Here is a 230,686-nt window from a genome sequence, read left to right as displayed (position 1 = left end):
GTTACTTTATCATTATGGCCGGTAAACGTTATCGTCCACCTTCTAGTTCGATTTAATTGTTAAGGAGGAGCGCAATTGACAGCGATCCATGTGGTGCAGTTAGCTAAAAACTTCACCTATTACACCAAAGAGGTCGGAATGCTTCATTCCATTAAAAACCTCTTTTATCGGAAAAGTTTGACGAAGAAAGCGGTGAAAAATATCTCCTTTTCGATCGAAGAGGGGGAAATGGTTGCTTTCCTTGGGCCTAATGGGGCAGGCAAAACGACGACGCTAAAGATGCTCTCTGGCATCTTACATCCAACTAGCGGCGAACTTACTGTACTGGGCTTCAAGCCTTATGAGCGAAATAAGGAATTCAAGAAGCAGTTCGCTATTGTAATGGGGCAGAAGAGCCAACTATGGGTTGACTTGCCTGCGGCGGAATCCATTTTGCTAAACAAATATATCTATCAGGTTGACGATCGGCATTACAAACAAACACTGAACGAACTCATCGAACTGTTGGACGTCAAGCACATTATGAATGTTCAGGTAAGGCGTTTATCGCTAGGTGAGCGTATGAAGATGGAGCTCCTTGCGGCGCTTATTCATAAACCGAAACTGCTTTTCCTGGATGAGCCGACGATCGGGCTCGATATTGTTACACAGAAAAAGGTGCGGGAGTTTTTGAAGTATTACAATGAACAACATAGGACAACAATTATTTTGACAAGTCATTACATGAAGGACATCGAGGATCTGTGCAAGCGGACGATCATTATTAATGATGGCAGGCTCGTCTTCGACGGGGATCTGAAGCGAATCGACGATGTTTTGAACGACACGAAAATCATACAGTTAAAATTTAAGCAACACGTAGCGACTGGACAGCTGCAGTTGTACGGGAAGGTGCGTCAATCGGACGGATTTCATGCCACGCTGGAGATAAGTAAGGAGCGCATTAGCATGGCTTCCAGGGATTTGCTTGAACACTACCCGATTGAAGATATTACGATCGAAGATATTCCTATCGAGGAAGTCGTTGTATCCTTGTATCAGCGGGATGATCGGGTATCCGGATGAGTGCCTTTCCCAAATACGGACGCGTGTTCCAGTTAGGCGTTCAGTCTTCACTCGAATATCGATTTGACTTTCTCTTTTCCTTGATCAGTGCATTCTTTCCGATTCTGATCCAATATTATATTTGGTCAGCGGTCTATGGAAGATCGGAATCGTCGGAATTTTTCGGATATACCTACGGCCAAATGATTTTATACACGATAACGGCAGCCATCGTGACGAAAATTGTGACAACGGATATAGGTCAAAACGTGGCCACCGAGATCAAGGATGGTGGGTTGAATAAATATTTGGTTCAACCGGTCAGTTTTTTCGCTCTGAAGCTATTTACTATGCTGGGGCAAAAGATTTTCTTTTTTTCAGCCATGCTATGTATCTTGCTGTTTACACTCGTTTACTTGACCGGAACTTATGGTATACGGATTCCCTTGGCACATATTCTACTCTTTATGGTGTCAATGGTCATGTCTTTGTTGTTAAACTTTCTTATCTCTTATACGCTCGCGGCTGTTGCATTTATATTGTCTGAAATCTCCTATTTTTTTGAAATGACCGGCTTATTTGTCATCATTTTAAGTGGTGGTGTTTTTCCGATTGAGGTGTTTGGTAAGACCATAAATAAGATTTTAGACTACTTGCCATTCAAGTATACGATCCATTTTCCTGCGAATGTTATTAATGGCAGATTGTCAATGGACGAGGCAGTACAAGGAATCGGGATGCAGTTCTTCTGGATGATCGCGCTGCTTGCCTTTTCACGGATTGTATGGCGCGCCGGAATGAAGAAGTATCTCGGATTGGGGGGCTGACCGGTGAGAGGATGGCTGGGAACGCTTCGCAACTACCTAATGATTTACTTTTTGTTCATTAAGAACTGCTTTATTGCTCAAATGGAATACAGGACGAACTTCATACTCGGGATTGCTGTGGAAATCGCATACTTGTTTGCCAAGCTGCTTTACGTCGTAGTAGTCTATGAGACGGACTTGCATATCGGATCGATCACGCCTGATGGTATCTTGATGTTTGTCGGCACATACACGATTATGACCGGTCTTTATTCCGGGCTCTTTTTCCCTAATTTCGTCAGGGTATCCGAGTATATACGCAGTGGGACGTTGGATCTACTCATGGTTAAGCCAATTTCACTACAGTTTTTGGTTTCGCTTCGATACATCGATCTTGGGATGCCAATTCCGAATTTCATCGCGGGTGGAACGATGGTTGTGATCAGTTGGAATGCATTAAATATCCCGGTAACGGCATGGAGTTTATTCTCATTTTTGTTTTACTTGGGGACAGCGTTGATCATTACTTACTGTCTCATGTTCATCCCAGCCTTGTTATCCTTCTGGCTTGTTAATACGGGAGGGCTGGCGGGAATTTTCTATTCCATTTGGGACGCCAATAATATGCCAATGCCGATCTATTCACGTTTCATCCAACGAATCGGCGTGTATTTATTGCCTTTTCTCGTCATTACGAATTTTGCGCCTATGATGGTGATGAATCAGCTGACACCTGCTTTGGCGGTATGGGGCGCTATCGTACCAATTGTGCTCCTTGTAATCGTTCGCTTCGTTTGGAGTCGGGCAATACGTAATTATAACAGTGCAAGCGGCTAAAGGCTGACAACTTAATTGAGGGAGGGAGGAATGACATGCATATGCTTCGTTGGCCGGCAACCGGCATTGCCTTAGTATGTCCTATTTGCAAGTCAAAGCTAAACACATCGGATCAGATGTTGGTGTGCGGGGAGTGCGCGGTCAGTTACTTCTTCGGTGATGGTGGTGTTCCGTTTATGCTGGCTGATCTGCAAGGGCAGGAAAGTGGGGAAACTGCAGTCCTCAAAAAGGATATCATGAAGATGTTCACTAACTATAATCGGTCCTTGGACGAGAGTGGCTTTTCCCGTTTCTCGACATTTATCAATTGGGGGTTCGCCTCCGAGTTCAATCAGGCCCCAGCAAGTGTCAATCGAAACTCCATCCGGCTTCTGCAGGAGTGCTTGGATGGTTTATATCTCGAGGATAAGAACATTTTGGAGGTAGCCTGTGGCAGGGGGGGAGGCGTGCGAGAGCTCTGTCGAAGTTACGGTGTGAGAAGCGTTGTTGGCTTAGATCTGACCGAAGCCAATATTGCATTTTGCCAATTGACCAACCGTTTCCCAAATGCCTATTTTTGTGTTGGGGATGCCGAGAGGCTTCCTATCGGTTCGTCATGCTGTGATTTTGTCCTCAACATGGAAGCGTCTGATCTATATCCATCGATTAAGTCTTTTTATGACGAGGTCTTCCGGGTGCTGAAACCGGGCGGGACTTTCGTTTATGCGGACGATTTGCCAACCTGGAAGTTTGACGATGGTGAACGATATTTGCTTGAACTGGGCTTCGAGCTGCTTATATCACGCGATATCACGGGGGAAGTTTTGCTTTCAAGTGATCAAGTTCTAAAGAATCGCATAGCCGCTTTTGGTACTGAAGATCAGATGGATACTGCGATTTGGAAAACAATGGGTGTGCCAGGCACTTCCTTGTACGATGAAATGAAAAGCGGGGAACGCCAGTACAAGATCATGCATTTCCGAAAGCGGGCTCATCACAATGTATGAGAACCACGTGACGATCGTCGATTATTCCGTCTATCTCCCGAAGTCCCGTATCCATGTCACGAAAGCGATTCAGCAGGTGAAGGCCGACGGCGTAGAATTTCGAATGAGCGATTCGGAATACTTGAACAAAGGCTTTGAGCTGGTGCCCATAGAAGAGGAACTTGAATTGGAACAGATGATTGCTACCGTGTGTAGGCCAATTCTGCTCCGGGCTCTGCAAATGAATGTACAGATCGCGGCTGTCATGTTTGCTAGTGTAACGAATAATGAAAACGGTGAACGGAATCTTTTTGATCGCCTAGCAGATGAATTCGCCCTTGAGACAGTCCCATTTATCCCTTTGGAGGAATATTCTTGTTCCACGATGCACTTATCGTTGAGCCTGGCGTCGAACTACTTCATGGCCCCGCGTCAGCAAGGTGCAGGAATCTTGTTCATCACTGCCGACAGAGCTATGAATTCTTATGAACGGAGCGATCCGTTCATGGTGTTCGGTGACGGCGCGAGTGCTGCTTTATATATGAAGGGGCAGCGTCAAGGACAGCAGACACTTGCTTCGGTTATGAGAGTCGACGGTCTCGTATACGATCTGGCTCCAGATCGTATTCAATTATATTACTCAACGTTTTATTTAGGGGTCAGACAGGCAGTAAGAGCAGCATTAAGCGAGTCCGGTATTCACATTGCTCAGATCGCCGTGATCTTTTGCACCAATCTGGGGCTACACGTATGGAGTATGCTGGCTCAAGTGCTGAGGGTGTCCCTGGAACGCTTCTACAATCTAACCCTCTCCAAGGACGGACATATTCATAACACCGATATCCTAAATAATATCGATCACGCTATCCGTTCAGGTTTCTTGAAAGAAGGGGACTTGTATATGACGATTTCCGTTGGCTTTGGAGGCTATTACGGTTGTGCGATTCATCGGTATTCCAAGAAGGTGAACGAGCTATGTATTTGACATTTCATCATGCTGAGGCAGCTTTGGGATTAGAAAAGCCATGGGGACGGATAACCGATCTAATTGAAACGAATAGGAATTGGACCGAAGGAATTGACTTGCTCTGTTACTGTCATCAGACGGACTTTGAAACTGGTGTTAATGGCTGTGCTAAACTGAGGCAAGAATTAGGGCTAAATGAGGTTATGCCCATTTCCGTCGGGCAGTCGGGTAGCCTTTCTCTATCTAATGCATTAACATTATTAGACTGGATGTTCAATAGCGTTACAAAAAATCATGCTCTTTGCGTCATTGCCGACTCATTCATTCCGGATCATATGGACAAACAAGGGAGTTGCTTGAGTATGACCGCACTGATCGGTGTATCGACTATGGCCGGTGATTATCGAGTTGAAAGCTGCCGTAAGCTTCCAGGCACCAACGTTAAAGCAGGAGCAAAAAGCGCAGTTGAACCGATCCTAAAGCTTGGACTGCACCAATCAGAGTTTACAAGCGATCTGGAGATGGAAGTCGTCACGTTCGATGCTGGAGTCTTCGGTGCAAGCCAACTGAAGTTACGACGAACATAATTTCCTCGTACCCACCATCTTACCAAGGCCATTTAGGAGAAGGATTGGTTTTTTCCATGCGCTCCATCGTGACCTCGGGATATTGCTTCTTGTCGAGGGACAAGAACATTGTGTCATTGAAGTCGCTATTTTAGCGGCTTTTTTATTTTATCGGTAAAAGTTCGTGTCCCGAGCCAAGGACAAGAACTTTTACCGATTGCCGATTAGATGTGTATCGCTATTTTAGGAGGATAGGACGACTTTTATTGTGGGATGAAGTTACAGGGAGTTGAAAGTGCTTTTCACCGATCAAGGGGTTCGGTGAATTTTAAAGTCAGATTTTGAATATTGAGAGTTAGTAAAAAAGGACCTCAGAAACTGAAAAATTTCGAGGTCCTTTACTGCGGATTTGGATTGAAAACGACGTTGACGGCAAGCATCATCTAAGAGGACTCCCTGCGGGTGACCTTTTTTTGTAAAACCTTTACAAAAATGCGTAACAGGCAGGAAGCCCTTGATTGGGAGAAAGCGAATGCTATGAGTCTATGGAAAAAAGGCAATTCAATGAGTAGACATCAACAACCACGTCCATGGGAAGAATAGAGGGAGATGAGCGTATTGTATCTAAAAGCATTTGATCTAGATTTACCTTATATAATTAATGATGAAAATGTTGAATCAATGAAGTGGGGCTTTTATAAAGTTTTATTTATCATGAAATAAATTAGAGATGTATAATTTATCAAATAATCTTGAAAATCGCAATGCTCGTTATGAGTGAATGCGCCGCTAGACATTTAGTCAAAATACGGATTTTGTGAAGATGTTCAAGAGAAACCGCGTAGCGACACGGTTTCATCGGTCCATATTATTCACAGCATTACGCATCTCTTCATCTGTTAAGTGAGTATATATCATTGTTGTTTGAATGGAAGAATGCCCTAATTGATTCTTTAGTCTTGGGACATCGTTATTTTCAAGATGATATCGCGTTGCAAATGAATGCCTGAGCGAATGCACTGTTAGAGAAGGTTTCCCAAAGGCAGTTGCATATTTTTCAATCAGCTTTTCAATTGATCGTTGTGTCAGACGACGGCTTTTTCCTTTACGACCTACAGGAGCTGCAATGAATAAATAGTTTTCTTGTTTATCTGGTAAATATCTTGTTTCTCTGATCTGCAGATAACTTTTTAAATCCATTAAAGCCTGTTTGCTAAAGTAAACGTATTGTTCTTTATCACCTTTACGTACCACTCGAACTAAAGCTTTATTCATATCTAAGTCATCCATATTAATTCCTGCAACCTCAGACAATCTAAGCCCTGAACCTAATATCAGCGAAACGATTGCTGTATCACGCTCACGATTAAACTGATGAAACGTAAAAATACGCTTGTTTTCTTTATGTTTTTCACCAAAATCATAAGCTACAAATTGCCTGAATAATTCGAAATCATCATTTCTTAGAATTTTTCCTTCAATACGGTTTGCAATGGTTTCTTGGCTTTCTTTGATAGCATTCAAATCCATTTTGGCCATTACATTTCGTTGAATATAAGGCTTCAAGTCGCTTGTTTCAGCCTTATTCTGAAGGTAATCAAACAACGATTTTAGAGAGGACAATTTGCGATTTATCGTAAGTTTCTTGTTTCCAAGTTGATAATCCAGGAATGACAAGAAGTTTTCCACTTCACGTATTGTTAATAACTCCAATGTTTCTAAGGTTATTTCTTTCCGATTTGATGAAGTTAGATTCTCTGCAATAAGCCAATCGAAAAAAATAATGTAATCATGACAGTAATTAAGAAGTGTTGTTGGAGATAACTTGCGTTTTTTGCTATCTATAAATTCTGTTACATACCAAGGTAAATCAGATAGTTTATCATCAATTCGTTGCATATAGTGCATTTTCATTTGTTTATCCATTATATGTACGTACCTCCGTATTTTCAATATATCTCATTCTCATTTATTCGTCAAATTATTATTTTACGTAATTATATGTGACGTCGTATTAGCCTGTTTAACTAATCATTCTACATTTACCGTGGAGTGATTTTTCATCACATATGATTTCCAAGCTTCACTTCGACTCTCAATAAATCTGGACTCAACTACCTCTTTTGACAAGGTTAAGAGTACACAGTGTGCTTTTAGCCTTAATAGACGTTCTTCCATCATCTCAATTTCTACAGAATTTACAAATGCTGCTCGATGATTTACGTGAAACCTCTCTAAAAGATAAAATACACCGTTTGTTGGGTTCATATGACCAAGTGAATCAATCTAGTTGTATTGTTACTCAATATAATCAACATGACGATTTAAAAGCTGAACATGTTCATCCTTTTCCATCGACCTTAATATACCATGGCATGAATGTAAGACTTGCGAAAAATGTTCACTTATTGCAATTATCGTTTTTTCAGCATTGTGTGTTTGACTATGTAGTCTCTTTATCGCAGAAAATACTGACGTTTTTCCTGCAGTAGATAACCCTTCGATGATTACTCCTCGAATCATATTCCACCTCTTCAAAATACTTCAGTACTCTTTCCGCCTGCCAAGGTAGCCAACCAATCACACTGGCAGCTACCTTCTTTCGTTTATTAAACTATTGTTTCCCGTTAGTTCAACAGGCTGCCAACCAAGGGCAGCCTGTATTATGTTACCTACCAATGAAATCAACAATTGTTTTTTTATCTCATAATCCAAAATGCTCACGAACTAAATTAAACTGTTCTTCAACACTCAATTCGGGTGTTCTTTCCAGTGTTTTGATGCCATTTCGAATACAGGCACTTCTTACATCATGAGAAAACCTAATCATGTTTTTATTGCCATTTGCGATTGTTGCCGCTGGATTTGATGTAAGATTAATAACATCCAAAATCATCTTATGGTCTTCTCTAAAGAAATATAGCCTTTCTATTTCTTCGTCAGAAGTATAAAGGCAAATCATTCTTTCTTTTGGAATAAAGGGTAATATACGCTCGGGCATAATTCCTAAGTCTATAATGATTGGTTTATCAGTAGGCATTTTTAACAAATCCGTAACAAAAAATCCCATCATCTCTTCGACAATTTGAAAAAGCCAATGAACATGTTCATCATTGGGTTTATTGAACCATTTATCCCAATCTAAACCCGAATGAGGATACTGTAGGGCAGGGTATTCAACTGGATTGGTGAATGGTCTGTACTTCATCACGTTATCTTCCAGTGTTTGAAATCCTAACTCTTTAACAAATTTCTTTGTCATTGTGGACTTCCCTGCACAACAACCACCATTTAACCAATATACATGCTTTAATTGTTCCTTCAAATATTCATCATTTATTTTCATTGTAATCCTCCTCAATTTTTTAATATTGAGGGAGGTGACGGATTCTTATTGGTTTTCTGTAACTGTGAAACCACATAGTAAATCCCCCTTTCATAATCTTAATCAATCGTATTCGACATATTTTAGTTAATTCCTTCCTTCTCGTTATCCTGCCCGTTAGCGTAACAAGGCTGCCATTCAATCCACGGCAGCCTCATGGTTTAGTTTATTGAGTTGCCTCAACAAAGACCTCTTCTTTTGCTTCCCGTTTTGCGGTTTCAATCAGTGTTTAGACAATCTTTTACATATGTGAAATTTGCAACTTTCCCCTCTAAGCCTTCCTCATCCTGGTCACTTCCTCTTCCACCATGAGCTCCCTTCTAAAGGAAGTCTTTATGCATAGGTATACTCCGGTCCCAATCGTTCGATAACTCGATCCAACTGTTTGGTTAGATAAGGCGAAACGTCACCAATGCCAGCCACTGCTTCTAACAAGGGAAAGGGTTGCCCACTCCACGGGCCTCGTGGATCAAAGACTTGTCTACCGATTCGCAATCCTCCTGTTTCCTTGAAGATGTTCAATCGTTCCAATCCTTCAATAAGCAGCCCGACCGGCAGTGTTTTGTTCCTACGTCGGGACCATTCTGCCAAGAAGGACATGCCGCGTAATATATCATATTCAAAAAACCTCGGAAAGCAAGGCTTCAGCCATTCCATATCGATGACGCTTCTATTTTGTTTAGAACATACAAGACGATGCTCAATTAAATAACGTGCGCCTTCATCTAAGAAAACGACTTCCTGTTCAGTAAATTCACGGTCTGTATGCCATAAGATAGCTTCAAGCGGAGGAAGTGTTGAAACAATAGAGCTCTTTTTAGAATGAGTATAAGCTTCAGGGTCGCAGTTCAGCCCGCCATCAGGTAACTGATGCTTTAAGAGCCATTCGCGAATCCAAGGCAGTTCCTTGTCCAAATCACAGCCATACGCCATTAGAATCATATAGTATACGGCAAGTTCACAATGGCAGCAATCCATCTTCATCTTATCACTTTCACTTGTAGGATGGTCATCGGCGGATATGATGAAGGTCGGCCAGACCTGAGTTTCGAGTAAATATTTTGCTCCGACAATAGCAGACTCGGGAATTAGTTTCACCTCTCCCATTTCATAAAGAGCAGCCATATGCCACCAAGCTCCATCCCATTTTCGACGGCTGCACTCGCCGTGAGTCATCCCCAAATGGGGAGTAGATTCAAGGAACTGTATAGATTCTTTGATTGCTAAACGAATATTTTGATTTGTTTCCATCTGGGTATCTCCTTTTTGATTACCTCTACTTCATGCTTCAGTTAAGCAACGCTCATCTTGTATACCCTTCCACTCTTAAAAAATTCGATATGTTATTAACCCATCCTGCCCGTTAGCTTAACAGGCAGCCGATATTACGGCAACCTATTCTTATGAGACCATTCGTATTGCGTTAATTATCTTAATCTCTAGGTGACCTTTAAGGCAAAATGATAAAACGCATCGCCACGAGATTGGTTCTCTACATCTTCATCCATCCACCATACCCCGTATGAATAAAAATATGTCCCTTTTTCTGTAGGAACTTGAAAACTATTTTCTTTCAATAAAACTTCTGTAAGTCTTCCTTCATAGAATTGCTCGACATGAAATTTATTCGGTTGGGGCTCATAATTCATAAGGAATTTTACAACATCACCAGGCTTTACTGGAATCGGTTCTTTTCCTTTTAAAAGTTCAACTGGACCAGCTGAATCCACACATGATGTTGTCCAGCAATATGTGCCGAGTTTTGTTTTGTACATTCGTTTATCAATCTGAATTTGAACCTTTGGTGGTTTCTCTCCCTCAAGGTCCTTGTTTTTTGGCTGAACACCCATGCAACCAACTATACATATAAGAGTTAGTGCCATAACGAATAACAAGACTGTATTCTTCATATAAACCCTCCTATCTATATTCGACCCTAATTATTCAACGATAGAAGAAGTAATTTACTGTATAAATCGATTTCTGTGCTGCGGCATTTACAAGGCTGACATGATGATGTTTGCAGGTTCATCGTTGCTCACATTGACGTTTTGATAAGATGCGTAGCCGCCAAATACATGAAGTCCAAAGTGGTCTTCTGCAAAAGTACCATCCATTACATCTATGACTTTTTGTCTATCCACATAAACTACAATATGCGGTCCATTCGCTTCTATTTTCACCTTATAAGTTTGACCTGGCTGAATGAAAGTCGGTACTTTCGCAAGAACCTGCCGTTCTTCAAATCCTCCATTAATTTTATAGAACAGACGGATCGCCTTCATGTTAGGGTCTAGATTCAGATAGTAACCACTGCGCCCATCCTCGCTAGCCCTGAACAAAATAGAACCTGCCCCTCCTGTTTCACCAAGCATCATGTCTGCTTCATACGTAAAATTCCCAGCCTTCTCTTTAGCGATATAATTCGCATCGCTGAAATAATTACCACGAATCCCATTCTCGCTAACTAACCATGAAGCAGCAGACAGATCTTTGGTCCATCCACTCAGGTTTGTCCGGAACTCACCACCTGTGACTTTAACGAGCACACTAGCGGATGCTTTACCATTCGGAGTAGATACGGTGATCGTGGACTCCCCTTCTTTTTTCGCCTCAATAACCGCCTGTGAATTGTCTACCACGTCTAAGGCTATTACTTCTTTATTGCTGGACTCCCACTTAAGCGGTTGAACGCCAAAACCTGGTCTGTACTCGACCATTGCCTGCAGTGTGTCCGATTCCCCTATACCCAGTTCCCGAACCCTCGTATCCATCTTTATCTGAGCTTTTGAATTAATGTCCTCATTCCAGACGGATTGAAGTTGATGCACTTTCAAGGAAACAACGTTCACATTCCCGCCTTTCACGTAAAAACTCATCGCTCTACTGGCTGGATTCGGAAATATAACATCTGAAAAGACGACTTTGCCGCCGTTACCAAAGGCTTCAACGGAAGACTCATCCACAAGAATACGCATCTTGACCCGATTATTCTCCATTTGCATCGGCGCTTCATGTTTTTTATTGAAAAGGCTGGAAAAGTCCGTTACTCCAGATGCAGTTCGGTCCACAAACATTTTACTCTCGCTTGCGGTATAACCCACAACCGTCTTCTGATTTGCACCCTCACGAAGGTTAAAGCCGAACTCGGTCACTGTGCTGGCTTCAGGGATTTCAATTTCAGCTTCAATTTCGTAAGCACCTGAAATAATGCCTTTTAGCAGGTTCCCGGAAGAAGGACTCACTCCTTTGTTAGAAGCAGAGTACAACGGTTTACGCAATGATTCCAATTCTTTAATTGGACTTTGTGCCATCCGAATTCCATCTTCGGTCGTTACCAATGATACTTCTCTCGGAATGGTTAGTTCACCTTTCCAATTCGTCGTTGGGAAAGCGAACGGATAGTCCCAATTCGTCATCCACGCCATCATCACTCTGCGATGATCAGGCATGTTAGCAAAAGACATCGAAGCGTAAAATTCTTTACCAAAATCTGTTCTTAGCACCTTACCCGCCGGATTATCATTCACGAATTTACCATCAGCTGTTAAATGACCGATAAAATACTCGGCATCTGATCCACCAGTTTTTGGATTCGCTCCCGTACTGATCATCATAACCCACTTCTTCTGTGACGTTCCGTCTACCGGAAGCTGGAACAAATCAGGGCATTCCCATACACCTCCGCGGACGTAATCCCCGTATCCCCAATTATCTGTCAATGTCCAGTCAAGTAAATTCGTTGACGTATAGAAACGAATATGATCTCCTCCGGACACAACCATAACCCATCGGTTATTCTCGTCATCATAGATCACTTTCGGATCGCGGAAATCCCAACCCCCAGGGTCTTCTCCGCTCTTACCTGGGTTCTCGATCACGATCGGACGGTCCTTCGAATATTCCCAAGTGCGACCTTGGTCCTTGCTGTATGCCATACCTATACGCTGGTTCCCATTCGGGCCATCCGGATTATAGGAAGTATAATATGCAATAAGGCCCTTGCCTCCTGAATCCCCGAATAAACCGGATGCATTCGTCATATCCGCAACAGCCGATCCAGACCAGACATGTCCGTGATCATTCCACGGAAGTGCAATCGGAAGCCGCTTCCAGTTCAGCAAATCTTTACTGACAGCATGCGCCCATGTGCCTCCATCCTGATGGAAGAGATGATATTCTCCTTCGAAGTAGACAAGTCCATTCGGATCACTTGCTGAACCACGTATTGGCGTGTAGTGATACTGAGGACGATATATTTCGTTATAATATTGGCTCGATTCCGTCACATAAGTATCCTGGAAGTAAGCCGTCCCCTGTTTGACGACGATTCCGGTATTTCCATTCGTGTAGGTTGAATCTTTCACGTCAATCGCGGCCGTAGTGTATCCGTCCAGGAAGACCTGAATTCGATTTCCCTTTGCCTTGATCTCCACATGATGTTTGGCTCCCATCTGACTCGGATAAGTACGCAGTGAACTTGCAATTACTGTTCCTTTCGTATTCGTCAAACTTACACGGACCTGATCTCCTTCCTTCGTAAGAGTAGCTTCATATCCATCAGCTCCATCGACGGAGGAACGAAATGCGAGAGCCGCAACAGAATCAGGAAGAAGGGTAATATTCCCTTCATACACAATATCAACCGCCTGTTTGTTATAGATTTGCTGTGCCTTGCTCTCATGTGCTATCGTCCCTCTTTTGCCGCTGATATCAGGCTGCCATTTTCCCTTACTTGCAACCACTGTACCCAAATTACCTTTCAGATCGCTCACCACGATGTTCGAAAACAATGCGGATCCATCCCATACATGAAGTCCCAGCTTTCCGCTTCGATACGTAATGTCCTGAACATCAATCAAAGGTTTATATTGATTGCCCCAATATACTTTTAGCGAGGAACCCACTGCCTTCACTTTGAGATGATAGATCTGCCCCGCTTCAACAGAAACTTTACGCTCCTCCTTTAATTTCCCATCTCCATTCCTTGCATCTCTTAACCGAATCAGACCTGTACCTGGAATGATTTGGAGCATGTACGAGCTAAAGCCATCCTCATTAGAACGGAACAACAACGTTGAGACTGCCTTCGTATCCCTGATCTTGACATCAGCTTCATAGATAAAATCATCGGACACCGTCTCGGAGATGGCCGTTACATTTTCTTTAGGCTGCGAAGTCAGCAAGATTCCTTCTGAAGTATACTCTAATAACCCTTTCCCTTTCACTTGCCAGCCTGTCAAATTGGTGTTTGATTTGATAGCGTTTTCAAAAATAGAAAGCTCCTCCTTTGCCTGTTTACTTGCTTCCTGATCAGCGAACACAGTCCAACCCGTAGCCGGATTAGATGTAAAAACGCCCATTGAAGTCAGAGCTAACCCCGTTGCCATCAGAAGACATATTGCGAATTTAGATTTATCTTTCATTCCTTACCCTCTTTTCTAATGGAATTGAAAGTAGCGGTCAGCAACTCGAGCTTAACTGGACGAGTCCTGGCAGCACAATATAATCAACAATGTGATCCAGTATGACACTAGAGCTGACATAGCCGTTCAGGTTATGTAGCACAGCCTTTCGAATCAACGGGAACAGCTCTTAGCTGACTTAATTCACTTATGGGTGTTTGGATTAAGCAAATTCCCTCCGAATACGTCCTAAGCTAGTATCTCTCGGGGGATTGACATGTGACCACGCCATTCTTCTGAAGGAAGAGTGGAAGCATAACGCCAATTGTTCATCCAGCCGACCCAAATCTTTCGTACGTCCTCGTTCGGAATGCCATCCCAGGTCACGGCCGCCTGCCGGTGGTTCTGAATCGTTTGGATTCACACCATTTCTATCCCCGACACTTAGCATCAGAATCCACTTAGTGATATTGGGATCTTCATCCACTTGGATTTTAAATGCCTCAGAACATTCAAAAATATCCTCGATGGATACCCGGAATATCAGATCTGAAATCGCTTGCAAAAAACCATGCCTTAAGATTGGAATACGTATAAAAATTTTACATGGTCTCTTACGGCAAGAACCATTACCCACATTGACGATTCGTCATACCAAAACACCTTCGGATCACGAAAGTCTAGCATTTTCGTTGGGAACAAAACAGGATTACCTTGCCTGTGTATCATAAGGGGTATGTTGGTAGAACAGGTGGTACTCTCCTTCATGGTAACCCATGCCGTTGGGATCATTCATCTAATTTTCCTTCGGCTAATAGTGTAATTGGGACTGTATTTATTTTTATAAAAAATATTCACTGGTTCCTTTTCTGCTACTCATCTCACCAGATAAATGTATTTCTTTAATGTTACTCACCCTCCTTTTAGGTTATTTAGGATCTTAATAGAAGTGATTCAACTAGCTTGGCAACTAAATTGGAATGCGTGCAAATAACTGCTTAGTGTACCTGAAAAATGCATCTCTTATGAACCAAAATAATCCAATAGCGTGCATTTGTCAATTTTTTTTTACTTCATTCCAAATATTTTTGGATGAATGAGCTTGTTGATTTTACATTTGCACAAAAATATATTAAATCACTCGAAAATGGCAACTTTTATTTAATTTTATCTAATCGTCCTTCTTTATTTTGTAAACTAAATGTATCTACAAATGTTTACAAGTTCTTGTTCTTTCCGGCAAAGGAACCAAGCTCTTGGTCTGGCCGCGGCAGCTGCAACACGTCCGATCCTCCTGCAAACGGTCCGATTTCTTCCCTATCTCGAACCCTCCCTTAATCCAAGCTTGGTTTAAACCAAGCCTAGAGTGCAACCAGGAACGAAAAAAGGACGCTCATTAATCCATGAACGCCCTTGCTTCAGAACTCATTTTCAGTTGTATATGGATGGAGCTTTCTTCCACGATGGCCCACCGAATTAGACATATTACAGGCACAAGAAAAAGCAGGAACACTATAAAACCAACTGACACCCCACTATTCCTGACAATAAAGCTTAAAAAAGTTTAAGACATAAATGTTTTAGTATACATATAATACAACTTACATATGCTTAAAAAATCATAAAAAAACGCCATCTTGTTTTTAAGAAATAAGATGGTGTTTTTTATGAACACACTTTATTTGACACTTAGCGATATAAGATCTTACTTTTCTTTTGCAAATTTGAACTGCAATCTTTTCATTGAGTTATTCAGCTTGCCATATATCTTTCAATTTCCAATAGGTCAATTCATTTACTAGTGCCTCTCCACCCTCCGTTATGATTTCTATGCCTAGCAATTTCTCACTCGGATAGATGCGACTTGTCATCGTAGCTTGTCCTTCATTCGCAAACATTTCAATGGATGAGCGATCCAGATATACATGCAATGTCAGCTGCCCCCCAGCATTGAAGGCTGTTTGACGTACTCCATCTGTCTTCTTACCTGATTTAGAACAATTAAGCATAAGTTTCTGATCCGGAATAGAATATGTGATAACTGTTTCTTCTAGACCTGTTCCACGAAACTTCAAGCCTACCATGTCTGCACTTGACTTCGTGAGGTCGAACACTACCTTAAGTTCAAGCAGGTCGGCTTCAACTTCCTTAAAGTAACTTCCAGAAATGGCGCCATATTGACACAAAATATGTTCACTTTGACGAAGCAACTTCATTTCTTCTACTGGATTCATCAGCACTTTATTATTGTCACCCAACGTAACTAAACGCGGGATCGTCATTGCTCCACACCAGCCGTCTGCTTTCGTCGGCATATCCGATTCCCACATATCCATCCAACCAATCGCAATGCGGCGACCTTGATCATCTAGAAAAGTTTGAACCGCATAGAAGTCATGACCATTATCCAACTCGATGAACTCTCCATGCTTATATTCATTACTATCATAATTATAATCGCCAACATAATATCCCGTCTGGAACAAGTTATTGTACTTATCTCCCTGCGCATCAATACCTTGTGGGGAGAACATAAATATATGCTTACCGTTCAGTTCAAAGAAATCAGGGCACTCCCACATGAAGCCCATATTCTTATCTCCCTGCAGAAGCACACCATGATAGGTCCAAGTTCTAAGATCAGGAGATGTATATAGAATAACACGCGGCAGATCTTCTTTCGTGCTGTTACCTAGGATCATGTACCATGTATCCTCATGCTTCCATACCTTCGGATCACGGAAATGCTGGGAGCTATCTATCGGAGGTTCAGCGATTACGGGATTCTGCCTTAGTTTTGTAAAATGAATGCCATCTGTGCTTACTGCCACATTTTGATTTTGGAAAAAGATATTGTTTGGTTGATCAATATAGTGATGGCCAGTATAGATCAATGTCAGTTCGCCGTTATTATCTACTGCGCTTCCTGAGAAGCAGCCATCAAGATCACATGCATCTCCAGGTACTAATGCAATCGGACAATGCTCCCAATGTACAAGGTCTTTACTCTTCACGTGACCCCAATGCATTGGACCCCAGTTCTCATCATAAGGATGATGCTGATAGAAGGCGTGATATTCACCTTTAAATTGAATTAATCCATTTGGGTCGTTAATCCAGTTTGCTGGTGCCATAATATGATAACCTAATCGGTACCGCTTGTTCATTTTCGCTTCTGCCTGTTTCAATGCTTCCTCAGCTTGCTTCGTATTGTTATTATATGTGTTCATCTGTCTTCCTCCTATGCTGTTTCAATAAGCTTGTTAGGCTTGGGGTTCAGCTTTTTCGGTTCTTTCTTTAAGGTAAAGATTGAGATTGTTGTAAAGGCAAATACGAAAACACCCATAATCACGTACGTATTTGCAAAGCCTCTAATGTCATAAGACATACCGGCGATTGGCGAGAAGATCGAAGCTCCTACCTGACTCGTAAACTGGTATCCCACCAGATATAGGATCGAAGACAGACGCGTATCGAAATTAGCAGCCAAGTACTTAAATACGGAGATCAGCATGATTGGCAGTTCCAATGCGTGAATCAATTTCATAGCTGAGATACCATAAGGTCCAATAACTAAGCCTGAACCCATGATCCGGAACGCCATCAAGAACCCTGCCAATATCAGACCTTTTTTTGCTCCAATTTTGTTGACAATGAAAGGCGCTAAGAACATCATGCCTGCTTCCAAGAATACTTGTAGGGAATTTAAGTAACCGTAAACTTGATTGCCTAAAGCAACCGTTGAGAACGTCGATGAAAAGTAATTCGGGAACTGCTGGTCATACACATTGTAAACACAGGTAACACCAAGAACATATAAAATGAAGAACCATAAATGCTTATTTGCAAACAAATAGCCGATTTGCTTAAAGTTAACAGATTCTGCTCGCTCCATCTCGGAATCTGTCATTTCAACTTTAATTGTCATCATAATGATAAACAGAATGACAGCAGATACGGATGCAATCCAGAAGTTAATGTTAGGGTTGATATTGAAGAGCTGACCAGCGAAAAATGTTGCTGCTGCCCAACCTAGCGAGCCCCACATACGAGATTTTCCGTATTCAAAGCCATATTTTCGGCTGACTTTCTCGACATAAGATTCGATGGCTCCGATTCCTGCCAAAAAAGAAATACCCAAGTATAATCCACCTACAATGGCGCCGAGAAATACATTGTATTGAAGTAACGGCCCATAGATATAGATATAGAAAGGACCAACAAATAAGAGTAAAGAACTGATTAGAAATAAAATATGCTTCTTCAATCCAATTTTATCTGATATATAGCCATAAAGCGGTTGCATACATAGCGCAAAGATAGCGTTTACAGTAAAGATAACACCTGTTTCAGCACCATTCAGACTGATTTCTTGCCCTAGCCAGATGGAGAACAATGAGTAACTTGCTGACCAAGTAAAGAAGAAAAAGAAGAAATAGGCACTTAGTTTCCAGTACAAGCTCTTTGACTTTCTCATATCGAACGCTCCTCTAAGTTAAACATTTAATGTAAATGAAAGCACTTCCGTATTTACAGATCGATTATATGTCAACCGCTTTCATATGTCAACCGCTTGACATATTTCTAAAAGGAAAAGAGCTCTCCTCTTTGATTTCAATTACTCTAATAAGGATAGCTCCACCTTATATCACAATGCTGAAACTATGGAAATTGTATTAAGCTGTACTAGCTTCAATAAGTTTCACTGGTAGATAGGTTTCTCGCGGGACATCACTGAATCCACCTTCAATTTCTTTAATAAGTAACTCTATGGAAGATCTCGCGATCTCCTGTATTGGTTGCTGAATTGTCGTTAACTCTGGGAGAAGATTGCGGGTTGTTTCTGTTCCGTCATATCCAATTACGCGAATATCTTCAGGAACACGTTTTCCTCTACTTCTTGCTTTAGCAATAAAAGACGCAGCCACCAAGTCATTACTCGCAAACAATCCATCTACTTCAGGATGTTCATCGAGCAAGCGTTTAATCGGTTCATCGTGATTCTGTTGGTGGAAGGGATCATGTACTTCATAGGTAATTGCCTTTCGACCATACTGCTCCATCACATCTTCATATGCTTTTCTTCTCAAGCTTGCCGGTGTTTCCAATTCAACAGGGCCATTGATGTGTAAGATATGCTTGCACCCCTTTTCAATAAGCAGTTCTGACGCCAGTTTTCCACCCAAATAATTATCCGATCCTACAACTGGGATTGAATCGGATAGAAAGTGATCGATCGCAATGACGGCAATATTCTTCTGTTCGTAATTTACGATACCTCGGTTGTGTGTACCAACGATAATACCGTCAACTTGATTTCGCATAAGCATATCCACATAAGATTCTTCTTTATCCAGCTGATTCAAACTGTTACAAAGCAACAGCTTATAGCCTAATGACGCAGAAATATTCTCTATATGAAAAGTCAGCTCTCCGAAAAATGGGTTGCTTGTAGTTGGAATGATTAATCCAATTAGATTTGTTCGTTTACTAAATAATGACCGAGCCACATCATTTGGTAAATAATTCAGTTCCTGCATCGCTTTATGAACTTGATCCTTCGTTTCTTGACTGATATAGCCACGATTATTAAGTACGCGAGAAACCGTAGTCGGTGAAACTCCAGCTAATTGTGCAACATCGTTAAGTTTTGGTTTCATTGATTCAACCTGCCTTCTCTCCATGCCAAGTCTCCAATTATTCTATTATTTTAACATGGTTAAACGTGAAAAACATGTCTCCAGCATTCTGTGCTGTATATGCGATGACATAGTCAATCCCGCATACGAATTTCAAGCAAGGCATAAAAAAGTCGAGCATAGGAAATAAATTACTCCCTGCTCGACTTTTTTGTTATTAGATTAATTCACTTCTACTTCAACCACGGCTCTTCAGCAGTTTAAATAATTACCCATAAACTGCCCTGCCAATCGCTTACACCCTTAATGTGGTGAAAACCGGCTATTTTTATCTCTAGAAGTTCTTAATATTTAACTCCTCTAAAGATACTTGTGTAACCACTTCATAGCCTTTTCCTACTCCATAAGGCTTTACAACGATAGTTCCCATGTCTGGAATTTCGCCTAAACCAATCTCCTTTGGGAAACTATGGGCGATAATGACCGTATTACTCCCAGGGGACGGCTGGATTTCCAAAATTGATTTGAGGGAACTTAATATCCATTCCTGTTCTATCGGGTTCAAATCGCCGCTCAATCGATAAATTTGATACCAAAAAGGATTTACTTGAACATTCTCCCATCCGAAAGCTAAAGCAGCCGTTTCCTGGGTTCTGCAAAAAGGGCCAGCGCTAATTGGAAGTTCAAGGGGAATGCGTAAGCTGCGTAATAATTCCCCGTAGATTATAGCCTGTCTTCTACCTTCTTCGGAAAGATTCCTTTGGGTAGAACAATTCTGGAAGTTAAGGTATGGCTGATCTATTCCCTCCGTTGCTTCTGCATGCCTCGCATAGAGAATATATCCGCCTTGTCGAAGTGAATTTACCAACGAAAAGTTGGATAGTACTGCCTCTCGAATGAGAAGGATTCGATTTAATACACCGTGTTCATGCATCAAGTCTTCAGTAAGTGAAATCGTTTCCGGTTCTGTTGCATTTTCATCGGATAATGGCATCAAATCACTTCCCCATTTAGGCTCTTTTACAGATCTTTTGGCGTCTATACAGCCTATTCGAGAAGTGGCAAGTAAGTACGATAATGCTAAAAATCAAGAACTGCCTTGAGTATAGGAAGTCAACATTACTATCTTGAATGCTCCGTGGATATAACAGCATACAATTACTCTTTTACCGATCCTACAACAATTCCAGTCACAAAATATTTTTGAAGTAGCGGATAAATCAGCAGCAGCGGGATGACAGCGACTACGATTTTGGCCGCATTTAAATTTTTGTTTGAAATTTCAGTCAAGTTGCTGAGTTGTGCTGAGTTGGTGCCGGATTGAAGAAGTTCCGCAATGTTCACGTTAAGGGACTGAATATAAGTCATTAGCGGATAATTGCTGACTTGGGTCATATAGATCAAACCGCTGAAGAAATCATTCCACGTTCCCACGATACTGAATAGTGCTACCGTCGCCAGCGCAGGGATGGACACGGGAACATACACTTTGAACAGGACCTGGAGCGGATTCGCCCCATCGATGAATGCTGCTTCTTCTAGCGCCTTAGGTACAGCAGAGAAGAAGTTCATGACAAGGATGACACTAAATATAGGGACAGCTCCCGGTAGAACAAGCGACCAAATTGTATTAAGCATATCGAGGTTTTTAATCAGTAGATAACTCGGGATCATCCCGCCGCTGAACAGCATGGCAAAAATCATGACATTCATATAAACGTTTCTGCCCCTAAATTCCCTTTTCGACTTGGAGAGCGGGTATGCCATTAAAATAATAAGAATCATGTTGAGAAGAAGTGTGAGCACAACACGTAGAACAGATATGCCAAAGGAACGCCAGAACTGAGCATCATCGATAATTTTCGTATACGCTGCTGTTGTAAAATTGACTGGTACGAGACCTACAGCATTAGCTGACACGGCCTCGCTGCTGCTGAATGAAATCGCAACGATATTCCATAACGGAAGAAGGCAGATCAATGCCAGCAATATGACGATGGCATTGATGACAAACCGGCTAATTCGATCTTTTAGGCTTACAGAATACGGCATAGGCTTTGCCTCCTTAGAATATTTTTCGGTCGGTGTATTTCTTGGCCAAATGGTTGGCGGACAATAGCAAAACAATACCGATCACTGACTTGAACAGGCCAACAGCCGTACCGAAGCTATACTGTCGCCCAACGAGTCCAATCCGATATACATAAGTATCCAGAATATCTCCCGACTCATAGACAACCGGATTATACAGATTATAAATTTGATCGAAGCCGGCACTCAAAATATTGGTTAGACTCATCACTCCCATGAGCAGGATAATAGGCAGCATACCTGGCAACGTGATATGCCATACTTTTCTCCACCAGCTGGCTCCATCCATTCCTGCCGCTTCATACAGACCCGGATCAATCGAAGTAATTGCAGCCAAATAGACGATGGAACTGTAACCGAACTCCTTCCACACGTCTGTCCCAATAATCAACGGCTGGAACCAGGTGTTGCTGCCGAGAAAATTAATATTCTCCAAACCGAAAAAAGCCAAAATTTGATTCACAATCCCATCCAAACTGAACATGTTAACAACCACGGATGCTAGAACTACCCAGGATAGAAAGTGTGGCAGATAAACAATTGTCTGTACGGATTTTTTAACGAATTTGATGCGGATCTCATTTAACAAGATGGAAAAAATGATAGCCATCATGGTTCCCAATAGAATCTTGACAATGGCAATCACCAACGTATTACTAAAAACCTGTGCGATGTCCGGCAGCTTAAACATATAAATAAAATGCTTCAGCCCTACAAATTCGGAGCCAAACATCCCCTTGGCTGGTATATAATCCTGAAACGCCGTAATGACACCGACCATCGGAACATAGCTGAATACCAGCAAAAATAAAATTCCCGGAAGCATCATCAGATGATACATGGCACCCGTGCCCAACCGACCTTTTGCTTTATCATTTCCCTGTTTCATGGATGGACCCCTTTCCTAAAGAAAGGCTGCGTATCGCAGCCCTTCTAGCAGTTCATGATTATTTATTTATCGGATGCGGCCTCGTCTTCAATTTCCTGAATCACCTGGTCACCGCCTTGTTTCTTCCAATTGCTAACGAAAGTATCAAAGTAATCCAGAGATTCTGCACCAGTCACGATTTTGATGAAAGATTCCTGCTCCATCTTGGTCAGATTAGCCCATGTCTGTTTCATGCTTGGTGTAGTTCCAGAGAAAGCGGGTGTCATCCAAACGAATTTGTTTTCCTGTGTCAGTTTGTCGATGAGTCCCACTCCGTTGATACGCGAGTGATATTTCGACCAAGCTGTTATGTTATCCGTATCCATATCGCTCAAGTAGGTTTGGATACTTTCAATATTGTTCTTTGATTCGGTTGTCCGGACCTGATCCAGACTAATTTCCCCTTTAATCCCGCGAACAACGTCAGAGTAATCATCCAGCAGCGAGGTAGCCGAGTTGACTTCAATATTAAAAGGTCTGGTAGAACCGTCTACGCCGTTCTCTTGATACTTGGCGGCTTCTGGCATAGATGTTTCCACATTTTTATCATTTGCCAGTTTATCGTAGAAAAGGTTTACTATTTTAACGGCGAGTTCCGGGTGTTCATATCCTTTTCTCACAACGATAAACTGATTGGCTGGATTGGCGTGTGCCACGTTTACCTTTCCGTCTGCATCCTCCAAAGTGTAAGCCGTGAATTTCGCATTCTTATCCATCTGCTTCACGCTGCTCAGACCCCAGTCGGGAATATGCCATGGTCCAAAAGCAATACCGCTTTGGCCGTTGGTGTACAGTGCCGTAATATCATCAAATGTGCGTGTTCCAAATTGCGGGTCGATGATGCCTCTCTTGAACCAATCTGCCATGACGCCTAACATCTGCTTGGTTTCCTTTGTTGTTGAGCCATAAACAATGCTGCCATCCTTTCCCTTCATCCAGTATTGAGGGAATGCACCCTTGGTGGAGGCAACTCCCAGCATGGTATAGGCGGAACCATTATAGTCACTTGTATTCAGGGTGTTCACAAAAGGAATACCTACCGGTTTCCCGGATTGGCCAGGATCTCTTTTCAGGAATTCCTCGGCCGTTTTCTCCACATCATCCAGCTTGATGGCCCCGTCTCCGTCTGCGTCAAGTTGGATTCCCAGTAAATCCAGCCAATCCTGACGAACCCAGACCATGGTTGGCGCGGAATCTAGGGAAGTAGCCGGAAGTCCCATTAAACGTCCATCTATCGTCGCATTATCTAATGCACGGCCCTCATAAGATTCGTAAATGTTCTTGATGTTATCTGTGGCATACTGTTTGTAAATTTCCGTCATATCTTCAATCAGATCATTATCAACCAGTTCTTTGAGTTCATCCTTGGAATCGACACGCATCATGTCAGGCAGTTCCCCAGAGGCGATGGCGAGAGAAACCTGACGGCTGTAATCTTCTCCGTTGGCTTCAAATTGGTCTTTAATCTGAGCGTTAAACGTTTCTTTGACCAGCCGAGTATACGCGTTGTTCTCATACGTATCTCCAGCCGGCAGTTTCGGGTTGGCTGTAGTCACACGACCCATCGTTACGGTTATTTCGTCTTTATAGGCACTGAATGGGTCTCCCGGTGTTGCCTCATACTTGCCCGCTTCCTCCGCAGTAGGAGGGTTGAAGGAACCCCCACAGGCTACAAGGGTTGAAATCATCAGGGCAGACATCGACAGCACGGCCAGACGTCTCGTCAACATGTTTCTTTTTATGAACCATTTAGTTCTCATCACATTCGATTCCCCTTCGTTCTGAATATTTCTCTATCGTTGTTGTTTGCGCTTTCATTATAAGACTAGGAGAAGACAAATCGAGATAGGGATTGAACGTCTGTTTGGATAGAGAAATGTATACGGTTTCATTCAGGATCATGAAGCCGTAGTTGGCTTGTAAGCATTTATCCTACCTACCGACATACATTTGTCTATCCTTACTTACTAATCAAAGTGAAGAACAAAAAAACCGGCTGCTCCTGAAACAGGAATCTGTCGGCTTGATTAATGGAATTATAAAAGTGTCGTGTAGAATTTATCGTATGATGGTCTTCAGCGATGATTATGGGCTACGGTCACCTCCACAGTCATTTGATCGCCCCCTTGTTCCTTCCATTCCTCGACAAATTGATCAAATGAATCGATTGGTTCAGCGCCTAAAATAATTTTCAAAAATGTATCATGTTCCAGTTTCGATAGTTCACCCCAAGCCTTCTCCATCGTTGGAGTTCGTATATAGGTAAGGCTTCGAACTTTATGGATGTTTGGATCGAAGAAATTTCTTCCGCCTACAAGAAGCGAATAACTCCGCATAAAGCTGTCGCTCTGTTTATTCCAATAGGAAATACCATGTTGATCATAAGGCTTCAATTTGGTTTGTTTTATCGTCGAAACCAAGTTTTCCAGTAATTTGTATTCAGACTTGCCCTTGAAATCGGCGGGTGTTTTGGTTCCCATCAGAATATCCTGCGCGGCTTTCGATTCATATCGTGCCTCATCTACCGGAGCAAAGAAATTGCGGCTCAGCATAAAACGCGTACCGTACTTGAACTCATCACGAAGGTACAGATTGTTAATTTTAATGATCGCTTCGGGATGAGCATATCCTTTTCGTACCACCAAGAATGAACTTGACGGATTATCCACCTTCACATGGTATGCTCCGTTTGCATCCAGCGGGAGTGCGTATGCTTGCCAGTTCGCCTTCGGCTCGTTCTGCCAAGCGCTCGGAAGGGGCCAGTACCCAGCATAGAAACCTTGAAAGAACATCCCCGCCTGACCGTTAATGACCGTTTCCTCCGCTTCTTTGCGGATGCCCATTTCTGGATCGAGAAGGCCTTTGGCGTACATTTCACGCAGCTTTACCAAGGCGTCCTTCGTTTCCGGTAGAACCGAACCGTATACAGGTTTTCCATCTTTGCTCAGCCAATATCCCGGGAAAGATCCATATGCTGCGAAGATCGGCGTTAGATCAAAAGCAAAAGCACTGTTGTTGAAATCGTTATACAGTCCAGTGCTTGAAGCAAGGCCAATCGTATCCCGCTTACTGTTTCCATCCGGGTCATTCTCCACAAAGGCCTTGGCGATAGCTTCCAGATCATCGACCGTTTTCGGCGGCTTCAGTCCAAGACGATCCAGCCAATCCTGTCGAATCCAGAGCATGCTGAAGTCTTCCGCTGTCACAGAAGGAACAGCCATCATCTTGCCATCGAAGGTCACTTGTTCCATAGCCAATCCGTTTGTGCTATCGATGATTTTTTTTATTTCCGGTGATGCGCTGCTATTGTATGCCTCGGTTAGATCTTCAATTTCTCCAGCCTTGATCATCTCGTTCAGCTGCACCTGATTTACAATCATGGCATCCGGCAGATCATTGCTGGCGATAGCCAGATCGATTTTCTGACCCAGATTTTCCTTCGACACCTGCCATAATACCTGGACATCAATGTTAAGGTTTTGTTTAATCATCGTTTTCCACATATTCTTCTCAAGTGTTTCTCCTCCGGATAGATCCGCGCCTGTTGGGTCTACCACATATCCCAGCCGGATGGAAACGGGATGTTCATATTTCCCCAATGGATCGGCAGTAGCAGTGTCCGAGATTGTTTTCGTTGATCCCATTGGTGATTCCCGGAAGTATGGGCTGCTGAAATATACTGTCCCTGTAATTAAGCTGACGACAAGAACACACGCAGCCATCTTCTTAATCATCGCTTTCCCTTCTTTCGCCCGGATTATTGACTCATCTGGGAGAATACGCTATTTATCCCCTCTGCCGAGCTGTCGATATTCGCTTGGCAGCAGACCTGTCAATTCGCGAAAAATTCGGCTGAAATATTTTTCATCCGTATAACCCACTCGCTCCGCAATCCAGAAAATCGTGTTGGTTGTATTCAATAAATACTCTTTAGACTTCTCTATTCGTATAAATCGGGAGTACTCATTAAAGGTTTTCCCCATTAAATCCTTGAAGCATTGACTGAAATAGCTTCGGCTGATGTTCAGTTGTTGGGACAGACCTGAAGCTGTAAAAGCTTGGTCCAAATCATTTTGCATGATCATAATCGCTTTTTTCACGGCGTCTACAATTTCTTGTGAATACGAAGTCTGTTCATCTGCCTTACGAATGCCCACAGAGGTCTGCTTGATCCAATCTTCTACCTCGTACCAGGATTGAAAAGAATGGATCATTGAGATTCTACCCAGCGTGGTCTGAGCAAAAAGGTGATTCCATTCCATAACTATAGAGTATAGCAAACCCATCAGCTGGCCTTTATGCAGTCTTAGTGATTTGAACTGTTCAATCAGTTGGTTGTAGTAACTGTCGTTGTGGGTCCATGGTGATAGGAACCAACTTTGCTTAATACGATCCATGTCTTCATCCTGCGGTTCTATTGGAAATGAGTCCTCCACATTCATCGAAACGGAAATGACAGGATCATAAGGATTGTATGCATAAAATAAGGACGTTTCTGTATAATTCATAATCCAGTTTTGGATTTGCGACCATGTTCGCTCTTGTACATCGGACAGAACCAGCAAGGCGCCTTGGGGAACTTGATCCAGGTATTCCTTCAGTTTATGGAACAGCTGATCCTCTACGTCCATGGGTGCCGTCCACATCCAGCTGTTCCGTTCAACCTCCCAACGGATCTCATCTACATTGGATGTCAGTTCAATCGGCCAGTTCTGTCCTGACTTGCGATCCAGTGAAACAAGTGCATACACATGGCGATAAAGGACATTGGTATCACTTAGCAGCGGCAGCTTTCGTCTTGTATTCGCCAGCTCGTCAATCCGGGTATGTATTCGATGCAGCACGTGTTCGAATTGCTCCTTCTCGAGCTGAACTTTGGCTATATAATCGATGGCTCCCAGCCTGAGCGCTTCCTGGATATAATCGAAATCTTGATGCAGTGTTAATACGACAATATGTAGTTCTGGATAGAGCTGCCTTGCAGCTCGCATCAGTTCAATGCCTGACATCACCGGCATCGCGAGATCCGTCAACATCAGATCGACCGGTTGGGATTTCAGAAAATCCAGCGCTTTCAACCCGTTACTTGCTTCTCCTACAACCTCCATATTGAACTCGTTCCACGGCATCGCGGAGCTTATTCCTTTTCGTACCAATTTATCGTCATCCACAATTAACACCTTAATCATCCTCAGACATCTTCTCCTTTGATAGGAAGTATGAGCAGTATACTTGTCCCTGTACCCAATTCACTTTCGATCACCAGTTGTGCTTGATCTCCGTACTGTGCCCTCAACATGCGGTGGACATAATTGAGTCCGATGCCCATCCCTACTTTTTTATGTTCAGCTATACGATTGTTCAGAAGTCTTTGAATCGCTTCCTCGGTCATACCTGCTCCATTATCCTGTATTAAAATATTCAGCGTTTTGGCGAGTGTAACTTCAATTTGAATAAAACCTTCGTCACTCAGTCCATGATAAAGTGAATTTTCAACCAACGGTTGCAGAATAAAACGAGGCACAGGTATTTGTAGCACTTGATCATCCGCTGAAATACGCACGTCAAATTCAAAGTCATATCGAATTTGTTGCAGGATTAGGTACTGTCTTAGCGCATCAATTTCCTCTTCCATCGTGGATACTTGCCCTAATTTACCCAAATTGTAATATAACAGCTTGTTCAAGGATTGCACCAACTTGTCAATCTCCCCTTGTCCGTTCATAACGGCCAGCCAGTGCACAGTATCCAGCGTATTCATCAGAAAGTGAGGATTGATCTGATATAACAATTTTTCCACTTCCAAATCTGCACGGATCTTTTCTTTCTGCTGCACTTCCTTGAACAGGTCGCCGATTTGATGCTGCATATTTGAGAATTCCCCCAGCAGAAAGTCAAACTCGGGAATTTGAGTGCGGATCTGGCTGCCTGCCTTTTGTGGATTCTGAGACATTCCGTTAATTTCCGAATGGAACAGACCGAGTGGTTTGTAGACGGTCTTCCACAGAAGCCAAGCAAGAAATACGGTAAAGCCGAAAAAAAATAAAGCGACCAGTAATATTTGAAGCAGCCACTGGTTTTTCTCCTGTTGATACTTAGCCTGCGAAATTACCGATATGACGCTCCAATTCTGAGAGGAGTCCTCCTTAAACCAATGGTAATCACGGGATATTCCATCTTTTGCAGTACCTTTCGATATGCTGGAGAAATTCTCTCCGACCTTCATCGCTTCTGGAATTTCACTGTAAACAATGTTGCCCTCACCATTCAGGATCAAATGCGATAAAGCTCCTTTGTATTGATTGTAATCCAGTATATCCTGTGTAAGGCGAAAGCCAGATTCGACGTAAATATATACATCGTCCCTTTGAGGCAGTTGTACCTTTCGCATAGCAGATAAAACGAGCTGATCATCAAATCGGTTCATACTGATATGGGGACCATAGTACGCAATGCCATATGATTTGAATAACACAGGCAAAGACTCGGGGGAAAAACGATCTTTGATGGGAAAGTTAGCGAACTGTGTAGTGCCTTCTTTCTGAAAATAGTATAAGGTCAGACCTATATTCGGATTAGTAAACGTTACGACATTTAACTCATTCTTTAATTCATCTCTAGCCTCAATCAATTCAAATATATTGGAAGAAGGCTTCAAGACTTCATCCAGTTTCTCACCTAATGTACCTCTATATGACAATTGCTGAGTAACATGATTCAGGTTGTTAATTGAATTCTCCAGTGATGAAGTTACCTGCTGTAGATTGCTCCGAATTCCATCATTGATTTTATTCGCAAAAATGGAATCAATGGTATAGTAAGAAATTTCAAATATACTAATAAAGGGAATAAACGCGCTGAGAAAAAACAATAGAAAGATTCTTTTTTTAAGTGTCATTCCGACCATTCTCCTTAGGTAAATGAAACAGCAAGCCTCTGGTTATGGGGCTTGCTGTTTATGAACAACAGCTCTATCAATTATCGTATTCCTCATAGGCAGCGACCTATTTGAAAATTGGTGACATCTCAATCCGTTTCATATTGAAAAAATCAGGATACTTCCATCTCTGTGAGGTCCAATTCTGTTCATAATTATAGATTGATATTCAAATATGTCAAACGCTTTCATGGAATTCATAGAGCTTATTCTCTCTTCCTCTTTGCATACATCCGATTTGTCGTGTTTAATTGCTTATTGTAGTCCTTCCGTTCATCACGAACCAAAAAAAGAAGCGACATCATTCCAAGGTTTTTCTTGTCTTTATGTGTTTTCTTCTGTTTTCCGCTCTACCTGTTCTTGTTTTGCCAGTGTCTGTCATTCTACTTAGATTTTCTGCATACAAAAAAAGGCTCCCTCCGTTGTTCTTCAGATATATATACTTGCTGAACTCCTTTGTCGGCAATTGTTTTTCCTTAATATCGATTTCAATAAAATTGTTCTCCGGCCAGATTGGGAGCAGACACCAGTAACGCGGCCTGACGATTCATATTTTTCCTTCTTTCTGAGGTTTAGCTGTAAACCTCTTGTCCCAGCACACGATTTATAGCCTTGATAAAGGCAAGATATCCACCATCGGTATCGTTCCGATGAGGAAGTGCCAAAAGCATTGTCTCTTCAACCTGGTTATCGTCTAACTCATAGCTGTTTGTCAGGATTTCTCTGATCTCATCGACGGGTGTACCGAGAGCAAACTTCTGAGCTGCTTTATAGATATTATAGTTCTCATAGATATCCTTCCGTGTCACCTTCTGCAAATCGATAAAATCATATATTTTTTACGGAATACAGCACTGCCAGCACGATTGAGATCAGACCCGCAATTGTTAAAATTTCATTCATCCCCATACCTCTTTCCCTATCACTCAGTTGACAGCTTAGCCGATGAAACAGACGAACAAGGTAGTGCCCATCTCACATGCTAAACCTCCTTATCCTCCTTATCCTTCTTATCCTGCTTACTTCTGAGTTCACCGTAACATTTTCACCATTAGTTTAGGATTAGGGTTTTCATATAGGTATAAAGATCATCTTAAGATTTAGATGGCAGATGAAAAATAAAGAAACCATGCTCCATAAGAGCATGATCTCTAATTACATAATGGTTTTGTTACCTAGCCATCATCTCCAACCTGAAGCATACGGTAACCAACTTCAATTTTTCCTGTTTGTAAAAAAATTCAAGATTGCACGTTGTTGCAATCTAGCTACAGCGTATTAAAGGTTCCACGCATGAAAAATAAGACCATCCTTCGTCCTTTCCGGGAGTCCGTAGTTTGCGACAGCCGATAGCTTCGCATCCGAACCGTCTAACTGCCGAACATCGGCATTCGCCTGTGCTTCGGGATTTAAGCCAATCGTTTGCAACAACAATGCGACAAAGAGAACGATACTCCAAATACGTCTCAAGATGGGGCTTGCCTTCCTCCTCATACTAAACTTGATTTTATTTTACAACCAACCTCTCTTGAGAGATTAGGAGTAAATAAAAGAGGGTAAAAAAACAAAATGCATACGTTTTCAAAAGGGCAATCGTTTGCATATAATTATACTCAGAGACATGGTTTTATTCATTTAACAATTTGTCAATGCTTATATTAAAGATAATTTTCTAACGGCTTCCCCATCTGCTCCTTGATCCGTTCACTCCACATTCTTCGTTTAAACATACGCTTTTCTCTGAAAATCCATCTTTTCACTGTTTTTAGCCATTCACTGACTAGCTTCTTGCAAAAACTCTTCGAATATGTAGAATAAGTTCTCGCTATGCTATTACATTGAAGGAATCATCCCCTTTTTAGTACTAAAATATAAACTCTTAAAACCTTAAAAATATGTCCCTAGCAATGCATTGACCAGTAAAAGTATGGATGATATAATCATAAAAGGAAAAAATCATTGATATAGAGCCCTGTGTTAATGGGCTTTTCTCATAGTTTCTTTTGTAAGCGCGTACAATGATTATTTTCCATATATACCGTGGAGGAGGCGATCAATGAATCCATTTTATCAAAATAAATGTCTTTCTTTTTTTTACTTTTAATGCAACCGATTGCATTATCTCCCCTACTAAATATTATCAGGAGGTTGTTAACTTGCTAAGGAAAAAAACTAGGAGTTTTATTTCTTGGTTGATTATTTTATCACTTTGCTTCAACTTCTTCGGTTTACCCGGCGTAGCTTCGGCCAGTAACACCGATTATACATCCACCTACACGAATTCCACAGCAACTGCCCTTCCATCGACAACCGCTTCTATCACGTCTACCGTAACCGCAACGTATGCACCTACCACAACACCTAAATCAACTCAAACTGGGTTAACGGTTCACTTTAAGAAACCTTCAAGCTGGAATTCAGCGATTCGAATCCATTACTGGAATCTGAATCCGACAACCGTTCCGATAAGCGGGGCGTGGCCGGGAATCCTGATGAAGCCGGATGGAAACGACTGGTACAGCTACACCATTGCCGAGGCGACAGGCTCAAGTCTCATCTTCAATGACAGTAGCGGCAAACAGACGGCCGACTTGTCCCGCAGTGTGAAAGAGGGCTGGTATTACACAGATAACACATGGTATGATGCCAGCCCGGAAATGCCTAAAATTCCGGCGATTTCCGCCTCTCCTGTACCCAAAACTTATGATTCGTCCCAAACGGTGACGCTTTCCAGCACCAACAGTGACGATAAGATTTACTATACGATAGACGGCTCGACACCTACGACATCCTCGACCTTGTATACCTCTCCAATCCAAGTTGCTTCCTCTTTGACCATTAAGGCCTTCGGTGTTAATTCAATCGGTCAAACTGGAAATGCATCCTCTTTCGCTTATGTGATTGACCTAAATGCAGATCTGCAAGCTCCGACAATCACAGCGAATTTGCCTGCAGGGCATTCCGATTCCTCAGTGACTGTATCCTTTAACCTGAAAGATAACAAGGCGGCAACGACCAAGGCATACTATACGGAGGATGGTACAGAACCAACCACAAGCTCAAAAGTCTATATCCTCGGCAACGCGCTGGCCGGATTGACTGGACCGTCTATTCTTATCTCCAAGACCACGACATTAAAATTTCTCGTTATAGACGGTGCTGGTAATCAAACCAAACAGAGCTTTGTTTATAATATTGGAACTAAGGGGGATTTTCGGGAAGATACTATTTACTTCGTGATTACTTCCCGGTTCTATGACGGTGATTCGAGCAATAACGTGCACGCATGGGATGATGGAAAGGCGCGCAATCCAGATTCGGACCCAGCTTGGAGAGGGGACTTTAAGGGCTTGATTCAAAAGCTCGATTATATCAAAGCCCTCGGATTCAGCGCCATCTGGATTACACCTGTTGTGCAAAATGCCAGCGGTTATGATTACCATGGTTACCATGCTTTAAATTTTGCCAAAGTAGACCCACGGTATGAATCGGCAGGAGCTTCTTATCAGGATTTGATCAATGCGGCCCATGCCAAAGGGCTGAAGGTTATTCAGGACATCGTCGTCAATCATACGGGTAATTTCGGTGAAGAGAATCTGTATCCCATGTTCAAGAAAGATCCAGCTAAACCCGATACCGCTAACAACTTGGTGAAGACTACGGATAAGTTGCCGCCAAACTATGATTCCATGACACCCGATCAGCAGTATCAGGCAAGGCTCGCCTTAATGAAGTCAGAGGGGACGAACAATAACATTTACCATACAGAAAAAAGTCTCTCCTGGGAATCCTATACTGTTCAAACCGGTCAGATAGCGGGCGATTGCGTGGATTTGAACACGGAAAACCCTGCAGTTAACAAATATTTAATTGATACCTACAATCACTATATAGACATGGGTGTTGACGCTTTCCGTGTCGATACGGTGAAGCATGTAAGCCGGTATATTTTCAATAAATACTATATTCCTGCCTGGAAGACAAGAGGCGGCTCGGATTTCTATATTTTTGGAGAAGTAGCCACTCGTTACAGAGATGTCTGGAACAGTGGAATTCCAGCGATCTCGACGCCATTCTATACTTGGAAAAGCTCAAAATCGTATCCGGGCGATGGAAAGAATGACTACGCCTCCAATAAAGCGTCAGTTGAACAAGAGTGGGCGGACAACTCTACTACAGCAGGACAGCCAACCTCGAACAATGCTTTCTTAAACGGAAATACCTATCATACGCCTGACTATTCGATGAAATCGGGCATGGATGTGATTGATTTTCCAATGCATTGGGCATTCAAGACTGCACAGGAAGCATTCAGTATGAAAGGTGGCGATCAATACTATAATGATGCTACCTGGAATGTAACCTATGTCGACTCGCATGACTATGCGCCCGACCAGGCTCCGGAAAATCAAAGATTTGCGGGCACACAGGACACTTGGGCCGAGAATCTCGATCTGATGTTCACCTTCCGCGGAATACCCGCTATCTTCTATGGCTCCGAAATCGAGTTTCAAAAAGGGGCAACCATTGATACAGGTCCAAACGCACCGCTAAGCAAAACAGGACGGGCATATTTCGGCGATCACATGGAAGGCAATGTTACGGTACAAGATTACGGCAAATACACGAATGCTACTGGCACGCTTGCGGAATCGCTCAATCATCCTCTGGCGAAACATATCAGACAGCTTAATTTAATCAGAAGAGCTGTACCCGCCTTGCAAAAAGGCCAGTATTCCACAGAGAATGTATCGGGCAATCTGGCGTTTAAGAGAAGATATACCGACAGTGCCAAAGGCATTGACAGCTTTGCATTGGTCACGATTTCAGGAAACGCCACGTTTACCGGAATTCCGAACGGAACCTATGTGGATGCAGTGACCGGTGATTCCAAAACCGTTACTGATGGCAAGATTACCCTGACATGCTCCGGCAAAGGAAATGCAAGGGTATATGTATTGAATGGCAGAGGTGGAATTGGAGAAACGGGAACCTATCTGAAGTAAACGGCAGTATGTCTTAGTTAACTGAAGCAACCTCAGTTCGGTATTGCACCGTGCTAAGGTTGCTTCATTAAAAAGTAGATCCAAGAGAGAGTCGAATATTGCTCTGGACTAAATTTCTGGTTTTATGATTTGGAAGATGCACATCAGCAAATCGCTTCTAAAGCCAGAAGCTATCGTTGAAATGGACGAGACATACTTGTAATCGGAAAAGGGCAAGAGGAACATCACCGAACGCAAGCCAAGCTATAGATGTGACTGAACCGACTGAGCTTCGAAAGCTTGAACTGCTGCTAAATGAGAAAATCAAAGACCGCATCCGCCGAGCTGTGGTCGTATCTAAGACATTGAAATCAGATGTTTTTCAGTTCGCAGATTATATTAAATGGAGATATCCCGGGAGATGGAAGGACCTTAGGCCTGAGTGGGGAAAGCGTTACGCTGACCAGGTGAGAGTAGATCCTAGGGTTAATATTTCTGTTAAATGGTTCGGTACGTCGCAGAGACCTCAGTGGAACAGAATCCTGTCGGATACGGAGGAAGACAAATGATTATGATCGTTGTTTATGGTGCAGTAGGTATTTTAGAATGGAGATACCTACGGAAAAATAAACGTTCTATGCGTAGTGTCATGATTCTGGCGTGTTTATGGCTAGTCATATTCACCGGGATGGAAGTTACTTATGCCTTAAAGGATCGGTGGTCCCTTGGGCTGGTTATCTCGTTTATTTTTGAGCCCATACAGAGGTTCTTATTCATCGGAGATTGAAGGAGGCCCCATGGGAAAAATAACATCGCTTCAGGTGTACATGTTCTTTGCTCAATTCCTTTTCTCATGTACGATCGGGTTCTTCATCAGCCCCTTGGTTAAAAATGCCGGATATATGTCTTGGGTGTCCGGTATTACTCGGAAGTCTAATCGGGCTTCTCATAGCTTATCTAACTTATAGGTTATGTCTTCGCAGGCCTACACATTTTCTTGGACAGTACGGAAAGGACATCTTGGGCAGAAGGATCCATTATCCGCTGTTTCTGATCGTCATCTTTGTCAATCTGTTCTCAGCCGCATTTATCATGCGCCAGTTTATTGACTTTGTCGTACAAATATACTTACCTGGGACACCGGACTGGCCTATAGCAATTTTATTCGGTTTTTGTGTAGCCCGAGGGGTTCGTTCAGGCCCAGTTGCGTTATTTCAAAGCGCTCAAGGCGTGTTCTTCTTAAGTTTAATCTCAGTTCTGGCATTCCCCCTATTCGCCTCGAAAGAAATGAATATAGACATGGCCGTTGCATTGGTTACAGCTGGGCAACCAGCTGGAATATGGAATGGTACAATGATCGTCGTGGCCCTGTTCAGCGAAATGGCTTTTATCGTGTACCTATTTCCGTATTTTGTAGGGACTGATAAGTTAATGAAATCCCTAATGGGGGCTACGGCTACAGCTGTTGTGGTTATACTTGCTGTCCTGCTAGGATGCTTATTGTTATTTAGTTCAGAACTAACAGCAAATCTAACCTATCCGACATTAGAATTGATTCGTTATATTCATGCGGGGGTTTTCTTGGAAAATTTGGATCCGCTGCTGATTATCTTTTGGCTGTTTAGTATATTTCTAAAGATATTTACAGGAGTGACTCCAGTCTTATATTATCTGGTGGACCGGATTCGTTTCGGTAAGCTGAAGAAGAACACTAATCAACCAGAGACCGACAGTTAAAGAATACCTGTTAAGAAGTACTTCGATATTGTAATGACAAAAAGCCTGAAAATTGGTCATCCCCCTGTCAAGTAGACAGGACTAAAAAGACATGTTTAAGCAGCAACCGCTTCTCGGTATTCAGCCGGGGAACGGTTGTTTAATTTTTTCTGAAATCTACTTTGGTTATAAAATGAAATATACTCACGTACCTGTTGTTCTGCCTCCATCTTTAACTCCAAGGAGACTGCCGAAAGGGTTGTCCCTTTTTGGCCATGAAAAAATCCCCTCCGTTCAACAAGATTAAATCCATCTTACCAGATGTCTTTTTTCTCTTGTCTACTAAAGGGGATAATACCAGTGCATCACTTCAGCATAAGCGTTTTTTTAAATTTCATTCAATCATTGCAGGTTCATTGGCATAGAGTCTAAATACTTGTACTCCTCGATCCTAACGGAGTCTTCTGTCCAATTCCCCTCTTTATCTTTCACAAAGACTTCTCTTATTTGTTACCGTCAAGGTAAAACTGCCCTGCGTCGGTATGATCTTGTCGGAGATCAGGTAACCCGTATCCGCAAAAGAGGCCTTGGTTGTTCATTGTGCACTTAGGACACACCGTTAATTGTTTTGGCCGTAATGATCTACATCCGGTAGCTCATCGAGCGTGATCACGTTTGGATGGTTAAACACTTTGTTCAAATGCTCCCGGCTGTTGTTTACGCCATCGGTCAGGAACTCTCCCGTCCAGGTAGTGAACCAGCTCCAGTTCGTTCCGTCACTGGAGAGTAAATCCGGATCCGGGATCGCGCCGTTCTCGGTTAATGCGACCAGCTTCTGGTTGTTCACAAGCGAGACGAGTGCATCATACTTGTCAGTGACCGGACTATAGTCGCCCGCAGACGGATAATGGTCCGTACTCACGATGTCTACAACATCGTGTCCCGGATACCACTCCGGTGCGCTAGAGTTCCAGACCCAAATCAAATTGTTCAGATCATGCACGTTCGTTAAGCGGTCGTACACCAGGTGGTAAAGTTTCTTTGACGGCTCCGGACCTTTCGCGCCCCACCAGAACCATCCTCCTTCCGCTTCATGCAACGGCCGGAAGAGCACGGGGATTTTCGCATCTTTTAGCTTTTGAAGCTGTGCCGCAATGGCATCGATATCCCGCAAAATAAGTTTATAATCCTCGGATTCCGGGTGATCCAACGCGTAATCAACGTCGAAAGTGGTGGAATCCCCGAAGAATCCCTTGTACCACTCTTTACCAGGCTGGTCAATTAAACCCTTCGGCGCGTTCCAATGCCATACGACGGTGACAATACCGCCTTGGCTATGCCAATCGATCGCATTCTCGATCTCGGAGGAGGAAGCGCCGTACTCGACTCGAGACGGTGAATAATCCATCAGGTCGAATCCGACAATGGCTGGCTTTTTACCAATCGCGTCCTGCATCCAGCTAATGTTAGAACTGTTCTGCTGACCGGATAGTATACTCTTGCCGTATTGATCGACCAGATAGCTCATCAACGATTTGGCTTCAGGCGAGGCGTTGGGATTAACGAGTGTCTTCCTAACCTGATGCTCCTCAGTGACCGTCGATTTTTGAAACTCGGCCACCCCCCCGTTCAGAACGCCTGATCCTGCTTCATACACAGCTTCAGACACGGTAACCGGTTCTTCGGATGCATGGGCAAAATAGTTGATACTGCTCTCTGCGCCTGCCGTCATTGGTAGCGAGAATAATAACGCTGCCCCGGTCAGAGTGCTGATCAAGCTCTTCGTTTTTTTAAATGAATTCATATTGGTTATCCTCCTAATGTTTATATCTTGCTGTCTGTTATCGCAAGATAAGGTCTGTTATGTGGGAAACAAGAAGTTATCAAAGAACCTAATCCCACGATCTCAAGTATTTATACTCTGTTTTAGCCCCCTTTTTTTGTGCATAACATAATCCATTTTTCTAGTACACTACCTCCTTCCCTAAGGATCGGCTGGTTGACTGATACCATCAATCGCAACGTACATTATTTTTTTGTTTAGCGAGTTGATCCCATCTTCCTATATGAAAAGGCTTTTTGGCGAATCCTCAATTATATCGACATTAAGGAAAAAAATTGAAATAGTTCTATTGGAGTGAAAATTATTTCATATAACAACAAACTATCAATTTCTGCAAAGAATGGTAGAGACTAAGTGTGTGATAAAGAAAATATTGCCGTTTCATTTTTATGAATCTTTAATTCACCCTTATGAATTTTGATTTAAATTATTGTTATTCTTGTACTATATAGAGGATTCATACTCACACACATAAGTGGTGAAAACGAATCAATTTACTTCTTCCACGCAGCTCGAGGATGAACAGATCAAAATGAAGATAGCGGATGCTGTAAAGAGGTAAAAGGAATCTACGATTATCGACGGGTCAAAGTATGGATCGAGAATACGCTTGATGAACGAGATGAGGAGTTAAGCTGTTATACGTAAGAAAAATCCTTATTACGCTATTTAATATTTAATGGACATAAAACCTATCTGCCATCAAAGACCTTTATAACAACGAGATTATCGCCTATTAGATCATGTAGAAATGACTTGAAATTTCTTTAACCATTTTCAAATCAGAGTGTTTTAAACGCTACACTTTTCGACAGGTGAAAAAGTGGAACATGTTATCTAATTAACGTCTATCCATAAAAACTAATATTCTCTGCATAAAATTAAACAACCTAAGACCGTATAAATATCGGACTCAGGTTGCTTAAATATTGCTTTTTTTATTACTGTTTACTTGATAGGGGTCATTTCAAACAGATGTCTTTTTTCTCTTGTCTACTAAAAGGGGATAATACCACGATTCGGGCTTTTAGAGTATAACTACTCAAAGAAGCATTGAACTATATCTTGGGATTAGGTAAAGATGAAAGTTCTTCCTTTTTTTTATCAAGCTGCTTCTCAATCCTTAGTAGCTCCTCTTCCGCCTTCCGATAGGCTTTCTCAGCTTTTTCAATCTGTTGCTCGTATTCCTTCCTACGCAGCATGGGAATTAAGACACAATCGTACACCAATTCGTCTCCCTGCTCTCGAATCACAGCATTTAAAAGAACGGGAAGTGTTCCGCCGCTACCCGTTTTCATCATTAAATATATCTCATCTACGTGATGATTAAGCCGAATCAACGGTAAAAAATAAACCTGAAAGAAAATTTGGCTGGACCGATTTAGCAGGGATTCAAAACTGATACCGTTTACCCCTTGTTTTTCATATTCTAACAAGCGACACAGCGTTGCATTGACGATGCGTATTGTCAGATTTTGATCCATCGACAAATAACCGCAGGGGGCATGATCCAACCGTTCGTCCATATTATGTGTGCAACTCGCTTTCCTGTATTGAATCGATTGAGGCAAGATATTCGCTGATGAGTCTAATGGTTTCATCCGGATGGCTTACGTGTGGACAATGACCGGTTGCATCCATCAGTCGGAACTCGCTCTCCTTCATCTGCTGGTGGATATAGGCTCCAGCTTCCATCGGAACGATTACATCATCGGAGCATTGCAAAATCAACGAAGGCACCACTACCTTGCCGAGTTCCTTACGGTAATCAGAGAGAAACGTTGCTTCCGCAAAACGACGGGCTACCTTAGGATCGGTCGCGCAAAAACTTAACTCAAGATCTTGAGATAATTCCGGTCGGTCTGTATTCCCCATAATGACAGGAGCCAGATAGCTCGCCCAACCTTGAAAGTTTTGATCCATCAAGTCCAATAAATCCATCAGATCTTCCCGTTCAAACCCGCCGATGTAATCAGGTAAATCGTTCAAATATCGTGCAGAAGGACCAATCAGAACAAGCCGATCAAAGTATTCAGATCTTTGAATAGAGGCCAGCATACCGATAGTAGCACCGACGGAATGACCCACTAGAATGGCATTCTTCAATTCGAGCGCTGAACAAATGTCTAAGATATCCTGGGCATACCCGTTCAGATCATGATAAATATAAGGATTATAGGCCTGCATATCGGACTTTCCCGAACCTACAAAGTCAAACAATACCAGCTTGTACTTCTCTTCGAAAGCTGGTGCGACAAAGCGCCACATGTTCTGGTCACAGCCAAAGCCATGGACGAATATAAGAGTCTTGGAACCAAAGCCCCTTACTTTGACGTTGTTTCGGATGAGAATTTGTTGGCTATCCATCGACTTTTCCTCCTGGTAACGATAAATTCTGTTCAATAAATCATTATACCACTATATCAAGATTTTTAAATTTTTCCTGACGTGCCTAATCATCTGCTTGACTCTTATCTGCGGTTCCACAAGAAGCTACGCATATCATTGGCTTAAAGGCTATCCACCGATTCACCGATTTGATTTATAGTTTTACAATCGAAGAACCTAAGCTGGATTAAAGAGACTAACACCAGTTGAGTTACCGTCGCCAGTTTGCAGCTCCATTATCCATAATGTTTTTTTCGGAATTAGGATTACTCGTTGGACTAAACTGCCTGTTAGCTCTTAACAGAGTACCGATAGTCTACAATGTAGTGTAGTGCTTAAGATCAAAAATAACAGCAGCTAGCATACCGATTAAAGCTATTTGATTTCCAATTTCTCAAAAAACGTAAACGTTCTAATTTAAGTATACATAAGAATATGTAGAGCTTCCCTGGAATTGCTGAAATTAATAATACATGCCGCTACTAATTGTGTGGCAGCATGCATTGGTTATGAAATGCATTTTCTATTCAAATAAAGTCAACTTTGTAAAGTGAATATTTATTAAAAGGTGGGAGCAGGTAATTCATCAATTTTTATACGAAGTAAACTATAAGGTTTTTGTCGCAGGTCTTTTCCATAATGAAATCTTGCCTGCCGATGTAATTGGTTCACAATAACATATAAGTATTGATCTGGACCAATAGAAAAAGTATCCGGCCATAAAATTCTCGGATCATGTGCGATGGTTTCCATTATTCCATTCGGAAATATCTTTCGAATACTATCGTTTTCATAGTCACCAGCGTAAACGTTTCCTTTTGCATCGGTTATCAATCCATCAGACGCACCTTTTTCTCCCCAATACTGCACATGATAACGTAAGTTGAAATCCGGTATCGTTCTGTCTCTTAGGGCTTCTGTTGAGATCGAGTATAGATGACGACTGGTTAATGGACAAAAAAATATAATTTTTCCATCAGGGGAAATCGCTATACCATCAGAGGCCAATCGAAAGGGAGATGTCGAACCATCTGTGTTTCGATTCATCAAAATTTTACCTTCCACTTTCGGTAAAAAATACGGATCGGGTGAAGTTGAATTTGCTCCATTTAACCGTCTAAACGCATTTCCATTTTCTAAATCTACGACTATAATAGCGCCTGGACCTTTGGAAGAAGAATCCGTTATATATGCGTAACCTGATTTACCAACACGAAAATCAAATCGGACATCATTCAGATACGTTGTCGGCAAGATTGCATCTTCTGCAAACGTGTATACTTTTCTTATTGTATTTGTTTTTAAATCTACAGCGACTAATTTTGCCCCTCCTTTAATAGGCTCAGAAAAATTTGGTGCAGCTGTATCCAGTACCCACAGGGTTCCCCTTCCATCAGCAATTACACTTTGGACACTGATGAAGGACATAGTGATATTCAAAGGATTTACCAAATTCGTTTCTAAATTAGGATAAGGCTGCAACCGACCCTCAACAATTTCCGCTACCGTAAATCTAACGTCATCTCCCCATTTCGGAAAGCAAATGAAGATACGCCCGGTTTCTGATACACTAACGCCTGTAGGCATAGCCCCATAAAATGAATAAACGAGTTCTAACTTACCGAAATATTCTTCCATAGGTAACATAGGTTTTATGATATCCTCCCCAACATATTTGAACGGATATTACCTATAATATGTTTAAAAACTTTTTCTAATGCCTGCCTCTTAATGATTCTTTTCTAACCGAAACATAGAAGCACGCTGGGTAGAGTAACCCTTTGCTGGTTGTTGCGCCAGTTCTCAATTTTAATTGCCGTAGACAGGTGAATGTTATGGATGTCCTGATCGGGCGAGCTTGCGGTTTGGATGTTCACAAGAAGTCCATTACCGCATGTGTCGTAACTCCCGAAGGAAAGCGATTAAGACGTTTCATACCTACACGGTTTTCCTGCTTGATTTGATCGACTGGATCAAGCAACATTGAGCACTCATGTAGCCATGGAAAGTACTGGCGTGTTCCGGAAACCGATCGTGAATTTGCTTGAAGCTGAAGAAATTCAGTTCCTCGTCGTTAACGCCCAGCACATCAAAGGGTTCCCGGCAGGAAAACGGACGTAAAAGATGCAGAATAGATTTGTAATCTGCTCCGCCACGGTCTGCTGAAACCCAGTTACATCCCAGACCGGAACCTAAGAGAACTGCGCGAATTAGTTCGTTACCATTGCAGCCTGATTCAGAGACGGTCCCGCGAACACAACCGGACCAAAAAGTGCCGGAAGGAGCCAGCTACCGTTGTCTCCGACATCATGGGGTGAGCAGCCGTGACATGATGAATGCCCTGATCGAGGGTGAAGAAGATACGGAAAAGCTGGCTGCATTCGCCCGAAGAACGCTGAAGAAGGCTAGATACGATCACGGGGATCGCAACACGCACCGTGGAACAAATTCTGCACGAAGTCGGGACCGACATTGGTGCGCGTTTCCCCTCCGACACTCATCTCTGTTTATGGATAGGTTTAGTTCCAAGGCAGAACGAAAGTGGTAAACGAATATCCTCCAAGACTCTCGCAAAGGCAACAAATACCTTTGTTCGGCACTCATTGAAGTTGCCCATTCCGTATACAGATCCGACAATTACTCGGGTGTTCAGTACCGACGCTGAAAAGGCAGAAACCGAGCGGCCGTGGCGGTCACCCACTCCATCATGACTATTGTTTACCATCTCCTCACGCGCAGCGATACAAGGAACCATTCCTGTAGCCATAAGGGTGGCCGAACTTGACAAACGAGGCCTCCCGCATCTTTGGTAATCCGGTAATCATTGTCGACGCAGGCTATAAGTTACTCGCTATGTGTCAAGCCCCTATCCCCAGCCGACCTGATATCGAACAGCAGCGAAATTTGGGCTATATTCTTGACAGTAATATTGAGAGCATGAAGAAATCCAATCTGTACGAACTGACCCGTATGGCTCTTATTCCTTATTATTCACGTGATCCCGAGACCAACGACTGTTGGATAACAGCTTTTGTGTACGTACATGGTATAGAATTCGCGCAGGTCAGTGTTATGGAGCTGGATCGCAAATTTACAGATATTGATTTTGAACTCGTACAATTTCTTTGTGAGCTGGTTTCGGTAGAATTGCAAAAGAACAACTTTTATAATTGCAATCCAGGAATGATGCATAGTTTTTGCTTTCCGAACTGCTTACAGGCGAGCTCAATGATGCTAATATTATCGCAATGCGACTGACTCATCTGGAATGGACGCTTACACCTTACCTGAGAGTGAGGACCTTGACAGACTTGAAGAACGGCTTTTTTGACGGGAAAGTTCAGCTGGTTGCACAGCATATGATCCAATTACTGCCGGATAGCCGTTGGATCGTGTATCAGGGACGTATTGTATTTCTCATTTCCCTTGTTGATTCATCCTGTAAAATCATTGCTAAAGACAAACGAATTCTGGAATTTCTCCAAGTAAACGGACTAACTGCTTCGCTGAGTGACTGCTTTAGTCATTTAACTTTTTTGCGAAAATATTATAAGCAATGCCTAACTGCCATCGAGATTGGTTTCCAACTTAATTCTAACAAGCCAGTGTATATGTATGAGGACTATCTCTGCGAGCATATTGGAAAGATCATATCGGAACAGAATGATCTCGCTGACTTCTGCCATCCGGTTATCCAAAAGTTAATTGTTTATGACAATGCCCACAAAACAAGTTTGCTGCCTACCCTTGAAGCCTATCTTCAATATGTGGACACTCCAAATATTGCTGCTAAAACACTTTTTATTCATAGAAATACTTTGTTCTATCGAATCAACAGGATACGTGAGCTTTTTGAGATTGATCTAAGCGATGGTGATATTCGCCTGAAACTTCAATTGACTCTTCATTTTCTAAAACTGAAAACACAACGCGACGATCCTAAAGATCAGAGTATAGAAGGGTAAGAAAATGCAAAAAAACATGCAGACAAAATTTCTTATCGATACTTTGTCTGCATACTGGTCTTCTCTATCTATTTTCTTTAATTTTTCCAATTCTATCATTATTCAGCTTACCAGCTTTAGGCCAACTGCTGAACCGAGTACCATCGCGATGAACAGAATTCTCGCGGTATTACGCGGTTCACTGTAAAAGATCATGCCCAATATGGCACCGCCAGAAGCTCCAATACCGGTCCAGACAGCATAGGCCGTTCCCATTGGTAGTGTTTCCATGGCCAGGGATAGAAACAAGAAGCTCAATCCAAAGCCTGCAAGCAGGTAAAAAGCAGACAGGAAATTCTGGTCTTTATGGAGCTTATTAATCATGAGAACTCCCATCATCTCAAATAGGCCTGCCAAAATTAGAAATACCCAGTTCATACGTCAGTCCACCTCTTTTCCTTGTTTCTTCTCTTTACTCTGTATTTTGAGCCCTACAACTCCGAGCAGAAGCACCCCAATTAGCAACAATTTAGATCCCTGTACCTCAGCACCAAACAACAAAATTTCTGCTAATACAGTGCCGGCCGTTCCCAACCCGACAAATACTGCATACACCGTACCTACCGGAAGCGTACGGGAAGCCATAATCATGAGTATGAAACTTACTAAAATGGCAACTAAAGTGCCCCCCCACTCTATCCAGCCGCTGGCATGTTTCAGGCCGATGACCCATCCAACTTCGAATAATGCCGCAACTACAACAGATAACCATGTCTTGTTCATTTTGTGCTTCCTCCTTTTTGATAATGCTGCAAATGTAGTATGGATTTATAGCAGCAATAAAAAAACCTGAGAGAATACTGCATATAGCAGTTTTTCTCCCAGGCTTTTATCCCTCCGTGGCACAGTACGACGACTGTGAGTTTTCTCTCGGACCAGCCGATATTACATCGCGGAACCCTAGAAAACATTTATGAATTCAATTATAGTTAAAATTATACACATTAGTGAATAAATTACAATATAAAATAATAAAGAATTCTTATATCATCCTAAACTTATATCATTGTTTTGGTCATTATGAAATCAATTTGTTCTTCATCACCCATATAAAAAGAGTGTGCGCCAGTTTGAACAAACCCCATTTTCTTATAAAAAGCAATGGCGTTTTCATTTTTTTCCCATACGCCGAGCCAGATTTTCTTTTTATTATGCTCCATCGCAATTTCCTTAGCTTTATTTAACAGATATTTACCAAGCCCATGTTTTTGAGATTTGTTTTTTATATAAATCCTCTCAATTTCGAGCGATTCATCACCCATTTTTTCAGATTGGGCGTCATTCATATTTACCTTTAAATATCCAGCAAGTTCTTCATTGAAATAGATGAAAAAGATTTCTGAAGAGACGTTAGATAATTCATCCTCCAACTGTTGAAAATTAAATGCTCTTTCCAGATAGGCTTTCATATTTTCAGGTGAATTCTGATCTTTAAAAGTATCGTTGAATGTTTCAATACTTATTTCTTGGAGTATTTGTAAATCTTCACGGCTGCACTTTATTATTTTTACAGTCACTTAATGTATCGCTCCTTCATGTAAATCAATAATTTCTTTTGTTCCCTTTTTTCACAAATTCCCAGTCTTTCCCTATATTTTCTCTCACTCTTTGAAGAAGATTGAAAATGGTTTCTACTTCTCTTTCCGAAAACCCCTCTAATGCAACGTTATTGGAATAATCATTTTCTCTTTTTATAAAAGGATAAACATTGTTCCCTTTATCTGTTGGAAAGAGTTTTTTAATTTTTTGGTTATGGTTATCTTCTTTCTTTTCAATAAAGCCATTAATTACAAGTTTTTTTATAGCACGAGATGCAGTTGTTCGATCTACTTTTATCATCTCAGCTAACTTTTCTTGAATGATTCCTGGGTTTTCACATATTCGCACAAGGTACAAATACTGCCCTTTTGTAAGGTCATATTCTTTAAATTCTATATTACTTATAGAATCTAATGCCCTTGCAATCATTCCAATTTCACGAAGTACTTCCTTCATAGTTAACTCCTTCGCACCTACTTTATTGCAAATGCAATAAAAATGATATATATTGAATTTACCTTATTTTTATTGCATTTGCAACATAAAATTATGTTAAAGAGGTCGAGTAAAGTGAGATATGTTTTTTTCGTATTAGGAATTTTTATATTATCCCTTGGAATTTCGTTCACTATACAATCAGACCTTGGGACTTCACCTTTTGATGCACTTTTGGTAGGACTGTCCATAAATGTGGGGCTTACTGTGGGAAGTTGGGAAATCATAATAGCTATAATATTGATATGTTGTAATTCGCTTTTAAAAAGACAAAGACCAGAAGTTTTGGGGTTGTTAACGGCATTTATAACGGGTATTGGAATTGATATGTGGCTTTTTTTATTACACAATTTGATAACACCTGAACTATGGTACAGCAAAGTTGTTTGTTTTGGAATTGGTTTAGTCGTTGTAGGATTAGGAACTGCAACATATTTACAGACAAATTTTGCACCAATTCCAGTTGACCGATTAACATTGATCATACAAGAATTTACTAGAACAAATCTATTTTTTTCGAGAACATTCATCTACCTTATATTCTTGATCATAGCAGTCATTTTAAATGGACCCATTGGCATTGGAACTTTGTTAACCGTTTGTTTAGGGGGGCTAATACTCAATTACTTTATGCCACTTACTGAAAAAGTACTTGACCGCATATTAACACACTCTGATACATCACCAAATCATGAGAAAGATAAAAAGCATTCTATATAGAATGCTTTTTATCTTGTTCAACTAACTTGGTCTGTTAAAAGATGTAATATCCAAGTTGAGACTGAAGCTTGATGCTCATATCTCTTTGTTTCGATATTAGGTTTCTCTAGAATAATTGGTACTGTTATTTGTCTCTCCATTGGTACTTTAATTGTGTCTAATTCATTTTTATAATGTGTTTGTATTTTGGAGGTCAATTATTAAAGGAGTGTAGCTTTATGTTCTGTGGATTATCTGCTTTTCCACTCACCCCCGTTAACGAGACAGGTATTGACGAAAAAGCATTTGTGACACTAATTCAACGATTAGTTGCAGCTGGTGTCGACTCAATTGGTGCATTGGGTTCAACTGGAAATTATTCATATTTCAATCGAGAAGAACGTTTACGTGTGCTTCGACTTGCTGTCCGTTCAGCTAGGGGGATTCCCGTGATGACAAGTATAAGTGCGATTCGTACTTCTGAAGTACTTCGATTAGCGGAAGATGCACAAAGAGCAGGAGCAAGCGCAGTGCTGTTGGCTCCTATTTCTTACCAGGCATTAACAAATGAAGAGGTATATTCGTTGTATGAACAGGTGACAAGCTCGCTCTCTATTCCGCTCTGCGTATATGATAATCCGGGGACTACACATTTTCATTTCAGTGATGAGTTGCACGGTCGGATTGCTGAGCTGTCTAACGTTCGTTCTATCAAGATTCCTGGAGTACCTTCTGATCCTGAAGCAGCCAAGGCACGCATTAGAAAACTACGCACGACCATTCCTCCCCATGTAACTATAGGAGTAAGTGGAGATTCATTTGCAGTCACTGGCTTGAATGCAGGCTGTGAAGCATGGTACTCGGTTCTCGGTGGTTTGTTTCCAAAGGCGTGCCTAAAAATGACCCGTTTGGCCCAGGACGGTTTTGCTGATGAAGCGGAGCGACTCTCGGCGCTACTTGAACCTATTTGGACGTTATTTCATCAATATGGTAGCCTTCGTGTTGTTTCAGCAGCAGCAGAAATAAGTGGCTTGATCTCAAGTCCCAGTCTTCCTTTGCCCTTACAACCATTGAATCAATCAGCTAGAGAACACTTGGAATTCATACTAAAGGATCTTCAGTCTACAGAAACATTCTGTTGCCCATTCGGCTAATAGCTTTTCGAAGAGAAGACTACTAAGCACGTTTGCTGTAAAATTTTTCGTTATGAGTGTTGGAGAAACAACAGATGTGAGCTTCAATCATAGCATTTTTTTCGGGACTAACGCCTGTGCTTGTTGTCCTGCTAGCTACTTTGCTTTGGGAAGAGACACTTACTTTTAGTGCAGCTAGTCGAATTCTGCATCATTATCCTTCTCGCTTATCGTCGTTAGATACAAGCGAGATCTGCAAGTAGGACATTACCGAGGCTAGCAATGGAGCGTGCTGGCCATCTTGTTTCATAGCTTCACAGACCTTTCCTCGAAACAAGCTTTACTTTACGGAGTATCTATTTTGCCTATGTCGTCAAGAGATATTCGGTTTAATTCTAGCAATGATTGGAATTATCGTAATTAAAATGATGTTTTAATCAAACTGATGTTTAAACTGCATATGAATCCAACCAGCAATTGCTAAATAAAGAAGACCCGCGTTTATTGAAACACGGGTCTTCTTTTGTTAAGTTCATTGAGCTTATTCAAAGTGGTATCTTTTAAATAATCAAAACAATTCGTAACATAAAATGGAGCTAATCCATCTTATAATCTTCCCTTAATATATAATGTGCATAATCAACCTAAACTTGACGAATTTTATAATACTTAAATTTTCAAATGGAATTATTTTTGCTGTTTTTTCAATGCAGGCAAGGGCAGTCGGACAAGCCGCCGCCCTCTGCACACGCAAAGTGAAATCATTGCATCTTAGAAAACAGATTTAGAAAACAAAGTCGATGGAATCCGGCGAGAAGCCTTCCGGTTGCTCGTCCGAGTTCACCTGAATATCGCTTAATAGCAAATCTGGATTGATCCCAACCTGGGACAGGATCGCTATCAAATCTCTGGTTAATCTCTCAATAGCGTCAGCTCCAAACAGCTTCGTGCAATATTCAAACGAACCCTTGATTTCCCCGTCTTCATCACTCATGGACAAGGTCAAATCGAATTTGGAAATACGATGCTCCTGAACATACGGACTGAAGGACAGCATCTCTAGCTTCGCTTCCTGTGACTCCATATTTTCCAGTACAAACATAGTGTCGAATAATGGGTTACGGCTTGCATCCCGTGCTACATCCAGCTTTTCCACCAACTCTTCCAGTGGATAATCCTGATGCTCGAAGGCTTGCAGCGTACGATCTCTGGCTTCCTGCAAGTAGCTGTGGAACGTTTGGTTGTCCCTCGGCTGATGCCGGATGGCTAGCGTATTGACGAACATTCCGATCAGTGGCTCCAGTTCAGGCAACAAGCGGCCTGCTACCGGCGTACCGATGATCAAATCGTCCTGACCGCTGTATTTGGACAGCAGAACGGTGTAGGCGCTTAATAGCACCATGTACAGCGTACTTCCGGTCTGTGCCGCAATTCGGTGCAGTTGCTCGGATACATTCGCGTCCACTGTAAATTCATACATCGCACCCTCGAAGCTGCGAACAGCAGGTCTAGGATAAGCAATGGGCAAATCCAGTACTGGCAATTCTCCGGCTAAATGCTCCAGCCAGAAGTGTTCCCGGCGTTGGTATGACTCACGCTGCATCTCCTGCTGCTGCCACACGGCGTAGTCTTTGTACTGAATTTGCAGCGGCTCCAATTCCTGTCCCTCGTACAGTTGTACCAGCTCCTGCACGATATTGTTAGACGATACACCGTCTGAAATAATATGGTGCATGTCGTACATCAGGAGGTGGCGCTCTGGTTCAGTTTGAATGAGACGGACACGCAGCAGTGGTGCCTGGCGAAGATCAAAGCTGCGTACAAAGGACTCGATATAGGCTCCGGCTTCGGACTCCCTGGCCTGCAAGTGCTCTAATGCAAACTCCACTTGATCGTAAACCCGCTGAACGACCTCGCCTTCCACCATTTCAAAGGAAGTCCGCAGCGTTTCATGGCGGGCTATTAACTGACGGAACGCATCTTCCAGCCGATCGGCCTGAAGCGGCCCCTCCACGGTTAATACACCCGGCATATTGTAGCTGAGATCCCCACCTTCCAGATGGCTCAAAATGTACAGTCGTTTTTGAGCCGAGGAAACCGGGTAGTACGCCTGTTGCGCCGCCGCAGGGATCACCGTATAGGTGTCTGTACCGTGCGTAGCTATGAGCTGGGCTTGCTGCTCAATCGTAAAGTGTTGGAACACCTCACGCAGCGTAATCCGGCTGTCCAGTTCCTGATGGATTTTGGCCACCAGCGTCGTTGCCCGCAGGGAGTGCCCACCCACGTCAAAGAATGAGTCGGTGACTCCTACGCTGGACAGTTTCAAGACATCCTGCCAGATTTGGGCTAGTTTGGCTTCCAGCGGCGTCCGCGGTGCAACGTACTCCAGGCCTCCTTCGAGACGTGCTTCCGGTGCCGGCAACGCCTTGCGGTCGATTTTCCCGTTCGGTGTCAGCGGGAAACGATCCAGTTGTACCACATACGTCGGGATCATGTAATCCGGCAGCTTCGGCTGCAGCGCATTGCGCAGCTCCGGCAAACTCAGGGACTCTGAAGCTATGATGTAGGCACACAGGTCCTTGTGTCCGTCTTCGTTTTCCCATGCTGTGACCACGGCTTTCTGAATGCCATCCACGGTCAGCAGCTGTGCTTCCACCTCGCCCAGCTCGATCCGGTAACCCCGGATTTTCACCTGGTGGTCGATCCGGCCCAAATACTCAATGCTGCCGTCTGGCAACCACCGGGCCAGATCGCCCGTCCGGTACATCCGGTTTGCGTGAGTGCTGTCCGCTTGATCGGCTGCTGCCGCATCTGCGAACGGATTTGGGACGAACTTCTCTGCCGTCAGCTCCGGCAGGTTCAGGTATCCTCGTCCGACACCTGCACCTCCGATATAAAGCTCACCTGCGATCCCGATCGGCACCAGCTGTTGCTGGCTGTTCAAGATGTACACGGACTGGTTCGCTATCGGCGTTCCGATGGATACCGTATGCTCCCCTTTTTCCAGCAGTGCGTTCAGGGACTCTACATCTTCAATCGTATAAGCAGTCGCATCTACTGTGGTTTCGGTCGGACCGTACACGTTGGTAATGACCGGACGATACCCGGGCCACTTGTGCAGGAACACATTTACCAGCTGCACGGATAATGCTTCGCCACCGATCAGGTAATGCTTCACTTCCGGCGCTTCCGTCACATTGACGCTTTCGTTCAAAATATGCAGATGCGCAGGTGTGCCGTCCGACAGATCAATCCGGTGCGTGCGGTAGTAGGCGATCAAATGCTCTCCGCTCAGACTGACGTCACGGGACACCACGTGCAGGGTGTGGCCTAACAGCAAGCTGGCAAAGATTTGCTTCACTGAAGCGTCAAATACAAATGCCGACAGCCATGCGACATGAAGCGGCTGTTCATAACGGCTGTATACTCGTTCCAATAAAGCATCTACCAGATTGCTGACACTGCCCTGCTCGATCATGACCCCTTTCGGTTGGCCAGTGGTACCTGACGTGTAAATCATATAGGCCAGATTATGCGGGCGGGCGACAGGGATTAGATTACTCGCATCCTGTGCTCCCAGTTGAGCTTGAACGTCCTCGTCATCCAAGACTACAGCTCGAACTGTGCTGAGCGACAGGTTGGCAACTCTGCTTGTAATCACGACCTTGGCCCCACTGTCTTGGAGCATGTAGTCGATGCGCTCCTGTGGATACATCGTATCCATCGGCACATACGCGCCTCCGGCCTTAAGTACCCCCAGAATGCTCACCAGAATATCCGCAGAACGTTCCAACAATACGCCAACCGGTTGATCTGTTTCGACCCCTTCCGCTCGTAACACACGAGCCAATTGGTTCGCACGCTCATTCAGCTCAGTGTAGGTCAGCGCGGTGGCCCCAGACACAACTGCTATCCGCTCAGGGTTTCGCTTCGCTTGCTCTTCAAAGCGTTCGCTGAGCGAACGGCCTTGCACCTGTCTGTGTTCAGCACAACGCACACTATGTGCGTTCGGGTCATTAAATACCTCCAGAATCTGCACGGTTTCTTCTACTGTAATCAACTCCAGCTCACCCAGCTTCGCATCCGGGTTCGCCGCCACGGCTTCAGCCAAGCGAACAAAGTGGCGTGTCATCCGTTCCACGGTTTCCCGTTGATACAACGCGGTTGCATACTGCAATCCGAACTGGATGCCTGCCTCTTCCTCTCTGGCTTCCAGCGTCAAATCAAACTTGACTGGCGTTTGTTCTAAGCCGTATGGACGGAAGCTCAGGTTCGCCAGCTGCAGCTCTCCTTCCTCAGTCGTTTGCAGGGTAAACATCGTATCAAACAGTGGATGGCGGCTCATATCCCGTTTCACGTTCAGCTTTTCCACCAGCTCCTCAAACGGATAGTCCTGGTGCTCGTAAGCTTGCAGGGCACGCGTCTTCACATCCTCCACGTAGCTTCGGAAGCTTTGCTCTGCCGTCGGATAGTTCCGCAATGCCAACGTTCCGACGAACATCCCAATCATCGGCTCCAGATCCGCATGCGGTCGTCCAGCAATCGGTGTGCCGACTACAATATCTTCTTGCCCGCTGTATTGGTGTAAGAGCGCGGTGTACGCTGCCAGCAGCACCATATACAGCGTGGAGCCTGTGTTTGCCGCCAGTTCTTTCAGCCGTTCACTGACTTCACGCTCCAGTCCGAACACCACCGTATCGCCTGCCGTACTTCGTACCGACGGACGGGCAAAGTCCGTCGGTAAATCCAGCACAGGCAGTTCACCCCGGAAGGTGTCGAGCCAGTAGGCTTCCTGACGTTGCATCCACTCTTGATGGGCTTTGCTTTGCTGCCATACCGCATAATCCTTGTACTGTATTCGCAATGGCGAAAGCTCTTCACCGTCGTATAAGCGGACAAATTCATCGGTCAGTACTCCCATGGACACACCATCCGAGACGATATGGTGCATATCGAGCATGAGCAAATGCTGCGATTCCTGCTCGGTTCCTTGTACACCCAAATCTACCAAGCCTACCCGCAGCAGCGGAGCGGCTTGCAGATCGAACGGACGTACAAACTGCTGCACCCGTTCTTGTACTTCCTGGCTGACCATCGTGTCCGTATCCGTGGTTGTATCTTCTGCCTGTACCTTTGTATATTCCACCTTAAACGGCACGGTGTCCTCAATCCGTTGCATTGGCTCACTGTCCACCAGTGCAAAGCGGGTACGCAAGGTCGCATGACGGGCGATTAATTGACGGAACGCGTCTTCTACCCGTTTCACATCCAGCGGTCCGCTCACTTGCAGCACCGACGGCATGTTGTAGTTCACATCATTCGGGTCGAACTGATGCAGCACATACAGTCGTTTTTGCGCCGAAGATAAGGGGTAGAAGTTGCGTTCTTCCGTTACCGGAATGGACGCATATGTTACTTGATCGAGATGTTCTAGTACGACTGCCAATTGTTCAATGGTTGGTGATTCAAAAATACTGCGCAGTGGAAGCGGCTTGTTCAGCTCCTTGTGAATTTTCGAGGCCAGCGTCGTCGCCCGCAGCGAGTGTCCGCCAATCTCAAAGAAGTTTTCCTTCACACCGACCTGCGCCAGACCCAGCACATCCTGCCAAATTTGCGCCAGCTTCACTTCCACCCATGTCCGCGGTGCAACATAATCAGCTCCGCTTTGCAGGCTGCCTTCCGGTGTTGGCAGTGCCTTGCGGTCGATTTTACCATTCGGTGTCAACGGCATCTGCTCCAGCTGCACCAGATAGGAAGGGACCATGTAACCCGGTAGCTTCTGGCTCAAAGCGCTGCGCAGTTCACTTGCCACAACTTCCCCATCGGCGACCACATAAGCGCAGAGCTGCTTCTGCCCTTGCTCATCTTCACGCGCGATGACCACAGCTTCTTGCACCGCTTCCAGCTTCAACAGCTGCGTTTCTACCTCGCCCAGTTCGATCCGGTAACCCCGAATTTTCACCTGTGCGTCGATCCGCCCCTTATATTCCAGCGTCCCGTCCACATTCAAGCGTACCAGGTCGCCTGTGCGATAGCAGCGTTCTCCGTTGCGGAACGGGCTGTCGATGAACTTTTCGGACGTCAGGTCCGGACGGTTGCGGTATCCACGTGCCACCCCGTCACCGCCGACGATCAGCTCACCCCATACCCCGACGGGCTGAAGCCGCATCGAACGGTCCACGACATACGCTGTCGAATTATGGATCGGTCTGCCAATTGGCACCGATTCCGATTGCATACCAGTGATCGCATGCACTGTGGAAAAGGTCGTATTTTCGGTCGGGCCATAGATGTTACTGATCCGCAAGGATGGATGAGCCTCCAGCACCCGGTTCATATGTGGTACGGACATCACATCACCGCCGACCAGCAGCTCCCGTACCCCTTCGAACAGCGCCAGATCCTGCTGGGACAGCTGGTTAAAGAGCGGTGTAGTCAGAAACATCGTGGTAATGCCGTGGCTACGTACAGCCTCCTTAAGCTTGGGGGCGTCCAATATGACATCCTGGCTCACTAGCACCAGCTGTCCACCATTCAATAGCGCCCCCCAAATTTCGAAGGTGGATGCGTCGAAAACAACAGCCCCTGTCTGTAAAATGCGCGTGTCGGCATCTAATTGCGCGTAGTTTGTATTTTTCACCAAACGTACGACATTACGATGCTCCACCATAACGCCCTTCGGCTGCCCCGTCGTACCCGACGTATAAATGACATACGCCAGATCGTTCGGACCAGACAACGATTCCAGATTGGAACTATCCTCGTGATACACACCCTGTGACCCATTCAGCACCAGCACGTTACCATCGAAAGCCACTTTATCCACCAGATGGTTTTGCGTTAACAACAGCTTCGCACCCGAGTCGTCCAGCATGTAGCGGATACGCTCCTCTGGATACGTCGGATCGATGGGGACATATGCACCCCCGGCTTTTAAAATCCCGAAGATGCCCACGATCAAGTCTACCGAACGCTCGGTCATCAGACCCACCAGTCGATCCTTCGTCACGCCTTGACTACGCAAGGTGCGCGCCAGACGATTCGCACGTTCATTCAGCTCGCGATAGGTCAGCTGCTCTCCTTCGAAGAACAACGCTGGCTGCTCCGGTGTCTGCGCCGTTTGTGTCTCGAACAAGCCATGGATCGTTTGCCCGCTTGGATACTCGGCGGCTGTATTTCCCCATACGCGGAGAATTTGCTCACGCTCCTGCGCGGTTACCACATCCAGCTCCTGCACTCGAATGTCCGGCTTCGCCACCACCTGCTCCAACAGCTGTATCAGATGGCCCTGAGTCCGTTCAACGGCTTCACGATCATATAACTTCGCATTGTATTCAAATCGGATTTTCATCGCTTCCTGCGGCATAACGACCAGATTGAAATCATAGTTGGTTTGTTCAATCATGCCGGCATTGAGAATTTCAAAATCCGACTCTGCACCTTCGCCAAGTTGCTCGACCTGCTCCTCCACCGGATAGTTTTCAAACACGATAATGTGGTTGATCAGATCTTGCTTTTGCTCGCTCAAGGCTTGAATTTCATACAGCGGATACGTTTCATAATCTTGAGAAGTCAGCGCCTGCTGCTGATTCGTTCTGATCATGTCAGCAAAGGTGTCCTCAGCCCCACTGCGGATACGTATTGGAATGGTGTTAATGAACAAGCCCACCATATTTTCGATCCCCGTAATATCCGCTGGACGACCAGACACTACACCGCCAAAAACAGCGTCGTCACTACCGTTGTACTTTTGGAGCAGCAGGCCCCAAGCTGTTTGCAGCAATGTATTCGGGGTCACGTGGTGCTGCTTGGCCACCATTTCCATACGTCCGGTCAAATCCTTGCCCAGATCGCACAGGATATGCTCAAATTGTGCATCGTCCGCCTTCACGCCTACTTTTCCGGTCGGAATCGAAGTTTGCTGATCATAGCCGAGCAAATAATCCTTCCAGTAGGAAGCTGCTGCTTCTACATCCTGTGCTTCAAGCCACTCAATATACTGACTGTATGGAGTCACGGGGGTAAGCTTCGGCTCTCTATGCTCCACGGCTGCAAAATAAGCCTCAAACACCTCATCCGTGACTAACGCCACACACCAGCCATCCATCAAGATGTGATGAGAGCTCCACACAAAATAATAATCCTCATCACCTGTTCGTAAAATCGCCACGCGCATCAACGCATCCCGGGACAAATCGAACCCGGCTGCCTTGTCCTTGCGAATAAATTCCTTCACATACGCGTCACGCTCCTGCTCATTCAGATGACGCAAATCTTCACATTTAAAACCAACATCCTTGCGGCGGAAAATAACCTGCACAGGCTCATCCTGCCAACCGCTGATGAAATTAGCTCTAAATATTTCATGCCGCTGTGCCAAATGATTCAAGCTATCTTGGAAAATATCCGCTTGGAAGCGTCCGTGCAAATCAAAGGTCGTTTGTTCAAAATAAGCACCTGACGCTGCATCCATCAGACTATGGAACAACATGCCTTTTTGCATCGGCGTCAGCGCATAGACATTTTCCAGTTCCCCCATGTCACGTGTCCGTTCTACCAATTGATCCAGCTCGGCCATGGTTACATGTTTAAGCATGACATCGCTTGGCGTCAGCTCTTGCTGTTTGCGGCCTACGCAATGCGTAATGATTTCCTGCAAGCTGGTTCTGAACTGTTCGGCTAACTGCTCCATCGTTTCACGACGATATTCCTGCTTGCTGTAGCTGATCGTCAATTGCAGTTCGCCTTCCGAGATCAGTCCGTTCATATCCAGCGTGTGCGTTCTAGCTGCATGGGCGCTAAGCTCTGCACCGCTAGCGTAAGGAGATACGCCAATGGACTGATTTTGCATATCTTGATCAAATTGTCCTAAATAGTTAAAGCTAATTTCAGGTTCGGTTACAAAATGCTCTTGCTCACGTGCTGCGGACAGGTATCTCAACATACCGTAGCCAATGCCCTTTTGCGGAATGCGGCGTAGTCCTTCTTTCACATGTTTGATGCGCTGTGAAAGGTCTTGCCCCACGCTCATATCGAGCACAACCGGGAATTGGGTCGTAAACCAGCCCACGGTGCGCGTAATATCCAGTTCTGGCAAAATGGATTCCCGTCCATGGCCTTCCAGGCTCACGAGCACTCGTTCCAGGCCCGCCCAGCGATGAATCGTCAGTCCCAATGCGGTAAGCAGCAAATCATTCATCTCCGTGTTGTAGGCACGATGCGCTTGTTTTAACAGCTGCTCCGTTTCCTGGGCTGTCCACGTAACTGTAATGTTCTCGCTGTCCCTATTTAAGGAATGAGTAGGGGACTCGTCTTTTGGAAGCGGCTGATATACGCCTTGTTCCATTTCCCTCCAGAATGCGAGTTCTGCTGCCATAGCCGGACTGTTCGCATATTGAGACTGCCCATCCGCCCAGGTGCGGAACGAATCCGTTTTGTGCGGAAGACGAGCCGCTTGTCCGTTCAATGCCTGCTCATAGGCTGTTGTAATATCATCGAACAAAATGCGCCAAGATACGGTATCCACCACTAAGTGATGAATAGCCATCAGCAAATGATCTCCATCGGGACAATGGAACAGCCCCAGCTTCACCAGCGGTCCTTCGCTTAAATGAATGCCCGCCTGAATTTCATTCACTTTGGCCTCGATCGCCGCTGCCACCTCAGTCTCATGGCTGAAGTCCATACGTTCCAGCGTATACAGCTCGCCCTCCCCAATCGCGCGGTTCCAGGCTTCATAACCGTGCTCACTAGGACGGAAAATGATACGCAGTGCGTCGTGATGGCTAACGATTTGATCCATCGCCGTGCGCAATGCCAGTTCATCAAAACCGTCCTTGCTATGCAGCATAATGGACTGGTTATGATGATGAGCATCCGTCAGGTTCTGCTCAAAGAACCATTGTTGCACCGGTGTCAGCTTCACAGCGCCCACCACTTCGCTCTGATCCGCCAATCGGGTCACCGATTGGACTTTCAGTGCCAAGGCAGACACGGTTGGATGACTGAACAGGTCTTTCATCTCCAGTCGATAACCTGCTTGCAGCAATCGGGAGGATACTTGCAAGGCTTTGATCGAATCGCCACCCAGCTCGAAGAAGTTATCCTGCGTGCCTACCGCTTCCACGCCAAGCACCCCGACCCATACCGCGGCCAATACTTGTTCCACCGTGGTACGCGGTGCCACATAGGCTGCACCGGTATGGATGCTTCCTTCCGGTTCCGGCAAGGCCTTGCGGTCGATTTTTCCATTGTGGGTCAGTGGCAAGGTCTCCAGACGCATCAAGCGTGCAGGTACCATATGTGCTGGCAGTCCTGCTTCCAGCTCGGCCTGTACCTCCTTGATCCGCAGCTCGGTTTCTCCCGTGATGTATCCGCACAAATACTTGTGTCCACGCTCATCCGTCCGGTCGATGACTACCGCTTGACGCACACCCGGCACCCGCTGGATCGCCGTTTCAATCTCGCCCAGTTCGATCCGGTAGCCGCGGATTTTCACTTGATAATCCATCCGCCCGATAAAGTCCACATTGTCGTCCGGCATCCACCGCGCCAAATCGCCTGTGCGGTACAGTCGTTCACCTGGCACGAACGGATTGGCCACGAATTTCTCGGCTGTCAGGTCCGCACGATTCAGGTAGCCTCGTGCCACCCCGCCACCGCCAATGCACAGCTCGCCCAGTACGCCGATCGGCACCGGATTCAACTGGCTGTCCACAATGTAGAAGCGGGCGTTCAGCCACGCCTGGCCAATCGGCACATTGCCGCTGCTTGGCAGCTTCGACAATTCTTCGTCGTAGAAGCTGGAGTCAATCGCCGCTTCCGTGACGCCGTAGCTGTTCATAATGCGGATATCCGCGCCAAATCGTTCTTGCAGCATCCGGTAGTCTGTCACGCTGCAGCTATCCGAGCTGGTGATCAGCAGTTCCAGACTGCTCATGTCCAGTCCGTGTTCATGCACATGCTGCATAAACGGTACGATCAGGGCCGGGGTCGATTCGAACACCGTAATCTGATAGTCGCGAATCCAGCCGTACAGACGGCTTGGGTCAATCCGGTCGTCTTTCGGGCAGATGACCATCGTGCCACCGTTATAGAGCGTCCGTGCGATATCCCCGACGAACACGTCGAAGGAAAAGCTCGCCAGTTGCAACAACCGTACCGGGAACTGGTTCAGACGGTAATCCCGACGGTAGGCCGCGGCTGTGTTTACCAAACTGTGATGCTCGATCATGACCCCTTTCGGACGTCCCGTTGTCCCGGACGTGTAGATCACATACGCCAGATCCTGCGGTTCATTGATGTGATTGACGTCTGTGGTATCCCCGGTGTACAACGACTCATCGTCCAACGCCAGTACGGTATGCAGACGCAAACCCGCTGCGGATTCGGACGTTGCTTCGCTGTCAGGTGGCGAATCTGCTGTTCCATTCAGGGTTTCATGGAGAGTACTTGATTCCATCGTCTCAGCGCCAGCCGCTGTTTCCAACTCGCCCTCAGTCTGCCCTCCGGCCAAGGCCTGTCGGCTTTCTTCGAGCCATGCCTGTGCACGCTCCTGCAACCCCGTTTGGGTCAACAGTACCGTCGCACCACTGTCCTCCAGCATGAAACGAATACGTTCGGACGGATAGTCCGCATCCAGCGGCACATAGGCGCCTCCAGCTTTCCATACCGCCAATACGCCGACCAGCATGTCTACCGAACGTTCACTCAAAATGCCGACCATCGACTCGCGTCCAATGCCTTCATTTCGCAATTTACGGGCCAATTGGTTCGCATGCTCGTTCAGTGTGCGGTACGTAAGCTGCTGCTCCCCGTACACCACCGCCACGTGATCCGGTACAAGCTGCGCTTGTTCTTCCACAAAGGTATGGAACAGTGCTCCTGCTTCTACCGCAGCAACATCCGATACCCCTACATCTCCAAAACCGTAGATGATTTGTGCCTTTTCCTCGACGGTTACCATCTCCAAAGCTACCAGTGGCTGCTGCGGATGCAGCGTAATTGCACGGACAAGCTCGGTAAAATGCTGTGCCAATCGCGCGATGGTCTCAGCCTTGTACAGCGCCGTGCTGTATTCCAGACTGCACAGAATGCCTTCCGGCTGCTCCACTGCATCCAAGGTCAGATCAAATTTGGCCGTATGATTGTCCGTCGGATACGTTTTAAAGGTCAGACCCTCCAGCTCGAACTCCTGCTGTTCAAATGTTTTCAGCTCAAACATCGTGTCAAACAGCGCATTCCGGCTCGTATCCCGCGTTAAATTCAGCTTTTCTACCAGTTCTTCAAAAGGATATTCCTGATGCTCATAAGCACTGAGCGCATGCTCTTTGACCTCTTGCAGATAATCCAGGAACGTTTTGTCGCCAGACGGATAATTGCGGATCGCCAGCGTGTTGAGGAATACGCCTACCAAGCCCTCCAGTTCCGCATGCGGTCTTCCGGCAATCGGCGTGCCGACGATAATATCCTCCTGCCCCGAATATTTATGCAAGAGCGTGCTATATGCTGCTAGCAACACCATGTATAAGGTCGATCCCGTTTGCGCGGCCAGCTGTTTCAACTGCTCGCTGTCCTCCAGGCTGATCGCAAATTCCAATCGCGCTCCTTCCAGACGCTGTACGGCTGGTCTTGCAAAATCCATTGGCATATCCAGTGCTGGAATGTCACCAGCCATCGTGTTCAGCCAGTAGCTTTCCTGCTCACGAAGACGTTCACTTTGCATATCGGCATGCTGCCAAACCGCATAGTCCTTGTACTGGATGCGCAGGGGCGGCAGTTCCTTGCCTTCATACAATTGAGAGAACTCCTGCACGATAATTCCTTCAGTCACGCCATCCGAAATAATATGGTGCATGTCATAGAGCATGACGTGACGCTCCGGTCCGGTTTCCACCAGCTGAACCCGCAGCAATGGTGCTTGTGCGAGATCAAATGCACGTACAAAGTCCTGTGCGTACTGCTGGGTCTCTTCTTCGCTTGCCTGCACATGCTCCACATTGAATGCAACGCCCGATTCAATCCGTTGAATCACCTCGCCATCCACCATGTCGAATCGGGTTCGCAGGGCTTCATGACGGACAATCAGCTGGCGGAAGGCTTGCTCCAGTCGCGTTTTATCCAAGGAACCTTCAATGATCAAAGCGCCTGGCATATTGTAGCTAACCTCTCCGCCTTCCAGGTGACTCAGCACGTACATCCGTTTTTGCGCCGAGGAAACCGGATAATATGCACGTTCCTCCGCAACAGGGATGGATACATACGTTTGCTGTGTCTGAACTTCTCCCATCACCTGTACCAGTTGCTCAATCGTCGGATATTGGAAAATATCTCGCAGCGCCAGCTTGTAATTCAGCTCCTGATGGATTTTCGCCATCAGTGTTGTCGCGCGCAGAGAATGTCCTCCCACTTCAAAGAAGTTATCCTGGATGCCTATCCGCGGGTGATTCAAAACACTTTGCCAAATACGTACCAGTTGCTCTTCCAGCAGTGTCCGCGGTGCCACGTATGCTGTGCCTCCTTCGAGGCGCGCTTCCGGCGCAGGCAACGCTTTGCGGTCAATTTTCCCGTTTGGTGTCAGCGGGAATTGATCCAGTTGTACGACATATGTCGGGATCATATAACCCGGCAGCTTGGGCTGCAGCAGGTTGCGCAGCTCTGGCAAATTCAGCGCATCAGAGGCTACGACATACGCACACAAATCCTTGTCTCCGTCTTCGTTTTCCCAGGCGGTGACGATGGCTTTCTGAATGCCGTCCATGGTCAGCAGCTGTGCTTCCACCTCGCCCAGTTCAATCCGGAAGCCCCGGATTTTGACCTGATCATCCATCCGGCCAATAAAGTCCACATTGCCATCTGGCATCCACCGCGCCAAATCGCCTGTGCGGTACAATCGTTCACCCGCTACATATGGGTTCGCTACGAATTTCTCGGCCGTCAGCTCTGCACGGTTCAGGTAGCCTCGTGCCACCCCGGCTCCGCCAATGCACAGTTCACCCAGTACACCAATCGGCACCGGATTCAGCTGGCTGTCCACGATGTAGAAGCGGGCGTTCAGCCACGCCTGACCAATCGGCACATTGCCGCTGCTTGGCAGCTTCGACAATTCTTCGTCGTAGAAGCTAGAGTCGATTGCTGCTTCTGTGACGCCGTAGCTGTTCATAATGCGAATATCCGCACCAAACCGTTCTTGCAGCACCCGATAATCCGTCACACTGCAGCTATCCGAGCTGGTGATCAGCAGTTCCAGACTGCTCATGTCTAACCCCTGTTCATGCACATGCTGCATAAACGGTACGATCAGGGCCGGGGTCGATTCGAACACCGTAATCTGGCAATCGCGAATCCAGCCATACAAACGGCTAAAATCAATCCGGTCGTCTTTCGGACAAATAACCATCGTGCCGCCGTTATAGAGCGTCCGCGCGATATCCCCGACGAAGACGTCGAAGGAGAAGCTCGCCAGCTGCAGCAAACGTACCGGGAACTCGCTCAGACGGTAATCCCGACGATACGCCACAGCCGTATTCACCAAACTGCGATGCTCAATCATGACCCCTTTCGGACGTCCTGTTGTCCCGGAGGTGTAAATGACATACGCCAGATCCTGCGGTTCGTTGATAGGCTCGATATCGGTGGTATCTCCGATGTACAGCGACTCATCGTCCAACGACAGCACGGTATGCAGACGCAGCACTGTTGCCGGTTCGGATGCTGCTTCGCTGTCAGACTTCGAATCTGATTTCAAACTTACGCCTTCACTAAGGCGGTCTCTTTCCATCGTTTCAGCGCTAACCGCCGTCTCCAGCTCACTCTCATTCTTTCCTTCGCCCAGAGCCCATTGGCTTTCATTCAGCCAACCCAGTGCACGCTCCTGCAAGCCCGTTTGGGTCAACAGTACCCTCGCACCACTGTCCTCCAGCATGAAACGAATACGTTCTGACGGATAGTCTGCATCCAGCGGCACGTACGCACCGCCGGCCTTCCACACCGCCAGTACGCCGATCAACATATCCACCGAGCGTTCACTCAAGATGCCAACCATCGACTCACGTCCAACGCCTTCATTTCGTAATCTCCGCGCCAATTGGTTCGCACGCTCGTTCAGTTTCCGGTACGTAAGCTGCTGCTCCTCGTACACCACCGCCACATGATCCGGTACAAGCTGCGCCTGTTCTTCCACAAAGGTATGGAAGAAGGCTCCTGCTTCAGCAGCAACATCCGATACCCCCACATCTCCAAATCCATGAATGATTTGTGCTTTTTCCTCGGCAGGTACCATATCCAAAGCTGCCAGTGGCTGTTGTGGATGCAGTGTAATTGCACGTACGAGTTCGGTAAAATGCTGCGCCAATCGCGCAATGGTCTCAGGCTTATACAGCGCCGTGCTGTATTCCAGACGGCACAGAATGCCTTCTGGCTGCTCTATTGCATCCAAGCTCAGATCAAATTTGGCCGTATTATTTTCCAGCGGATATGAATTCAAGGTCAGACCTTCCAGCTGCAACTCCTGCTGCTCCAATGTTTTCAACTCAAACATCGTGTCAAACAGCGCATTTCGGCTCGTATCCCGCGTCAAATTCAGCTTTTCAACCAGCTCTTCAAAAGGATAGTCCTGATGCTCATAAGCACTGAGCGCATGCTCCTTCACCTCTTGCAGATAATCCAGGAACGATTGGTCGCTAGACGGATAATTGCGGATTGCCAGCGTGTTGATGAAGACACCTACCAGACTCTCCAGTTCCGCATGCGGTCTTCCAGCAATCGGCGTGCCGACTACGATATCTTCTTGGCCTGTGTATTTATGCAAGAGCGTGGTGTACGCCGCCAGCAGCACCATATACAAGGTTGAACCTGTTTGCGAAGCCAGTTCTTTCAGGCGTTCGCTAACTTCACGCTCCAGTCCGAATTCGATCGTATCCCCTGCCGTACTCTGTACCGCCGGACGGGCAAAATCGGTTGCCAGATCCAGCACAGGCACGCCGCCCCGGAAGGTACCCAGCCAGTACGCTTCCTGACGCTGCATCCACTCCTGGTGGGCTTCGCTTTGCTGCCATACCGCATAGTCTTTGTACTGAATCCGCAATGGTGATAGCTCTTCACCGCCATACAAGCGGACAAATTCATCGGTCAGCACCTCCATCGACACACCATCCGAAACGATATGGTGCATGTCGAGCATGAGCAGATGCTGGGATGCCTGCTCTGCTCCTTGTACGTCTAGATCCACCAAGCCTACCCGCAGCAGCGGTGCAGCTTTCAGATCGAACGGACGCACAAACTGTCGTACCCGTTCTTGTGCTTCCTGGCTGACCGTCGTGTCCGTAGCTGTAGCTGTGTCCTGATCTGTATCCGTAGTTGCACGCTCTGCTTGTACCTTCGTATATTCCACTTTGAACGGCACGGTGTCCTCAACCCATTGCATCGGCTCATTGTCCACCAGCTCAAAGCGGGTACGCAAGGTTGCATGGCGGGCGATCAGTTGACGGAACACATCTTCTACTCGTTTTACGTCCAGCGGACCGCTCACTTGCAGCACCGACGGCATGTTGTAGTTCACATCACTTGGATCAAACTGATGCAGCACATACAGTCGTTTTTGCGCCGAAGATAACGGGTAGAAATTGCGTTCTTCCGTTACCGGAATGGACGCATAGGTTACTTGATCCAGCTGTTCCAGTACGACTGCCAGTTGTTCAATCGTTGGTGCTTCAAAAATACTGCGTAGTGGAAGCGGCTTGTTCAGCTCCTTGTGAATCTTCGAGGCCAGTGTCGTCGCCCGCAGCGAATGTCCGCCAATCTCGAAGAAGTTTTCCTTCACGCCGACCTGCGTGAGACCCAGCACATCCTGCCAAATGTGTGCCAGCTTCACTTCCACCCACGTCCGCGGTGCGACATAATCGGCTCCGGTTTGCAGGCTGACTTCCGGTGCTGGCAGGGCTTTGCGGTCAATTTTGCCATTTGGACTCAGCGGCATCTGCTCCAGCTGTACAAAGTACGACGGCACCATGTAGCTTGGTAGCTCCTGGCCCAGCTCACTTCTCAGCTCGCTGGCACCCATTTCTTGCCCGGCGACATAGTACGCCACCATTTGTTTTTGTCCCGTTTCATCCGCACGCGCCGTGACCACAGCTTCTCGTACCGATTCCATTTGGAGCAGCTGCGATTCGACCTCGCCCAGCTCAATCCGGTACCCCCGGATTTTCACCTGATGGTCGATTCGGCCCAGATATTCAATGTTCCCGTCCGGCATCCATCTCGCCAAATCGCCTGTGCGGTACATCCGTTCATAGCCGGCTTCGTCTTCGGCAAACGGGTCTTTCACAAATTTCTCCGCCGTCAGCTCCGGACGGTTCAGATAGCCGCGGGCTACGCCGACACCGCCGATGCACAGTTCACCCGCAACCCCGATCGGCTGCAATTGCTCCGTACCTTCCTTCACGATGTACAGACGAATATTTTGAATCGGTTTTCCGATCGGAATGACCGAATAGGTTTCATTAGGCTCGCAATCGAAGTACGATACGTCCACCGTCGCTTCGGTTGGACCGTACAGGTTGATCAGCTTCGCTCCGGCCAGGCTCGACACAAGCCGCTGGAACCGGGCCACATGCTGTGGTGGCAACGCTTCGCCGCTGGCAAAGACATGGCGCAGCGTGCCCAGCTTCGCTTGCATCACTTCCTGTGGCTGCTGCTCCACATACTCCAGGAACGCATGCAGCATGGCAGGTACAAAGTGCATTGTGCTCACGCCATCGCGGGCAATCGTGTCGACGATGTCTTCCGGGTTCTTTTCCCCGCCAACGGACAGCAAGCTCACCTTCGAGCCGACCAGCGACCACCAGAACAGCTCCCACACCGACACGTCGAACGTGAAGGCGGTCTTTTGCAGAACCGTATCTTCCGCACTCAAACCGTATCGATCATGCATCCACAAAATCCGGTTCAGCACGGAATGGTGCTCCACCATCACGCCCTTCGGTTTCCCGGTGGAGCCAGAGGTATAGATGACATAGGCTACATGGTGCGGTCCGGCCAATGGCTCCAGATTCGAACCGTCTTTGTGGTAAATGTCTTGGCCATCCTGCTCATGACGATCCAGCACCAGCACCTGGCCGTCGAAACTCCGTGAGGCTTGCTCCGCCAAATGCGATTGCGTCAGCACCAGCTTCGCACCCGAATCCTCCAGCATAAAGCGGATGCGGTCCGCCGGATATTCTGGATCGATGGGTACATAAGCTCCGCCTGCCTTGAGGATCGCATAAATGCCTACGATCATGTCCAGCGAACGCTGAACCAGAATGCCTACCGGCTGATCCGGCTGAACACCTTCCGCACGCAGCGTCCGGGCCAAACGGTTCGCGCGCTCATTCAACTCCGCGTAGGTCAACGATTCCGATCCGCACAACACTGCCACCTGATCCGGTGTGTTCGCTGCCTGCTGCTCGAACAGTGCACTTAACGTCTGATCCTGCGGATAGGCTGCCGCCGTATCCCCCCAGGCCTGAACGATCTGCGCCTGCTCTTCCGGTGTTACCAATTTCAGCTCATTCACACGGATATGTGGATTGTCGATAATTTGCTCGATGACATGCAGTACATGTCCCTGCATTCGCTCTATCGTAGACCGATCGTATACATTGGCGTTGTATCTGAACATGATGCGGAAGGTTTCGTCTGGCATCACAATCAAGTCCAGATCATAATTCGTTTGCTCGACAACCTCTACATTCGTAATTTCAAAAGCGGACGGACGAACTTCACTAAGCTGCTCGACTTGCTCCTCTACCGGATAATTCTCAAATACCATAATGTGGTTAATCAAGTTCTGCTTCTGCTCCGTCAGCGCCTGAATTTCATACAGCGGGAAGCTGTCATAGGCTCCCGAGGCCAGTGCCTGTTCCTGCGTTTTCCGCATCACTTCCACAAAAGTGGCATTCCGTTCACTTTGAATCCGCACCGGGATCGTATTAATGAACAAACCGATCATATGCTCTACGCCGGCAATATCTGTTGGACGTCCAGATACGACACTACCGAAAATAACATCCTCATTGTTGTTATATTTCTGCAAAATAAGGCCCCATACGCTCTGCATCAGCGTATTAATCGTGACCTGCTGCTGCTTCGCAATCCGGTGTATGGCTTCGCTCCACGTTGGGTTCAGATCTACCGTTATTTTTTCAGAAATATATTCGCTAGTCTCACTGGCAATAGTGGATGGAACATGTTCCTTTTCTTTTTCCTTGCTGTCCGGCGTTGGCTCCTTCCATAAAGCATCTGCACCCGGCAACAACGTCTGCTGTTCAAAGCCGGCCAAATAGCTGCTCCAATATTCTTTTGCTGCACGCTCATCCTGACGCCCCAGCCATTCGATATATTGGCCATATGGTGTGATAGGAGCAAGCTCCGGTTGCTTCTGCTCCAGTAGCGCAAAGTACGTACCAAACACTTCACCCGTAACGAGCGATAAGCACCAGCCATCCATGACAATATGATGGAAGCTCCATACCAAATGATACGTTTCTTCATGGGTCTGCAATACCTGTACGCGCATGAGTGCATCCGTACCGAGATTAAAGCCCCTAGCTTGGTCCTCTTGCTTAAACGCCTGGATATACACCTGTTGCTCCGCTTCCTGCATTTCCCGTATGTCTTGGAAAGAAAGGTCGCTATCTTTATGACGGAACACGATCTGCAATGGCTCCTGACTGTGTCCTGTCTCAAACATATGGAAATTCGTTCGCAGCGCTTCATGACGCTGTGTCAGTACATCCAGACTCTTGCGGAAAATTTCAACATCAAAGCTGCCTTTTTGATCAAACGACGCTTGCTGGAAGTAGGCGCCTGAGTCCGGCTCCATCAGATTATGGAACAGCATCCCCTTCTGCATAGGCGAAAGAGCATACACATTTTCCAGCTCGCCCACAGAAGCTGTTTGCTCTGTCAATTGTTCCAGCTGCCTAAGCGTCAAGCCTTTGAACAATACATCACTTGGTGTTAGCTCACTCCGCTCTTTGGAGGCACAATGAACGATCACTTCCTGCAAGCTTTCCTGCAGCAACTGCGCAAATTTTTCTACATTTTGCTGATGATATACCTTACTGTCATAGCGAATTTCCAGTGTCAGCGCGCCCGCTGTAATCATTCCGTTCACATTCAGCGGATGCTCCAGAACGGTATGGTCACTCATCGGCTCTCCACCTGGATGTGAAGACAGCGTGATATCCCCATTTTCCAAGTCCTGATCAAATTGTCCTAAATAGTTAAAGCTAATTTCAGGCTGCAAGGTCCAGGAAGGATGGGCATCATGCTGAGACATATATTTCAAAATGCCGTAGCCAATGCCCTTATGCGGTACATGACGCAGGTCTTCCTTCACCCGCTTGATTCGCTGTCCGACTGCTGCCTTTCCGTCCACATCCAGCAGCACCGGATATTGGCTCGTAAACCAGCCCACGGTACGGGTGATGTCGATATCTGGAACAATGGCTTCCCGGCCATGTCCCTCCAGATTGACCAGCACACGCTCCTGACCGCTCCAGTTATATACCGCTGTGCCGAGTGCGGTTAACAACAGATCATTGACCTCGGTGTGGTACGCACGGTGTGCTTCCTGAAGCAGCAGTCGTGTTTCCTGTTCACTCCAAGCTACGCTCACCGTCGCAGTGTCTCTGATTAGAGAATGTTGTCCCTCCGCTCTCTCTTGATCCTTAGGCAACGATGCGACTTCCATTTGAGCGAGATGCTGCCAATATTCACGTTCATTTTCGATGGTCGGACTATTCGCATATTGTGATAAGCGCTCTGCCCAAGCGGAGAAAGCGTCCGTTTTATAAGGCAGGCGAATCGCTTCTCCCCGCACGGCCTGCTCATATCCCGTGGCAAAATCCTCAAACACAATCCGCCATGAAATCCCGTCTACGACCAAATGGTGAATGGCAATCAGTAGATGATCCCCATCCATGCAGCGGAAAAGTCCCAGCTTCACCAGCGGTCCTTCGTCCAGACGAATGGAACTTTGGATGGCATTGGCTTTCATTTCAATGGCTGATGCAACATCTGTAATGTTTTGCACATCCGTCAGATCAACAACGTCCAGACGATACAGCTCGCCTTCGTTCAAACCGCGATTCCACGCTTCATAGCCCTGTTCGGTCTGACGGAAGACCATACGCAAAGCATCATGATGCTCAGTCACTTTGGTCACCGTTTGATGCAATGCGTCTACATCGAAGCCTTGCGCCCTATACAGCATCACCGACTGGTTGAAATAATGCGGCTCTGCTGAGGATTGTCCAAAGAACCATTGTTGAATCGGAGTCAGCTTGACGCTTCCCGAAACCACACGCTGATCGGCTGTACGGCTGACCTTGTGTACATGACCGCTCAGCAGCGAGATGGAAGGAGATTGGAACAAATCCTTCATGTCCAGCTTGTAGCCCGCTTGCAGCAAACGGGAGGATACCTGGATTGCCTTGATCGAATCGCCGCCCAGATCAAAGAAATTATCCAAAATTCCGACTCTCTTCGCTCCTAATACAGCCTGCCAAATCGAAACCAAAGTCTGCTCCAGCGCTGTGTGCGGCTCTACATAATCCGCTCCGCTTTGCAGACTGCCTTCTGGTGCCGGCAGGGCCTTGCGGTCGATTTTACCGTTCGGCGTCAGTGGCATTTGCTCCAGCTGGATGAAATACGAAGGCACCATGTAGTTTGGTAGCTCCTCGCCCAGTAAGCTGCGTAGCTCACCAGCGCTTACGTCTCTTTCAGCGACATAGTACGCCACCAGTTGGTTTTGCCCCTGCTCGTCCGCCTGGGCCAGTACGATGACCTCTTGTACGTCTTCCACTTTCAAAATTTGTGCCTCGACCTCACCCAGCTCGATCCGGTAGCCCCGGATTTTCACCTGATGGTCGATCCGGCCCAAATATTCGATGTTGCCGTCCGGCATCCATCTCGCCAAGTCACCCGTACGGTACATCCGTTCGTAGCCGGCTTCGCCAGCCGCAAACGGGTTCGATACAAATTTCTCAGCCGTCAGCTCTGGACGATCCAGATAACCCCGAGCCAGACCCGGACCGGACACGCATAGCTCACCCGCGACACCTACCGGAGCCAAATGTCCATGCACATCCATCATGTATACCTGATGATTCGGCACAGGGCGTCCGATGGAAATCAGTTGTCCGGCTCTCTCATCCTCGGATACGGACCAGATCGACGTCGCCACCGAGTTTTCGGTGGGACCGTAGCCGTTGTAGTACGCCACTTGATCCTTCCACTTGTATACCAGCTCGGTTGAAGATGCTGAACCCGCTGTAAACAAAATACGCAGGTTTGGCATCCGCTGCGGATCCAGATACACCGCATAGGTCGGCGGCAAAGCGGCCACCGTGATGTGATGATCCGCCATATATTGCTCAAACCGCTCGTAGTTCAAAATCGTCTCTGACGTTGGTACATACAGTGTGGCTCCACAGAACAGTGCCTGGAAGATTTCCCAGCAAGCCGCATCGAACGAATAGCTGGCGAACAGCAACGCATGATCCGACGTACGGATCTTGAGTGTCTGATCAAAATACGTTTTCAGATTGCACAGCCCGTGATGCTCCAGCATCACGCCCTTCGGCTGCCCCGTGGTCCCTGACGTATAAATCACATAGGCTAGATCGTTCGGACCGGACCACGGTTCCAGATTGGAACCATCCTCGTGGTACACCGTTTGCTCCCCATCCAGCACCAGCACGTGACCGTCGATAGCGGCTTTGTCTACCAGATGGCTTTGCGTCAACAGCAGCTTCGCTCCTGAGTCGTCCAGCATGTAGCGGATACGCTCCTCTGGATACGTCGGATCAATAGGGACATATGCACCCCCGGCCTTCAAAATTCCGAAGATGCCCACGATCATGTCCACCGAACGCTCGGTCATCAGACCCACCAGACGATCTTTCGTCACGCCTTGACTGCGCAAGGTACGAGCTAATCGATTGGCGCGTGCATTCAGCTCACGATAGGTCAACTGCTCTCCTTCGAAGAACAAGGCTGTCTGCTCCGGCGTCCGCGCGGTTTGCGCCTCGAACAAGCCATGGATCGTTTGCTCGCTTGGATACTCGGTCGCCGTATCTCCCCATACGCTGAGAATTTGCTCACGCTCCTGCGTGGTTACCATATCGAGCTCATGTACGCGAATGTCCGGCTTCGCTGTCACCTGCTCCAGCAGCTGCACTAGATGACCTCGAATTTGCTCTACACTTTCCCGTTCAAAGGCCAGCGCATTATACCCAAAGCTCATATGAATGGTGTTCCCCGGCAGCACCACCAGGTTAAAGTCATAGTTGGTCTGCTCGACAGACTCGGCTCCGGTGATACTGAAGCTGGACTCATTACCGTTGCCTAATTGCTCCAATTGTTCCTCTACCGGATAGTTCTCAAAAATAAGAATATGATTGATCAAATCCTGCTTAAGCTCCGACAGCCCCTGAATTTCATACAACGGATACGTATCATAGGCATGGGAAGCAATCGATTGCTCTTGGGTTTGCTTCATCACGTCTGAGAATAAGCTGTCCACTTGACTGCGGATGCGTACAGGAATGGTATTGATAAACAGACCAATGATGTGCTCCACATTCGGAATGTCTGCCGGACGTCCAGATACCACGCTGCCAAACACCACATCATCTGTACCATTATATTTTTGCAGCAAAAGGCCCCAAACGGTCTGCATCAACGTATTGATCGTTACCTGATAACGCTTGGCTATGCGCTGAATGCCAGCCGTTAGATCCGCGCCCAAGTCAAAATCCAGACGCTTCGCCTGATATTCCGTTTTGCCCTGAATTTTAGCCTGTGGCAGGCGGGACTGTTCCTCATATCCTTCCAGAACCTTGCTCCAGTAACCGGATGCAGCCTGACGATCCTGCTGTTCCAGCCATTCGATATATTGACTGTACGGCGTGACAGGGGCCAGTTCAGGTTGTTTATGAGCCAGTATCGCAAAATAACTCGCAAACACTTCGCCTGTCACCAGCGACAAGCACCAGCCGTCCATCACGATATGATGGAAGCTCCATACAAAACGGTACGCCTCCTCACCTGTGCGCAAAACGGCCACACGCATCAAAGCATCTTGCGCCAGATTAAAGCCTCTTTGCTTGTCTTTGCGCGTATATTCGAAGATGTATTCGTTTTGCCGCTCTTGCTCCATATCCCGCAGGTCTTCAACATATAATTCACTGCGCTTATTCCGATACACGACCTGCAGCGGTTCATCTTTCCAGCCGCTGTAGAAGTTCGTGCGTAGTACCGTATGCCGCTGCACCAATACATCCAAACTTGCCGCAAACGCATCGACATTAAAATGTCCTTGCAGATCAAAGGAGGCCTGTTCAAAGTAAGCTCCTGATTGCGAATCCATCAGATTGTAAAAGAGCATGCCCTTTTGCATCGGCGTCAGTGCGTATACATTTTCCAGCTCATCGGTATGTGCCGCCTGTTCCGCAATTTGTTCCAGTTCTCTAGTCGTCAGACCTTTGAAGGACACATCACTCGGCGTCAGCTCTGGCTGTTCCTGAGCGACACAGTGCGCAATCACCTCTTGCAAAGCGGATTGCAGTAATCCCGCCACACGTTCCAGCGTTTCTTGGCGATACTGCTTACGGCTGTAAGCAATCGTCAAGCGCAGCGTGCCTTCCGAGATCATCGCGTTCAAATCCAGCGTATATTGCAGCGGTGAATGTGCATCCTCTGTCTCCCCTGCACTATAGGATGACCATGTGATTCCACTGTTTTGCACATCCTGATCGACCTGCCCCAAGTAGTTAAAGCTGATTTCCGGTTCTGCTCCAATCGCATGCGCTTCACCTGATGCAGACGCAGGAGATAAGTAGCGCCATGTGCCATAGGTCAGCCCTTTATGCGGAATGCGGCGCAGACCTTCCTTCGTTTCTTTAATCCGCTGGGCCAGTGCCATTTCCTTGCCTGTCTTCAGCAGCACCGGATACAAGCTCGTAAACCAGCCTACCGTACGTGTAATATCCACCTCTGGCAGGATCGCTTCCCGGCCATGTCCCTCCAGATTCACCAGCACCTGTCCGGCGCCTGTCCAGTTGTGCATCGCCAATCCTAACGCGGTCAATAGCAAATCATTGACCTCGGTGTTATAAGCGCGATGGGCCTGCTTTAGCAGTTGCTGGGTTTCAGCCTCGGTCCACTCCACCGTCAGCACTTCGCTGTCTGCATTCAAGGAGCCTTCGTAGGCGAAATCCTTAGGCAGCGCTGCCGCTTTCGCTTTGGCCTGTTCCAGCTGCTGCCAGTAGGCTTCATCCGATGCAGCCTCTGGACGGTTGGCGTAAGACGACAACTCCCGTGCCCATGTTTGGAAGGAATCCGTTTTATAGGGCAATCGTACAGGCTCGCCCTTGATCGCCTGCTCGTAGCCTGTCGAGAAATCTTCAAACAGAATTCGCCACGACACCCCGTCCACCACCAAATGGTGAATGGCTATGAGCAAATGATCGCCCTCGGCTGTGCGGAACAATCCCAGCTTGACCAGAGGTCCTTCGGACAGGTGGATGCTGCTTTGAATTTCATTTGCCTTCGCTTCCAGCGCTTCCGCATAGGATGCTTGTTCACGGTAGTCCACGGTTTCCAGCGTATACAACGCGCCTTCATCTACGCTACGTGTCCAAGCCATATAACCAGAGGAATCCTGATGGAAAACCGTACGAAGCGCATCATGATGCTTCACAATATGATCCATGACTTGGCAAACTGCCGTCTCATCAAAGCCCTCGGCACGATAGAGCATAACTGCCTGATTAAAGTGCTGCGGACGTTCGCGCTCCTGCGCAAAGAACCAATGCTGGATCGGAAGCAAAGCGGTTTCCCCGCTCACTTCTCCTTGATCTGCCATACGACTGACCTCATGCATATGCGGTGCCAGTGCTGCAACCGTTGGATACTGGAACAAATCCTTCATGTCCAGCTTATAGCCAGCCTGGAACGCACGGGATGCGATTTGGATCGCCTTGATCGAATCGCCGCCCAGATCGAAGAAATTGTCCAAAATACCGACAGTCTGCAGTCCCAGTACCGACTGCCAGACCGCTACTAGAGCGCGTTCTTGAGCAGTACGCGGCTCTGCATAATCCGTTCCGGTTTGTAGGCTGCCTTCTGGTGCTGGTAGGGCCTTGCGGTCAATTTTGCCATTTGGACTCAGCGGCATCTGCTCCAGCTGTACAAAGTACGATGGTACCATGTAGCTTGGCAGCTCCCGGCCCAGCTCACTTCTCAGCTCGCTGGCGCCGAGCTCTTGTCCGGCGACATAGTAGGCCACCATTTGTTTTTGGCCCGTTTCGTCTGCACGAGCCACGACGACCGCTTCTCGTACCGATTCCACTTGGAGCAGCTGCGATTCGACCTCGCCCAGCTCAATCCGGTACCCCCGGATTTTCACCTGATGGTCGATCCGGCCCAGATATTCAATGTTGCCGTCCGGCATCCATCTCGCCAAATCGCCTGTGCGGTACATCCGTTCATAGCCTGCTGCCCCGCCAGCAAACGGGTCTTTCACAAATTTCTCGGCCGTCAGCTCTGGACGGTTCAGATAGCCGCGGGCTACGCCGACACCGCCGATGCACAGTTCTCCTGCAACCCCGATCGGCTGCAATTGCTCCGTACCTTCCTTCACGATGTACAGACGAATATTTTGGATCGGTTTTCCGATTGGAATGACCGAATAGGTTTCATTAGGCTCGCAATCGAAGTACGATACGTCCACCGTCGCTTCGGTTGGTCCATACAGGTTGATCAGCTTCGCTCCGGCCAGGCTTGACACAAGCCGTTGGAACCGGGCCACATGCTGTGGCGGCAACGCTTCACCACTGGCAAAGACATGGCGCAGCGTGATCAGCTTCGCTTGCATCACTTCTCGTGGCTGCTGCTCCACGTATTCCAGGAACGCATGCAGCATAGCGGGAACAAAGTGCATTGTGCTCACGCCATCGCGGGCAATCGTATCGACGATGTCTTCCGGGTTCTTTTCCCCGCCCACGGGCAACAAGCTCACCTTCGAGCCAACCAGCGACCACCAGAACAGCTCCCACACCGACACGTCGAACGTGAAGGCGGTCTTTTGCAAAATCGTATCTTCCGCACTCAAGCCGTACCGATCATGCATCCACAAAATCCGGTTCAGCACGGAATGGTGCTCCACCATCACGCCCTTCGGTTTCCCGGTGGAGCCGGAGGTATAGATGACATAGGCTACATGGTGCGGTCCGGCCAGTGGCTCCAAATTCGAGCCGTCTTCGTGGTAAATGTCCTCGCGATCCAGCACCAGCACCTGGCCGTCGAAACTCAGCCATGCTTGCTCCGCCAAATGCGATTGCGTCAGCACCAGCTTCGCACCCGAATCCTCCAGCATAAAGCGGATGCGGTCCGCCGGATATTCTGGATCGATGGGTACATAAGCTCCGCCTGCCTTGAGGATCGCATAAATGCCTACGATCATGTCCAGCGAACGCTGAACCAGAATGCCTACCGGCTGATCCGGCTGAACACCTTCCGCACGCAGCGTCCGGGCCAAACGGTTCGCTCGCTCATTCAACTCAGCGTAGGTCAACGATTCCGCTCCGCACAACACTGCCACCTGATCCGGTGTGTTCGCTGCCTGCTGCTCGAACAGTGCACTTAGCGTTTGATCCTGCGGATAGGCTGCCGCCGTATCCCCCCAGACCTGAACGAGCTGTGCCTGTTCTTCCGGTGTTACCAATTCCAGCTCATTCACTCGGATATTCGGATTGTCCACAATTTGTCCGATGACATGGTCAATATGACCCCGGATACGCTGCATGGCAGACCGGCTATACACGAGAGCATTGTATTCAAGCAGGATAGAGATATCCTCATCCGGCACGACAATCAGGTTAAAATCGTAGTTGGTTTGCTCGGCAAGTGCCACATTGGCAATCGAGAAGCCTGTTTGTGCCTTTGTCTCGCCGGAACCGCCCATCTGCTTCATCTGTTGCCCGATCGGGTAGTTTTCAAAGACCATAATGTGATGAATCAGGTCTTGTTTTTGTTCAGTCAGTGCCTGAATATCGTACAACGGGAACGTGTCATACATACTGGAAGCCAAAGCCTGCTCCTGCGTACGCTGCAATACTTCAGCAAATGTAGCATTCCGTTCACTTTGAATCCGCACCGGTATGGTATTGATAAACAATCCAATCATGTTCTCCACGCCTGGAAGGTCTGCCGGACGACCGGATACCACACCACCAAACACAACATCCTGATTATTATTGTATTGCTGTAAAATAACACCCCACACACTTTGCAGCAGTGTGTTAATCGTGACATGTTGTTGCTTGGCCATTTGGTTTAATGCTGCAGTCCGTTCTTTACCCAACATAAAGGGCAGCTTTTCCGAAACATAGCCGGCATTTGAACTTTCATCGCTTCCGTCTGGTTCTTCATCCCGTGCGACGACAGAAGCTTGTGCGTTCTCACCAGGCAACAAGGTTTGCTGCTCAAAACCTGCCAAATAGTCACTCCAATAACGGGTTGCTTCCTGCGCATCCTGTTGTTCCAGCCATTCGATATAATCACTATACGGCTTGACAGGTGCCAGCTCTGGCTGCTTGTGCTCCAGCAGGGCAACATATGCACCAAACACTTCGTCCGTCATCAGGGACAGGCACCATCCGTCCATCACAATATGATGGAAGCTCCATACAAAACGGTATGAGCTTTCACCCGTGCGGAAGACAGATACTCGCATAAGCGCATCCTTGCTTAGATCAAAGCCTCGAGCTTTATCCTGGGCCACAAATTCAGCTACAGCGTGTTCGCGCCCTCTGACATCCTCATAAAAGAAGCTCGGATTTTTATGACGATAGACAATCTGCAACGGTTGACCATACCAGCCACTATAGAAATTCGTCCGTAATATAGCATGCCGGCTAACCAGCAGCTTCAGACTTTCCTCGAATAGGGATGGTTCAAAGTACCCCTCCAGATCAAAGGTCGCCTGTTCAAAATACACGCCTGTTTCTGCATTCATCAAACTATGGAACAGCATACCCTTTTGCATAGGGGTCAAGGGGTACACATTTTCCAATTCCCCAACCGTCTTGGTCTGCTCCTTAATCGTATCTAATTGCTCCAGGGTCAGACCTTTAAACAGCACATCACTTGGAGTCAATTCGGTCCGCTCCCGTGTGACACAATGCTCGATCATTTCAAGCAGATTGGATTTCAGCAGATTGGCTAGCATGTGGACGGTGTCCTTACGGAAGGCTTTGCCGTTATACCGAATGTCGAGTTCCAGGATGCCGTTCGTTACGATTCCGCTCACATCGAGAGCATATTTCATCTTCGTCCGGTCACTAGCGATCGATCCAATTGAGTAAGGAGACCTACGCATAGCGCTGTTGTGCAAGTCCTGATCCAGCTGTCCGAGATAGTTAAAGCTTACTTGTGGCTCGGCAAAAGCTTGATATTGACCAAGGTTCAGCACACCTGCTTGCTGACCAACGGCTTGGCCGGATTCACTCAAATATCTCCAGATTCCGTAGCCCATTCCTTTATTCGGAATAAGGCGCAGGCTCTCTTTGACCTGTTTGATGCGTTCTGACAAAGCGGGATCACAACCGATGTCCAGCAATACCGGATATGGACTGGTAAACCAGCCTACCGTACGAGAAATGTCCGTATCCGGCAAAATGTTTTCACGTCCGTGTCCCTCTAAACTAATCAGGCTGCGTTCATGACCCGTCCACGTGTACAGCATCATGCCCAATGCCGTCAGAAGCAGATCGTTCACTTCCGTGTTATATGCGCGGTGTGCTTGTTTCAATAATTTTGATGTCTCTTCCTCCGTAAGCTGGACGACCACTGTATCCGTGTCAGCCAAGGTAAAGGGCTCAGCCTGCGCTTGATCCTCAGGCAAACGTACTTGGTCAGCCCAAGCAGCTGCGTTCCATTGCTCCCAATAGGCGTGTTCACTGTCCATGGCTGTGCTATTCGCATAGGTGGAAAGTTTTTGTGACCAGGAACGGAATGAATCCGTTTTGTCCGGCAGCTGAAGCACTTCCTGATGAACGGCCTGTTCATAGGCAGTAGCCAAATCCTCAAACAAGATACGCCAGGATAACCCGTCCACGACCAAATGGTGAATCGCCATCAGGAGATGGTCCCCATCTGCACAGTGGAACAAACCCGCCTTTAACAGCGGTCCTTCTTGCAGTTGGATACTGCTTTGAATTTTATTGGCTTTCGCCTCAATTGCCGCGCTGAGCATGGCTTCATCCGTCAAATCCCTAAAGTCCAGCACGTCCAGATGATACAGCTCACCTTCCTGTATTCCGCGGTTCCATGCTTTATAGCCTTGCTCGGTCTTGCTGAACACCATCCGCAGAGCATCATGGTGCTCTGCTAGTTTGCCAAGCGCCTGACGCAGAGCAGCTTCGTCAAAGCCCTGCTCCCGGTGCAGGATAACGGCCTGATTAAAGTGATGCGCATCCACTTGGGCCTGCGCAAAGAACCCATGCTGGATCGGAAGCAACGCCGTTTCTCCGCTCACTTCTCCCTGATCTGCCATACGACTGACCTCGTGCATATGCGGTGCCAGCGTTGCGACGATGGGATAGCGGAACAAATCCTTCATGTCCAGCTTGTAGCCTGCCTGGAACGCACGGGACACGATTTGAATCGCCTTGATCGAATCGCCGCCCAGGTCAAAGAAATTGTCTAAAATACCGACGGTTGGCACGCCCAGGACGGACTGCCAGATCGCTACGAGTGTTCGTTCTGTTACAGTACGTGGCGCTGCATAATCCGCTCCGCTGTGCAAACCGCCTTCTGGTGCTGGCAGGGACTTGCGGTCGATTTTACCGTTCGGTGTCAGCGGCATCTGCTCCAACCAGATGAAATACGACGGCACCATATAGCTTGGCAGCTCTTGTCCCAGCTCCTGTCTCAGTTCACCCGCTCCAAGCTCTTGACTCGCCACGTAGTACGCCACGAGCTGTGTTTGGCCCGTTTCGTCCGTACGTGCCATAATGACCGCTTCTTGTACCGATTCCACCTGCAGCAGCTGCGATTCGATCTCGCCCAGTTCGATCCGGTAACCTCTGATTTTCACCTGATGGTCCATCCGACCCAAATATTCAATGTTGCCGTCCGGCATCCATCTTGCCAAATCGCCTGTACGATACATCCGCTCATGGTCTGACTTGTCATCAGCAAACGGATTATTCACAAATTTCTCGGCCGTCAGTTCTTCACGTTTCCAATACCCACGGGCCAATCCTTCCCCTGCAATACATAACTCACCCGGTACGCCGACGGGCTGCAATTCTCCATTCGCATTCATGATATAGATTTGGGTATTCGCAATAGGACGTCCAATATTAATGTGCTCCGCATGGGTCAGTTCCTGCACGGTCGACCACACCGTCGTTTCTGTAGGTCCGTACATGTTATAAATGCGAGGACCTTTTATTTCTTGCAGTGCTGCGAGCAGCTTGGACGGAAGGGCTTCGCCCCCGACCATAATGGCCTTCACGCTTTGCAGTGTGCGGGAACCTGCTTCATGACCCAGCAGCATTTGTAACCGGGATGGGGTCATTTGCAACATCTCAATATGATGATGTGCAATCAATTCACCCAGCGCCTGCGGATTCACCTGATGCTGGCTGTCGCCAAGCACCACCGTCATTCCACCCAACAAGGGCAAGATGGTTTCCAAGACGAAAATATCAAATGAAATAGTCGTCAGTGACAAAATGGTTTGGCTCGCTTCAAAGTCAATGACTTCACGCATCCCGGTAATAAAGTTGAGGACCGAGCGATGCTGGAGCATAACTCCTTTCGGATTTCCAGTCGAACCAGACGTATAGATGACATAAGCCAAATGCTCTGGGCGGGCAATCGCCTCCAGATTGCTGCTCTCTCCCTGATACAAGGCTGCATCCTCAAGAAATATGGCATTGGCATGGCAATGATGCTCTTCCAACAGATCACGACTGGTCAGAAGCACTGTGGCCTCGCTATCTTCCAGCATGTAGGCAATACGAGAGGACGGAAATTCGGGATCAATCGGCACATAAGCACCACCTGCTTTTAGAACAGCCAGGAGACCTACGATCATTTCCACTGAACGCTGTACCATCAGACCGACCAGTTTGTCAGGTCCTACTCCTTGTGCTTGAAGCATTCGGGCCAATGAATTTGCCCGTTCATTCAGTTCCCGATAAGTCAGACTCTGATGTCCAAATACCAATGCCACCTGATCTGGCGTATATTCTACCTGCTCCTCGAACAGCTGATGGATCGTCTGATGAGACGGAAAAGCACAAGCGGTATCATTAAATGCCGCTGTAATCTGCTGCTTTTCCGCCGCTGTGAGTAGTTCCAGTTCTTCAACACGAACATGCGGATTGAGCGAAATTTGCTCCAGCAGGCGTGCAAAATGCCCATACAGACGCTCAATACCTGCTTGATCAAAGCTGAGCGTGTTATACATAAAACGAATCTTGATGCCTTCACCCGGCATAACGACGACGTTCAGATCATAGTTGGTTTCCTCTGTAGACACCACGTTCGAAATCGTAAATTTATCCTGTCCATCACTGCCCAACTGCTCTACCTGCTGCTCCACCGGATAATTTTCAAATATCATAATATGATTGATTAAATCCTGTTTCTGCTCGGTCAGTGCTTGAATTTCATACAGCGGGAACGCATCGTAGGCATTGGAAGCCAGCGCCTGCCGCTGTGTTCGTTTCATCAGCTCGACAAAGGTTTCACCTTGTTCAGACTGCACGCGCACTGGAATCGTGTTAATGAATAGCCCAATCATGTGCTCCACACCTGGAATATCCCCTGGGCGACCGGACACAACGCTGCCGAACACAACATCCGAACTGTTATTATATTTTTGCAACAAGACGCCCCATACCGTCTGAATCAGCGTATTGATCGTCACCTGATTTTGCTTCGCCACTTGTTCGATCTGGGCAACCAGCTCCGGCTGGAATTCGCAATCCAGATCTTCAGCAACATATTCCCCGGTGTGCATCGATTTAGGCTGTATTTTTTGCTGCGGGAGCGTAATTTGCTGCTCGTAGTCCGCCAGATACCCACGCCAGTATTGCAAAGCTGCCTCACGGTCCTGACGTTCCAGCCATTCAATAAATCGACTGAACGGCGTGACAGGCTCCAGCGCTGGCTCATGACCCGCACGCAGTGCCAGATAGCTGCCGAATACCTCCTGTGTCATAAAGGAAAGGCACCAGCCATCCATCAAAATATGATGGAAGCTCCAAACAAAGTGGTACGTTTCATCCCCGGTTTGCAGGATCGAAATACGAATGAGTGCATCCTCTGTGAGATTGAATCCTTTCGCTTTATCCTCGATGACAAAAGCTTCAACACGAGCTTCTCGTTCCTCTTTTTCTAGTCCGCGCAAGTCTTCATAATATAATTGCCCGCTACGATTACGGAAGACGACCTGTACAGGCTCATCCTTCCAGGAGTTGATAAAGTTCGTCCGCAATGCCTCATGACGCTGTACGAGCAGATCAAAGCTCTTACCGAAAGTAACCACATCAAACCGTCCATTCAATTCAAAGGTGGCCTGCTCAAAGTAAGCTGCCGAACTCTCATCCATTAGACTGAAGAAGAGCATACCCTTTTGCATCGGCGTCAAAGCATACACATTTTCTAGTTCACCCATATCTTGTGTATCTTTCACCAATTGCTCCAGCTCGTCCAGCGTTACATGTTTTAACAAGACATCACTTGGGGTCAACACCGTTCTCTTTTGGGCTACACAATGATGAATGACTTCACGCAAGCCGGATGCTAGCAGCTCTCCCAGCCGTGCAATCGTGTCATGACGGAACTGCGTTGTGCCGTAGCGAATCGTGAACATCAGCTCCCCATCCTCGATTAATCCATTGATATCTAGTGCAAAATCCATAGCCGCGTTCGTGCTAACTGGTACACCGATGGAATAGGAGGAAGGCTCCAGATCGTTGCCTTTATAATCCTGATCGAATTGGCCTAAATAGTTAAAACTGATCTCAGGCTGCGCCTGTAACTGCACGCCTGCTTTTTCCAGCACATTCATATCTGACAGGTATCGCAAAATACCATAACCGATGCCTTTTTGCGGAATATGACGCAGCCCTTCCTTAATCCGTTTGATCAGACGAGCCGTATTTCCTCCTTGTCCCAGACTTCCATCCAGTACAACCGGGAACTGGCTCGTAAACCAACCGACCGTGCGCGTAATATCCACATCCGGTACAATAGCTTCCCGTCCATGGCCCTCCAGGTTAACCAGCACCCGTTCAGAACCAGACCAGTCATAGACGGCTTTTCCGAGCGCAGCCAGCAACAGGTCATTCATTTCCGTGTTGTACGCGCGATGAGCTTGTTTGAGCAACTGCTCGGTTTCCTGCTTCGTCCAGCGCACAGTGACAACCTCACTGTCTCCGAGCCGTGCATTGTCATTGGCAAAATCCTTCGGCAAAGGCTTCGCGAGACTGGCTTCTGCTTGTTCGATATGCTGCCAGTAGGCAAGCTCCCGCTCCATCGTCGCACGATTCGCGTAGGCTGACAGCTGTTTGGCCCATACCTGGAAAGAATCTGTTTTATGCGGCAGTCGAATAGCTGTGCCTGTTTGACCTGCAACGGCCTGCTCATAACCGGATGCCAAATCCTCCAGTAAAATACGCCACGATACGCCGTCCACAACCAAATGATGAATCACGATTAGCAAATGATCGCCCTCAGCGCAGTGGAACAGACCAAGCTTCACAAGCGGACCCTCGCTCAAATGAATGCCGGCTTGAATTTCACTCGCCTTGGCTTCTACAGCGGCAGATTCGTCCTCTATTCCTCTAAAATCTACAATGTCCAGCGTGTATAGCTCGCCTTCCTCCACACTGCGGTTCCAAGCGACATAACCCTGCTCCGTCTCACGGAATACAGTGCGCAATGCGTCATGATGCTGGACAATACGTTCCATCGTACGGCGCAGCGCTTCTATGTCAAAGCGCCCAGCTCGATACAGCATCATCGCCTGGTTGCTGTGGTGCAGGTCTACCGGCTGCTGCTCGAAGAACCACCGCTGAATGGGTGTCAGTTCCACCTGGCCTACGACTTCTTCCTGACTGGCCATCTTGCCATCTGTACGAAGTAAAGGACTGAGTGACGCTACCGTCGGATTGCTGAAGAGGTCCTTCATGTCCAGTCGATAACCTGCTTGCAGCAATCGGGAGGATACTTGCAGCGCTTTAATCGAATCGCCGCCCAGTTCAAAGAAGTTATCCTGCGTGCCTACCGTTTCGACACCCAGCACCCCGGCCCATACTGAAGCTAAAACCTGTTCTACCGTGGTACGCGGTGCCACATAGGCTGCACCGGTAAGGATGCTGCCTTCTGGTTCCGGTAAGGCCTTGCGGTCGATTTTGCCGTTGCTCGTCAGTGGGATCGCCTCCAGACGCATCAAGCGTGCAGGTACCATATGTGCTGGCAGTCCGGCTTCCAGCTTGGCCTGTACTTCCTCGATCCGCAGCTCGTCTTCACCCGTAATGTATCCGCACAAGTACTTGTGCCCACGCTCATCCGTCCGGTCGATGACTACCGCTTGACGCACACCCGGCACCCGCTGGATCGCCGTTTCAATCTCGCCTAGCTCGATCCGATATCCCCGGATTTTGACCTGATAGTCCATCCGGCCGATAAAGTCCACATTGCCGTCCGGCATCCACCGCGCCAAGTCACCTGTGCGGTACAATCGTTCACCCGGTACGTACGGGTTTGCCACGAACTTCTCGGCCGTCAGGCCCGCACGATTCAGGTAGCCTCGTGCCACCCCGGCACCGCCAATGCACAGCTCGCCCAGTACGCCGATCGGCACCGGATTCAACTGGCTGTCCAAGATGTAAAACCGTGCGTTCAGCCACGCCTGACCAATCGGTACATTGCCGCTACTTGGCAGCTTCGACAGTTCTTCGTCGTAGAAGCTGGAGTCAATCGCCGCTTCCGTGACGCCGTAGCTGTTCATAATACGAACATCCGCGCCAAACCGTTCTTGCAGCACCCGATAATCCGTCACGCTGCAGCTGTCCGAGCTGGTGATCAGCAGTTCCAGACTGCTCATGTCCAGTCCCTGTTCATGTACATGCTGCATGAACGGTACGATTAAAGCCGGTGTGGATTCGAACACCGTAATCTGATAGTCGTGAATCCAGCCGTACAGGCGGCTTGGGTCAATCCGGTCGTCTTTCGGGCAGATGACCATCGTGCCACCGTTATAGAGCGCCCGCGCGATATCGCCGACGAACACGTCGAAGGAGAAACTTGCCAGTTGCAGCAACCGTACCGGGAACTGGTTCAAACGGTAATCCCGGCGGTAGGCCGCGGCTGTGTTTACCAAACTGTGATGCTCGATCATGACCCCTTTCGGGCGTCCCGTTGTCCCGGACGTATAGATAACATATGCCAGATCCTGCGGCTCATTGATAGGTTCCACATCCGTGGCATCCCCGATGTACAGCGACTCATCGTCCAGCGCCAGTACGGTGTGCAGACGCAAGTTCGCTGCGGATTCGGATACTGCTTCGCTATTAAATGACGAATCTGATTTCAAGCTTAATCCCTCATTAAGGATGTCTCTTTCCATCGTTTCAATGCTAACCGCCGTTTCCAGCTCACCCTCAGACTGCCCTCCGGCCAAAGCCTGTCGGTTTTCCTCCAGCCATGCCTGCGCGCGCTCCTGCAAGCCGGTTTGCGTCAGCAGCACCGTCGCACCGCTGTCCTCCAGCATAAAGCGGATACGTTCGGACGGATAATCCGCATCTAACGGTACATATGCCCCGCCGGCTTTCCATACTGCCAATACGCCGACCAGCATGTCCACCGAGCGCTCGCTCAAAATACCAACAATGGATTCGCGCCCAATGCCTTCATTCCGCAATCTACGAGCAAGTTGGTTCCCACGCTCGTTCAGCTCACGGTATGTAAGCTGCCGCTCCTCGTATACAACTGCCACGTGATCCGGTACAAGCTGCGCTTGTTCTTCCACATAGGCGTGGAACAACCCTTCTAATTGCTTTTCATCACTCCATGCAGATACGCCTACTGATCCAAAACCGTCGATGATTTTCGCTTTTTCCGAAACAGTCACTAGCTCCAGCTCATCTACCAGCGCATCTGGTCTGTTAATCGCTTCTTCAATCATATGCAGCAAATGCTCGCGGATTTGCTCTACAGCTGTACGTTCCAATACTCGCGCGTTGTACTCCAAATGGACATGAATTTCATCCCCCGGCACAACCGTAATGTTGAAATCATAGTTCGTTTGCTCTGACATTGAAGCATTGGCAATCGTAAAACCGTTCGTGTCACGGCTGCCCATGTGCTCCATACGCTGTTCCACTGGATAGTTTTCAAACACCATAATATGATTTACCAGATCCTGCTTTTGCTCAGTCAGGGCCTGAATTTCATACAACGGATAGGTTTCATAGGCTCGGGAAGCCAGTGCCTGCTCCTGTATCTGCTTCATTAACGCAGCAAACGTCATATCTTTCTCACTGTGAATCCGTACAGGAACGGTATTAATGAACAAACCAACCATTGTATCGATGCCTGGAATATCCGCTGATCTGCCGGATACGACACTGCCAAATACAACATCCCGACTGTTGTTATACCGTTGCAGCACAACGCCCCACGCCGCTTGCAGCAGTGTATTGACCGTTACCTGCTGCTGCTTGACCAGCTTGTTTATCTGCTTGGTCACTTCGCGGTCCAGTGTAAACGAAAGCTTGTCCGCTTCATATTCTTTAGCGTGACCGTCCAGCTGTTTTGCCTGCGGCAATACCGTCTGCTGCTCGAAACCAGCAAAATAATCACTCCAGAACCGTTCAGCCTCTGCTTTGTCCTGCCGCTCCAGCCATTCAATATATTCGCTGTATGGCGTTACCGGGACAAGCTCCGGCTTGCGGTCTTCGAGGATGGCAAAGTACGTATTAAATGCCTCTCCTACAATTAGGAACAAGCACCAGCCGTCCATCAAAATATGGTGGAAGCTCCACACAAAACGGTACGACTCCTCGCCTGTACGCAAAACGGACACCCGCATCAGCTCGCCTGAGCTAAAGTCAAACCCTTCGGCTTTGTCATGCTCAGCAAAACCAGCAATATATGCGTCCTGCTCTCCTTGTCCCATTGAACGAACATCTTCAAAACGGAACCCGGCATGTTTATGACGGTACACCACCTGTAAAGGCTGCTCATTCCAGCCGCTATAAAAATTCGTTCTGAATATTTGATGGCGATCCACCAGTTGATTTAAGCTTTCGGCAAAAGCCTCCACTTGAAAGCTGCCTTGCAGATCAAATGTCGCCTGCTCAAAGTACGCCCCGGATTTTGGCTCCATTAGGCCGTGGAACAGGATGCCTTTTTGCATGGGTGTGAGCGAATAAACATTTTCCAGCTCACCCGCAGCTGCCGTCTGCTCTACAATATGTTCCAGCTCTCCAGCCGTCAGTCCTTGGAAGGACAAGTCGCTTGGCGTCAGCTCTGGCAACTCTTTTTCCACACAGTGAGCCAAGACCTCACGCAAGCTCTCCTGAAGCAGACCAGCCAGTCTTTGAATTGATTTTTTCATGAATGTTTTCCTGCTGTAGCTGATCGTCAGTTCCAGTGCACCGTCCGTGATCATGCCGTTGATATCCAGAGCATACCGCTTGGTTAACGTGTCACTAATGGAAGCTCCGATGGAATAAGGAGACATGCGAAAGGCATTATTCTTTAAATCCTGATCGAATTGTCCGAGATAGTTAAAGCTGATTTCCGGCTCGGTGATAAAAGGGGCTTCCCCTTCCCCGTCAGCAAGATATCTCAAAATCCCGTATCCAATTCCTTTATGCGGCAAACGACGCAGCCCTTCCTTGACGCTCTTGACACGCCGTCCCACATTCCGATCCTCGCCCATATCGAGCACAACCGGGAATTGGCTGGTAAACCAACCGACCGTACGCGTAATATCCACATCCGGCAAAATAGCTTCCCGTCCGTGACCCTCCAGATTTACAAGCACCTGACGGATGCCTGCCCACTCCTGAATTGCGTTGCCCAGAGCTGTCAGCAATAGGTCGTTCGCTTCCGTATTGTAGGCACGATGAGCTTGTTTCAAGAATTGTTCCGTTTCTTCTACCGTCCACGCTACTGTCAGTGTCCGATCATCGCGAAGCTGTGGCTTGGCCTGAGATTTACGAGTGTAATCTTTAGGCAAGGATGCCTGACTCTTCCCTGCTTGCTCAATCTGCTCCCAATACGCACGCTCGTTCTCCAACGCTCCACTGCTCGCATAAGCGGATAGCTGGTCTGCCCACAGACGGAAGGAATCCGTTTTGTTGGGTAAACGGACAGACTCGCCCCGTAAAGATTGCTCATAGCCGGTTGCCAAATCTTCCAGCAAAATACGCCAAGACACGCCGTCGACCACCAAATGGTGGATCGCTACCAACAAATGGTCTCCATCCGGGCAACGGAACAGACCCAGATTTACCAGCGGTCCTTCGGACAGGTTTATGTTGTTTTGAATTTCAGTTGCTTTCGTCTCAATCGTCGCGCTCAGCATGGATTTATCTGTCAAAGCTCTAAAGTCCAGCACGTCCAGATGATACAGCTCGCCTTCCTGTATTCCGCGGTTCCACGCTTGATAGCCTTGCTCGGTCTTCCTGAACACCATCCGCAGTGCATCGTGGTGCTCCGTCAGCTTGATAAGCGCCTGACGCAAAGCAGCTTCGTCAAAGCCCTGCTCCCGGTGCAGCATAACCGCCTGATTAAAATGATGCGCATCCACTTGCTCTTGTTCAAAGAACCCGTGCTGGATCGGAAGCAACGCTGTTTCCCCACTCACTTCTCCCTGATCTGCCATATGACTTGCCTCGTGCATGTGCGGTGCCAATGCTGCAACGGTTGGATACCGAAGCAGATCCTTCATGTCCAGCTTGTAGCCTGCCTGGAATGCACGAGATACGATTTGAATCGCCTTGATCGAATCGCCGCCCAGGTCAAAGAAATTGTCCAACATTCCGACGGTTGGCACGCCCAGGACTGACTGCCAGACGGCTGCGAGTGCCCGTTCCGTTGCAGTGCGTGGCTCTACATAATTCGCTCCGCTTTGCAGGCTTCCTTCCGGTGCTGGCAAGGACTTACGATCAATTTTACCGTTCGGTGTCAGCGGCATCTGCTCCAATTGAATGAAATACGACGGCACCATATAGCTTGGTAGATCCCGCCCCAGCTCACTTCTCAGTTCGCTGGCTCCGAGTTCTTGACTCGCCACATAGTACGCCACGAGTTGTTTTTGACCCGTTTCGTCCGTATGGGCCACGACGACCGCTTCTCGTACCGATTCCACCTGCAATAGCTGCGATTCAATCTCGCCCAGTTCGATCCGGTAGCCCCGGATTTTCACCTGGTGGTCCATCCGTCCCAAATATTCAATGTTGCCGTCCAGCGTCCATCTCGCCAAATCGCCTGTACGGTACATACGTTCATACCCGACTTTGCCTCCGGCAAACGGATTATCCACAAATTTCTCGGCCGTCAGTTCTTCGCGATTCCAATATCCACGGGCAAGTCCTTCCCCTGCAATACATAACTCGCCCGGCACACCGACTGGCTGCAATTCCCCACTCGCATTCATGATATAGATTTGGGTATTCGCGATGGGACGTCCGATATTAATGTCTTGAGCATGAGTTAGTTCCTGTACGGTCGACCACACCGTCGTTTCTGTAGGTCCGTACATGTTATAAATGCGGGGACCGTTTATTTCTTGCAGTGCTGCGAGCAGCTTGGACGGAAGGGCTTCACCCCCGACCATAATTTCCTTTACGTCTCGCAGCGCGCGGAAACCTGATTCATGATCCATCAGCATTTGCAGCCGCGATGGTGTCATTTGCAACATATCAATATGATGGTGAGCAATCAACTCACCAAGCGCCTGAGGGTTCACCTGATGCTGGCGGTCGCCAAGCACAACAGTCATTCCACTCAACAGGGGCAGGATGGTTTCCAATACGAAAATATCGAATGAAATGGTCGTCAGTGACAAAATCGTTTTGTTCGCTTCAAAGTCGATGATTTCACGCATCCCGGTAATAAAGTTGAGTACCGAGCGATGCTGGAGCATAACTCCTTTCGGATTTCCAGTCGAACCAGAGGTATAGATGACGTAAGCCAGATGCTCTGGGCGGGCAAACGCCTCTAGGTTGCCGCTTTCTCCCTGATACAATGCTGCATTCTCAAGAAACATGGTATTGGCGATGTAATGATGTTCTTCTGCCAGATCACGACTGGTCAGAAGCACTTCGGCCTTGCTGTCTTCCAGCATGTATTCAATACGAGATGACGGAAATTCGGGATCGATCGGCACATATGCACCACCTGCTTTTAAAACGGCCAGCAGACCTACGATCATTTCCAATGAGCGCTGCACCATCAGACCAACCAGTTTGTCAGGTCCTACTCCTTGTGTTTGAAGCATTCGTGCCAATGAATTCGCCCGTTCATTCAGCTCCCGATAGGTCAGACACTGATTTCCAAACATAACCGCTGTCTGACCCGGTGTACGTTCTGCCTGTTCCTCGAATAGCTTATGAATCCCCACATTGTGTGGATAGGGCACTGCTGTCGCATTAAATACATCCATAATTTGTGCCCGCTCTTCGTCACTCATCAGTGACAACTCCTGAATCCGCTTCTGTGGCCCTTTCACCATATGCTCTACCACACTCAGGAATTGGCGAATAATTCGGGCGATCTCCTGCTCGCTGAACAACTCGGTCCGATAATCCAGTTGCAATACAAGTTTATCGTCATCCAGCATGTCTATCATGGCAATATCGAAGTCACTCACCGTATCTCCGCAGAAATCGGTATGCACCTGCTGAACGGCTTCATCAAAATGGGAGAAGCTCAGTGTACGGTATTGAATGGTAACGCCAAACAGGCGGCGAATATCCGTGCCGCTTTGCTGTTCACGCAAATCCTGCATGATTTTGTTGTACGGATAACGCTGATGCCGCAAAATGGACGCCTGCTCCTTGCCAACACCTTGCAGGAAGGTGAGTAGCTCGGATTCCGGCTCAACCCGCAGACGTGTAGCCACAGTGCTGACAAACATGCCCATTGTATTTTTTTCCTTCTTCAACGTACGGTTAGCATACAATGTACCCACGGTTAAATCCTGTTCCCCTGTCATTTTATGCAAATAAATATACAGAGCAGCCAGGAAAAATGTAAAAATACTGATGTTATTCGCCTCGCAAAAAGCCGTGACACCACGATATAATTCGTGCTCCAGTGTATAGTTCTCCCGGCGTGCAGCCGTACTCACCGTAAGCGGATTGTATGATTTTAAACCTGTAACCTCCGGCAAATTGGCAAATTTCTCCGTCCAGTACGTCTTGTCCTTTTGATAGCGGTCCGATTGCTCATAGCTTTGCTCCACCTGAATAAAATCGAGATATGAATTCGCTGGAGCCAACGCATCTGAACCTGTACCATGCACAATATTCATATAATGCCCCGTAATTTCATTAATGGCCTGCTCCATGGTTACGCCGTCCGAAATAATATGGTGCATTTTGAAACTAAACCAGGTGTCTTCTGCCCCCAACCGCAAAATAACAAACCGATACAGCTGCGAATCCAACAAGGGGAACGGCTGTGCGTTATGATGGCTGACCCATAGCTCAGCTTCCTCCGGGGTAACCTGAAGCGTTTCTATGCTCTGAGCAGCAAACGGTTCCACATATTGATAGGGGATGCCGTCCCGAGCTGTGATTTTGATACGAAAAGAATCGTTTTGTGCAATCACCCGGTTCATTGCCTGCTGCAATGCATCTATTCGAACTGTTCCCTTGATTTTAACAGTGGTAATAATCGTGGACGTGTTGCGATTGGGATACACAAGCTCCGTGTACCAAATACGTTGCTGTGGTTGGCTTAATGCAAACAATTGAACATTGTGCTGAGTCATACGTATCTCTCCTCGCGAAATAGATGTGGGTAAAAAGTAACTCCTCATAAATGACCGTCCTTGTCAAGGAACTGGTCATGCGTACCTTTTCACCGGCATTAAATTGCCAATGGCAGTCGGCAAAAGCGACCACTCCTGATATACCATTGAGATATGGGTGTCTTCGAAGAGCTGAATTTGAATAGAAACAAGCACATCTCTCTTTTTCATCACTCACACTTTCGCAGTGCAAGCTTTTTTAGTTGGGCGAACATAGTGAAATAACTCTGACTCTGGATGTATGAATATGTGCATGGAGTGAGAACATTTTTGAATTATGCTGAGAGTACATCTTGGTGGTGGGTTGTAGAATGGTTGCCGCAGTGTTAACAACGTAGTGTATCATGATGTGTGCTGTTTGAATCTTGGCTGGAGGGTATCGATGCTGTGAGATACATGAGCTGCTGCAGCGTGGTTAGGAGCGTAATTCTAGGATGAAAGGACAAAAAAATACTCACGACTGCGCTTATAACTTCCTGATTTTGTACATGGATGAAAAATGATGGTCATCGGACGAGTCAACGGGATTCCCAGGCTGTTAAGGATATATTTCGTATACCTTAAAAATAATAGAGTTGTCTTTTGGAATACGGAAAATGTGAGACGGATTTACCAGATATGATGCTATGGACAGGAAATCTTGCAGTTTTGCCTATACAACTGCCATGCTGTTTCAATTACAATCAGTGCTCCCATACAGTGTCTAAAAAAGAAAACAGCTTATGTACTTATGAAGCCATTTCGGGAAGCCGTGAGGGCATATTGTTCTGCTTGATATCCATGGAGCTTCTGTTGAACAACTTTCATGTTCTGTAAGCCATTCAGGTTTAAAGCCCCCATGTCGGGCGAAACAAAATAACTGGATCTTCTCAGTCAGATGGATCACGTTTTTAAAACCAAGACATGACCGAGTTGACATATAAATTTCTCATATCCTCTTACTGTCCAAAATCTCACAATAAATCCTTATATCCCTTTTTTCCTCCCAATACTTTCTAGCTATTTTAAATATACAAACTTTAAAACCGATTAGCATGGGACATAAGTTCCAAATTAATGGATTTCATGAAATCAATAAATAACCCATATTATTCTATTATTTTTATAGCTTCAAATGCAAGAATTTTACTTTTTTATTAAATTGAATACTGACCATGACCCGTTTACATGATTCAAAACAAAATTTTTGATTTTATAAATTGATAAAATCAAAATGATGTAGGCTTGCAAGAAAGTCCAAAACCCTTGTGCCAAAACAAATTTTACGTTACATACCATTAACACAAATATAACAAATCAATCCTGACATCATCCGACAAATTTCAACTTTTTCAGCAATATTCTTTAATTACCTATATCATGGAATTTATTTGCATTAAGCTGGAATGATTCAAAATTAATAACTCTTCACTTTTTAAATAGATAGTGACTTTTAATAGATCTTTTGAACCAATTTACATGCGGAATTTTCTTTAATTTTTCTCCTGAAATTTTAGTTCAGCTTAAATTCCGTCTAATTTAAGCTATAAATTTTATTTTTTAATTAATAGAAACGTTTTGATTCCCCTTTAAAAATATAAATTTTTAGAAAACTCATAACTTTGGAACTATTTTTTTTGCAAAATTTAATGAATGGAAAATACAAAATAGCAAGTCTCCATGTTGCAAGAGACTTGCTATTTTAAAGTTTTGGCGACTTGACCCTTAAGAATGAAGTGAATACTCCCACAGCGAACGTACCGGAAACATTTGTTGTGGAATGTATACTGGGTACGAATCGAATCGTTTTTGTTGCCGAGCGCATCACAACCGAGTGAGCTTCTGCCCTGTGACCAGACAGGAAACGAATCCTTTGAAACCACTCATCAGAAATCCAGACAAACCCTCGTACATCACGTCTTTTAAATGACAAGGGCTTGCCACAGCTGTTCACATTAACCGACAGTTTTTTTACGCAAAACAATCTCATTACTGTCTTCCTCGCTAAACATCCCATACAAACGAGCGCTGACAGCCCATCCTGACAATCCGAACTGTTCCGAGCTGGAGGTCTCCATTAATGCGCCATCCAAAGCAATAATTAAATCGCAGCTTTTTACCGTCAATGGTTGTTCGCCTAATTTACCAGCTTGCACTGCCTCCGTAATGAGAAACAGCGAAACATTTCTAACCTAGCATGTTCCCCTTTTAGTTGATCCAGCTGTTAAATCTCTTAGTATCAAGCCAATGGAATATGTATTTTGTGGTATGGATTATTCTTCCCAGTATATTGACATAATTAACAAAAATGCTGACATCTATGTAACTCGATGTCAGCAGGCAGAAATCAGCACTGTCAATTTGCTGTAAAGATATACTACGAAGTCAACTACCTTCAGCAGAATAAGAATAGTGAATAGTTCTTCACCCATCCACCACATCTGCTTGCAAATCTGTTGCAATTTCAATCATCTTAGGCACGACAGCCTCATCGGAAATAGCCACATACACATCACCCATGTAATGACGAAAAGGTATTTCTACATCAGCATACTTCCACATGAAAAAGTCTCCCTCGATCGACATGGTGCTCTCAGCACCTTGTATGATTAGTACTCGTGAATACGAAAAGTCTGGCTGGGATGCAAAGTAATCTTTGCACTCCTCCAGGGTAATGGATTGCTCCACAGGACTTTCCTGCATGGAACGGGTGATTCGAAAACGCTGGTTCATTGATCTGCCTCCACAATTATGATTAAAAAATTCTGGCTTTCATACCTTATAATGTCCACATGCTGCTGTCAATTTCGTTGGAATTATATGGATATTTAATATACTTTCAAGCATTTACTTTTAAGATGCATGTTCAAACTGACTATTGTATAGATCGGCATAGAAGCCGCCTTTAGCCAACAATTCCTCATGGTTACCCATTTCGATAATGTCACCGTCCTTCATGACCAGAATCAGATCCGCATTCTTGATCGTCGAAAGTCGGTGAGCAATCACAAAGGAGGTTTTCCCCACAGTCAGCTGGTCCATCGCTTGTTGAATCAGCAATTCCGTACGCGTATCGACCGAGCTTGTGGCCTCATCCAGAATGAGCATGGGTGAATCTTCAATCATCGCTCTTGCAATGGTAATCAATTGCTTTTGACCGGCAGAGAGATTGGCTTTGTCATCCAGCACTGTATCATAGCCCTGCGGCAGTGTTTTAATGAAGCTGTGCAGACCCACCGCTCTACATGCAGCTTCCACCTGCTCATCGGTAACATGATCTTTGGAAAAGACGATATTGTCACGAATCGTTCCTTCGAACAGCCAGGTATCCTGAAGCACCATACAGAATAATTCATGAATATTCTCGCGCGTTAATTGGCTAATCGGGGTGCCGTCAATGTAGATTTCTCCATCGTTCAGCTCATAAAACCGCATGAGCAAATTCACGAGCGTGGTCTTACCAGCGCCTGTCGGACCGACAATGGCAATTTTCTGACCAGCTTCAGCTTTCATGGAGAAGTCCTTGATGATCATACGATCTGCATTATAGCCGAAACGGACATGTTTGAATTCGACATCCCCTTTGGCAGTGTCCAGCTTTATGGTCTTGTGACGCTCATCTGCCAATTCTTCTTCACCCAGAAATTCGAATACACGTTCACTGGCGGCAGCCGCCGACTGCAGATTGGTTGCGGCCTGTGCCAGCTGCGACAAGGGCTGTGTAAACAGACGAATATACACCATGAAGGCGACAATAGTTCCAATAGTTATAGTCTGTTGGTTGACCAGCAAAGCTCCCACGACACAGACCGCGACATAACCAAAATTTCCAATGAACATCATGACTGGCATCATCAGACCAGACATGAATTGGGACTTCCATGCATTTGTATATAAGCGGCTGTTAATGCCATGAAACACTTCCTTGGCTGCTTGTTCCCCGTTATATACCTTGACTACGTTATGACCAGCATAAGTTTCTTCGATATGACCGTTGATCTGGCCAAGCTCCGCTTGCTGTGCAACAAAGTATTTCTGTGAATGCTTCATAATCACGCTCATCAGGCAAAAGCCGATCAGCGTAGCTATAATTCCGGTAACGGTCATGATCCAGTTCGTATACAGCATCATAATCAAGGCGCCCACAAAGGTAGCCAGCGCACTGACAAGCGTGCCGAGACTGTTGTTTAACGTTTGTCCAATGGTGTCGACATCGTTGGTTACACGGCTAAGCACATTACCGTAGCTCGTAGAGTCAAAATACTTCAAAGGCATATGATCGATTTTTCGAGACAGTTCTGTCCGCATCTTCTTTGTAAGACGCTGTGAGACGGTTGCTGTAATGAAGCCCTGGAAATAGTTAAAGATAAGACCAAATCCATATAAAAGCGCCAATACAAGAACAATCTTCTGAACAGCACTTACATCAATCCCGGTCACGATTCCTTCCTGAATCAGGTTGGCAATATCGCTGAGCTTATCGGGGCCAATCACGTTGAGGGTGGAGCCGACCAGGGCCAGTACCATAGCTAGTATAATCATAGGCACATAGGCCTTGCTGTAGGATACAAGCTGACTGATGGTCTTTTTAAAATTATTCGCTTTTTCACCAGTACCCTTGCCCCCCGCGGGTCCTTTACCCATGGGACCTCGCTGATTCATTTTCATTTGCTGGCTGTCGACGGTGTGTTCATTCTTATCCATGTATGAGTTCCTCCTTCGAAAGCTGCGAATATGCGATCTCCTGATAGGTGCTGCAGTTCGTCATCAGCTCTTCATGCGTGCCGCTCCCTACAATCTCTCCCTGGTCCAGCACGATAATCCGATCAGCGTCTTTGATCGTACCTATGCGCTGACCAACGATAAGTGTCGTAGCGTGGCCGGTTTCTTTTTTGAGAGCGGAGCGCAGAATCCGGTCTGTTCTGTAGTCTAATGCCGAGAAGGAATCATCGAAAATATAAATTTCCGGCTGACGGTAGATGGCACGCGCAATGGACAGCCGCTGCTTTTGACCACCGGACACGTTCGCTCCACCTTGCGAAATTCTACCCTGATATTGACCATCCATTTTTTCGACAAACTCCGTTCCTTGAGCAATACCAACGGCTTCTTTAACGAGTTTCTCCGAAGCTCCTGCTCTTCCGTTATCGCCATACGAAACGTTGGATACAACCGTACCGTTGAACAGTACAGCTCTCTGGGGGACATACCCGATTTTGTTATGGAGTGCCTGCTGATTATAGTTCCTGACATTCACACCATCCACGAGTACCTCTCCCTCGGTCACATCATAGAAACGGGGAATCAGATTGATCACGCTGGTTTTTCCGCTGCCTGTAGCGCCAATAAAGGCAACCGTCTCGCCTCGTTTCGCCGTAAAGCTAATGTTGCGAAGCACGGCCTCCTCCGCGTCTGGATATTTGAAGCTGACATTACGGAATTCCACTTGCCCCATAACGCTCTCTTCTCCAGTCGTCTCATGCCCGTTAACGATGCTGGATTCGGTATTCAAAACCTCCATGATCCGTTTGGCAGAGATCGAGGCGCGAGGCATCAGAATGAATATCATACTTACCATCATAAAGGCCATAACCACCTGCATTGCATAAGAGGAGAATACGACCATATTGGAGAACAGCGTGATGCGGTCTGGTACGGCCGCCCCGTTAATCAGATAAGCGCCGATACAATAGATAGAGACACTCAGACCTGACATAATAAAGGTCATACCGGGGCCAATCATCGTCATTAATCGGTTCGCGAACAGGTTTGTATTCGTCAACTCAACGTTAGCCTGCTCGAACTTCTCCTGCTGATACTGATCTGCATTATAAGCGCGTACTACCCGAAGTCCGATCAGATGCTCACGTGTTACCCTGTTCAGATTATCGGTGAGACGCTGGATTCTCTGAAAACTTGGAAGAGCGAAAACAACAATGACACTTAGCATTAAAATCAGAACAGCTACGGCCGCTCCTGTGGAGGCGGTCCACTGCCAGTTTTTATCCGCAATCTTCACAATAGCCCATACGGCCAGAATAGGTGCCTTGATGATCACCTGCAGCCCCAGCGCAACCACCGTTTGAATCTGCGTAACATCGTTCGTGGAGCGGGTAATGAGGCTTGCCGTCGAAAAGCTGTTCATCTCTTCCATAGAAAAGGATAAGGTCTTGTCAAAGACCATCGCACGCAGACGCATAGCCAGCCCAGCAGCCACCTTTGCCGCGAAATAGCCCACAATAATAGATGCAATCATACTGCCGACGGCACAAAACAACATGTAACTGCCGGGAATCAGCAGTTCGGACACAGGCGTTCCTTCCGTTTGCAGCTTGGTCGTAATTTCCGCCATATAATCAGGCAGCTTCAGATCAAGCCATACCTGCACAACGATGAAAGCTAGGCTGCAAAGTACGAGCATCCATTCATTTTTCTTGAGATATTTGAATATCTTTAGCATTCTGTTGCTCTCCTTTTATCTGATAGTCTTTGATGTTTGGTGAAGTATGGTGCGTCCTGCATCTGCATAGAAGTTCAGCTTCTAGAGACAATAAGCTTAATGAGTCGAATCAGTTCTTTAGCATCCTCTTCGTCTAACTTTCGAAGAACATTCTCGGTCCATGCAATTCCTTCATTATGCCTATCAATCATGAATTGCTTACCTGAATCCGTAATGAATACAATCACCTTACGTTTGTCGTTGACATCAGTACGCCGTACAACTAGTCCTTTCTTCTCCAGACTCTTCAGTGCCGTTGCTACCCGTCCCGTACTGACGGACAAGTATTCGCTCAAGTGGCCAGAGGTAACCCCGTCCTTATTGAAATTCAGACAAATGAGAATCCCCATTTCGCCACGTGAGAAGTGCCCTCGTTCCTCTAATGCCGGTTTCCGCGATTTGACGATATACTCGAATAGTTCTGTCGCTAATGATTTATAATCCAATGGTCACAACACCTTCTCGCTAATACCTTATAGTATGAGATAATTAATCTTATAGTATAAGATAATAATAATGTCGAGTCACAAAGTCAATTAGAGAAAATATGGAATACAAAAAAATCCTCCGTAACTAGCTTGTATCTTTACCAATTTTTCTACACAAAGTCCAATGTAAAAACATCAGAGCTAAAACTGAATCTCTTCTTATGTATCTTCCTCTGAACATCTTCATTATTGTTTGTAAGGTCAAGTTCTACATGCCGTACTTTGATGAATCGTCTGGTCATCGATTCCGCCCACAGATTCAAAGCATATTCGGCAATCTTACGCACTTCTCCCGCCACAATCGGAAACCTTCTTCCATGCTCCTGCCCAGGCAGCCAGCAAATTGGTTTGAGCAACAATATTCTGGATGCTCTCTGTGATCGCAGAGCTCATTAATTAGACCTTTTGTAGAGTACCTTGATAGAGTACTTTACAGAAGGTCTAAAGGACGTACTTTTTTTGCTTAATCGATTCGAATCGTTTTACTGACCCAAGCAGGCTCAATCAGTAATGTATACAGTCAGTCTTAAAACCCTGTAGTATACTGTGTAGGGATTGCGGTTTCTTTTTTCAATTTTGATGCTGCTTCCAGTGACCAATAAGGATTTCTCAACATCCCTCTACCCACAGCAACCAGATCAGCCTCTTCATTTCCGATAACTGCATTCGCCAAAATTGGATCTTCCAGTCTTCCAACGGCCATCACCGGAATATCCAGAGCTTCTTTGATATCTTTTGCCAAGGGGACTTGATACGCTGCGTGAGTTCCTGGTCTGCCCCATGCAGCTATAGGTCCCTCACCGCCAGATGAAATATCAAACATATCTACTCCTGCCTTTTGATATTCCTTGGCAAAAGCAATGCTTTCCTTAATACCATATCCACCTTCTACATATTCTTTGGCAGAAATACGCATCAACAGCGGCATATCTTCCGGCATTTCGCCCTTCGCTGCCTGAATGATCTCCCGACCAAAAAGGGTAAGATCTTTACCATATTCATCTTCCCGTTTGTTCGTAAGCGGCGAATGAAATTGATGAATCAAATAGCCATGTGCACCATGAATTTCAATGCTGTCGAATCCAGCCTTAACAGCGCGAGCTACAGCAGCACGAAATTTCTCAACGAGTCCTTTAATCTCTTCTGTTGCAAGCGCGCGAGGTTGTTTTGAATTTTCATCAAATGCAATAGCAGATGGTGCTACAGGGACTTCAGCATCTTCCGCCTTGCGTCCGGCATGCGCGATCTGGATTCCCACTTTGGCACCGTAGCTGTGACAAGCATCTACAATCCGTTTGAGAGCAGGAATCTGCTCATCTGACCATAAACCAAGATCAAAATCGGAGATACGACCATCTGGCTCTACATCTGTCATTTCAATTATGATAAAACCAGCTCCGCCTACCGCCCGGCTAACGTAGTGTATATAATGCCAATCTGTGGCGACCCCATCCTTTTTGTCAACCGAATATTGGCACATTGGAGGCATAACTACACGATTTTTCAATTCCAAACCTTTAATTGTATAGGGACTAAATAAATCTTTCATGTGAGAAAGACTCCTCTCTGATTTATATTATGAAATGCATCAATAAAATGCATGCACAAGCATATACATTAACATGTTTGTTTCATTTGTCAACTCTAGGTATGATTTCAAAACTTCAAAGTAATTGGTGCAAATAATTCTTTATTGTTTGGATTCACACTTGATCCTCATCTTCAGATTTTTTGCAATGCTTCGACAACTGAATCGTCACCAGTAATCAGATCAAATGCTCGCTTGTATGTGTTCTCCTCATCTAAAGCTGCCACAATGGCACTGGCTACATCCTCACGTGGGATACTGCCATAGGTGATATTCTCCGCGGCAGCCACTTTTCCCGTACCGATTTCATTCAAAAGAATCCCCAGTCTTATGATTGTGTAGTTCAAACTGCTGTTTCCAGCTATGAGTAATGGCTATACTTGAGACAAAAGTTATTCTTACATTCCTAAAATTTCTAGTTATAAGTGATACTTTCTTGCTTTATAACTGAGACTTTTTACGTTTTTTTGGATTATAACTGAGACTTATCCTCCAACAATAACATAATCACACCCTAATATGATCACTCGTCATTCTATAACTGTGAAGAGAAATGAGAACCAGTAGATTCCTTTTAGCTACTGGTTCTACCTGAACCGCAACAGCGACACAACATCCGTTTGAGTAAACTGTAGGCGATCTGCCCGGCTAAAAAAGTCTCAGACATATACCAAAAAAAGTATAGCTAAATTCGTCTCATGTATTACCGTAACTCATACCTGCGTCAATATGCCGGAAGTGTATTCAATAAGATATCCTTTTTCACGAGCATATTTGATTGTGTTTCTAATCCGACGCTGAAACTCCATTGGTGATTTAACCTTTCCGATATGAATTTCTATCGTATTATCCCACCGAAAATAGCCGTAAATATTCGTCCCTTTACCAGGAACTCGTAGCCACAAGACTATTCGTGTTAAAGCTAAGCAATCCAAGAAGAATGCCATAATGTCGATTGACAACCATGAAACCGGTGCATGACCTAAATACAAGAATAATCCAACGAGAAAACTAAATATAAAACTTATGCAAACAGTTTCAAGCGAACGCCCTTGATAAAGCCTGAAGCAAAATTTGAATCTCTTAAACATTTCATCCCACCAATCTTTAAATCTCTGCAGTTGTCTCCATGCCGTGGTTTTTCCACCATTTGATCACAGTAACCGCTGACTCCCCAAGATCCTGTAAGTCAATAACGTGTACAGCATGACAACATTCAAGCTTTTACCCGGACTAGATGCCCCTCATGGATCGAAATCCATTCGTGCCGAGAGGAGTGAATTCTAATCGGGCTATCTTTCTCAAATGACCACTCGTATCTCCCTGGTATCCAGCCGTCCCCAAATTTAACCTCCATGTAGCTACCCGCTTGGATCGGCTTACCGGCAACAAAATGCCGCAGGCCATTGCCGCTGCCTTCGTGTCCAAGTGTAATCAGATCTTCAATCATTCCATCTTTTTTCGGCTGCGGAGTCATCGGGTCCTTCTCCCCAACCCACTTCCTGACTTTCAGTTCCAACCCAGGGATCGGTTCTATCCAATCCGCATCCTAATAATATGTTCCGGTATGATTCCGAAGTTATCCGCTGTAAATAGTATTCTAAGCTGACTAAAAGAGGGCACTGTCACAATTTCCTCTCCTACTTCGGGGTACCGTCGTAAGATTAAATCGGACCTCACTTCAGATACAAATTCATCGTTGCTTTTCAATTCAAATCGTGGCAGATGACTAATAAACTCGGATCGCTTTTTGCCAACTGCCTCTGCATCTTCTTCTTGCTTCCGGGATGCGTAAGGGTAGAGCAGATACATACCAATTGTTGCAGGTGTAAGGCTTTTGCCGAAGCCCAACCGCCGATGACAAATTGACATCGGACAATTTGTCCGATATAATCAAAGTAAAACGGACAAACTGTCCGAATTTATAATATGAAGGGTGAAACTGGGATGAATATAAAAAAGTTGTATTTTTTACCTGTAGGTGAATGTTTCCTAGATCAATCGGCAGTTAATCGAACCCTTGCCCCCGGGAAATTAGTCAGAATGCCTGTGTGGTCTTTTCTATTGGAAACGACCAGCGGGCCGATACTCATCGATACGGGAATGCCCGACGCTTTTATCAACAATCCCGATTACTACAAGGGGACTAGACGTGAAGGGCGCGTCGTCCCTAACATGTCTGACGGCGACTCGATCGTAAATGTGTTAAAGCGTGTAGGTTATCGACCTGACGATATTCAAATGATCATTAGCTCCCATTTACACTTGGATCATTCTGGGGGAAACGGGCATTTCCGCAATACGCCGATCCTTATTCAAAGGGCAGAGTATGATGCGGCCATAAACAATGAGGATTACTCTCCATTAGAGTGCAGGCTGCCCGATTTACAATATCAAATCATTGAGGGTGACCATGAATTGATTCCGGGGGTTCAAATTTTATTCACTCCGGGTCATTCCCCTGGCCATCAATCAGTCCTTGTCACAACGGAAAAGTCGGGTTCAGTGCTACTGACAATTGATGTTGCTTATACTCGGGAGAACTTCGAGAATAGCGTACCGTTCTTGACATTCGATCAAGAGATGGCTGCCAAATCGATTACTCGCATGCAGGAGTTAATTCAGGATGTTCGGCCGTCCTATGTTTTCTTGGGACACGATAGAGATCAGGCGCAAAAATGCCGCACCTTTCCTGACTTCCTGTAATGGAGGGACAGGCTATGGATACTCAATCAATGGCTTTATCCGGCAATGAGCGGAAATTAATGGGGACACTTTGCTTGCTCATTATTTTCGGAAACATCAATATGACCATGTTTAATTTGTCTATACCTTCGATTTCCGCTGACTTTGCCCTGACCTCCTCGCAGGTGAGCTGGGTTATGGTCGGTTACAGCATTTTGATGGCTATCGGCGCCGGTACTTACGGCAAGTTAACGGAGTCCTTTTCCTTTCGCCAGCTGTGTTTCGACGACACTCCGTTCGGCTGAGATGGGTGTAGGGATGGGTATTTTCACACTGGCCTATCTCCTAGGCGGAGCATTCGGCCCTGCGCTGGTCGGCCGACTGATTGATCTAAAGATGCCTTTTTCTGTTGTTTATTTTACCATTTCCCTGTTGGCAATCCTGACATACTTATTCGCAAGAAAAGCAAATCGTAGCGGAAGCTATGGTAATTAGTTTGGTAGACTTACGACATGTCCGAAAGATACGGAGGATGAATAGATGAGTAAATTAAATTTCCAACTGTCCTTTGCTGCTATTCATGAGCTGGCCGAGGGGATCCGAACAAGGGAAATATCCCCGGTAGAGATTACAGAATATGCGCTTCACCGCATCGAACGTTTGAATCCGAAACTGAACGTTTTCGTTACCCAAACGTCCGAACTGGCGATTGAACAAGCGAAGCAATCGGAACGCGATATTATGCATGGTCGGTACAAAGGGCCCCTTCACGGGATTCCCATCGTTCATAAGGATCTATATTACACTAAAGGGATCCGAACAACTGCCGGTTCAAAAATATTGAACAGCTTCGTCCCCGATTACGATTCGACGGTTGCAGCTAAGCTACATGAGGCTGGAACAGTTCTGCTAGGCAAAGTACAGACTCACGAGTTCGCTGCGGGATTGACAACAACTAGCCCGCACTTCGGTCCTTGCCTCAATCCGTGGAACACTGAACTTGTAACGGGAGGTTCAAGCGGCGGCTCGGCTTCTGCTTTAGCGGCTGGACTTACTTATCTGGGCACAGGCTCGGATACCGGAGGTTCGATCCGCATACCCGCTGCTTTGTGCGGTGTCGTAGGGATGAAGCCGACGTACGGTCGGGTCAGTCGGTATGGTATCATTCCAATGGCCTGGTCATTGGACCACTCGGGTCCGTTGACCCGCTGTGTCATGGATGCGTCCCTGTGCTTGGATGTGATGTCTGGCTTCGATCCAAAGGATGAATCGACTGTCGATCTGCCTGCGCCAGGTATCAAGATGTATCCGAATGGTCTCAGGGGTGTGCGTATCGGATTGCCGACAAGCTACTATTACGAGGATTTGATGCCGGAAGTGGAAGCTGCGATGAAGGCCGCTATCAATAAATTCCGAGAACTGGGAGCAGAAATCATCGAAGTTAGCCTGCCCCTGATCAAACATGTTAGAAGTGCGACGATGGCCATTATGATGACGGAAATGTACTCGTACCACGAGAAGTGGCTTGAGACAGAATTGGAACAGTATGGACCGGACGTCCGAATGTTTCTTGAAAGCAGTAGAGATATTCCGGCTTCCATTTACCTTCAGTCTCAGCGGGCCCGGCAACTAATTGTCAATGATTTTTTGAATGCATTGTCCGGAATCGACATCTTGTTGACGCCGGCAACACCGATCACTGCGCCGCGTGCAGATGATGATGCTAGTGTATTCAGATTGAACTCATTTACGGTTCCGACCAATTTGACTGGCTTGCCTAGCCTGAGCATGCCTTGCGGCTTCTCACCTTCCGGTCTGCCGATTAATATGCAATTGATTGGCCGCCCCTTCGAAGAAGCGACAGTACTAGGTATCGGCAATACTTATGAAATGAATACAGACTGGCACAAGAGACATCCGGATTTGTAAGCCTGAATATATTTGATGGAGGGTAATCTATGGATCAAAAGCAACTTAACTCTGAAGTTAGCAGGAAAGCATCAACCGAAACCGGAACAGATACGACGAGCGACAAGAAAAAAGCATACGAGCAGTTTATTCATTCGATCGCAAGTTTAAAGGAACTGGACCTATCGGGCATTGAACCGCATTTGCCTCCAATTTACAAAAAGCACTATACCAAGAAATAAAAAAAAGCTCATCGGTCACCCAAATGAATGTATTTTTAATTTTTCACGAAATGTATTATAATATGAAGACGGACAACATGTCCTATACACGAAAAACGGACATATTGTCCGTTTTTCGTGTTAAATAACAGTTAAATTAATGATTTAGGGAGATGTTTATGATGAATTCAGAATCGCAATCTGTCTCTCTGAAAATTCCCAGAGAGGAGTTAAACCGAAGACGAATTTTGGCGGCGGCTAGAGAACTTTTCATCAAAAACGGTGTTGACAATGTCAATATGCATCAGATTGCGAAGACTGCTGGAGTAGGACAAGCAAGCCTATACCGCCGCTACTCGGATAAGGGCGACATATGTCAGGAGATCGCGTATGAAGAATACCAACCTTTGTTTGATGAAGTTCAAGCATTTCTTGATCAGCCCCCAGAAACCGCTGCCTTGGACCGGCTTTACCATGTAATCGTAAGATATGTATTTTTTTTAGAAGCGAAAGTTCCTTGGCTCTGTGAGGTCAGCCGGGCCTCAACCGGGCATCGTCCGTTACAATCTCCGTTATGTCAATGGATGCGCAATATAAGCAGAAATCTGCTAAATGAGGCCGTTGAACAGGGAGACGTATCCGGGGTGGACATTTCATATACTATTGAAGCCCTGCTGGCCGTGCTTCACAATATCGATTACCATCTCCAAGATGAAGGCTTTACAAGCCAACGAGTTCTTGATGGATTACACCGCATATTTATTGAAGGTTTAAGAGCTAATAGACATTAATTGAGGGGCTGGCCACAAAGCCACATAACATGGATGAGGGATAGTCCTGCGCAACTCCTCTTTTTATCTCATAATGGTATATTGAATGTACAAAGAAACCATATCCTTTCAAATGGTCGGGTGGTACCTCCATTTTACCCAGGAACGGTTTCTTATTGTTTTACAATTGGAGAACAGGACGTCCCTAGTCATTTTTATGACTTATGGGACAACCCTTTTTTTTCTGCCAATGGCTGCTATGCGAATTGTCCGGATCGGACTTCCATGGCACGCTCTCCTTATTCGGTCTTCTTATCATCAGCAGCGCTCTTTCGTCTACTTCCTGTAGGCTTCGTAGCAGCAGGCTTAGTAGCCTGAGAATCCATGGAGAACAAGCAGGTTTTCATCTTATGTATTCCAAAATTGCAGTTGAAGAGATTTGTACAGCACTTTTATCGTATGACTTCTTCTCTTGTTGCTTCTCAAGTTTCATCGAGGCTTCCAGTACAAAAGTCGGGTGATTCACTAAATCAGTAAAAAATATCTCTAGATCCTCACCATCAGGCCTCCTTAGCCACACATGAGGGGGATTTATGGTAACCACCTTGAACTTTTTCCCATAAAGACAACACTAAGCATATATCCTGATTTGGTTAAATGCCATACAACATTCCTCCATCTATTTTTTCTACTTGGGGGTTCACCTGTGTGTTTAGTGATATTATGCTACGGGATGAAATAAGCTCGTTGAGATTGGTGATTAATGTTCCTTTTGCGATGAGGTGATAAATCAATGGTTTAATTAAGAGGGGATCTGTATTGTTTACGAATGTGGAGGCAAGATGGTCAACTGGACAAGACCCAAATACACTGAAGTCGATAGATAACAGGGTTATACCATTGTGAATAGTACTTTCTCTCTTTTAAAAAACCTTTCAAAAACTTAAGGTTACGGGACAGAGATATCGGAGGTGTTTTTGGGAAAACTACTTGATATTCCCAATCCTTTTTTGATGCGTATGTTCTACAATATTTATTACACAATTCTGTTCGATCATTGTTTCGTTCTTCTTTGGGCTCCAGTTTTATTTGATAAAGTAATGGAATATGCCCTTGCCTAAAAACCAAAACATCAGGAACATGGTACCATTATGATAAGCATTAGCTTGTTCTTGTTTCCTAACCATCGCACGGACTGTGTGTTCTTTGTTTTCTTTCAAAAAATGGATAAGATGTTGTCCAATTTGTCCATTTGAACCTACCACCAAAACCTTCACCTAATCACTCCTCATTATTATATTTTTTCCTTTCCCATTAACTTAAATCACCATTCTTGGCTGTAAGGTCGATCATCTTGTTCTAATTAAACATTAAGTAACCGAATGGTTTAGTGAATACAAATATTGATTGCTTGTTTTTCAGAAAAAATACGTCGATGATTTGAATAAACTTTGGTTCATCTTTGCTTTTCTAAGTTCTCATCTTTCGGCACGTTAAACTTTGAGCGCTTCTGGTATCCACTAGGAAGCGCTCACACTGTATATTGATTTTGATGTGGAGGAAAATCTACATTCTCATGCTCTCCATAAAAAAGCTCAATGCATTGGACACCCACTTCTTGGGATGAAGAACAAGCTGAATTTCCAGTTTGAGCTCGGCATGCTCAAAGGGTAACACCTTTAGCTCTTCCCGTTCGATCTCCTCCAGCGCAGCCATTAGAGGTAGAATGGATATACCCTCTCCAGTCTTGATGCTCCGTTTGATCGCTTCCGGATTACCCAGCTCCAGACTCACGCGATAGGTGATTCCATTTGCTCGAAGCACTCTCTCCAGCAGTTGTCTGTAGTTGCACGTATGCTCGGGCATGATCCACTCCGCATCAACCAGATCATTCAGGTCGATTCGCTCTTTAGCGATAAGCGGATGGTTCGGATGGACAATCAGCACAAGCGGTTCTTCTCGAATGGTAATCCACTGCAACGCCGGATTGCTTGAATCGTCCGCGAGGATCAACCCAACATCGGCCTCCCCTTCCCTCACCTGGTGCAAAATCATCTCTTCGCGATCCGTATGCAATCGTATGTTCAGATCTGGGTATTCTTTGCGAGTCGCCTGCATATACGGCGGCAGAAAATACGAAGCGATGGAATCCATAGTACCGATCGTCATGGAGCCTCCGCCCTGCTTGGCCAATTTTTCTTTCGATTGCTCGAAAAGCTCCAGCATTTGTCCAGCAAGCTTGAACAGCTCTTCTCCGGCGGAGGTAAGACGAATCTTATTGTTATTGTAGCGCTCGAACAATTTAACTTGATATGTTTTCTCGAGCTTTTGAATCTGGGTCGTGACGCTGGATTGTGCGTAACCGAGCACTTCTGCTGCTCTTGTAAAGCTTTCACGAATGGCAACTTCCCGAAATGTTTGAAGATAAATGAAATCCAATCTGGCCACCCCATCGAAAATTTTGATTAGAATCATCGTTTATTATAGATAACTCTGATGCTGTTTCCTATGTTACATTAGATTTAATTCAACGGGAAGGGATAACTGATGATGATGAACGAACAACATATTCATGGGATTTTCATACCGCTGATTACACCTTTTACGCGTGACTATAAGCTGGACATCGATTCGTACCGGAAGTATGTTACCTATCTTGCAGGCCATGACATCCAGGGTCTGGTCGTTAACGGTACGACAGGAGAGTCGCCAACCGTATCCTGGGATGAAGTGAAGCTGATGGTACATGTGACGCAGGATGTTCTGAAGAGCATGAACAAAACCATTCCGATCGTTATTGGCACGGGAACGAACGATACCTATTCAACGGTGCATCGGACGGAAATGGCGGCTGAATTAGGAGCGGATGCAGCCATGGTGGTCACTCCGTATTACAACCGGCCGACGCAGGAAGGAATATTGGAGCATTTCCGTGTCGTATCTCGTGTAGGCCTGCCTGTGCTAGTATATGAGATTCCGGTTCGCACGGGTAGTCGCATGACAATAGATACAATTCGCAAAGTGCTGGACCTGGATGGCATAATTGGGCTCAAGGACAGCACGGGCGGTCTTGATCTGCTCTTAAAATTGACCCAGTACGAGACCAAGCCTGTCCTCTGCGGAGAGGATGCCTATTTCCATGCCATGCTATGCCAGGGGGCTACCGGTGGTATGCTTGCATCCGCTCATCTCCATATCCAGAAGTATGTGGATATATACCGACGTTTTATGGCTGGCGACATGAACGGGTCGCGAGACAGTTTTATGCTACTGAAACCGATGATCCAGCATGTATTTGCAGAGCCAGCCCCGGCCGCGATCAAGTGGTGGCTTACCCAACAAGAGATTGTTGCCGCCGAGCAATTGCGTCTGCCACTTATGCCCCTGTCGGATCAGGTGAAGCAGGGTCTCCTGAATTCAATCATATCCTGATAAATCAGCTTATCTCAGACTCCCCAATCATAACGTAGAAGAAGCATCTCCTGGATAGGAGATGCTTCATTTCTTAGCCGGAACAGGCAGCCTTTAGAAAAACGAATTTAAGAAGATACCCTCTATAGTAGAACGCTGCGCATCTTCATCCCCAACCAACTCCAACTGTCTGTCATCAGGAAAACATTTTTTACAAGTCCCGCTATCTGCATTGGGTTGTTATACAAAGAGAATATTATGAATAACTACATACTCAGCGTTTTCATCCTAATGAGGTCTGCAATCTGAAAAGCTTACAAGCAATAGCTGGATGGTTATTAGTAAATCCAGTTGCAACATTAAAGGGATTATTTCCTATAAGCGAAATTATTGCAAAAAGAGGGCTGCCGATGAATTTCACCGACAGTCCTTCTCTTTCAAGCAGTATACTCCTCACTCCTATTCGCTGGACAGCTCCTTGAGCGATTTGACTTTACCATGGGGATGCTGCTCTTGCTTTCGTGACTTCCAGGCTGCTTCTTTCCTTTTCTTCTGGTGAGCCATAACAGATATCCTCCTTTGGAAATTGTGATGTATACTACTTTCTTAAGTTGTCATTTCTCAGCTCTGTTCATTCATAAAACTAAATTCGTTGAATTTTCTCCTACATATCACAATCCCAAATATAGGATGTCAAAATCGCTTAATCATAAAAATGCACTCACGCACTTTATGTTTGCGGGGGTGTATTTTTGTGATTAAGCAGATCATTGTTCTATTATAATCCATGTATGAACTTACTTATTTAAAATAGGTATCTCTCCAAGCAGATTCTTTAAATTAATAGCATCCCACGGCATATGCTCTGTTATACCTAATCCAACTACATCTGTTTCTTCAGATAGTTCTTTAATCAGATTAAGTAGCTGAGGCATTTGCATTGTTCCCGCAGGAGAAAAATTATAGGGCGCTTCAGGGTTGGCGAACAGTAAAGAACGAAATGCTTTTGGGTCAAGCACATCTAAATCAAGGTGAATAGCTAGATGCTTAATGCCACTTTCTTTAATCCACTCTCTAATAGATTCAGTACTATTCGTTAACTCTTTGGTTCCTGCAGTTTTAATCCCTAGTCTTTGAATCACTTCTGTGTCTGATTCTGCAGGAGCTATCCCTAGTCTTTGAAACGCTTCTGAAATGGCTTCTGTTTCTTGTTCTGTAGGAGCCGCTAATCCCGCGATAAAGACATTTTCAGGTTTTAGTGGGATTTTCACATGTTTTGCGAACTCCTCATCTCCTTCTCCCAAAAGATTTCCGAGCGGTAATGTATGTCCGTTATCATAGCCTACATATCTAACTAAATCACTGTGAGCATCGATCCAAATCAAACCTAATTCCCCACCGTATCGTTCGTTCAAATAGGCAAATGGAGCTTGTTCCACTAAGCAGTCACCACCAAACATTGCAATACGATCTGGCTTATGAGCATCAATGATATGCTGAGCAGCCTCTAACTGTTCAAGTAGCTGTTTTCTCCCATTCATACCGTTTTCGTTTTCAAGCGGAGTACCGTTATAAGCTTGAATGGGAACATGAATAAGGGGTTGATCATTATCCGGAGCTAGCCAAGCAAGCAGTTCGGCTCCAAAAGAGTAATTAGGATTGTTTCCCCCTTGCCATTGTGGCATTAACAGACGTATTGTTTTTTCAGTCATGTTTTTCTCTCCTTTACTTCAAAAGTAAGGTTAGTATAAACTGAACACAAATAAAAACGTAGTACGCACTATTTTGATAGGTACTACCCGAAAGGATATTGTAAACATGAGTATGGCTGAATTTAAAGGTAAAGTTAAAAACATTCAAGATACACCTTTTGGTTATACAGTTTCACTGATTGGTGGTAAATGGAAAATGGTTATTATTTATCTCCTAGCCGAAAACCGAACAGTTCGCTTTAATAATCTGAAAAGACAGATAGGGGCTATTACTTATAAAACATTGAGTTCACAACTAAAAGAATTGGAAGCGGATGGTCTGGTGAATCGGAAAGAATATCCTCAAGTCCCCCCTAAAGTCGAGTACAGTCTCACAGATAAAGCAGAAACGTTATTACCTGTTTTGGAAGGGTTATGTGAGTGGGGAACAAAAAACCAAAAAAATTAAATCCAGTTTTCTAATAAAAAGCCTGTATGCGAAAAGTTGTCCTGTTTTCCAACATTGCTATTCCAAGTTTAAACTCTCTAGTTAAGTGAATCCAGCAATGGCTGAACAACAGCATGCAGCCGTTCTGCAAATTCTATTATCTTAATTATCGCTTCAAGCTAGATTTATTTCCCGAATCACTTCAAGCGGAACCTTCGGTTTTCGGTCTTCCGTCAACAACCCGTTGACTTCCTGCTGTACATCGGTTACCTGTGTATAGCAATAGCCCGAGAGATAGGGGGTCGCTTTAATTGCTCCGGTGATTGCACGGAAACGTTCGATAAAAGCTTCGACTGAATCCACCTGGTTTCCGTATCCCCAGCCCTTGTCCGTCTGGAAGGCAATGCCGCCGAATTCGCTTATGATAATCGGTTGTCCTCGGTAGGCATATCCTTCTGCAAAGGCATATTTCCAATTGTTAAAGGAGATGCTGTTGTTTACGATGCTTTCCTTGTCCTGATATCGCTCCAAAAACTCTTCGCCCGTCTCCACATAATCATGAAGGGTCAAAATATCCGAGACCGTATGCTCCCAACCGTCATTGGTAACCACCGGACGATACGGATCAATCGTCTTCGTCAGATGATAGATGGTTTGCGTGAACTGCTGCTGCCTTACATCATGTCCAATGGTCGATATGCCCCACGATTCATTGAATGGGACCCAAGTTATGATGCTTGGATGATTGTACTGCTGCGGCACGATTTCCAGCCATTCCTTCGTAAAGCGGCTAACCGCCTGATCATTGAACTCAAAGGTCGACGCCATTTCTGACCAGACGAGCATGCCTTTCACATCACACCAATATAAAAAGCGAGGGTCTTCCAGCTTCATATGTTTACGAACCCCGTTATATCCCATCGCAGCTATTTTATCGATATCTTCGATAAGAGCTTCTTCAGAAGGGGGAGTCAGATGAGTTTCCGGCCAGTAGCCCTGATCTAGAATCAGCCGCTGGTAAAGAGGGCCATTATTCAATAGAATCTGTCCGTTTTCAATCGATATTTTCCGCATGCCAAAATAAGAATACACCCTGTCGCTCTCTTTCTCGTCCTCATACAGAGCAAACTCTACATCGAACAAGTTGGGCGATTCCGGTGGCCACAAGCACTGCTTCCATGGACCACACGCTTCATGAAATACATGGGCCTCCACCGTTATCCAGGGCCTGTCGGCAGATAAGCTGACCTTTTTCACATGCTGTCCTTTCAGCGCAATCCGTGTCTCCAGGCGTATATTATCTTTAGCCTCAATACCCATGAGCTGAAAGTCAAAGCGGATCATATGACGGTCGATATCCGGTGTTATCATGACCTCATTGATTCTTATCTCATTCACATATTCAATCCACACACTTTTCCAGATTCCGGTGCTCTGTACATAAAAGCATAATATTTGCTCCAATGCCGAATAACGCTGGCCAAACATCTCCTTGTATCCACGGCACTCACTGTAAAGCAGATTGCACTGGAAACTGGCTTTCATCAAAGCAGCTATTTTATCAAGAGATTTCGGGAGCATACAGGCATCACGCCGGAGCAGTTTCGCCAGCTGAGAAGGATGGGTTAGTACAATCTAAAAAACTCCTTCAATAGCTGGGCATGCGTGTATGGCGACGTACAAATCGAAATTACAAATTTTGCAGTTGAATAAAAGAATAAGCGGCCGCTTAGGACGTTTGGTTAACATGTCCTACGCTACCGCTTCTGTTAATGTTTTTTATTTCACTTCTATATGGGATTATATTGTCTGTTTGGATATTGCTCCGAAATATTCTACAACTACCTCACGGAATTCTAGAGCAGCCCGCGAAATATACCGACTCCTGTGCCATAATAAAGCGATCTCCCGTACCAATTCGTGATTTTCTACTTGAAGATATTTAAGATGTTCCCGTGAATTTCTTGCCGTGCTTGGTATGAAGGCTATGCCAATTTCAGCTTCCACAAGCGTACTAAGCCTTGCAGGTTCATCCCCCTCATACACATACTTAGGTATAAAACCTTCCGATTTGCATACAGAGTCCACTAAATCGCGAGTACCGTAGCCTCTCTTTACACCGACAAACCATTCATCCCTTAGATCCGTCAACGTTACACTGCTTCGATCCGCCAGCCGATGCCCCTTTGGAACAGCTACAAGGATTGGATCGATAAACACGATTTGGCATTCGATGTCATCTCCCTCTATTGGAGGTGAGGACAAGCAAAAATCGACCTCTCCTCTATGAAGCAGCGTTACCATTTCCTGCGTGGTCAGCATTTGCACATGAAATTGAATATAGGGTCGCTTTTTCCGAAACTCTCGCAGAATATTGGGTAATGTGCTTGCGGTGGTCACTGCCAATTCGAGAGTGCCATGTTCCGGGCTGGATAAATCACTAAGCTCCTGCTTCCCCTGCTCCAATTCAAATAAAGCCCTCTCTGCACGGTGAAGGAATCTACTTCCGAACTCATTCAATCGCAGTTTCCTCCCTGTTCGATCGAATAGAGGAACCCCCAGATCTTCCTCCAGGCGTTGAATCGTTTTGCTCAGCGACGATTGAGTAACGTGCAGACTTCGTGCAGCTTCGGTCACATGTTCCAAACGAGCTACCGTCAGAAAATATTGCAGTTGAAGAAGTTCCATTATGATCCCCCATTCATTCCCTCAAGTCAATGAGATTATAACATCAAATGCGTTGGAATAAATAATCGATTTCAAGTACGATGACATTAATTCGCTATGGGGGGACCAGGAATGAGCGTTCGCAGCTGGTGGTTAATGATTTCAGTTGGTCTAGGGATACTATTGAACCCATTAAATTCTTCGATGGTTTCTGTTGCTATTCCAAGTCTGCAAAATGTGTTCCAACTTGACTTTACAGGTGTTTCCTGGATTATTTTTTCTTTCTACATTGCAAGTAGCATCGCTCAACCTGTCATGGGAAAAGCCAGCGATTTATTCGGTCGTAGGAAAATTTTTCTTACCGGGCTTGTTGTAGCCTTCATTGCATCATTATTAGCTCCATTATCACCAAATTTCGGGTGGCTCATCATGTTCCGCATTGTGCAATCCATCGGAACAAGCATGATGGTTGGGGTTGGAATGGCTATTGTTCGAATTCATATTACAGAGAAACAAGCAACTGCGTTGTCTGTTTTGTCCATATTCCTATCTGGAGCAGCAGCAATTGGCCCCTTTATTGGCGGGGTCTTGATTCATTGGTGGAATTGGCCTGCTATCTTTTTCATCAATATTCCGTTTGTGGTGGCCAGCTTTGTATCGGCTTGGAGGAATATTCCTAAGGACGAACTGCCAACATCCGTAGCACGCAACATGTCCTTTCGTAAATGGTTTGAACTGATTGATGCATTAGGGATTCTGCTCTTCACAGTGGCTTTGGTTACCCTGCTCGTTGGACTACTCTCAGCAAAATCATCTGGACATATCTTATTAGGAAATGTCATTGTCGGGCTGATAGGTCTCGTTGCGCTGGGGATATTCGTACGACATGAGTTAAAAGCGACATCACCCTTTATTCCTTTACGTACATTTGCCAAGTACCCTGCGATGACTTGGGTTAATGTTGAATTCATGCTCGTTAATGTACTATATTACTCGCTCTTTTTCGGGCTTCCGTCCTACTTGCAAATGGTACGTCATGTCAGTGAGTTCCAAACAGGCATTCTCATGCTAAGCTTAGGCTTGTGCTCGCTAATTACTTCTCCAATTGCAGGACAATGGATCGATAAATCAGGACCCCGACCGGCATTGCTGGTGTCCGCAATTCTGATGACATTGGGGTCAGTGTGGCTCGTGACATTGAATCCAACTTCACCGGTTATCAGCGTGTGTTTGGCTTTAGCTGCATTCGGTATTAGCAACGGTTTGAACAATGTAGGTATGCAAGCAGCCCTGTTCCAAAGTTCTCCAAAAGAAATAATCGGTGTAGCATCCGGATTATTTAACACATCAAGATATCTGGGAACCATTATCTCTTCATTATTGATAGCTATCGTAATGGGAGGTACGTTTAGCTTCAAGGGATTTCAAATGCTTGGGATTATCCTCACGGTAATTGCATTGTCTTTGGTATTCATGAGTCGGCAGCACTGGAAGTCAGCGCAATTGCATGAGTCGTAGTCCCACAAAGTTCGTATCTTAAAACATTGCGCGGCACCAATCATCATGCATCCAATGTCATTAATTTGGATTAAAGAAGGCGTTTCACCTAAACGAACGGTTTTATGAAATCGGTTGCATGAACCTTTGCACACTATTTTAATTGATTCTGATGTTTCTCTCTGTGAAGCAACCTTATTAGCTATTTTTTTAATAACTGCCATAATACCATTTTTCAGAAAACAAAAGCATATTCAGTGGTCGTTTGATCATTATCGCGCCCCTGTATTTCCCTTAAGCGGAGTGGACTTGTCGAAGTGTTGAGCCAACGTAACACGGAAGTCAGTCTGCTCCAGCGGGCTGGTATATTCGCCAATGTTTGAAAAATACTACAGATTTCGTCCCTCGCTGAAGCAAGGACAAGACCCTCGTTCCGGCTTGCCGACATAATCCAGCTTGTCATTATACCCTTCCGAATTCCAGGGATTAGTAGAACGTTCGCTACACATAAGTTCAGTCTCCTTTTTGTATGATTACAGGTCACAATAGTAGTGCATCATTTTCTCACAAAAACCAGTACTTTATAGAATGTACCGACTTGGTAAAATTTCAAGTATTAAAGACTTAATAGATATATACTAACTATATTTTAATCAAAGCTAACCATTCCCTCTCGGTCTGTCTGACGCAAAGGCAATTAAATAAAGCATCGTGTGGAGTGCATTCTTCATTACTTTTGAATACTTCAGATTCCCCACTTCAATCAAGGACTTAATGGATCTATATTAACCTCGATTTCGTCGACCTGTCAAAAAACTTTCTAAAAGATGCAGCTTGATCTTCCCCCATGCTCATACTAAAAAAACCGCTGATTTGATTTGTTCAGATCAGCGGTTTGAAATCTCAATTCTTCCACAAATTCATTGACATACTTTTAGATTTGTTTATTTTCTGAATTCGGATTATCAAAACCTAACAGCCTACCCTTTGAGGTGTAAATGAAGCCATTTGTTGGATCTTTTTTTGCTTTTATCTGATCATCATTGATTTAAAAATTACTTCGTTGTAGCTTCGTACAAACGCTGTAAAATGGTAACAGCTTCAGCCCGTGTGACTAGCGCTTTTGGGTGAAGGTATCCTTCATTAGCAGTAAGGACTCCCATCTTGGTTAGGGTGTAGAATGCTTCTGCCTTTTGATCCTGGGAATCTCCATCATAGTTGTACTCTTCTCCAGTCTTGTCGATGTACAGCACCGGATAGTAGGCCGAGAAATTGTCATTGTAATTGGCCTGACGAACTTTCATATCCTTGTACTGCGCAGCTGCGGAAATCACTTCCTCAATCTCAGGATGAAGCGTCTGATTGGTATAATCCGTACGAAGAGAGGCGATCATCATCACATCCCAGCGGGTCAATGGTTTGTCAGGTTTTACATAGAATTGATAGTTTGGATATTTCCCGCCAACACTTTCAGCATACGGCCAGACGTAGTCCCCGTTGAATATTGCTGCAAAATCTTTATTCGCCCAGTGTTTACGCGCATCCACAAAGTCGGAAGGTTCGCCGGAAGAATGATCGATTTCTGGAAAAAGCTTGTGAAACATATGTACAAATTCCGCTTTCGTTATGGTTTTGCTTGGCTTGAAGGTCCCATCTGCATAGCCCTTGACAACGCCCTTGTCGACCATGGAACGAATCGATTCGGCAGCCCATTCATATTTTGTTCCTTCCACATCAGGAAACGTGTTTGCCGCGAATGCAGATTGACCGAAAAACAGTGTCGTCGCAACCAACGGGGTGATAAGCCATTTCTTTTTCAACATCTCTTTCCACTCCTTTAGGTAAAATTTATGTATAAAATAGTTCTCTAGACTCAATTTTATATCGACATTTCAAAAGAAAATGATGATATTAGAGAGAAAAAAGCACTGTTAAACAGTATTTTGGAATATCGACAATCTGTGTTTAAAAAATGTTATGGATACAAGTTCTAAAGTCTCTCCATATTCGGGTAGACCCGTCGGGAATTGAGAAAGCTTGTGAAGGCCTTCATGGCCCGTTCTCGCTTTTTACTCTTTTGACCTAAGCCTGTACGTCCCTAGCATCGATTAACCGCTTCATGCGATGAGGAATCTGCATTAGTGTAATCTGCCCGTTAGTTAAAAAACAGCCGAGCGCTCGGCTGTTTTTTTGGTAGCGTTGAACTATCGTTTTTAGTTAGTTTAGCGAATTCCACCCCATAGGACTGGGAAGCTCTTCGCTCCAAAATATTGATATGCATCTACGCTTATAACTGCATCGAGGTATTGCTCTGCAAAAGGCAAGTGGCAGGCATCTGCATGAATGGGGATAATTTGGCTTTCCAAACCAAACTCTCTGAATCTTCTATACTTTTCAGTGCACTAATCCATAAATCCACAGCAAATATGGTTATGTCAAACTTTTGCGCCAGATAGATAGAAGTAAGTCCGGTCCCACAGCCCAAATCCAACACTCGCATTCCTTTCTGCAAAGTCAAATTTTTCGATAGCTCCTCGAGCATGATAATCGAACTAGGCCCCATTAAATTTGCTCTTATGAAATCTACGTCATCTAGATCTCGACGGATCATTTCTGCTGACCCCCTCCTACTTTCTTCATTTGATATTTCCAATAAAGCAATTCTTCATCTTTGTGATCAATTTCGAATCCTAACTTCATTAACAAATTCTTAGAGCTGATATTGTCAGGTACGCATCTTGCCGTTACGATTTGGACTTCTTCATGATTTAAGGACCACTCTATTAATTTTTGAGCGGCTTCATAGCAATAGCCTTTGCGGCGATGACTTTCATTCGTTGCAAAACCGATCTCAATCATACCGTTCTGATCAGGATCTCCTAAAAAACCAATCCCTCCAACAATTTCTTGGGTATCCTTCTCCACAATGATCCAAGAATCAAAACCTCTAGTGCCATTATTTTTTATCAAAAGTTCTCGAAAATAAGGTAAAGCTTCAAAGAAATCAGGACCCGGCCATTCATCACTGGTTTTATAACCCAAAGCTTCAATAGCACCTATATCACGTTGGGCTGCTGCTTCGATTAAATTAAGATCAAGTGTTTTTAATAGGAGCCGATTCGTTTGAAGTTTCATGTAATGTCCACCTTTCTACTTACTTAGATTGAAACTTTCATTCAAGAAGTCTGGTTGTATTTGACCAAATTGGAGTAATTACCTTCTATCCCCCTTTGCTAAAATTAGAAAAGGGCAGGAATGAACATACGTCATTCCTACCCTCATACCACCTGCTATTTAGCCACAAAAAAATCCGCGCTGAACCAGCACGGATTGGACTCATTATAACAGGTATCCCTAAGGATCTGGTAATATCCGTTGTTCTTAACTAATTCCGAAGCTTTCAAATCCCCACCCGTAATACAAAAATTGGGCAGACGAATAGTAGGTGCATAAAAACCTCTTTTTATGGAATTGGATTAGTAAAGAACAGCTCCAGACAAAAAAATCTCTCCTTAGTGAATTACCCTTATTATACCAGGGCCAATTTTATCTGCCAACCTTTCACATATTACAAAAGCGTTTCATTAGGACTATCCTGCTGCTTAGCTTAAAAGCAATCGAGTGATCGGCTGCTGTGGTAGCAGCAACTGCAGCATGACCCTACAGGCCTTTTCCCCCTAGAGCACGCAGTTTAATGGGCTCCGCTCCAATAATCAACGGTCGGGCGCGTTGTATCGACGCCAGTACCTCTTCGTTCTTAAGGCTGGCTGCATGGGCATCTGCATCTTTCCACAGTTCGGTCACATATAACGCATTCGGGTCGTCGTCTGACACATTGATTATATACAAATAGCAGTCATTATTCGACTTCAACAGATCTGCCGCTTCTAGCAAGATATTTGCAAGAGCGTCCCTTTGCCCTGGAGGTGCCGTCAACTTTCCATACATAGCAAAATGGTTCATGATCCTCATCCTACCCTCGAATGATATTTGACTTCATCTTATTATAATGTTCCGCAATGTCAGCGCTAATTTCAGCAAGCTTCTCCACAAGCGCTAAAAAATAGTCGGTACCATTCCCCCATCCATACGGATTGGCGAACCTTTAAATGCAGATGCATAAGGACTACATACAAATGTAGCTAGTCTACCTATTTCAATAGGCTTGATAAATCGCTGTATTTCAGATTGAGGCAGGTTTGTAACCATAAAATCTTTCTCTTTTTCTGAAAAAGTCATATCTTCATGAGGATACATACTCTCAATGATTTGGTGCACATTCTCAGAGAGTGTTGGTCCTGGCATGATCGTATTGACTGTAACTTCTGTCCCTATTGTTAATTTAGATAAGCTTTTTGACAATGATAACAACATAGATTTTGTCATACAATACTGCGGCATTTGTCCTGAAGGCATAATTGCTTCTTCACTCGCAATAAAAATAATGCGGCCATAATCATTTTTCAACATTTTAGGTAAATAAAATTTTGATAATCCATTTGCAGCAAGAACGTTAGTACGGAAGTATTTTTCCCATACTTCATCGTCTACGTCCTCATATTGCATAATTTCATAAATGCCCGTATTGTTAACTAAAATATCAATACTAGGGTATTTTTCAAATAAAGCTTCTCTTTGTCCAATATCCACAATATCGGCTGTCGCATTTTGAGGGGAGGTAGCTGGGAAATTTGACTTAATTTCATTTACAGTTCGTTCTACCTCTTCATAATTTCGTCCATTAATTAGTACATTAACACCTTCTTTGGCTAGTTCAATGGCAGTTGCTTTACCTATGCCTTTCGTTGATCCTGTAACTAAAGCTGTTTTATATTTTAATCCCATATCCATAATACACTTCTCCTTTTTTAAAACAGTCTTGAGCTCTGGATAGTGATTATATTATCTTGTCTGGATTGTCCAGTAACTAGCATATTGCGCCAAAGTTCTTGTTTAACACGCCAAATAATAAAACTCATTAGGCAGTCCTAACGTGCTCCTGATATCGAGTTTGTACCTAAGTGTTCAGTCCGCCAATTTGAAGGTGTATCACCCTCCCATTGGCGGAAGGCGCGGTAAAACGAATTCTGGTCTTCATATCCAATCAAAAATGCCACCTCTTTAATATCGAGCGAGGGGTCTGCCAAGTACTCTCGTGCCTGCTCATGCCTAGCTTGTGTCAATAGAAACTTGAAGCTCGTATTTTCGTCAGTAAGCCGGCGCTGCAAGGTACGATCGCTCATACTGAGCTCCTTCGCCACAGCCTGAATGTCAGGACGCCCTCCTGTAAGGCTACGTTTCATGATCCATTTGACCATCTCAGTAATTGGGCGGCTGCGCTGCTGCTCACCCAACGATCGGTCCAGAACAGGAGTCAGGATTTCCAGCAACTCTTTGTTGTACGAGACAAAGGGACGGTCCAGATCTCTTCGATGTAGCGTCAATCGGTTACATTTTGCACCAATTCGGATGCGACAGCCGAAGTATGCTTCAAGGGCTTGTACATCGCCCATGGAGTGCGAAAATTCAACAAGCTGCGCTGTCAAAGGTTGACCTGTCCCCCGGCGTCCAATCTCCAGAAGACAAGCCAGCGTAATACCCACCAGCATCGGCGGACCAGTTTGCTCGGGAGACAGCCATTCCAGATCAATTGTACAGTGCTCGCCCTTCTCAGTGATGTGTAGGTTTTCCGGGGGACACAGTTGTTTGTACCGAGCCATTCGGTTTAGAGCGTCGCGGTAGTCCCGAGCGTGGTAAGTCGCTAAGACAGTCGGTGGGTACTTCGCTGTATCAAAGACGGTTGCAAGCTTGATGATTCCTTGTGCAGTGTCACCAATGAGATCAGAATATGCCTGCCAGATCGCGAAATATTGAGCGGTGGTGACTACTGTTTCAGTACTAATGGTGATCGGCAATCGTGCTTTGCGAGCTACGTCGTGGGCGCCAAACCCTAACTGACATAATCCTGCCCACAATCCTGGCGGGATTTTAATACGGTCAGAGGTATGAGACTTCATATATATGGGCCTCCTTTATCTACTTGCATATTCATTAGTTTTGGTTGCGATGGGGTCCCTTCTTAAGTACACATAAGAATACTCTTAAGTACGTTAAGGTGTCTACATTAACGTACTAAGCTGCGAAAAATGTTACATCTTCTTGTTATCTGTGATACTTTCAATCAATGAAGAGGAATATGGCGAATTACTTAATCATAATAAAATTCTGTTAATGGCATGAACGACTCATCCTCAACACCAAAAAACACACCCATATGTTTATGAGTGTGTTTTTAAAACCTCAAATCACGACACTCCTAGGAATGTCATTCCTTCATGCTTCTTATATTTAAAAATTAAGGCTTCAAGAAAGGCCGGTTTTCACCGATCTTACCGGAGGCAAGATTATCCGGGAGATCAAGTACAATAAACCTTTTGCACCCCAGCGGCTAGAGTAGTTGTACACAACATCCTGTATGATTTTATATCTTTATCGTGTGCAGCATTAATCAAATCCTGGAGGTTGCACCTGGTGACTCTCATTGGATCACTGTTGGCTGCATTGCCGCTTGAAACATGATTCGCACCACCTCGGTTGTTCGAAGGGTCCCCATCAACGTTTTTTGCAATTGATCAGCATTGATCGGTGTTACAACAATTACAGATGTTAATACAAGTATCCCCGTGACGATCTCTCCCTTCCTCTTTTCTCGTACAAATGATTATTCTATCACTCTCATGGATTATTTTATGTTTTTATGGAAGAATTCAGAGTAGAATATGTTGATTTATAAGAAGGAAATAGCGGATTTTATGTAAAACTTCTTTTCTCTTTACGTGTAAATTAAACCTATTCGAAATCTCAGCAACTTAAAAATGATCAAGCAATAGAATTCGGTTGTGGAGCGATACCCGCTTGGTTTTATGGTGGGCAAAATTATTTTGCTCACCATTTCAAAGGTTTACTGATTACTTAAATGCATCCCAAAATTTCATTAGATCAATACTGTTTGGTTCTCTCCAGGATCCTATATATCTCTCTTTGATGGATTGAAAAATAGAGCGGATTTAAATAGTTCTTCGAATCACGCTTTTGGTTGCTGCCGCCTCAAAAATCGTCTCAATCAGCACCAATACACGGTGTACTTCTTCATTTTTGATCGCAATCTCCGCTTTTCCTTCGATGGTGGAGACAAAATTCTCATAAAAGCTTTCTGCAGCAGCAGGTATTTTCTCAATCGGGAACCTAAGGGTGGATTCCTCAGACGGCGGCGCCATCGTTTTCGTCAATCCTTGACCTGCTTGAATCGGCTTGGGTTCCACGTGAGCGACATCTGGATTTCGGGTGACGATCTCTCCACTCAAATCCCAATCTCTAATCATTGCGGTTCCTTCAGTTCCTTTAATATACCAGCGCGGCAGCTTTACGTAATTGGTTGTACCCACTTCAATGACTGCGGTCAGACCGTCCTTGAACTCAATAAAGCTGGTAAAGCCGTCATCCACTTCAGTCCCCAAAATATAGCTAAGGGTAGCAGCTACGCTTTCTATTTTGCTGTCCGTAATCTGAAGCAGCTGGTCCAACAGATGTACTCCCCAATCCAGTAGCATTCCTCCTCCATACGCCTTTAGTTGCCGCCAGTCACCTGGGATGCCATTAGCCCCCTGAACTCGCGATTCCAAGTGGAAAAGATCACCCACGGTCTTATTGCCAATTATATCTTTAATAATTCGGAAGTCTTCATCCCATCTACGGTTCTGATGTACTGTAAACACACGATTTTCTTTCTTCGCCACCTCAACAATGTCCAATAAATCCGCGCTCGTTATCGTAACCGGCTTTTCACAAATGACATGTTTTCCGGCTTGCAGTGCCTGGATCGCGATTTCCTTATGAACATCATTAGGTGTTGCTATCAAAACAATATCCACGGCCTGATCGGCAAGGACGGCATCCAGGCTGGCATAAGTTTTATAGCCGGCAGCCGCAGCCAGTTCCATTCGGTAATCGACAATATCATATACACCGCCAATGGCAAGTTGCTGATTAGATTCGATCAATTGAACATGGTAGCTTCCCATGCCTCCATAACCGATAATGACTACATTGTATATACGATTGCCCATTTTCATCTTCCTCCACTCCTGATTTAAGCCCACCTCATATCAAGTGGTTGCTCATAGATCAATAAATTTTAATGTCCTCGTAACTCTCCCTTCACTTCGTCGGATAGCTCTATCATACAAATCTCATGAAAAGCTTTCCTCCTCATTTCTTGCTGTTTTATTCCCGAATATTGTCCTGCGGTATTTCAATGGTGATGTTCCTGTTGCTTCTTTAAAGAGATGATGAAACGTCTTTACACTACTGAACCCTGCTGCCTCTGCGACCTCAGTGATCGGATTGTTTTCATTCAACAAAATCCATTTTGCCTTATTCAGTCTGTAATCATTCAAAAATGCTACAAAGGTCATCCCCGTATTCTTCTTAAATAGCCTAGCGAAATAATAGGGACTGAACCCCATATAATCAGCGACATTCTTCAGCGAAATGGTTTCATGATAATGGCATTCCACATACTCAAAAATACGTTCCAGTTTATAAAGGGTGTCCTTTGATTGTGTTAAGGGTCTTTCAGAGATGTCAGGAAGCCTTGGCGTCGTGCTTCTCGGCACTTCACGCATAATAAGAGTCAACATCTCAAACAACTTCGCTTTGATCATATAGGCATGACCTTCGTGGTGGTTGACGTTCTCATCATAAATGCTTTGAATCAGAGAAAGCATTTTAGCTGCTGTTTCTTCTGGCCAGTTCCAGCTTGATTGCTCCATCTCCGTAAATATAGTTCTAAGAGGGCGTTTCTGATCACTTAATGTGGAAACCTCTTGAAAAAAGCTCAGATCAAATTGAATAACCACCCGTTCGCTGTCGGGAGAAGCCAAGAAATAATGAACATCACCCCCATTTATAAACTGAACTTCACCTTGTTTCATGCGTATCGAAATATCGTTAATTCCAAGATCCAAGGTTCCCTGGGTCACATAAATAATTTCAATTTCTTTATGCCAATGAGGATAGCAAAGCACGTCGCCTTTATTAATAAAACTCCGGAAAGGAAAATGTCGGTCAAGCTCCGGGATTTCTAAATAAAAATTCATTTTGGTAGACTCCTTTTGTTGTAAAGTTCAAAAAAGCCGTACACATGACTATTGATAATTATGCTGCACTGCATCCCTTCTTCTCTTCTTCATTTTTCTCCTTCTCGACTTTCGAAAAAATTCCCTCTCCCTTTTAAATTGTAAGCGGTTAACATTCTTTTTCCTACCCTATCAATCATAGTTGTATTAAGTAAAACAACTGTTAGGTATCCTTACTAACCTAATTTTGCAAACACAAAGTTATGCCTCAATTATGAGCGGTTTGGCGCCCGAAAACAATTTGGGCTGATCTTATTACGTGTAAAATTGTCGAACGATTATTTTTACATTTTTTATATAAATACGTGTGTACATTTCCAAGAAAAAGGTATAATCTAGTAAAGCAACAGAATCCATATAAAAAATATAGACTTATGGAGGGACGGACCTTGAAGAGACTATTCGCTTTAAGTTGTGCTTTCTATCTGTTAATCGGCATTACTAGTGTGGTGCTTGGAGCATTACTGCCGGTCCTACTGCCTTACTATGGACTGGGGTACAGCGATGGCGGATTATTGTTGTTCCTTCAGTTTTTCGGATTTCTTGTCGGTGTTCTGTTCTCCCCCTTCATGGCTCTACACATCGGTCGCAAGTCTATGCTGTCCATTGCCCTGGTTAGTATCGTAGCAGGGTATGCCATCTTGGGTGTACTCCCCTCATGGACCTGGGTTATCGTGATGACCATCTGGGTTGGCTTCGGCTCAGGCATCATTGAGTCGTCCATCGGAGCGTTCACGATTGAGTTCACCGAAGAGCAGAAAGCCGTAGCCATGTCCAAGCTGGATGTCTATTTTGCACTTGGTGCACTGCTCATTCCCGCAGTGGTAAGCCTGTATATCTGGCTTGGAGTGTGGTATTTGACCTTCTACACCATCTCCCTTCTGACGTTTATTCTGGGGCTGTTCTGGATTACCATGCCTACTTCCTCCTCTTCCCATCTTATTCAAGCAGATCTCCAAACCTCTGAGCGATCGGTCGAACAAGCCCGGTACTCTGTACAGCACCGTGTGTTACTGGGAATATTCATTGTATTTTTCTTTGTTTACATGGGGCTTGAACTGGGGCTCATGAACTTCCTACCCTCTATTCTGATCGAGACCCTGCAGATTCGGGAATCCGTAGCTTCGTTGGGTGTTAGCATACTATGGATTGCGATGATCATCGGCCGCATGTTCTCAGGGAAGATTGCAGAGACCGCAGGATATATTCCTTTCCTGCTGTGGAGCGGAATCGGAACTTTCTGCTTTCTGGTCGCAATGGCGTTTGTCTCCAGTCAGTGGGCTACATACCTTCTGATTTTTGGTGCAGGGTTATTCATGTCCGGTCTCTTCTGTATTGCCCTCGTCTATGCGAACGTGCTGATTCCGGGAATGACCGAGAGAACAACCAGCATTCTAATTGCGTCAGGCGGAATTGGCGGAGCAGTGCTTCAATATGTAACAGGCTGGAGCATGAGCGAATGGTCGGTGACGGCTACCCTTTGGATTTTGGCGGCTTTCAGCCTAATTTTGCTGCTGGCGGTCATTTTCTCGCATCTGTGGAATGGCAGGAGCAGACGGGTAGTTGACTCCCTTGTCCATCAGGGCAAGGAAGGATGAGATTCTTTATTCTTGGGGGAGGTGAGGCCCACCGCTTTATGTAGTAGCAGGGCAGTACATTTTTTAAGGATGTACTTAATGAGAATGTATATTCTGATATGGAGGGGAACATCGTGCATACCTTAACCAAAGAACGCTTCAGATACGGAAAAGGCATTACTCTGATTGACGATTCGGGTAAGGAATATTTAGATGGCGTATCTGGCACCTTCAATCTCTCACTCGGTTACAATCACCCTCATGTCGTCACCAAAGTACAGGAACAAGTCGCCAATCTTGCCCACATGTCCTCATCCTTTACCGAGCCCTATGTCGAGGAAGTCCTGGATCATTTGATCCAGTATACGCCGAACGGCATTGACGCGGGATGGATGAGAGATATTACCGGCTCTACGGCGAACGAATGCGCTGTGAAGCTAGCCCAGAAATATACGGGAGCGCTCGATATAATCAGCCTGTATCTATCCCATCATGGGCAGACCCAGTTCGCAACAGGCATATCCGGCAACGCCTTCCGGCGGAGGAAGTTTCCCAACTCGGCTGCAGCAAATTCCCTTCATGTACCTGCTCCCTACTGCTATCGCTGCCCGTTTAATTCTTCGCCTGACAAGTGTGGCTATCAATGCGTCGAAGCCATATCGGATGCTATTGAGTATGCAAGCTCAGGTTCTGTGGCCTGTATGATTATTGAACCCATCCTGGGCAACGGAGGCAATATCATCCCACCTGCAGGATATTTTAAACGTCTCCGTCAGCTGTGCAACGAGTACGGGCTGATCCTAATCGCTGATGAGGTGCAGACCGGGATTGGGCGGACAGGCTATATGTTTGCAAGTGAACTGTTTGATATCCAGCCAGATATCATTACTCTCGCCAAGGGTCTCGGCGGCATTGGTGTACCGGTAGCAGCAGTATTGATGCAGTCTCGTCTTAATGTCCTCGAGAAGCACGAGCACTCCTTCACCTCAGGTAGTAATCTAATCTCGGTTACGGCAGCTAAAGCCACGCTAGAGGTTGTATCTGAACCCGGTTTTCTGGAAGCCGTTCGGTCCAAAGGAAGCCTGCTCGGAACCCTGCTGACGGAGATGGCCGACAAGCACGATTGTATCATTGGTGAGGCTCGCGGCGTCGGCTTGATGTGGGGACTGGAAATTGTCGACGAGGATAATGCCCCAGACGCAGTTAAGAGCAATGCGATTATCGACCGCGCTTTTTCCGAACAGCAGCTGATTCTCAGAGGCTCCCGTTACGGTTACGGCAATGTGGTCAAAGTGAGACCTTCCCTCACGGCTACGGAAGATGAGATTGTCGAAATTGCCAAGCGGCTTGACACTGTTCTGACCACCCTTCACTAACTATCTGCCTAACAGGCAAAAGGAGGAATTATTCATGCTTGCACTGGTATACAAATCGGCTTGGGATGTCGCACTTGAGGAAAGACCTATCCCGGAGATAAAAAAAGATAACGATGTACTCGTCCGAATTCGGGCGACAGGCGTATGCGGTACGGACCTAGGTATCATTAGTGGCAAATATCATGCCGTTCCGTCCACTATCTTGGGCCACGAATCAGCGGGGGATGTGATCGCTGTAGGATCAGCCGTCAGTTCACTGCAGCCTGGGGACCGGGTGGTGATTGATCCAACATACTACTGCGGCCAATGCGAAATGTGCCGGACAGGAAGACAGAATCATTGCACACACAAATCCGTAACCGAGACCGGAGTTAGCGCCGACGGTACGTTCACCGATTATTATGTGACTGAGGACCGTTTTTTGTACAAGCTGAAGGACCATATCAGCTACGAAGAAGCGACGCTGACCGAACCGCTGAGCTGTATGCTGACCGGAATCAACCAGATTCACCTGCTGCCGAACTTCACAACCGTTATTTTAGGCGCAGGTCCGATCGGGATTCTGTACAGTTATGCTCTTGCTTCGAAAGGCATAACTGGTTGCCTTGTTGACATCTCGGAGGAACGGCTCGCTATAGCGGATTCTATTGCTCCCGAACGGTGGTCCGCGCACGCCACACTGGAGTCGGCCATTCATGAGCTGGCTCCGTTAAAAAATCAGGTGGACATGATTGTGGATACCACAGGAGTGGTCGGCACTGAGGTACTAAGCCAGCTTGCGAGCGGCGGGTATTTGATGCTGGTGGGGCTGAGAGATGGGATAAGTTCGTTTAATCCGAAAGAGGTAGTTGACCGTAGCCTTAAAATCATCGGCTCGATTGATTCTCTGGGCACGTTCTCCACGGCGCATTACCTGATTGAGCAACAAATCATTCCCGCCAAAAAAATCATAACCCACTCGTATCCGCTTGATGACTACCATGAAGCCTTTAAGACGCTTGGATGCAATATCAGCGAGCGGACACTTCAGCCTTCGTCTCAGGCGATCAAGATTGTACTGCAATCTAATGGCTCCGGCAACTAAATTTAGCTACTAACAAGGGAGAGAATGGACATGACGAGCATCCATCATGTTACACCGACCAATAATGAATGCACAGGAGACCTATCAGCGTCCGTTCCGGTCAAAGCGGTCATTTTCGACATGGACGGGGTGTTAGTAGACAGCGAACCGATTTACTTTGAGGTCGAACGCAGCTCCTTTGCCCATTTCGGTGCGCCCATGACGGAAGAAGAGCATCACACCTATGTCGGAGTGACACTCGAATCCATGTGGCGTCAAGTGCTGAACAGGCATCAGCTCACCAATACGGTGGAAGAGGCCCTGTCCTATCACCGAAAAAATGTGATGCAGACGATGATTGCGCACGAGGGCCTTGTGGCGATTGACGGACTGGAGCGGTGGCTGGACTGGCTGAAAGAGAAAGGGATTCCGGTCGCGGTGGCCTCTTCCTCTCCACGGGCGCTGATTGATCTCATTATGGAAAAGACAGGACTTGGCCGTTACTTCGACATTCGAATCACCGGTGAAGAGGTATTGCAGGGTAAGCCTGCACCGGACATCTTCTTATACGCCGCCGAGCAGCTAGGCATTGCACCGGCCCATTGCATCGTTATTGAGGATTCACAGAACGGGGTCCAGGCAGCCAAAAGTGCAGGAATGTACTGCATCGGCTTTCACAACCCCGGCTCCGGCCGGCAGGATCTGTCCAGAGCCGATCGCTGGATTCTCAGCTATGACGACCTGTGGGCGATCAAAGAGAATCTACCGTTCGATGAGCAGTTGCTTGCTAAGAGCAAGAGCTGAAAGGTACCGGAAGGTATACCCCCTTTATAATCATATGGAATCGTCCGATCTTTACTATGATTGAGGGTATTAAATAATGCCCCTTGGAATATACACGGGAGAATGTCATTTATCCTTCCCTGTGTGTACTCTAAGGGGCGTGCTTTGCATCGAAGTGGTCTAGTTGAAACGAGTAATTTCCCGGTTCAACACACAACTGTCTTTTTGACATATAACTGATCTCCTGACGGTTTTAAATCCTCTATTCGTATGCAGCAAAACTTATATAGAAAAATGGGGTGCTGTTAACACCCCAAACTGGATTCATCGATATATATCCTGCTTCATCTGAACGGTAATTTTGCCCTATATTCAGCTCTTTCTGTCTTCTTCGGTAATTAGAGAACTGTAAGCCGGAATTGTAACTCTTCCTTTCTTCACCTTTACATCCTTTGAGGTGGAGAAGACCACTTTCCATTTACCCTTATCGAAATCTTTTATCTGCAAGGTAACCGGTTCTCCAGACAGGTTATGATATACATACATTGTTTCTTTGACTGAAGTACGTTTAAATGCGGTCACGCTGGCAGAACCTGCTTTTATAGGTTGCAGACTGTCGCTGCGTAAAGCTTCATGTTCTTCCCTCAGACGGATGAGTGTGCGATAGCTTTCCAGTAAGGAGTCATCGTCCCTCAGCTGCGCTTCCACCGATACCTCGCCTGTGTTGTATTTGGGTTTCTCCCACGTCGTTTGACCAGGGCCATCTCCCTTGTACCAGCGCATAGGCTCACGAAGATACTCATCAGGCTTCTCTCCCTTCATGCCGATTTCTTCCCCGTAATACAGGAAAGGCTGACCCGGAAGCGTCAAAAGAATGGAAGCGGCCAGCTTGGCTTTTCGTACATCCCCGCCCAGTTCGCTCATGACACGGGTCTGGTCATGGTTGCTCAGGAACGGAGCATCGAGTGCCGCCTTATTATACGATTTGTACAGTTGCAGCGTTTTCTCGGCGAATGTCGCGATACCCTGATCTCGGCCGTTTTTCACGGAGTTCAAAATCGTTCCACCCAGGTCAAAATTAAATAGGGAGTGGAGTGGTCCGAAATAAGGAGCTATGGTCTCCGGTTTGTCCCATACCTCTCCTGCCAGATATACATTTGGATTCACCTTCTCCATCTCGGAACGGAATTCATTCCACCAGGCGATGTTCTTATCCGCACCATCCTTCGTCTGTCCTCTAAAAATATGCATCGCCGCGTCAAGCCGGAACCCGTCTGCACCCTGCTGCAGCCAATACTTGCCGACTTTGATCATTTCTTTGCGGACTTCGGGATTGTCAAAGTTCAGATCCGGCATGCCCGACCAGAATGTACCGTAGAAATATCCTTCGCCGTTCGGATTCTTATGCCATACCTGCTGACCCCACGAGCCCTTTTCATCCAGATCTGTGTTCTCATCCGCCCATACGTAATAGTTGTGGTATTTGCTTTGTGGGTTGGCACTGGCCTCCTTAAACCATGGGTGCTCGCTGCTCGAATGATTGATAACAAGGTCCATGATCACCTTGACGCCCTTTCGGTCCGCTTCTTTCATCAAGGTGCGAAAATCATTTAGACTCCCATACTGCGGGTCCACCTGATAGTAATCAGTTACATCATATTTATGGTAGCTTGGAGATGGATTTAGGGGCATAAGCCAGAGGCCGCTGACCTGCAAATCCTTACCCGAATGGGGTTTGCCATCGTTTAAGTAATCAAATTTTTGTGTGATTCCTTTCAAATCACCGTGTCCGTCTCCATTCGAATCATAAAAAGAATTGATATAAATTTCATAAAATACACCGCTTCCAGTAGAAACCGGAGGCTTATGTCTGTTCAATTCCTGCTCTGCCATTGCACCTGAAGCGAACATCGTGAGCATAGGCACCGTTAACATGGCAGTGGACAATCTTCTTAAGCGTTTGTTACGTGTCAAAACAAATCAGCTCCTTTGATTGTTATGGGTGCGCTTTCATTATAAATAGAAACAATCCAAAAAAAGGGGATATTTATTATCTATTATGGTGGAAAATATCGATCTTATTGTTTTATCTCTGTATCAAGCAAAAAAAGGAGCAGACTCTATGTCTACTCCGCTTTTCATCCAAATCAGTTCAGGAAATATATCTTAATTTAATGCGTTTTGAAGCTCTGTGCAGCGAAGACTTTACTGAATTTTCACTCTTGTTTAAGATTCTAGCCGTTTCTTTTATAGAGTATCCTCGGACTACACGCAATTCAAGTACCGTCCTTTGCTCGGTATTACTTGCCATCAAAAGAATTCGATTGACCTCCTCCTGAATTTCAAAATCGACGGTATCCCAGTGGTAGTAAAGCAGCTCCTTACGTAAGTTGTATTCATCCATCTTTTTCCGTTTTCTTATTAAATCTATAGCTAAATTTTTGGCAATTCTCAGAAGATAAAATCGAATACGATCTTGAGGCAAGTCAGGTGAAGCTCTTATAAACCGAATAAAGCACTCATGCAACAAATCTTCGGCATCCTGTTTGTTATGCAATATCCTCAATAGATATCCAAAGAGATCTGATTTGCAAGATAAATATAGATCCTCCACATCTTTAATATCCATATTATTGCTTATCCCTTCTGTTTTGATTTAAATCGGTACGTTACTTGATAGTTTTAGATTCATATCCCTGCTTATTATTCGTATCTCAATGCATCTATAGGCTTCAAACTTGCTGCTTTATAAGCCGGGTATACTCCAAATAGGATGCCTGTGCCTGCAGAGCTAAGAAACGAATATATAATAGGCGAGATCGTAAATTCAATGGTCATATGTGCAGTTGCTTCAAGTATTTTGGATGCCCCTATGCCTGTTACAACCCCGATTGTACCTCCTAATAGACCAAAGATGACCGCTTCAGATAGGAATTGAATCATAATATCTCTCGGTTTGGCGCCAATAGCTTTTCGAATACCGATTTCTCTTGTACGCTCTATAACCGACACCATCATAATATTCATAATTCCGATTCCCCCTACCACGAGCGATATCGCGGCTACACCTCCTAGCAAGCTGGTCATGATATTATCTACACCTGAAGCAGCACCTGCTGCTTCTGACAGACTCATAATTTGAAATTGATCCGGTTCCGAGGGTTTTAGCTGGTGCGTTAAACGCAAGCTTTCCAATATGTCTGAACGAGCCTGATCCATCAAAGCTGGTGACTTGGCGGATACGTCCAATCCTGTAATGTTCTTCTCACCCAGACGGTTCATTATAGTTGTAGCAGGGATGTAAATTTGTTCATTAGTGCTGTAGCTTAATTTCGTTACTGGCTGAGTATTTAATACTCCAATTACCTTGAAAGGGATCTGTTTAATTTGAAACGTTCGTCCCAATACATTTTGGGTATCTCCACCAAAAAGACGTTGAACCGCCTGACTTTCAAGAATGGCGACATTCATGCGTTTATCCATCTCATCGTTGGTAAATGTTCTGCCCTCGGCAAAGGAAAACTTTTTAACTTTATAGAATGAAGCGGAAGTCCCTACAATAGTGGCGTTATAGTTATATCGCCCCCACGTAGCTTTTGAATTGCTCGTTATATTTGGCATCAATGCATCTATGGAATTCTTTTGTTCCAACGCCTCGACATCAGCCCAAGTAAACGATGGAGTGTTGTCATAATCTATTTCACCATCGACCATTGTCATAGCTGGCGCAACCATCAATACGTTATTCCCTAATTTATTAATTTCCGCCTTTATGCGGGTTGTAGAGCCGTTTCCAATCGCCATAATGGCAATAACCGCTGCCACGCCGATAATAATACCGAGTATTGTTAAAAAGGAGCGTAGCTTATTGGTTGTTAAACTGTTAATTGATACACGGATCGTTTCCATTAAATTCATAGGCTTGCCATCCTTGATGAAATTCTTCTATTCATAATGCTCTCATCCCGCTCAATATTCCCATCACGAAAGCTGATCAGGCGCTTGGCATATTCGGCAATTTCCAGCTCATGAGTAACTAAGACAATGGTTTTCCCCTGTTCATTCAAACCTTGAAACAGCTCCATAATCTCGACACTCGTCTTTGTATCTAGTGCCCCCGTTGGCTCATCCGCCAGCAGAATAACAGGATTATTCACCAACGCACGCGCAATGGAGACACGTTGCTGCTGACCACCAGATAGCTCATTAGGCTTGTTGTACATCCGTTCTGCAAGCCCTACACTTCGAAGCGCCTCCACAGCTCGTTCCCGGCGTTCCTTGGCAGGTATACCTGCATACATCATAGGTAGCTCTACATTAGCTAATGCTGTAGTTCGGGGAAGTAGATAATATTTCTGAAACACAAAACCCAGTTTCTGATTTCGAATCTCGGAAAGCTCGTTCTCACGAGCATCCAAAATGGAATACCCATCCAAATAATACTTCCCCGTATCAGGATGATCGAGGCAACCAATGACATTCATCATAGTGGACTTACCCGAACCAGAGGGGCCCATTATGGCAACAAACTCACCTTCGCTAATAGATAAATCAACACCACGCAGAGCCTGAATCTCCTGACCGCCCACCTCATATATTTTTTTAAGTTCTTTAATTTCAATAACGCTTTTATTCAAACGAACTTCGTTCATTGTGCCTGACCTCCATCAGGGTCCTGACCCTCTTGACTGCCATTCGGACCAGCACTACCACCCTGGGGCGGAATAACAATGGTTTCGCCTTCCTTGACACCAGACTTGATTTCGGCCTGATCCGCTGTATAGACCCCCAGCTTCACTGGTCTGAATTCATAATCTGCAGGGTTAGCCGGGTTCCTCGCTACATATACTCCATCCACTCCACCTTCGGATCTCAATGCGAACAATGGAACAGACAACGCATCTTTATGTTCAGCCAAGAGGAGTGATACATCCATGTTCATCCCTGGTTGTAGTCTTATCTTTTGACTATCCAAAGACAATTCAATTTTGTATGTAGTCACATTGGAATCCGTAACCGGCTCTGGAGAAACAAAGAGGACTTCGCCTTTAAATTCTTTGTCAGGGAATGAATTCGTGTGTAACGTAGCCTGGAGCCCAGTCCTCATTTTAGCAATGTCACTTTCGTTAACCTTGGCACTAACCTTCATAACGCCTGTATTGGAGTTGTTCATAACAATGAAAGGTGCTGTAGGACTGGTACCCACATCGCCATTAACCTTCAAAATAATTCCATCCCACGGTGCCGTAACCTGTAATTTGTTCAGAACACTTTTCTTCTGTTCCAATTCCGTTTCAGCCTGTTGTAAAGAAGCCTGTACGGATTGAATATTGGAAGCATCAGGCGGGGACTGTGCTGCCTTTAATTGTATTAAAGCTGTTTTATAGCCCATTTCCGCATCCTCAATCGCCTGAACTTGTCGATTCTTTGCCTTCTTGTATTGAAGTTCGACATTATTCATATCCAATTTTGCCTTATCCAGGTTTTGCTTGGCCGTCGCCAGGTCACTTTCTGCAGATGCATCATTCTGGACTAGATAATTCTGGTCATCATAATCCTTCTGGGCTTTATCCAAAATCATCTTGGCCGCCACTTTTTGTGCAGCCACTTCTTCCAGCTCCATGGAATCCTTGGCTGTTTTAATCGCCATCTGCGCCTTTAGGACATTTGCCTTCTGGAGCTCAATATCACTAGACTTTGGTCCGCGCTTGGCTTCCTCCACCTTGGCTCGGGCAATCGCTACATTGGATTCAGCATTTTTAATTTGTAACTTGGAATCCGAATCATCCAAACGAGCCAACACCTGACCCGCTTTGACACTATCTCCTGCTTTAACATTGACGGCAATGAGCTTGGCACCCTCAACATTTGTAAAATTGATATTGACTTCCTTAGAAGCCTGAACGGTTCCAGTTACTTTAAGCGATTCGGTCATGTTTGTTTTCTGTACCTGTACGATCTGGTTCGCAGGACCCTCCACGGGCTTTTCCTGACTTCTATTCATATAAACAGTACTGCCAATTCCCGCTATAATAATCAAGACAAGAATACCTATGATCCCTTTCAATCTTTTTTTCCTTCTTAACACTTGCAATGCATCTTTCTTTTCTGTTTCCGACAATGTTATATCCCCTTAAAATGTATTTTTTCTAAACCTATACGCTCCACGGTTTGTTTAAAGCATGTTGCAGCATTGTCATTTGAATAATGAGTTCATCCTTATTCCGTTCAATTTGCTTCACTTTTAACTGATTCGTGGCGACCTCCGCACCTGTGGCAAATCCACGTTCCCTTTTTTTACGAGATATGTCCAACACTTTAATAGCGTTCTGTAAATTACTTTGCATTTGTTCGTATTGTTCATCATTTTGCTGTAAGTTAAAGTAGATACTCTTTAGTGATTCTGCCAATTGGTCCTTGGTATTTTTGAGTCCACCTTCCGCCGAGTCTACATCAATCTGTTTAATTTCATAATCGTCCGTTCCCGAGTTCCATGTGTAATATTTAACTTCCATTTTTGCCAGCTTGACAGCCTCCTCCTGTCTCCATACCGAAGGACTCGACGAGATTGCACGCGTCACAAGCGTATCCAAATTCGTGTTATCCATTTTCCGGTAAGCGGGTCGATCAACCAGTTCATATACCGTACCTTGCGGTTGCCCCATTTGGGTGTTTAGCACCTCTAACGCTTTTTGCAGCGCAGATTTTGCAATCTCTACATTCTTTTCTGCTTCTAAACGAGTCTGAATAATGGTGCTTTGTTCACCTGGAGATATTTTCCCACGGTTCGCTTTCGCCTCAGCAGCTTTTTCCTCCAATAACGCAAGCGAAAGTGCATCCTCACTACTCTTCACTTTGTTGTCAGCCAAAAGTACGTCGTAATAGTCCTTCATTGTGGTGTAGTCTGTCTGATCTTGAGCAAGTTCGATTTGCTTCTTGGATTCCAAATAAGAAACCGTCGATGAGGCATACCCTTTCCAAGCAGAACTACTAGCCGCGTCCTCTTCACCGTTGCCTGCACCTGCTGGAATGAAATCCAGATTCTTACCTGCATTTTTCAGGTTAATCCGGTTACGCTCTATCGTTTGCTGGGCTTCTTTCAAACTAAAGCTATTAGACCGTGCCCATTGCTGGGCTTGACTCAATGTTAGTTTCACACTTGCATTGGAAGCCAATTGCTGCCCCTCTGCTTGAACAAAGGACCCTGAAAAAGAACTGGTTGATAAGGCCAACAACAATAAAATAAACACACTTTTTTTCATATATATCCCCCTCTTTCTAAGTTTATTAAGTCTAATAAATACGTTGTTATATGAATTTCAATTCTTCCTCTACACTACAATTTCTTTGTATGACTCCCCATCAAGGAAATCGTGATTGAGAGCTGCATCGTCTATAATCCGTGGAGATTCCAGAAAGGAGGAACCGCTCCTCCCCTTCTGCAACTTTTTTACACACAGCTTATCGTTCCTTATAACATCTTCAAATCCAATTGACGAAGGTACAGGAACCGTACAATAAGAAAGGAAAAGAATTGGATTGCCCAAAAGCACAGCATAATCTGAATAAGCGTAATGCGAAAGGGTACTACATATACTCCAGATGGTTCTGACATAACTAAACAAAGCACTATTCCTATGGATGATACGACTAATGGCAGAAGAAATAAGAAAGCAATTTGTCTGGATGCAGCTCGTCTCATTTCTCTTGAGTTTAGTCCGATTTTCGATAAAGCTCGGTATATTTCCTCATCCCGTTGAAGATCTACATACAATCTGAAATACAATAGACTTACAGTGCTTGCCAACATAATAATGGCGATAAATCCGCCAATAAATTCGCTAATATTCAGATCCATCTCCGATGTCAAATAATCCACTGCTCTAGAGTTAAGCACCCCTTTATTCACCTTGTGGGCCAACACGGAATACAACCATATCTCCTGTTGAGTTTCTGAAGTATCTAAAGAAAGTTGACCATTCTTCCATTTTGGCACAAAGTAGTAAACAGATTTGTATGCCAATGGATCATTGAAATACCGTTGTTCAATTAAATGGTCGTAAGTTCGATCTGGAACAACAAGTAACCGTCCTAGTTCAGAGATGATGTTTTCATCAGACTTTAAGTTATGGTCCAACTTCTGAGTATCCATAATCTGAATATTCATAATCTGAGATTTTCCTTGATTGTAAGTTAGCTTTTTTTCAAAAAAGGTTTTCTGTTCTTCTAAAGACATCCCGTTTGAATCAAAAATGAAAAAGCCTTGATGATCCCGAAGCGCTACTGCCTGTTTTAGCTCCTTAAACCTGGAAGCAAGAGCCTCATAATTGGATTGTTTCATCACTGGCGCGAGCTGTTCATGAAAGGGAAAGATCAATACTTCACCTTTCGAATAATCTACCCCAGCCGTATGAAGATTTTGGTCAATCCCTTTTTCAAGCTCTATAGAACTTACAACATCAGAAGTAAGTGCAAACGAATAAGATTGCTCCTTAAGAAATCTTTTTTGCTGCTGCATGGAGTCAAACGTTGACGCTGCTCCTACACAAGAAATGATAGAAATTAGGGTAATTAATGAAAACAGCCCGGCATTATTCCTGATTTTGTATGTGATCTCAGATAACCATAATAAGCGTATTCCGCTCCAAGACCATTTCCTGTTAGCTCTAAGCAATTGAATGAATAGTACACATAATTGAGTGTAAAATAAGTAAATACCAATAAATCCCATTACAATTGTATATTTAAATGTGTCTCCAACTGAATAGTGTAATATATAAAAAGAAAGAGTCCCCAAACGATACGGTGCCAGATAAATGTAGGGGGGAAAATCAATCCTCATCAAATATACAGCCGCTCCTATTAATACTATGGCAAGAAAGGACAGGCTCCATGAAGCTTTTAAATCCTTCTTCAGCTGTGAAACCTTGCTAAAAGGCTGCTGCAGCTTAAAATAGCGTATGAAGAAAACAGACACAAATGAGATCAATATAAACAAAAACATAAAGCCCACCACGGTGAAAGCCAGTGCTTTCCAAGGAAAATAAAACGTTAAATACATTCTTATGACATTGGATCCCAAAAGTAGAAAGAATTTCGCTGAAACAAATCCTCCGATAATCCCGGTAATTAAGGATAAAAAGCCTATAATTAGATTTTCATATACGACTAAAAAATAAATCTGCCTGTGATGTGTCCCTAAAATGGTCAGTATACCAAATTCTTTTTTCCGTGCAGCAACAAAAATATGGTTTGTGTATAATACGAAGAAAAAGGAAAACACAAAAATCAACAGATCAGCAACTTGTAATCCCTTTTTTACATTAGCTGCTGTGATTGCATCTGAGACATCCGGGTGAAAAATAAATATCGCATATACGAAAAAAATCGAAATCATCAATGAGCTGCTTACATAGTAAGGTACATAAGCACGCACATTGTGCTTGAGATTATTCCATGCTAACAGACGAAAGCTCATGCGCATGTCTACTTCCCCCCAAAAAGGAGAGTATATCTATAATTTCTTGAAAAAATAATTGCTGACTATGACTACGATGGATTTCATTATATAACTCACCATCTTTTATAAAAATAACCCGATCGCAATAACTGGCTTCCACGGCTCCGTGTGTTACCAGCACGATTGTGGAATGATCCACACGACTGATAAGCCCCAGCATTTCCATCACAACACGTGAAGACATGGAATCGAGATTTCCAGTGGGTTCATCTGCGAGCAAGAGTGAAGGAGAGTGAATAATAGCCCTGCCTACAGCTGCTCTTTGCTTTTGTCCTCCTGACACCTCATAAGGTCGTTTATCCAAAATATCAATAATATCCAGTTTCTTCGCTACCTCTTCCAGTTTGTGCTCCATTTCCTTTAATCCTTTTTTATTCAGCATCAGAGGAAACAATATGTTCTCTCCCAAAGTGAGAGTTTCCAGCAAATTATAGTCCTGAAATACAAATCCCAGCTCTTTGCGACGAAATAAAGCCAGCTTATCCTTCTTGAGCTGATGTGGATTTTCCCCTTTAATGCAAACCTCGCCAGAAGTCGGCATATCAATGGTTGAAATCATGTTTAATAATGTAGTCTTCCCACTACCAGACGGCCCCATAATGCCAACAAACTCGCCTTGTTTGATCGTTAAATGGATGTTGTTAAGGGCTCGGTAGGGAACCTTGCCATAGTATATTTTGGTGACTTGATCCATTCGTACAATCTCCATAATTCATTCCTTTCTTTTTCCTATGTCATGATCATAATCCATCCAGACAAGTGAAGCGATCGATTAACATTACAAAAACCTTAAATCTGTTGTAAGGTTTCTCATTTGCGAATTGGAAACAGAATTTGAACCGTCGTCCCTTCACCAACCGTCGATTTTAACTGAATGTTATGATTCAGTCTTTTGCAGATTTCAGACACCAAATAGAGACCCATCCCGGTTGATTCACGATACTTCCGCCCATTTTCACCTGTGTAATAAGCCTCAAATACCCGTTCTACGTCTTTTTTAGGGATACCAATCCCCTCATCCTGTACTTCCAACACAATGACATGATCTCTTACGTGAGACATCAGTTTCAGACTGTGGGCATGACCTGAAGAATACTTCACCGCATTGGTCACCAATTGGTTAATTATGAATCTTAGCCACTTGGCATCGGTTATCACACACAACTGCTCGTCCACTTCATTGGAAGGATAAATTTCGTTACGAATCAATAGTCTTTTGTTATCATAGATCACATCACTAACCAGTTTTCGTAATACAACAGGCTCCACATGAAAATCAGGTTCAAAGGATTCCAACCGTGACATATATAAAATCATGTCTAGTCCTTTTCCCATTCGATCAATTTCATCGTAAATCTGATCAGATTCAGGATCTATTTTTCCTTTGAGGATTAAATGAATAACAGCAAGTGGAGTTTTCATCTGGTGAACCCACTGATTGATAAATGTAATATGGTCACGCTGCTGATGCTCTAACTGATGAATTCGAGACTGATACAATCGGTAATATTGTAAAAGCAAATGTTGCAAAGAAGAGGCTAACGGATTAAGTACCTTCATCTGAATAAGCTCATCTAAATCTCTTAGGTTTGCAGTGGATAATATTCGATATAAACCAGAGTACAAGACATATCGGAAGAGCAAATAAACCAGCAATATGGAAGCCCCAAAAAAGACGGAATACAGGGCCGTCGACCAGTTACGGTAACCATCCAACCAATAGATACTTAACACAAGAAAAAGTTGGATGATATTAAAAATCACCAGCGAAAAATGGTCACGCCAAAAAAGCTTCACCGTTCATCCTCCTCAGTCAAGTGAAGCCGATAGCCAGCCCCTCTAACCGTCTCTATGATATCCCCCAGTCCCAGCTCGCTCAGCTTTTTACGGACACGAGTGACATAAACATTCAATGTGTTCTCGCCCACATATTGGTGATCATCCCATAAAGCCTCTAAGAGATGAACTCTACCCACAACCTGTTTAGGATACGTCATCAATAGCTCTAACAGTGCTGCTTCTTTCTGGCTAATTTCGACCTGCTTGTCATGGAACACAAGTTCCATAATATCGGGATATAGCGTCAAAGCTGACACTTTTAAGGAACGGGATTTTGGAGCAACGGTATAAGAACCATAGGCACGTCGCAGATTACTTTCTACTTTGGCTAACAGTACTTCGGGATAAAATGGTTTCGTAATGTAATCATCTGCTCCATTTTGCAAAGCAATGACCTGATCCATTTTATCATCGCGTGCAGACACAAAAAGGATGGGACATGTAGATTGAGTCCGTATTTGTCTACACCAATAAAATCCATCGAAACGAGGAAGATTCACATCAAGTAGTACCAAATCAGGCTCCACCTTTTGAAAGGCAACTAAAACTTGATCAAAATTTGAAACAATAACTCCTTGATAACCATATTTTTCAAGATAGGATTGGAGCAAGGAGCTGATTTGAGGGTCATCCTCTACTATTAATATCTTTTGCATTATGTTTTCTACCTTCTTAGTGCTTGAATTTTTAACAACTGATTTCTCTATAATGCCTTTATTTAATCATTCAAGCAATAACAACAATCTAATCCCCTTTGGTTGTAGATTTAGGAGGTTTTCGTGGTGGTGTATATAGAACCCCGGATAATATGCATGGTGCCAAATACCAGAGTGATTAACAATATAATTATAGTAACGACAACTATTACTGTTATAATGGTTTTTTTACGATTTTTTAATATTTCATTGAAACTTTGCTTTGGATCTTTCAATTCTGCTCACTTCTTTCCTTGCCTAGCTATTTACCAGCATAATTAGTTTCTACATAACGAACAACAGTTGAATCTTACAAAAACATTTCTTTGCTGTAAGGTTTCTGATTACCTACAGACCATCGTCGGATTGAACTAACGTATGTACATAACAAAACTGCCCGGGGATGAGAATCTTTTTCTGATTCTCAACCCCGAGCAGTTTATCCTTTCTATCCTTTTACAGCCGAACCTACCGTCATCGCCCGCTCCACTTGTTCACTCAAGAACAGATAGACGAGTACCATCGGTAAGGAAGCCATGGTCATAACAGCCCCCATGGCTCCCCAATCTGTGCTGTAAGAGCCTTGGAAGAAAAGCAAGCCGAGTGGCAATGTCTTCATATTTTCATCAGAAATTAGAATATAGGCCAAAGTGAACTCATTCCAGTTGTTCAAGAATTGAAAAATGGCCACCGTCGCAATTGCAGGCAATGCAAGTGGCATAATGATTTTCAGGAACAGTCTATAAATATTAGCTCCATCCATGCATGCCGCCTCTTCAATCTCCTTAGGAATTGCTATAAGAAACCCGTAAAAAATCATGGACGAGAAAGGAAGTCCAATTGCAATATAAGGAAGAATAAGAGCTCCATACGTATTGGTAAGATGAAAATCGCGAACCAGAATCGCCAGCGGTATCATGATAACCTGCAGTGGCATAAACATTCCTATGATCATATAAGTCCGAACGGCAGAACGAAACCTCCATCTCATACGAGCCACTGCGAAGGCAAACATCAGAGCCAGTAAAAGGATGAACAGAGTCGAAATCGTTGATACGACCAGACTGTTCAGAAAGTAACGGGGAATATTAAACTGCGTCCAGGCATTAATGTAATTTTCGTAACGAAAATGCGTCGGCAGTCCAAATGGATTAGAGACAAAGATCTCATCGTTGTTCTTGAACGAGTAGGAAACCATCCAGAACAACGGGTAGACCGAAACAATAAAATACAACCACAGCGGTATCTGCAGAACAGCTTGTCTGAACTTGCTCAAAGCGGTTTTACTCATTTCGTTCTCCTTTTCGATACACGCCTTATCAGGCGGTTTGTCCGCGGTCGAACAGCTTATTGATGACTACAGTTGCCAATAGTGAGATTAGTACAAGCAGCACGGATACAGCACATGCATACCCATAATTGCTTTCCATGAAAGCATAACGGTAAATCATGAATGTCATTGTATAGTTTGTAGTGCCGGGGCCACCATTTGTCATAATCAGCATCTGCACAAAGGCCCCAATTCCAGAGGTAATCGCAATAATAAAGCAGAATTTGTAAGTTTCCCTCATCAGAGGAAGTGTGACATGCCAGTGCGCTCTCCATTTGCTGCAGCCGTCAATCGTGGCGGCTTCAAAGTAGTCTTCGGGTACTGACTTAACTCCTGCATATAGCAGCGCGAATTGATACCCCATAAACTGCCAGGCATTAACGAAGGCAATGGCAATAATCGATGCTGTCGGGGAGCTTAGCCAATTTTGCTGATAAGGGATGTTCAAGAGATCAAACAGCCGGTTGATCAATCCGTTAGTTGGGTCATAGATTGCGATCCACAGCTGGCACACCACGGTTACCGATAAGACAACTGGGATAAAATAAGACGTTTTCAGTATTTTTCGCCCGCGTGTGCGCGGGTCCGCACAGATTAGCGCTAATAGTGTTCCCAGTCCGATCTGAAAGACCGCCAGTACAATAGCAAAGATTAATCCGTTCTTAAGCGAAGTAGCAAGTAGAGGATCGGAGAACAGTTCCCGATAATTACTCAGTCCCGAAAAGGTTAGCGTACTCAGGCCATCCCAATCATAAAAGCTGCGAAGAACGGTTTGCAGAACGGGATATATCAGTATCACACTGTACAGTATCAAAGCAGGGAGGAGAAACAGTGCGAGCGCCGATTTGTTCCCCAAATATTTATTCATGTCTTGCTTCCACCCCTTATCTTTGGAACAGCATCCCCCAGCGGCTTATGCCGCCAAGGGTTGCCAAATCCCTGAATTCTCAGTTTTCTTTTTCCAATGTGCTATTCAGATTGTTCACAAAATCCTGTTCAGAGAAATTGTCTACCATTAAATTTTGAGTATTGTCATTAATGGTGTTCTGAATTTTTGTATTGCTCAGAAGTTGAGCATATTCCTGCGCGTTTGGCAGCAACTCTTTGACGACTCGCTGCATCATTGCTGGGACATTAGAGGCCATTGGCTTATCCACTTTCTGCGAAACAATTGGACTTCCAAGTTGGGTGTATCTGTACTCGGCTGACTTTGTGGCAAGGAAGGCCGCTACCTTTACAGCTGTTTCCTTGTTCTTACTACTCGGTGATACTGCGTAACCTTGTGGTGAACCCGAGCCGTCTATGAAATATTTGGAATTCTCGTAGGTTGCTTCATCCTTTGCAGGCCAGTACATCCAGTCAACCTGGTCGCCCAGCTTTTCTTGTGAACTGTAAATTTCCCATTGTCCGTTCACGAACATAGCAGCCTTCCCTTGATAAAATAAGGACGATGCCTGATCATAATTGGTATTCGTGGCGTTGGCATCGAACAATCCGGCTCTCTGCAATTGCTTCATCTGCTGAGCCGCTGTTACAAATGCTTTCGGCAATGCTATTACACCTTTCTGATCAAGTGCTCCGAATCCATGTGGCTGCTCCCTTGTAACCAGTCCATTATAAAAAGCGGTCGTTATCCATTTTTCCTTGGCAAAGATTGACATAGGCACATAACCTGCGGCTTTCAACTTTTTCGCTGCATCGGCCATCTGGTCAATCGTCTTAAGCGGTGTTTTGATTCCGACCTTCTCAAAAATTGACTTGTTATAATAGATCATTTGGAATTCTATACCGGTTTCGGGATAAGCATATACATGATTGTCTGGAGCTACCAAACGCGATTCAACACCCGGGTTAAGATTCTTCTTGAATTCGGCCGTTGTGTCATAGTTGTCCAGCACCTCAACATTTTTCGACTTTGCGAAAGTTTGCAGAACTGACCAATCCGCTAAATAGATGTCTGGCATGTTTCCCGTTGCCGCATAGGTTTTCAGCTTCTGGCCTCCATCCTGCACGGCAGGATCCAGTTCAATCTCTACGTTTGGCATCTTCTTTTTGAGCTCTTCCACCGCATAATCGAACGGCTTTATGGTATCGTCATCAAAATGCTGCGCATACACCTTCAATTTGATCGTACCGTCCCCTGCCTCGCTCTTGGAAGAGGTCGAGTTATCTTCGCCACAAGCGACCAATCCAATAGACATGGTGAGCACTAGCAAAGCTGCACTCCAACTTCTGTAAGTTTTTTTCATGTGTTTAATCTCCCTCATGCAGTGTGTTTTATGATTACGCTTTCATTTGCATGACTACAGTATACTGCCGCTTCTTTTTTTGATTAAGGAATAAAACGGGCTTAATCAGTAAAAAACGGGACAAAAAGAGCTGCGGTTCTCCATATATAGGAAAACCGCTAGGCTTAAATCGATTTGTCCCGCCTCGTAGGAAAGGCGCTACCTTTTTTTGAGTTGCTCATATTCAGTCGGTGTCATGCCAAAGCGTTTCTTGAAGCATTTGCCGAAATAATTGGGGTCACTGTATCCAACACTTTCAGCGATTTCTGACAGCTTCCGATTTCCATACAGCAAAAGCTCCTTGGCCTTCTTCATCCGGATGTGTGTAATATGATCCACTATGGAGAAGCCAGACTCCTTGCGAAAAACGCGCCGGAGATAGCTGGGATCGACGAAAACTCCGCACGAAACCTGCTCAGCAGACAACTCTGTGTCTGCATAATGGTCCTCGATATAATTGATCGCCGCCGCAAACAAATTGGAAGCCTTCGTAGGACGCATATTCTCCATCAGCTGGATCAGCTTGCGGTATAGGGCGAGCATCCAACCTTCAGCAGCCTCCCAGGAATCCAACTCCCGCAGCCGGTCGTAAGGAGATTTGTTCCCTCCTTCATCCCATAGCCGATCATAAGGAATACCGCGCTCACTTGCAAAGGAAAGTGCTAGAGATACGATTCCCATAAGCATCGCATCCGCGTACTCATCCCCCCACTTGTATATACTAAGCTGCCGGATTGCCTTACGGACCTCCTCTAACGTTTCACTGTCTTTCATTCGGAGGTCTAGCACGACCGCATCACGCAGATGTCCCAAATCAGGCATACCTGCTCTACCGTGCAACGCTTCGCTACCATGCTTACCCCGCTCGGTACTTTCGCTCTCCTGTGGAAACACCGGTAGTTTCGGCTTAATACGTTCCAACATCGAGAGCATTTCTTCTGCATTGAACGGCTTCAACAAATAATCCTGTACTCCGGTTCGAACCGCCTTCTGTAGGTATTCAAATTCGTTATGTCCGGATATGAATACAATAACGATGCGTTCGAACTTGACTTTCAACCTCTCGGCTAATTCAATTCCGTCAATAAAAGGCATATTGATATCTACGAGGGCGAGATGCGGCTGATGCCGCTCGGCTTCCTGAAGTGCTTCCTGGCCGTTCCTTGCTTCGCAGCAAACCCGAAAGCCATGACTTTCCCAATCTATCTTAATACGCAGAAAGTCTCGGAACAGCGGTTCATCATCGACAATCATCACTTTATACATCTTGGTGTTCACTCCCCTTTGGCAGCATCGGCAGCAATAGGTCAACAGTTGTTCCCTCCGTGAGCACACTTTGCACGGATATCCCATACTCTTCGCCAAAATAGAGGCTCAGTCGTTGCTGAACACTGTAGGTACCGATTGATCGTATTCCTTCTTTCGATAAATGTCTGGACATGATAGTCTGAACTTGGAATTCATCCATCCCCACACCGTTGTCCTGCACCCGAACGACCACCTTATCGCCCTGTTTAAAGGCAAAAATACGGATAAAACCTTTTGTTTCTTTCTTCTTAAGACCATGATAAATCGAATTCTCGACAAGCGGCTGAAGCGAGAGCTTCGGGATCGGTGTACCTGCAAGCTCGGGAGGGATATCTACTTCATAGCGAAACACATCGGGATAACGGATTTGCAGAATCGTCAGGTAATCATCAGTAATCTGAGCTTCCTTTTCTAAAGTGATTAATTCCCGTCCCTTGTTCAGCACCATTCGATAAAAATCTGCCAGCGCTTTTGTAGTATCTCTAGCCTCCTCATTACGATCTAACTCATTGAGTGCATAAATGGTATCCAAAGTGTTGTACAGAAAATGCGGTTTAATTTGGGCACTTATCAGTGCAAGTTCATATTCACGCTTACGGTTCTGTTCCTGCCTTACCTCATCCAGCAGCTCCCGAACTCGTCTTATCATAAAATTAAACGCTTCAGCAATGGTACCGATCTCATCCTCTGTGCGGACTGTTGTAACCGATTGCAAGTCACCGGTTACAACAGTCCGCATGGCCCTAGTTAGTTGTTCGAGAGGGCTAACGACCATTTTAGATAGAAAGCTAGCGCCCAGCCAGGAAAAAATAAGGCATATCACGCCGATTAAGAGCGACAGTCTAACATTTTGCCGGACATCAGCCGTAAGCAGGCTAAGAGAAACAATATTGACCAACTTCCAATCCATCCGGTTATAATCCGTAACCGTTACCAGATTGCCCTCATACTCGAATGAGCACGTTCCATGGGATGCATTAGGTGTACAACGTTGGATGGCCTCAGCCAGCTGTGGATTCACCGGATTCATCAGCATCTCATTGTCTTCTGCCACAGCCACACGCATTTCGTTATCTAAAAAATAATAAGATTTGGGCGCATCTGGATCGCTGGAACGAAAGTAATCGGACAAACCTTCTTCCTTCACTAACAGAAAAAGCGTTCCATAGGGTTCGCCGGTGTCTATATTAATGACCATCTTCCCCATCGTCAAAACGGGAGAGTTCGGATCTGGTGTTAGGAAATCCCTCTTCTCCATATCAAACCAGAGGGCCTGTCCATAACTTTCGGATTCCCTTATCCGCTTAAGCATGCTATAGATCTTGCGATCATCCCCGCTTTCGGTATAAGAGGCGAAAATCCTCCCTTCATTATCAATGAATACAGCGGCATCCACCTCACGAAAGATTGACAAATCAATGGATAGGCGGCTCTGCATCAAATTTCTAAACTGAATAGGCTCCATGGCAGGATCAGGTTTGGCACCGTATGAATCATACATCCGGTTAATATTCGTGACCATAATATTGGCCGCCGTTTCCACACTCCTGAATATATAATCGGTCCTAGACAAGATGAGCTGAGACTCATCGACCACATTGCTGGTGGTTCGATCTATCAAAGAACGGCTGAAAAGTTGGTTTGACAATAGTCCAAGAATAAGCAGAGAAATAATAATTAGCGGAAGAAATACCGTTATAACCTTGCTTTTAAAGCGAAGTCGACCGAACCACTTACGAGCTAGTGACAAAATATTCAACTAGGACCCCTCCGTCATCAAGAGAATATTCATCATGTTAACACAAACAATCTCTACAGTAGTAGTTCAAAAATAAAGTTAAAAAAATTCAACCGTTCTTCTTGAAAGTGCTTTAGAGATGTGTTAGGATAAAGTCGATTTTTAGTAAAATTATTAACTAAAAAGGTGTGAGCTCTTTTGGCAACCATTAAAGACATTGCCCGCGAAGCGGGTGTGTCTGCCGCAACCGTTTCAAGGGTTTTAAATAACGATCTGTCACTGTCCGTAAGCCCAGACACTAAAAACAGAATTTTTGGGGTTGCCGAGCAACTCGGGTATAAGCCTACCCGGCTGAGGCAATTAAAGCAGAATACGGAACGTGCCGGGAAAACGGTCTCCCTCCTGCTGTGGTGTTCTATTGAGGAGGAAAGAGACGATCCGTATTACGCTTCGATCCGCCGTGGAATCGAACTGCGCTGTGAAGAGCTTGGCCTGACGTTGGGCCAGACCTTGCGAGGCCGCTCATCCATCGGCACCCTGCAGAAGGCGGACGGTCTGATTGTTGTGGGCGGCGTTGACCCTGAAGAGGTATTCAAGCTTCATCCTGACAAGAACACCATTGTCCTTGTCGACCAGTACCATGAACAGCTGGAGTATGATTCTGTACGACTTCATTTCCGGCAAGCTGTTGATCAGGCACTCGGTCATCTACTTGAGCTTGGCCACCGACAAATCGGATTTATCGGCGGTAAGAGCGACGGTGAGCGAAGAGCGCATTATTTTGAACGATTCATGCGGGAACAGGGGTTGTACAATCCTCAATTCGTCCGTATAGGTACCTGGAGTACCGCGGATGGTTATCTCATGATGAACGAACTCCTAACCCAACAGGAACGACCGACAGCCTGCTTCGCTGCAAGCGATCCGCTCGCTATTGGTGCCCTCCGCGCCCTTCATGGACATGGAGTCAAGGTACCCGAAGATATGGCTGTTGTCGGCTTCGACGACATTGAGATGGCAGCCTTCGTGCAGCCTCCGCTAACCACTGTCCGTGCCTACCCTGAACAGATGGGAAAGGCGGCCGTGCAACTGCTCTCTGAACGGTTTGAGGGACGTGAACCACCTGCGTACAGCGTGATCGGGACTAAGCTTGTCATTCGGGAGAGCTCATGCAAAAAAGGCTAACATCAGTACTTGAGAGTCTTGTTGTCATTGATCAGTACCCTTACGTAAAACAATAATGATAACCCCCTAAGGAGTGAATATCATGAACATTCATGTTAACGAGGCGCTTGGTTTGTTTCATTTGCAGTCCAAGGATTGCAGCTATATTATCCAGCTTGTAGAAGGATATCCCGCACATGTCTATTGGGGAGCTCAACTTCATCATGACCAAAGTCTCGCAAGTATATTGGAGCTTAGGGAGCGTTGCTCCTTCTCTCCCACTCCCGTTTCTTCCAGCCGTACAATTTCTTTGGACACGCTTCCTCAGGAATACCCCCAGTATGGAACAAGCGACTTTCGTCAACCAGCTTACCAGGTTGCACTTGCGGACGGAACTCGGACTACGGAGCTGAAATATAGTGGTTACCGTATTGAACCGGGTAAACCAAAGCTCGAGGGACTTCCTTCCGTCTATACCGAATCGGATGATGAAGCCACAACCCTCTTTTTGATCCTTGAGGATCAATACTCGGGGCTTAAGACTACACTGCTCTATACTGTATTTGCGAACCACAGTGCTATTGCTAGGTCTGCTCTTTTTGAACAAAAGGGAAGCGCTACCATAAATATTGAACATGCCATGAGTGCCTCTGTCGACTTCGCCGATTCCAACTACCAAGCTCTCTACTTATCTGGAGCCTGGGTTCGGGAAAGACATATCCAACGCCGTGATCTCGGACCCGGCTCCATTCGGCTCGAGAGCCGACGGGGTTCCAGCAGCCACCAAATGAACCCCTTTCTGGCACTACTTCGTCCTGATGCGACTGAAGATCGTGGGGATGTGTACGGTTTCAGTCTAATCTACAGCAGCAACTTCGTCGCACAGGCAGAAGTAGAACAATTCAATCAGACTCGTGTAAGTATCGGAATCAATCCTTTTGACTTCTCCTGGCGGCTTGATCCGGGTCAGTCATTCCAGACCCCTGAAGCCGTATTGGTCTTTTCCGAGGAAGGTCTTGGAGGCATGTCACGCACCTATCACCGACTCTATCGCACACGTTTGTGCCGAGGGGCTTACCGTGACAAAGAACGTCCGATTCTCGTGAACAATTGGGAAGCCACGTATTTCGACTTCGACGCCGACAAAATCGAAGCGATTGCCAAGGAAGCAGGACCCCTTGGAATTGAGCTCTTTGTTCTAGATGACGGTTGGTTTGGTAAGCGCGACAACGATGACAGTTCGCTTGGAGACTGGTTTGAAGACCGTCGCAAGCTGCCTGGCGGGCTTGCTGACCTGGCAAAACGGGTTAATGAACAAGGATTACAGTTTGGCTTGTGGGTTGAGCCGGAAATGGTATCACCGGATAGTGAACTGTACCGCAGCCATCCCGACTGGTGCCTGCATGCGGAAGGCCGGCGGCGGACGGAAGGCCGATCCCAACTGGTGCTCGATCTCTCCCGCAAGGAAGTATGTGACTACTTGTATGAGACACTTAGCTCCGTATTCTCGATTGCTCCAATTACTTATGTCAAGTGGGACATGAACCGTAATATGACGGAGATTGCTTCGGCTACCGCTCCTAGTGAACGTCAAAAGGAAACTGCGCACCGATATATGCTCGGACTTTACGATTTGATGGAACGTCTGACCTCCCAGTTCCCGGACATCTTGTTCGAAAGCTGTTCCGGAGGCGGTGGACGATTCGATCCCGGAATGCTCTACTATATGCCGCAGACATGGACCAGTGACGATACCGATGCCATTGAAAGATTGGCTATCCAGTACGGCACAAGCATCGTGTATCCAGCCAGTACCATGGGCGCACACGTATCGAACGTACCAAATCACCAGGTGGGGCGAATCACCTCCCTCGCTATACGCGGCGACGTGGCAATGAGCGGGAATTTTGGCTACGAACTTGATCTAACTGCCTTTACAAATGAAGAAAAGGAGCTCGCTGCCAAACAAATTGCCCAGTATAAGGAAATTCGTTCCCTCGTACAGCAGGGAGATATGTATCGACTCCTTAGTCCATTTGAAGGTCGAGGCGATACCGCCTGGATGTTCGTTAGCGAGGACCAGTCCGAAGCTTTTGTCGCTTACTTCCGCGTACTAGCTGAACCGAATGGACCCATCCGGCGACTAACTCTAAAAGGACTTGATCCAGATAAAAAGTATATAATCGAACACGGAGCGACGGGCAACACAGCAGTCCATGCGGGTAATACCTTAGTGGAAGATGGCGGTTCCCCCTTCTGCGTAGCATTTGATGGCGAAATTTTTGGAGGTGACCGCCTAATGAAAATTGGGCTTGTTGTCTCGGATCTCTCTGGAGATTTCGCCAGCTCTACCTTCCGCCTTAAAGCTATCTCCAACTAATAACAAATGCAGTTAGCAACGGTGAATATCGATGAAAAAATTAAAACAAGGCAGTCCGATTTTCCGGCCTGCCTTGTTTTATAACTCTGGTCCCTGTAGATTAAAGACACACAAGAGATTGCCAAGCAATTGATCATTTAATAGCATCCTTGACTTTGATTCTCCATATCATATGATCAGAGCCTGCTCCCCAATAATCTTTTAATAAATAATCAGGAGTTCCAAATTTCTTTTTCCATATTTTCTGCGCAATACGATATCCACTATCTAAACAAAATTCTTCTACTCCTCTATTCTTCAGAGCCAAATACATTGATTTCAACAATAAATTCCCTACCCCAATCTTCTGGTAGTCAGGGTGAACAAATACAGTTCCTACCTCGCATAACTTTTTAAATGTATCACTGGTAGATTTACTTATTAGTTGACTTACTGGTCCATATTCAATAGAACCCATTATTTGATTCCGATCTACAGCGATTAAGAAATATCGCTGCTCACCGTGACTCTCCAAGTCACTTTCCAAATATAACCTCTTAGTATCAATTTCCTCCTCTATGTCTTCCAGCATATGACCAATGCCTTCTTTAGCAAACGTGTCTGTAATCACAACTCTAAACAATTCATTTAACTTTTCGATGTCCTTAATTTCCGGCCTTCTGATTTCGACATTATTCATCTAATTTCAGCCGATGTACGATTCAGTACGAGACGCTTTGAAAGTACACTATTCGGCAGCTCCATCAAACTTGTTATTTCATAAGTGGGTTGAATGCCAGACGTATTTGTTTTTCTGGAAGGGTTGAACCAACAGGTATCAATTCCATATTTGTTCCCTCCTTGAATATCAGAGGTTAAAGAATCGCCGACCATGAGAACCTTACTTTTATTAGAGATGGACAACTTGGTAAATGCGTAATCGAAAATACCAGCTTGTGGCTTTTGGCAACCCACTTCCTCTGAAATAATTACCTGCTCAAACACATCACGCAGCGGCGAAAGCTGAATTCTGGAGGTTTGCACCTCTTTGATTCCATTCGTAATGATCGCCAAACGACAGTCGGATAGTACATTACATAATTCAATCGCTCCGTCCATCAAAAAAGCACCTTCACCCAAATAACGTAAATAAGCAGCACTAAAGGCATCTGGATTGAAGTCTAGACCATGAACAGTAAATAATCGCTTAAACCTCTCGACCCGTAGCTGTGCCGAGGTAATATGTCCTTCCTCTGCCTCTCGCCACAACGAACTGTTGATTTCATCATAGCTGGATTTATACTCCGTGGCCCCTTGCGGCAATCCAAATTGGGCAAACGTATTATGTAGCGCATGACTCTCTGCCATTTTAAAATCAAACAGCGTGTCATCAACATCAAACAAAATAATTTCGTATTTCATAACGACCTCCATATCATTGCTTTACTAAATTGTTCAGTCCGCTTGATCCTTTGAGCTGTTCCAGATAGAAGTAGAACAAAAAACTAACAATACATTATTTCCTTTCGGTTATTATACAGAACCTAGTTAAGCCGTCAAGTCACTAATAACAAAATCATAGTATTTTGTCATCGGTGCAAAAGGTAAATAACGCTCAATAAGAAAGCCCGTAAAATGAAGGTGATTCTCATTTTACGGGCCACTGAGCATCTAAGAGGTGATTTAGCAAGAATCCTAGTGATCTTCATTAATCCATTCGACTAATGTTTGATCAAAACGATTAGGTTCTTCAAACATCGGGTTATGCCCACTATATTCAAAAACCACTTTTTTCACGTTCTCGTAGGTGTCATCGACCCTATCCCATAAAGAAACTGGCGCAACCAAATAATCATACCTTCCCAAACCAATAAATACGGATTTATGGATATCCGCTAAGGATTGTATCAAATTCATGTTTCCGAATACTTCTCCCCATAAATAATCAATGATAGGCATGTTCGTATATACATCATTCCATGTGTAAGCCGCATCATAGGCATAATCATAAAAGCTTTGAGCTCCCATACGTATACACATGTGAACAAATCTTCTATCAGGGTCTCTTTTGATATCTTCCTCTAATAAAACAATGTCCTTTTCAAAACGTTCCTTTCTTTCTGAACTGGCCGTTTCATTAAAGAAAGAAAAGCTTTGCCGTTGTCTTTCTTGGCTGTTTGTAGGTGCTGAATTTAAAAGTACCACTTTTTGAACATAGTCCGGGTATTGTTTAGCATATTCTAAAGCCATAAAAGCATGCCCGGAATGTCCTAATATGATAAATTCATTTAGATGAAGGCATTGTCTTGCTGTTTCTATATCATTAATAACTTTATCCAAAGTATAGTCTTCTGGTTTTAAAGCTCGAGTCGGTTTTGCAAACCCTCTATGATCCAGAAAAATAAACTGAAACTTTTTATATAAATGGTCTGAAAATAAGCGAGGATAATATACACTACTGCCGATCACCAATATCGGTCTTCCGTTACCTCTTATAGCATATTTCAGCTCAAATCCATCACTAATAACTGTTTGATAAGTGCTCATTTATAATCTCCTTTTCTTTTTTAAATCACTCCCTTTCCTATGTCTAATTCCCTTGTATTCTCCATAGAACGTTCCAACACTTCAACTCACCTCAGAAAGTACAATTTTATGAGAAAAGTTTAACATGTTTTTTTCAAAAACAAAACGGGTTTACTTTTGTCTTACTTGTCTTGACTTATGGGATTCATACTGGATTTTTGACAAGCATATCTTTTTGGAAACAAAAAAACCGCGATAATCGCGGTTTTTTATGTAGAGGTCATACTTTTATTTACTTGGCGACGTCCTACTCTCCCAGGACCCTGCGGTCCAAGTACCATCGGCGCTGGAGGGCTTAACGGTCGTGTTCGGTATGGGTACGTGTGGAACCCCTCCGCTATCGCCACCAAACATGAATTTACATCGTAAATTCTTTTTCAGGAATCAGCATCGCCAAATGCTGTGTGTTCGCTTGTTTCATATAAGCTACTTGAGCCTATACCATACAAAACTTACACCCTGAAAACTGGATCCGAAACTCATTTGCGTTTTATTCTTAGGATAAGCCCTCGACCGATTAGTATTGGTCAGCTCCATGCATTACTGCACTTCCACCCCCAACCTATCTACCTCGTCGTCTTCAAGGGGTCTTACATACTGGGAAATCTCATCTTGAGGGGGGCTTCACGCTTAGATGCTTTCAGCGCTTATCCCTTCCGTACATAGCTACCCAGCGGTGCTCCTGGCGGAACAACTGGTACACCAGCGGTACGTCCATCCCGGTCCTCTCGTACTAAGGACAGCTCCTCTCAAATTTCCTACGCCCACGACAGATAGGGACCGAACTGTCTCACGACGTTCTGAACCCAGCTCGCGTACCGCTTTAATGGGCGAACAGCCCAACCCTTGGGACCTACTTCAGCCCCAGGATGCGATGAGCCGACATCGAGGTGCCAAACCTCCCCGTCGATGTGGACTCTTGGGGGAGATAAGCCTGTTATCCCCAGGGTAGCTTTTATCCGTTGAGCGATGGCCCTTCCATGCGGTACCACCGGATCACTAAGCCCGACTTTCGTCCCTGCTCGACTTGTAGGTCTCGCAGTCAAGCTCCCTTCTGCCTTTGCACTCTTCGAATGATTTCCAACCATTCTGAGGGAACCTTGGGGCGCCTCCGTTACTCTTTAGGAGGCGACCGCCCCAGTCAAACTGCCCACCTGACACTGTCCTCGCACCGGGTCACGGTACCAAGTTAGAACCTAGATACGATCAGGGTGGTATCCCAAGGATGCCTCCTCTCAAGCTGGCGCTCAAGATTCTAAGGCTCCCACCTATCCTGTACAGATCGTACCCAAATTCAATATCAAGCTGCAGTAAAGCTCCATGGGGTCTTTCCGTCTTGTCGCGGGTAACCTGCATCTTCACAGGTATTAAAATTTCACCGGATCTCTCGTTGAGACAGCGCCCAAGTCGTTACGCCATTCGTGCGGGTCAGAATTTACCTGACAAGGAATTTCGCTACCTTAGGACCGTTATAGTTACGGCCGCCGTTTACTGGGGCTTCGGTTCATAGCTTCGCCCCGAAGGGCTTACCACTCCCCTTAACCTTCCAGCACCGGGCAGGCGTCAGCCCGTATACTTCGCCTTGTGGCTTCGCACAGACCTGTGTTTTTGCTAAACAGTCGCTTGGGCCTTTTCACTGCGGCCCCCTCGGGCTATTCACCCTACCGAGGCACCCCTTCTCCCGAAGTTACGGGGTCATTTTGCCGAGTTCCTTAACGAGAGTTCTTCCGCGCGCCTTAGAATTCTCTTCTCGCCTACCTGTGTCGGTTTGCGGTACGGGCACCTTCTCCTGGCTAGAGGCTTTTCTTGGCAGTCTGAGATCATGACCTTCGCTACTACAATTTTCGCTCCCCATCACAGCCCAGCCTTACGATGTGCGGATTTGCCTACACATCAGCCTCACTGCTTAGACGGACATCCATCAGTCCGCGTCACTACCCTACTGCGTCACCCCATCGCTCATAACGGATTACGGTGGTACAGGAATTTCGACCTGTTGTCCTTCGACTACGCCTATCGGCCTCGCCTTAGGTCCCGACTTACCCTGAGCGGACGAACCTTCCTCAGGAACCCTTAGGCTTTCGGCGGATCTGATTCTCACAGATCTTTTCGTTACTCATACCGGCATTCTCACTTGAATGCAGTCCAGCGCTCCTTACGGTACACCTTCAACCCGCATTCAACGCTCCCCTACCCCTGATGCAAAGCATCAAGCCATAGCTTCGGTGGTGTGTTTAGCCCCGTTACATTTTCGGCGCAGAGTCACTCGACCAGTGAGCTATTACGCACTCTTTCAATGGTGGCTGCTTCTAAGCCAACATCCTGGTTGTCTGTGCAACTCCACATCCTTTCCCACTTAACACACACTTGGGGACCTTAGCTGATGGTCTGGGCTGTTTCCCTTTCGACAATGGATCTTAGCACTCACTGTCTGACTCCCGGAACTAAATCTATGGCATTCGGAGTTTGACTGAGCTTGGTAACCCTTGCGGGCCCCGCACCCAATCAGTGCTCTACCTCCACGATTCTATTTCCGAGGCTAGCCCTAAAGCTATTTCGGGGAGAACCAGCTATCTCCGGGTTCGATTGGAATTTCTCCGCTACCCCCACCTCATCCCCGCATTTTTCAACATGCGTGGGTTCGGGCCTCCAGTGCGTGTTACCGCACCTTCACCCTGGACAGGGGTAGATCACCCGGTTTCGGGTCTACGTCCACGTACTCATTCGCCCTATTCAGACTCGCTTTCGCTGCGGCTTCAGCTCTTCACCTTAACCTTGCACGGGAACGTAACTCGCCGGTTCATTCTACAAAAGGCACGCCATCACCCATAGATCGGGCTCTGACTTCTTGTAAGCACACGGTTTCAGGATCTATTTCACTCCCCTTCCGGGGTGCTTTTCACCTTTCCCTCACGGTACTGCTTCACTATCGGTCGCCAGGGAGTATTTAGCCTTGGCAGATGGTCCTGCCGGATTCATACGGGGTTTCACGTGCCCCGCACTACTCGGGATCCGTCTCGGAGGGAACAAGTTTTGAACTACAGGGCTTTTACCTTCTCTGGCGGGCCTTTCCAGACCTCTTCATCTAACCGGTTCCTTTGTAACTCCATGTGAGACGTCCCACAACCCCAAGGAGCAAGCTCCTTGGTTTGGGCTAATCCGCGTTCGCTCGCCGCTACTGACGGAATCACTATTGTTTTCTCTTCCTCAGGGTACTTAGATGTTTCAGTTCCCCTGGTCTGCCTCTATTCTGCCTATGTATTCAGCAGAAAGTGACTGTCGATGAAGACAGCCGGGTTTCCCCATTCGGACATCCCCGGATCAAAGCTTGCTTACAGCTCCCCGAGGCCTTATCGTTGTTCGCCACGTCCTTCGTCGGCTCCTGGCGCCTAGGCATCCTCCGTGTGCTCTTTGTAGCTTAACCTAGTATTTACATCGTAAATACGATTTGCTCTGAATTTCGGTTCAACACTTACGTGTGAATGGAATTCAAGGCAGCTACCTTTATTTCACTTGTTTACACAAGATCAGCTTAAAGGAATATTCTAAAACGCAATTTCGTTTCGGTATCCAGTTTTCAAGGTGCAAAGCTGTAAACAACCAGCTTTTTTTGAGAGTTTGAGCTCTCAAAACTGAGCAACGAGTGAGTAGTTTTTGAAGCTTACGCTTCATATTTGAATGTTTCCATTGCAGGAAACGATTCTCCATAGAAAGGAGGTGATCCAGCCGCACCTTCCGATACGGCTACCTTGTTACGACTTCACCCCAATCATCTACCCCACCTTCGGCGGCTGGCTCCCTTGCGGGTTACCCCACCGACTTCGGGTGTTGTAAACTCTCGTGGTGTGACGGGCGGTGTGTACAAGACCCGGGAACGTATTCACCGCGGCATGCTGATCCGCGATTACTAGCAATTCCGACTTCATGTAGGCGAGTTGCAGCCTACAATCCGAACTGAGACCGGCTTTTCTAGGATTGGCTCCACCTCGCGATTTCGCTTCCCGTTGTACCGGCCATTGTAGTACGTGTGTAGCCCAGGTCATAAGGGGCATGATGATTTGACGTCATCCCCACCTTCCTCCGGTTTGTCACCGGCAGTCTGCTTAGAGTGCCCAGCTTGACCTGCTGGCAACTAAGCATAAGGGTTGCGCTCGTTGCGGGACTTAACCCAACATCTCACGACACGAGCTGACGACAACCATGCACCACCTGTCTCCTCTGTCCCGAAGGAAAGGTCTATCTCTAGACCGGTCAGAGGGATGTCAAGACCTGGTAAGGTTCTTCGCGTTGCTTCGAATTAAACCACATACTCCACTGCTTGTGCGGGTCCCCGTCAATTCCTTTGAGTTTCAGTCTTGCGACCGTACTCCCCAGGCGGAATGCTTAATGTGTTAACTTCGGCACCAAGGGTATCGAAACCCCTAACACCTAGCATTCATCGTTTACGGCGTGGACTACCAGGGTATCTAATCCTGTTTGCTCCCCACGCTTTCGCGCCTCAGCGTCAGTTACAGCCCAGAGAGTCGCCTTCGCCACTGGTGTTCCTCCACATCTCTACGCATTTCACCGCTACACGTGGAATTCCACTCTCCTCTTCTGCACTCAAGCTCCCCAGTTTCCAGTGCGACCCGAAGTTGAGCCTCGGGATTAAACACCAGACTTAAAGAGCCGCCTGCGCGCGCTTTACGCCCAATAATTCCGGACAACGCTTGCCCCCTACGTATTACCGCGGCTGCTGGCACGTAGTTAGCCGGGGCTTTCTTCTCAGGTACCGTCACTCTTATAGCAGTTACTCTACAAGACGTTCTTCCCTGGCAACAGAGCTTTACGATCCGAAAACCTTCATCACTCACGCGGCGTTGCTCCGTCAGGCTTTCGCCCATTGCGGAAGATTCCCTACTGCTGCCTCCCGTAGGAGTCTGGGCCGTGTCTCAGTCCCAGTGTGGCCGATCACCCTCTCAGGTCGGCTACGCATCGTCGCCTTGGTAGGCCTTTACCCCACCAACTAGCTAATGCGCCGCAGGCCCATCCACAAGTGACAGATTACTCCGTCTTTCCTCCCTCTCCCATGCAGGAAAAGGATGTATCGGGTATTAGCTACCGTTTCCGGTAGTTATCCCTGTCTTGTGGGCAGGTTGCCTACGTGTTACTCACCCGTCCGCCGCTAGGTTATATAGAAGCAAGCTTCTATATAACCCCGCTCGACTTGCATGTATTAGGCACGCCGCCAGCGTTCGTCCTGAGCCAGGATCAAACTCTCCATTAAAGACCAACCGAAGCTGGTTATCGAAAGAGCGATGAGCTCATGTTGAAACTGACGAGATAAAAATATCTCTTGTTCGCTTCCATTTCATACAACCTAATGGCATGTACCAAAATTTCTGCGTTGGATTTTGTAAACAAAATCCGTACTCACTCGTTGTTCAGTTTTCAAAGATCAAATCAACAGCCGTTTAACTGGCTGGATATATAATTTATCACGTGTATACCCATCAGGCAAGTTGTAATATTTACCAGTTTGCTAATTTGTATTTCTACACGGTGTAGTTTTTATTAAAACACTCCAACACACGATGATTTACCTGTAATAACCGAAACTCTCTTTTCTCCTACTTGAAGTGCAAAGTTGATCAGGTATAAACGTCATAAATCAGAAAAGCAGAAGCTCTTTATGTATTGGATGAGCTGCTGCTTTAGCTTTTATGATAAAAATCCTGAAATGTTCGTTTAGCTTAAAGCTGTAGCTAAATCCTGTATCAAAAGTTCAGCGGGCTCATGCCCTACAGCCAAGCGGATAAGCGATTCAGGCATGTGTTGTTTTTTTAGACTCTGCTTATTGAAGCCGTAGTTTGGTGAGATCACCTGACTCTCCATGGACCCCCAAGATACACCGATCCGGATCAGTCGCAGTTTATTGATCACTCTACATATATCCTCATAAGTCGAATCCTTTAGTTCAAAACTGAATAATCCGGCATAGCCTTTGAGCTGTCTACATGCGAGCTCATGTTGTGGATGAGAAGGGAGTCCGGGATGATTCACTTTGGAAATGGCCGGATGATCTGATAGAAAATGAGCAACCAACAAAGCGTTTCTCTGATGGGCTTCCATTCGGAGCGGGAGTGTTCTTAGCCCCCGAATGAGTAGCCAGGCTTCAAAAGGGCCTAACGAGCCGCCAATCAACTCATACTCTTCAGCATACATACGGTTTATTATCTCTTTAGAAGCGATCACTGCCCCTGCAATTAAATCATTATGACCACCCAAGTACTTGGATGCGGAGTGAACAACGATATCTACGCCCCATTCCAATGGTTTTTGGAAAAGGGGTGTAGCCCATGAATTATCTACGATTGTGCGTATACCCTTCGCTTTGGAAAGCGAAGTTACCTCCTGAATATTTACCATATCGAATGTGAATGAGGTAGGAGACTCCATAAGAATAGCTCGGGTCTGCGGTTTGATGGCACCAGCGACTGCTTCTGTTGAAGTCGAATGTACGATTGTATAGTCTATATGGAACCTCTTTAAATATTGGGCTAGGCTGACGGAGGTTTCATATATGTGTCCGACCAGAATCAGATGGTCCCCTGCGGACAAGCTACACATTAGCGCGGCGCTGATAGCAGCCATTCCGGAAGCAAAGCACTTGCAGTCCGCCCCACCTTCCAGCGCAGCAATCATTTGCTCTGCAATCTGAACGGTAGGATTGGTTCCCCTCGAATAGACATAATGCTCCTTTTCATTATTAGCTGCTTCAGCATAATCTTCGTAAGTATCAAAGAAAAATGGAGCAGTCTCATAAATAGGAGGAGCAGCAGCCTTAGCAAAATACCCTAGTTCGCCCTCAAATTTGAGACAGATAAGCTGATCATCCGAGAAACTCAAACCTGATCACCACTTTCTAAAAAATTTCAAACCCGTATGAGGTAGTCTCCTCAATCCGGAACTGAAATATTCTATAATGTAAACTCCTCTAGACCCTGTGGTGGTTGATTTGCGAAATTCGGAAAATTATGAGCCAAATGTTTTTCAATAAGTATCCAATTCATAAAAATAACGTATATTTTAGGTTGCAGGGCAAAGATAGGCTTTATCAAAAAAGAGGGGCTCACATGTGTTAACACGTTGGATTAGAAATGTTCTGAAACCTGGAAAAAGGTACACACAGGATATCGAAAAATCCAAACAGCAAGCCTCTTCAGAACCTATAAATCCATCATTAGCACATACTCTATCTTTGCTCAAATTAAAACTTGGGCAAAGTTCTGACTTTATTATTCGTGATTTTCCCGAAAGTCCTACTCATGCCGGGCCAATTTGCCGTTTGTTATATTGAAGGACTGATTGACCAAAACTTGCTTCAAATCATCAATTCGCAAAATCAGATATATCAAGCTATCTTGTCCGGAAGTGCTGTCATTGTGATTGACGGTAATCTATGTGCTTTGGCCATTTCCATAGCAGGCGGGGTCAGAAGAGCTGTTGAGGAGCCCAGTTCCCAAACCGTCATTAGGGGGCCTAAATAAGGATTTACAGAGGATATCTCGTTGGTTGCTCAACGGGAAGGTACTCCTTTTCCTGCATTATTGGAAGCATTCATGATGGAATTAATGTTTGAAGTGATTCGTGAAGCCGGTGTACGGATGCCCCGGGTCATCGGACCAGCCGTTTCAATCGTAGGGGCTCTGGTTATTGGGCAAGCAGCAGTACAAGCCGGACTGGTCTCAGGTGCAATGGTTATCGTTGTTGCCTTCACAGCTATATCTAACTTTGAAATTACGTATTTTAGTATGCGCTCAGCAGTCCGGTTATTGCGTTTTGCTCTCAGTGCTGCTAGCAGGAGCACTGGGGCTATTCGGTATTCTGATGGGGATCATCCCCCTTTTGGTTCACCCTGTAGCACTCAAATCGTTCGGCATTAATTATTTTATGCCCTACAGCCCCTCCTATAAGTCCAATTTTAAGGACTTGGTCATTAGAGCACCGTGGTGGGCTATGAAAACAAGACCTAATGAAAAATCGGGCCCTAACAAGACGAGACAAGCAGCCCATCAATATCCTGACAGTTCAGATGATACTGGTGGTGATCATGAGTCTGATATCCAAAAGTAGTTGCAAATTCGGGAAGGATGGGAAGCAGCTCAGAAACGGAATATCGATCTTGTTGGAATCGGGAATAAAATCCACCAAAAATATTCTCAAGATTGGAAAAAAATTAAGGAAACGTGGCCTAAAGAGTTGGCAAGCATGGACATGGAACTAGATGTAAAAGTAAACATTAAACGCCCAGGGTTATTTCAAAAATCTTTTAAAGAACTGCTGGAATCTGAAAATGATAATTAAATGCATGAAATAAATATGGGAGGGGTGAATGTAAGCCATAATATTGGGGTACACTCTTCAACCTGTTGTTTGTTGGATATTTTGCATATGAAACTTCCCGGAATTTACGCGATTTAGGCGAGGTGACAGTGATGACTTTGCTGAACCAAACACCAATATGGGTCATTACCTTGATTACAGTCATGGTTATATCCAATACGGTTCGTTACGGATACAAAGTATTGTTTTCATTTAGCTTAATTCTTTTACCTGTTTTTGCGATTGCATTTACTGTAATTACTGTATTAATCCCGGCCACCGGCCTTTTTCACTTTGAGTTTATACTTCCTATTTTGGAATACGATGGTTATTTTTGTTCTGGGTTCCAAGATCGCCGCAAGCAGCACGCTGCCTCTTTTGGAAACTGTACAATTGATTGAATTGGCAGAAGTGTTCGAACGCATGGATGCACTTTTCACCTTGCTCCTCTTTCTTGGCTTAATTATCAAAATGGTCGCATTTTTTAATGGTGCCGTGATAGGGCTTGAAAAAATAACTAAAATTGGATTTAAAAAATGGGTTTTGCCTCTCGGAGCTCTCATTTATGGGCTTTCATTTCTATCCCCTAACTACACTCATCACATTATGACGGGTCGGAAGACTGTGGTTACTTTTTGGTTTCCTATTTTTCAGTTTATCCTCCCATTATTGCTTCTTATAGTAATAGTTATTAGAAAAAGAAAGAAGCTAAAAAAAACAGCCCGATTCGTAATTCAGCCTCTTTTATTGTGCTTTTTCTATTTCATCGGCACGATGTGAAGTGTTCCATCCTCGCTAAACTCTGCATAGGCAATCTCATCGATACTATCATATCCCTGCTCTCGCACTTTTGCTTTAATCTCTTCAATATCGATTGACTTCCCACGCATAGATTCGTTCAGGAATTTTCCTTTATCAATGACTGTAACAGAAAAAAGATCAGGCTGTGCGTCTATTCCCATATCCTGAGCGGCGGGTGGCTCGTATTCGGGTTTGCGCATGACTGACAATGAACCGTTCGTCTCTAACGTGGCATACAAGACCTCACGTAGAGAAAAAATATTTTGCTGGCGCAGCATGGAGAGCAACTGTGTGAATTCTATATCATATTTTTCAAGCATCTCTTGATTGACCTGGCCCTTATCCACGAGCAGCACTGTTCGACCTTCTGCCATATAGCCAAATTTCACAAAACGGGTCGTCGCCTTTTCAAAAAAGTAGGCCAGCGCGCACCATAGTGCCAAAGCAAACAATAGCTGCCCAATGGTTACCTTATCGTCATATAACGTATTTCCCACAATTTCGCTTAACACCAATGATGTTAGGAAATCGAGTGGTGTTAACTGACTGAGTGTTTTCCGACCTGTAATAAAAGTAATGATCCACAAGCCAAAAAAGCTGATGATCAATTTGACACCAATCGTAACAAATACCTCCATAAGTATGCCTCCCGGAAGAAGTTGTTTTCCTTATGTGTTATTTACACCTGTCTACCTCAGCATAAACAGAGGCTTATTCCTAAAATTGTACGATTAAAAAAGCCCGCTACCAACTAGAGGCAGCGAACTTTTTAATTACGGCTATTATATAATCTTAATCTTTCAGATGTTTATCAAAAAACTCTTAACCACGTCCAATATATGTGGCTGGTTAAAGGCAATATGCCAGCTCCCGTAATTTTGTGCATAGTGATATCATTGCCCGCTAGCTTGGACTCTGGAGTCAGGATTATCTACTTTTCACAAGAAGCTGAATCGCTTCTTTAACCAGCTTATCCGTGTCTCCTCCAGCCTCTTGCTCTTCCAATATACATCGTTGCAGATTCTCTGCTACAATTTGGGCAATCGCTTTATCTGATGCGTTACGTACGGCAGATAACTGGCTAACGACGTCTTTGCACGATTTTCCTTCATCCATTAAACGAAGTACCCCACGCACCTGTCCCTCAATCCTCCTCAGGCGCGTTTTCAGTTCATCACTGTAATTGTAATCCATAAGTAATGCACTCCTTTTTTGACTTACCATATACACGTATAGGTATATTATAAACCAAAAAAATAAATAGGATACCCTAAATAAATAGATTCACCTTGCCCTGCGAAGCATCCCCCAAGTAGGCGGCTACTCCAGCATATTCCAAACCTTCGATTAGCTCTTCTTGCTGCAGCCCTAACAAATCCATGGTCATGGTACAGGCGACGAGCTTGATCCCCTGCTCTCGTGCCAACTCTATAAGCTGCGGCAAGGAAAGCGCATTGTGCTTTTTCATGACATGCTTGATCATCTGTGGACCAAGTCCGGCAAAATTCATTTTGGATAGTGCAAGCTTTTTGGGTCCACGAGGCATGATCCAGCCAAAGGCTTTTTCGAGCATTCCCTTATTGGTGCTCACGATTTCATCCTTGCGTAACGTATTTAGCCCCCAAAAAGTAAAGAAAATAGTTACTTCATGATCATATGCTGCCGCTCCATTCGCAATAATGAATGCAGCAATCGCCTTATCCAGCTCCCCGCTGAATAATACAATCGTTGTTTTGGGCTGAGCATATTCTTGATTATTTGTATAAATTCCTGCTGTCGTACTCATATGGATTCGCTTCCCTTAGTCTCTCCAGCCCATTCGGATATGCCTGAAAGTACAGATTTGACTTTATTAGCGCCTTTGGAAACTAATAGCTGACAAGCCATTTCACTGCGTGCTCCAGCTTGGCAGATCACTACGATTTCTTCTTCCAAGTTCAGTTCAGAGAGTCTGTTCTCCAGTTCGCCAAGAGGGATGTGCTTAGATCCAGGGATATGTTTAAGCGCAAATTCAGCGGGTTCACGAACATCAAGCAAAATGAAGTTCTCGTTTCCAGAACATTTTGCTTGTAGCTCTTCATAGTTTATCGTAGAAGAAAATATTTGCTCCTTCTTCACTTCAGCCGGATTTGCTTTGCGTAAATAATGTCGCATTACATCTCCTTCTTGGAGAGTGCCCAAATATTGATGTCCGGTGTTTTTGGCCCAGCTCTGAAAATCGGCTAATGAACCTTTGTCAGTCGCCTGAACCTCCATAATCTTTCCGGGAACGAGCTCATTCATAGCCTTTTTTGTTCTTACTATAGGCATAGGGCAAGCTAGCCCTTTGCAATCAAGAATACGATCTGCTTGGATATTGTTAATTGATGACATTGTAGTACCTCCGTCTGTTTTTTGAGGGGGCTTAGCTTAGTTAAACCTCTTTATACATATACCCCTATGGGTATTAGGATAACGAGACTCGCTTCTCTTGTCAACTTATTTGGCCGTTTTTTCTCAGTAGCAAACGAAATCATGTCTTGAACAAAATAAAATTAAAAGCAAAAAAGCCGCGCAAAAACGCGACTCTAATGCATAAACCCAAATTAATCGTCTTTTTTCATCAGTTCTGGCAGATCCAGCGACATCGAAATATTGCACAGCATACCTCTGGCAAGAAAAAGCATCGTTCTTTCCATTGCTTGTTCAATACCTGCCCGTCGGAAAGCATCATAGACCGTCGTATGAATTTCACGGAATCCTTGCTGCATCACGCTTACGACCTCATCCTCGCGAATCGTCTGCGCCTGCATTTGCAAAAGTGTTTCATTGCGGTATTCCATCATCATTTGCGAATAGGCTGCAATTAGCTCTTGCTCGAGCTGTTCAGATGAGGCCGAATGAATGACGCTGTGAAAAGATTCTATGATACGTGCAAATGAAACCTTCAAGGCTTCAACAAGCAACGCTTCCTTGGTAGCGAAAAAACGAAAGACGTAAGGCTGAGAAATATTGGCCCGTTCCGCAACTTTGGCTGTTGTAGCTCGGTAGTAGCCCATCTCTGCAAACACTTCAATAGCAGCAGATATGATTTCCTTTTGGCGATTTATAGAGGTTGACGTAGCTTTAGCCATGTTTTTTTCATCCTTTTATTTAGCACAGTTTTCTGATTAGTGATTAATCAATTACAAATCAGTATAAACAACATAACCTAAAAATGCAATGAGTTTGAACAAAGTCGCCTCCGCAATTCTGACGGAAACGACTCTGTTATATACATCCAATTATGGTTTTTTAGAGTTAAAATATATTCGGATATAATTGATCTTTTGCGTTTTGGTTTGATAGGAAAATACTAAATAATAACTAAGTCCTGATGTGTTATTGATCGTATAATTAGCTTCTGCTGTGTCAGGTATGTCTCTAGAGGTGTCAACGGTTTCCGTAGGTTCGCCCAATTCGTCAACAACTTGTTTGATAAGCAACTTCTTATAGTCTGGATCGAAAGATGTAATTTCTGTAACTTTATCGCTTCCATCCAGCATGATGTCTGTATGATACTTAGCATAGCTTCTCATAGGACCTGTAGAACCTGACTCGGATTTCCCCCACAGGTCAAATAACAAATCGCTACTAGTTCCCAAGCCAAGACCTTTAGGCAAATTCGGTAAGGTCCCCTGCTTGGCTGCGCTGAGTATAGCAGCTGCGGAGCTGTGTTTACCGTGAGATGAAGCTGTACTACTGGCAGGTTCTTGATGGGTAGAGGTTGAGCCTTGCCCATTAGTATTGAGATCCGTGTTTTGATCTGTAGAACTAACAGGTGGTGTGACTGTTTCTGCTTTAGTAGGAGCAGTTGATTTTTCCTCCCCGCTATTGCTGCATCCTGTCATCACAGCAAAACCTATAGCCAATAAGGCACTAGTGGTGATTAGCTTGTAAGCCAACTTTTTACGATCATAAGATTGATGTGTATGCTTCATTATAAGATCACTCTTTCCTTGTTCTTGGGTACAAACCAAGTGTAACCGAACCTCATTTCCGGAATACCTCTACTTGTTTCCAACTTGTAAACAAGGACATTGATGATTTTCTAACATACCCTATTTACGACCATAAGCTCCCAGCTGTTGTTTAGAAAAGGAGTAAGGAGAGTCACTCTTCTTCAACCATATATTCCCTTTAATGATGAAGATGTATACAGCAAAAACAAAGTAGATCGTACCCGCAATCCAGTCTATTGCCGTTGGGATGTCTCGCTGTACTATTTCATGAATATACCAGATTCCGACTGGAACATGCAGGAGAAGTGCCGTAAACAAGCCAGGATTATATAAGGTTTTTGCTTTAATATTGACAACGATGCCGTGCCAAACGACCTGAAAGAATCCCATAAAAACTGGTGCGAGTCCAAGCCAGATTACTTGCGGAAACCATACGGGAAGCAGATAAAACACATAGGCAATTGCCACATTGATAATCATCGCTGATTGAGTGTTTAAAGGGTAATGATCCGGTGTGTCACTTTTAAACATAACATTGTTAAATAAACCAGCAAAATATCCAGGCCAGCGGTACTCCTCAAATTGATGAAACAATATAGCCACAAAACTCAACCATAACATGCCTGTTATATCCGAAAGGATAGCTGGATTCATAAGTAAAACAATACATACAACCACACCGATTATAGCCCCTGCATCTTGCCAATATTTTCTCAAAAAATTCATATTAGTCACTCCTATGATTTATTTTTGATCAAAATATCTTTCGAACAGCAGATTTAATTGTTCCTCTATTGAAGGTATTTCCACAACTGCCCCTGATTCAAGAATTGGACTCATCAGTGCAGGCAGAAAAATAGCTCCAAATATTTGCAGCATCATTGCTAACAAGCGCTCCGGCTGTTGCTCACCTGTCAGCTCCTTGATCGTGCTCTGAACCTTTGGAAATCCCATTATGTTTAAAAACCTTCCGTATTCCTGTTGAGATGTAAAGGGCGTGCTGCCCATGGCAATAATTCGCGAAAGAAGCTCTGGATATTGACGAATGACCTGCAGATAGTTAAGTAAAAATTGTTTCAGTCTATCTTGGGGGGGCATCGTTGTATTGTCCAAAATAGAAAAGGTATGCTGAAAGCCATTTAATATCACTTCAATAGCTTCACTGAGCAGATTTTCCTTAGAGCCAAAATAATAATTAACTAAAGAAATATTAGTAGCAGACAGCTCGGCAATTTTCCGGATTGTAACCGCCTCAAAACCTTCCTTTTGAATAAATTCCAGCGTAGCGTCTAAGATTTTTTCTTTGGTTTGTTGTTTTTTGTCTGGGTGATTCATGTTTTTCCTCCTCCTATTTCGTCCAATCATAACGGATGAATGAAATGGGACGATTTTATGTAAATGACTTTTCAAACAATAATTAAAACGTTGTTTAAATTACTGTTTGAACTCAGTTTAGCACTTTATATTTCACAAAACAAGGAGCAATTTGAGATTTAGGGAATAGAAAAACCCGCATAACGAATGAGATCGTTTGCGGGTCGATTGAATGGAGATTGAAAAAAGGCCTAAATAGCCCAATTTCCTTTGCGGAACACGGCTTCTTTGCTTCCGTCTTGCAATTCGCCGTCAATATCCAGCTCAGCTGAGCCGATCATGAAGTCCACATGAGTCAGGCTGACATTGGCACCGTTCTGGAGCAGCTCCTCCCGGTTCATTTGTGTCCCATTTTCCATATTAAATGGATACGCACTGCCTAGAGCCAAGTGGCAGGAGGCATTTTCGTCGATACCTGTATTGTAAAAAATGCGATTGAGATTGGAAATTGGTGAATCGTGCGGCACCAGTGCAACTTCTCCCAAATAGCTGGCCCCTTCATCCGTAGCGAGCAAATGAGTCAGATGCTGCTCGCCGGATTCTGCTGTATATTCAGTGACTTTACCGTCCTTAAAGGTAAACGTTATGCGATCCACCAGTTGACCATTTAAATTGAGTGGCATTGTACTTGTGACATGACCATTGACACCTGTACGCTTAGGCATCGTGAACACTTCTTCTGTCGGCATATTCGCGACAAAATAATCTCCGTGCTCGTTCTCACCACCACCACTGCGCCAAATATGCCCGTCAGCCAGTTCAATTCTCAAATCTGTTCCTGGTGCACGATAATGGAGGCTTTTATACTTTTTATGATTCAGCTTGTCTTGTACCTGTTCAAGGTTTTTCAAATGTTTCTGCCAATTCTGAATAGGATCAGAGCCATCTACACGATTCATTTGGAAGATTGTATCCCACATGACACGTATACGATCCTCTTCTGCTACATCTGCAAATACTTTATCGGCCCAAGCCTTCGTCGGCGCTTTAATCAAACACCAGCTAATTTTATGATTTCGGGTATATTTGGAAAAACCTTCTCTCGCCGTAGCTGCCGCCTTAGTCGCACGAGATACCTTTTGTGGATCAATGCCTTGATATAAATCCGGGTTCGGCACTTTAATCGTTAGTGTGGCTCCACCCTCTTCGGCAAATTTCTCCATCATTTCTGCCTTCCAAGCAGGGTAGTCATCAAAGCTGGCTTCGTTACCATGTTCAAAACGACTACGTGTAATGGAATCATCCTCGAACTCTACCTGTACATATTTAGCGCCTGCTTCATAGGCTTTGCTGACAATCAGGCGTGTAAACTCAACAGTTTCCAGTGGTGCAGTTACCAAAAACGCCTGTCCGGGCTGAATGTTAACCCCTACTCTTACGACCAGTTCTGCGTATTGCTCCAACAATGATTCAAATGTACTCATTTTTCCACGCTCCTGTTCCGTTTTGATTATATTGAATGATTTCATCACTACAGTACGGATTGCTTCTCCAGTTCCCGCAGCTCCACTCTTCGTATTTTGCCCGAGCTAGTTTTAGGAAGCTCTTGAATAAACTCTATTTTTCGTGGATATTTATAAGGCGCCGTCCATGTTTTCACATGATGTTGCAGTTCCTTCACTAACGCCGGTGATCCTTCTACCCCAGCTTTGAGTACGACAAAAGCCTTTACAACATGTCCACGGATTTCGTCAGGGCTGGCTACGGCAGCACATTCCTGCACGGAGTCATGCTTCATAAGCGCTTCCTCTACTTCAAAAGGACCAATGGTATAGCCAGAACTGATAATGATATCATCCCCACGTCCTTCGAACCAGAAATATCCATCCTCATCTTTGCGAGCCCGGTCTCCCGTAACAAAATAATCTCCGTGGACACTAGCTAATTTGCGTTCTGGATCATGGTAATACGTATGGAATAATGCCGGCAGATCAGCGCGTACCGCAATATCGCCCACTTGCCCCGGAGCCAGCGGAATGCCATCCTCGTCTACGACCTCAACGAGTCCCGGTGCAATAGATTTGCCCATCGAGCCTGTGCGCAGAGGCGCTTCCTTTAAATTACCAATAATTAATGTGCTCTCTGTTTGACCGTAGCCGTCACGAATCGTAATGTTGAACTGCTCCTGAAACTTATTAATGACCTCCTGATTGAGAGGCTCTCCCGCAGAAACTGCGCTGCGCAATTGGGATAGATCATATTGATCCAAACCATCCGTTTTCGCCATAATCCGGTATTCTGTCGGCGTACAGCACAACACTTGGATTCCGTACTGCTGCATGAACTGCAAATAGCGACCCGGACGAAACGGACCATTATATACGAATCCGGTCGCTCCATTCCCCAGTACAGATAAAAACGGACTCCAAATCCACTTTTGCCATCCTGGTGCAGCTGTAGCCCATACTACGTCTGAAGCTCGAATATCCAACCATGGTGATGTTATCCGCAGATGGGCATATCCCCAGCCATGGCTATGTACAACACCTTTAGGATTTCCCGTGGTGCCCGAAGTATAGGCCAGAATGGCCATATCGTCACGGTGCGTCTTCACAGCTTCAAAAGTATCTTCCTGTCCATCCATTAGCTCATTCAGCACGAGCCAGCCAGATACATCTGCCGTGTCGTCCCCGGAGACCACGATACGATAATCCAGAGCAGGCAAATCATCATTTATTTTGTCCACTTCGCTTGTTGCTCCCGTCCAGGCAATGACTGCACGCGCTTCCGAATGGCGAAGACGATATGCAATATCCTTGGCACGTAGCATTTCTGAAGATGGAATAACAGCAAGCCCCAGCTTCAAGCAGGCCAGATAAATTACATACGCAATAATACGCCGTGGTACTACGACCAGAACCCTGTCACCTTTGTTAAATCCCAGATTTGCGAGTCCTCCAGCCAGCCGGTTAGCCTTTTTCAACAGCTCTCCGTAGGTGATTTCTTCGTATTCTCCTGTCTCACTCAGCCACTTGAGTGCAGTTTTACTAGCATCATGGTGTTCCATTTCCGAAGTCATATTGTAATATTCAGGCGCAAGCCATTGTTGTTGATCTGTCAAATTATACCTTCCCCTTTATACATAAGATGAGATCCACTTTCTTACTGTAGTATAACACGTCTTAGTACCAGGTTCTAATACCAGGATCATTTTTTTGGAAAAAAATAAATTTGGTAAAGCGAACGACAAAAATAAAGAGCCTGATTTCAGGCTCTAGGCTCTTTTTCTTCACCGCTATCGTGATCTACAACTGGAGTTCTACCATTGTAAAAGCTGCTTCCTGCCCGTTTACGAGCAGCGCAATCCGGTGCGCTCCCGCATAATGGCAACGAGTTGTCAGGTCTGCAAAACGGTGTGTCCGTGTACCTGCAAGACGCGTTCCTCCGGGGACCGTTTTATCAGATAGCAAAAACAGTTTACGTGAGACTTGTCCTCTCGCCTTCACAAAATCGATGCCGTACTCGATACGGACTCGTACTGGGTCACCTTCTCGAAGCTGAAGCGCGTAGCTCAACTCACAGTTATCACCGAGCCTTAGCAAGGCAGGGTCTGTGCTGAAAGAGGCTTCCGTGACTAACGGCGCCCCGTCTGTTTCATCCGCATAGCCAAACATTGCCATCACTTCGGGGATGGATTTGCGAATCAAGGTCCGACAGCCATGACGCACAATCCAGTCGGTGTCAGGATGTATCCCTTTCCACCGTTGAGCCGTAGCAATGACCACATCAGGATGATCCTTGGCGATATCGTTCAGGTTGTTGGCTACACTTTTACGTACATATAGTGAAGGATCCGCCTTCAGTAATTCCAATATGGTCAATACTGGAGCAGGATTGCGCTTAAACACAGGCAATGCCTGTCCCCATGGTAGCCGTGGACGACAGCCTTCGCTGGCAAGACGGCGAACGTGTTCACTTTGGTGTCCCGCCCAGGTCGTCATCTGCTGCATCATCCGTTCCGGTTCACGCAGGAGGAAGGGTCTCACGGCAAACTCCGCAGAGGATTTAGATGTGAAGCGCTCCAGTGCCTTCATGGACAGGTCCCAATGCTCTTCTCCCTGCCCATAAACCTCCACAAAATCGGGGAAAAACAAGTACGGAAAACCACTGCAATGCTCGTCTATAGCAAAAAGAATATCCAGAGCTTCTTCATAATTGCTGGGCAAAAATACCCCTAATGTAAACGAAATACGCCGTATTCGTTCTTTTAGCTCCAGCTCATCCCATTTTTCATCCATCACTTGATGGATGAATCCGTTGGTATCGAACGGCATGTACGCAGACTGTACTTTTTCACCGAATAGTTGAAGAAAATTCTCCGTGTACATATTTTTTAAGGGCTCGGCCATTATATATCTCCTTTTGAATGAGGTTGAGAGAATTGTAGCAAGGCATACTAAAAATGCCAAGTCCTATGATTAGGACCTGACATTTTTACATTAATACAAGAAAGCGATTTACTTATAATTCGTGTTGGGCAAACCAATTGGTAATACGTTGCAGTCGTTCCACGCGAAGCTGCGGGTGCCCTTTTCGTGAAAGCTCGTGACTTGAAGCTGGAAAACGGACAAATTGCGTAGGTTTCCCCAAGCGACGCAATGCTGTAAACAGCTGTTCTCCCTGCTCTATAGGGCATCGCAGATCCTGCTCACCGTGCAATATGAGCAGCGGTGTGTTGATTTGCTGCACATAAGCCAGCGGAGATTGCCTCCACAAGAGCTCGCAATCGTCCCACGGATTCCCGCCGACTTCATCTTCAGTAAACGAGTATCCTATGTCACTCACTCCATACATGGACAGCCAGTTAGATATGGATCGCTGGGTCACAGCTGCACGGAAACGATCGGTATGGCCGACAATCCAGTTTGTCATAAAGCCACCATAGCTTCCTCCTGTTACACCCAACCTTTCTGGATGAATGAATGGAAATTGACGTATAGCCTCGTCCACTGCGCTCAGCAGATCGGTGTAATCGCGTCCGCCGTAATCTCCAAGGACGACATTGGTAAAAGACTGTCCGTACCCTCGGCTTCCTCCCGGATTCGTGTAGATGACTGTATATCCCTGAGCGGCCAGCAACTGAAATTCATGAAAAAAAGAATTGGAATACATGGCATGAGGACCACCGTGAATCTCCAAAATAGCAGGATAAGATACCCCCTCCTTAAACCCAGCAGGCTTCATCACCCATCCCTGCACCCGTCGTCCATCCTCAACCTCAGTCCAGAAGATCTCAGGCACACTGATCTCAATCTCATCAAGCAGAGAATCATTCACTCGTGTCAGCTGTTCCTCAGTTCCTGAATGAATCGCAATCCGGAACAAATCACCCGGTAAAGCTACATCGGTGGAAGCGGCAATGATATGCTGCTCATCCGAAGTAAGCTCGAATTGGTAAATTTCCCGTTCTCCTTGGGTTAAAATTTTAAAAGTTCCATCAAGCGCAAATTGATATACGTGTACATTGCCTTCAAGGGTTACCAGCGTATACAGGGATTGACCGTCCGCACTAAAGCGTGGTGGTCCTACATGAAGATGTGAACGCATGTCGCTCATACCCGCGTTACCGAGGTGAGCGTCAAGCGTCTCACTAACGCATACTGCCGTCCCCCCACTGGAAGGAACCGTGTACAGTCGGGTCTGTGTAGCGTCTTTGGCATGTCGATCATGACCGTAAAAGGCAATCGTTGAACCGTCGGGAGAATAAGCAGCACTCTCGATGTGCAGTTCAGAATGGGTCAACTTAAGCGGTGCTGCTGCATCACCATTTGAAGTCGCAGGAGCTATCGTAAACAAATCATTTTGCTTACGTAAATCCGTATCCTCGTTCGAATGCTCTGCTATTCTGGCGACGAATAAAATACGTTGACCATCCGGTGACCACACAGGCTCCGCCACATCATAAGCGCCGGAAGTCAGTTGAACTGTGTACCCCGAAGTCACATCAGTTACATACAAGTGATCACGAGTATCATCCCACAGTCCATATCCGTCGGATTTAGCTTTCGTTCGATTAACGACTCGTCCCTTAAGTTGTGCCTCCTGAGTTCCTCCATCGGATGTAGGGCTTGACGGGTTCTCGGCCGTTTTAGCTACAAACGATATGCAGGTCCCATCAGGAGACCAGGCTAATGAATGAACATTGTTCTCTACGTGTGTAAGCTGTCGTGCCTCCCCCCCGCGTTTCGGAATAATCCATACCTGGCGCTTGCCGTCTGTTGTACGGAGAAAAGCTAGTTGTGTTCCATCTGGTGACCAGACAGGCGTTTCATCTTTGGGTCCATATGTAAAGGGTACTGCGCTAGCGCCTTCAGACGATAATAGCCAAATTCCTGAGTTATAATCTGTCCGCTCTTTATTAATATGCTGCTCTACGTAAGCGATTTCACTGCTGAGAGGATGAATAGCTGGATCGCTAACCCAGTGAAGTCGATATAAATCCTCGGCTGTTATACAGCGCTTGGTCGTACTAAATTGTGGGTCGCTCAAAAAAATTCCTCCTTTATATCATTAGATTCCACATCTTTAAATTTTAATTAATCCGATTAATTTTATGCGATTTAAATAAATATACAATTACGTTACTCTTTTTATGTATCTCTGTCAATTTGTCTAAAACTAAAAAGCACCTCTCTCAGTCGCTATCGACCCGAAAGCACCGCTACTTCGGTTGCTTTCATGAGAGAGGGTAACGTTATTCATCAATCACAACTGAAAAATAGGAGAAATGGAGGGAGCACCTTTAGGAATAGCAGCCAGTGATCCATTTTCTTTGTGTAGGTTCGGCACCTGCTGCCAAATAGTGCTGGGAATCTCTCGCCGCAGCACAGGGATGATATCCTCGGCAAACCGATGCAACTGTTCAAGTTGCTCCTGCTCTTCCAGCCCATCCACGCTTATGCTAAGTACCTGATGGCCGAACGCAGTATAATAGTTTCGTATTTTTTCAAGAACGCTGTCCGCAGAACCAATCAGAACTGGACCGTTGCGGATATTGTCCTCCAAACTTGTAAACGGGGATTGATTATGCTGAGCCGCCGCCGTCGAGTGGTAAGCATCATAATACGGGCGATAGCGTCTGATCGCTTCCTCGTCTGTATCCGCCAGATACAAACTCCCGGCTCCGGCACCAATTACGGCCCGAGCAGGATCATGACCGTAATAAGCGAGCCGTTCACGGTAATGATCAATTAGCGTTTTATACTTGGCCTGAGGATGGAAAGAATTTGAGGAAAATAACGGCTCTCCATATTGTGCAGCCAGCTCCGTCGATAATGTACTGGAGGCACTTCCATGCCATATCGGAATTTGCTGTTGATACGGGCGTGGCTGTGTCGTGACCTGATACAGCGGGGACCGATAGCTGCCCTCCCACGTAACCTCTTCCTCGCTCCATAGCCGTTTGAGCAGACGATAGCGTTCTGCTAGCGACTCCCACTGTTCTTCCTCCGTAATTCCAAACAACGGATAATGGCGTGGATCATTGCCTTTTCCGATAATCAGTTCTAATCTTCCACCCGATAAATGATCCAGTGTCGCGTAATCCTCAGCTACGCGTACCGGGTCAAGAATACTAAGCACCGTTACCATCGTCAGCAGACGAATCCGTTCAGTTCTCGCTGCTATAGCGGTCAGAACGAGTGGAGGCGAAGACGACAAAAAAGGCGCACCATGCCGCTCCCCCACACCATACGCATCAAAACCAAGCTCCTCTGCGAGCACAGCTTGCTTTATTACATTTTGGAATTTTTGCTGCGAACTCCAGGCTTCCCCGGTAATCGCATTAGGCAGATTAGCCATTAGGCTGAATAATACAAACTTCATAAGCTCCTGCCCCCCTTCTGCGAACGAATCGGCTTCGTCCGTTCCCTATGATCGCGTCTAATTTCGATTGGCTGTCTCGGCTTCATTTTTTTCACGAATATAGGTGGAGAATAATTCAGGATTCACCACTTTACGCAGTAAATGCATCGTCCCGTCCCCTGTTCCATGGTCAAAAGCATGGATACGTTCATATCCCCAACGCTCGTACATGGATAGCAAATAGGGATGCTTTTCCGCAGTCGCCAGTGTCACAGCAGGAGCACCGACCTTGTCACGAATAATCGTTTGCTCTACCCAATTCAGCAGTTTTTTCCCATATCCTTTGCCCTGGGCAGCCGGGTCTACAGCAAACCACATCACAAACGGTAGATCGGTTATAAAATTAAGGGCTCTATTTTTGAGATGGCTAACGGTAGCCTGAATAACACCGTCTACTTCCAGCACATAGCAATCATTATTTTTAATGTTTTCTTGAATGAGAGCAACGTCTGCCTGAGCGGCAGGCCATCGAAGCTCCAACTGCCGAATTGTTTCATACGCCTCATACGTCACATACTGCAATCTTTCTGCGTCCTCCTGGAGTGCCAGACGATAGATTTCACTCATACTAACCCGCCTCCTTCTAATGTTTTTATAAAACGAGTGAACCACTATATAACTATTCCCATCTATTTAATAAGATATAAAAGTTAACATAACTGTAGCATGCTCACCATTCAGCGACAAATTAATTTTTTCTATAACTCCATTTAAAATAACAATAGCCCCTCGAAAGATGGGAATTCGTTCATTAAAGTCAACGCAAAAAAGCCCGAAAATCGGGCTCCTCTACTTTCTAGACGAATAAAATGCTGGTCTTAGCTCCGGCATTCAAAACAAACCATGTATGCTGTACTACTCCGCAGGGGCAGTAAAGCTGCGTTTGGCAAACTCGCTGTCCAGCATATAAAAGGCGTTGCTGTCTCTTTCAATGCGCTTAAGCTTCTGGATAACACTGTCGAACAGAGCTTCCTCTTCGACTTGCTCATCAATAAACCATTTCAGGAAATGGATCGTTGCATGCTCACGTCCATCGAGGGCCAAGTCAGCCAGATGATAAAATTTTTGCGTGTTTTGCTGCTCATGCTTGTAGCCATGCTCAAATACGTCCAGCATGGAATCGTAGCTATTTTTCGGCTCCGGCAATGCAGCCAATGTGGCGCGTCCTCTACGGTCATTAATGTATTTATACAGTTTCATGGCATGAAACCGTTCCTCCTCAGCTTGTACCAGGAAGAAGTTTGCAAACCCATCCAGACTTTCACTGGAGCAATAAGCAGCCATCGCCAGATATACGTGAGCGGAGTAAAATTCAAAGTTCATTTGCTCATTCAGAGCCTGTGCCAAATTGTCATTCATGTCTCAGGTCACCTCGGTCATGTATGTAGTGATGTAACGATCATAGTGTACCACGAATCCGATCACAAAAAAATGGACGGAAGTGAATTCAGTGCTCTCACGTTCCGCCCGCATTTTCCACAATCAGTTCACAATCAAGGCTCCAGACCCCAGACACGTTTGTCGTTTATATACAAAGGTGCTTTGTCCCAATCCATATAAGATGTCTTGGTTGGATCATAGGAAAAATCATCACTTTCGTTATAGTTGCTCCAATCCGTCTTGTTCATGCGAATTTGAATATCTCCTGTATTTTCCCCTGCTGCCAGACTTCCCGCACCAGCTCCAAAGGAGATTTCCAGATAATAATCTGCGCCTGTAACGGCCTTATCCAGTTTCACAAAACGTCCCTGAACGTTACTACTGCCCAACTGTGCATAGTCACAATGGAATTCCTGTGGCTTGTCGCCATCTACGGTGTAGTAGTATCGCAGCTTGACATTTTTCAGATCAACTGCCTCTTTACCCTTGTTTACTACACGGAACAGTGGCCGAATCTGGTTATCTCCCGGGTTGGTGTCGCCCACGCGATATTGTGCAATCACATCTCCCGTTGCTGGAATGGGTGCTGCCGTAGGCTTGGCACTGACCTCAGCAGAATCCGGGCTGGTTCCTAAAGAATTTGTTGCATTTGCCACATAATAATAAGTGGTTTCATTCACCACTCCTGTATCCTTGTAAGTGCTGTCTGTTACCGTTGCTACTGTGGTATAAGGGCCACCACTGGTTGTCGAGCGCTTGACTGTATAGCTATCGGCACCCGTCGCTTTGCTCCAGGTCAGTGTAACCTGAGCGTCCCCTGCATTTGCCTTCACATTTGCCGGAGCTTTGGGAGCTGTCGGCTCGGTTGGTCCACTACCGTTAATGAGACGGTCATACTCGGCATAAGCCGTTGCCATATCCACTTGGGACCAGAAACGATGATACGTAAATTCTGGAGCACCTTTATCCCATTTTTTGGTCTGATTGTTCCAAGAAATCGTGTATTTATCTTTGAGATAAGACCATTGTGGATCTTTAGTGATATTAGGCCGGATGTCACTATAGCTGGAATACGTACCATTACCGCCTTTGGACGGATCAGACGGTGTAGCTCCTGTGCCAGGGATTGTGTTGCCTTGTCCAGTCTTACCGCTCCAGCCGCTCGGAATATACACTTCTTTAGTGAAATAGCGATAATAATCCTCGCGCGCTTCCTTCGTTGTAATGCCTATACCATCGTTATAACCCCATGCAGCATCAAGCAAAGCTTTAGACAGATCCTTAGCTTCCTTGCCTAACTCGGAATAGTCTCCTTTTTCAGCTTTCGTTCCAGCAGCAAAGAAAGTAAGTGCTTTAACATAGCTGCCCAGCACTCCGGCATCCTGCCCTGGATTCTTTGTTACCACATGGAGATTGGTATTCCCTTTATGATTGGCAAATCCGCTCCAGGTTTCAGGCTTTCCGCTCCATTCCAGATTGCTCGGCAGCCAGAATTCCCCTTTAGCTGCTGTAGTAGCCACTTTCGGATTCTTGCCACCCAGAATACGCTTACCTTGAGCGTCCAAATAGTATCCCTGTGCATCAGTCACAGGCCGTTCGTTGGCAAATACATAGCTCTTGGACCACGCTATCCAGTTTTCCGTCACTTGTTTAGCCATTTTAAACTGCTCGGACGAAGTATCCCCTTTCTTGGCTAAAATGTAGTACAGCTCGGCAACCCGCTCGACAGGCCAAGCCTGCATCCCGAACCAGTTGTTCGACGGTGGATCATTATATACAGGAGCCCCTGTATAAGCCATACCATAAAAGGTACTTGTGCCAGATGGATAAGCCTTGTAGGCACCATCCCAGCTATTCGTCGCTCCGCCTGCAATGGCCCCCTCATCGGATTGCAGCCAAGTATAAAACTCCAGTTGGCGCTTCAGCGAGGTCGCCCAGTCCTGTCCCGCCGTTGGTGAATTCGGTATTAATCCACCATCTTGATCGGACAACGCATACGCTGCGACGACATTTTGGTAGCCCTGATGCGCATGGCTGGCACCAATACGCCAAGCCCAGTTGCCGCTTTGGCCAAGTCCGCCGCCCCAAGCCGTATACCATGCCATCAGGTAAAGACTGGCATCCTTCCCCGTACCAGCAATAGGACTCCCATTGGAAGCACTTCCGGTTTTCTGGAAGTATTTATCGTACATACCGTACCGCAAAAAGTCTCCCATCTTTTTGGCTTTATCCAAATATACGGAGTTGTCATATCCCAATTCCTTAGCCCAGTACATCGCTTGGACTGCCCGTGCATCTGCATCGGTGGCATTCGTGTAACGCCATTGCTGTGCCGGGGCATTATTTTCCTTGGTAAACAAGCTCATAAAGCCTTCATTAGGCTTGCCAAACTTATGATTATCTTGTGATGGATGCGGTACAGCCTCCCAGACTGATTCCTGTTCCCCACGCTGGAAGGTGTTTACATAGGCAGCTGTATGCGACGGATTCAGAAGATTGCCGAAGCCGTACCAATTATCCACATCCAACAACCAGTGCATCAGATAAGTCTGGTTGTTGCCATAGGTTGCCTTCAGCTCAGAGTCCAGTGGATCCTTGCCAGCACCATACTGACCACTCAGACGGCTTGGGTACTGATCCGGCTGCGAATATTCTGCGGCATAAGTGGCCGGGCTGTTCGGATTATAGTTACTCATTGTCGGTTGCTCTTCCTTACCGTCCCCTTCATTAACAGGAATGATATATTTCTCCATGTTGTCCCATGCGGATTCCAAATGCCCCCAATCCCCAGTATAATGACCATACAGCACTTCCAGCCACATCCAGTAGCTGTACGCTTCCGAAGTCGTTAAGTGTCCGTAATCCGGAGCCTCGCTCATGAGCGTTTCAACGGAATGATAAGGGATGCCTTCTTTTGAAAAGTATCCGCTAGCCGGATCCTTCAGCTGTTTATATAGTTGTAGAAAACGTGTCGATTCCGGTGTTGCGGCTGATGCACGGTCGGGTCCTGCCTGAAATAAGCCCAAGGTTAACGGAAGTACCAAAATGGCTGACATGACCATAGAGACAGATTTCCTGAACACGGATTTTCTGCTGATCACTTTTGCATTCATCCTCTCCATTATCAATTTTGGCTTTACACAAGAATTTATTCCGAAAAACGACAGCACAAAAAGACAGCATCATCACCTCACTTTCCCGTAAAAAAGGTGGAGGACACGCTGTCTATTGCTCCAAATGCTTCGCATTGGCCCTGGAAAAAATATATCATACTAGGCGCCAGATGAGCGTCGAAAAATTCTATAAGTTTAGAGATTCACAAGGAAAATTGACGAAATCGATTGGAATCGGTACTATTTCACAGGGAGGCGTTAAAACATGAAAATTTTGCTATTGCTTGGTTGTATCGTGATGTTTTTAGCCGTAGCTCTGGGAGCGTTCGGCGCGCATGCATTGAAAAAAAGACTTTCCGCAGACATGCTCAGCATATTCCAGACAGGAATTCAATATCAAATCGCTCATGGACTGGGTTTGCTACTGCTTGGAGTTCTTGCTGACAGCCTTGTCCATTCTTCTCTCATCGTAACCGCAGGTTGGGTTATGCTGGTGGGTATTCTCCTGTTTTCCGGCAGTCTGTATGCCCTTAGTATATCCGGTGTGAGAAAGCTTGGAGCAATCACTCCCCTTGGCGGGTTGGCTTTTTTGGCAAGCTGGGTCATTGTAATCGTGGCGGTTGTGCAAGGTTAAAGAAGGATAAAGGAACGGAGACTTGGAAAAGGAGGCGCTTCCAAGTCTCTCAATTATTAACGAAGCATTCCTGATTATATGAAAGAATGCACTATCTCGTCTGCACTTGTTGCGCTTTCTGAGCGGCTATCCGATGACCTTCGATATAACGTCTGGATTCAGCCATCTCATGCTCCTGAGCAGCTTCCATAATAATATGAACCCCCGGCTTGTACTGCTCCAGTAGTTCCATGTAGAGGCCATAGTTCATGTCTCCAAAACCCGGCGGCACCGTCTCAATTTCACCTGACGATGACAACCGCCGGTCTTTGGCATGCGCTGCGATAATCCGGGGGCCCAGCAGTTGGAAAGCTTCGCGGATGATCTCATCCTGTTGCGCCAGATTTTCCGTTTTCAGCAAATTACCCGGATCAATCACAACACCGATGTGTGAAGAAGGTACTTCCTCCAGAAAGGTAGCCAACTCTACGGCGGTTCCGACCAAGTGATCGTTTGCAGCTTCCAATCCTACGAATACGCCCCACTTCTCCGCTTCATCTGCTAATTCACGCACTACTTCCCTTACAACTCTCCAGTCACGTTCCGTATAGGCAGTACCGTCCTCATTACGTCCGACTTCAGCTGCAACCATTGGTGCTCCTAACAGACCCGCATATCGGATCAGCTCTTTGAAGCGCTCTACATTTTCACGCAGCAATTCCTCATCCTGTATAAAAAAATGTAAATAGCACCCGAGCACCGATATGGATACACCATGCTTACGAAATTCTTCTGCGATAGACAGTGCCAATCCCGGATTGAACTTACCCGGTTTATTAAAATCTACATCACTGATCGCTCTCCACGGAGCCAGCTGAACATGAGTAAAGCCCGCTGCGCCTACCTTTGCAGCCAATTCACGATAAGGCAACTTGCCAAACAAATGTGCCAATACACCTACTGTCACTAAAAATCACCTCTTATTTTTATTATTGTATGCTACTTGTTACCGTACTCTGCTCAAAGGTCTCATTGATGATGTGCGTAATCCGTTCCACTTCATCATGAATAAAAAAGTGTCCTCCCTCAAAGGTAAACATACGAAATTGCTGATCCGTATGGTGTGCCCATGCCTCCGCATCTTGTAAGGTCACCGTGTTATCGGTCATTCCCGTCAAAGCGGTGATAGAACAATGTAAAGGTGCGGCTTTAGCCATGTACTTATACAACTCGACAGCTTTGAAATCCGCTCTTAACACTGGCATAAAATAGTCGTATAATTCCCGATTGTCAAAAATCGCTTCCGAAAGCTGACCGTACCGCTGCAAATGCGTCCTGAACTGATCTGCGGGCAGATCGTGTAACCACGGGGAATTTCTTGGGACATGCGGTGCCCGTCCACCTGAAACGAACAGATGAGCAGGCTTTCCATATCCACTCGCCACCAGCTTGTAGTACAGCTCGAATGAGATCATCGTCCCCATACTGTGTCCGTATATGGCATAAGGATCGCCCGGGGCTATCTCTTCGCTGATCTTATGCAACAGATCCTCGCTCATCTCCTCAATGCTTTCCTTTAGCGGTTCCCCAGAACGAATACCTCTGCCCGCTAATTCCAGTGGAACAAGCTTAATTTGCGGAAGCAGCAACTTTTTCCATTTGAAGCTGACCGACGCCGATCCGCCTGCATACGGGATGAAAAATAATGTGATAGGTGCCATTCTTGCAACCTCCTGCCTTGCTAAATTCTAACTTTTTCATTTTAGCATAAAAAGGTATATTTACCCATTTCGGATATTTTGCAAATTCCAGAAGAATGCTTGAGAAAATCAAGTACATTTTGTATAAGGCAGGAAATGTCTTTCTAAAGAAAGAACGGCTTTATGTTTGAATATAATCATGTGTTGGGTCTTTTGACGGGTACAGCGGCATGGAACTTTATAGCTATTACTCAATCCATTCTCGGTATTCAGCCCGAATGGGATGGTCTGCGTATTGATCCGTGCATTCCTACAGCCTGGGAAGAATTCACAGTCACCCGTGTCTTCCGCGGTGATACCTACGTGATTCATATCACGAATCCACAGCATGTCTCCAAGGGTGTAGTTACAGTTACCTTAGATGGCACCGTCCTTACGAATAATATCCTGCCGGTTGCAGGGGACGGGGCTATCCACCAAGTAAAAGTGTTGTTAGGCTAACAAGTTCATGGCCTTCAAAAAAATTAGCTTCAACTTCATCACATAGTATCTTATAATACGAGAATGGCTAAAGATACATTAAGTGTGGTGACATCATGAACAAGACAAAACGGCTTACTCAAACCATGGATTACAAAACAAAGCAAGCCCGCTGGGTACGCAAAATGTTATTACTGTATTGGATGATTATAGCTGTACATTTTATCGTCCAGCTGGGCAGCTACTTATTTCTTGATTACCACGCTTCGCCTTATGAATTTTACGTCGGAACCCTTATTGTTCCCACGCTAATCATGAGTGGTTCCAACTTACTGGCAGAGTTGGCCCATTTTAAATTTAACAGGTATTCTTTTGCGATCCTGTTTATGGCAAGCACCGTCATTTGCTGGATGATTATTCGCCTAAATTATGATATCCGGATTATCCCTGCGCTATGTTTGTTGCCTATTTTCTCTTCTATTCTGTTCTTCAATCGTCGCTTAATATGGCTTTCCTTTGTATTGCAAGTGGTCGTCTTTTTTCTGTTGCTGGCAGCAGATGGATCATTCCGCAGCTATTTGTCAGACTTTGATATCGTGGCGATTCCAACCTTTTTAATTATGTCCACCTTTCTTGCTCTCATTATTCAGGCCAGCGGCCGCGATTTGTTAGTGGATTTGTATAAAACAAAGCGCGCCCAACAGGAATTAATGATCAGTAACGCGATTATCAGCAAAATGTCAATGACTGATGGTTTGACAAAGCTGTACAATCATTTGTCCTTTCAAAACTTTTATGAAAAAGCACTCGAATATGCCGAACAAGGCGCGATCATCCATCTGGCGTTAGTGGATATTGATAATTTCAAGAAGATCAATGACACTTACGGACACCAGTTCGGAGATAAAATTTTGGAAGGCATCTCGCAAATCATTACAGAACAGATTACCGCAAATGACATTGCAGCTCGCTATGGCGGTGAGGAATTTGCTATTTTGATGTTCGAGCATACTTTCGAAGAAGCTTATCAGATCGTCGAAAACATCCGGCGTGAAGTGGAGAAAATGACCTTTCAGGAGAAATTGCAGCTCGTTTCTGTAACCGTAAGCATTGGACTGAAAAGCTATACAGAGGAAATGAACAAAGATAAAGATGTATTTTTTCAGCAAGCAGATGACTATCTGTATCAAGCTAAGCGCTCCGGGAAAAACAAAATTGTTGCTCTTAATCATATCGCTTAATGTAAAAACACTTCATTTGATGGACTCCGGCATGAGCTTGCCGGAGTCTTTTGAATATAGAGCTTAAAATATAATAGAGTTGACAATTCCATAAGTTGAAACTAAAATTGTTACATATGTATTGGTTATTTACTTACATTAAATAAGTTCGAAGGAGATGGTTTTTTAAATGTCAACCCTCGTTATTGTCGTTCACCCTGATCTTGCGGAATCTCGCATTAACAAAAGATGGGTGCAAGAACTCAAGAAACAATCCGACGTGACCATTCACAACCTGTATGAGGTATATCCAGATGAGCAAATCAATGTCGCCCAGGAGCAGGAACTGCTAGAGCAGCATGACCGTATCGTTCTGCAATTCCCTTTTTACTGGTACAGCACTCCTTCCCTGCTGAAAAAATGGCTGGATAAGGTTCTAACCTACGGCTGGGCTTATGGAAGCGAAGGTGGCAAGCTACAGGGCAAAGAGTTGTTGATCGCCTTGTCTGCTGCCAGCGTTGAGGAAAATTATCAACATGACGGACGGAACAGGTATACGATCGAAGAGCTGTTGAGACCTCTGGAAGCTACAGCCCATATGATTGGTGTCAAATTGCTCCCTTATTTCGTACAATATGGTGCTGCAGTATTGACCGATGAGCAACTAGAGCAATCCGCACAAAAATACGCGCAAACGGTTATTTCTTAATTTTTTACTAGAAAGCCCCTTGGACGGCGCCCGCCATACCTGCTTTACAGCAGACGGCAGCTCCAGCCAAGGGGCTTTACTGATCGATTTACATCGTAACCAAGGTACTGGTTACTTGTGCCATACTTTCTTTAATAATTTCGCAGCCCTTACGCAAGTTTTCCAAGCTTATCGTTAACGCTGGCATAATTTTAATTACCGTATCGTTACGCCCAGCACGTTCAATAATGAGTCCCCTACTAAAGCAGAGAGACGCTACCTCCTTGGCGAACGCTTCTCCCAGATGAGACACATCAATCCCCCAGATCAATCCCATGCCACGAATTTCAATAAGAGGATCTATCGATTGGATATGTTCACGCAAGAACTGCTGAACAAATGCCTCTTTTTCCTTCACTTGTGCTTCCAGCTCTACCGTATCTCTGAACTCCAGCGCAGCCTTTGCCCCGACGAAAGCAAGCTGATTTCCACGGAAGGTGCCGTTATGCTCACCCGGACTCCATATATCCAATTCTGGCTTGAGTAGCAACAGAGACATTGGCAATCCGTATCCACTGATCGATTTGGACAAAACAACCATATCAGGAACGATTCCCGCCCGCTCGAATGAGAAGAACGAACCAACCCGGCCGCAACCGACTTGAATATCGTCAACAATGAGTAAAATATCATGATCATCGCACAGCTGTCGCAAATCACGCAGCCATTCGGTCTCTGCAATATGAATACCGCCTTCAGCCTGTACCGTTTCCAAAATGATCGCGGCAGGCTTTTCCACACCCGAATGGGTGTCTGTTAAAAGCTGCTCCATATACAAAATGGTATCCATTCCGTTAAATGTGCTGTTATAAGGTATGAAGGTAACATTGTTCAGGGGAACCCCTGCGCTCTCTCGCATGGAGTTGTTGCTGGTAATAGATAAACTGCCCAGCGACATCCCGTGGAACGCACCCATAAAAGCAAAAATACCATTTCTGTTTTTCACCTTGCGTGCAAGTTTCAGTGCTGCTTCCACTGCATTGGTTCCGGTCGGTCCGCAAAATTGCAGCTTATAATTCAAGCCCTTGGGCTGGAGAATACGCTCTGAAAAAGACTCCATAAACTCTTGCTTGGCCGTCGTGTACATATCCAGACCATGCATAATCCGATCGGAAGTTAAATAATCCAATATCCGGTTTTTCATAAAATCATTATTGTGCCCATAGTTCAAAGCCCCTGCACCGGCAAAAAAGTCAATGTAACCCTTGCCTGCCTCCGTGTACAGTACATCGTTTTTAGCTTTGTTGAAAACAACTGGAAAACTTCTGCAATAGGATCTTACATTGGACTCCAGCACTTCGAATGTGTTCATGATCTCTCGTCCTCCCGCTGACCTGATTTTAAAAAATACAAGCATGGAAAGCAAAAAAATGTAAATATGTAATCTAAAAGAGTAGACAGTCTGAATTCACAATGGGATATCCACACCAAAGAATCATAAGTATGATCGCAAGAACAATTAAAGTACGAAAATTAAATACAGAGATAGCACATTGAGAGTAAGTTAGTAGAAGATTAAATAGTGGGTTTTTCTCTAAGAGGCCTATCAGAGGATGTCAACTCCTATGTAATAAAATACCATAATTTTCATTTAAGTCAATGCATGTTTCTGAGGTGTTTTGTTAATTTTTTGTAATTTATCATCAACGACTTGTAGTATATTGTTATAAGAAAACGAAAAATGTCGTATTATAGAAATAAATCTCAAAAATAGTACATTTCCATATCAAATAGATATACATCTGGACTATTTGTCCACAGGATTGCCACAACAAACCTGATCTTTTGACAGACTGTCCAAAGGAGTTTACTCTATCAACAGGACCTGCTAAAAACTTGTTGTAAACATTGCAGCTATCCTAACTATTTGGCTCGAATTTGATAGAAAGATAAGGAAATATGATCATGTCTAATGTTTTAATTATTGAAGATGACAATATGCTGGGAGATACCCTTTCCTTGTATTTAACAGGAGAAGACTACAACGTTACTCGAGTGGAACAAGCGTCTGAGGGTATTGCTAGGCTTGAGATCGTACAGCCCGATATTATTTTGTTGGATCTGTTGCTTCCAGATTTGGATGGAATGAATCCCTGCCCACTGATACGCAAGCATACGGACGTGCCCATCATCGTGATTTCTACAGAAAACAACATATCAGAGCGCATTCGTACACTTACGTTGGGAGCAGATGATTATATTTGCAAGCCTTTTAGTATGCAAGAGCTAAAAGCACGGATAGAGGCTCTTTTCCGTCGTATTGAAATCACACGCTTGCAAGGAAGAGGCAGAGCACCTGAACCTGAAACGGGCATTACTTTGGATCTAGCGAAAAGAATGATTACCGTTAACGGACAGGATGTGGAGACAACATATTCAGAATTTGAGCTCATGAAGCTTTTTTATTTGAACCGGGGAATTGTATTCAGTAGGTATGCTTTGATTCAGGCTCTCCGTGGCACAGACTCCTTTATTAATGAGAGGGCTGTGGACGTACATATTAACCATTTACGCAGAAAAATCGAAAAAGACCCCAAGAAACCGCAATTGATCAAGACCATCTGGGGAATCGGCTACAAATTTATGCAATAATACGGTCAGCTCCAGGGAAGTGATGACTTGATCTGATTAATCTCCTTCTGAACCGTACTGAGTTGCTCTTTCCAGTCTGAATACAGTTCACCTGTTGAGGTTTCATTACTGCGCTTCAATGCCTTTTCCAGCTCTATTACCTTTGCCAGCAACTCAGGCGCACACAGGTTCCCCGTTCCTCCCTTAAGCGAGTGGATTAATCGAAGAGCAGAAGATAACTGCCCATTGCCCATTTTTTTCAGAACTCTCTTATCAAGATACTGGTATTCCTGAATCCATTTATAAAGGGCAAATTGAAAAATATACACCTTGCCATCCATAGCGGCTATCGCCTGCTCTGCGTGAATACCATGTAAATCTTGCAGCCACGCTAAATTAATCCAGCTAGTTAACACTCTAACAGCGGTCAGTTCATGGATAGGCTTGAGAAGCACGGCATTAATACCCGCACGAAGACAAACTTCCTGTTCATGCTGCACAGCATCAGCGGTAAAAGCGATAATGGGAAGCCTGTTAAAAGCTTTGTTTCTCCGAATATGTCTCGCCGTCTCAAAACCATCCATCTCTGGCATATGCAGATCAAGCAACACCATATCCCAGTAACGCAGTTCCAGTAACGCTATTAGTTCTCTTCCGTTCGTGACCATCGTTACCTCAAAGTTACGCTCTGCTAAAAACTCGGTAATCACCACCTGGTTAATTTCGTTATCCTCTGCTATGAGAATTTGATACTTCTGTGTTGTATCCCCCACCTCATTGCGGGAACTCATGGTCACATGAGTCTCCAGAGTATTACCATCTGCAGGCACTGACTGTTCCTTCTTCCAGCAGAGAACCTCCAGCAGAGCGTTCCGGGTAACGGGCTTGGACAAAAAGGCATCTATCCTATGATCCATGTCCCCAGCAGCTATGGTTTCCATCTGAAACACGGTTGTAAGTCCAATGATCTGAGTTATCTGCCTATCCAGCATTTGAAGCCATTGCCTCCGGGAGTCCAGTTCTCTAAAACCTTCCATCCCCATATCAATGATAACAAAATCAAAATGCTCACCCTTTTGAAAAGCGTCCATACTTTCTTGGAAGGATGAAATAGTGAATGGTTTTAGCCCCAAATCTTGCAGTAGTTCGTTCAAACTGTACCTCACCAGTTCATGCTGCGCAACAATTAAGGCTTTGCCTTTGATTTGTTTTTCTATTTGTGTGCTTCCCGCATTCAATTCCTCGGTATCCAACTCGACATTAAAGTAAAATTGACTGTACTCTCCTAATTGGCTTTTCACCTCTACTTTGCCGCCCATAGCTTCAGCCAAATGCTTGCTAATGGCCAAACCCAGCCCAGAGCCCCCATATCTGCGGCTGGTTGAGGTACTCGCCTGGATAAAAGGGACGAATAGCTGGTCCATACACGTCTCGGAAATTCCTATTCCCGTATCTTCTACCATAAAAGAAACGCCTACTCGTCCGCCCTGCTGACTGAGCATTTTCACCTGTAACAATACATGTCCCTGATCCGTAAACTTGATAGCGTTGGTCAGAAGATTTGAAAGCACCTGCTCCATTCGAAGCGGATCTCCCTTAACCCTTTTCGGTAACGCCAGGTCCGTTATAAATACGATCTCTATTTCCTTATCTTCCAGCAAAGTTCCAACGGTATCTGCGAGATGACGAAGCATTTTTTCCGGCTCAAATTCTACCTTTTCCAGCTCCAGACTGCCGGCTTCCATTTTGGAAAAATCCAATACGTTACTGAGCATGGATGAAAGGGTACGCGAGGAGGCAAGAAGCTTGTGGAGGTAATCTCTTTGAACGGCAGTCAGTTCAGTCTTATTCAATAGCTTTGACAGACCGATGATTCCATTCAGCGGGGTGCGGATTTCGTGACTCATATGAGCCAAAAAAATGCTTTTCGCATGGTTAGCCTCGTCCATCTCCATTCTCTTCTGCTCGGAGGCTTTATACTCTGTAATATCCAACACGTGACCGATAACATACCTAGTAATCCAGTCCTCCTTAACCGGATGTAAGGTAATGAGAGCCGAATATTCCCAAAACTCCAATTCAAATACGGTTCGATCACCTAACCAGGCTTGCTTGTAGTATTGACTAAGCTGCTCCATCGTTTCAGAGGAAAGCTCCAATATGTCCCCGAGACGCTTCACATGCTCCCTTTTGTTGTAGTTGACTTGCAAATTCAGACCTAGGCGCTCCAGCAATTCCCCTTCAAGCAGCTTATAATAAAATTCATCACCACTTTTCTCCAGCCTGAAGGTAAAACCCGGTTGGACCCGAAGTGAATTCAGCAGATCACGGTCTTTGTTTAACAAACGTTGTCCATATGTATACTTAGCGGTCATTAAAGTGTGCACAAACAAAGTCATGAACATTAGACCAATCCCTAGCTCCAGCAAGCAGGTCAGCAGTGTTTTATCACTTATACCAATACATAAGAGCAGAATTCCTGCCACTCCATAAAATACACCTGTGATCGTCTGACGAACAAGCTGACGCTGAAAAATCAAAACTAACAATAATATCACGATAGCACATAGCATTAAATCTCGAACCAAGTGTTCGCCCCCCTTATAATCTTCCATGTTTTGTACAATAAATCGAAAATATAAAAAAACTCAGGACAGATTCCTTATGCCATAAGGCTTAAAGAACTGTCCCGAGCATTCATTGTACTATAGATTCCATAGGGTTCAAGCTCGTTTTAATATTTGAAACGACTGATCATCACCTTCAAATCAGTAGCCATGGTTGAAAGCAACTGTGCAGAAGCTGATATTTCCTCCATGGAAGCCAGCTGCTCTTGTGAGGAGGCGGCAACTTCCTCAGATGTGGCGGCATTACCGGTTGCAATCGTCGCCAGTTCGTTGGCTGTCGCTGCAATCTCTTGTACACTGGCTGATATTTGCTGTGCAATCGCAGCGACCTCCTCTACCTGAGGTGTTGTCTCTCGAATACCTTCCATCGCATGACCCAACTTGACAATGGTTGCTTTGGAAATCTGCAGTCCATCCTGCACCTCAGTCGTAACCCTGTCCATCGTCTTCACTGTCGTTTCGGTTTCATGCTGAATTTCGGCAATCAAGGTGGCAATCTGTGTGGCGGATGTCTGAGACTGCTCTGCCAGCTTGCGCACCTCATCAGCAACGACGGCAAAGCCTTTTCCATGATCACCCGCTCTGGCTGCCTCAATAGCTGCATTCAATGCCAGCAGGTTTGTCTGATTGGAGATATCGCCGATAACCTTCGTAATTTCACCGATTTCATGAGAGCGGGCTTGCAAGGTTTGAATCATCTGGTTGGAACGCTCTACTGATTGATGAATGGAATTCATTTGCTCACCTGTCTGCTCAACAGACTTTCGTCCTTCCTCGGCTTGCAAGGCAGATCGTTTGGCCAAATCGGCTACCGAAATCGAGCGTTCAGCGATTTGGGTGATTCCTTGTGCAATTTCATCGAGAGCCACCGAATTATTTTCCAGCCCTGTAGTCTGCTTCTCTGCACCACTGGCTATTTCTTGCACAGCCTGGGACACCTGCTCACTTGCAGCACTGGTTTGTTCCGCGCTTATTGTCAGTTCATTCGAAGAAATTGCGACATGATCTGCACTGTTCCCTACGTTCTGAATGACTGATCGCAAGTTATTCTGCATATTTTGAAAAGCCACTCCTAATTCTCCGATCTCGTCCTCGCTCTTTACTTGAATGTCCTGTGTCAGATCTCCGGCGCTCACATTTACCGCTTGTTCTTTTAACTTTAAAATCGGTTTGATGATGGAACGGATCAGGAAATAAACGATGAAAATACCAATCACAAGACAACCGATGATGGTTAGTAAAGTGCTGATCAAAATCGGTCCTGCTGCCTCATCGACTTCAGACAAATATAGCGTTCCGCCTATCTTCCAGCCAGTTAGCTTGTTAGTCGCATAGTTCATATATTTGGGCTGTCCTTCATACTCATACTCGTATTCACCAGCATCGCTCTGAAACATGCGTGATTCAATATCTGTAATTTTGGTGCCTGCTTCCTTCGTCGGATGTACAATGTAAGTATGGTTGCTGTCCAGCAATATAGCATAACCCTCATGACCTACTTTAATATTGTTCAACGTCTCTTTAATACCACTTATTTTCAGGTCAATGCCAATAACACCCGATCCATCTGACGTTGCCTTGGACACCGTAACCGTCATTTGCTTCGAGCTTGCCGAAAGATAGGGAGAACTAATCGCTGTCTTTGCTTGCTCCTTTATCGCTTTATCGTACCAAGGTCTGACTCGTGGATCATAATTATCCGGTAATTGCTTCTGTGGATAGGTTGTAAATTTACCGTCCTTCGTACCATAAGAGATGGATTCTGCTTCAGGATGAAGTGCAGCATATTGCTTGAAAAACTCTTCCAGTTTGGCCGCTTGTTCCTCCGTCTCTACCCGATTGCCTTTTAGTCTTTCTGCAAAATATTCTGCGTCATGTACCTTGGGTTCAATAGTACTATCAATAATAAAATTAGTGCGGATGATAGCCTGCTCGGCACTTTCTTCAATCTGGTTTCGAATCTGCTGACTCGCGCTTATAAACGACAAAGCCCCCACGATCATGGACGGTAAAATCAGAAATGCAATAAAGGCGACCATTAGCTTCGTTTTAAAATTTTTGCTGAGCACCCTTGCGACTAGCCGCTTTTTCCCCGATAACTTCTTCATTAATAAACATCTCCATTTCACTACCTGGATTTCCTAACCTATGGCGAACCTCTTCGTTTGCCGATGACGACAATCACCCGACAGACTCACTTTCACATTTTTCACATCTGCTGCTAAAACGCTTGGACATAAAAGATATAAACACGCTAGTTAAATAGGTATATGTACTTATTTTCGAAAACAGCAAGGCTGGTCGGAACCGGTTCTTTGATATAATATACCTAAAAAATATTAAAAAAAATGCATAGCATATGTTAAGAAAATATTAGTTTCATCTCACTATACCTACCTCTTAATATGAAAATAATCCCCTTGTAGGTAGCAAACATAGGGTCATTTTCGAAAATCACCTTATGCTTACTACCCCCAAGGGGATTAGGTTTGATCGCTTTATTCAGTTCAATCCAACACCACCTTCAGATCTTCAAGCCTGGTAACAGGTGCCTGACAGGTAAAATGCTCACACACATATACAGCTGGTTTGCCTTCCACAAGATCGTAATCACGGATATAAGAAACCGTCTCTGCAATCTCCGACTGTCCTTCATCCTTCAAAATAACGACCGTATTCGGCCTGAACCCCGCTCGAATCGCCTGAATGAACTGTACGGTCTGCGGATCGTCCCTATGACCTACAATCACAATCTCTTTTGTCGTTCCTGTTGCATACAGCAACGCGCTGAGCAAGGCTGAGCAGCCTGACGGGTAATGAGCAACCATGCCGCCAAAAGCCTTAAACTGCTTGGCTGCATAATTCTCCAATCGGGATTCACCCGTTAGCCGTGCAAGCCGCACAAAATTATGAGCCGCAATGCTGTTACCCGACGGAATCGCACCGTCATAGATTTCTTTAGGCTTGGCAATTAGCTGCTCACTATCTGACCCATAAAAGAATAATCCGTCCCGTTCCTCATCCCAGAATAAGTCGATCATATTTTGATTGAGCGTCAACGCCCGTTGCAGATACTCTATATCGAAGGTCGCCTGGTACAGCTCGATCAAGCCCCACACATAAAAAGCATAATCATCTACATAACCGGGATAAGCTGCTTCTCCGTCCCGATAACGTGCCAACAGCCGTCCGTTCTCCTGTCTCAAATGGTTCCACAAAAACGTCTCAGCTTTCCGAGCTTGCTCTGTATATCTCGGGTCTCCAAAAGCTTGTCCCGCCTTCGCCAGTGCAGCAATCATCAACCCGTTCCACGAGGTCAAAATCTTGTCATCCTTATGAGGATGAACCCGCTGTTCTCTGGCAGCAAACAGCTTGGCGCGTAGCTCACTAACCCGCTGTTCCAGTTCCTGCTCAGTCAAGTCATGTTTGATCCCATAGGCTTCCAGATTGATATCAATCAGGTTTGGAATGTTGTGACCTTCAAAATTGCCGTAAGGTGTAATCCCATACAAATCGTTGAAAAAGGCGGCATCCTCATCGCCTAGTATAGCCCTTACCTCAGAGTCGTCCCAGACATAGAATCTCCCCTCTTCTCCTTCGGAATCCGCATCCTCCGCCGAATAAAAGGCACCCCCTGCATCCGTCATGTCTCTTGCGATATATGTAAAGATTTGTTCTGTAATCCGTCGGTACAGTTCCTTGCCTGTCACCTGCCAAGCTTCTGTATACGCGATGGCCAACAGAGCATTGTCATACAGCATTTTTTCAAAATGCGGCACCAACCATTTCTCGTCCACGGAGTATCGTGAGAACCCCATGCCTACGTGGTCGTAGATTCCGCCACGGGACATCGCATCTAGCGTTTTCTCTGCCATTTCCAGTGCCTGTTGATTCCCCGTATGCTGTGCATATCGCAGCAGAAAAGACAGGTTATGCGGAGAAGGAAACTTAGGAGCTTCCCCGAAGCCGCCATATTCCTTATCGAAGGTGTGGCTGTATTCATGGAAGGCTTTATTCAAGCTCTGTTCATCCAGTTCACCGCGATAACCTGCAAGCAAGTCCTGCCGCTCATGCTCGGTAAGTACCTGCTCACTCAGCTCCACCAGCTCTTCGGGTTGTTCTTTCCACCGGGCACCCACCTTGTCCAGCAACTCCAACAGTCCGACACGGCCATACTTTTGCTCCTTGGGCAAATACGTTCCCGCAAAAAAAGGCTTCTGATCCGGCGTCATCAATATTGTCAGTGGCCAGCCTCCATGCCCTGTCATCGTCTGGCAGATGGACATATAGATATGATCCACATCTGCACGTTCTTCACGATCCACCTTAATGGATACGTAATCCCTGTTTAATAGCTCAGCCACTTCTTCATCCTCGAAAGATTCTCTCCCCATTACATGGCACCAATGGCAAGTGGAATAGCCAACAGATAGGAAAATAGGCTTGTTATCACGTTTAGCAATTTCAAAAGCCTCATCTGACCAAGGGAACCAATTTACCGGATTGTGAGCATGCTGTAGCAAATACGGTGATTTTTCCTTGGATAGTCTATTCGGTTTGCTGCTCGTTGTCATGGGACATCACCACTTCCGTAGTTGGATTTTATGCTTGGTACTATTTTACCCTAAATGGGTGGTAAAAGTCGGAAGAGATGAAAAAAAGATGATATCAGATTAGAATTAATATATTGTTAAGAAGTATCAATGACTCTCAACCGTATCTATCCATAAATTGTTTATTCAGATCATAAGTAGGTATGAATAAACACTGAAGCACTGATGGATATTCTTCATCAGTGCTTTATTTACTGCAGTCGGAGCTTATTAGCGTTTAGCATTATACTCATTAGAATTTATATCAAAGATGTCCAGCGCTTTCAGTAAGGCGTATTCACTTGTTCTGGCCCCTTCTTTTGAAAAATGTGCATCCAGAAACGCAGGAGACATATGATGGTACCCGGGATAGACATGTAATTCCACTAAGACTCCATCAAAAGCTAGTTGTTTGGCAAAAACCAAGGCTTCATCAATGAATAAATCAATGGTACCTATATTTATATAAGTCGGTGGTAACCCGGCCAATGACTTAGCACGGGCCGGCGCATAATACTCATTTACCTCCTCTTGACCCGGTTCTTCCCCCAATACAGATTTCCAGCCAAAATAATTACTTTGTTTTGTCCAAATAAACTCTCCTGCGTATGGATGCTCTGGTGCGGTACTTGTGCGATCGTCTAGCATTGGCCTCATCAATCTTAGATGATGGATTTCGAATTCCTTCTGATCACGAATGTACAAGGCTAGGCCAGCCGCCAGACCGCCGCCAGCGCTGCTGCCCCCTACGGCAACTTTCTGAGTATCTATCCCTAACTCTTCCGCATGTTCAATACACCATTTTAGGCCCGAATAACAATCCTGTAACTGACTTGGCTGCACATGCTCTGGTGCTAGGCGATAGTACACGGATACACAACAGAAACCATGTTGTGCAGCAAGAGATGCATTAGCAGGACGATCCACGACTGGACTTCCTAAGACCATCCCGCCTCCGTGTATCGAATAATAAAGAGGCATCTTATGATGCTTTGAATGTTTGGGCTTAATAATTTCTATTTGAATATCTGGACCACTAAAATAACTTGGCACAACCTTTTTTTCTAATGTAATAGGGAACATCTGCGTTACATCTATTTGTTGCATCATTTGAGATTGATTTTTACGTGCTTCCATTAGTGTAGATTCGGTAAGATCGGTTGTTGGTATTAAATCAACTGCACTGATAATTTCCGGATCAATCAGATGTCTACTTCTACTTTTTTGCTCTCCCATAGTAATTGTTTCCTCACTTTCTTATTTTAAAGACAATGAATCAATACATTTTTCCCTTTAATTGTTGCTGTTGTTTATATTCATATTTTAAAGATTAAAATAAGCTTAATAAATGAAAACAACGATTTAGAATCATTTTTGGCATAAAAACAATAATGAAAAAATGAAGTACAGCCTTTGAAATAGAATGGGTCTGTTGGATCATCGGGGAGGGTGAACGGAATTTTGGGATCAAGAACGGTATGTAAAAAAGCTCAAGAGAGAAAATGAAATGCGAACACACATCAAACCTTTTGCCAAACAAAAAAGACGTGACCGGATTGATTTTTCACCACGATCATCCGGTCACGCCCTAGGCTCACCATGTTATGAGGCCAAAATTAAATTCATTGACGCGAGTATAGCACCACGCCACTTTGCAAACTAGGTATTTTTATGTGAATACACAATTTTCTTAATGGTTTCGGTAGAGAGGAAAAACTCCTTCGCTAATTGCTCGATACTGCTGCTATTTTGAAAAGCATTTCTGATTGCAGCATTTCGCTGTTCAAGCAACCTTCTCCCGCCACTCAAACTTCCCCAATCCATATATTCCGTTTTTGGCTTAGGAATATACAGCGTCTCTCCTTGAACATATTTTTGGATTTCCATAATTAGTTTTTGAGGTAAAACTTTTGTAGCATTCGTATATCTCAATTTTGCTCGCCCCTTATTTTGATTCTTTAAAATAAGGTGCAAAGCCAAAAATATTAAAAAAGCTTATAGCGTTAAAAATTGTTTCGCCCCATACAAAGTAACGCTTTCCTAATAATTGGCTTTGCATGAGTGTAAGAAGTCACAGACAATCCCAATAGATTCTCCATCAGTAGGCACCCCCTTTTACTTCGCAAGTATAGCATAACTTCTGCTCACCTGGGACCAGCTAAATGATATCAGTACAATCAAACCATTAAAATTGAGCTGATAAATAACTGATCTTCATTCGTTTATGAGGTGTTGCCGGGACTTTTGTTTGCCCGACTCTTGTTATTCGCAAGCCGATGTTTTATATTGACATAAGAGTAGGTCAAAAATAAAAGAGGTGAACGGACGAGATGTCTCCACGTACGAAGGAACAAAACGAAGAGATCCGGCTGCGGCGTCTGGCGCAAATCCGAAAAGCCGCTGCCGATGTGTTTTTAAATAAAGGGCCTTTACTGGAAATCCGCGATGTGGCCGTGCAGGCGGGACTCGGCTATGGCACGGTATACCATTATTACAGCAACAAGGGCAATTTGCTCCACGATCTGCTGTGGGACGCGTTGGAGCGGGCCGGGGGATGGCTGGAGGCCCCACGCGCTTCGGCTTCGGGGGAGGCGCCGGCAGGCGGGCATTTCGGCTTGGTTGCTGCGGCGGACACCGGTAACTCGGCTGCCGCGGATTCCCAAAGCAGCAGCCGCGAAACGGCTGCTTCCACAGAGCTTGGCTCCGCCGCCGCCGCCGGCATTCGGCTGCTGCAGCTTTGGGCGGAGGACCACGCCTTGTACCTGCTGCATAAGCTGGCCGGTGAGGGCTTTGCCTCGCTGCCTGAAGCGCGCTCTGCCCCACTCTCGGCTGCCTTTCGCCGGGAGGTGCTCGCGCCGCTTGCCGCGCTGCTGGAAACCGGTCGTGCGGCGGACGGGGCTGCCGCTTCCGGCGGAAACGCGGCTGAGCCACCGTATCGGCTACAGCGCGCAGAAATGCTGCTGGCCGCCTTGGTCGGCTGCGCGTCGCTTTCGCTTCGCCGCGGAAAGCTGCACGAGGAGGCCAAAGATATCGTCCGGTTTTTAAAATTATAGAATTGATAAGGAGCGAATAGACAAAAATGATCATTTTAAAATCACCTAGGGAAATCGAAGAGATGAAGCCGGCGAGCCAAATCGTTGCGGACTGCTACCGCGAGGTGGCCAAACTGATCGAGCCTGGGATCACCACCCGGGAAATCAATGACTTTGTTGCCAGACACATCATTAAGCTGGGTGGCAAGCAGTTTACGAAAGGGTACAACGGTTTCCCCGCCGAAACCTGCATTTCGGTCAACGATGTGGTGGCCCACGGCATTCCTTCGAACCGGGCGCTTATGGACGGCGACTTGCTGAAGCTCGACATCGTCGTGGAATACGGTGGATGGTTTGGCGATTCGTGCTGGTGCTATGCGGTGGGCAATATCCGGCCGGAAGCGCAAAAATTAATGAAGGTGACAAAGGAATGCTTGGATATGGGAATCGCCCGGGCACTCCCGGGGGGCCGGCTCGGCGACATAACGTCGGCGATTCAACAACATGCGGAAGCGAACGGGTATTCAGTCGTACGCGATCTGCTGGCGCATGGGATCGGGCGGAGCCTGCACGAGGAGCCGAGCTACGAGCATATCGGCGTAGCCGGCAAAGGCATTCGGTTAAAGGAAGGCATGGTGTTTACGATTGAACCGATGCTCAACGAAGGTACGTTCCGTATCACGATCGACGACGATCAGTGGACGGCGAGAACGGCCGACGGCAAGTTGTCGGCGCAATATGAGCATACGATCGCAGTTACTGCGGACGGACCACTGATTTTAACGGCCCAGTAAGAATGGAGGAGAACGGACGGCAATGCGTCATTTTAGGAAAATAAGTCGCCAACCCGCCCTCCTTGGCCTGACGAAAGTTCGTAATCCGAAACGCGAAAAAGCGCTGGTTCCAGCTTGGGGCCAGCGCTTTTTTTATATGGTTTGTAACTTTACCGATTTACGAAAAACCACGTTGTTATACGTTTTTTTTATTATCCTTTGGTATCGTGTTACGGATTTACACTCTCTGCTTTGCTAGCCTGTCTTGCGTGTATTTTTTTCATTGCAAATCTTGCTATTGGCTGAGCGACCAATAGCTCAATCCAAAATGCTACACCAAAATTTCTAAACCAACTGTGAAAGAAGTTCTGAAGGTTCTAGGCTTATTTGTTTCGTACCAACCCAAGTTCCTATAATGGTTAGAAGCATAGATAAGACTGTAACATTCAATAAAGTATTCAATAAAACTCTAGCATTAAATCCATCTGTTTGTCCTACGAATTTGGGTATCACTTTACCCACTAACGGTCCTGCAACCAATCTTACTAACAAAACAACGATAATCCACATAAACGGAATAATCTTAAGCGTTTCTAAATAGTTTTCTTTACTAAAGCCTCGTTCCAATCCCATAATAATGGGGGCGATCATGTTTACTGAAATAATTGAAATAATCAATAAAAATAATATACCTTCTTTTGCGTTTTGAGGCAGTCTTTCTTCCTTATACATATTGTTTCCCTCCGAAATAAAAATATTTCAGATGGTAGACGTATCATGCGACATATATTTTTGGTCATTAAAACTAGTACCAATATCTCTACACACTGATCTAACAATTATAACAACTTTTTTCAAACAAATAAAAGGGTTTTCTAAGTTTATCAAGCTGACATTCGTTAACTGTGACGATCCTTGGATTGTCGCTACAAGACAAGAGTAGCAAGAGAATGAACGCTAGGCTACATGGTCGTGCTAATAATGTAAAATATAATCAAGTATAAAACTGATAAAGGAGTATATGAACCAGATGAACAATTTTCTAAATGAATTTGAGGAAAGATTTAGGGCAGGATTTTGGGATGATCTTAAAAGCATACTGGAAGAAGTGAAGAATGAGCAGGTTTACGCTTGTGCTTTTGGCACAGACAGCGATTTTATCACCTTGTTTCTTGCTGTTAATACGGAGGAATCACTTGTTAGACATATCACAAACATGAAAGCCCAAGACCTGTGCAACAGCAAGGAAGATGAAAATTATTATAGATGGGGATTAAGCGAATATCAATATGGCGATACAACACATCTCAATCATATTAGCAAATTTCTGTATGCAACCGAAAATGTGTTTGACTATAAAGATGAAATGATAAAAATTATGGCCAAGGTAGTTAAGGAAACAGACGATGTACTTTTTAATCAATTCGGCCAATCCAAAGAAGATATTATTTTTTTCGTGTCCATGACGGATGATGATATGGCCGAGGAACTGGAAAATCAGTCCGTAATTCAGATGACAAACGCCAAATTAGTTGATGGCTTCTTGCATCGTTATCAATAAAAGTGCGTTTGGAATATTACACTCATTTCGTTTAGGTAGGTTGCTTTGCTAGACAAATTCGCAATGTGCTTGTCCTATGCATCGCTAGTACTCTCTTGATCTACACGGGGTAGTACTAGCGAAGCTGATACTACCCCCGGGTCAGAAACAACTACTATGATCAGCCCCGCATTTCTCTTCGCAAACTACGCCGCTATCATACTCATGGTATGGGAATCCGTTTGTTTTACTAATGCGAGACTCCGGTGCAGCTTGTGATTGACGATTCCGATCACCACGTCCGGCTCCATTTCATCCTGATGGGAGAGCATAACCATTGCTGCAATATCTCCCATCTGATATGCCGCCGTCAACGCCCTTAGAAAATTCTTCGAGTTTTCACTTTCCGGTAAGGATAACTCTCCTTTGAGGAGATCCTCCTTGACTGCTTCAAGCGATTTTCGTGCCCGGTGGAGTGCAACTTTTACCGCTCCCTCCGTTGTTTCGAGCATGTCGGATGTCTCGCTAATCGAATATCCAAACACATCTCGCAGCAAAAAAACAGTTCTCTGAAGCGGAGATAAATGTTTCATTAAGGACTGCAACGCTATCTCGATTTCAAAAGATCCATGATCCGGTACAGTTACTTTCGCTTGTTCCCTATTCAATATTCGAGTGTAGACTGCTTTTCTCCGTATATCATCAATCCAGGTGTTCTTAGCAATTCGTAGCAAAAGCGCTTTGGGGTTTGTATGCTCGAAGCTATTTAACTTACCTAATGCTTTTATCCAAGTGTCCTGAGCCAGTTCTTCCGCATCCCAATTTGATTTCGTAAGCGACAGACAGTAACGTTTCAGGACCGCCTGTAATTCCTCCAAGTTCTCGATGTTTATTGTATTATCTGTCATTTGTATAGAATCATCTATGCGCATAGGTCCTCTCCTCCACGGTCTTATTCTGCCCTTTCCTAGAGCAAAGCCATTTGTTACCTCCAATGTAAACGAACAAGTGGTTGTAAAAGTTACACCATTTACGCAAATCGTTTTCCCATTGAAACCTCCGTATCTTTTTACGGCCTCGGTTCGTTTACAAGGAGAAATCAACTGAAAACGGGAAATTGGGGGTATCAAAATGAGTGCTTATGTTCCTTATGTTGTTGAGCAAACCGCTCAAGGTGAAAGATCGTACGATATCTATTCCAGACTCTTAAAGGATCGTATTGTGTTTGTCGGGGCAGCCATCGATGATCATTTGGCTAACAGTATTATTGCTCAATTATTGTTCCTGGCGGCAGAAGATCCGGAAAAAGAAATTTACATGTATATCAACAGCCCGGGTGGCTCTACTTCCGCAGGATTTGCCATTTATGATACGATGCAGTACATCAAACCCGATGTACACACGATATGTACGGGATTCGCTGCTTCGTTTGGCGCGATCCTGTTGCTAGCGGGCGCCAAAGGGAAACGTTCGGCGTTGCCGAACAGTGAAATCATGATCCATCAGCCGCACGGGGGCGCACAAGGTCAGGCCAGCGATATTGCGATCAGCGCAAAACGAATTTTATGGACTCGTGAAAAGGCAACCCGTATCACAGCTGAACGGACCGGGCAACCTTTTGAAAAAGTCGAAAAAGATATGGACCGGGATTTTTACATGTCCGCTCAGGAGGCACTGGAATATGGTGTTATTGATCAAGTGATAACTTCTTTGTAGAGTATGCCTAAAACCTAATGATCTGCAAGAAACTTCAAGAAATAATACGAGGTGATATCATGTTAGCAAGCTTACAAGGCAAGGAAGTAACTATTCATTTTATAGATGGGACAAATGTATGCGACGGGGTACTGGATCAGATTGACGACAAGTTCGTTAAATACCTTACGCAATATCAGACGCTTGTTATTCCTATTACATCCATTCGCACCGTTTCCATTGACATTAAGGAACGGCAACGCCACAGAGTTGGATTCGCCCCTTGAACCTATTTTAGCATGGGTGGCAATTTCATTTTACGGAGGCCCGATATTTTGAAAATTTCACAGGGAGTAGAAATGCTTCAGCTAGATTTTCATGGGAGTATGATTCACCCCATTCTTTTATGGGATCAAGAAACGGCTGTTTTAATAGACACAGGATTCCCTGGGCAAATGGAAGATTTACGCGAGGCTATGGAAAAGGTAGGCGTGTCGTTTGACAAACTAAAAGTTGTGATTTTGACGCATCAAGATGTGGATCATATAGGTTGTCTTCCTGAGATTTTGCAGGAGTGTGGCCATCATATCAAAGTCTATGCACACGAACTAGATAAGCCGTATATTCAGGGGGATATCCCCCTTTTAAAAGATAGTCACCTTGAGAATCCCCCGAAGGGCAAAGTGGACGATACCTTAATAGATGGTCAGGAACTGCCGTTTTGCGGCAGAATTCGAGTCATCCATACGCCTGGGCATACCCCTGGTCATATCAGCCTTTATTTAATGCAAAGTAAGACTCTTAATGCCGGGGATTCGATGTACAGTGTTAACGGGATTCTCGGGGGAATTCATGTCCCGACCACACCGGATATGGATGCAGCTCATCTCTCATTGAAAAAGTATTTAGATCTCGACATTGCATCCGTAGTTTGCTACCACGGGGGGTTAAGTAATGTACATGTGAATGATCAGATATTAGGACTTACCCAAGGATTATAAAGTTAAAGTTCCTGCAACCCATCTGATGATATATCAGTCATAAAAACATCACTTCACGCGTGCTAACTTGTATATAGATCAGACTTTAACTGAGAAAAAATATATTCTTGCATTTGATCTAAAAGAAGAATGATGTTAGTATCTTTGCCATTTTTCAAAACCCACTGAATAGACATCATTGAGTTAGCAGCATATAGTTCAGCTAAATACTCCAATGCGATCGAAGTTGAAGAATTCTGTTGCTTTAAATAATCTAAACAAGTCCGAAACAAATTTTGTTCAAATTCTTTACGTAAATCAGCTGATACTTCATGAACGGTTAACAATGTTGAAATTTCCAGCTTAATTTTAATCATATTATCGGTTACAAGTTCTATGGCATTGGCCACCTTGCCATCTTCCATGGAATCAAAACGCTGCTCAATTTCAACTTTAAAATCAGAAGCATACTGTTTAACTACTTTTTCTAGCAAGTCGTACTTATCCAAATAATGACTATAAAAAGTAGAACGTCCGATAAGAGCTTGATCACAGATTTTTTTGATCGTAATATCTTTAAAATCATGTTGTTGGAGTAATTCTATCAAAGCTCGCTCAATAGCTATTTTTGTTTTATAAATTCTGATATCTTCATTCATTTAACCACTTGCTCCTTATGTGTAAGTTTTCGAACACTTTATATATACCGTGTAAGATATCCTACAGATTATGCGATACTAATTATTTTTTATGTAGTAACTATACTCTATAGTAAGCACATACCCAAATTGAAGGAGGACAGTATATGTTTAAATCCTATGTCAATAACGAACAGTTCAATCTTCAAATTAATCGTTTTATCAATGATTATTATCAAGAAGATGATCGAGCACAAGCTGACTTGGAAAAAATGATTCCGAAATTAAAAGACACCCATAGCTGGTATGAAGCTTGGCTCAATTTTGCTCAGAAACGCGAAGACAGCAAGGACTATGACTTAGCCTCAGTCTACTATCAAGCCGCAGAATTTTATCTTGCAACCACAGACCCTAATAAAGAAAAAATGTATCAGAAATATAGAGAAACATTCTATAAAGGCTTTCATGATTTTGATTATGAATCCTACAAGATTCCTTATGAAGATTCCTATCTTCCTGCTGTAAAATTATTGACACCTGGAGCTACGAAAACATTGCTTGTCTTTGGTGGGTATGATTCTTATATGGAAGAGATACTTAAAATGATGAAATTCATAAAGGGAATTAATTACAACATTATTGTATTTGATGGTCCAGGCCAAGGAACTGCTTTAAAAAACGGCCTAAAATTCATTCATAACTGGGAAAAGCCCATATCAACGGTGATTGATTATTTCAAACTAGATCGTGTAAGTCTCGTAGGTGCTTCTTGGGGAGGGTATTTAGCTATGCGTGCAGCAGCCTTCGAAAAGAGAATCGATAAAGTAGTTGCTTTTAACATTTTCTATTGTGGTTTAGATGCCTTAAAAATGGGAATGCCAGAAGATACTTACCAGGGCATGATGCAACTCGTTGATCGTAATGAAGTAGACCAAGTGAATTTATTATTCGAACAGATGATGACTCACAATATTGATTTGCATTGGAAGATTACCAAAGGGATGGAAAACACCGGTGAAGCAACGCCTTTTGATCTCATTAAAAATTTCGAAAAGCACACGATGCACGGCATTGGAGCATTCATAAATCAAGATGTTCTTTTACTAGCTGGAGAAGATGATCAATACGTACCCATTAGCCGACTCGCTCAAATCCAACAAGAATTAATCAATGCTGCGTCCATTACAACCAAAGTATTTACTAAAGAAACGGGCGGTGAGCAACACTGCCAAGCAGGTCACAGAGAGTTAGCATTTAATGAAATGAAGAAGTTCCTATAACAACTGTAAATATATATTTTTTTTATGCGCAACATGCCCATCAAAATCGTAGTTCCATAGCTTCAATCGTTGTTATCCAATTGGCAAGTAAAAACCGACTCCAATTATGGAGTCGGTTTAGTCCATTCATTTTCCCCTGTTATCTCAATGGAGAAGTCCGTAATTTCCTCTGAGCTTTTCAATTCATGCGGCCTAGCAAGGTTAGATTTTCGAACCGAAGAACCTTGAAGGAGCGCAAGAAACGAACTTAGATCCACAGCTTCAAACCCTCTTGTTTGTCACTGCAAGTTTAAATAATCAAAATCAACAAAACCACCCGTTGATTTAGTAGCATAATTGAACAAAGCAAAACGGTATCCCATAAAGTGAGGGATTGTATATGACATCTGAAGTGTGTTGCCTATAGCCGTCCAATTTGTGCCGTCAAGACTGTAGTAGAAATATGCTTTATCCATCTGATTTGTAAAATCACATATAAGCTTAAGATACACTCTGTTCTGGGTGAAAGGGACACTTGCCACTTCAGTCATTGCTCCAGAGCTGGCATTCACCATAACAATGGATTTGGAGGTCCCGTTCATCTTTATGCCTACAAATCCATAATTAGCCTGAAAAGCTGCAAGACCGGAATAGTCTCCGTCCTTCATCCCGCTTGTTTCCATTGCAATGATTCCTGTACTTTTCGGTCCAAATGTCCTTTGGGTAAGCGTATTTCTGGCATCCAGAATACTTTTACTCACTTTCCCTGTAGTCATTCTCATAAATCCAGGACGCTGTGTAAGGGACCAATGAGTATTGTCAGGATTGTGGTTCCATTGCCACTCCTTTTTAAGAGTCGCTTCAGAAGACGAGGTTCCTGTAAACGAAACATCGTCCACATAGAAATTCATCAAATCATTTGTTGGGTCTGGGGTTGAACTGTAGGGTGTCTCAATGAAAATAAACGTTTGTGAGAGGTCGGCACCTGCCGGAAGTGTATATGTTCCTTGAATTGTGCCCCATTGGCCCTTGGTTAGCGTGGTGGACCCAAGAATCGATATACCTGTGTAACTTGGACCATTCTGAATACCAAAATTAAATTGCTTAGTGGCAGGACCTTCAGTGTATTTAACCTTTGCAGAAAAATTATACATTCCGCCGGCTGCTACTTTTCCGGTAATTACTTGTTTTGGACCAGCAGCTGTTTGTTGTCTACCGCTGATAAACAAGCTTTTTGAGCCGATGTAATAGTCTGTAGTGGTTGCTGCAACAATTGCAGTGTTATTATTCGTCCACGGGCTTATGGTGGCATTTTCAAATCCACCGTTTGCAATAAGCTGACTGGAGGCTTGAGAAGATGAAAACTCATCAGACGCATAGACCTTCTTTTCGGGATAACCTTCAACAGGAACATCCATCGTAAGAGGAACCTTACCGTTAACACCGAATACCGGCCAATTATTTGACCATGTAACCGGAACAAGATACGGCATACGTCCAATTGCTCCGCTGTCTTTAAACAGCATAGCATACCAGGAGCCAGAAGGAGTATCAACAATTCCCCCCTGTGCAATACCTGAATCATTCAATGACACCTGACCTGTATAGGGTCCTGTCAAGCTACTTGCACGATAGGTTAATTGTGTGCGGTTGCCTCCCGATGGCCAGCATATAAGAAATATATAGTACATTCCCTTGATCTTTTGTATGTGCGCGCCTTCAGCCTTGACTATGAAGCTGGACCCGGCAATATTACTGGCAGCGGAAATAATCACCTGATTAAGTCCCCCTGGCTTGATAGCCTTTGCATCTGCAGTAAGCTCAATAATTCTGATATTATCACTGCCATAAACCAAGAATACACGTCCATTATCAAACAGCAGCGATGCGTCATGATAATAGTTGCCAAGCACTGATGATGTCCATGGACCAGTTTCTATATTGCTGGTTTGATAGATGTATGTTTTGCCGGTAGAATTGGAGCCAAAGGACACATAGTAGATGCCGTTATAATATCTAAGGCTGCTTGCCCACGAGCCTTTTCCATATTCGTTCTCCCCGTTGTTAAGATTTTGTGCGTCATTGTTGGCATACGTATCGTAAACATAATTTACGATTTCCCAATTGACGAGATCATAAGATTTCATGATCGGAACTCCATGATTCATGTGCATGGTCGTGCTAGTCATATAAAAAGTATTACCTACCCTGATAACATCGTTGTCTGGAGAATCAGCATTTATAAACGGATTTGTAAAAGTAGTAGCTGCAAATACAGAAGTATTGGACATCATACTCATGAATAATGGTAAAACTAATAAAAGCACACTTATCCTCCTATACATATTAGATCGCCCCTAATCTTTGATAGGTTCAAAAGCTTTTAGTTTTAGTTAATTAAATTGTAAATAATCCACATAGGCATCCCAAGTCCCGTTATCAGTGGTTACGATCAGTCTGACCTCTTGATTTCCGGTTACATGGGTGATATTAGACAAGGTTTGGACCGTCGGCGTAGTTCCAGTAAAATAAAAGGAACCAACTGTGGTTCCTCCTATTTGCAAGTCTACTCTGGCGGTACTGGAGTTATTCGAAGCACCCCTGACTGAAATACTATGAGTAGAGTTGGCAAAATACTGAGTGTATGCACTATAATCATCATTGGCGTATAAAGCGACCCCATTGAAAGGAGAACTGATCTTCCCAGCGTAAGTACCACCGAGAGTCATATCCTCAGCTTCAACCCTTGTTCCAGTAGTATTGGGTGTAAACTGCCAGTAATCAATATTAAATAAGTTACCAGTCCCTGTTCCGGTAAACACTAAGAAAACCTTGTGGACTCCTGTTGCATTGCTTACAGTGGTTTCGACTTCCTTCCAGGTCTGTGTTCCTCCAGTAGAACTGACATTAAGAGTTCCAACCAGAGGACCCGTTGCACTGTCAAGACGTATTTCTATTTTACCGCCTGCATTGGAGGCTATGTTTGCTTTAAACGTCTTGGCCCCACCGCTACCAAAGTCGGCATTTCCTACAGCGATCCAATCTCCATTGTGTACGTTTGTCACATTAAGATTATTTGTCGGTCCGCCTGATGCTTGACTCGCCTCGGTTGTAATCCCTGCATTCCACCCGATTGTTTCAGCCTCAATCCTATTGTATGGATTAAGATTGGCTATCTGAGGCACGCCTGCCATATTTCCCTGAACCTCTTGTATCGTTACATTCGTATTATGGATAAGCTTGTTAATATTAGGAGAACGATATCCTTTCCCTTCTCCCAACAGAGCCTTGCTGACAGTTTGGGAATGGTACACTACATACCATTGGTTATTAAAGTTAAACACCGAATGATGGTTATTTCCACCAACTCCGAAAAATGCTTGTGGATTTTTCAGGAAATGTCCTGTATAAGTAAAGGGTCCCATAGGACTGCTGCTCACCATGTAGCCTATTTCACCTGCTGGGTAATTTGACGGGTGTGTACCGGAGAAATTGATACAATATGAGTAATAATATTTGCCGTTATACTTATGAATTCCTGAGTCTTCAAACATGTAAGGAGCATCAATGGTTACTGCACTTCCAATAATACTAGTCATATCAGCGCCCAGTTTTAAAACTCTGGCTGTTTTAGGATTTGCAATTGAAGCTGGGTCCGAAGTATTGGGTATACCTCCACCAACATACAGATATCCTGTACCATCATCATCCACCAATACTGCCGGGTCAAAAAGCCATGTAACTCCAGACATTCCAGTTGTACCGTGTGTAACAAGAGCCTTTCCGAGTGGGTCTGTCCATGGTCCTATCGGAGTGTCTGCAGTTAGCACACCAATACCTGAGGCACCATTTGCAAAATAAAGGAAGAATTTATCCTTACCATTTATTTTTTTATGTGCAACGGCCGGTGCCCATGAGAGTGATGCCCATTTTGCAATACCTTTTCCATTATTTTTGTTATTGTATCCTGCGACCGGAATTGCACCGTGGTCTGTCCAGTTCACCATGTCAGCAGAAGATATGACGAATATTTTATTTAGTTCACTAAAATCATTCTCTTTCACCGTTCCATTACTGTTATATACATATGCATCACTTGACATATAGATATAAACCCTTCCATCATAGACCAACGCATAGGGATCCGCCCCCAATTTATGGTCCATAAGAGGATTTGAATTCCCTGGAAGCTTTGCAATTGCATTGTTAGCAGCATGTACAGGTACCATTGGTAAACAACTCAGCAATAATGTAAAAGCTAATAAAAACACCGAAAATTTTTTAATCATAAACATATTACCTCCATTTTTATATATCATGTCTATTAAAAGTTTACAAATTGCCTATGCATAGATTTAATTAGTAATTTTGTATCCTATTTGAAGGTTGGTGCTCCGAAACTTGGACTTGTATCATTTTCAGCAGATGTTATAGCCTCCCTTCTAAATTTGTAACCGCTTTCATTTTTCTGGATGGAGACTCGAATCAAGCCGAATTAGGCAGTTCATCATTTTTATTTTCGCCCAATAAATTTCAGTTAATGGCTTTTTATAATTACCTTGGTTACGGTTACGGTACATACAGCAAACTGCGTTGCACGGGTTCCAGGCATTCTTTTGGATATCAGCGCCTTAATTCACCGATGGCAAGCCATAACAGTCGTCTTCATGCAAGATGGTGCATTCGAGCTGTTTGTGCTCAAATGTCAATCTCCAAATTCCCCTCCCTTCTTTATCATTTCACGTACCGATTGAAAACTTTAACTTTAGAGTTGAACTTGAAAGCTTTTACATAATTACAAAGGAATATTATGTCGTTGGTAAGCGTGGAAGCGAATTTTAGGCTACGCAGTCGGGGAAATGATATCCAGGAATATAATACCATAAACGCCACTTTGGAACAAGTGCGACAGCTTTGCAACTTGTGGAGTATGCTAATAATTCCAGGGTGTTGCGAAGCTTATATTCATGCCATTTTATGCGACTAGTTCTATCCAGAATAGCCATCAATCATGAGTTATCTTACAATTCAAACTTCAATCTATAAATAACATTTATCCCCTCTCATTAATGCCCGATCCTTTTCTTTTAGTCGCCCATTTAGATATAAAAAAACTTATTTCTCCTCAGCGTTCGAGGTGAAATAAGTTTTTAACTGAGTACATTTATCCAGATGAACAGGAGACTTACCAATCGACTTCTTCAAAAAGACGGAAACGCATCTTTTTTTCAAATTTATCTAAAATTTTAAAACCAGATATTTCATCTTCATTTTCTCCAAGTTTTATCATAGTAGCTATTGCTAAGTCTCCCAACTTATAATGGCCTAACAGCTTACCTTGATGTTCCCTTTTTAAAGATAATCCATTTAATTTTTTAAATATTACCTCTGTACGAATGCCTTCTTTTCCGATATGTGTCATTGCTTGATATAAAACTATGGGGTTCTTTTCTTCTAGCAAATTTTCTAACTCATCTATTCAACATTTTCCATCTTCAATTTTTTTTACTATTATCACCTATAATTTTTTTATTTCTGGGTAGGTTAAATGATCTAATCCTTTGTTTGTTCCTACTTTAATTGTACCTTCATCTTTTGACTCAAAAGTTAAACTAACATCCATTATTTTTCCCATTTTAACGTTGCCCCTTTATCGTTCTTCAATATAAAGTTCTCTCTTAATATCACGTATATGCAAATCAGCATTTTTTAAACGGGTTATGGTATCTCTTAGTAGTGTAATTCCTTCAAGTGATGTTAAATTAGGTTTAAAGACACGCTCTCGTCCAGTAAAAAGATATTGCCTCATCAGATCCGCTAAATTAGCGGCTTTTTTTGTTTTAAAAGTGCTGGCGCGTCAGTCCTTTTTTTTATAAAACATCAACATGGTTTCCATATATAGCAAAACTGAGAATGGATGGTATAATGAAGGATGATTTAAAGAAATCTGTAGTGTAGTGAAGGGATGATTCATATTGATAAATCACGATAATCTTGAAGAGTATCGAGACCCGATTAATTATGATCTTGAATTTGGCGGTGAGACTAATAAATACAATTTCTATCTTGATATGGCTAGATTGAACCCAGGCGAGGTTCTGGAACTTGCATGTGGTACAGGATTGACAACCATTCATTTATCAAAATCGGGGATACATATAACAGGTGTTGATATTTCTTCATCGATGCTTGAATATGCGCGGGTTAAAGCTCAAGGTTTGCCTGTGGATTTTATTGAAGCTGATGCTCGTACATTCGATTCCGAAAAGCGTTTTTCCATGATTTATTTGACAGGAAATGCATTCCAGGCATTTTTGAGCGATGAGGATCAACGAGCCTTACTCGAAACCGTTTACAGGCACCTAGAATCAAATGGGATATTTGTTTTTGAAACACGAAACCCCTTGGGGACCGATTTATCCAACCAAGAGGAAAGCATCTGGGGAAATTTTATCGATAAAGATGGAATTAAAGTCAAGATATCTGGGACACAGTCGTATGATTCAAGTAACCAGATCATGCACTGGGTCACATTCCGTGATTGGGGATCGGAGAAAACAATTTCTCGAATTGCATGTCGCTTTACTGATAATGACACGCTTCAGCGTTTATTAACGAGCCGCGGCTTTTGTATTGAAAATCAATATTCCGACTGGGATAAAACACCGTTTACTCCTTTATCTCCTTCCATCATTACTGTTTGTCGAAAACATGGAGCCTAAAACGAATAATCCCGGAATGTTCATCCCAAGTGTTTGACGACCGCGTGTAAGATATCCATGTCATTCGCATGTTTTTGAAGGAACAACAGGCTATTCAGTGATTCCCGGAAAGAAAAATCGCCGAGTCACCCTAAAATATGATCAGGACGTTTACAAAAAAAACGTTATTTGGTGGAATGCTTCTTTAATAAAGTAAAGAATTTATCGTCGTCTGGCAACTCACTATGATAAATTAGCGTGTACATTCAAGTCTTTTTTTGCCTTGGCAACCATTATGGTTTGGCTTGCCTGAGTTTGAAGACACGCCCTAATTCATAAAAAATTCTATTGTTTTCTGCCAAGAATCTGATTGACCAAAAGAATTTCCTTTTAAAGTACCACCACAAGTAAAAACGCCTCCACCCATTTTTAAGTTCAATGTTTCGCTTAAAGGTATAATAAACGGTAATGGTAATGAGTGACCTAAATCCTTATAGTCTAGAAGATTGTATTTGTATTTATAATTGTTTTTTTTCAAAATACTCATTATTTCTACACATGCCTCGTGAGTATTCCAAATATTATCTTGATGGCCTGAAATTAGCAATAAATTTGCATTTGCATTCTCTATTTTTATTCGAGCCTCCTCTTTATTTCTTGCCCTTTCCACACTTTTTTTATATGTAGTAGTAAAACCAAAAGGTATATTCTTTTCTAAGCAATGACGCTGATGGTCGTAAAAAATATCATTATCAACGGGTATAAATGGTAATGATCTCCCTTCATATGACCATGATGAAACATTTTTACCACTCATCAAACCATCCAACGCTTGAAAACAATATGCATGGGGTGCAGAAGCCACAACTTTAGAAATGAAATTATATCGCGCTGCCAAAAGTAACGCCAATTCTCCGCCTTTAGATGTACCATGTACATATATTTCATTAGCACGTGTTAATGGATTTTTTTTAAGCCAAGAGAACACCTTTTCAAAATATTCAAGGGGAATTTCCTCTAGTTTTTTAGGCAATCCCTTTTCATTGAAATATCCAACGGTTAAAACATTAAAACCTCTAGATGCCAATGGTCCTGACAAAAGCGAAAGACCACTTCGTTCACCATCAGATCCACCCAATACTACAATCGTTTTATTATTTGAGTTTTCAGAATAAAATAACTCTCCCATAAATTCATCAGTGATCTGTTGTCTTTTCACTTCCGGTAACTTGAACATACTCTCTAGTCTTATACATTCTCGATCTTGTCTATTTTCACATACTATATCAATAAATACACTATCATCTATTGAAATATTAAGAGCGATATTCCCTCCCTCACTATTAATCTTTTGTAAAGAAGTAATAAGCCCCATACTATCTATATAATCATAAGTTCCAGAATCAGGTTTGTGTTTTGATAAATCAACACTGCCATTTGAATCGGCAGTAAACCAAGCAAATGATTGATACTTTTCACTTACTGCCCATGGAAAATGCATGGTTGCAGTTATTTTCATTTTGCCCTCTGGTGGTAACCCTGTGACACAAAAATTGATTTTTTCATCAATAAGTGCAACTCTTGGTTGTACTTGTAATTTCATCTCGTAGCCTCCAAAGAAAATATAGAACTTGAATGGAAATAGTGCCTATTTTCAATTCCATCATTTAAAATGTTTTCTCCGCAAAATAAAACTATCTAAAGCTCGAATTTGTGCTCCTTGAAACCCTTCCAGGTCTTCAAATTTATAATTTACGTCTTCCTCAAAACCAACGTACTCTTCGTTGTGAGTACCATATATTCTTTTCAATAAACTCCATAACACTTCTAATTCTTCAGTTGTGAATTCATTAAAAATATCTGCCATTAGGCATATTGCTTTCTCACCACATTCCAGCATGACTCTTTTCCCTAATTCCGTGATTTCCACGTTAATGGCACGTTTGTCCCGTTTGCTTGGTGTCGTAATCAAGTATCCTTTATTCTCTAAATTGACTACAAGCTTTTGTGCACTTTGTTTGCTTGTTTCTAACTTTCTTGCAATATTAACAAGTGTCGTTTCATCCTCTGGCAAATGAGCTATTGCCAGCATGATCATGTACTGTCGTGATGTTAATTTCTCAAAATAGTTGTCGCCTTGTATTTGCAACTTATTAGTAACGGAAAAAAAAGTAGCGTAAGTTTGTTGCATTATATATAACTCTCTAAGCGCTTTAGAATATTCCATAAATATATCCTTTTCTTTTTATTGTCACCATACTGACTATAATTACAATAACAGCATTTTGTATTATCGTCAACATGGTGACAATAACCCTTTGGAAATTTAATACATTAAATAAACAATTGTTATTTTGTATCTGGAATCCCTAGTCGTTATGAACGATCAGCCCGGTCACGTCTTTTGCCTTGCAAAGCTTTGGCAAGTCCTTATCGCAGAAAGATACCACCAGCGTTCGCCCACTCGATATTGCGTAATATCCGTTACCCATTTTTGGTTAGGCTTTTACTCTACACACTCAGCAGCTAAGTAGTTTCTCCTAGAGCGACGTTTTCGGCGAATTTTGGACTTGACTAAACTTTCAAAATGAATTGAATACAAACGCTCTACAGCTTGAATAAGTATTCTATTCATTTGGTTCACCTCCATTAGATATGAAAAAAACTTATTTCTCCTCATGGTTCGAGGTGAAATAAGTTTTGAATTAAGTGCATTCATTCAAACGAACAGGAGGCATTACCATTCGATTTCTTCAAATAAACGGAAAACCATCTTTTTTTCAAATTCATCTAATATCTTAAACCCAGTTATCTCATCTTCTTTTTCTCCAAGTTTTATCATAGTAGCTATTGCTAAGTCTCCTACTTTATAATGACCTATCATCTTATCTTGAGGTTCCCTTTTTGAAGACAATTCACTTAACTTTTTTATAATTTCCTCTGTACGAATGCCTTCTTTTCCGATATGGGTCAATGCATGATATAAAACTATGGGGTTCTTTTCATCCAGCAAATTTTCTAACTCCTGTATTGAACATTTTCCTTCTTCTATTTTTTTTACTATATTCATTTTATTCCTCCTTTAAACAGATATTAATTAATGTTCCAAACTGTAAATACTTGCCCCCACTTGAACAAGATCAGGAGATGCTAACTTACCAATGCGTATTCCAATATTCTTCTTTTCAGCCATTGAAGTTGAAATTTGAACAGAGCTAACGCTTAATACCATTTCATTTTGATTTGCATATTTAATAAGAATTTTATTACCTATCATTTTTTTTATTTCTGGGTAGGTTAAATGATCTAATCCTTTGTTTGTTCCTACTATAATTGTACCTTCATCTTTTGACTCAAAAGTTAAACTAACATCCATTATTTTCCCCATTTTAACGTTGCCCCTTTATCGTTCTTCAATATAAAGTTTTCCAAGAATATATAAATTCATTAATCTCTTCAAAAGAATTTTGAGTACTAAAGTATAATTCTTTAATTTGGAAATTAGATTGAGAAAGTTCGGTTAGTAGCACTAACATTTTATTTATAATCGAATCATTATAGTTTATAACTTTATTTGGTATAATCACGAAAACACCTCGCAATTTTGTATGAAAAAAGAGACTATAATTTTACATGCTTCTAGAGAACTATTCTCTGTCTTTTTACTTAACCATTCAGCCATATGATTATAAATCTCTTCTTGTGTATGTTTATTTTTCTTCAATTTTAGGTAAAATGTATTTACTTGAGAAGCAATTGTATCAAAGGAATATTGACATTCTTTGTCCAGCATTATAAATTGTTCCTTCACAAAGAAATAGTAGTCCGCGACATCACTTTTAATTCGTCTCTTTGTAAGTCTATTCAGAGTTATATTCGCCTTTTCATCAACTTTCAATGCATCTAAATTTAGAATCTGAGGAGATAATTCATTTTCGTTTTCCACAAGTTTATTTAGTATTATTTTAATTTCTGCCTCAATTTGATAACTATGATAGTCTGCTCTCCTCTCATTTCTTCTAATAATCTCCTTATTTATGATGAGTAATTTTTTATATTCTTCTATAGTTCGTGGGGAATCAAATTTTTTATGACAATCACGACATAAGGCAATCAAATTATTCAAATCGTTTACATTTTGAGATAATTTCTCTACGTTTTTTAACAATAAGGATTCTTCTTTTGTTGGATTTAATGGGTAAATAGGAGCAGCTTCAAATATCTTCCTCCTAATTCCATTTTTCACATATAGTAAGCTTTTAGAACAGAAAGGGCACATACCTTCTACCTCAGAAAAAAGGATCATATTATCATTTTCATTCATACTTTTTCTATTAGCTTGCATGAGTTCACCTCAAACTAATCAAATGTAATAAGATACAATTAAAGAATTTTCTTCCTTATTTTGACTTTATGTACTTATAGTATCATACAAATGAACTATTGGTCGATGTTACCTGATCTTTTTGCCTAATACTTAAGAGCCATTTTCGAAAAAAAATATTACATTAGTCTTCGTAATTGGCTAACTAAGCTAAAAGCTCACTCCAGTAAATTAAGGAGAAAGCTCTGGTTATAATCATTGTATTATAGTTTAGTTATGATCCAATTGTCATTTTATCAGGAAATACTCCCCTTCTTTAATGAAGCATCGAGCCATTTGTTGTGCTGCTCTGTCAAAATAAAAATGTGTTTGAATGATTTGAATCTTGTATAGGCTCAAACTCAGAAAATAACTTAGTATCTTTATTCAATTGGATTTTCTCTCATGAATCCTTTTTTGGACCTTATCTATACACAACCACAGTCTCATCATACTGTTCTTTATAAAGTAAAATAAATGCTTCCATTCTCAAAATCCCCTTTACGTACTCCCCTTAATATTATTGATTGTTAACATAATCTGAATTAGATGTAATTCCCTTAAATAGAATTTATTTACAATATCTTCGATTTCACTAGCAAACTTTCTCATCTATAAAGAAAGCCTTCTGTCTACACGTATTTCCCAAGCCTCGTACTGCACCTCTTGTAATAAAAAAAGTAACTCCTAATGTGAGAGCTACTTTAAAAAACTAAAATGGCATCGCCATTTGTTTCTACGATTCTTGTAAATAGTTTATATATTTCACTTACGATTCAATAGTAGTTTTTTCTACGAAGTTTCCATTCTCTTTAATAATCATCCTTGCCAACCTTCGTCCCGCTCTCTTAAAGAAAAATTCGTCAGCATAATTCTCTGAAACTATCGGTGAAATTTGATTTATAACCTCATTTTTTTTGTCATATTCTATTTTCCCCATTACATCTTCACTCGGTCCATAACTATATACAACTCTTTCCTCATCTTCGTAATCTTTTAACATGATTATATATACGGCCATTATTCTCACTCCTCATAAATCTTTTCCCAATTCCATGGTCTTCCAGATTCTATAGTTTTATCATGTGCTGTTCTGTAATTCGTATGGAATATGCCTTCAAATCTCGATTCAAAAAGCTCATGATGTAGTAATTGTACATCAGAATCCACATACTTCCCATCCATTAATCTCTCCCACGCTTGTGATAACTCAAAGTCTGGGTCAAATCTCCCGATTCCATGATCTTTAATGTGGGTATCGTTAAAAACATGGTCTTTGATTCTTTGAATTCTATTTTCTGAGAAACCAGTATTTTTAGAAATGGCTTCCACGTCTTGATTTCCTAAATTCCTAAATTTTTCATACAACTCTTCTGCAATAGCTTCTTCTCTAAAAAATTGCTCTGGAGAAATATTACGAGCACCAGTTTCAGCATAATTAAAATCGTCTGATTTTATATTAGAAGAGCGCTGTTCGCTTTCTTTTAAAATATTGGCTTTACTCTGAGTCGATTCAAACTTTACAGACCCTTCCAAAATATTTTTGGGCTTAATCAGCGCTTTGGTTGTCGTAGAACCTATCATCAAACCAGCTGTACCAATCAAATTTGCCATATGTTCTTTTGACCATGCATTTGTGGGATTAAATGCTCCCTGAATCATGCCCGATACTCCAAATGTACCGAAATTGAGCATGTCATTCCATGAATCGTTTTGTTTAGCTGCCCGTTCCATGTACCCTTGATACATTCCCTTCGGAATGCCGTACGACATATAATCCAGGAAGCTCCAGACTGAATCAAATTTTTTCTCATATCGTTCTGAATTAGCTGCTACAAAATCCTGCCCAAGCTCCGTTAAGCTATCCGCCGATTTCTGGAGCGCATTTCGTGTATCTGCAACAGGAACTGTGCAAGTATTCGGTGGAGGTGGCAAGCAACCTGGGTCTAGATTCCCATCCTCCATCATATCTGTTAATCTAAACTTATTTGCATGCTGCCGTAGTTCTCTAGCAATCGAATCTGTTAGTGTAACAAAGTCAGCCATATTCTTCTGAGATGTTTGGAATCTATAATAGAATTGCTCCTTTGTTATCCCCTCCCAAAATCGTTCCATAAACGAAATTTGCTGCGATAACTGACTATTCATTTGCATCGCCGTTTGCTGCGCAAGCTCAAATTTCTTAGAGACAGTTATAAGTTGTTCAGGTGTCACTTTAATTGTTGTCATAATTTACCTCGGTTGAGTTCATTAAGACATAATAACATTATTCAAATTTATGGAAAACCATCTTTATTACTAATTGTTATATGAATTAGAAGACTTAATACCTACGACCTCTGACTTATAAATTATTAACGTTGGTGCCCCTTAATCATATTGTAAAGCCTTTTAACTATACATTTTTTAACTTTAAAGTAGTAGGATCTATCAAAATTTAAATGATTTTTCTATCAAATATTTCAACCATCGTCAAAGCACCAGCTTTGTATCCAGAAATATAATCTGAGGCGGATAATATAGAAAGCAAAACATCATTTAAATCAGATAGTTCTTCAATTAATTCGTAATCTTGTTCCGACAGTCTTGCTTTTAGTGCTTTCATAGAAGCGGATATTTTCTGATGGACTAGCTCAAGCTCAGGGTTTTTAGGTTTGGTTCGTTCGCTTGGGTACCATTTTCCGTAATATAAATCCTCTAAGATACTCATATTCATCTTCTCCTTCATGATATAGATAAGGTTTTGAGTTCGAACACTGAGTGCATTTTGTTCCTCAAAAACAAGGATATCTCAGTAAAAAATCAATACTGATTTTTAGCGAAGATTTCACTAAAGTAATTGAGGACTAATGCCGAGTATCTGAAATGTGACCAGAGGATTTACACCGATTATGAACGCAGTGAAAAAGAATCACGTCCACATCGAGGATAATACTGTATAGGTGGCCGGATTCGGTCCGGTTGCCTATGAGTAAGTGCTGGACGAATTCAGCCCTTCGTGGAAAATAAGCAGGACTTCATATCTTCTACTCATTAATGTTAGAAGCCATAACAAGCGAATTTTTTTAAAAAAGCCTCACTAATTACCAGATTACTGTGGAGGGAACGAATACTTTTTGCCACCCCAAGCCACGAGAAGCGCAAGGAATAAGAGTATGAATAATGCCCATGAAAATGATCCCGCACCAAAAGTTTCAAGCAAAATACCCCCAGTCATCCCGCCGCCAGCGATAGCCAGATTCCATACGGTCGTGTTAATCGGCATCACCATATCCACTTTGCTCTCCCCTGCAGCCTGAGCAAGCGCCGTTTGCAATAGCGTTGCTGCGCCGCCGAAGGTTAAACCCCATACCGTAACAATGATATAGATTATAAGGACATTGGAGTTGCTAAAGCTCATGGCAATAGAAATTAAGACGAAGGAAATAAGACTAATAAGGACAAGCTTACGCAGCCAACGGTCGATGAATACGCCAGTTATCCATATACCTACAAGAGCAGCAATGCCAAAGAAAGCCAGCGCCAGACCCACTCTCTCCCCTATCCCATTGGCCGCAAGAAATGGAGCAATATAAGTGTAAAGAATATTATGTGCTGTCATCCAGGTCAGTACAACCAATAGTATGGGCCGAATCCCCGGTGTAAGGAAGACTGCATAGATCGAAGCTTGCTTATCGGAGGATTGTCCCGGATAGTCAGGCACCTTCCAAAGCACCCACGCGATCAGTATAACAGTCAGTAGCGACATGATTCCAAAAACAGAACGCCAACCCATAAGGTTCCCCAGAAACGTTCCCGCCGGGACACCAATAGCCAAGGCGATGGGCGTTCCAACCATGGCAACCGCCATCCCCCTCCCTTTCAATGTAGCAGAGACCATGCGGAGAGCGTAACCGCCGATCATCCCCCATAGAACTCCAGCCGAAACTCCTGCCAGCAGACGGGCAGCCAGCGTCAGTATGTAGCTAGAGGAAATTGCGGTGACACTGTTAAAAACCAGAAACCCGCAGATAGCCAGAAGTAACAGCGGACGCCTCCGCCATTGGCGGGTAACTATAGCTACAGGGATGGCAGCCACTAAAGAACCGATGGCATAGACAGTGACCAGTTGACCAGCCATTGCGTCTGAAATATAAAGTCCCTTGCTTATTTGCGGAAGCAAACCAGCCGGAATCGTTTCCGTCATAATACAGATGAATCCTGTCATAGCCAAAGCGAGCAGGCCAAGCCAGGGAAAGCGCTCAGATGAGACGGAAGAAGCAATCTTTGCAGTAGTAGAAGAATTATTGCTGGACATTAGCGCAGCTCCTTAATATCGATTTCAAAACAAGTTCAAGCGAAAAATCAAGCACATATACCAATGATTTGCCCTCCTTTTATTTCAATTATGGATCAATCATTCCATATTTTAAAGATGCCTCTCGGTCTTGTCAATTACTTTTGGATCGATTAGTATATAAGTACAAGATAAAAGGAGGCGACTCCATGGTTAGAACCGGAAGACCACGTAAATTCAGTCGCGACGAAGCGATCTCCCAAGCTATGATGTTGTTTTGGGAGCATGGATTTGAATCAACCTCTTTAGCTCAGCTCAAAAAGGCGATGGGCGGCATCTCCTCAGCCAGCTTTTATGCAGCTTTTGAATCAAAAGACGCATTATTCAAAGAAGCGCTGGACCAGTATTTGGCTACATACGGACAAGTATCGACAAGCCTTACAAACTATTCACTTTCATCGCGCACAGCTATTGAATTAGCCTTAAGAAGTTCAGCAATCATGCAGACTGAGCAGACCCATCCCTTGGGTTGTTTAGTCATATTCTCTGCAAATACTTGTTCGCCGGAAAACACTCATATTCGAGAACTATTGACCAGGCAAAGAGCAGTGACTAGGAACAAGTTCCATGCTCGTATTGAGCGAGCTACCAAGAACGGAGAACTTCAAGAATCCACAAATGTTAGCATGTTAACCACACTATTCGTTACCTTCCTGGAAGGTATATCTACAGAAGCCAGAGATGGTGTTTCCATAGACAACATTGATGCAGCCATAACTAAATTGATGGAGCTTTGGGATACTTGTGCCTGAGACTGGCTCAGTTTTCATGAAATAAGGGCATACAAATAGAAAAGGCAATCCTCCTAAAAAAGGAGATTGCCTTTTTATTCAGGAAGATTGCTTCTCTCAACAACGGCTTTATTCAGCCTATCCTACACATCAGTTTGACTTAATTGGGTATCGAAGTGTGATTTGAAATAGAATCGATTATTAAATCCCAATCGTCGTAGTGAAGTTCATGTCCAGTTCCTTCCAATGTAAGTAAAACCGCACCCGGAATTTCGTTAGCAAGATTTATTCCGTGTTCATAAGGGATAATCGGATCTTCAGTACCGTGTATAACCAGAGCAGGGACGGTTATTTCCCTTGTCCTAGCCAGATAGGATTCTCCACCTGACAGCATTGCGTGATTGTTCATGCTGGCTATATTGTTGCTTCTTTTCCATTCTTCTTTTGCTAATTTATAAACTTTTTTTTCATCGAAAGCGTGTTTTGAACCTACTAGAATTCTTGATCTACCTATCACAAAATCGACCACCGATTGTTCGTTCGTCCAATCTATTGCTCCCATATTCGAGAAATAGTCCATAACCTTTTCCTCCATCGGTGGAAGATCGGGAGCAAAATTGGACGTTGATACGAGGGTAACGGTTAGAACTCTGCCTGGATGTCGCAGAGCTATCATTTGAGTCAGCATGCCGCCCATGGACATGCCCACAATATGCGCTTGCTCAATCTTATACGCATCCAATACTCGAATAGCATCATCTGCCATGTCTTCGAAAGTATAGTCCTGTTGCCCAGGTTCATAGGTTGTAGAACGTCCAACATCTCGGTTATCGTAGCGAACGACAAAGCGACCTGTCTCTGCTAAACGCTGGCAGAATTCTTCCTCCCACCAGACCAATGAGGATTGAGCCCCCATAATCAGTAATATTGCCGGGTTAACTTGCTTTCCAAAACTGTCAGTACAAATTACTATTCCATCGCTTTTTATGAGTTGTTCGTTCATGTAGAATTCCTCCCCTCAATGATATATAAAACAAAAAAACACAGAATATTAGTCTGTGTTTACAGTAATCGAAAAATAATTTAGAAATGAATGCGAATTATCTTCATCACTTACCTCCATAAAGTACTTTCAGTTCCTCTTCTTTATCGTAAATGTATGTTTTTCTTCAGGAAAACGTTTATTTTTCACATCAACAGTTTAAGCTTGAATGGACTCTAATATAAACGGATTCAATGCCCTCCTCCTCAATTTAAATGGGACATATATTCAAATGCTGTTGTTCTATATACACTTTTAAAGTGTTTATTTAAATGGGTTAAGTCAACTAAGCCACATTCTGCAACTGCTGAATAAATATCTCACACAATTGGTTTCTTTCACGCTGTTTGCTATATCAAAATTCCCTTTATCCAAGAGTTTCTTGTTATCCGCAGCTGTCTTTTAAAAATTACTTAGCCCGAATCCTCCACCGTTAAGATGTCATTGACCTTACCGACAACAAACGCATTTATGGATTATTGTGGTATTATTTTGGATTATTGTTAATACTACGTATCTGAGGAGGGTGAAAATGAAGTTACATACCAAATTTTCAAGACAATTATGCCGGAATATCGATCTCATTTGTGACTTCATGGGAAACAGTTCGGATTTTATTGTTCGTGAAATCACAGCTGGCCATAAACACGCCGCACTTTTTTATTTGGACGGAATGACTGACATGCAAAAGGTACAGGACAATGTGATCCGTCCGTTGCATGATCGTGTCTCCTCTGACGAGATCACTTTACCGTTATTGAAAAACGCAATTTTGGACATTGGTGAAGCAAGCTTTGCTCAAAACTTTGAAGATGCTTTGGAACAGATCCTCTCAGGTGGTCTTCTCCTACTCCTGGACGATATGGATGAAGGATTGATCATTTCTTTGCCTGGATGGGAAGAACGCAGTATTACAGATTCGAAGACACAGCCTGTGGTCAGAGGTCCGCAAGAGTCGTTTACAGAAACTTTACGTACGAATACGACTATGGTTCGTCGAAGGGTGAAGGATACAAGAGTACGTCTAACTACCATAAAAGTTGGCGAAAAAACCAAGACCGATATATCGGTCATGTATTTGCATGGGGTCGCTGACCCAAAAAAGGTGCAGGACATGATATCCAAGTTAAAGAACATGCATGTAGAAGGTGTGCTTGAAAGCGAATATTTGGAAGAATGTCTCCAAGAAAATAAACAACTCACGATATTTCCGATCTTTTATAATTCTGATCGCCCAGACTCTATTGCAGCAGGAATTATGGAGGGGAAAATTGCGATATTTGTGGATGGATCTCCCTTCGCCATCCTTGCACCTGCGGTGTTTGTAGACTTTCTTCAATCCGCAGAAGATTATTATCAATCCTTTATTTACAGTAGTATCATTCGAATATTAAGGTACATATGCCTGGCAATCTGTATGTTGGCTCCGGCCATTTATGTCGCATTAACGACATTTCATCAGGATATGATTCCAACAGTTTTGTTATTAAGCTTATCCGCGCAACGTGAAGGAGTTCCGTTTCCAGCATTTATTGAGGCGATGATCATGGAAGTGGTTTTTGAAATTCTGAGGGAGGCAGGTCTTCGTATGCCACGGACGGTCGGTCAAGCCGTTTCTATTGTCGGGTCAATAGTGATCGGCCAGGCTGCTGTAGAAGCAAACATCGTTTCGGCTGTTATGGTCATTGTTGTTGCAATAACTGCCATTTCGAGCTTTGTCATTCCCTCGTACACCTTTGCCATTCCAATCCGGATATTACGTTTCGCTTTCATAGGCATAGCCGCTATGTTTGGTGTGTACGGATTGACTGTTGGTATTCTCATGCTCTTTGTGCATCTCAATGGGCTTCATTCATTCGGTGTACCGTATTTAAGTCCCTTTGCCAATTACAAATCGTCTGAGCAGAGGGACGCCATATTGCGTTTTCCATATAGAACTAACAAAAAACATCGCAAAAACTAAAGGAGTAGACCATCATGAACTCGTATCGATCCACCATTTTATTACTGATTATGTCCATCTGGCTAATGGTGTTTCTTACGGGTTGCTGGAACAGTAAGGAATTGAGCGCAATTTCCGTCGTGATGGCTCTGGGCATTGATGCAGTTGATGACCAATATGAAGTCAGTTTACAAGTGGTTGACCCAACGAAAATGTCTCAGAATTCCCCCATGGAACGGACGCCAACGATCGTTTTTTCCAAACGCGCCGATACCATATTTGAAGCTATTCGAAAATTAACAACGGAATCGTCCCGAAAAATGTATATGTCTCACTTAAAGTTTGTCATTTTTGATGAAAAAACGGCAAAAAAAGGAATCAAGGAGTCGCTGGACTTTCTGTTCCGTGATCATGAAGTTCGGCCTGATTTCTATTTGGCCGTTGTCAGAGGAAGCTCGGCAAAGGAGGCCGTTACTTTTGTAACTCCAACCGAGGTCTTGCCTGCAATGGATATGTATAAGGCATTAAGGCTTTCTGAAAAAGCATGGGCTCCAACTTCCGCGGTCAATGTGAAAGATATTTTACAGAGTTTCACAGATGATGGCATTGAACCGGTTCTCACCGGTATTCGACTGACAAACCTAGAAAAAGGTCTAACTATTGATAGTGTGACAAAGTCGCCCCAACATGTTAAATACTTTTTTACTGGAATTGGTGTTTTCAAGGGCGACCGACTTATCAATTGGATGGATGATTCACAAAGTAAAGCCTTTACCTATATATCCAATCGTGTTTCCAGCACCGTAGCTTCCATCGATTGTCCGAATTCCAAAGGAAAATTTGTTGTTGAAGTAATCCGTTCCAAAGTAAAGATGCGTCCAAAAATAATAGATCATGAGCCGCACATTTCTCTTATTGTGGATACAGAATCCAATATCGGAACGGTCTCGTGCAATGCCAACCTTAAGAATGAAGAGACATTTAGAGATCTTCAAGAATCAGCTAAAGAGCATCTGGAACAATCTTTGAAGGAGGGCATTTCGTACGCACAACAAATCGGTTCCGATATATTCGGGTTTGGAGAAGCTTTTCACCGCAAGTTCCCACGTGAATGGCATAAATGGAAAGAGGATTGGCCACAAAAATTTCAAACGCTTAAAGTGGATATTCAGCTCAATTATCGTTTAGTCCGGTTCGGGGACATTACCAGTCCAATCGATATGGGAATACACAATCAGGAGTGAATGCAATGCTTTATGTGATTCTCGTAACTTCCATTTTAACATCTTTGTATGAGTTTAAAAAATTCAAGGAGAAACAATATGTGCGTGAAATTGTATTCAGCTCGATATTGTTGATTATAGGCGTTATATTGATTATCCTACGGATCGCCAACATTAAACTGCCGACTCCACTGAAGGGCATTCAAATCCTATTTCAACCAATAAGTCGGTTACTTACAGAAATATTATCTTAAGGGGGGGTATTGGAATGAACTCCAATTTGACGGTTCGACAAGCTATTTTGTGGTTTGCATTGTATCAAATAGGAAGCGCATATCTGGTGCTCCCAGCGGTAATTACCGCTGTCGCAAAACAAGATGCCTGGCTCTCCATCCCAGTCTCCTTAGGTTTCCATCTGTTATTGATACCTTTATATGCCTCCATCGCTAGGCAAATGCAGGGGAAATCTTTCGTAGAGCATCTCCGTTGCCTCTTCGGTCCCTTGGGCGGGACGATCAGCATCGTTTTCATTTTTTTCTTTCCCTTTCTTGTGTTCATTATGACACTTCGAAATCTGGGCGACTTTATCACGATAGCTATTATGCCGGAAACTCCCTCCGACGCGATATATTTCATCATGCTTATAGTCATTTATTTTGCCGTTCGATCAGGCCCTGCTGTAATTGGCCGTTGTGCGGAAATCCTATTTTTTTTCCTTCTGGTTCTGTATCTGTTGGTCAGGGTTACCCTTCTTTCTGATACCAAATAATGTGCTCCCTATTTTAGAGTATGGTTTGAACCCTATCGTTCTCGCTTCGTTCAATTTGTTTGCCTTTCCCTACCTTGAGGCAATTCTGTATCTTTTTTTTGCACAGCACATCCCCGATCCAAAAAAGTGGAGAAAGACAGTGATAACTTGTGCTTTGATTAGCGGCGGCATGTATTTTTTCATGGTTCTACAAATAATCGCCGTGATGAGTGAAGGTGTTGTATCTAATTTGACATTTCCTACTTTTTTTATTAACCGAACAATCAGTAACGGAGAGTTTCTTCAACGGTTTGAAATTTTCGTTGCAGTGTTCTGGTTTGTCACCATTTTTTTCCGACTCGCACTGCTTTTATATGTTTCAGCGCAAGGGCTTGCAGATGCTTTTCGTCTTCGAAGCGCTAACTCTCTCTTAGTTCCTCTGATCCTAATCGCATTGGCAATGGTTCATTCTATTTGGCCAAATATGCAATTTTTAATCAAGTTTTTTTCAGTATGGCCTTTTTACGCCATGATTTTCGGTATCGTGTTTCCTATTGTGCTATGGCTGGTGGGTAAGGTATCGTTGAAATTACGTAAAAAGTATCACTAAAGTTGCGTTGGCTGTATGAACATACTGTTCTCAAATAAACTTTTGTTGTACTCATTATTGCAATTTAGCAAGAAGTAGCTCCAGTTCCGCCTTCTCAAGATGTCTCCATTGTCCACGCTCCAGATGATCCAAGGTAATATTCATAATTCGAACACGTTCCAGCTTTAGCACCCTGTACCCCAAGGCCTTGCACATTCTGCGAATTTGCAAGTTCAGACCCTGCGTCAAAATAATGCGGAACTCGTATTCGCTCGTACGATCAACCTTGCACGGTTTGGTAATGACGTTCAATATTTCAACGCCACAAGACATGGCCTGCGTAAACTCGTTTGTAACAGGTTGGTCTACAGTCACTACATACTCCTTCTCATGACCATGTTCGGAACGCATCATTTGATTGACGATGCTTCCATCGTTGGTTAATAGAATGAGTCCCTCTGACGCTTTATCCAGCCTGCCGATGGCAAAAATCCGCGAAGGATAATTGACATAACTAATAATATTGCCAGCCACTTGCTCCGCTGCGGTACAAACAATGCCTATAGGCTTATTCAGAGCCAAATATACAGGTTCACTGGAATTGAGCGGAATAGCTTCTCCATCAATCAGCACGATATCCTGTGGCTCTACTTCTGCGCCCGCTTCACAAACATTTCCATTAATCGTAATTCGCCCTGCTGCAATCAGCCTGTTGGTTTCCCGACGTGAGCAAAATCCTGTCTCACTGATGTACTTGTTAATTCTCACGATTCACCTGCTTCTGATTATAATATGCGAGTTTAAGTAAAATAATTAAAAAAACACCTGATTGTTCTTGCTTAATCAGATGTTCGACGTTTACGACAACTTATACTTTCCCGGCTTATTTGCTACTGTTGCCGCCGCTTTTATTCCTTGTTGGTTTGGCAGTGCCGCCTTTTGTGCCACCTGCCGCTTTGCTTCCCGGTGCGCTTGTAGAAGCGCTTTTTGTCCTTACTGGCTTCGCAGTTTTGTTCCAGCGTGTCCAGCCCTTACTACCTGTACCTCTGCCGGTCCCGCCGCCCTTGCTTTTTCCACCCATATGATCACTCCATTACTAGTCGTTCAGATTTAACTAAGCTATCATACCATTACTTTGATCATCATGCCCATTTCTTTTAAAAATTGAACATGTTAAGCCGCAAATACTTTCGCAAAACGGATCTTGTTGTATTTTTGTTTGTTTGCAAGTAAATAATGATTCTTGAAGGAGTGAAACACATGTCTGTTGATGTTTATCTTAACTTTAATGGAAATTGTCGTGAAGCAGCGGAGTTTTACGCAGAGGCATTTGGGACTGAGAAACCACAAATCATGACGTTCGGTGAAGCACCACCCAACCCCGATTATCCTCTCCCTGAAGAAGCCAAAAATTTGGTCATGCATACGCGGCTTCAAATTGATGGTAGTAATGTCATGTTCTCAGACGTTTTTCCTGGTATGCCTTTCGTAGCCGGAAACAACATCAGCCTCGCCATCGTCAATAAGGACGAAGAGAAAATTCGATCGTACTTTCATAAGTTAAAAGAAGGAGGAACCGTAAGCATGGAACTTCAAGAAACATTTTGGAGTAAATGTTACGGTAGCCTTAAAGATAAGTTCGGAATTGAATGGCAGTTAAGCTATGATAACGGAATGACCGACAGTTAGTCTGTTATATAACCTACGACAGTTAAGCCCTCACAAGCTATTCTGACTGAATGCTTTGTGAGGGCTTAATATTAGCTTGAAGTTACTCTATACAGCAGCCTTAGAATTCTTCCAAGACCTTGAATTTGTCTCCATGGATCTTATCCAAGTGATCCTCTCCCCAGTAGCATAAATGGTCTAGCGCGGGTTTTAATCCCCAGCCGTAGTCCGTTAACTCATACTCCACTTTAGGAGGGACTTCATTATAAACCTTTCGTGTAACGATCTCATCCTTTTCTAGGCCTCTGAGCTGAGTAGTCAGCATTTTTTGTGTAATGCCGGGTATTAACCGACGAAACTCAGACGTTCGTTTCCGTCCTGTCATCAGATGGTAGATAATCAAAGGCTTCCATTTCCCTCCCATCACCTCTAAAGCCGCTTCCACTCCAACTTGATACTTCTTTTGAACCCTATTTTTTATCTGTTCAGTCATTTCTTAATCCTCCTTTAGAAGGCTTCGTTTGCTCAGAACAACCATCACTTCAATTCATTACTCAGATCAGTTTCTAGGGAATCTACCTAGGGCACTTCCATGTTCCTATGGCACCTGTATCATCCTATAGAACTTAAAAGTGCGTACTTCCAGATTATTCTCCTACTGTATATAATAGCATCAAGCATTGAGCATTCCTAGAAGTAAACTATTGAGAAAGGTAGTGAAGAAGCATGAAAGTATTAACCGTTGTTTCACACCCGAGAAAAGATTCCTTGACCTTTAAGGTTGCTGATCGTTTCGTACAGGGTCTTGCCGATGCAGGCCACGATTATGAGATATTGGATTTGCATGAGATTGGTTTTGATCCTATTTTAAAAGGAGTAGATGAACCGGATTTGACAGTTGCGGAACAGTCCTTTTCCCCTGAAGTAGAAATGGAAATGAGGCGGATGAAGGAGCATGATGCATTGGCATTTATTTTTCCTCTTTGGTGGTGGAATTTGCCAGCTATGCTGAAGGGTTATATTGACCGTGTATGGAACAATGGGTTTGCGTACGGTTCGAATTACCTGCATCATCAGCATGTCTTGTGGATTGGCTTGGCCGGAGTTTCGAAGGAACAGATGAAAAAGCGTAACTATGATAAAATGATTACTCATTTGCTGAATGTGGGAATTGCAGATTATTGCGGAGTTTCCAATTCCAAGGTTGAATTCTTAGATGAGACCCTGAGTTCAAATTCCGGTCATTTTGAAATGCTGCTGGACCAAGCTTATCACTTTGGTTTGAATTATGCCAAGGATTAGGCTTTATTTACAATCCCCACCCTTCAACACGAAGGCCGGAAATCCTAACAGAATGTGAGAAAGAATTGTTTTTCCACAAGGAGACCTAAGTAGTAACAAAAAAAGATACTAACCTAGCCATTTTTTCTATGGACATGGGTTAGCGTCTTTTCATTTATCTGCATTTAACTGGCTTTCGACAGTAAGTAAAGGAAATAAGGGGTGACCAGTATGGTGATAATAATTCCGGTTGGAATATCTGCCCCAAAACTAATCGTTCGAGTAAGTGTGTCAGCAATCAAAATGACGAGTGCACCAACTAATGCCGTCGTAGGTAGCAATAGCTTATGATTGGGCCCTACTAGCTTGCGCGCTAGATGGGGGCTGACCATGCCTACAAAAAAGAAATTTCCGCCAAGTGCCACGCTACCAGAAGCAAGCGCAACGGCAGCAATCGTCAAGCCGATAAACTCCCTTTTAATTGCTACGCCGAGGCCCGATGCTGTCTGATTCCCCAAATTCAACGTATTGAGTGTGTTAGACCTGTAAAAA

At 44.6% G+C, this 230,686-nt stretch carries 169 protein-coding genes, 3 rRNA genes, 7 pseudogenes and 1 riboswitch (2 of these 180 cut by a window edge); of the genes and pseudogenes, 58 read left to right on the top strand and 121 right to left on the bottom strand.

Translation table 11 applies throughout. The annotated features are described in order from the left end of the window. The 7 genes in view from ACWGXJ_RS12750 to ACWGXJ_RS12720 are tightly spaced (at most 50 nt apart) and all read left to right on the top strand, a layout consistent with a single transcriptional unit that may run on beyond the window. A protein-coding gene (locus ACWGXJ_RS12750; RefSeq protein WP_322172235.1) for a radical SAM protein crosses the window boundary here: on the top strand, positions 1 to 25 show its final stretch. It extends 1,145 nt beyond the left edge of the window; 25 of the gene's 1,170 nt are visible here — the last part of the coding sequence; its start codon lies off the left edge, out of view; the stop codon is at positions 23 to 25. Positions 26 to 75: 50 nt separating this feature from the next. Then, the gene (locus ACWGXJ_RS12745) at positions 76 to 1,065 is read left to right on the top strand and encodes an ABC transporter ATP-binding protein (protein WP_235309786.1); all 990 of its coding nucleotides are present in this window, start codon (positions 76 to 78) and stop codon (positions 1,063 to 1,065) included. After that, positions 1,062 to 1,871 (top strand): ABC transporter permease, encoded by an 810-nt coding sequence (locus tag ACWGXJ_RS12740; protein WP_165176800.1) that lies wholly within the window; start codon positions 1,062 to 1,064, stop codon positions 1,869 to 1,871. Before ACWGXJ_RS12745 ends, ACWGXJ_RS12740 begins: the two co-directional genes overlap by 4 nt. A gap of 3 nt (positions 1,872 to 1,874) precedes the next feature. Then, a complete protein-coding gene (locus ACWGXJ_RS12735; protein ID WP_231109362.1) occupies positions 1,875 to 2,687 on the top strand; it encodes an ABC transporter permease in 813 nt (270 codons plus the stop codon). Positions 2,688 to 2,722: 35 nt separating this feature from the next. After that, the gene (locus tag ACWGXJ_RS12730) at positions 2,723 to 3,673 is read left to right on the top strand and encodes a methyltransferase domain-containing protein (RefSeq protein WP_250261296.1); all 951 of its coding nucleotides are present in this window, start codon (positions 2,723 to 2,725) and stop codon (positions 3,671 to 3,673) included. Next, positions 3,666 to 4,637, top strand: a complete 972-nt coding sequence (locus tag ACWGXJ_RS12725; RefSeq protein WP_452566887.1) for a 3-oxoacyl-[acyl-carrier-protein] synthase III C-terminal domain-containing protein — start codon at positions 3,666 to 3,668, stop codon at positions 4,635 to 4,637. Before ACWGXJ_RS12730 ends, ACWGXJ_RS12725 begins: the two co-directional genes overlap by 8 nt. Further along, a complete protein-coding gene (locus tag ACWGXJ_RS12720) occupies positions 4,628 to 5,206 on the top strand; it encodes a hypothetical protein (RefSeq protein WP_452566886.1) in 579 nt (192 codons plus the stop codon). Before ACWGXJ_RS12725 ends, ACWGXJ_RS12720 begins: the two co-directional genes overlap by 10 nt. An 834-nt stretch (positions 5,207 to 6,040) precedes the next feature. Here ACWGXJ_RS12720 and xerS read toward each other — a convergent pair. From xerS to ACWGXJ_RS12620, 20 genes are all read right to left on the bottom strand, one after another. Continuing rightward, positions 6,041 to 7,111, bottom strand: a complete 1,071-nt coding sequence (gene xerS, locus ACWGXJ_RS12715; RefSeq protein ID WP_452566885.1) for a tyrosine recombinase XerS — start codon at positions 7,109 to 7,111, stop codon at positions 6,041 to 6,043. 778 nt (positions 7,112 to 7,889) lie between these two features. Then, positions 7,890 to 8,531, bottom strand: coding sequence for a hypothetical protein (locus tag ACWGXJ_RS12710; protein ID WP_069291968.1), 642 nt, complete (start codon positions 8,529 to 8,531; stop codon positions 7,890 to 7,892). A gap of 372 nt (positions 8,532 to 8,903) precedes the next feature. After that, positions 8,904 to 9,821, bottom strand: coding sequence for a prenyltransferase/squalene oxidase repeat-containing protein (locus ACWGXJ_RS12705; protein WP_250268378.1), 918 nt, complete (start codon positions 9,819 to 9,821; stop codon positions 8,904 to 8,906). 188 nt (positions 9,822 to 10,009) lie between these two features. Then, positions 10,010 to 10,480, bottom strand: coding sequence for a hypothetical protein (locus tag ACWGXJ_RS12700; RefSeq protein WP_061828408.1), 471 nt, complete (start codon positions 10,478 to 10,480; stop codon positions 10,010 to 10,012). An 87-nt stretch (positions 10,481 to 10,567) separates the two neighbouring features. Then, on the bottom strand, positions 10,568 to 13,996 hold the full coding sequence (locus tag ACWGXJ_RS12695) for a GH32 C-terminal domain-containing protein (RefSeq protein WP_452566884.1): 3,429 nt from the start codon (positions 13,994 to 13,996) through the stop codon (positions 10,568 to 10,570). Positions 13,997 to 14,198: 202 nt separating this feature from the next. Beyond that, positions 14,199 to 14,540: a hypothetical protein gene (locus tag ACWGXJ_RS12690; RefSeq protein WP_452566883.1), complete on the bottom strand. Its 342-nt coding sequence runs from the start codon at positions 14,538 to 14,540 to the stop codon at positions 14,199 to 14,201. A gap of 11 nt (positions 14,541 to 14,551) precedes the next feature. After that, positions 14,552 to 14,662 carry a hypothetical protein gene (locus ACWGXJ_RS12685; protein ID WP_254351536.1) on the bottom strand — a complete coding sequence of 37 codons (111 nt, stop codon included), beginning with the start codon at positions 14,660 to 14,662 and terminating at the stop codon, positions 14,552 to 14,554. A gap of 22 nt (positions 14,663 to 14,684) precedes the next feature. Further along, the gene (locus ACWGXJ_RS12680; protein WP_250262072.1) at positions 14,685 to 14,753 is read right to left on the bottom strand and encodes a hypothetical protein; all 69 of its coding nucleotides are present in this window, start codon (positions 14,751 to 14,753) and stop codon (positions 14,685 to 14,687) included. A 970-nt stretch (positions 14,754 to 15,723) separates the two neighbouring features. Continuing rightward, positions 15,724 to 17,205, bottom strand: coding sequence for a glycoside hydrolase family 32 protein (locus ACWGXJ_RS12675; protein WP_452566882.1), 1,482 nt, complete (start codon positions 17,203 to 17,205; stop codon positions 15,724 to 15,726). Positions 17,206 to 17,216: 11 nt separating this feature from the next. Next, positions 17,217 to 18,452, bottom strand: coding sequence for an oligosaccharide MFS transporter (locus ACWGXJ_RS12670; RefSeq protein WP_452566881.1), 1,236 nt, complete (start codon positions 18,450 to 18,452; stop codon positions 17,217 to 17,219). 199 nt (positions 18,453 to 18,651) lie between these two features. Next, positions 18,652 to 19,635 (bottom strand): LacI family DNA-binding transcriptional regulator, encoded by a 984-nt coding sequence (locus tag ACWGXJ_RS12665; protein WP_061828412.1) that lies wholly within the window; start codon positions 19,633 to 19,635, stop codon positions 18,652 to 18,654. 313 nt (positions 19,636 to 19,948) lie between these two features. Further along, entirely contained in the window at positions 19,949 to 20,608 is a 660-nt protein-coding gene (locus tag ACWGXJ_RS12660) for a histidine phosphatase family protein (protein WP_254325653.1), read from the bottom strand. Positions 20,609 to 20,772: 164 nt separating this feature from the next. Next, positions 20,773 to 21,666 carry a carbohydrate ABC transporter permease gene (locus tag ACWGXJ_RS12655; protein WP_452566880.1) on the bottom strand — a complete coding sequence of 298 codons (894 nt, stop codon included), beginning with the start codon at positions 21,664 to 21,666 and terminating at the stop codon, positions 20,773 to 20,775. Between the two features lie 13 nt (positions 21,667 to 21,679). After that, a complete protein-coding gene (locus tag ACWGXJ_RS12650) occupies positions 21,680 to 22,594 on the bottom strand; it encodes an ABC transporter permease (protein WP_446674901.1) in 915 nt (304 codons plus the stop codon). A gap of 62 nt (positions 22,595 to 22,656) precedes the next feature. After that, the gene (locus ACWGXJ_RS12645) at positions 22,657 to 24,393 is read right to left on the bottom strand and encodes a sugar ABC transporter substrate-binding protein (RefSeq protein WP_452567898.1); all 1,737 of its coding nucleotides are present in this window, start codon (positions 24,391 to 24,393) and stop codon (positions 22,657 to 22,659) included. A 315-nt stretch (positions 24,394 to 24,708) separates the two neighbouring features. Next, on the bottom strand, positions 24,709 to 26,367 hold the full coding sequence (locus ACWGXJ_RS12640; protein ID WP_452566879.1) for an extracellular solute-binding protein: 1,659 nt from the start codon (positions 26,365 to 26,367) through the stop codon (positions 24,709 to 24,711). A gap of 48 nt (positions 26,368 to 26,415) precedes the next feature. Continuing rightward, a complete protein-coding gene (locus ACWGXJ_RS12635; RefSeq protein ID WP_452566878.1) occupies positions 26,416 to 27,822 on the bottom strand; it encodes a response regulator transcription factor in 1,407 nt (468 codons plus the stop codon). Positions 27,823 to 27,824: 2 nt separating this feature from the next. Then, positions 27,825 to 29,531: a histidine kinase gene (locus ACWGXJ_RS12630; RefSeq protein ID WP_452566877.1), complete on the bottom strand. Its 1,707-nt coding sequence runs from the start codon at positions 29,529 to 29,531 to the stop codon at positions 27,825 to 27,827. Between the two features lie 611 nt (positions 29,532 to 30,142). Next, positions 30,143 to 30,388, bottom strand: a complete 246-nt coding sequence (locus ACWGXJ_RS12625; RefSeq protein ID WP_452566876.1) for a hypothetical protein — start codon at positions 30,386 to 30,388, stop codon at positions 30,143 to 30,145. A 460-nt stretch (positions 30,389 to 30,848) separates the two neighbouring features. After that, positions 30,849 to 31,040, bottom strand: a complete 192-nt coding sequence (locus ACWGXJ_RS12620) for a hypothetical protein (RefSeq protein ID WP_452566875.1) — start codon at positions 31,038 to 31,040, stop codon at positions 30,849 to 30,851. A gap of 686 nt (positions 31,041 to 31,726) precedes the next feature. Here ACWGXJ_RS12620 and ACWGXJ_RS12615 point away from each other — a divergent pair. The 3 genes from ACWGXJ_RS12615 (at position 31,727) to ACWGXJ_RS12605 (ending at position 36,292) form a co-directional block, all read left to right on the top strand. After that, a complete protein-coding gene (locus ACWGXJ_RS12615) occupies positions 31,727 to 34,576 on the top strand; it encodes an alpha-amylase family glycosyl hydrolase (RefSeq protein WP_452566874.1) in 2,850 nt (949 codons plus the stop codon). 251 nt (positions 34,577 to 34,827) lie between these two features. Then, complete coding sequence (locus tag ACWGXJ_RS12610; protein ID WP_452567897.1) at positions 34,828 to 35,124, top strand: Ger(x)C family spore germination C-terminal domain-containing protein; 297 nt, start codon at positions 34,828 to 34,830, stop codon at positions 35,122 to 35,124. A gap of 322 nt (positions 35,125 to 35,446) precedes the next feature. Next, positions 35,447 to 36,292, top strand: a complete 846-nt coding sequence (locus ACWGXJ_RS12605; protein ID WP_452567896.1) for a GerAB/ArcD/ProY family transporter — start codon at positions 35,447 to 35,449, stop codon at positions 36,290 to 36,292. Positions 36,293 to 36,387: 95 nt separating this feature from the next. Here the strand turns inward: ACWGXJ_RS12605 and ACWGXJ_RS12600 are convergent, their stop codons facing one another. The 5 genes and pseudogenes from ACWGXJ_RS12600 to ACWGXJ_RS12580 all read right to left on the bottom strand — a co-directional run bounded on the left by ACWGXJ_RS12600 (position 36,388) and on the right by ACWGXJ_RS12580 (position 42,158). After that, entirely contained in the window at positions 36,388 to 36,501 is a 114-nt protein-coding gene (locus tag ACWGXJ_RS12600; RefSeq protein ID WP_148504410.1) for an IS3 family transposase, read from the bottom strand. Between the two features lie 389 nt (positions 36,502 to 36,890). After that, positions 36,891 to 37,925: pseudogene (locus ACWGXJ_RS12595) on the bottom strand (glycosyl hydrolase); the annotation flags it as partial. 1,247 nt (positions 37,926 to 39,172) lie between these two features. After that, a complete protein-coding gene (locus tag ACWGXJ_RS12590) occupies positions 39,173 to 39,640 on the bottom strand; it encodes a nitrogen regulation protein NR(II) (protein ID WP_069291945.1) in 468 nt (155 codons plus the stop codon). A 1-nt stretch (position 39,641) separates the two neighbouring features. Continuing rightward, positions 39,642 to 40,481, bottom strand: coding sequence for an alpha/beta fold hydrolase (locus ACWGXJ_RS12585; protein ID WP_250268353.1), 840 nt, complete (start codon positions 40,479 to 40,481; stop codon positions 39,642 to 39,644). A 582-nt stretch (positions 40,482 to 41,063) separates the two neighbouring features. Then, a complete protein-coding gene (locus tag ACWGXJ_RS12580; protein ID WP_322163453.1) occupies positions 41,064 to 42,158 on the bottom strand; it encodes an L-dopachrome tautomerase-related protein in 1,095 nt (364 codons plus the stop codon). Positions 42,159 to 42,337: 179 nt separating this feature from the next. Between ACWGXJ_RS12580 and ACWGXJ_RS12575 the strand changes: the two are divergent. The 3 genes and pseudogenes from ACWGXJ_RS12575 to ACWGXJ_RS12565 form a co-directional block, all read left to right on the top strand. Next, positions 42,338 to 43,245 (top strand): annotated as a pseudogene (locus tag ACWGXJ_RS12575) (IS110 family transposase); the annotation flags it as partial. Positions 43,246 to 43,283: 38 nt separating this feature from the next. Continuing rightward, positions 43,284 to 43,760: a hypothetical protein gene (locus ACWGXJ_RS12570; RefSeq protein WP_452566873.1), complete on the top strand. Its 477-nt coding sequence runs from the start codon at positions 43,284 to 43,286 to the stop codon at positions 43,758 to 43,760. A 44-nt stretch (positions 43,761 to 43,804) separates the two neighbouring features. Continuing rightward, on the top strand, positions 43,805 to 44,467 hold the full coding sequence (locus ACWGXJ_RS12565) for a helix-turn-helix domain-containing protein (RefSeq protein ID WP_452566872.1): 663 nt from the start codon (positions 43,805 to 43,807) through the stop codon (positions 44,465 to 44,467). Between the two features lie 102 nt (positions 44,468 to 44,569). Here the strand turns inward: ACWGXJ_RS12565 and ACWGXJ_RS12560 are convergent, their stop codons facing one another. The 4 genes from ACWGXJ_RS12560 to ACWGXJ_RS12545 all read right to left on the bottom strand — a co-directional run bounded on the left by ACWGXJ_RS12560 (position 44,570) and on the right by ACWGXJ_RS12545 (position 46,501). Next, a complete protein-coding gene (locus ACWGXJ_RS12560) occupies positions 44,570 to 44,884 on the bottom strand; it encodes a DMT family transporter (protein WP_235309833.1) in 315 nt (104 codons plus the stop codon). A 3-nt stretch (positions 44,885 to 44,887) separates the two neighbouring features. Next, positions 44,888 to 45,229 carry a DMT family transporter gene (locus ACWGXJ_RS12555; protein WP_250261350.1) on the bottom strand — a complete coding sequence of 114 codons (342 nt, stop codon included), beginning with the start codon at positions 45,227 to 45,229 and terminating at the stop codon, positions 44,888 to 44,890. Between the two features lie 93 nt (positions 45,230 to 45,322). Further along, positions 45,323 to 45,421: riboswitch (guanidine-I (ykkC/yxkD leader) on the bottom strand. An 83-nt stretch (positions 45,422 to 45,504) separates the two neighbouring features. Next, complete coding sequence (locus ACWGXJ_RS12550; protein ID WP_452566871.1) at positions 45,505 to 46,023, bottom strand: GNAT family N-acetyltransferase; 519 nt, start codon at positions 46,021 to 46,023, stop codon at positions 45,505 to 45,507. Positions 46,024 to 46,048: 25 nt separating this feature from the next. Continuing rightward, complete coding sequence (locus tag ACWGXJ_RS12545; RefSeq protein WP_274481436.1) at positions 46,049 to 46,501, bottom strand: MarR family winged helix-turn-helix transcriptional regulator; 453 nt, start codon at positions 46,499 to 46,501, stop codon at positions 46,049 to 46,051. 114 nt (positions 46,502 to 46,615) lie between these two features. On the opposite strand from ACWGXJ_RS12545, the gene ACWGXJ_RS12540 reads away from it, so the two are divergent. After that, positions 46,616 to 47,260 (top strand): YczE/YyaS/YitT family protein, encoded by a 645-nt coding sequence (locus ACWGXJ_RS12540; protein WP_061828431.1) that lies wholly within the window; start codon positions 46,616 to 46,618, stop codon positions 47,258 to 47,260. Positions 47,261 to 47,478: 218 nt separating this feature from the next. Beyond that, positions 47,479 to 48,393, top strand: coding sequence for a dihydrodipicolinate synthase family protein (locus ACWGXJ_RS12535; protein ID WP_452566870.1), 915 nt, complete (start codon positions 47,479 to 47,481; stop codon positions 48,391 to 48,393). 763 nt (positions 48,394 to 49,156) lie between these two features. Here ACWGXJ_RS12535 and ACWGXJ_RS12530 read toward each other — a convergent pair. The 10 genes and pseudogenes from ACWGXJ_RS12530 to ACWGXJ_RS12485 form a co-directional block, all read right to left on the bottom strand. After that, positions 49,157 to 91,453, bottom strand: a complete 42,297-nt coding sequence (locus ACWGXJ_RS12530; protein WP_452566869.1) for a non-ribosomal peptide synthase/polyketide synthase — start codon at positions 91,451 to 91,453, stop codon at positions 49,157 to 49,159. A gap of 1,973 nt (positions 91,454 to 93,426) precedes the next feature. Further along, positions 93,427 to 93,627 carry a hypothetical protein gene (locus ACWGXJ_RS12525; protein ID WP_452566868.1) on the bottom strand — a complete coding sequence of 67 codons (201 nt, stop codon included), beginning with the start codon at positions 93,625 to 93,627 and terminating at the stop codon, positions 93,427 to 93,429. Between the two features lie 268 nt (positions 93,628 to 93,895). Continuing rightward, positions 93,896 to 94,204 (bottom strand): hypothetical protein, encoded by a 309-nt coding sequence (locus tag ACWGXJ_RS12520; protein WP_061830895.1) that lies wholly within the window; start codon positions 94,202 to 94,204, stop codon positions 93,896 to 93,898. 120 nt (positions 94,205 to 94,324) lie between these two features. Further along, positions 94,325 to 96,175 carry an ABC transporter ATP-binding protein gene (locus ACWGXJ_RS12515; RefSeq protein ID WP_250261360.1) on the bottom strand — a complete coding sequence of 617 codons (1,851 nt, stop codon included), beginning with the start codon at positions 96,173 to 96,175 and terminating at the stop codon, positions 94,325 to 94,327. Then, complete coding sequence (locus tag ACWGXJ_RS12510; RefSeq protein WP_165179824.1) at positions 96,168 to 97,931, bottom strand: ABC transporter ATP-binding protein; 1,764 nt, start codon at positions 97,929 to 97,931, stop codon at positions 96,168 to 96,170. Before ACWGXJ_RS12510 ends, ACWGXJ_RS12515 begins: the two co-directional genes overlap by 8 nt. A gap of 74 nt (positions 97,932 to 98,005) precedes the next feature. Beyond that, positions 98,006 to 98,416 (bottom strand): MarR family winged helix-turn-helix transcriptional regulator, encoded by a 411-nt coding sequence (locus ACWGXJ_RS12505; protein ID WP_250268342.1) that lies wholly within the window; start codon positions 98,414 to 98,416, stop codon positions 98,006 to 98,008. Positions 98,417 to 98,984: 568 nt separating this feature from the next. Then, the gene (locus tag ACWGXJ_RS12500; protein ID WP_250268341.1) at positions 98,985 to 100,007 is read right to left on the bottom strand and encodes an NADH:flavin oxidoreductase/NADH oxidase; all 1,023 of its coding nucleotides are present in this window, start codon (positions 100,005 to 100,007) and stop codon (positions 98,985 to 98,987) included. Between the two features lie 173 nt (positions 100,008 to 100,180). Then, a pseudogene (locus ACWGXJ_RS12495) lies at positions 100,181 to 100,402 on the bottom strand (NAD(P)H-binding protein); the annotation flags it as partial. Between the two features lie 860 nt (positions 100,403 to 101,262). Then, positions 101,263 to 101,523, bottom strand: a complete 261-nt coding sequence (locus ACWGXJ_RS12490; RefSeq protein ID WP_250268339.1) for a hypothetical protein — start codon at positions 101,521 to 101,523, stop codon at positions 101,263 to 101,265. A 56-nt stretch (positions 101,524 to 101,579) separates the two neighbouring features. Continuing rightward, positions 101,580 to 101,918, bottom strand: coding sequence for a hypothetical protein (locus ACWGXJ_RS12485; RefSeq protein WP_452566867.1), 339 nt, complete (start codon positions 101,916 to 101,918; stop codon positions 101,580 to 101,582). 75 nt (positions 101,919 to 101,993) lie between these two features. Between ACWGXJ_RS12485 and aiiA the strand changes: the two genes are divergently transcribed. The 6 genes from aiiA (at position 101,994) to ACWGXJ_RS12455 (ending at position 105,651) form a co-directional block, all read left to right on the top strand. Further along, positions 101,994 to 102,752: a quorum-quenching N-acyl homoserine lactonase AiiA gene (aiiA, locus tag ACWGXJ_RS12480; protein ID WP_452566866.1), complete on the top strand. Its 759-nt coding sequence runs from the start codon at positions 101,994 to 101,996 to the stop codon at positions 102,750 to 102,752. A 14-nt stretch (positions 102,753 to 102,766) separates the two neighbouring features. Further along, positions 102,767 to 103,036 carry an MFS transporter gene (locus tag ACWGXJ_RS12475; RefSeq protein WP_250268335.1) on the top strand — a complete coding sequence of 90 codons (270 nt, stop codon included), beginning with the start codon at positions 102,767 to 102,769 and terminating at the stop codon, positions 103,034 to 103,036. A 13-nt stretch (positions 103,037 to 103,049) separates the two neighbouring features. Then, positions 103,050 to 103,226, top strand: a complete 177-nt coding sequence (locus ACWGXJ_RS12470; RefSeq protein ID WP_250268334.1) for a hypothetical protein — start codon at positions 103,050 to 103,052, stop codon at positions 103,224 to 103,226. Positions 103,227 to 103,271: 45 nt separating this feature from the next. Then, entirely contained in the window at positions 103,272 to 104,660 is a 1,389-nt protein-coding gene (locus ACWGXJ_RS12465) for an amidase (protein ID WP_452566865.1), read from the top strand. A gap of 29 nt (positions 104,661 to 104,689) precedes the next feature. Then, on the top strand, positions 104,690 to 104,881 hold the full coding sequence (locus tag ACWGXJ_RS12460; RefSeq protein ID WP_235306327.1) for a hypothetical protein: 192 nt from the start codon (positions 104,690 to 104,692) through the stop codon (positions 104,879 to 104,881). Positions 104,882 to 105,039: 158 nt separating this feature from the next. Continuing rightward, the gene (locus ACWGXJ_RS12455; protein ID WP_452566864.1) at positions 105,040 to 105,651 is read left to right on the top strand and encodes a TetR/AcrR family transcriptional regulator; all 612 of its coding nucleotides are present in this window, start codon (positions 105,040 to 105,042) and stop codon (positions 105,649 to 105,651) included. Between the two features lie 1,133 nt (positions 105,652 to 106,784). Here ACWGXJ_RS12455 and ACWGXJ_RS12450 read toward each other — a convergent pair. Continuing rightward, positions 106,785 to 106,907: pseudogene (locus ACWGXJ_RS12450) on the bottom strand (NAD(P)H-binding protein); the annotation flags it as partial. Between the two features lie 289 nt (positions 106,908 to 107,196). Beyond that, on the bottom strand, positions 107,197 to 108,078 hold the full coding sequence (locus ACWGXJ_RS12445; protein WP_374703725.1) for a LysR family transcriptional regulator: 882 nt from the start codon (positions 108,076 to 108,078) through the stop codon (positions 107,197 to 107,199). 99 nt (positions 108,079 to 108,177) lie between these two features. On the opposite strand from ACWGXJ_RS12445, the gene dapA reads away from it, so the two are divergent. Then, positions 108,178 to 109,062: a 4-hydroxy-tetrahydrodipicolinate synthase gene (dapA, locus tag ACWGXJ_RS12440; protein WP_452566863.1), complete on the top strand. Its 885-nt coding sequence runs from the start codon at positions 108,178 to 108,180 to the stop codon at positions 109,060 to 109,062. A gap of 438 nt (positions 109,063 to 109,500) precedes the next feature. Here dapA and ACWGXJ_RS12435 read toward each other — a convergent pair whose 3' ends face one another. Both ACWGXJ_RS12435 and ACWGXJ_RS12430 read right to left on the bottom strand, forming a co-directional pair. Then, entirely contained in the window at positions 109,501 to 109,605 is a 105-nt protein-coding gene (locus ACWGXJ_RS12435; protein ID WP_023988604.1) for a DUF6254 family protein, read from the bottom strand. Between the two features lie 233 nt (positions 109,606 to 109,838). Next, a complete protein-coding gene (locus ACWGXJ_RS12430) occupies positions 109,839 to 110,753 on the bottom strand; it encodes an arginase family protein (protein ID WP_452566862.1) in 915 nt (304 codons plus the stop codon). A 106-nt stretch (positions 110,754 to 110,859) separates the two neighbouring features. Between ACWGXJ_RS12430 and ACWGXJ_RS12425 the strand changes: the two genes are divergently transcribed. Then, positions 110,860 to 111,201, top strand: a complete 342-nt coding sequence (locus ACWGXJ_RS12425; protein ID WP_452566861.1) for a winged helix-turn-helix transcriptional regulator — start codon at positions 110,860 to 110,862, stop codon at positions 111,199 to 111,201. Between the two features lie 153 nt (positions 111,202 to 111,354). Here the strand turns inward: ACWGXJ_RS12425 and ACWGXJ_RS12420 are convergent, their stop codons facing one another. Next, positions 111,355 to 112,725, bottom strand: coding sequence for a glycoside hydrolase family 2 TIM barrel-domain containing protein (locus tag ACWGXJ_RS12420; protein ID WP_452566860.1), 1,371 nt, complete (start codon positions 112,723 to 112,725; stop codon positions 111,355 to 111,357). On the opposite strand from ACWGXJ_RS12420, the gene ACWGXJ_RS12415 reads away from it, so the two are divergent. After that, positions 112,651 to 112,809, top strand: a complete 159-nt coding sequence (locus tag ACWGXJ_RS12415) for a helix-turn-helix domain-containing protein (RefSeq protein ID WP_452567895.1) — start codon at positions 112,651 to 112,653, stop codon at positions 112,807 to 112,809. The genes ACWGXJ_RS12420 and ACWGXJ_RS12415 overlap by 75 nt on opposite strands. Positions 112,810 to 112,980: 171 nt before the next feature. Here the strand turns inward: ACWGXJ_RS12415 and ACWGXJ_RS12410 are convergent, their stop codons facing one another. After that, positions 112,981 to 113,868 carry a LysR family transcriptional regulator gene (locus ACWGXJ_RS12410; RefSeq protein WP_235306330.1) on the bottom strand — a complete coding sequence of 296 codons (888 nt, stop codon included), beginning with the start codon at positions 113,866 to 113,868 and terminating at the stop codon, positions 112,981 to 112,983. 111 nt (positions 113,869 to 113,979) lie between these two features. Between ACWGXJ_RS12410 and ACWGXJ_RS12405 the strand changes: the two genes are divergently transcribed. Then, complete coding sequence (locus ACWGXJ_RS12405; RefSeq protein ID WP_452566859.1) at positions 113,980 to 115,365, top strand: MFS transporter; 1,386 nt, start codon at positions 113,980 to 113,982, stop codon at positions 115,363 to 115,365. A 1,034-nt stretch (positions 115,366 to 116,399) separates the two neighbouring features. Here the strand turns inward: ACWGXJ_RS12405 and ACWGXJ_RS12400 are convergent. The 8 genes from ACWGXJ_RS12400 to ACWGXJ_RS12365 all read right to left on the bottom strand — a co-directional run bounded on the left by ACWGXJ_RS12400 (position 116,400) and on the right by ACWGXJ_RS12365 (position 124,502). Continuing rightward, positions 116,400 to 117,167, bottom strand: coding sequence for an S-layer homology domain-containing protein (locus ACWGXJ_RS12400; RefSeq protein WP_452566858.1), 768 nt, complete (start codon positions 117,165 to 117,167; stop codon positions 116,400 to 116,402). A gap of 464 nt (positions 117,168 to 117,631) precedes the next feature. Continuing rightward, complete coding sequence (locus tag ACWGXJ_RS12395) at positions 117,632 to 117,955, bottom strand: SAM-dependent methyltransferase (protein ID WP_322175820.1); 324 nt, start codon at positions 117,953 to 117,955, stop codon at positions 117,632 to 117,634. Continuing rightward, positions 117,952 to 118,479 carry a GNAT family N-acetyltransferase gene (locus ACWGXJ_RS12390; RefSeq protein WP_452566857.1) on the bottom strand — a complete coding sequence of 176 codons (528 nt, stop codon included), beginning with the start codon at positions 118,477 to 118,479 and terminating at the stop codon, positions 117,952 to 117,954. Before ACWGXJ_RS12390 ends, ACWGXJ_RS12395 begins: the two co-directional genes overlap by 4 nt. Positions 118,480 to 119,004: 525 nt before the next feature. After that, positions 119,005 to 119,307, bottom strand: coding sequence for a putative quinol monooxygenase (locus ACWGXJ_RS12385; RefSeq protein ID WP_452566856.1), 303 nt, complete (start codon positions 119,305 to 119,307; stop codon positions 119,005 to 119,007). 93 nt (positions 119,308 to 119,400) lie between these two features. Next, the gene (locus ACWGXJ_RS12380; protein ID WP_061830939.1) at positions 119,401 to 120,195 is read right to left on the bottom strand and encodes an SDR family NAD(P)-dependent oxidoreductase; all 795 of its coding nucleotides are present in this window, start codon (positions 120,193 to 120,195) and stop codon (positions 119,401 to 119,403) included. A 137-nt stretch (positions 120,196 to 120,332) separates the two neighbouring features. Next, positions 120,333 to 121,361, bottom strand: a complete 1,029-nt coding sequence (locus ACWGXJ_RS12375; protein ID WP_452566855.1) for a helix-turn-helix domain-containing protein — start codon at positions 121,359 to 121,361, stop codon at positions 120,333 to 120,335. A 1,050-nt stretch (positions 121,362 to 122,411) separates the two neighbouring features. Beyond that, complete coding sequence (locus tag ACWGXJ_RS12370; protein WP_322175807.1) at positions 122,412 to 123,476, bottom strand: Gfo/Idh/MocA family protein; 1,065 nt, start codon at positions 123,474 to 123,476, stop codon at positions 122,412 to 122,414. A gap of 117 nt (positions 123,477 to 123,593) precedes the next feature. Continuing rightward, positions 123,594 to 124,502, bottom strand: coding sequence for an AraC family transcriptional regulator (locus tag ACWGXJ_RS12365; protein WP_452566854.1), 909 nt, complete (start codon positions 124,500 to 124,502; stop codon positions 123,594 to 123,596). 428 nt (positions 124,503 to 124,930) lie between these two features. Between ACWGXJ_RS12365 and ACWGXJ_RS12360 the strand changes: the two genes are divergently transcribed. From ACWGXJ_RS12360 to ACWGXJ_RS12345, 4 genes are all read left to right on the top strand, one after another. After that, positions 124,931 to 126,139, top strand: a complete 1,209-nt coding sequence (locus tag ACWGXJ_RS12360; RefSeq protein WP_452566853.1) for an MFS transporter — start codon at positions 124,931 to 124,933, stop codon at positions 126,137 to 126,139. Positions 126,140 to 126,252: 113 nt separating this feature from the next. Beyond that, positions 126,253 to 127,494, top strand: a complete 1,242-nt coding sequence (locus ACWGXJ_RS12355; RefSeq protein WP_452566852.1) for an aspartate aminotransferase family protein — start codon at positions 126,253 to 126,255, stop codon at positions 127,492 to 127,494. A 34-nt stretch (positions 127,495 to 127,528) separates the two neighbouring features. Then, positions 127,529 to 128,578: a 2-amino-2-deoxy-D-mannitol dehydrogenase GutB1 gene (gene gutB1, locus ACWGXJ_RS12350; RefSeq protein ID WP_069291925.1), complete on the top strand. Its 1,050-nt coding sequence runs from the start codon at positions 127,529 to 127,531 to the stop codon at positions 128,576 to 128,578. A 30-nt stretch (positions 128,579 to 128,608) separates the two neighbouring features. Continuing rightward, entirely contained in the window at positions 128,609 to 129,361 is a 753-nt protein-coding gene (locus tag ACWGXJ_RS12345; RefSeq protein ID WP_081330754.1) for an HAD family hydrolase, read from the top strand. 351 nt (positions 129,362 to 129,712) lie between these two features. Here the strand turns inward: ACWGXJ_RS12345 and ACWGXJ_RS12340 are convergent, their stop codons facing one another. From ACWGXJ_RS12340 to ACWGXJ_RS12270, 15 genes are all read right to left on the bottom strand, one after another. After that, the gene (locus ACWGXJ_RS12340; RefSeq protein WP_452566851.1) at positions 129,713 to 131,314 is read right to left on the bottom strand and encodes an alpha-amylase family glycosyl hydrolase; all 1,602 of its coding nucleotides are present in this window, start codon (positions 131,312 to 131,314) and stop codon (positions 129,713 to 129,715) included. Between the two features lie 178 nt (positions 131,315 to 131,492). Then, entirely contained in the window at positions 131,493 to 131,969 is a 477-nt protein-coding gene (locus ACWGXJ_RS12335; protein WP_165179843.1) for an RNA polymerase sigma factor, read from the bottom strand. Between the two features lie 74 nt (positions 131,970 to 132,043). Beyond that, the gene (locus ACWGXJ_RS12330) at positions 132,044 to 133,258 is read right to left on the bottom strand and encodes an ABC transporter permease (RefSeq protein WP_069291922.1); all 1,215 of its coding nucleotides are present in this window, start codon (positions 133,256 to 133,258) and stop codon (positions 132,044 to 132,046) included. Further along, on the bottom strand, positions 133,255 to 133,992 hold the full coding sequence (locus tag ACWGXJ_RS12325; RefSeq protein WP_452566850.1) for an ABC transporter ATP-binding protein: 738 nt from the start codon (positions 133,990 to 133,992) through the stop codon (positions 133,255 to 133,257). The genes ACWGXJ_RS12330 and ACWGXJ_RS12325 overlap by 4 nt, the downstream gene beginning before the upstream one ends. Further along, complete coding sequence (locus ACWGXJ_RS12320; RefSeq protein WP_452566849.1) at positions 133,989 to 135,461, bottom strand: efflux RND transporter periplasmic adaptor subunit; 1,473 nt, start codon at positions 135,459 to 135,461, stop codon at positions 133,989 to 133,991. Before ACWGXJ_RS12320 ends, ACWGXJ_RS12325 begins: the two co-directional genes overlap by 4 nt. Before the next feature lie 34 nt (positions 135,462 to 135,495). Beyond that, on the bottom strand, positions 135,496 to 136,602 hold the full coding sequence (locus ACWGXJ_RS12315; protein WP_452566848.1) for a TolC family protein: 1,107 nt from the start codon (positions 136,600 to 136,602) through the stop codon (positions 135,496 to 135,498). A gap of 209 nt (positions 136,603 to 136,811) precedes the next feature. Beyond that, positions 136,812 to 138,824: an ABC transporter permease gene (locus ACWGXJ_RS12310; protein WP_452566847.1), complete on the bottom strand. Its 2,013-nt coding sequence runs from the start codon at positions 138,822 to 138,824 to the stop codon at positions 136,812 to 136,814. Beyond that, positions 138,790 to 139,569: an ABC transporter ATP-binding protein gene (locus tag ACWGXJ_RS12305; protein WP_254329833.1), complete on the bottom strand. Its 780-nt coding sequence runs from the start codon at positions 139,567 to 139,569 to the stop codon at positions 138,790 to 138,792. Before ACWGXJ_RS12305 ends, ACWGXJ_RS12310 begins: the two co-directional genes overlap by 35 nt. 101 nt (positions 139,570 to 139,670) lie before the next feature. Then, complete coding sequence (locus ACWGXJ_RS12300; RefSeq protein ID WP_348622351.1) at positions 139,671 to 140,657, bottom strand: sensor histidine kinase; 987 nt, start codon at positions 140,655 to 140,657, stop codon at positions 139,671 to 139,673. Further along, a complete protein-coding gene (locus ACWGXJ_RS12295; RefSeq protein WP_452566846.1) occupies positions 140,654 to 141,355 on the bottom strand; it encodes a response regulator transcription factor in 702 nt (233 codons plus the stop codon). The genes ACWGXJ_RS12300 and ACWGXJ_RS12295 overlap by 4 nt, the downstream gene beginning before the upstream one ends. 487 nt (positions 141,356 to 141,842) lie before the next feature. Next, on the bottom strand, positions 141,843 to 142,685 hold the full coding sequence (locus ACWGXJ_RS12290; RefSeq protein ID WP_061830975.1) for a carbohydrate ABC transporter permease: 843 nt from the start codon (positions 142,683 to 142,685) through the stop codon (positions 141,843 to 141,845). Positions 142,686 to 142,713: 28 nt separating this feature from the next. Further along, positions 142,714 to 143,592 carry a carbohydrate ABC transporter permease gene (locus ACWGXJ_RS12285; RefSeq protein WP_061830977.1) on the bottom strand — a complete coding sequence of 293 codons (879 nt, stop codon included), beginning with the start codon at positions 143,590 to 143,592 and terminating at the stop codon, positions 142,714 to 142,716. 79 nt (positions 143,593 to 143,671) lie between these two features. Beyond that, positions 143,672 to 144,973 (bottom strand): ABC transporter substrate-binding protein, encoded by a 1,302-nt coding sequence (locus ACWGXJ_RS12280; RefSeq protein ID WP_069291915.1) that lies wholly within the window; start codon positions 144,971 to 144,973, stop codon positions 143,672 to 143,674. Positions 144,974 to 145,171: 198 nt separating this feature from the next. Then, complete coding sequence (locus ACWGXJ_RS12275) at positions 145,172 to 146,278, bottom strand: response regulator transcription factor (RefSeq protein ID WP_452566845.1); 1,107 nt, start codon at positions 146,276 to 146,278, stop codon at positions 145,172 to 145,174. Beyond that, on the bottom strand, positions 146,271 to 148,079 hold the full coding sequence (locus tag ACWGXJ_RS12270; protein WP_452566844.1) for a cache domain-containing sensor histidine kinase: 1,809 nt from the start codon (positions 148,077 to 148,079) through the stop codon (positions 146,271 to 146,273). Before ACWGXJ_RS12270 ends, ACWGXJ_RS12275 begins: the two co-directional genes overlap by 8 nt. A gap of 177 nt (positions 148,080 to 148,256) precedes the next feature. Here ACWGXJ_RS12270 and ACWGXJ_RS12265 point away from each other — a divergent pair, with 177 nt between their 5' ends. Continuing rightward, positions 148,257 to 149,243: a LacI family DNA-binding transcriptional regulator gene (locus ACWGXJ_RS12265; protein WP_235306353.1), complete on the top strand. Its 987-nt coding sequence runs from the start codon at positions 148,257 to 148,259 to the stop codon at positions 149,241 to 149,243. An 82-nt stretch (positions 149,244 to 149,325) separates the two neighbouring features. Then, positions 149,326 to 151,602, top strand: coding sequence for an alpha-galactosidase (locus tag ACWGXJ_RS12260; RefSeq protein ID WP_452566843.1), 2,277 nt, complete (start codon positions 149,326 to 149,328; stop codon positions 151,600 to 151,602). Positions 151,603 to 151,735: 133 nt separating this feature from the next. Here the strand turns inward: ACWGXJ_RS12260 and ACWGXJ_RS12255 are convergent, their stop codons facing one another. From ACWGXJ_RS12255 to ACWGXJ_RS12225, 7 genes are all read right to left on the bottom strand, one after another. After that, complete coding sequence (locus tag ACWGXJ_RS12255) at positions 151,736 to 152,281, bottom strand: GNAT family N-acetyltransferase (RefSeq protein ID WP_452566842.1); 546 nt, start codon at positions 152,279 to 152,281, stop codon at positions 151,736 to 151,738. After that, positions 152,278 to 153,003, bottom strand: a complete 726-nt coding sequence (locus tag ACWGXJ_RS12250) for a YjjG family noncanonical pyrimidine nucleotidase (protein WP_452566841.1) — start codon at positions 153,001 to 153,003, stop codon at positions 152,278 to 152,280. The genes ACWGXJ_RS12255 and ACWGXJ_RS12250 overlap by 4 nt, the downstream gene beginning before the upstream one ends. Before the next feature lie 273 nt (positions 153,004 to 153,276). Next, positions 153,277 to 154,128 (bottom strand): alpha/beta fold hydrolase, encoded by an 852-nt coding sequence (locus tag ACWGXJ_RS12245; RefSeq protein WP_452566840.1) that lies wholly within the window; start codon positions 154,126 to 154,128, stop codon positions 153,277 to 153,279. Positions 154,129 to 154,401: 273 nt separating this feature from the next. After that, positions 154,402 to 154,518: ribosomal RNA gene (gene rrf, locus ACWGXJ_RS12240) — 5S ribosomal RNA — on the bottom strand. 146 nt (positions 154,519 to 154,664) lie between these two features. After that, positions 154,665 to 157,591: ribosomal RNA gene (locus ACWGXJ_RS12235) — 23S ribosomal RNA — on the bottom strand. A 286-nt stretch (positions 157,592 to 157,877) separates the two neighbouring features. Next, positions 157,878 to 159,433 (bottom strand): 16S ribosomal RNA (locus tag ACWGXJ_RS12230). The 16S, 23S and 5S rRNA genes sit together here, the layout of an rRNA operon. 461 nt (positions 159,434 to 159,894) lie before the next feature. Continuing rightward, entirely contained in the window at positions 159,895 to 161,055 is a 1,161-nt protein-coding gene (locus ACWGXJ_RS12225; RefSeq protein ID WP_452566839.1) for a trans-sulfuration enzyme family protein, read from the bottom strand. A gap of 419 nt (positions 161,056 to 161,474) precedes the next feature. Between ACWGXJ_RS12225 and ACWGXJ_RS12220 the strand changes: the two genes are divergently transcribed. From ACWGXJ_RS12220 to ACWGXJ_RS12195, 6 genes are all read left to right on the top strand, one after another. After that, on the top strand, positions 161,475 to 161,696 hold the full coding sequence (locus ACWGXJ_RS12220) for a spore germination protein (RefSeq protein WP_452566838.1): 222 nt from the start codon (positions 161,475 to 161,477) through the stop codon (positions 161,694 to 161,696). A gap of 72 nt (positions 161,697 to 161,768) precedes the next feature. After that, on the top strand, positions 161,769 to 162,092 hold the full coding sequence (locus tag ACWGXJ_RS12215; RefSeq protein WP_452566837.1) for a spore germination protein: 324 nt from the start codon (positions 161,769 to 161,771) through the stop codon (positions 162,090 to 162,092). Further along, the gene (locus ACWGXJ_RS12210) at positions 162,037 to 162,282 is read left to right on the top strand and encodes a spore germination protein (RefSeq protein ID WP_452566836.1); all 246 of its coding nucleotides are present in this window, start codon (positions 162,037 to 162,039) and stop codon (positions 162,280 to 162,282) included. Before ACWGXJ_RS12215 ends, ACWGXJ_RS12210 begins: the two co-directional genes overlap by 56 nt. After that, positions 162,283 to 162,513 (top strand): Ger(x)C family spore germination C-terminal domain-containing protein, encoded by a 231-nt coding sequence (locus tag ACWGXJ_RS12205; protein ID WP_254330308.1) that lies wholly within the window; start codon positions 162,283 to 162,285, stop codon positions 162,511 to 162,513. Positions 162,514 to 162,578: 65 nt separating this feature from the next. After that, positions 162,579 to 162,932 carry a GerAB/ArcD/ProY family transporter gene (locus ACWGXJ_RS12200; RefSeq protein WP_452566835.1) on the top strand — a complete coding sequence of 118 codons (354 nt, stop codon included), beginning with the start codon at positions 162,579 to 162,581 and terminating at the stop codon, positions 162,930 to 162,932. Beyond that, positions 162,856 to 163,311, top strand: coding sequence for a GerAB/ArcD/ProY family transporter (locus ACWGXJ_RS12195; RefSeq protein WP_452566834.1), 456 nt, complete (start codon positions 162,856 to 162,858; stop codon positions 163,309 to 163,311). Before ACWGXJ_RS12200 ends, ACWGXJ_RS12195 begins: the two co-directional genes overlap by 77 nt. On the opposite strand, the gene ACWGXJ_RS12190 is transcribed toward ACWGXJ_RS12195, so the two are convergent. The 16 genes from ACWGXJ_RS12190 to ACWGXJ_RS12115 form a co-directional block, all read right to left on the bottom strand. Continuing rightward, a complete protein-coding gene (locus ACWGXJ_RS12190) occupies positions 163,290 to 163,970 on the bottom strand; it encodes a YetF domain-containing protein (RefSeq protein ID WP_452566833.1) in 681 nt (226 codons plus the stop codon). The genes ACWGXJ_RS12195 and ACWGXJ_RS12190 overlap by 22 nt on opposite strands. 289 nt (positions 163,971 to 164,259) lie before the next feature. Beyond that, a complete protein-coding gene (locus ACWGXJ_RS12185; protein WP_013310304.1) occupies positions 164,260 to 164,526 on the bottom strand; it encodes a metal-sensitive transcriptional regulator in 267 nt (88 codons plus the stop codon). Between the two features lie 76 nt (positions 164,527 to 164,602). Next, on the bottom strand, positions 164,603 to 165,118 hold the full coding sequence (locus ACWGXJ_RS12180) for a DsrE/DsrF/DrsH-like family protein (protein WP_452566832.1): 516 nt from the start codon (positions 165,116 to 165,118) through the stop codon (positions 164,603 to 164,605). Continuing rightward, positions 165,115 to 165,705 carry a sulfurtransferase TusA family protein gene (locus ACWGXJ_RS12175; RefSeq protein WP_452566831.1) on the bottom strand — a complete coding sequence of 197 codons (591 nt, stop codon included), beginning with the start codon at positions 165,703 to 165,705 and terminating at the stop codon, positions 165,115 to 165,117. Before ACWGXJ_RS12175 ends, ACWGXJ_RS12180 begins: the two co-directional genes overlap by 4 nt. A 212-nt stretch (positions 165,706 to 165,917) precedes the next feature. Then, entirely contained in the window at positions 165,918 to 166,445 is a 528-nt protein-coding gene (locus ACWGXJ_RS12170; RefSeq protein WP_069291900.1) for a TetR/AcrR family transcriptional regulator, read from the bottom strand. A gap of 150 nt (positions 166,446 to 166,595) precedes the next feature. Beyond that, positions 166,596 to 167,291 (bottom strand): DUF4309 domain-containing protein, encoded by a 696-nt coding sequence (locus tag ACWGXJ_RS12165; RefSeq protein WP_452566830.1) that lies wholly within the window; start codon positions 167,289 to 167,291, stop codon positions 166,596 to 166,598. 120 nt (positions 167,292 to 167,411) lie between these two features. Then, positions 167,412 to 168,038, bottom strand: a complete 627-nt coding sequence (locus ACWGXJ_RS12160) for an HXXEE domain-containing protein (RefSeq protein ID WP_061831669.1) — start codon at positions 168,036 to 168,038, stop codon at positions 167,412 to 167,414. Between the two features lie 18 nt (positions 168,039 to 168,056). Further along, the gene (locus ACWGXJ_RS12155) at positions 168,057 to 168,647 is read right to left on the bottom strand and encodes a TetR/AcrR family transcriptional regulator (protein ID WP_061831668.1); all 591 of its coding nucleotides are present in this window, start codon (positions 168,645 to 168,647) and stop codon (positions 168,057 to 168,059) included. 230 nt (positions 168,648 to 168,877) lie between these two features. Next, a complete protein-coding gene (locus tag ACWGXJ_RS12150) occupies positions 168,878 to 170,110 on the bottom strand; it encodes an aminopeptidase (RefSeq protein ID WP_452566829.1) in 1,233 nt (410 codons plus the stop codon). A 47-nt stretch (positions 170,111 to 170,157) separates the two neighbouring features. Continuing rightward, positions 170,158 to 171,747: an acyl-CoA synthetase gene (locus ACWGXJ_RS12145; protein WP_452566828.1), complete on the bottom strand. Its 1,590-nt coding sequence runs from the start codon at positions 171,745 to 171,747 to the stop codon at positions 170,158 to 170,160. Positions 171,748 to 171,931: 184 nt separating this feature from the next. Beyond that, a complete protein-coding gene (locus tag ACWGXJ_RS12140) occupies positions 171,932 to 173,035 on the bottom strand; it encodes a DNA alkylation repair protein (RefSeq protein WP_452566827.1) in 1,104 nt (367 codons plus the stop codon). Between the two features lie 112 nt (positions 173,036 to 173,147). Beyond that, a complete protein-coding gene (locus ACWGXJ_RS12135; RefSeq protein WP_452566826.1) occupies positions 173,148 to 175,175 on the bottom strand; it encodes a S9 family peptidase in 2,028 nt (675 codons plus the stop codon). A 216-nt stretch (positions 175,176 to 175,391) separates the two neighbouring features. After that, positions 175,392 to 176,510 carry an LLM class flavin-dependent oxidoreductase gene (locus ACWGXJ_RS12130; protein WP_322174906.1) on the bottom strand — a complete coding sequence of 373 codons (1,119 nt, stop codon included), beginning with the start codon at positions 176,508 to 176,510 and terminating at the stop codon, positions 175,392 to 175,394. Positions 176,511 to 176,567: 57 nt separating this feature from the next. Then, the gene (locus ACWGXJ_RS12125) at positions 176,568 to 177,116 is read right to left on the bottom strand and encodes a GNAT family N-acetyltransferase (protein ID WP_023988541.1); all 549 of its coding nucleotides are present in this window, start codon (positions 177,114 to 177,116) and stop codon (positions 176,568 to 176,570) included. A gap of 288 nt (positions 177,117 to 177,404) precedes the next feature. Then, a complete protein-coding gene (locus ACWGXJ_RS12120) occupies positions 177,405 to 177,908 on the bottom strand; it encodes a ferritin (protein WP_013310291.1) in 504 nt (167 codons plus the stop codon). 134 nt (positions 177,909 to 178,042) lie between these two features. After that, on the bottom strand, positions 178,043 to 180,991 hold the full coding sequence (locus ACWGXJ_RS12115; RefSeq protein ID WP_452567894.1) for a glycoside hydrolase family 48 protein: 2,949 nt from the start codon (positions 180,989 to 180,991) through the stop codon (positions 178,043 to 178,045). A gap of 316 nt (positions 180,992 to 181,307) precedes the next feature. On the opposite strand from ACWGXJ_RS12115, the gene ACWGXJ_RS12110 reads away from it, so the two are divergent. Further along, complete coding sequence (locus tag ACWGXJ_RS12110; RefSeq protein WP_061831662.1) at positions 181,308 to 181,676, top strand: DUF423 domain-containing protein; 369 nt, start codon at positions 181,308 to 181,310, stop codon at positions 181,674 to 181,676. A gap of 91 nt (positions 181,677 to 181,767) precedes the next feature. On the opposite strand, the gene ACWGXJ_RS12105 is transcribed toward ACWGXJ_RS12110, so the two are convergent. Beyond that, on the bottom strand, positions 181,768 to 182,622 hold the full coding sequence (locus tag ACWGXJ_RS12105; RefSeq protein ID WP_061831661.1) for a sugar phosphate isomerase/epimerase family protein: 855 nt from the start codon (positions 182,620 to 182,622) through the stop codon (positions 181,768 to 181,770). Between the two features lie 22 nt (positions 182,623 to 182,644). Further along, positions 182,645 to 183,376, bottom strand: coding sequence for a thioesterase II family protein (locus tag ACWGXJ_RS12100; protein ID WP_452566825.1), 732 nt, complete (start codon positions 183,374 to 183,376; stop codon positions 182,645 to 182,647). A 192-nt stretch (positions 183,377 to 183,568) separates the two neighbouring features. Between ACWGXJ_RS12100 and ACWGXJ_RS12095 the strand changes: the two are divergent. The 3 genes and pseudogenes from ACWGXJ_RS12095 to ACWGXJ_RS12085 form a co-directional block, all read left to right on the top strand. Continuing rightward, a pseudogene (locus tag ACWGXJ_RS12095) lies at positions 183,569 to 183,856 on the top strand (glycosyl transferase); the annotation flags it as partial. Between the two features lie 95 nt (positions 183,857 to 183,951). Beyond that, a complete protein-coding gene (locus tag ACWGXJ_RS12090) occupies positions 183,952 to 185,076 on the top strand; it encodes a GGDEF domain-containing protein (protein ID WP_452566824.1) in 1,125 nt (374 codons plus the stop codon). A gap of 169 nt (positions 185,077 to 185,245) precedes the next feature. After that, positions 185,246 to 185,764 carry an NAD(P)H-dependent oxidoreductase gene (locus ACWGXJ_RS12085; protein WP_235306270.1) on the top strand — a complete coding sequence of 173 codons (519 nt, stop codon included), beginning with the start codon at positions 185,246 to 185,248 and terminating at the stop codon, positions 185,762 to 185,764. An 88-nt stretch (positions 185,765 to 185,852) separates the two neighbouring features. On the opposite strand, the gene ectB is transcribed toward ACWGXJ_RS12085, so the two are convergent. Further along, a complete protein-coding gene (ectB, locus tag ACWGXJ_RS12080; protein ID WP_061831657.1) occupies positions 185,853 to 187,115 on the bottom strand; it encodes a diaminobutyrate--2-oxoglutarate transaminase in 1,263 nt (420 codons plus the stop codon). Between the two features lie 593 nt (positions 187,116 to 187,708). Here ectB and ACWGXJ_RS12075 point away from each other — a divergent pair. Then, positions 187,709 to 188,395 (top strand): response regulator transcription factor, encoded by a 687-nt coding sequence (locus tag ACWGXJ_RS12075; protein ID WP_254327414.1) that lies wholly within the window; start codon positions 187,709 to 187,711, stop codon positions 188,393 to 188,395. A gap of 5 nt (positions 188,396 to 188,400) precedes the next feature. Here the strand turns inward: ACWGXJ_RS12075 and ACWGXJ_RS12070 are convergent, their stop codons facing one another. From ACWGXJ_RS12070 to ACWGXJ_RS12050, 5 genes are all read right to left on the bottom strand, one after another. After that, the gene (locus ACWGXJ_RS12070) at positions 188,401 to 190,962 is read right to left on the bottom strand and encodes a response regulator (protein WP_452566823.1); all 2,562 of its coding nucleotides are present in this window, start codon (positions 190,960 to 190,962) and stop codon (positions 188,401 to 188,403) included. A 146-nt stretch (positions 190,963 to 191,108) separates the two neighbouring features. After that, positions 191,109 to 193,109 carry a methyl-accepting chemotaxis protein gene (locus ACWGXJ_RS12065; protein ID WP_452566822.1) on the bottom strand — a complete coding sequence of 667 codons (2,001 nt, stop codon included), beginning with the start codon at positions 193,107 to 193,109 and terminating at the stop codon, positions 191,109 to 191,111. Between the two features lie 399 nt (positions 193,110 to 193,508). Next, positions 193,509 to 195,575, bottom strand: a complete 2,067-nt coding sequence (locus ACWGXJ_RS12060) for a thioredoxin domain-containing protein (RefSeq protein ID WP_452566821.1) — start codon at positions 195,573 to 195,575, stop codon at positions 193,509 to 193,511. A 249-nt stretch (positions 195,576 to 195,824) separates the two neighbouring features. Further along, positions 195,825 to 196,829 carry an alpha/beta hydrolase fold domain-containing protein gene (locus tag ACWGXJ_RS12055; protein ID WP_452566820.1) on the bottom strand — a complete coding sequence of 335 codons (1,005 nt, stop codon included), beginning with the start codon at positions 196,827 to 196,829 and terminating at the stop codon, positions 195,825 to 195,827. 423 nt (positions 196,830 to 197,252) lie between these two features. Further along, the gene (locus ACWGXJ_RS12050; protein ID WP_076161227.1) at positions 197,253 to 197,525 is read right to left on the bottom strand and encodes a CD3324 family protein; all 273 of its coding nucleotides are present in this window, start codon (positions 197,523 to 197,525) and stop codon (positions 197,253 to 197,255) included. Between the two features lie 398 nt (positions 197,526 to 197,923). On the opposite strand from ACWGXJ_RS12050, the gene ACWGXJ_RS12045 reads away from it, so the two are divergent. Then, positions 197,924 to 198,646 carry a TetR/AcrR family transcriptional regulator gene (locus tag ACWGXJ_RS12045; RefSeq protein ID WP_452566819.1) on the top strand — a complete coding sequence of 241 codons (723 nt, stop codon included), beginning with the start codon at positions 197,924 to 197,926 and terminating at the stop codon, positions 198,644 to 198,646. Positions 198,647 to 198,672: 26 nt separating this feature from the next. After that, a complete protein-coding gene (gene map / locus ACWGXJ_RS12040) occupies positions 198,673 to 199,419 on the top strand; it encodes a type I methionyl aminopeptidase (RefSeq protein ID WP_250261410.1) in 747 nt (248 codons plus the stop codon). A gap of 209 nt (positions 199,420 to 199,628) precedes the next feature. Here the strand turns inward: map and ACWGXJ_RS12035 are convergent. Next, a pseudogene (locus tag ACWGXJ_RS12035) lies at positions 199,629 to 200,130 on the bottom strand (hypothetical protein). Between the two features lie 298 nt (positions 200,131 to 200,428). Between ACWGXJ_RS12035 and ACWGXJ_RS12030 the strand changes: the two are divergent. Beyond that, positions 200,429 to 200,959 carry a DUF4303 domain-containing protein gene (locus ACWGXJ_RS12030; protein ID WP_250268256.1) on the top strand — a complete coding sequence of 177 codons (531 nt, stop codon included), beginning with the start codon at positions 200,429 to 200,431 and terminating at the stop codon, positions 200,957 to 200,959. Positions 200,960 to 201,144: 185 nt separating this feature from the next. Here ACWGXJ_RS12030 and ACWGXJ_RS12025 read toward each other — a convergent pair whose 3' ends face one another. Continuing rightward, positions 201,145 to 201,870, bottom strand: coding sequence for an RNA polymerase sigma factor (locus tag ACWGXJ_RS12025; RefSeq protein WP_452566818.1), 726 nt, complete (start codon positions 201,868 to 201,870; stop codon positions 201,145 to 201,147). A 199-nt stretch (positions 201,871 to 202,069) separates the two neighbouring features. Between ACWGXJ_RS12025 and clpP the strand changes: the two genes are divergently transcribed. The 3 genes from clpP to ACWGXJ_RS12010 are packed head-to-tail and all read left to right on the top strand — an operon-like array spanning position 202,070 to position 203,634. Next, positions 202,070 to 202,654 (top strand): ATP-dependent Clp endopeptidase proteolytic subunit ClpP, encoded by a 585-nt coding sequence (clpP, locus tag ACWGXJ_RS12020; RefSeq protein ID WP_061830194.1) that lies wholly within the window; start codon positions 202,070 to 202,072, stop codon positions 202,652 to 202,654. A gap of 59 nt (positions 202,655 to 202,713) precedes the next feature. Further along, on the top strand, positions 202,714 to 202,920 hold the full coding sequence (locus tag ACWGXJ_RS12015) for a hypothetical protein (protein ID WP_165179676.1): 207 nt from the start codon (positions 202,714 to 202,716) through the stop codon (positions 202,918 to 202,920). 48 nt (positions 202,921 to 202,968) lie between these two features. Continuing rightward, positions 202,969 to 203,634, top strand: a complete 666-nt coding sequence (locus ACWGXJ_RS12010) for an MBL fold metallo-hydrolase (RefSeq protein ID WP_452566817.1) — start codon at positions 202,969 to 202,971, stop codon at positions 203,632 to 203,634. Positions 203,635 to 203,696: 62 nt separating this feature from the next. Here the strand turns inward: ACWGXJ_RS12010 and ACWGXJ_RS12005 are convergent, their stop codons facing one another. Continuing rightward, positions 203,697 to 204,272: a TetR/AcrR family transcriptional regulator gene (locus tag ACWGXJ_RS12005; RefSeq protein ID WP_452566816.1), complete on the bottom strand. Its 576-nt coding sequence runs from the start codon at positions 204,270 to 204,272 to the stop codon at positions 203,697 to 203,699. Between the two features lie 146 nt (positions 204,273 to 204,418). On the opposite strand from ACWGXJ_RS12005, the gene ACWGXJ_RS12000 reads away from it, so the two are divergent. Then, entirely contained in the window at positions 204,419 to 205,531 is a 1,113-nt protein-coding gene (locus tag ACWGXJ_RS12000; RefSeq protein WP_452566815.1) for an alpha/beta fold hydrolase, read from the top strand. Between the two features lie 278 nt (positions 205,532 to 205,809). Here ACWGXJ_RS12000 and ACWGXJ_RS11995 read toward each other — a convergent pair whose 3' ends face one another. From ACWGXJ_RS11995 to ACWGXJ_RS11985, 3 genes are all read right to left on the bottom strand, one after another. Then, entirely contained in the window at positions 205,810 to 207,837 is a 2,028-nt protein-coding gene (locus ACWGXJ_RS11995) for a beta-xylosidase family glycoside hydrolase (RefSeq protein WP_452566814.1), read from the bottom strand. A 66-nt stretch (positions 207,838 to 207,903) separates the two neighbouring features. Then, positions 207,904 to 209,799, bottom strand: coding sequence for a carbohydrate-binding protein (locus ACWGXJ_RS11990; protein ID WP_452566813.1), 1,896 nt, complete (start codon positions 209,797 to 209,799; stop codon positions 207,904 to 207,906). Positions 209,800 to 210,695: 896 nt separating this feature from the next. Then, positions 210,696 to 210,971, bottom strand: coding sequence for a hypothetical protein (locus ACWGXJ_RS11985; protein WP_452566812.1), 276 nt, complete (start codon positions 210,969 to 210,971; stop codon positions 210,696 to 210,698). 514 nt (positions 210,972 to 211,485) lie between these two features. Between ACWGXJ_RS11985 and ACWGXJ_RS11980 the strand changes: the two genes are divergently transcribed. Then, entirely contained in the window at positions 211,486 to 212,232 is a 747-nt protein-coding gene (locus ACWGXJ_RS11980) for a class I SAM-dependent DNA methyltransferase (RefSeq protein ID WP_081112457.1), read from the top strand. Positions 212,233 to 212,539: 307 nt separating this feature from the next. On the opposite strand, the gene ACWGXJ_RS11975 is transcribed toward ACWGXJ_RS11980, so the two are convergent. From ACWGXJ_RS11975 to ACWGXJ_RS11930, 10 genes are all read right to left on the bottom strand, one after another. After that, positions 212,540 to 213,814, bottom strand: coding sequence for an acyl-CoA thioester hydrolase/BAAT C-terminal domain-containing protein (locus ACWGXJ_RS11975; protein ID WP_452566811.1), 1,275 nt, complete (start codon positions 213,812 to 213,814; stop codon positions 212,540 to 212,542). Positions 213,815 to 213,874: 60 nt separating this feature from the next. Continuing rightward, a complete protein-coding gene (locus tag ACWGXJ_RS11970; protein ID WP_061830185.1) occupies positions 213,875 to 214,438 on the bottom strand; it encodes a MarR family winged helix-turn-helix transcriptional regulator in 564 nt (187 codons plus the stop codon). 510 nt (positions 214,439 to 214,948) lie between these two features. Continuing rightward, on the bottom strand, positions 214,949 to 215,281 hold the full coding sequence (locus ACWGXJ_RS11965) for a hypothetical protein (protein WP_452566810.1): 333 nt from the start codon (positions 215,279 to 215,281) through the stop codon (positions 214,949 to 214,951). 27 nt (positions 215,282 to 215,308) lie between these two features. Continuing rightward, on the bottom strand, positions 215,309 to 215,599 hold the full coding sequence (locus ACWGXJ_RS11960; RefSeq protein ID WP_452566809.1) for a hypothetical protein: 291 nt from the start codon (positions 215,597 to 215,599) through the stop codon (positions 215,309 to 215,311). A 25-nt stretch (positions 215,600 to 215,624) separates the two neighbouring features. Further along, positions 215,625 to 215,747, bottom strand: coding sequence for a hypothetical protein (locus ACWGXJ_RS11955; RefSeq protein ID WP_452567893.1), 123 nt, complete (start codon positions 215,745 to 215,747; stop codon positions 215,625 to 215,627). A 47-nt stretch (positions 215,748 to 215,794) separates the two neighbouring features. After that, on the bottom strand, positions 215,795 to 216,556 hold the full coding sequence (locus ACWGXJ_RS11950; RefSeq protein WP_452566808.1) for an ABC-three component system protein: 762 nt from the start codon (positions 216,554 to 216,556) through the stop codon (positions 215,795 to 215,797). Between the two features lie 787 nt (positions 216,557 to 217,343). Continuing rightward, positions 217,344 to 217,595: a hypothetical protein gene (locus tag ACWGXJ_RS11945; RefSeq protein WP_250261422.1), complete on the bottom strand. Its 252-nt coding sequence runs from the start codon at positions 217,593 to 217,595 to the stop codon at positions 217,344 to 217,346. 5 nt (positions 217,596 to 217,600) lie between these two features. Next, positions 217,601 to 218,803, bottom strand: a complete 1,203-nt coding sequence (locus tag ACWGXJ_RS11940) for a WXG100 family type VII secretion target (protein WP_254330218.1) — start codon at positions 218,801 to 218,803, stop codon at positions 217,601 to 217,603. Positions 218,804 to 219,011: 208 nt separating this feature from the next. Further along, the gene (locus ACWGXJ_RS11935) at positions 219,012 to 219,284 is read right to left on the bottom strand and encodes a DUF6809 family protein (RefSeq protein ID WP_076294564.1); all 273 of its coding nucleotides are present in this window, start codon (positions 219,282 to 219,284) and stop codon (positions 219,012 to 219,014) included. Positions 219,285 to 219,665: 381 nt separating this feature from the next. Beyond that, a complete protein-coding gene (locus tag ACWGXJ_RS11930; RefSeq protein ID WP_446676042.1) occupies positions 219,666 to 220,871 on the bottom strand; it encodes an MFS transporter in 1,206 nt (401 codons plus the stop codon). Between the two features lie 188 nt (positions 220,872 to 221,059). Here ACWGXJ_RS11930 and ACWGXJ_RS11925 point away from each other — a divergent pair, with 188 nt between their 5' ends. Next, on the top strand, positions 221,060 to 221,662 hold the full coding sequence (locus ACWGXJ_RS11925) for a TetR/AcrR family transcriptional regulator (RefSeq protein ID WP_452566807.1): 603 nt from the start codon (positions 221,060 to 221,062) through the stop codon (positions 221,660 to 221,662). Positions 221,663 to 221,801: 139 nt separating this feature from the next. Here the strand turns inward: ACWGXJ_RS11925 and ACWGXJ_RS11920 are convergent, their stop codons facing one another. Continuing rightward, entirely contained in the window at positions 221,802 to 222,644 is an 843-nt protein-coding gene (locus ACWGXJ_RS11920) for an alpha/beta fold hydrolase (RefSeq protein WP_452566806.1), read from the bottom strand. Between the two features lie 245 nt (positions 222,645 to 222,889). Beyond that, positions 222,890 to 223,003: pseudogene (locus tag ACWGXJ_RS11915) on the bottom strand (AraC family transcriptional regulator); the annotation flags it as partial. 212 nt (positions 223,004 to 223,215) lie between these two features. Here ACWGXJ_RS11915 and ACWGXJ_RS11910 point away from each other — a divergent pair. From ACWGXJ_RS11910 to ACWGXJ_RS11890, 5 genes are read left to right on the top strand one after another with little or no spacing between them, the layout of a single operon-like run. Next, positions 223,216 to 224,646 (top strand): spore germination protein, encoded by a 1,431-nt coding sequence (locus ACWGXJ_RS11910; RefSeq protein ID WP_061830178.1) that lies wholly within the window; start codon positions 223,216 to 223,218, stop codon positions 224,644 to 224,646. A gap of 14 nt (positions 224,647 to 224,660) precedes the next feature. Continuing rightward, entirely contained in the window at positions 224,661 to 225,869 is a 1,209-nt protein-coding gene (locus tag ACWGXJ_RS11905; protein WP_452566805.1) for a Ger(x)C family spore germination protein, read from the top strand. 5 nt (positions 225,870 to 225,874) lie between these two features. Then, positions 225,875 to 226,102, top strand: a complete 228-nt coding sequence (locus ACWGXJ_RS11900) for a hypothetical protein (protein ID WP_336078483.1) — start codon at positions 225,875 to 225,877, stop codon at positions 226,100 to 226,102. Positions 226,103 to 226,116: 14 nt separating this feature from the next. Next, positions 226,117 to 226,617 carry a GerAB/ArcD/ProY family transporter gene (locus ACWGXJ_RS11895; protein WP_452566804.1) on the top strand — a complete coding sequence of 167 codons (501 nt, stop codon included), beginning with the start codon at positions 226,117 to 226,119 and terminating at the stop codon, positions 226,615 to 226,617. Between the two features lie 25 nt (positions 226,618 to 226,642). Further along, positions 226,643 to 227,206, top strand: a complete 564-nt coding sequence (locus ACWGXJ_RS11890) for a GerAB/ArcD/ProY family transporter (protein WP_452566803.1) — start codon at positions 226,643 to 226,645, stop codon at positions 227,204 to 227,206. Positions 227,207 to 227,260: 54 nt separating this feature from the next. Here ACWGXJ_RS11890 and ACWGXJ_RS11885 read toward each other — a convergent pair whose 3' ends face one another. Together ACWGXJ_RS11885 and ACWGXJ_RS11880 are read right to left on the bottom strand one after the other, a co-directional pair. Continuing rightward, positions 227,261 to 227,953: a pseudouridine synthase gene (locus tag ACWGXJ_RS11885; protein WP_235306287.1), complete on the bottom strand. Its 693-nt coding sequence runs from the start codon at positions 227,951 to 227,953 to the stop codon at positions 227,261 to 227,263. Between the two features lie 115 nt (positions 227,954 to 228,068). Further along, the gene (locus tag ACWGXJ_RS11880) at positions 228,069 to 228,266 is read right to left on the bottom strand and encodes a DUF3934 family protein (RefSeq protein WP_013310240.1); all 198 of its coding nucleotides are present in this window, start codon (positions 228,264 to 228,266) and stop codon (positions 228,069 to 228,071) included. 179 nt (positions 228,267 to 228,445) lie between these two features. On the opposite strand from ACWGXJ_RS11880, the gene ACWGXJ_RS11875 reads away from it, so the two are divergent. Beyond that, the gene (locus ACWGXJ_RS11875) at positions 228,446 to 228,874 is read left to right on the top strand and encodes a VOC family protein (protein WP_061830173.1); all 429 of its coding nucleotides are present in this window, start codon (positions 228,446 to 228,448) and stop codon (positions 228,872 to 228,874) included. Positions 228,875 to 228,974: 100 nt separating this feature from the next. Here ACWGXJ_RS11875 and ACWGXJ_RS11870 read toward each other — a convergent pair whose 3' ends face one another. Then, positions 228,975 to 229,346, bottom strand: coding sequence for a winged helix-turn-helix transcriptional regulator (locus tag ACWGXJ_RS11870; protein WP_061830172.1), 372 nt, complete (start codon positions 229,344 to 229,346; stop codon positions 228,975 to 228,977). Between the two features lie 233 nt (positions 229,347 to 229,579). On the opposite strand from ACWGXJ_RS11870, the gene ACWGXJ_RS11865 reads away from it, so the two are divergent. Next, on the top strand, positions 229,580 to 230,155 hold the full coding sequence (locus ACWGXJ_RS11865; protein ID WP_452566802.1) for an NAD(P)H oxidoreductase: 576 nt from the start codon (positions 229,580 to 229,582) through the stop codon (positions 230,153 to 230,155). A gap of 164 nt (positions 230,156 to 230,319) precedes the next feature. On the opposite strand, the gene ACWGXJ_RS11860 is transcribed toward ACWGXJ_RS11865, so the two are convergent. Further along, positions 230,320 to 230,686: the final stretch of an iron ABC transporter permease gene (locus tag ACWGXJ_RS11860; RefSeq protein WP_235306289.1), read on the bottom strand. It continues 641 nt past the right edge of the window; only the last 367 of its 1,008 coding nucleotides appear in the window; its start codon lies off the right edge, out of view — the gene reads right to left on this strand; its stop codon occupies positions 230,320 to 230,322.

It is taken from the genome of Paenibacillus sp. S33 (assembly GCF_053615415.1).
Note: the sequence above shows the minus strand (reverse complement) of the source record. Positions and strands in the feature narration are given on the sequence as shown.

Coding starts and splice junctions, on each gene's coding strand:
- ACWGXJ_RS12185 (WP_013310304.1), bottom strand. CDS start 164,526: ATGGATTACAATTACAGTGATGAACTGAAAACGCGCCTGAGGAGGATT.
- ACWGXJ_RS12420 (WP_452566860.1), bottom strand. CDS start 112,725: ATGAAAGCCAGTTTCCAGTGCAATCTGCTTTACAGTGAGTGCCGTGGA.
- ACWGXJ_RS11920 (WP_452566806.1), bottom strand. CDS start 222,644: ATGAACGAACAACTCATAAAAAGCGATGGAATAGTAATTTGTACTGAC.
- ACWGXJ_RS11880 (WP_013310240.1), bottom strand. CDS start 228,266: ATGGGTGGAAAAAGCAAGGGCGGCGGGACCGGCAGAGGTACAGGTAGT.
- ACWGXJ_RS12520 (WP_061830895.1), bottom strand. CDS start 94,204: ATGAACCAGCGTTTTCGAATCACCCGTTCCATGCAGGAAAGTCCTGTG.
- ACWGXJ_RS11950 (WP_452566808.1), bottom strand. CDS start 216,556: ATGCAAGCTAATAGAAAAAGTATGAATGAAAATGATAATATGATCCTT.
- ACWGXJ_RS12285 (WP_061830977.1), bottom strand. CDS start 143,592: ATGAATAAATATTTGGGGAACAAATCGGCGCTCGCACTGTTTCTCCTC.
- ACWGXJ_RS11875 (WP_061830173.1), top strand. CDS start 228,446: ATGTCTGTTGATGTTTATCTTAACTTTAATGGAAATTGTCGTGAAGCA.
- ACWGXJ_RS12085 (WP_235306270.1), top strand. CDS start 185,246: ATGTCAACCCTCGTTATTGTCGTTCACCCTGATCTTGCGGAATCTCGC.
- ACWGXJ_RS11900 (WP_336078483.1), top strand. CDS start 225,875: ATGCTTTATGTGATTCTCGTAACTTCCATTTTAACATCTTTGTATGAG.
- ACWGXJ_RS11955 (WP_452567893.1), bottom strand. CDS start 215,747: ATGTTAGTGCTACTAACCGAACTTTCTCAATCTAATTTCCAAATTAAA.
- ACWGXJ_RS12130 (WP_322174906.1), bottom strand. CDS start 176,510: ATGAAGTTTGTATTATTCAGCCTAATGGCTAATCTGCCTAATGCGATT.
- ectB (WP_061831657.1), bottom strand. CDS start 187,115: ATGAACACATTCGAAGTGCTGGAGTCCAATGTAAGATCCTATTGCAGA.
- ACWGXJ_RS12725 (WP_452566887.1), top strand. CDS start 3,666: ATGTATGAGAACCACGTGACGATCGTCGATTATTCCGTCTATCTCCCG.
- ACWGXJ_RS12460 (WP_235306327.1), top strand. CDS start 104,690: ATGGATCAAAAGCAACTTAACTCTGAAGTTAGCAGGAAAGCATCAACC.
- ACWGXJ_RS12125 (WP_023988541.1), bottom strand. CDS start 177,116: ATGAGTGAAATCTATCGTCTGGCACTCCAGGAGGACGCAGAAAGATTG.
- xerS (WP_452566885.1), bottom strand. CDS start 7,111: ATGGATAAACAAATGAAAATGCACTATATGCAACGAATTGATGATAAA.
- map (WP_250261410.1), top strand. CDS start 198,673: ATGATCATTTTAAAATCACCTAGGGAAATCGAAGAGATGAAGCCGGCG.
- ACWGXJ_RS12385 (WP_452566856.1), bottom strand. CDS start 119,307: ATGAACCATTTTGCTATGTATGGAAAGTTGACGGCACCTCCAGGGCAA.
- ACWGXJ_RS12115 (WP_452567894.1), bottom strand. CDS start 180,991: ATGGTCATGTCAGCCATTTTGGTACTTCCGTTAACCTTGGGCTTATTT.
- ACWGXJ_RS12155 (WP_061831668.1), bottom strand. CDS start 168,647: ATGAATCACCCAGACAAAAAACAACAAACCAAAGAAAAAATCTTAGAC.
- ACWGXJ_RS12190 (WP_452566833.1), bottom strand. CDS start 163,970: ATGGAGGTATTTGTTACGATTGGTGTCAAATTGATCATCAGCTTTTTT.
- ACWGXJ_RS12365 (WP_452566854.1), bottom strand. CDS start 124,502: ATGAATTTTTATTTAGAAATCCCGGAGCTTGACCGACATTTTCCTTTC.
- ACWGXJ_RS12510 (WP_165179824.1), bottom strand. CDS start 97,931: ATGCTAAAGATATTCAAATATCTCAAGAAAAATGAATGGATGCTCGTA.
- clpP (WP_061830194.1), top strand. CDS start 202,070: ATGAGTGCTTATGTTCCTTATGTTGTTGAGCAAACCGCTCAAGGTGAA.
- ACWGXJ_RS12380 (WP_061830939.1), bottom strand. CDS start 120,195: ATGGATATGGGATTAAAATATAAAACAGCTTTAGTTACAGGATCAACG.
- dapA (WP_452566863.1), top strand. CDS start 108,178: ATGATGATGAACGAACAACATATTCATGGGATTTTCATACCGCTGATT.
- ACWGXJ_RS12590 (WP_069291945.1), bottom strand. CDS start 39,640: ATGGACGAACGGTTGGATCATGCCCCCTGCGGTTATTTGTCGATGGAT.
- ACWGXJ_RS12170 (WP_069291900.1), bottom strand. CDS start 166,445: ATGGCTAAAGCTACGTCAACCTCTATAAATCGCCAAAAGGAAATCATA.
- ACWGXJ_RS12675 (WP_452566882.1), bottom strand. CDS start 17,205: ATGAACACATATAATAACAATACGAAGCAAGCTGAGGAAGCATTGAAA.
- ACWGXJ_RS12375 (WP_452566855.1), bottom strand. CDS start 121,361: ATGAAGTCTCATACCTCTGACCGTATTAAAATCCCGCCAGGATTGTGG.
- ACWGXJ_RS11925 (WP_452566807.1), top strand. CDS start 221,060: ATGGTTAGAACCGGAAGACCACGTAAATTCAGTCGCGACGAAGCGATC.
- ACWGXJ_RS12475 (WP_250268335.1), top strand. CDS start 102,767: ATGGATACTCAATCAATGGCTTTATCCGGCAATGAGCGGAAATTAATG.
- ACWGXJ_RS12530 (WP_452566869.1), bottom strand. CDS start 91,453: ATGACTCAGCACAATGTTCAATTGTTTGCATTAAGCCAACCACAGCAA.
- ACWGXJ_RS12090 (WP_452566824.1), top strand. CDS start 183,952: ATGAACAAGACAAAACGGCTTACTCAAACCATGGATTACAAAACAAAG.
- ACWGXJ_RS11930 (WP_446676042.1), bottom strand. CDS start 220,871: ATGTCCAGCAATAATTCTTCTACTACTGCAAAGATTGCTTCTTCCGTC.
- ACWGXJ_RS12015 (WP_165179676.1), top strand. CDS start 202,714: ATGTTAGCAAGCTTACAAGGCAAGGAAGTAACTATTCATTTTATAGAT.
- ACWGXJ_RS12670 (WP_452566881.1), bottom strand. CDS start 18,452: ATGAGAAAGTCAAAGAGCTTGTACTGGAAACTAAGTGCCTATTTCTTC.
- ACWGXJ_RS12260 (WP_452566843.1), top strand. CDS start 149,326: ATGAACATTCATGTTAACGAGGCGCTTGGTTTGTTTCATTTGCAGTCC.
- ACWGXJ_RS11960 (WP_452566809.1), bottom strand. CDS start 215,599: ATGGGGAAAATAATGGATGTTAGTTTAACTTTTGAGTCAAAAGATGAA.
- ACWGXJ_RS11965 (WP_452566810.1), bottom strand. CDS start 215,281: ATGAATATAGTAAAAAAAATAGAAGAAGGAAAATGTTCAATACAGGAG.
- ACWGXJ_RS12660 (WP_254325653.1), bottom strand. CDS start 20,608: ATGCCATTATCCGATGAAAATGCAACAGAACCGGAAACGATTTCACTT.
- ACWGXJ_RS12045 (WP_452566819.1), top strand. CDS start 197,924: ATGTCTCCACGTACGAAGGAACAAAACGAAGAGATCCGGCTGCGGCGT.
- ACWGXJ_RS12055 (WP_452566820.1), bottom strand. CDS start 196,829: ATGGGAGAGCAAAAAAGTAGAAGTAGACATCTGATTGATCCGGAAATT.
- ACWGXJ_RS12000 (WP_452566815.1), top strand. CDS start 204,419: ATGTTTAAATCCTATGTCAATAACGAACAGTTCAATCTTCAAATTAAT.
- ACWGXJ_RS12390 (WP_452566857.1), bottom strand. CDS start 118,479: ATGAAACTTCAAACGAATCGGCTCCTATTAAAAACACTTGATCTTAAT.
- ACWGXJ_RS12175 (WP_452566831.1), bottom strand. CDS start 165,705: ATGTCATCAATTAACAATATCCAAGCAGATCGTATTCTTGATTGCAAA.
- ACWGXJ_RS12485 (WP_452566867.1), bottom strand. CDS start 101,918: ATGTCAATTTGTCATCGGCGGTTGGGCTTCGGCAAAAGCCTTACACCT.
- ACWGXJ_RS12605 (WP_452567896.1), top strand. CDS start 35,447: ATGCCGGATATATGTCTTGGGTGTCCGGTATTACTCGGAAGTCTAATC.
- ACWGXJ_RS12685 (WP_254351536.1), bottom strand. CDS start 14,662: ATGCTAGACTTTCGTGATCCGAAGGTGTTTTGGTATGACGAATCGTCA.
- ACWGXJ_RS12180 (WP_452566832.1), bottom strand. CDS start 165,118: ATGAGTACGACAGCAGGAATTTATACAAATAATCAAGAATATGCTCAG.
- ACWGXJ_RS12710 (WP_069291968.1), bottom strand. CDS start 8,531: ATGAAAATAAATGATGAATATTTGAAGGAACAATTAAAGCATGTATAT.
- ACWGXJ_RS12310 (WP_452566847.1), bottom strand. CDS start 138,824: ATGCGCATGAGCTTTCGTCTGTTAGCATGGAATAATCTCAAGCACAAT.
- ACWGXJ_RS12290 (WP_061830975.1), bottom strand. CDS start 142,685: ATGAGTAAAACCGCTTTGAGCAAGTTCAGACAAGCTGTTCTGCAGATA.
- ACWGXJ_RS12500 (WP_250268341.1), bottom strand. CDS start 100,007: ATGAAAGATTTATTTAGTCCCTATACAATTAAAGGTTTGGAATTGAAA.
- ACWGXJ_RS12255 (WP_452566842.1), bottom strand. CDS start 152,281: ATGAATAATGTCGAAATCAGAAGGCCGGAAATTAAGGACATCGAAAAG.
- ACWGXJ_RS12150 (WP_452566829.1), bottom strand. CDS start 170,110: ATGAGTACATTTGAATCATTGTTGGAGCAATACGCAGAACTGGTCGTA.
- ACWGXJ_RS11895 (WP_452566804.1), top strand. CDS start 226,117: ATGAACTCCAATTTGACGGTTCGACAAGCTATTTTGTGGTTTGCATTG.
- aiiA (WP_452566866.1), top strand. CDS start 101,994: ATGAATATAAAAAAGTTGTATTTTTTACCTGTAGGTGAATGTTTCCTA.
- ACWGXJ_RS12555 (WP_250261350.1), bottom strand. CDS start 45,229: ATGAACAAGACATGGTTATCTGTTGTAGTTGCGGCATTATTCGAAGTT.
- ACWGXJ_RS12655 (WP_452566880.1), bottom strand. CDS start 21,666: ATGCCGTATTCTGTAAGCCTAAAAGATCGAATTAGCCGGTTTGTCATC.
- ACWGXJ_RS12005 (WP_452566816.1), bottom strand. CDS start 204,272: ATGAATGAAGATATCAGAATTTATAAAACAAAAATAGCTATTGAGCGA.
- ACWGXJ_RS12545 (WP_274481436.1), bottom strand. CDS start 46,501: ATGAAGGAAGTACTTCGTGAAATTGGAATGATTGCAAGGGCATTAGAT.
- ACWGXJ_RS12330 (WP_069291922.1), bottom strand. CDS start 133,258: ATGAATTTAATGGAAACGATCCGTGTATCAATTAACAGTTTAACAACC.
- ACWGXJ_RS12110 (WP_061831662.1), top strand. CDS start 181,308: ATGAAAATTTTGCTATTGCTTGGTTGTATCGTGATGTTTTTAGCCGTA.
- ACWGXJ_RS12305 (WP_254329833.1), bottom strand. CDS start 139,569: ATGGAGATTGTACGAATGGATCAAGTCACCAAAATATACTATGGCAAG.
- ACWGXJ_RS12465 (WP_452566865.1), top strand. CDS start 103,272: ATGAGTAAATTAAATTTCCAACTGTCCTTTGCTGCTATTCATGAGCTG.
- ACWGXJ_RS12100 (WP_452566825.1), bottom strand. CDS start 183,376: ATGGCACCTATCACATTATTTTTCATCCCGTATGCAGGCGGATCGGCG.
- ACWGXJ_RS12645 (WP_452567898.1), bottom strand. CDS start 24,393: ATGAGAACTAAATGGTTCATAAAAAGAAACATGTTGACGAGACGTCTG.
- ACWGXJ_RS12720 (WP_452566886.1), top strand. CDS start 4,628: ATGTATTTGACATTTCATCATGCTGAGGCAGCTTTGGGATTAGAAAAG.
- ACWGXJ_RS12430 (WP_452566862.1), bottom strand. CDS start 110,753: ATGACTGAAAAAACAATACGTCTGTTAATGCCACAATGGCAAGGGGGA.
- ACWGXJ_RS12665 (WP_061828412.1), bottom strand. CDS start 19,635: ATGAAACCAAAACTTAACGATGTTGCACAATTAGCTGGAGTTTCACCG.
- ACWGXJ_RS11910 (WP_061830178.1), top strand. CDS start 223,216: ATGAAGTTACATACCAAATTTTCAAGACAATTATGCCGGAATATCGAT.
- ACWGXJ_RS12490 (WP_250268339.1), bottom strand. CDS start 101,523: ATGACTCCGCAGCCGAAAAAAGATGGAATGATTGAAGATCTGATTACA.
- ACWGXJ_RS12400 (WP_452566858.1), bottom strand. CDS start 117,167: ATGTTGAAAAAGAAATGGCTTATCACCCCGTTGGTTGCGACGACACTG.
- ACWGXJ_RS12065 (WP_452566822.1), bottom strand. CDS start 193,109: ATGAAGAAGTTATCGGGGAAAAAGCGGCTAGTCGCAAGGGTGCTCAGC.
- ACWGXJ_RS12245 (WP_452566840.1), bottom strand. CDS start 154,128: ATGAGCACTTATCAAACAGTTATTAGTGATGGATTTGAGCTGAAATAT.
- ACWGXJ_RS12210 (WP_452566836.1), top strand. CDS start 162,037: ATGGGGATCATCCCCCTTTTGGTTCACCCTGTAGCACTCAAATCGTTC.
- ACWGXJ_RS11975 (WP_452566811.1), bottom strand. CDS start 213,814: ATGAAATTACAAGTACAACCAAGAGTTGCACTTATTGATGAAAAAATC.
- ACWGXJ_RS12560 (WP_235309833.1), bottom strand. CDS start 44,884: ATGAACTGGGTATTTCTAATTTTGGCAGGCCTATTTGAGATGATGGGA.
- ACWGXJ_RS12060 (WP_452566821.1), bottom strand. CDS start 195,575: ATGACAACGAGCAGCAAACCGAATAGACTATCCAAGGAAAAATCACCG.
- ACWGXJ_RS12405 (WP_452566859.1), top strand. CDS start 113,980: ATGAGCGTTCGCAGCTGGTGGTTAATGATTTCAGTTGGTCTAGGGATA.
- ACWGXJ_RS11865 (WP_452566802.1), top strand. CDS start 229,580: ATGAAAGTATTAACCGTTGTTTCACACCCGAGAAAAGATTCCTTGACC.
- ACWGXJ_RS12455 (WP_452566864.1), top strand. CDS start 105,040: ATGATGAATTCAGAATCGCAATCTGTCTCTCTGAAAATTCCCAGAGAG.
- ACWGXJ_RS11940 (WP_254330218.1), bottom strand. CDS start 218,803: ATGACAACAATTAAAGTGACACCTGAACAACTTATAACTGTCTCTAAG.
- ACWGXJ_RS12370 (WP_322175807.1), bottom strand. CDS start 123,476: ATGAAAATGGGCAATCGTATATACAATGTAGTCATTATCGGTTATGGA.
- ACWGXJ_RS11905 (WP_452566805.1), top strand. CDS start 224,661: ATGAACTCGTATCGATCCACCATTTTATTACTGATTATGTCCATCTGG.
- ACWGXJ_RS12275 (WP_452566845.1), bottom strand. CDS start 146,278: ATGTATAAAGTGATGATTGTCGATGATGAACCGCTGTTCCGAGACTTT.
- ACWGXJ_RS11990 (WP_452566813.1), bottom strand. CDS start 209,799: ATGATTAAAAAATTTTCGGTGTTTTTATTAGCTTTTACATTATTGCTG.
- ACWGXJ_RS12220 (WP_452566838.1), top strand. CDS start 161,475: ATGCCGGGCCAATTTGCCGTTTGTTATATTGAAGGACTGATTGACCAA.
- ACWGXJ_RS12640 (WP_452566879.1), bottom strand. CDS start 26,367: ATGATTAAGAAGATGGCTGCGTGTGTTCTTGTCGTCAGCTTAATTACA.
- ACWGXJ_RS12325 (WP_452566850.1), bottom strand. CDS start 133,992: ATGAACGAAGTTCGTTTGAATAAAAGCGTTATTGAAATTAAAGAACTT.
- ACWGXJ_RS12535 (WP_452566870.1), top strand. CDS start 47,479: ATGTTCTGTGGATTATCTGCTTTTCCACTCACCCCCGTTAACGAGACA.
- ACWGXJ_RS12165 (WP_452566830.1), bottom strand. CDS start 167,291: ATGAAGCATACACATCAATCTTATGATCGTAAAAAGTTGGCTTACAAG.
- ACWGXJ_RS12160 (WP_061831669.1), bottom strand. CDS start 168,038: ATGAATTTTTTGAGAAAATATTGGCAAGATGCAGGGGCTATAATCGGT.
- ACWGXJ_RS12600 (WP_148504410.1), bottom strand. CDS start 36,501: ATGGAGGCAGAACAACAGGTACGTGAGTATATTTCATTTTATAACCAA.
- ACWGXJ_RS12295 (WP_452566846.1), bottom strand. CDS start 141,355: ATGCAAAAGATATTAATAGTAGAGGATGACCCTCAAATCAGCTCCTTG.
- ACWGXJ_RS12315 (WP_452566848.1), bottom strand. CDS start 136,602: ATGAAAAAAAGTGTGTTTATTTTATTGTTGTTGGCCTTATCAACCAGT.
- ACWGXJ_RS12470 (WP_250268334.1), top strand. CDS start 103,050: ATGGGTATTTTCACACTGGCCTATCTCCTAGGCGGAGCATTCGGCCCT.
- ACWGXJ_RS12120 (WP_013310291.1), bottom strand. CDS start 177,908: ATGAATGACAATTTGGCACAGGCTCTGAATGAGCAAATGAACTTTGAA.
- ACWGXJ_RS12705 (WP_250268378.1), bottom strand. CDS start 9,821: ATGGAAACAAATCAAAATATTCGTTTAGCAATCAAAGAATCTATACAG.
- ACWGXJ_RS12335 (WP_165179843.1), bottom strand. CDS start 131,969: ATGGATATTAAAGATGTGGAGGATCTATATTTATCTTGCAAATCAGAT.
- ACWGXJ_RS12195 (WP_452566834.1), top strand. CDS start 162,856: ATGGTTATTTTTGTTCTGGGTTCCAAGATCGCCGCAAGCAGCACGCTG.
- ACWGXJ_RS12025 (WP_452566818.1), bottom strand. CDS start 201,870: ATGCGCATAGATGATTCTATACAAATGACAGATAATACAATAAACATC.
- ACWGXJ_RS12700 (WP_061828408.1), bottom strand. CDS start 10,480: ATGAAGAATACAGTCTTGTTATTCGTTATGGCACTAACTCTTATATGT.
- ACWGXJ_RS12585 (WP_250268353.1), bottom strand. CDS start 40,481: ATGGATAGCCAACAAATTCTCATCCGAAACAACGTCAAAGTAAGGGGC.
- ACWGXJ_RS12280 (WP_069291915.1), bottom strand. CDS start 144,973: ATGAAAAAAACTTACAGAAGTTGGAGTGCAGCTTTGCTAGTGCTCACC.
- ACWGXJ_RS12635 (WP_452566878.1), bottom strand. CDS start 27,822: ATGATTAAGGTGTTAATTGTGGATGACGATAAATTGGTACGAAAAGGA.
- ACWGXJ_RS12435 (WP_023988604.1), bottom strand. CDS start 109,605: ATGGCTCACCAGAAGAAAAGGAAAGAAGCAGCCTGGAAGTCACGAAAG.
- ACWGXJ_RS12730 (WP_250261296.1), top strand. CDS start 2,723: ATGCATATGCTTCGTTGGCCGGCAACCGGCATTGCCTTAGTATGTCCT.
- ACWGXJ_RS12650 (WP_446674901.1), bottom strand. CDS start 22,594: ATGAAACAGGGAAATGATAAAGCAAAAGGTCGGTTGGGCACGGGTGCC.
- ACWGXJ_RS12075 (WP_254327414.1), top strand. CDS start 187,709: ATGTCTAATGTTTTAATTATTGAAGATGACAATATGCTGGGAGATACC.
- ACWGXJ_RS12630 (WP_452566877.1), bottom strand. CDS start 29,531: ATGACACTTAAAAAAAGAATCTTTCTATTGTTTTTTCTCAGCGCGTTT.
- ACWGXJ_RS11870 (WP_061830172.1), bottom strand. CDS start 229,346: ATGACTGAACAGATAAAAAATAGGGTTCAAAAGAAGTATCAAGTTGGA.
- ACWGXJ_RS12425 (WP_452566861.1), top strand. CDS start 110,860: ATGAGTATGGCTGAATTTAAAGGTAAAGTTAAAAACATTCAAGATACA.
- ACWGXJ_RS12410 (WP_235306330.1), bottom strand. CDS start 113,868: ATGGAACTTCTTCAACTGCAATATTTTCTGACGGTAGCTCGTTTGGAA.
- ACWGXJ_RS12395 (WP_322175820.1), bottom strand. CDS start 117,955: ATGATCCGTCGAGATCTAGATGACGTAGATTTCATAAGAGCAAATTTA.
- ACWGXJ_RS12345 (WP_081330754.1), top strand. CDS start 128,609: ATGACGAGCATCCATCATGTTACACCGACCAATAATGAATGCACAGGA.
- ACWGXJ_RS12030 (WP_250268256.1), top strand. CDS start 200,429: ATGAACAATTTTCTAAATGAATTTGAGGAAAGATTTAGGGCAGGATTT.
- ACWGXJ_RS11945 (WP_250261422.1), bottom strand. CDS start 217,595: ATGGCCGTATATATAATCATGTTAAAAGATTACGAAGATGAGGAAAGA.
- ACWGXJ_RS12250 (WP_452566841.1), bottom strand. CDS start 153,003: ATGAAATACGAAATTATTTTGTTTGATGTTGATGACACGCTGTTTGAT.
- ACWGXJ_RS12140 (WP_452566827.1), bottom strand. CDS start 173,035: ATGGCCGAGCCCTTAAAAAATATGTACACGGAGAATTTTCTTCAACTA.
- ACWGXJ_RS12695 (WP_452566884.1), bottom strand. CDS start 13,996: ATGAAAGATAAATCTAAATTCGCAATATGTCTTCTGATGGCAACGGGG.
- ACWGXJ_RS12215 (WP_452566837.1), top strand. CDS start 161,769: ATGATGGAATTAATGTTTGAAGTGATTCGTGAAGCCGGTGTACGGATG.
- ACWGXJ_RS11935 (WP_076294564.1), bottom strand. CDS start 219,284: ATGAGTATCTTAGAGGATTTATATTACGGAAAATGGTACCCAAGCGAA.
- ACWGXJ_RS11970 (WP_061830185.1), bottom strand. CDS start 214,438: ATGGAATATTCTAAAGCGCTTAGAGAGTTATATATAATGCAACAAACT.
- gutB1 (WP_069291925.1), top strand. CDS start 127,529: ATGCTTGCACTGGTATACAAATCGGCTTGGGATGTCGCACTTGAGGAA.
- ACWGXJ_RS12515 (WP_250261360.1), bottom strand. CDS start 96,175: ATGGATAAGAATGAACACACCGTCGACAGCCAGCAAATGAAAATGAAT.
- ACWGXJ_RS12740 (WP_165176800.1), top strand. CDS start 1,062: ATGAGTGCCTTTCCCAAATACGGACGCGTGTTCCAGTTAGGCGTTCAG.